Genomic DNA, 230,686 nt, shown 5'->3' on the forward strand with positions numbered 1-230,686 from the left:
TGAACGCTTCAATAAGACGCAGTTGTGGGGCGGCCGCTAGGCCGTGCCATTCCCAACAACCGGCCGCCCCACAACTGCTACCGCATCGCGTTCATCGGCAGCAAGCGTCGTTATACCGACGCGCGCCGGTTGTACTCTCTACGATTGCTGCGAGCCTTGGCTTTGCGCGTCTCCCGCCTCGCGTGAGAGCATCTTGCGATACTTGCGCCTGCGAAGCGGACGCATGACACGGTCCCACACTCTTTGCAGAAATGCGAGAGAGCGCCCCGAGTTGAGCGGCGTCGACCGGTGGCGAGTAGTGCGCACCACCGCCTCGTTCTCGGCATCAGCGCTAATCTGATCGGGGTAGCCGAAGACCGATACGAGATACGAGTTCGTGTACCGGTGCGTGCGGTCCGAGAACGAGATGGCGTACTCGAGAATTGCGAACGGAAGGTCATCCCAGCGGCGATCGCGCTGATCCCACTCCAGGCGAGGCGCTCGGCTGTCCCGCAGCGGCAGCTTTTCTCCTGAACCAATGTGGGGAATGGAAACTTCATGAGCGAACAGATGCGCGGGGGACGACCCCTCGTCCCACATCGCGATGCAGGAGCACTCCACATCGAACGCAGGTGTAGCCCCGATATTCTCAAGCGTAACGGTTAGTCGCTCAGCTTCAGGTGGCTGACGAGAGTCGGTTCCAGCGAGAGGCACTCGTGCGAACGTGGCGGCGACGTCCGGAGCACTCGCTATCCTGGCTTGCTTTCGGTCGCTTCGCCGAATCAGGACTGCCCAAATACCGGCTACCACTGAGAAAGCGAGAGCCGCAGCCCCAATACGGTCGGAGACAGACCAGTTGCTTGGGGCTAAAAGGAGCTGTCGGATTTCATCGCCGAGTGCCGTCAAGATCCGTCGGATGGCTGGGGGCGTCTGTGTTCGGTATAACGTCAGCTTCTGCTGTGAACGCTCAATAAGAAGGGTTTGGCGGGGCGTCCGCAACTTGCCATCCCAATCACGGACGCCCCGCCAAACCCAATCCGCACCGCGTTCATCGGCAGCAAGCGTCGTTATGTTGCGCCCTCGATGCTAGCGATAGCCTAGGCGAGCAGCCCAGTCGACTTCAGTCCGGAAGCCAGCCTCCGCATCCTTCTTGTCGCCGAGCGCGCGACCCCAGAAGATCCGGTCCGAGTGTGGCGGGCGCCGAGAACGTGCACGGAACGCCTCGTTGATGAGCGCCTTGGTGCAGGCGACGAACACGTGGGCGGCGATGAGAACGTGGTGCTGGGCGCCACGGAACACGTAGTCGCGACGCGACAGCGAGTCTCCGTGCACGATGCCGTTGCGCAGCTGATAGAACCGCTCCGCCCACAGACCGAACACGGTGCGGGACTCGCGATGCTTCTGACCCCAAATGCGATACACGTAGGAAATGCGCCTGTCCCCAGCACGCGCGCAGAGCTCCTCTACTCTATTCTTAAACTCCTTCCGTGGCGCCTTCTCCGGTAGGTCAAGAAGAATCTCGAAGGCCGAAGCCTGCAGAAGGATGCGGGCATTCACATCGAGCGCTGGAGAGTTGTGGTAGCTCTCGCAGAACGCACTGGCGGCGCGCATGATACGTCGCAAGAGGCGCGCGTCTCCGCGTCTCAGGCGAGCGAGTGAGTGCAGAAGTGTCTCGTCGTACTCGAACCGCGACGGAGAGGGAACGTACCCGGGTTTCACGAACTTCGTTGAGCCAATCCGATAGCCAATGCTGGTTAGCGTGAGGATGGTTCCAGAGCTCTCAGAGAGCGAGTTCTTACCAACTTGAAAGTTCTGATACACCACGGAGAAGTTCTCCGTCGTGAACAGTGAATGGCCGGCGTTCGGGCCGACATGGTGGACTCCCGAGGATAGGGAACACAAGAAGAGCATTGCTCGAAACTCTTCAACGGCGCGCTGCCCTGGTTCATCCAGTGGAACGAACTGCTGGCCGCCGACGGTCAGGATGCCAATACCGCGCTGCACTCCACCCCACTCAGAAGACGCTGAGCTGCGATACATACGCATCAGCGAACTCAGATGCGATCGCAATGGACGGTCTGTGATGGACTTTCGGAGGGATTCCCAAGGCGACAACCTGATGTCTCCCCAGGTCACGCTGTCGTGAGAGCGCATGCAGGCCCATGGCATGAACACGACCTGTCCGTAATCGGGCTCTGCCACTCAAGACTCTCCAGTTGACTTCGAGCACGCGCGCGTCAACATAACGTTTGCTTCTGCTGCAGACACTCCATAAGATGCGACCGCGTAGCGGTCGCTACAATAGCGTGGCTGACAGCAGCAAGCTTCGTTATGCCGTCCCCTTCCGAGGCGCTATTCACTCGGCATCGGCGTGGCGACCAACATCGAGCTTACGAGTAGAACGAGCAACCCCGCGCCAAGCTCGACGAGCGACGATCGACGCAGAGCGGCGCTGCCTGACGGCGCTCCGAGCGAAGGCAACACGCGCCGCCAGTTGTACAAGCCCGTTCCCGCCACGATCGCCAGCAACGACAGCTTGACGAGCAGCGTACGCCCGTAAGGGCTCTGCCAGAGAGCCGCGACGCCTCCGAGATTGACCCAGGCGGTGGCGAGTCCGGTGACGCCGAGAAAGGCCGCGAACAACAGCGCGGTGGGGCTGAAGGCGCGCAGTAGTGCTGCGACGCGTAAGTCAGGATCGCCTCCTCCGTCGGAACCGATGCGAATGGCGGCCGGAACAGAGACGAAAGTGAGCAGGGCGAGGCTCCCGATCCACCCGCCGGCGCCAATGATGTGAACGAGCTGCGCGGCGATCGCCAGCAACGGCATCGCGGCGGCAGCGGGGTGACCGGACCAAGGTTGAGTGGCGGCGAAGACAAGGACTGCAGCCGAGGCAGCCGCCCAATGACTCGGAGTGGCACTTCGAAGACGTGGTGCCAGCCAAGTGACGGTTGCGGCGCTCGCGATCGCGACCCACCAGCTCCGCCCCCAACCGGCGCGGAAAAGGAGCGTCGAAAGCGACTCCGCGGACGGCTTGACGTCCGCACCGAACACGGCGGCGTGCTGCGCGCCGAGTCGCGCGAATGTGGCGACGACCGCCACGACTCCCAATCCGTCGATCCATCGCGCAAGCTGAACATCCGATGCTGCGCGAAGTACATCGGCATCAGGCCCCGCGTACCGCCGCAGCACGACGAACCGCAATGCGAGCGCCCCGAGCAGCAGAACGCTACAGAGCGAGAGCACCGCGCGAATGCCGACATACGCGAGCGACTCGACGCCGAACTCGGAAGCGACTGGCATCCGACCGCCTTAGCGGCGCTCGGGACGGCTTGCACCAGGAGCCGCCGCAAGCACTTCGAAACTGAACGCTCCGCGCACCGGATGTCCGTCGTCACCCGTGACTTGCCACCGCACGGTGTAGCGACCGGGCGCGAGGGTACCGACGATGGTGGCAGTGACGGACTTGTCGTCGCCGGCGACGAGTCTGAGTGAGTCCAGTCGCACTGCCATCTCGCCGTGATGCAAGGAGACGCGGGTGAGCGCGAGGTCAAGCGCTTCATTAAAGCTCAGCGTCACCTGCTGCGGTGGCGAGTTCGTCCGGCCGTCCGCTGCCGGGGTTGACTTGAGAAGTCGCGGATGTGCGCTGGCAGCGCTGAGCGGCGCGACGAGTACAAGCGCGGCGCCAAGGACCACGAAAGGTGTGCGGAGGTTCATTGCGGGGGCGGGAGAAAGTGAGTCGTTTACGCTGTGTAAAGCATACGAGATCAGGCCCGCGCTGCGCAAGGGCGGGCGTTGTTCCATCCTCCCGGAACTAGCGGCTTGTGCGGCGACCGATCTCGTGAGGACACCCCGTGCCCTCGGCGCTAAGGACCACCCACCCCCTGCAGAACAGATGCGTGAGCGGATTCTCTCCCGGATGGTCGCAGTGCGCCGGGCCGTGTTCGGCGTGCAGGCCGGGATCGCTCAGTGGATGCAGTACCATCACGCCGGAACTCCAGGCGAACAGCAACGCGACTGTCGCCGAGAGCAACGAGCCGGTCGACGTGTGCGAGACGGCTGCGACATCCTCGCCGGCGAGCCGACGGATGCGCCGCGGCAGCAAGTCCGCTCGCTGGAAACCCACGCCCGCTTCGACCGCAGGCGCGCTGCTGCCGAGCTTGAGCACGGCGGAAGCCAATGGGAGCGCCAATCGAGGCGACACCTCATCGTCTGCGGTGATCTCTACTTCGTCTTCCAGGTCCGTCGCCACTCGCCGGAGTACGGGTAGCCAGAACAAGAGCGACGCAAGGGTCCGCAGTGCAAAGAGTCGCAGCGGATCGCGCCGCCGCAGGTGGGCGGCCTCGTGTGCGAGTACGGCGGTGAGTTCGTCAAGCGAAAGGCGTGCGGGCAGATCCGCCGCGATGATGACCTGCGGTGTCACCCACCCACTTGTGAACGCCGGCGTGGGCAAGCCGCGCACCGTTCGCACTTGCTCCGTGTTCAGCCCGGCCGCCATCGCCGCGCGGCCAACAGCGGTGTCCGCCCCGACTCGTGCCTTCGGCAGACGGCGCATGACGCCCCAATGTCTCCACAGCACGCGTCCCCGTTCCAAGAAGGCGAAGCCGACGCCCGCGTAGAGCACCCAGTGCGCGACATCGTGGACCGGTTCGAGCAACTGATGCAAGGCGACGAGGCACAGCATCGCCAAGTGATGCTGCTCGGCGGACAGCCACGGCACGGCACCGAGCACGTGATGCCCGACGACCGGCGTGATGCCGAGCAGCAACAGCCCGGCGATGGCAAGGAGCAGGAGCCGACGCCTTCTCTCTTCGCGGCGGATGACTGGTGGCCGGACACCGACACTGCCCGCCGCCACGTTTTCAGCCACCCTGCTCGCGCAGTCTCCGGCGGATCAGCCGTCCCAACTCCTCGAGTTGTTCGGGGTCACGCTCGGCGAGCACATCCACGATCGAGGCAGTGACAGCCTCCGCGCCGAGCGAGAGAAGGCCTTCGACCGCGCGACGCGAGGCCTGCGTGACGAAGGACGACTCGTCGACACGCGGACTGAAATGCAGCAGCCCGTCCACCCGGGCACGCGAGAGATACCCTTTCGCAACCAGCCGATTGAGCACCGTAGTGCTCGTCAAGGGTGAAACGGGATGCTCGTCGCGCAGACGCTCGTGAATCTCGCGCGCGCTCAGCGGACGCCCCGAGTCCCAGCACAGGCGCATCAACCGAGACTCAAGCTCACCAAGCACGGTTCCCACGCCACTGCCGGAGAACTTCATCGTCTCGGGGAGGCGGGGTGTCTTCGGAGAATGAATACGGCGCTTTCGTGGAGTCATACCTTGAACATACCGGGATTGAGGTGCTCAGGGCAGCGGCCAATGCTCACGGCATCGGTGGATCGCTGGGGCGGCGTGGTCGGCTCGCAGTCTGGGTCAGCCGAACGATCCATCGGGCTCCGCGCCGCTCGAGAACTGCCGTACCGCGGCCTACAACATCTGCCTTGCCGTTCGGCAGGTCCGCAGTCAATGCGTACCGAAACGTCGCCCACGCTAGATCGCCGGACACGCGAGCCTCGATCTCGAATGGCCGGTATCGAAAGTTGCTGAACTCCTTGAGCTCAGGCGCGAGATGATTGTCACGATAGTCGGCCCAGCCACGATTGATGCCGGCCCCTTCGATGACCAGCAGACTGTCGCCGGCGTAGATGGAGTCGAGCGCCGCCAAGTCGCCGCGTTCCGCGGCGGCGAAGAGCGCCCTGATGGTCTGGACAACCGCAGCCTGCGCGTCGGAAGACGGGGCGTGGCCCGCGTGGCCGGAGTGGTCCTGCGCTGCGGCGCGACCGGTCACGGCAAAAGACAATGCGGCGACAATTGCGAGACGACGTAGGGCGAGGGGCATTGGACGCGGGGTTGGGGGCGACGGTGGGAACGAACAGTACCGCAGGGAGTTTACTCTGCGTAATGTGCCAGCGGCAAGTGCCCGTCCCGGCGGATGTCCAGCCCAGGCGGCTTTACTGCTCGTAAAACTGCTGCTACATTAAAGACGGCGGTGTGCCGTCGCTCTGCGAAGGGCCGATGGCTCACCACCCGACCCCACGAGCGATGTTCGATTCCCCGTGACCGTTCCGATGACAGTTTCCCGCCGACACTTTCTCGGTGCCACCACACTGCTGGGCGCCGCCTCTGCGTTGCCCCCGCGGCTGCTCGCAATGGCGCCGGACGCTTCCAATCTCGATGCGGGCCTCGGACCACTTCCGCCATCGCCGAATGGCGTTCGAGAGTACGATCTGACGATCGCGGAGACAACTCTCCGTCTGGACGGTCGTAACGCGCGCGCGACCACGATCAATGGCACCCTGCCCGGCCCCATCCTCCGATTCCGCGAGGGGGAACAAGCCGTCATCCGCGTGCACAACACGCTCTCGGAGGACACGTCCATCCACTGGCACGGCATCATTTTGCCGCCCGAAATGGATGGGGTGCCCGGACTGAGCTTTCCCGGCATTCGACCCGGCGAGACCTTCGAGTACCGCTTCTCGGTGAATCAGGCGGGCACGTATTGGTATCACAGCCACTCCGGCCTGCAAGAGCAGCTCGGGCATTACGGGGCCCTGATCATTGAGCCCGCCGAGCGCTCCGGACCCGCCTGCGACCGCGAGCACGTCCTCGTACTCTCCGACTGGACCTTCGAGAACCCGTATCGCGTGCTCTCTCAGCTCAAGAAGCAGCCCGACGCGTACAACTATCAGCGTCGCACGGTCGCCGACTTTTTCCGCGACGTGGCGCGCGACGGTCTCGGTGCCACCGTCGGTGACCGCTGGATGTGGGCCGGGATGCGAATGAACCCCACGGACATCGCCGACGTCACGGGCGCGACCTACTGCTACTTGCTCAACGGCCAGGTCGCCGAGGCGCCGTGGGTGGCGCAGTTCGCGCCGGGGGAGCGTGTGCTGCTGCGGATCATCAATGCGGCGGCCGGCTCGTACTTCGACGTGCGCGTGCCCGGGTTGCCGATGACCGTCGTGCAGGTCAGCGGCCAGCCAGTGGAGCCGATCGAGACCGACGAGTTTCGCATCGCCATCGCCGAGACCTATGATGTGATCGTGCAGGTTCCCGACGGTCGCGCCTACGCCGTGTACGCTGAGGCGATGGATCGCAGCGGGTTCACCGCCGCGACGCTGGCGCCGCAGCCGGGGATGGTCGCCAACTTGCCGCCACGCCGGAAGCGTCCACTCCTGACGATGGCGGATATGGGGATGGACCACTCCGCGATGGGTGGGGAGGGGATGGATCACTCGTCGATGGGGCACGAGACGCCGCCCAGCGCGCCGTCGGGCCGAGTGCCATCGACCGCCGCGACTGACGAACACGCAGGTCACGACATGGGCGCGATGGATCTCGCGTCGTCGCGTCGTGCGCCGGGTTCGCTGCCGACCGAGACCGCGCACGGTCCGGACACCCACGGCGTGGGGAACGCGATGGTCCCGGTGAGCACGAAGAGTCGACTCGCAGAACCGGGGGTTGGCCTCGGCGAAGACGGACGGCGAGTCCTGCTCTACTCGCAGCTGCGCTCGGTCGCCCCGTACCCCGAGTTTCGTGCACCGACTCGTGAGATCGAGGTTCACCTGACGGGCAATATGGAACGCTTCACGTGGGCGATCGATGGCGTCCCATACGATCGGGCGGCACCGATCGACCTCACGTTCGGCGAGCGCGTTCGCCTCACGATGGTGAACGACACGATGATGAATCACCCGATGCACCTCCACGGGATGTGGATGGAACTCGAGAACGGACAGGGCGATCGCAGTCCACGCATCCACACGATCAACGTGAAGCCCGCGGAGCGCGTGTCGTTGCTGGTCACGGCGGATGCACCAGGCCGTTGGGCGTTCCACTGCCACGTGCTCTACCATATGGAGGTGGGAATGTTTCGCGAGGTACGCGTGAGTGCGCCAACGGGTCACGAGGGGCATCACGATGCCGCGTGAGCGCGGGGTGAAACGTGCCGTCATCGCCCTTCATCTTGCGATCGCGCTCTGTGGCGCGGGACGCGCCGCGTCCGCTCAGGTACGCGACAGCGTGCCGCACGCGGGGACGCACGGAATGGGTTGGGGTCGCGAGACCTTCGTGCTGACGGAAGTGCTCGAGTACGATCCATCGGGTGGCGAGCGTCCGATGCTGTTCGACGTGCTTGCCTGGACCGGCGGCGCGAGCCGTCGCCTGTGGTTCAAGGCGGATGGAAGCGCGGCCACGGTGGAGCGCGCGACGCACGGCGAGTATCAGCTGCTGTACGGCCGGATGTTGAGCCCGTGGTGGGACCTACAGCTCGGCGCGCGCGCGGACCTGCGTACCGCGCCAGGCGCGAACGCGACGCGGGCGGGTGCCGTGGTCGGCCTCCAAGGCCTCGCGCCTGGCTGGTTCGAGCTGGAACCGTCACTCTTCGTGACGTCAGGGGGGAACCTGTCGTTCGACCTGACGGCTTCGTACGATCTGTTCCTCACGCAGCGCGTGGTACTGCAGCCGCGCCTAGAGTCCACCGTGGCGCTGAAGGACGACGAAGCGTTCGGCATCGGACGCGGATTGAGCAGCACGTCATTCGCGTTGCGGACGCGATTCGAGATCCGTCGGGAGTTTGCACCATACGTGGGTGTGGTGTGGGAGCGCGGTTACGGACGCAGTGCGGAATTGGCGCGGCTGGCTGGTGAGTCCGCCGGAAACTCCCTCTTGGTTGCAGGCCTACGGTTGTGGAGGTAGCGCGGGAGGAGTGATGCATCACCCAGATGAGCGGAAACATTCGGCGCACGAACCGCGCCGTCATACAACGATCGCTGCCGGGCGCGCTGAGCGCGCAGCAGGTGTCGCACACGAGTCTGAGGCCCGACACGCCCAGCACTCTCACCACGCCGGCCACGACCGCCACGCCGGCCACAGCCCCGCGATGTTCCGCCAGAAGTTCTGGCTTTCGCTGCTCCTGACGATCCCCGTCGTCGTGTGGGCGGAACACATCCAGTCACTGCTCGGCTACACGGCGCCTTCATTTCCGTGGTCGCACCGACTACCGGCGGTGCTCGGCACCGCCGTCTTCTTCTACGGCGGACTGGTCTTCCTCCGCGGCGCCTGGGGAGAACTGCGCAGCCGGCTACCGGGAATGATGACGCTCATCTCCCTCGCCATCACCGTGGCGTTCGTCTTCTCGGCGGTCGTTGAGCTCGGGTTCATCGAGGCCGAGGCGTTATGGTGGGAGTCGGCAACGCTCATCACGATCATGCTCCTGGGCCACTGGATCGAGATGCGATCGATCTCCGAGGCCAGCGGCGCCCTGCAGGAGCTGGCGAAGCTGATTCCCGATATGGCGCATCGAGTGATCGAGAGCGGCGAGGAGGACGTCGCGGTCGGCGCGCTGCGTTCGGGCGACGTGCTGATCGTCCGGCCGGGCGAGAACATCCCGGCGGACGGAATCGTCCGGAAAGGACGAAGCGACGTCAACGAATCGATGATCACCGGCGAGTCGCGTCCGGTCACCAAGAACGAGGGCGCAGAGGTGATCGCCGGGACGATCAACGGCACGGGGTCGCTGCGCATCGAGGTGACCGGCACCGGCGACACGACCAAGCTCTCGGGCATCATGCGGCTGGTGTCCGATGCGCAGCGATCCAAGTCGCGTGTCCAGCACCTCGCGGACCGGGCCGCGCAGGTCCTGACCGTCGTCGCCATCGTCGCCGGAGCCGCGACCTTCGTGGCGTGGCAGTTGCTTGGCGCGCCGATCGACTTCGCGATGACGCGCCTGGTGACGGTCTTGGTCATCTCCTGCCCGCACGCGCTGGGGCTAGCGGTGCCGCTCGTCGTCGCCATCTCGACGACGCTCGGCGTACACGGCGGCCTTCTCGTGCGTGATCGTCGCGGATTGGAGGAGGCGCGGCTCCTCGATACGGTCATCTTCGACAAGACCGGCACGCTCACGCTCGGAGAGTTCCGCGTCGTGGATCTCGGGGTCCGCGAAGGGACAGCGCCGGATGACGCGCTGGCCATCGCGGCCGCGATCGAGACCGAGTCCGAGCACCCGATCGCCCGCGGCATCGTGAAGACGGCCGTCGAGCGCACGCTGGCGCTGCCGGGCGTCGTAGGCTTTAGGGCCATTCCAGGCCGCGGCGTGGAGGCGACGGTGAACGGAGCGACGTACCGCATCGGCGGCCCCGCCTTGCTGGAGCAGGTGGCTGCCGATGTGACCGAATCGCTCCGCAGCGTCGCGGAACATGCCGCGGCGCGGGGGCAGGCGGCCATCTACCTGTTGCACGAGAGGGCGGCAATCGCCGTGTTCGTCGTGGCCGATGCGATCCGGGAGGAGAGTCGTGCAGCCATCGACGCGCTGCACGCAGCAGGCATCGAGGTCGCGATGCTCACGGGCGACGCGGAACCCGTGGCGAAGGCGGTGGCCGCGGACCTCGGCATCGACACGGTATTCGCCCGAGTGCTCCCGGAGGATAAGGCGTCTCGGGTGCGGGCCCTTCAGGCGCAGGGAAAGAAGGTCGCGATGGTGGGCGACGGCGTCAACGATGCGCCGGCGCTCGCCACCGCCGACATCGGCATCGCGATCGGCGCCGGCACGGACGTGGCGGTCGAGGCGGGCCACATCGTGTTGGTGCGTTCCGATCCGCGGGACATCCCTCGCATCGTGACGCTGTCGCGCGCCACATACCGGAAGATGATCCAGAACCTCTGGTGGGCCGCAGGCTACAACATCGTCGCGATTCCGCTCGCGGCGGGCGTACTGTCGGCGTGGGGCATCCTGCTGACGCCTGCCGTCGGCGCGGTCCTGATGTCGGCGAGCACGGTCGTGGTCGCGATCAATGCGCAGCTGCTACGGCGCGTGAGGTTGTGATATGACGATGCCGACGTCCTTCGACGTGTTGGCGGACCTGCGCTTGGCCGCGCTCGTCGGCGCGAACAGCATCGAAGACCAGCAGCGCGTCCAAAGAATCGCAGCGGAGGCCGCTGCTTCCTTCACCACGATGGCCCAGGTCCGGAACGGCGTCACGATCTTCGGATCGGCTCAGGCGGCGGCGGAAACGCGCTGGGGCGCACTGGCCGAGGAGGTGGCCGCGCAACTGGCTGCCGCCGGCTTCACGGTGATCACTGGCGGTGGTCCAGGGCTGATGGCAGCGGCGAACCGCGGCGCTCGCGGCGCGGGCGCCGCGTCAGTTGGCCTCACCATCGAGTTGCCGCACGACGAGCCGCCCAATGTCCATCTCACGCTCCGAGTGCCGTTCCACTACTTCTTCCTGCGGAAGCTCGCGCTGGTGCGCCACAGTTGCGCGTTCGTGCTCCTGCCGGGGGGATTCGGTACGCTCGACGAGCTGTTCGAGGCGCTGAATCTCCGTCGAACGAACCGACTGGAATCGTTCCCCGTGATCCTCGTCGGCGCGGAGTACTGGCTGGGGCTCGTCGCGTGGTTGCGCGACACGGCGGTTCCCGGCGGCACAATCACGCCAGAGGACGTTGCGGGCCTGACGGTCACGGACGATCCGCTCGAGGTCGTTGCGCGCGTGGCGCACTGTCACGCGACGCTTTGCCAGGCGCTCGGCATCGCCCTCCCGCCAAGCACGGGCGCACAATAGACCACTGACGCAGTGCAATCACGCCGAGCGAATGCATCCAGCTGTGGCGCGATTGCCGCACCGAGTCCGGTGTGACGACGCGGCCACGTTGGCGGGGCCGCTGAGGGTGAAACGTAGTCGTGGGAATTTACCTTACGTAAAATAGGGACATCGGCGACAGCCCGGCCACTGGCATCCGGCGAAGCTTCGTGAACCGTCGTGCCCGTGCCATCGGGGCAGGGCCACCCACCACGAAGGAGAGACACGTGAGCCGAGGGTTCAGACCAGTGCAGCGACGGATGATTGGGAGGCTCATCCAGTTCTCGATTCTGGGAGCGCTGGCGCAGCTGACGCCCCTTGAGGCGGTGCGTGCCCAAGCGAGCGCCGCGGCGGCGCGCGGACCGCAGGCTCCGAGCCTGTCGCTTTCGCAGCTCTACGCGGCGGCAGACAGCGTGAACCCGCGACTTCGAGCAGCGGCAGCTCGCGCGGACGCCGTTGCCGCGCAGGCCGTCACCGCGACGCGGCCGCCCGATCCGCGCGTCCAACTCGGCTTGATGAATCGGGAGTTGCCCGGACTCGCGCAGATGGATCCCCTGGGGATGACGCAACTGCAGGTGATGCAGATGCTGCCCACGGCCGGCAAACTGGGACTGTCGGCCACCGTTGCCCGAACGCGTGCGACGGCCGAGGCCTTCCGTGCGCGCGACCTGCGGTGGGAAGTGCGGGCCGCAGTGGCGGCGGCGTTCTACGAGCTGTATCGCGTCGAGCGGGCCGTCTCGATCGCTCGCGAGACGCGTCTCCTTCTGGAGAACGTCTCGGCCGTCGCCGACGCGATGTATCGCGTCGGCGAGGCTCCACAGGCTGACGTGTTGAAGGCGCGGGTCGAAGTGGCCCGAATGACGGAGGAGATCACGGTGATGGAGGCGATGCGGCGCGTCGCGCTCGCTCGCCTCGGCGGGCTATTGGACCGTTCGCTTGGAGACTCGACGCCGCCGGCGGCGCTGCCGACGTTCCCCACATCCCTGCCAACGCAGCCCGAACTGGAGGACATCGCCCTGCAGGGCCGCCCGATGCTGTTGGCTGGTGACGCGGAGGTCGCGGCGGCGGAGGCCGCACGCAGGCTCGCGTATCGGGAGCTCATTCCTGACGTGGAGCTAGGGCTCCAGTATGGCCAGCGCGCCGGTGCGACTGGCCCTGAGCGAATGGGAAGCCTGATGCTCGGGACTTCCGTCCCCATCTTCGCGCGCCAACGCCAACTGCCGATGCGCGCCGAGGCAGAAGCGATGCGGGCGATGGCAGTGGCCGATCTCACGGCGATGCGCGCCGAGACCCGCGCGCGCATCGGAGCGGCGTATGCCGAGTGGCAGCGTGCGCGAAATCTCCAAACGCTGTATCGGAGCACGGTGCTGCCGCAGGCGCGTGCTGCCGTAGAGGCGGCGCTCGCTTCCTATCGCGTCGGCGGCGTCAACCTGATGACACTGCTCGACAATCAGGTCACGGTGAATCGCTATGAGCAAGAGTTGGCGGCGATTGAGGCAATGGAAGGCGTGGCGCTGGCAGAACTGGAGATGTTGATGGGACGTGAACTCTTTGACGCAGCAGGCGGACGCGAAACGCCGGGGGATCGATGATGAACGAGACAGGCACGCGCATCGGGTGGCGTGGCATCGCGCTGGGCACGCTCGTGCTGGCGGTGGCGGGCGGCGTGGCGTGGTGGGCGACACGCGACTCGAGCGCACCGGAGGCGGCGGCTGGCCACGCGCACGGCGCGTCATCGGCCGGCGGTACGTCAACTCCCGTGATGCTCGACTCCGCGCAGGCCACGCGTATCGGCGTGACGTACGCGCGGGCCGAGCAAGGCGCGCTACAGCTCGCTGTGCGTAGCGTGGGGCAAGTGACCTACGACGAGACACGGGTGCGCACCGTAAGCCTCAAGTTCGATGGGTGGGTGGAGCGGCTCTTCGTGGACTTCACCGGACGCGACGTGCGCGCCGGGGAACCCCTGCTGACCACCTACTCGCCGATGCTGGCGAGCGCAGAGGATGAGTTGGTGCTCGCCGGTCGTCTCGTCCGCGACGTGCAGAATGCGGACAGTTCCACCCGTGCGGGCGCGGAGCGCCTCTTGGTCGGCGCACGGACACGGTTGCGCAATTGGGATTTACCCGGCGAAGAGATCGCGCGCGTCGAGGCCAGCGGCGAGAGCCGCCGGACGCTCGAGATCCGCGCCCCGTACGACGGGGTGGTGGTCGAGAAGCTCGTCTTCGAGGGCCAGCGGGTGATGGCGGGCGATCCGCTCCTGCGCATCGCGGACCTGCGACGCGTCTGGGTGGACGCTGAGATCTTCGAGCGCGACCTCGCACTCGTTCGGCTTGGTCAGCGCGTCACGGTGGAGCTCGACGCGTTCCCGGGGCGCCCGCGCAGCGGGCCCATCGTATTCCTGCAACCCGTCGTGGATCCGCAGACACGGACGTTGCGCGTGCGCGTCGAGCTCGACAACTCGGACCGCCAACTGCGCCCAGGGATGTACGCGACGATCCGGCTGCGGGCAACGGCGTCGGCGGCGGCGGTGCTCGTGCCTCGTTCCGCGGTGTTGTCCACGGGACGACGGAACATCGTGTTTGTCCGGCTGGATGACGGGATGCTCGAGCCGCGTGAAGTCGTGCTCGGGCTCGCGTCGGACGACCGCATCGAGATCCGGTCCGGACTCGCCGTCGGCGAGTGGGTGGTCTCGTCCGCGACTTTCCTGGTGGATGCCGAATCCAACCTGGGGTCAGCGCTCGGCGGAATGGCTGAGATGCCCGGAATGGCGCCGCCGCCGAAGGTAGCACCGCCGCCGACTGCGCCGCCGACCACCCACGACCACTGAGGTCGCCAACGATGCTGAAGCGAATCATCGAGTGGTCGGTCCGCAACATCTTCCTCGTGGCGCTGGCGACGATTGCCGCGGTCGGGGGCGGCATCCTCGCGCTCCAGCGGACGCCGCTGGAGGCGCTGCCGGACCTTAGCGACGTGCAGGTGATCATTCAGACCGAGTACAGCGAGCAGGCGCCGCAGATCGTCGAGGACCAGGTCACGTATCCGATCGCCGCCGAGATGCTCAAGGTCCCGGGCGCTGAGGTGGTCCGCGGCTACTCGTTCTTCGGGGTCTCGTTCGTATACATCATCTTTGACGACGACACGGACCTCTACTGGGCGCGCAGCCGTGTGCTTGAGTATCTGAACGGCCTGAAGGGCCGTCTCCCCGCGTCCGTCTCGCCTGCCCTCGGACCCGACGCGACGGGGCTGGGCTGGGTGTACCAGTACGCCCTTGAGGACACGACCGGTCGCCTCGACCTGGCGGAACTGCGCGCGCTCCAGGACTGGTACCTGCGCTACGAGCTGACGGCGGTTCCCGGTGTGTCGGAGGTTGCGACGGTCGGCGGCTACGAGAAGCAGTATCAGGTGGATCTGGACCCGGCGAAGCTGTTGGCCTACCGCATTCCGGTGACCCGCGTGATGCAGGCCATCCAGGCGTCGAACGCCGATATCGGGGCGATGGTCGTCGAGCTCTCGGAGCGGGAGTATATGGTACGCGGACTCGGTTACCTGAAGTCGCTGCGCGACATCGAAAACGTCGTGGTAGGCGCGACCGATCGCGGCACGCCGATCCGCGTAGCCGAGGTGGGGCGCGTGTCGGTCGGGCCGGCCATTCGGCGCGGCGTGGCAGAGCTCGACGGCCGTGGCGATGCCGTGGGTGCGATCGTCGTGATGCGATTCGGGGAGAATGCCCTGACCACCATCGAGCGCGTGAAGGCGCGCATCGCGCAATTGACGCCGGGTCTTCCGGCGGGCGTGGTCATCCGACCGGTCTACGACCGCAGTGACCTCATCCAGCGCGCCATCAGCAACCTCCGGTTCAAGCTCTTCGAGGAGAGTCTCGTCGTCGCGCTGGTCTGCATCGTGTTCCTGCTGCACGCGCGGTCGGCGCTCGTCGCGATCATCACGCTTCCGGTGGGAATCCTCATGGCATTCATCGCGATGCGATATGTCGGTGTCGGTGCGGACATTATGTCGCTCGGCGGCATCGCCATCGCCATCGGCGCGATGATCGACGCCGCGATCGTGATGATCGAGAACCTGCACAAGCATCTCGAGCGGGCGGTGCTGGCAAAGGAGCCGAATGCTCAGTCGCGCTGGCTGGACACTGGCCGCCTCACGCGTGCCGAGCGATGGCAGGTGGTCATAGACTCGGCGAAGGAGGTCGGGCCCGCGCTGTTCTTCTCGCTGTTGATCATTACCGTGTCGTTCCTGCCCGTGTTCACGCTGGAGGGTCAGGAGGGTCGCTTGTTCCGGCCGCTGGCGTACACGAAGACGTTCGCGATGGCCGCCGCGAGTCTGCTCTCCGTCACGCTGGTTCCGGTGGCCATGGGTCTGTTCGTCCGCGGGCGCATCTACCGTGAGGCCGCGAACCCGGTCAACCGTTGGCTGATGCGGGCCTATCATCCGTTGATCACGTTCGTCCTGCGGCATCGCTGGCCTGTCGTCGTGGCGTCTGCGGCGACCGTGATCCTGACGTGGATCCCCTGGGCACGCATCGGCAGCGAGTTCATGCCGACGCTCGAGGAGGGCACCATCCTGTATATGCCGACGACCTTGCCCGGCGTGAGTGTTGCGAGGGCGCGCGAGCTGCTCCGGCTGCAGGATGGGATTCTCCGTGGCTTCCCCGAGGTCGAGCACGTGTGGGGCAAGGCCGGACGCGCCAACACGGCGACCGACCCTGCGGGCCTGGATATGATCGAGACCACCATCTCTCTGCGGCCTCGCGACCAGTGGCGCGAGGGAATGACCTACGACCGTCTCGTCGCCGAGATGGACTCGGCGGTGCGTTTGCCGGGCGTGACGAACGCGTGGACGATGCCCATCAAGGGGCGCAACGATATGCTCGCGACCGGGATTCGCACGCCGGTCGGCGTCAAGGTGTTCGGGCCTGACTTGAGGGAACTGGAGCGGCTCGGCAAGGAGATCGAGCAAGCCGTACGGATGGTGCCGGGGACGCGCACGGCGTTCGCTGAGCGTGCGGTGAGTGGCTACTACCTCGACATCGAGATCGACCGCGAGGCCGCCGCGCGACACGGACTCAACGTCGGTGACGTGCAGGCGGTGATTGCCACGGCGATCGGCGGGATGACCATTACACAGACCGTCGAGGGACGCCAACGGTTCGGAGTGCGGGTGCGGTACCCGCAAGAACTCCGCGACTCGCCGGAGCGCCTGGCCGCCGTGCTGGTGCCGGTCGCGCACGGGTCGTCCGCCGCCGCGGGCGCAGGGGCGATGCCGGGAATGGGCAGCATTGCTGTCGGCGCTTCCGGCGGTCCAGCGCAAGTACCGCTCGGTCAACTCGCGCGCATCTCGCCGGTCGCGGGGCCGATGGTCGTCCGGACTGAGGGGGCGATGCCCACGGCGTGGGTGTACGTGGACGTCGTGGACCGTGATATCGGGAGCTACGTCGCGGAGGCGCAACGCGCTGTCGCGGCGCAAGTCACCGTACCGACGGGCTACTCGGTGGTGTGGAGCGGACAGTACGAGTATATGGAGCGCGCCAAGGAACGAATGAAGGTCGTGATCCCCGCGACGCTTGCGCTGATCTTCCTGCTCCTCTACCTGAACTTCGGGAACGTCGGCGAGTCGCTGATCGTGATGCTCTCGCTCCCCTTCGCACTGGTCGGCGGCCTCTGGTTCCTCTGGCTCCTCGGCTACAACTGGTCAGTCGCGGTGGCCATCGGATTCATCGCGCTCGCCGGTGTGGCGGCGGAGACTGGCGTGGTGATGCTCATCTACCTCGACCACGCGTGGGCAGCGCGCACGGCAGAGGGTCGACGGGCCACACTCGCCGACCTCTACGACGCGGTGATCGAGGGCGCGGTCGAGCGCGTGCGCCCAAAGCTGATGACCGTGACAGCGATCATGGGCGGCCTCCTGCCGCTGCTGTGGGGTACCGGCGCAGGCGGAACCGTGATGCGTCGCATCGCGGCTCCGATGATCGGGGGGATGGTGTCGAGCACGGTCCTGACGCTGTTGGTGATTCCAGCCGTGTACTCACTCTGGAAGGAGCGCGGCGTAGTTCGAACAATGCACGAGGCGCTCGTGCAGGAGGGAGAATGACCTTGGTGCAGTGCCTCAAGTGACGGACTCGCGGTACACACGTGCAGGTCAACATCTACACACTCGATTCGGAGCGAACAATGCGAGACAATGGGGTTCTTACACTGAGCGCCGCGATCGCGCTCGCGGCCGCGATACCCGCGCTGGTCGGTGCGCAGGCGGTGGACACCGCGCAGGCGCGCTTCCAGCCGCGGAACGTCATCCAGTATCTGCGGCCGCAGGACAAGAGAGGGCTGAACATGTTCGAGACGCCCAAGGTGGCCGGAGCCGCCTACGACGGCTTCGCGCTGCAGTGGGGTGCAGCGTTCACCCAGCAGTTCCAGGCGCTGTCGCACGAGAACTCCGCCGACTCGGTCGCTGTGGCCGCCGTGGCACCGTCGCCCGGCAATGCCGGAAGCGCCGCCATCGCCGATCGCAACCGGCTGATGGAGATCGGCAACGGCTTCAACAATGCGACCGCGAACATGTACCTCCACGCGCAGCTGGCGCCAGGGGTGCGCGTGCAGCTCACCAGTTACCTCTCGGCGCGACGCCATAACGAGACCTGGGTGAAGGACGGATTCCTCCAGATCGACGAGTCGCCGATCGACGTGCCGCTGTTCAACAGCATCATGAAGTACACGACGCTGAAGATCGGGCACTTCGAGATCAACTACGGTGACTTCCACTTCCGACGCACCGACAATGGCCAGGCGCTGTACAACCCGTTCGTCGGCAACCTGATCCTTGATGCCTTCACGACCGAGGTCGGGACGGAGGCCATCGTCCAGAAGGGAGGGCTGTTCGGCGTCGTCGCTCTGACCAACGGTGAGATCCGCGGCAACATCCAACGCCCGGGCAATCGGGAGCCGGCGTTGATGTTCAAGGCTGGCGTGGACCGCCGACTGAATGACGACCTGCGCGTGCGCCTCTCGGGCTCGTACCGCGCGCAGACGGGTGCCATCAACAACACCTTCTACAGTGGGGACCGTGCCGGGTCTCGGTACTACTTCGTGCTCGAGAACTACGTGGCGACGGAGTCAGCCAACGCCTCGTCCGGAATGCTGAACCCCGGATTCAGCGACGCCGTCCGGGCGTACATGATCAACCCCTTCGTGAAGTACCGGGGACTCGAGTTCTTTGGCCTCTACGAGAGCGCGACGGGACGGGGCCAGGAGGCGGCTGGCGTAGCTCCGCCCGAGCGCGACGTCACGCAAGTGATGGGTGAGCTTGTGTACCGTTTCCTTCCGGGTGAGAAGCTGTTCGTGGGAGGACGCTGGAACAGTGTCTCTGGCGACCTCGGTGGCGCGAACACGGACATCACGGTGACTCGCACGAACCTCGGTGGCGGGTGGTGGATCACGCCGAGCCTGCTGTTGAAGGCGGAGTACGTGAACCAGACGTACGACGGGTTCGCAAACACGGACATCCGGAACGGTGGGCGCTTCAAGGGCTTTATGCTCGAGGCGGTCACGGCGTTCTAAGGCGGATAGACAGGGCGGCTGAGTGCGGACACGCTCGCGCTCAGCCGCGTGCTGCGCCAACGAGTGATGTGCGCGCGGCGCAAGCGGCGGCTGCGGGCGGTTTGTGCGTCGATGACGAGGTAGGCCATGCCGAAGCGCGTATAGGCGGGCTCGCGCGTTGGCTACGGTGGTTGGCGCTCGGCAAGGACGCGCCCTCTGGAATATCCGGGGCGCGTCGGATCGGCATAACGTGTGCTTCTGCTGCAGCCGCTTCCATAAAAAGCAGTTGTGGGGCGGCCGCAGGACGTCCCATAGAATAGTGCGGGCGCCCCACAACTGCATCCTTAGCCGCGGCTGTCGGCAGCAAGCGTCGTTATACCGGCCCCGTCGGTGGCGCGAGCCGTTCATGCCAGTAATCGGGTTCGCGATGTCCATGCGCGACAGCGACGATGAATAGCGCCTCATCGATCACGAGGTACGCGACGGCGTATGGAAACGTGCGCGGAAAAAGTCGGCGGACGCCTGGCACGCTGTACGGCGAGCCCATCTGCGGGAAAGCGCGGGCGAGGTCGACCAGCTCGCGCACCTCAAGCGCCATGGCGGTGCCGAGACCGGCACGTTGCGCTTCATACTCTGCAACCGCGGCGCGAAACTCCGCGCGCGCGGCCGGATGAAAGACGACCGAACGCGGCACGGCCGCGACTATCGGTCGAGCACTTCAGCGAAGACTTGCTCGGCGGGGATGCCAGCCACGGTCCCGTTGCGCAGCTCGGCGACGCGCCGGGCGATTTCGGACTCCCACGCGGCCTCAATTTCTGCCGGCGATGCAGCTGCCTCCTCGGCGTGCAGGCTGGCGAGCAACACCTGGGCGAGGCGCGCACGATCGGCCTTCGGCAGGTGGAGGAGCTCGCGTTCGAGAGTGTCGGGGGAGCGCACCATAGGATTCGTCCGGCGTCGAGGTGTCGGAACAAGATAGCCCAATGGCTATCCGGTTGCACGGCTCGGTATAACGTTTGCTTCTGCTGCAGCCGCTCCAATAAGAAGGGTTGGGCGGGGCGTCCGCAACCAGCCTCGGCCATCACGGACGCCCCGCCCAACCCAATCCACAGCTGCGGCTGTCGGCAGCAAGCGTCGTTATCCGGTGCCTATCGGACGCGCGCCAGATGTGGCTTGAGTAGCGCCTCAAACTCCCGAATCACGCTATCAATCCGATCTGAGAACGCATTCCGATTCTCGGAATCGCGTGATGACCAAGTTATCTCAGTGACCTTCTTCCGCTCCTCGCCGCTGCGCGGAGTTGTCGAGCGGCGATCACGAAGTAGGTCCTCAATTGCGAACGACAAGTGTAGAAGAATCTGCTTCAATTCCTCGTCATGGGTCTTGAAGACGGGACCCCACAGTACCTCGGCCTCGAGAAGCTCGGCTTCCATCTCGGTCCGAGCGTCACCAAGCCTGCGCCAGCGACGATTCATGGCCAGCTCGAAGGCGCGATTGTGCTGCTCAGTAGAGAACGCATCGAACTTCTCGCCTGACGCTTCGGCCGCCGCGTGCATCTCGCCCGCACTCATCCAGGGCGAGCGAACGTAGCTCAACTCGTCGCGGAGCTTATAGGTGGCACGAAGCAAGCGACGCGCCATCTCGTACTCTGCTGTACCTCGGAGCTGAGTCTTCCAGGTCCCGAGGCCGATGGCTGCAAGGATGGCAACCACCGCGGCTGAGACGGCTGTGGAGATGTCATTGAACGCGGAGTAGTCAGTCAATCGCGCGCATCCGGATAACGTCAGCTTCTGCTGCGGCCGTTCTAATGAAATGCGGGTGGGCGGCCACGTCCCACTTGATGAAGATGAAGGCGTGGCCGCCCACCCGCTACCGCACCCACGGCCGTCGGCAGCAAGCGTCGTTATGCCGCCCCGGCGGCGGTGAAATCGCGTGGGTCGCGATGTGCCGTGCCCCTCCCGTCAATCCGCGCCCGGATACGGCAACTCGTCGGGCCCTTTCCCGACGTGATCGGGGGGCGGGTCCGTCTCAAACCGGACGGCCACGATCTCGTGTTCGCCGGCCCGCACCGCGCGCGCGACCCGGTGCATCCCATCCATCACGCGTCCGTCCGCAGCCAGGATGATGGGGTACTGGGGATCTGCCTCGTCCATCAGACGGACGTGCGCCAATAGACTTCGCCAGGTCGTGGGTTCGGCGGGTCCGAACAGCGGCTCGTCGAGTTCGCGAATGTCCGCTAGGGCGACGCGATGGCGCGGCAAGCCCCGTGTGAGCGCGATGAGGCGATCCACATCCCATGCGAGGAGGCCTCGCGGCGAGTCCCGGAAGAAGTACTGCTTCCGCATGTCTGTTGGTGAGCGTCAGGTGCTGCCGATCTGCGTGATTGGTGCGTGCCCGACCGGCGTTGGGGGCGAGAGTCGTCGATTCATAGCCTTGCGTACAGTGCATCGGGAACGACCTTCATCAACCACGCGACCAGCCGCCAGCGCCGCGTCACGTACACATGTTGCCTTCGCCTCCGAATCGCTGCGGCGATCTGCTGAGCTGCCGTTTGCGGCGAAGCCATCCAGAAATCGCCGCCCGCCATTCGCGTGTCGACGAAGCCAGGTTGCACGTCCGTGACGACGATTGGCAGTTTCAGCTTCTTAAGGCGGTACCGCACGCCCTGAAGGTAGTTCGATACGAATGCCTTGGAAGCCGCGTACGCTGGCGCCGCCCCAACACCTCTCAACGCAGCAACAGAGGATACTCCGACGAGATGCCCCGATCGCCGCGCCTCCAAGTGCGCCACTGCGACATTGACCATGGCCGCGAATCCAAGAACGTTGACGGCAATCGTCTCGCTCTCCGGCTCCCACCTCAGATCTGCATTATCGCAACCTGCTCCGGCGCTAACGATAAAGAGTTCCACATCGCCAAGTTCATCGATGAGCTCTCGCAAGAGCGGCATGGCTAGCGCCGGCTGGGACACGTCGATCGTCTTGATCATACAGGGTCCGGTGAGCTCCTCCCGAAGCGATGTGAGCAGGTCTGTACGGCGCGCGACGACGCCAACGCGATATCCTGCGAGAGAAAGCGTGGTTGCCAGCGCGCGACCGATGCCCGAGGACGCTCCGATGATGACGGCGCTCTTCATTTGTTGTCGTAATGAGATCCGTCACTGGTCGGCATAACGTGTGCTTCTGCTGTGAACGCTCAATAAGAAGGGTTTGGCGGGGCGTCCGCAACCGCTTCAACCCATCACGGACGCCCCGCCAAACCCAATCCGCACCGCGTTCATCGGCAGCAAGCGTCGTTATGTTGCGTTCGTACGCTCAACAACCCCATTCGCGCGCCAGAATCTCGCGTACAACCTGCTGGCGACGCTGAGTGTCCTTTGCGGATATGTTGGACAACCGACTCAACACGCGGTACTTCTCGAAGCAATCGGTGTCGAGTTCGCGCACCATTTCTCGAACAGCGCGTTCGTAAGTGTTGCGCCCCCAGTTGGCGACCCAGGTGCCGTTGTTCCGCACGTAAGTGCCCGTGTAGTCGTAGATCACCTGTGCCAAGCTGTCGACTGAGGGCCCAGAGCCTGAAGGGAACAACGTCTTCACGTCTTCCGCAATCGAGCGCGCGAAGGTTCGCGAGAGTGGAGACGCAAGGCGCAGGGCAACGGAGTAGGTACTTGCACGGTCACAGTCAGGGTTGCAGATGACCACTCCTGAAAGCACCAACGTGGGATTTTCGGAGAGCGCCACGACCTGTACATCTCCTAGCCTTCGAATCTCGCTCGCAAAAAGGCCCTGAAACTGACGGGTGGTATCCGTCATCGCGACTGCGATGGTTACCACACTCCCTCTTTGCTGGGCGCCGAGGGCCGCGTTTCCGAGCGCAAGCGCCAAGAGGAGAATGGTGAAGCGCATCAGATGCCTCCGAAAGGTGCGAGCAACATAACGTGGATTATACGAAAAACGAACACATCGTCCCCCGTTTATTCCCCCGACAATCCTTGCAGGGAACTCACACTATCCCAAACCTCACTCCACTCTAACTCCCTGCGCAAGCACGATTTGTGCCACACGACTAGGCCATTTCGTACCCGGCTATCTTACCGCGTTATGCTGCAGGCAACTCGCACTAGTACGGACAAGAAAAAAGCGCCCGAAGGCGCCTTTCCCAACCGCAACACTTAAAGAAGTCCCAGAAAATCACCGTCGCACCGGCGGCCCGTGCGAAGCAAACACACTCGTCGCCCCCGCCGCCGTGAACGCAATCACATCATACCGCTCATACCCCGACGGCGGGCCCTGCTCCATCCCAGGACTCCCCACCGGCATCCCCGGCACCGCCAACCCACGCACTCCCGCCGGCCGATCGCGCAGCATTCGCTTCACATCGTCCGCCGGCACGTGACCCTCGACGACATAGCTGCCGACCACCGCAGTGTGACACGACGCCAGCCGCGGCGGCAAACCCATCTCGCGCTTCACGGCGCCGAGGTCGTCGGTGTTCACTTCGCGCACGGTGAAGCCGGCTGCACGCACGTGCTTCACCCACTCCACGCAACACCCGCAGCTGGGACTCTTGTACACGGTCATCGCGGGCAGCCCTTGCTGCCCTTGCTGCGCGAACAACGCGCGCGCGCCGAGCGCGGAGACGGCTACCGCGCCAGCGGTCAGCAAGAAGGTGCGACGGTCCTGGTTCATTCGCTGCTCCTGGTCAACGGGCGACGCCAGCAAGCGCAGTCACGATCAACAGCGCGAACTGGGTACCCTTGTAGCTGTCGGGTGTTTCCTGGTAGAACTCCTCGGTCCCGTGCGCGCCGCCGCCGCGGCCACCGCCATTGATGGTGATGGCGGGAACGCCCATCGAGATGGGGAGGTTGGCGTCGGTGCTGGACGCCTGGGTGCGCGGGGTCCACATCAATCCGTCATCGAGCAGCTTGGCGGCCTCGATGGCGGTGCGCACGATGTACGCATCGTCGCTTTGCCCGCCGGTGGGCCGGATGCCAATGGTGTCGTACTTGACGGTGATGGGCGCGCGGGAGTTGGGCCAGCGCGCGAGCTCTTCCTTGACGGCGGTGTCCACGGCAGCGCGGATGCGACGATCCATCTCGAGCAGGTTCTCGGCGCTCTCGGACCGCATATCCACATCCATCTCGGCGAGCGGCGTGATGGTGTTGACGCTGGTGCCACCACGCACGATGCCGACGTTGAAGGTGGTGCGTGCGCCGCTCGGCACCTGAAGGTCGGCGATGCGCGCGATGGCACGCCCCATCGCGTGCATCGGGTTGGTCATCCCGAAGGCGCCGTAGCTGTGGCCGCCGGGGCCCTCGAACGAAATGGTGTAGCGATGCGAGCCGACGGCGCGCGAGACGATGCCGGCGCCGCCCGCACCATCAACGGAGATGAAGAAGTCGATCTGCCCCTTCAGCTCCTCGGTGAAGAGATGCCGCACACCGCGCAGGTTGCCGGGACCTTCCTCGCCAACATTGCCGACGAGGTACAACGTGCCCTCGGGCACGAGGTTGGACTCCTTGAGGATGCGCGCGACGGTGAGCACGACGGCGAGCCCGCGGCAATCGTCGCCGATGCCAGGCCCGGCAATGCGGTCGCCGCTGCGCGTGGTCTTCACATCGGTGCCTTCGGGAAACACGGTGTCGAGATGCCCGGCGAGCATCACACGCGGCCCGCGCCCACGTCCGACCTGCGCGATGACGTTGCCGAGCGCGTCGATGCGCGCCTCGGGATAGCCAAGCGCGACGAACCGCCGGTGGAACTCGGCGGCCCGTGCCTCCTCCTTGAACGGTGGCGCCGGGATCTCGCAGATGGAGATCTGCTGCTCGAGCGTCCAGGCCTGGAGCTGCTGCGCCGAGGCGAGGGCGCGCTGCACGACGGGGTCGGCGTTGCGGAGCCGGACCGGCTGCGCCGGCAGCGCCGAGGTCAGCAGCAGGAGCGCGGGGATGGCGAGAGCGGATGTGCGGTGCATATTGGGGAATCTACCCCTCCCGCCTATGACTGCCCAACCCTGGCTCAAGCACTACGATCCCGGCGTGCCGCACACAATCGGCAGCTATCCCGCGGGTACGCTGCTGGATGCGCTGGACGAAGCCCTGCGCGAGCGTCCCCACGCCCCCGCCTACCTATATAAAGGAAGGGCGATGAGCTGGCAGGAGTTGGAGGACGCCAGCAACGCCTTCGCGGTAGCGCTGGCGTCGATGGGCGTGATGGCGGGTGACCGCGTGGCCTGCCTGCTGCCGAACTGCCCGCAGTTCTTCATCGGCGAGCTGGCGGCCTGGAAGCTGGGCGCGATCTACGTGCCGCTGAATCCCATCTATACAGAAGACGAGCTCGTGGGTCCGCTGCAGGACACGGGCGCGAAGATCGTGCTGACGCTGAGTGCGTTCTACGATCTAATGAAGCGCGTGCAACGCCGAGTGCCGGGTGTGCAGCGCGTGGTGAGCACGAGCATCAAGGAGTGGTTCCCGCCGCTGCTCAAGCTGATCTTCACGCTGCTGCTGGAACGCAAGCTGGGCCACCGCGCGACGCTGCGCGATGGCGACCAGTCGCTGCCGGCGCTGCTCGAGAAGCATCGCCAGCAGAAGCCGGTGGACCCGCGGCCCGGCCCGGACGACGACGCGCTGCTGCTGATGAGCGGCGGCACGACGGGCACGCCGAAGGCGGTACGCATCCACCACGGCGCGCTGGTGCAGACGGGCACGCAGGTGAACGCGTGGTTGGGGTCCGTGCTGCCAAAATGGGAGGGCGTGTACTGCCTGCCACTGCCGATGTTCCACTCCTACGGCGCCTGCGGCGTGCAGAGCGTCTGCTTCCTCGGCCACAACCCGATCGCGCTGGTGCCGAATCCGCGCGACATCAATGACCTGGTGAAGACGATCGAGACCACGCAGCCGGCGGTGTTCTGCGGCGTGCCCTCGCTCTACAACGCGCTGCTCAATCACAAGCGGGTGCAGGGCGGCAAGGTGAACTTCCGCTCGATGAAAGCCTGCGTGTCGGGCGCGGCACCGATGATGCTGGAGACGATGAAGCGCTTCGAGTCGGTGACCGGCGCGCGCATTCTCGAAGGCTACGCGCTCACGGAGAGCGCACTGGCGGCGACGGTGTCGCCGCTCAAGGGTCCGCAGAAGCCGGGCAGCGTGGGCACGCCGTTGCCGGACGTGGACCTGCGCATCGTGGACGCCGATGACCCGACGAAGCCGATGGCGACGGGGCAGGTGGGCGAGATTCTCATTCGCGGTCCGCAGATTATGCGCGGCTACTGGAACAACGCCGCCGAGTCGAAGGCGATGCTGCGTCGGGGGCCCGACGGACACACCTGGCTCTTCACGGCTGATCTGGGCTACCTCGACGAGGACGGCTACGTCTTCATCGTGGACCGCAAGAAGGACCTGATCAAGATGCGCGGGATGCAGGTGTGGCCGCGCGAGATCGAAGAAGTGATCGCGGCGCATCCGGCAGTGCAGGAAGTCGGTGTGCGCGGATTCCCGGACGCGGGGCAGGGCGAGGTGGCGGTGGCCTTCGTCGTGCGCCGCGCCGGCGCCACGCTCACCGAGAACGAGGTGCGGCAGTGGTGCAAGGAACGGATGGCGCCGTTCAAGGTGCCGGTGCGCGTGGCATTCAAGGACGAACTCCCGAAGAGTATGGTGGGGAAGATCCTCCGTCGGTTCCTGACGGAAGACGTGGCCGCCGCCAAAGCGTGATGCCGCTGCGTCGATGGATCACCGCGCTCGCGCTGCTCAGTGCCGCGGGCCTAGGCGCCTGCCGTCGTGCAGATCACACGGCGCTGCCGCCGGGTGCCGTCGCCAGCACGCTCCCGGCCACGACGCCGCGCGTGGTGATGATCTCTCTTGACGGCTTCCGTTACGACTACATCAACCGCCCGAACGCGCGCCGCCTGCGCGCATTGGCCGCCAGCGGCGTGCGCGCGGAACGGCTGGTGCCGAGTTTTCCGTCCAAGACCTTCCCCAACCACTACACGCTGGTCACCGGGCTCCGGCCGGAGCAACACGGCATCGTCGCGAATCATTTCCGCGACCCGGAGCTGGGATTTTTCACCCTGCGCGACACCATCGCGCAGTCGGATCCGCGCTGGTGGGGCGGCGAGCCGATCTGGGTGGCGGCGGAGCGGCAGGGCCTGCGCGCAGCAATCGTCGGATGGCCGGGGTCCGAAGCGCCGATCGGCGGGCGCCACGCCACCTGGTGGTCGCGCTACGACCACGAGCTGCCGCGCGACGTGAAGGTGCGCCGCATCCTCGATTGGCTCTCGATACCGGCGTCCCGCGCGCCGTCGCTGATCCTCGGCTACTTCCACGAAGTGGACGGAGCGGGCCACAGCTACGGCCCCGACTCGCCGCAGGTGGATGCCGCCATCGCGCAGGTGGACTCGGCGCTCGGAGCGCTGATTGATGGCATCGCGCGCCGCGGAATGGCGGACAAGGTGGTGCTCGTCATCGTGAGCGACCACGGAATGACGGCGACGTCGCCGCAGCGACTCATCCTACTCGACGATTACATCGCGCTCGAGGACGTGGACGTCGTGGACTGGGCGCCGGTCACGCAGATCGAGCCGAAGCCTGGCGCCGAGGAGCGGGTGTACGCGGCGCTGCAGCGCGCGCATCCGGCGCTGGCCGTGTATCGCAAGGGCGAAGTGCCCGTGCGCTACCACTTCAATGCGAACCCGCGGATCACGAAGCTCGTGGCGGTGGCGGAGGACGGGTGGACGATTGCGTCGCGCGCGCAGGCGCAGCGCTGGCGTGAGCAGGGATGGCGCGGCGGCGGGAATCACGGGTACGCACCGGAGGTGCAGGCGATGGGCGCGACGTTCGTGGTCGCGGGGGCGGGGATTCCGCGGGGGAGGGTGATTCCGGCGTTTGGGAATGTGCACGTGGTGGCGGTGCTGGGGCGGTTGCTCGGGGTGAGCTTGGGCGGGAGTGAGGCGAGGGTGGATTCGGTTCGACTGGTTTTTCCCTGAGTGCGAGAAGGGAGAGGGGGAGGGGGGTGATGGCGGGGAGAGGGAGAGATGGGAGATGGTTGGGAGAGGGGAGAACGGTTTCTTGCGGAGAACCAGCTGGGACGCTTTGTGTTCGACGCCTTCCGCACGGCAGACTTCTCGCAGCCGCTGCGGGAATCGCAGGGCTGTGCGCGATTTCAGGCGGGGCAGCAGCGTGCGCCATTCCTCGTCGAGGTGGGCAGCGTGCTGATGTCTTCGGGCGGCTCGCCGCAACTGGACGCACCGACGGCGCCGGCCGCGCACGCGGACACGCTCGGCGTTCCGTCGGGCAACGCCGGGAGCTACTCGATCCTCTCGACGGTCACCATCAGCTGCACGGCGACGCGATGCGTGCGCAGCGCAAGAACGGGACGCGGCCCTTCATCAACCACGTCACGGCGCAGCGCGGCAAGCATCTGAGCATCGCGCAGGCCGACATCCTGCTGCAGATCGCGCGGGCGCTATAGTCCGCCGGCGACCGGAAGGCGTGAAGCGCCGCGAGTCTAGAACTCGCGGCGCTTCATTTCTTTGAACATCTTTTCCCGTTCCTGGTCCTTGTCGTCGGTCACGCGCTGCGGCGCGGTGGCATCATAGGTCTTGGCCTCCACGTTCCGCGGCTTGACCTGCTTCTGCATCTTCTTGACGAGGTTCTGAATCGACTTGTCGTCGAGACCGGACATCCGACCTGCTCCGAAAGGGTTGCCTCAACGATACCGCCCCGGAGCGCCGTTCGCACCCCTGCCCCTGAGGAGGCCCGCCGTGTCTGTCCGCCTTGCCCGCTCTCTCGTCCTGCTGGCGCTCGCCGCGCTTCCCTGTGCCGCCCGCCCGCTGGCCGCGCAGCCCTCGCCGCTGCAGCAGGTCCCGGCCCTGACCTTCGAGGGCGCGCGCCGTGTGGCCGCCGCAGCCGCCGAGGAGGCCCAGCGCAATGGCTGGGGCGTGTCGATCGCCGTCGTGGACACCCACGGCGAGCTGCTGTTCTTCGCCCGGCTCGACGGCTCGCATCAGCAGAGCGTGGACATCGCCCAGGCCAAGGCGCGCACCGCCGCTCGCTGGCGCCGCGAGACGAAGGCGCTGCAGGACGCAGTCGGCGAAGGCCGCACGGTGCTGCTGGCGGTGGAAGGGATGCTGCCGCTCGAGGGCGGCGTGCCGATCATCGTGGACGGCCGCGTAATCGGCGGCGTGGGCGTCAGTGGGGTGACGTCGGCGCAGGATGCGCAGATTGCGAAGGCGGGGATCCGGGCGGTGTTCCCGTAGCCGGCCGCCGCGTCGTCGCGCGCACGATCCACTCCGCCACGAGCAGGTTCGGGACCCAGCAGCTCCACGCGACGACGGCGTACGCCTGCGCGAATCCGCCCAGCGACATCGCCAGGATGGGGAGTTGGATGCGTAACGTGACGGCGGCGAGGATCACGGCGTAACTGCGGATCATCCACGCGCGATGCTCGGCGAAGCGCCCGGCGCGTGCGGCGCGATACGCGAGGGGCGTCGTCACGAGCGTACTCACGGCGAGGCCCAAGAAGCCGAGGCGATTGGAAAGCCCGCCGTAGGCGTGCAGCGCGAGCCATCCGCCCGCCGTGCCGCTGACGAGGCAGGAGAACACATACCACTCGCCGATCTTGCGATGGATGGCAGGGCGGCGGCGGCGCAACGAGTGCCGGAAGTTGAGCGCGCCGGTCACGAGGGCCACGGCGCCGAACATCATATGGAACCAGATGGCCCAGGGGCGCTGATAGAACGAGGCCAGGAGCTCGATGCCGAACGCGTCGATGCCCCGGAACGTGAAGCTCACGGCATACCCGGCGACGCCGATGGCCAGCACGAGCATCAGCCACCAGAACGGCGGCGCGGCGCGTCGTCGCGGTGGGCTCTGAACGGCGGCGGTGGTGGCAGCGGGGGGCAAGCTATCTCCTGGCGGCGAGGGCCGGTCGCAGCGTCTCGACTACCCAACGATGCCCCGGCGCGTGCACCAGCGCCAGTTCCAGCTGTTCCCGCGCCTCGGCGAGCTTGTTCTGTTTCTCCAGCGCGATGGCCAGCCAGATATGCGCGTCGGCGCGACCCCACACGGGCTGCGGACTCACGGCACGATCGTTGGCGAAGAGCGCGACGGCGCGCCGCAGCTCAGTCTCGCCCCGCGCCGCACCACCACCCGCGAACGCCGGCGCGTTCGTGCGCGAGATGCCATTGAGCAAGGCCACGCGCGGATCGTTCGGCGCCGCGGCGACGGCTTCGTCGAGCAAGCGGAACGACGCGCGCCCGTTGCGCATCATCGCGAGCCCACCGGCGGCGCCCGCAAGCTGGCCGGTGACGGCGCCCTCGAGCGCCTGCGCCTGCGCGCCGCCGCCGAGCGCGCGCGACCGCGCCGCCGCCGCGATGGCTTCCTCAAGCATTGCCTTGGCGTCACTGGCACGGCCTTCGATAATCAGTCCACTCGCCCGCCGATGCAGCGCGTAGGCCAAGTCATAGTGCAACCAGGCATCGTTGCGCCCAGATGCCGTCTGCGTCGCCGCACGCAACGCGACCGCCGCGCGATCGATCGCCACCCAGTCAGCTGCGATGACCGCGCGTTCGACTGCACTGCGCAGCGAGTCCTGGCTGACCTGCTGTGCAGACAGCGGACGGAAGACGGACGCCACAAGGAGCAACGCCAAACCGCCTCGCAGCAGCGAGGAGCGCACGCGTAACGAAATCATCTCACACACTGTTCGAGCATCCGTCATCCGTCATCAGTCATCAGTCATCCGTCATCCGTCCAAAGTCACATTCTTGGCGCCCGCCGAAACTCCGCCGTCGCCTCCCAGCTCGGCCAGACTCGCGAGTTCGCCAGCTCCCGTGTCAGTTCCAGCACGATGGTCGTGAGTTGCACCGCGCCGGTGAGATTCCAATCCGGGCGGTACTCGTCGCCCGGCTGGTGATACCGGTTCGTCGTGTAGTCCTCGGCCTGCTGCTTGCCCCACTCGCGCGGACGCCCGACGAAGTCATCACCCTCGCCGATGCTGACGGCGGGCACCCCGGCCTTGGCGAAGGAGAAATGGTCGGAGCGGTAGAAGTAGCCGCGCTCTGGATTCGCGTCGGGCGAGATGGTCATCCCGCGCGGACGGATGAGCGCCGCGATCTGCGGACCCAACGAGCTCTTGGTGTCGCCGAGCACGGTGAGGTCGCGGGTTTCGCCCAGCACGTTGCCGCCATCGATGTTCAGGTTGGCGACGATGCGGTCGTTGGGCACGATGGGATTCTCGGCGAGGTACGCCGAACCCAGCAGCCCACTCTCCTCGGCGGTGACGAAGGCCACGAGCACCGAGCGCTGCATCTTGGGGCCGTGCGCCAGCGCGTGCGAGAGGGCGAGCAGGTTGGCGGTGCCGGAGGCGTTGTCCAGCGCGCCGTTGTAGATGGAGTCGCCGTTCACCGCCGGGCCGATCCCAAGGTGATCCCAGTGCGCGGTGAGCAGGATGTGTTCCTGCGCGGCCTCGGGATCGCTGCCGGGAATGCGGCCCACGACGTTGTGGCTCTCGAGATGCTGCACGGTGTTGGTGAAGCCGAGGTCCAGCGTGATGCCGGTCTCGACGGGGCGGAAGTTCCGCGATTCGGCGTCACGGCGCAGGCGGGCGAGGTCGAGCCCGGCCTGGCGCAGCAGGTCGCCGGCGCGTTCCTCGGTGATCCAACCGCGCACGCCCAGCGGGGCGGGGAGCTGCGGACTGCGCGGGAGCATCCGCTGCTCCTTGGCCCAGCTGCCGACGACCGTCGCCCAGCCATAGCCGGCGCGCTCGGTGTTGTGGATGATGAGCATCCCGGCGGCCCCGCGACGTTCGGCTTCCTCGAACTTGTAGGTCCAGCGGCCATAGTAGGTCATCGCCGCGCCGCCGAAGAGGTCCGGCTCGGCGCGCGGAGCCGGCGGGTCGTTGACGAGCACGAGCAGGATCTTGCCGCGCAGGTCGATGTTCTTGAAGTCGTCCCAGTGGAACTCCGGTGCGCTCACGCCGTAGCCGACGAAGACCACCGGTGCGCGCGCCGCGCTCTGCTCCACCGAGCTGCCCGCCCACATCACGACGTCTTCGGGATAGCGCAGCGTGGCCGTCGCGCGCCCGCTGGCGGTCGCACGGATGCTGCCGCGATCGGCGGCGACGACGTCGATCGGCACGCGCTGCAGGTACGAGCCATTGTTGGCCGGCTCGAGTCCGAGATAGCGCAGGTGCGAGGCGAGATACGACTCCGTCAGCGTGCCGCCACGCGTGGCCGGGGCGCGGCCTTCGAGCAGGTCGCTGGAAAGGAGTTCCAAGTGCGCGCGGATCTCGCGCTCCTTGATCTCCTGCGCGTGGGCCGTGGGCAATGCGAGGGCGAGGCCACCAAGCGCGGCGGCCAGTTGCAACCGGTTCATCGGAAACTCCTTAGCGCGGAGGCCTGTGCTGGTGCTGCGGAGCGTTGGCGGCAGGGGCAGTGGCGGCCGCCGGAGCACCAAGATCCCACACGTACTTGGCGACGTCGCGGAGCTGGGCTTCGGGCAGCGGGAAGGCGGGCATAATCCCGAAACGCTCGATGGCGTGCGCCGGCATCTTGGAGCGCGCCGCATCGGGCTTCAGCACCCACTGCACGATCGCCTCGACGCCCTCTGCCTCGGTCGTGAATGCCTGGCGATAGTGGCGTGCGATGTGCGTCATCGGCGGCGCCTTCTCGTAGGGCGGGTTCAGCGTGTGGCAAGCGGCGCAGACGACGCGGAAGGTGAGCTCACCGGAAACGGCAGGCTCCTGGGCCTGGACGCGGGCGGTCACGAACGCGACGAGCGCGACCGCGAGGATTTGAAAAGTGCTCATACGGGTGGCTGAAGGGGTAGGGAGCAAGGATTACGGGGAATTCTACCCAACCCGCCGCCCGAAAGGCCGTCAGGAGAGCCCTCAGATCGGGGCCGCCCCGTCGCCCCGTGCCCCAAGCGGTTCCCAACCCCCTCGCGTAATTTCCGTCACGATGCTCCGACCCGCCGCCGCGCTGGCGATCCTGCTCCTTGGCACCATCGCCCCGCGCGCCGCGGCCCAGTCTGGCCCCGAGCGCGTGCCGCGCGTGCGCACCACCGCGCAGGATATCCGCCTGGACGGCATCCTCGACGAGCCGGACTACGCGCTGGCCGACTCGATCTGGGAGTTCCGGCAGAAGGAGCCGGTCGAGGGCGCCGCCCCCAGCGAACGCACCGTCGTGCGCCTGCTCGCCACGCCCAAGGGCTTGGTGGTGGGCTGGTGGGTGTACGACCGCAACCCACAGGGCATCGTGCGCACGCAGTTGCGGCGCGACGCGCCCCTGCGCTCGGACGACTACGTGTCGATGGTGATCGACGGACTCTCGGACCGCCGCAGCGGATTCTTCTTCCGCACCAACGCCAACGGCGCGATGTGGGATGGCGAGCACATCTCCTTCGAAGTCGGCAACGAGGAGTGGGACGGCGTCTGGGACGTGCGGACGCAGATCACTGCCGACGGCTGGACGGCGGAGATGCTCATCCCCTGGGCGACGCTGCGTTACCCGAAGGACGTATCGCAGATGGGGATGAATTTCCGGCGCTTCCTGCCGCGCACGAACGAGGAACTGCTCTGGCGTGCCTGGCGCCGTACGGAAGGACTGCGCTTTCTCGAGCGCGAAGGGACAATCGCCGGCTTCGAGAACCTGCCCCGCCGGGCGCGCGCTGAGCTGCGGCCGTACGTGCTGGGGCAGGCCGCACCCGCCGAGCGCAGCTTCGGCGCCGGCGGCGCGACCGGCATCGTGCGCGAGGCGAACGCGTTCGGGCGCGCGGGCCTCGACGTGAAGGTGCCGGTGACGAATACGATCACCGCCGATCTCACGGCGAACCCCGACTTCGCGCAGGCCGACGTCGACCGCCAGATCGTGAACCTCACGCGCTTCCCGCTGTTCTTTCCCGAGCGTCGCTGGTTCTTCACGGAAGGGGCAGGCGTGTTCGCCTTCGGCCGCGAACAGCAGACGCAGATGTTCTACTCGCGGCGCATCGGCCTCGGCGCCGACGGCACGCCGCAGACGATTCCCTTGGGCGCGCGCATCCAAGGCCGGGCTGGTGCCTACCAACTCGGCGTGCTCTACGCCGAGACGCGCAGCCGCGACGACGTGCGCGATGCGGTGCTGCGCCTGCGCCGCGACGTGCTGGGCCGCGGGTACGTCGGCGTGATGGGCAACTACAGCGACCGCGACTCGCGACCGGGCTCGGCCGCCGGCGGCGTGGACTTCGCCCTGCCGTGGATCTTGCGTGGCACGGACAACTTCGTGGTGCTCGGCAATGCCGCGTGGAGCCGCGATTCGATTGGCGGCGCGACCGGCGGGCATTATCGCATTGTTGCGGATTACCCGAACGATCACGCCGACATCGTCGTGCGCTACGATCGCGTGGAGCAGGGCTACGATCCGGCGCTGGGCTTCGTGTTGCAACGCGGCATCCACCGGCTCGGCGGAAGCACCGCCATCACGCCGCGCCCCAAGGACGCGCGCGTGATCCGGCGCTGGGAGTTCAATCTATTGAGCTATGACGTGGTCTGGGCCGACAGCGGCGCGCTGGACAACGCGCGGATGAGCGTGCGCCCACTCGGCGCGCAGTTCCAGAGCGGTGACCGCCTGGAGCTGAACCTGCACCGCGTGTTCGACGCGCCGGCCACAAGCTTCGTCCTGCTGCCGGGGACCAGCGTGCCGGCTGGCGAGTATTGGTGGTCGCGCACGGAGCTGGCGTATCGCGGCGCCAACGTGCGCGCGGTGGTGCCGACCGTGGCGCTCGAGTGGGGGACGTTCTACCGCGGCGAGCGCTTCGATCTGCGCACCAGCCTGCTGGCGCGGGTGCAGCCGCATTACGAGTTCACATTGGAGTTTGAGCTCAATGCGGTGGACCTGCCGACGGACAGCTTCGTGGCGCACACGGGGCGCCTGCGTGCGGACTATGCCATCAATCCGCGGCTGATGCTCACGGGCTTCGCGCAGTTCGACGACCAATCCGACCGCGCCGCACTCAACGCGCGGCTGCGCTGGACGCCGTCGCCAGGCAGCGACCTGTTCATCGTCTGGAACTCGGTGTGGCCCACCGTGCCAGAGGGCGCCTTCGCTGTGCTGCGGCCACAGCGGGGCGCCCTCGTGCTGAAGTACACGCAGTACTTGCGAATCTAAGCTTACTGGTCGTTGTCGTTCATATTCGGGCGCGGCGTCTCGCGCGTGGTCGGATACCGAATGCCGAGCTGCTCGAGGTACGTGCGATAACGGCGCGCGTCGTAGTAATGCTTCTGCAACTCGGGCTTGTAGCGCGCCATAATGTCGGCGTTCATCCAGATGGGCGGCTGGTCGGTCGGCGAGATGAACGGCGTGTACTGGATGTCCTTGGTCTGCACTTCGCGGAAGTACTGCCAGGCATCGGCGACGACCTGCGGGCGCAGCAGGATGTCGAGGAGCGTGAGCGCCTGCACCTTGGCGCCGGCCAGCGCGCCCTTGTGCGCGATCGGCGTGGCCGAGGCGATGGAGCTGGACCAGTTGTGGCCCGGCAGGCCGGGGATGTTGCTCGGGTAGCGCAGCGTCACGGTCGGCAGGTTCCAGCTCACGTCCCCGATGTCGTCGGAGCCGCCGCCCATCCGCTGGCTCTCGGCCACGGGGCCCTGCAGCGTGAACTCCACCGCCGTCGAGAGGCCGCGCGGATTGCCGCCGAGCTCGCGTTGCAGGCCGCGCGCCAGCTCCTGGTCGGCCTCGCTCCACTCCGGCATCCCGACGCGCTTGATGTTCTCGTAGGTGACCTCGGCGATGGTCTTGTTGAAGTGCCCGCTCCAGCCGGAGCCGACGACCATCACCGTGTCGAGCTCGACGTTGGCCATCATCGCCGCGCCGCGGGCGATGCGCTTGCCGGCTTCGAACAGCGCCATCGTGCGCGGGTAGTCGCGTTCGCGGAAGTAAAACCAGATGCTCGCCGTCGGCGGCACGACGTTCGGCTGGTCGCCGCCGTCGAGGATCACGTAGTGCGAGCGCGTGGGCAGCTCATTGTGCTCGCGCTGGTATTCCCAGCCGGTGCCCATCAGCATCGCGGCGTCGAGCGCCGACCGACCGCGCCACGGCGCACCGGCGGCGTGCGCGCTGGTGCCGCGGAAGCGGAAGATCGCCGAGACCAATGCCGACTGTCCGCTCTGCCCCCAGCTGACGCCGAGGCCGTTGCCCACGTGCGTGAACAGCGCAACGTCGGCATCGCGGAAGAGCCCTTCGCGCACGAGGAAGGCCTTGCCGGCCATCTGCTCCTCGGCGATGCCGGGCCAGATCACCAGCGTGCCCGGGATGCGGTCGCGGATCATCAGCTCCTTCACCGAGAGCGCGGCGGCGATGTTCACCGCCTGACCCGTGTTGTGGCCTTCGCCGTGGCCCGGTGCGCCGGCGACGAGCGGATCGAGGAAGGCCACGCCCGGCTTGTTGTTCGATTGCGGAATGCCGTCCACGTCGGATCCGAGCGTGATCACCGGCCGTGCGCCGGCGGGGCTCACCCAGCGGGCCACCCAGGCGCTGGGCATTCCGGCGTAGCCGCGGGTGATCTGGAAGCCGTTCTGCTCGAGCAGGCCGGTGAGGTAGCGCTGCGTCTCGAACTCCTGCATCCCGAGCTCGGAGAACGAGAACAGATGGTCGATGATTTCCTGCACCAGCTTGGCGCGCCCTTCGACGCGGGTGAGGGCCTCGGCCTTGAGACGTTCGAGGCGGGCGGAGTCGGCGGCCGACTGCTGGGCCGCAAGCGTGGCGCTGCCGAGCGCGAGGGCGGCGACGGCCACGAGGGCGCGACGAGCGAAGCGGATCATCAACGGGCTCCTATGGTGGGGTGGGACTCCCCGGGCTACGCACGAGCTGGGCGCGGGGTTGAGCGAGGACGGAAGTTGGGCGAACGTGGAGGGCAACGACTGGCCTCTCCCTCGCGTACTCCGAGAATGCGACTCTCCATATTATCCCGCCGCCTCCATCGTTGGGGGGCGGTCGCGGTCGGACTCCCGTTCCTGCTCGTCCTCGCCTCCGGGCTGCTGCTGCAGGTCAAGAAGCAGGTGCCTTGGGTGCAGCCCGCGGAGCAGCGCACCGCCACGCAGGTGCCGGGGCTCTCGTGGGAGACCATCTTCGCCGCGGCGCAGGCGCACCCGGAGGCGCAGGTTGGTGAGTGGGCGGACATCGACCGCCTCGACGTGCGGCCTTCCAAGGGGATCGTGAAGGTGATCACCAAGTCGCGCTGGGAACTGCAGTTGGCGCTGGACGATGGGCGTGTGCTGCAGACGGCGTACCGACGTTCGGATCTGATCGAGCAGCTGCACGACGGCAGCTTCTTCGGGGACGCGGCCAAGCTGTGGATCTTCCTTCCGGCGGGAGTGATCGTGTTCGGCCTTTGGTTGACAGGTCTCTATCTGTGGCTGCTGCCGATGCGCACGCGGCGCCGGCGTGAGCGTTTGCTGGCGGAGGCCGCGCTGGGCGCGAAGGGCGTCACCGTGCTGGCGCTCGTGTTGGCACTCGGTTCGAGTGTCATCGTGCCGCGTGCCTTGGGCGCACAACGCGCGTCGCAGCGCGCGAGCACGCCGTATGTGCCCGGTGTGACCTGGGAACGCCGCTCTCCTTCCGCGATGGGCGTGGACTCCGCGGCGCTGGCCTCGGCGATTGCGTTTGCGGTCGCGAATGAGGCGCGGGCTCCGCGTGATATGGAGGAGTCGCACTACCGCTCGTTCGGGCGTGAGCCCTTCGGGCAGGGCATCGGCCCCTTCAAGCCGCGCGGCGAACCCAGCGGTGTCATCCTGCGCGGTGGATATGTAATCGCGAGTTGGGGCGAGCCCGACCGCGTGGATATGACGCACAGCGTCACCAAGAGCTTCCTCTCGGCGGTAGTCGGCATCGCCTTCGACCGCGGCCTCGTGTCGTCAGTGGACGAACCGGTGTGGAAGTCGCAGGCGCCGACGTATCGGCTGCGACTGCAGGCGCCGTCGGAGCCGGGCACGCACTATGGCGAGTCGCAGTTCATCGATCCCTGGAGCACGCCGCACAATCGTTCCATCACCTGGGACCACCTGCTGCGGCAGGTGAGCGATTGGGAAGGCACGCTCTGGGGCAAGCCGGAGTGGGCGGATCGCCCGGCGCAGGACGCCAGCACTTGGACCACGCGCGCGCGCGTCGCGCCCGGCAGCGTGTACGAGTACAACGACGTGCGCGTGAACGTGCTGGCGCTCGCGGCGACGAACATCTGGCGCCGTCCGCTGCCGGAAGTGCTCGACGAGCACCTGATGTCGCCGATTGGCGCGTCACGCACCTGGCGCTGGAACGGCTACGACAATGCGTGGATCACGCTCGACGGGCGCCCGGTGCAGGTCGTGAGCGGTGGCGGCCACTGGGGCGGCGGGATGTTCATCAACGCCTGGGATATGGCGCGCTTCGGCCTGCTCACGCAGCGGCGCGGAATGTGGGGCGAGCGCCGCATTCTCTCCGAGGATTGGGTACGCCGCTCGCTCACGCCGACGCCGGCGCAGCCGACATATGGCTATATGAATTGGTTCTTGAACACGGACCGGAAGTGGATGCCGAGTGCGCCGGCGAGTGCGTTTGGGCACGTGGGGAATGGGACGAACCTTGTGTTCGTGGCTCCGGAGCAGGACTTGGTTGTGGTGGTGCGGTGGATCGAGAATCGGCAGGTGGATGAGTTTTTGGGGAAGGTGTTGGGGGCGATCAAGTAAGGACTTGGGACGGAAGACTGAAGACGGAAGGAACTGCAACCGCGACTACAACGGCAAACGAGGGGTTCGGTGATGCGAATAAAGCGTCTGGCGTTGCTCCTTGTCGCTTCCGTCTTGTCTTCTTCTCCACTCAAAACGCAGCCCGCGCCGGAGTGGTCGGTGCTGATTGCGGGTGGCACTGTTGTCGATGGCACGGGTGCTGCGCGATACCGCGCAGACGTCGCGATCAACGGGGACCGCATCGTCCTTGTTTCGCGGACGCCGCTCGACCGCTCACGCGCGGCGCGGGTGATCGATGCCACGGGGCTCATCGTCGCGCCGGGATTCATTGACCTGCACGCGCATCTGGAGCCACTGCTCGAGATGCCGGACGCGCGCAGCCACGTCACGCAGGGCGTGACGCTGGCGCTCGGCGGGCCGGATGGCAGCGGACCATTCCCGCTGGCGGCATACCTCGACTCGGCGCAGCGCGCGGGGCTCGGGATGAACGTCGGGTACCTCGTGGGGCACAACACGGTGCGGCGTTTGGCGATGGGTACGGCCAATCGTGCGCCGACGTCCGCCGAGCTCGCGCGGATGGTGGCGCTCATCCGGCAAGGAATGGGCGAGGGCGCCTTCGGCATCAGCACGGGCCTGCGCTATGTGCCGGGCTACTACTCCACGACGGACGAAGTCGTCGCGCTCAGTCGAGCCGCCGCAGACTCGGGTGGCATCTATACGTCGCATCTGCGCGAGGAAGGGCTCGGCTTGCTCGAGGGCGTGGCGGAGGCGATCACCATCGCGCGCGAGGCCCGCATCCCGGTGGTGCTCACGCATCACAAGGCCGTGGGTCAGCCGATGTGGGGCAAGAGTGTCGTGACGCTGGCGATGGTGGATTCGGCGCGCGCCGCCGGGCTCGACGTGATGATGGATCAGTATCCGTACACGGCGAGCCAGACCGGACTCTCGGTACTGTTGCCGCCGTGGTCCTTGGCTGGCGGGCGCGACTCGCTGCGCGCGCGGCTGGCGGTGTCGGCGCTGCGCGACAGCATCGAGCGTGGCGTGGTGGAGCTGCTGCAGACGGACCGCGGTGGCGGCGACACGCGACGCGTGCAGTTCGGTTCGGTGAGCTGGGATCGCTCGCTCGAAGGCAAGACGCTTTACGACTGGGCCGAGCGCCGCGGGGTGGGGCCGTCTATGGACGCGGCCGCCAAGCTGGTCATCGAAGGCGAGCTCAACGGCGGCGCGAGTATGGTCTACCACATCATCGACGAGGGCGACGTGCGGCGGATTATGCGTCACCCGCAGACGATGGTCGCCAGCGACGGGCGCCTCACGCGCCCCGGCCAGGGCGTGCCGCATCCGCGCGCCTACGGCACCTTCCCGCGCGTGCTCGGCCACTATGTGCGCGACGAAGGCGTCCTCACGCTCGAGCAGGCCGTGCACAAGATGACGGCGATGCCGGCGGCGCGGCTCGGACTCGCTGGGCAGCGCGGCTGCCTCGCCGCAGGCTGCGCAGCGGACGTGACGCTCTTTGACGCGGCGACGGTGGGCAGTCCGGCGACCTTCACCGATCCGCATCGCTACGCGACGGGTATTCCGTACGTGCTGGTGAACGGCGTGCCGGTGGTGGATGGCGGCGAGTTCACGGCAGCGCGTCCGGGCCGCGCGTTGCGCCGACCCTAGGTCACTCGACCCTAGGCCACTGGCTGGCGCCGCGGCTCTGGGAGCCGCAAGTTCGCGGTATGCACACACTCGCCGGAGTCCTCGCCGGCGCTGCGTTCTGCGCCGCGTCGCTGCTCAGCTCACTGCACGCACAAAGCCAGCCTGAGTCGCCGGTCGCTGCGGGTGCGACGGTCCGCGTGACGGCACCGGTGCACTTTCCGTCTCGAGCGCTCGGTGCCTACGCCGGTGTGCGCAACGATTCGTTGTTCGTACGCGAGTCCCGTGAGACGGTGGCCATCCCGCGCGACTTCATCACGCGCATCGAACTCCAAACGCGGAGTGCGCGTGCCGGCGCGATCGGCGGTGCCTGGCGCGGGGCGCTCATCGCCGGCGGCATCGGGCTCGCCTACGCGTCCGATGGTCCACAGAGCGCGCTCGCACTCCTGCCGGTGGGCGCGCTGGTCGGCGCCGGCGTCGGCGCGGTTCGCAAAGGCAAGACCTGGACGCCGGTGGAGCCGGACGCGGTGTTCGGTGCGCGCGTCGTCGCCGCGGCGCCAGTGCCGGCTCCGATCGTCGCGCCGACTATAGAGGCGCCGCTGCCCGATATGTCCCGGCCCGCTGGCGCGCCGCCTCCGCTCCCACCGGGATTCGTTGGCGAGCAGATCGTTGCGGGCGCGCGCGCCGGCGCGGTCGGTGCGGGCATCGGCCTGCTCGGCGGCGCGGCGCTGTACGCCGCAGCGTACCAGCGGCCCGCCGACGGTCTCGGCGCACTGGGCATTCCGGTTGTCGGCGCGCTGCTTGGCTACGTCGTCGCTGCGCCGCTTGGCGTGGCGAAGTACAGTCGGAGCCACGGCATCGACGGTTCGCTTGGCGGATCGTACGGCGGCGCGATGCTTGGCATCGTCGGACTCGCCGGCGGCGGCGTCGGCTTCTTCATCACCGTCCCCTGGGGCGCGGCGCTGGGCTACAACTCCGGACGAAGATAGTCGCCCAAAAGGGAAGCCCCCGACTACAGTGATGCAGTCGAGGGCCTCCAGCTCGCTGGTGAAGTGTGGGGTCCGGTTCGTCGCTGCCGAAGCAGCCGGATCCACCGCTTCTTCCCGTGGTTGGACGGCCCAACCTTGGGTGTTGTCCTGTCGGACGACTACGATCGTCTCCAGCGACCTCACGACCGGTGCCTCGGTTCGAACGGCCTTGGCACGCTCTCCCTGACGGCGTCCCGCGAGGGAAATCCGTTCGCGCTACAACCGTCGCGCGAACGCACCAGCAATACTCACCTCCGCAAGCGTTCGCACAATGGCGAAACCCCCGACCAAGTGGTCGGGGGTTCCGCGTAAGGAGGCGCGACAGCGACGCGACACTCGCTGCCTACATCCGCGGACGCTGCGGTTTCACGTACTGGTCCAGCCAGCCCAGCATCTCGAACAGCGTGTGTCCCACGCTTTCGCGCGCCGCGTAGCCGTGCGACTCCGCCGGCAGTTGGATGTAGCGCGTGGTGCCGCCGTTGCCCTTGAGCGCCGCATACATCCGCTCCGACTGAATCGGATACGTGCCGGTGTTGTTGTCAGCCATCCCGTGAATGAGCAGGATCGGCGTCTTGATCTTGTCGGCGTACGTGAACGGCGACATCCGCTCGTACAGGTCCTGCGCCTGCCAGTAGCTGCGCTGTTCGCCCTGGAAGCCGAAGGGCGTGAGCGTGCGGTTATACGCACCGCTGCGCGCGATGCCGGCGCGGAACAGCGAGGTGTGCGCCAGCAGATTGGCGGTCATAAACGCGCCGTACGAGTGGCCGCCCACGGCGATGCGCGCGCGATCGGCCACGCCCATCCCCACGATGTGGTCCACCGCCGCCTCGGCACTGGCCACGAGCTGCTCCACGTAGGTGTCGTTGGGCTCGCCGCCGTCAATGCCCACGATCGGCATCGTCGGGTCGTCCATCACGCCGTAACCCTGCAGCAGCGCGAAGAGGTGTGACGAGCCGCCGGGCCGCGTGAAGCGGTTGGGCGAGCCAATCACCTGCGAGGCGGCATCGGCCGATCCGAACTCGCGCGGGTACGCCCAAAGCAGGAAGGGCAGCGCGCCATCGCGCGCCCGGTCGTAGCCCGGCGGCAGGTAGACCGTCGCCTGCAGTTGCACGCCGTCCTTGCGCGTGTAGCGCACGACTTCGCGGCGCACGTCGGCGAAGGCCGGCGCGGGGTCGGCGAAGCGCGTCACCTGCCGCGGCGCGATGCGGCGCACGAGGTCGCGCACCCAGTAGTTGGGCGGCTCGGTCTGCGATTCGCGGCGCGTGAGCAAGCGCTCGCCACGGTCGTCGAGCACGTCCACGATGGTCTCGTAGTACGGATCCGCCGAGCGGAAGAGGCGCTGCGTACGCCCGTTGGCGAGCTCGTAGCGGTCGATGAACGGCCGGTCGCCCTCAGGCGAGGCGCCGGTGCCGCTCAGGAACACCGAGCGGCCGTCGGCGGTGAGGCGCAGCACGTTGCGGCCGTATTGGTTGCGCGTGGTGAGGAACTGCCCGGGATCGCCGTAGCGATCCTCGCTCGAGCGCTCCCAGAGCATCCGAGGGGCCGTGCGGCCGCTGGGGTCGAAGACCCACACGCGAGCGACGCGCTGCCGCGAGTTGCCCTCGCGTGCGATGGCCAGATTCGCGCGCGCCCAGGTGATGCCGCGTGCACGCCACTCGGTCTCGATGAGCGTGCGCGGCTCACCGCTGAACGGCGCGTCCAGCGCCAGGATGCGGTCGCGCTTCGCGGCCGTGCGCGTCGGGTCACCGCCGTCGAGCGCTTCGACCCAGGTCAGCGTCGCGGCGACGTCCGCGCGCCACGACGGATTGCGCGGGCCAGTCTGCGCGGCGTCGCCACCCCAGGGCACGCGCTCGATCAACGGCCGTGTTGCCACGCTGCGCGCCACCGCGCCGTCCGGCGTCCACACTTCGATCTTCGTCGGGAAGTAATTCAGCGTCACCGAGTAGCTGAACGGTCGCGCCAGCGTCGTCACGAGGAGCCACTTGCCGTCGGGGCTGGGCGAGGCGCCGCTGATGATGCCGGGGCGCCCGACGTCCGTCAGTTGCCCGTCCAGCGTGATGCGTACCAACTGGCTGGTGGCGTAGTGCTCGAACAACGCCTCGTCGTGCGGATTCTTGAGCAGATCCTGATACGTCGCAACGCGGTCCTCGCGCCCCGAGAGCGCTTCTTGGATGATCGGGCCGCTCGGCACTGTGGGCTCACGCGGCTCCGCGCCGCGGCCGTTCGGCACGGCCGTGCACACGAACTCCGCGTCAGTCATCCAATCGCAGGGTGCGCCCAGCACACCGTTGAGACGCCGCGCGCTCACCTGCCGTGCCGTGCGCGCGGCAGGATCCGCGACCCACAGCGTCAGCGCGTCGTCAGTCGTTACGATGAACGCCATCAGCCGGCCGTTCGGCGACCAGTTGGCATTGGTGATGCCGGCGCCGTCAGGCAGCGCCGCCGCGATGCGCTGCACATCGCCGCCGCTGACCGGCAACACCGAGAGCCCGCGCGCCCCGAACTGCCGCGACGGCCCGTTGGTGCGCGGGTTGAGCCGCAGGCCCGCGAGCCGATACTCCGGCGCCGAGATCTCGGCGATGCTCGGCAGTCCGGGACGCTCGAGCAGGATGAGCAGGCTGCGGTCGGGGCTGGTCAGCACCGTCGGCGTGGCCGGGGCGTCGAGCACCTGGGCGACGGCGGCTGGCGGCTGCTGGTAGCCGGTCTGTGCCGCGAGCGGCGCGACGACAGCGAAGAGGGCGAGAAGCGCGGCCATCGGCCGGCGCAGCGTCAGTGAGGGCACGAACGCGTACTCCGTAGTGAGGGGTCTGCCTCAAGATACGCGCTGACCCTGTCGCCTGTTCGCTCGTATTCGATGTTGCCCCCGATGCTCGGCTTGCCCGCTTCGCTGCGGACTCGTCCAAGCTCCTGCCTAGGGCAGTCGCGCCGGCGACAGGTGGCACGCAGTTGGTCCTCGCCCCAACTTGGGGGCGCCGCAGTCTGACCGATGATCTCCGTCCTAGAGGGCCTGACGAATGAAGCATCTGACCACCGCCGTCCGCCGCAGCCTGCTTCTCTTGCTGCTTGCCGCACCGCTCCCCGCCCAGCAGGCGGCCGCGCCCGCCCTGCCCAGTGGCATCACCCGCGGCGCCAGCGTCGAAGGCATCACCGAGTACGCGCTCGCCAACGGGCTGAAGGTCCTGCTGTTTCCCGACCAGTCCAAGCCGACGGTGACGGTGAACATCACCTACCTCGTGGGCTCGCGGCACGAAGGCTACGGCGAGACCGGGATGGCGCACCTGCTCGAGCACTTGGTGTTCAAGGGCACGCCGAAGCATCCCAACATTCCGCAGGAACTCACCGAGCGCGGCGCGTTCCCGAACGGCACGACGTGGTTCGACCGCACGAACTACTTCGAGACGATGCCCGCCTCGGACGCCAACCTGGAGTGGGCGCTCGATCTCGAGTCCGACCGGATGGTGAACTCGTTCATCGCGCAGAAGGACCTCGAGAGCGAGTTCACGGTCGTGCGCAACGAGTTCGAGTCGGGCGAGAACAGCCCGATCCGCGTGACGCTGCAGCGCACGATGGCGGCCGCCTTCGAGTGGCACAACTACGGCAAGAGCACGATCGGCGCGCGCAGCGACATCGAGAACGTGCCGATCGAGCGCCTGCGCGCGTTCTATCGCCGCTACTACCAGCCGGACAACGCCATCCTCGTCGTCGCCGGCAAGTTCGACGAGGCCGCGGCGCTGCGGCTGATTGCGCAGAAGTTCGGGACGATTCCGCGCCCCGAGCGTTCGCTCGAACGCGGCAACCTCCTGTTCCCGACCTACACGCGCGACCCCGACCAGGACGGCGAGCGCGAGGTCACGGTGCGCCGCGTCGGCGAGGAGCAGGCGCTGATCGCGATGTACAAGGTCCCGGCGGGTACGCATCCGGACTTCGCGGCGATCGATATCCTCGCGCAGGTGCTCACGCGCACGCCGGGCGGACGCCTGCACTCGGCGCTGGTGCAGCCCGGCCTCGTGGCGCAGGCGGCAAGCCAGACCTTCCAGCTGCGTGAGCCCGGTGTCCTCTTCGGGCTCGCCCTGCTGCGCAAGGAACAGTCGCTGGCCGACGCCCGGCGCACGATGCTCGAGACGATCGAAGGCTTCGAAGCGCGTCCGGTGACCGCCGAAGAAGTCACGCAGGCCAAGGCCGCGCGCAGCCGCCAGATCGAACTCTCGATGAACAACTCGCAGAACATCGCGCTCGACCTCTCCGAATGGGCCTCGATGGGGGACTGGCGGATGCTGTTCATCCACCGCGACCGCCTCGAGGCCGTCACGCCGGCCGATGTCCAGCGCGTTGCGACGACGTACTTCCAGCCGGATAACCGCACCGTCGGCAGCTTCGTCCCGACTGACGCAGTGGCTCGCGTGAGCATCCCCGCCGTGAGCGATGCTGCGATCGACTCCGTCGCCCGCGCCTATCGCGGACGCGCCGCCATCGCCGCCGGCGAGGCCTTCGATCCATCCCCGGCAAACATCGACGCCCGCACCATCCGCGGACAGCTCGCCAACGGCTTCAAGCTCGCGATGCTGCCCAAGCAGACGCGCGGCAACCAAGTCTCGGTGCGCATCACCCTGCGTCACGGCAACCTCGAGACGCTGACCGGGCGCAACCACATCGCGGCCCTCGTGCCGCAGATGTTGGACAAGGGCACCCAGACGCGCTCGCGCCAGCAGATCCGCGAGGAGTTCGATCGCCTCCGCGCGCAGGTCGGGTTCGGCGGCGCCGGCAACAACCTCGTCGCCTCGGTCACGACGACGCGCGACAATCTCCTGCCCACCCTGCGCCTCGTCGGCGAAGTCCTCAAGACCCCGACCTTCCCGGCATCAGAGTTCGAGGAACTCAAGCGGCAGCAGCTCGCCAGCATCGAGTCGCAGAAGGCCGAGCCGGTCGCGCTCGCCATTCAGGCTTACCAGCGGCGGATGACGCCGTACCCCGCCGGTCATCCGCTCGCGGTCACGACCCTGGACGAGGACATCGCGAATCTCCAGGCCACGACGGTCGAACAGGTGCGCGCGATCTACACCGAGCTCGTCGGCGCAAGCTACGGCGACCTTGCCATCGTCGGGGACTTCGACCGCGCCGCCGTCGAGGCCTGGGCGAAGGAGACCTTCGAGGGCTGGCGCAGCCCGAAGCCCTTCGCGCGCGCCGAACGCCAGTTCTTCGACGTGCCGCAGTTCACCGAGACCATCGAGACGCCGGATAAGGCCAACGCCTTCTTCATCGCCGGCCAGAACCTCCGCATCCGCGACGACTCGCCGGACTATCCGGCGCTGACCATCGGCAACTTCATCCTCGGCGGCGGCTTCCTGAACTCGCGCCTCGCCACGCGCATTCGCCAGCGCGACGGCATCAGCTACGGCGTCGGCTCGGGCTTCGGGGCACAGGCACTTGATGAGGTCGGGTCGTTCAACGCCAACGCGATCTATGCGCCGGAGAACGTCCTGCGCCTCGAGACCGCCTTTGGTGAGGAGATCGGCCGCATCCTCAGCGAGGGTATCACCGCCGAAGAGCTCGAGGCCGCACGCACCGCTTGGCTGCAGCAGCGCGTGCAGATGCGCGCCAATGATGGTTTCGTCGTCGGGATGTTCGCGGCGCAGTATCTCACTGGCCGCACGATGGCCTTCGAGCAGCAGCTCGACGACAAGGTCAAGGCCCTCACCGTGGCGGACGTGAACGCCGCGATGCGCCGGCACATCAGTCTTGCGCGAATGTCGACCGTCAAGGCTGGCGACTTCGCCAACAAGCCGCCGATGGCACCGCCGACGCGTCCGTAGTCAGCGCGTGCTGCCGGTCGCGGCGGTGCGGGACTCCGCGTCCCGCACCGCCGCGACCATATACGCCTCGAGCATCCGCGTGCGCACGTCGTCCGGCGCGCGGCCCGCTGCGTTGGCCAGTCGCGCGAACGCAGCCTGAGCGCCCGTCAGGTCACCCGTGCGCAGGCGCGCCAACACGGCCGCGTCCAGCAGCAACGGTGCCGGCAGCCACGCCGTCCCGCGGTCGCGCTCGGCGATCTGCCGTGGCAGCTCCGCCGCCGCCGTCAGCCAGTCGTACTGCACCGCCGCCCGCAGGAATCGCCAGGCCGAGAGCGCGCCCGCCGGCGCGCGCTGCGCCACCAGGTAACGATCGACCTCCGCGTACCAGGCCACATCCGCGTAGCCCATCGTGCCCTGGTGCCGGTCGCGCTCCACCTGCAGCAGTTCGCTGAACCACAGATGCCAATCCACGGGCGCGCGTCCGCTGCGCAGTTCGCCCGTGAGGCGTGCGTCACGCAACCGCGCCGCGCGCACGGGCAGCCCCACCTGCAGGCTGCCGTCGAGTGAACTGCCAATGTCCCGCAACGGCTGGCGCATCTGCACCGCCTTGGCCTGCGCGTCGAAGCGCGCGTGCGAGAGCGGTGCCTTCGCCAGCTGCAGCGGCCGCACGCGCCGCTCGGCCATCGCGTCGGGCAGCACGAAGCGGTCGGCCTGCATCGCCGCAAACGCGCTGGCCTCCACACCCAAGAAGCGCGCCCGCTCCGCACGCAGGTCGAGCTGCGGATAGAAGTCCGAGTTGGCCGCCGAGTCGCCGTTGAACATCGGACTGAGCTCGCGGTGCCCCACGAGGTAGGTGGCGGCCAGCGCGGCGGTGGGAATCGGCCTGAAGCGTTCGAGGTCCAGCGCGATGTCCTCGGCGGCGAATACCGACCAGTCCGGCGTCGGCAGCGCGTCGGCGGTGGACGCGACGACGAGCACGTCCACATCGTTGGTGAGGTACAGCGCGTACGACGGGAAGTGCAGCGCTAGCGCGCGCAGGATGCCGAGCACGAGCTCGTCCTCGATCTCGTACAGGTGCAGCCACTGACCGAAGACGCCGCCCGGCGCGAGCTGGCGCGCCACACGCGCGTAGAACTCCTGCGTGAACAGCGCCGAGACGCCGCTCACCCAGGGGTTCGACGGTTCGGAGACAATGAGGTCGAACGTGCGCGCAGTGCCGGCGAAGTACGCCCGCGCATCGTCCGTCACGCGCAGCGCCCGCGGATCCTCGAATGTGCGGTGGTTGGCCGGCATCAGGAGGCGCGACGCATCCACCATCGCCGGTTCGATCTCGATCGTCGTGACTCGCTCCATCTCCGGCGCCGCCACGAGGAAATGCGTCGTCATTCCCGAGCCGTGACCGATGACCGCGGCCTCGCGCGCGCGTGGCGCGTGCGCCAGCGTCACCAGCGCCAGCAAAGCCTGCGTCGCGTTGTCACCGCCGAGCGCGGGCCGCAGCGAGTCGGCGCGCGGCGGCTCGAACCACACCGGGTGCAACGAGGCGTCCGGCTTGCCGTTCGTGGCGATCGTGAAGCCGCTGTCGCTGCCCATCTGCACGCTCACGCTGGCGGTGCGGCCATCCATATAGAAGAGGATGTTGCGCGAGCCGGCCGCCGGAACGTCGCCATAGCGGAACACGCCGCTGGAGAGCACCGAAGGATCGAAGCCCGGCGCCAGCGCCGTGGCGATCAGCACCGCCGCCGCCGCGGCCGTCGCGAGGCGCGCGGTGCGCAGTCCGCCCCGCCGCGCGGGCGAGGCCGTCCACAGCAGCCAGCAGCCGATGGCGAGATCGAGCCCGCCACCGAGCAGCACCGTCCCGCGCACACCGATCGCCGGCAGCAACAGCAAGCCGGCTGCCGCCACGCCGATGATCGAGCCCAGCGTGTTCCACGCGTACACCGCGCCGATGGAACGCTCGCCGCGGCCGACGCCGAGCAACGCGCGCGTGATCAGCGGCAGCGTCATTCCCGCGCAGATGGTGGCCGGCAGCATAATGGCCATCACCAACGCGTAGCGCCCCGCGTGGAAGGCGGTGTAGCCCGCCGCGTTGCGTTGCACTGTCTCCATCAGCGCCGCCATCCAGCCGAAGGCGTCGACGTACAACCCCAGCGTGAGAATGGCCGCGGTGCCCATCGCGACCTGCACGAGGCCGAGTCGCCATAGCGGGTCGCCGTCACGGTCGGCCATCCGCCGCACGGCCAGCGCCCCGATGGCCAAGCCGAGGATGAACGCCGAGAGCATCAGTTCGAAGCTGTGCGTCGCGCTGCCGAGGACCAGCGAGAGCATCCGGATCCACGCGATCTCGTAGCAGAAGCTCGCGACCGCCGTGCCGAAGCTCACCCACAGCAGCAGTTGCCACATCGCTTGTGCGCGCGGCTGCAGGTCCTTGGGGTCTTCCTTGGGCGTCAGCGCGTCGGAGACGGCAATCGCCGGCGCGACCTCCGTGCGTCGCGCCACGTACCAGCTCAGCAGCGCCACGAGCAGGTTGATCGTCGATGCCACGACCAACGTACCGGGCAAGCCGGCCAGCGCGATCAGCCAGAATCCGGCAAGGAGCACGCCTGCCGCGGCACCGAATGAGTTCGCGAAGTACAGCAGTCCGAGCAGGCTGCCCGCGCGCGCCGGGTCGCTGCGCCGCAGCACGCCGGCGGTCATCAGCGGGAAGGTCGTGCCGAGCAAGATGGACTGCGGCAGGACCAGCAGCGCCGCGAGGCTCCACTTGGCGATCGTGACCGGCGCGCCGCCGCCGAGCGCGGGAAACAGCGAATCGTAGGCAAAGGCGCTCGTGGCCACGAACACGTCGTGGAACACCAAGCCGAGCACGCCGACGAGGGCTTCGACGACGGCGTAGCCAATCAGCGGGTCGCGCAGCGATTGGGTGCGTCGCGCGACGAGCGCGGCGCCGAGGGACATCCCGCCGAGGAAGATGACCAGCACCAGCACCTGGGCGTAGGCGCCGTGGCCGACCAGGAGCCCGAGATAACGGCTCCACAGCGATTCATAGATGAGCCCGGCCGCGCCCGAGCAGACGAACAGCAGCGCGAGGACGAGCGTCACGCGCGGATCAGCGCCGCGCCGGCGGACCGCCGTTCTCTTCCACCCAGACCTTGGTCCAGTACATCACCAGCGAGCAGGGCTGCGACATCTGTCGCGGCCAGGCCAGGCGCTTGTACGCCTCGGGCACGCGCTCGTACACGTCGAAGTACTCCACCGCGTAGATCTGCTCGGCGTAGATGATTTCCTCGCGCGCCGTGCGCTCGCGACCGTTGAAGCCTTCGGTGAGGCAGCGCCAGCCGGCGGTCGACGCCACCGTCCAGTCGAGACGGCCGCGCTGGCGGTCCATCCACGGCTCCCGCCGGATGCCTTCCATCCCCTCGAACATATCAGCCCAGTAGTCGGGCTTGATGGCGGCCAGCTCCTCGGGACCGCGGAACTGCCCGATGCCGGCGCGGCGCCGGCACTCGAAGCCCTCGAAGCGATACGGCGCGCAGCCGTCCTGCGAGACGATGCGCAAGGTGTCGATGAGCTGCACCGCGCGCGTCATCGCGAAGATCAGCTCGCGCTGGGCACCGCCATCGTCCACCATCGCGACCTGCTCCTGCGCCTTCCACCCGGGCGAGCGGGCCATCACCACCACCTGGCCCCAGGGCAGGCCGCGGATGATGAAGCGGCCCTGGTTGTCCGTGCGCACCGACTTCTGCTGCAGGATGGCCAGCACCTCGACGCCGGGCATCGCGCGGCCGGAGGAGTCGGTGACGATTCCGCGCACCGTGCCAGCCTGCGCGGCGAGGGCGACCGGCAGGCCCACGAGCAGGGCGCAGGCCAAGAGCAGCCGCCGGAGAAGGGTCGTCGAATCACGCATACGGGGAATTTACGCCGCATCGCCGAAAATGTGCCCTGTGGGAAGGCCTAGCGGGACTCGAATCCCCAAGGGGCCGGCGGGGGCGGCACCGGCTTCGTGAGGTCGAACTCCACGCGGAAGCGGCGCTCGGTGCCCTCGCGGCGCAGTTGGTACACGAACTGCGTCGCCGTCAGCTCGACCGTCCACACGTTCGTGCGCGCCGCCGGGATCAGCGTGGCGGTGAAGCTGTCGGCCGGGAACTCCATCCGCATCGCCGTGCCCGTGGCCCGCGAGTCGCCGCCGTACTGCGTGACGCGATCTTCGCTGCCGTCCTCGTGCCGGTGGTCGTGCTTGAGCCGCACGCCGTCGGCGGTCCGCACCAGCACCCAGGTCCGCGAGCGATCCTCGCCCACGTGGAAGGGCACGCGAACCGTGTCGCCGCAGCCCCGCACGTGCATCACCAGCCGCTGCGACGCGAAGGCGCTGTCCGATGGCTGGGGATTCACGACCCGCCCTTCGTAGGCCTTGCCGCAATGCGCGCGCAGGCCAGCGAGGAAGTCGTCAGGGGCGCTTTGCGCGAGGAGCGCGGCAGGGGCAAGCAGCGCGAGGGCGAGGAGAGCGGCGAGTCGAATGGGCATTACCCAACATAGCACGCGTAATCGACGGATGACGGAGGACGGAGGACGGGGGGAGACCGGACGAATCGCTCCATCCGTCTTCAGTCTTCCGTCATCTCTTCAATCGATCAAAGAACGTTTTCCGCGCCTTGGCCACCTTCGGCGCCACCACCACCGCGCAGTACGGGTTCTGCGGGTTCCGTGCGAGATAGTTGTCGTGGTATGACTCCGCCGGCCAGAAGGTCTCCAACGGCTGCACTTCGGTCACGATGGGATCGTCCCAGTGCGCCTGCGCCGCCGCTAGTTGCTCGCGCGCGATGCGCGCCTGTGCCTCGCCCTCGGTGAAGATCGCCGAGCGGTACTGTGGGCCCACGTCGTTGCCCTGCCGATCCTTGGTCGTGGGATCGTGGATGGTGAAGAACACCTCGAGCAATTCGGCGTACGAGATCACGCTCGGATCGAACGTCACCTGCACGACCTCGGCGTGGCCGCTCTGCTTGCCGCAGACCTGCTCGTAGGTGGGGTTCGGCACGTGGCCGCCGGCGTAGCCGCTCTTCACGCGCTCCACGCCGCGCAGCTCCAGGTACACGGCCTCGAGGCACCAGAAGCATCCGCCGGCCAGCGTCACGACTTCCCTGCTCACGCGTTCTCCTGTGTGATTGCCGGAAACAGCGCCGCGAACTGCCCGTACCCCTCGGCAGTCAGTCGCGCCGCCGGGATGAAGCGCAGCGCCGCCGAATTGATGCAGTAGCGCAGCCCGCTCGGGTCCGGCCCGTCAGGAAACAGGTGCCCGAGGTGCGAATCGCCCTCGGCCGAACGCACCTCCACGCGGCGCATCCCGTAGGAGGCGTCCTCGTGCTCCGTGACCTGTTTCGGGACCAGTGGCTTGGTGAACGACGGCCAGCCCGTGCCCGAGTCGAACTTGTCCGTGGATGCAAAGAGCGGCTCGCCCGAGACGACATCTACGTAGATGCCCGGCTCGTGGTGGTCCCAGAACTCGTTGCGGAACGGCGGCTCCGTGGCGCTGCACTGCGTCACCTGGTACTGCAGCGGTGTGAGTTGGGCGGCCAGCGCGGGATCATCGGGCTTCTTCTTCATCGCGGATGACTAGGAAATGAGGAACGCTTCGCCGCACTAACCCGGTGTGTCGCGTCGGACGTTCCCTCTCCCCCTATCCCTTGCAGTCCGAAGAAAAGCCGAACATACTTGAACTCGGTTGGACGTTTGGGCGTCACGATTCGGTGAAACCCTGACAGGCCATCTTCCGTTTAAAGCAAGCATCCGCTTGCTTACTTGCAAGCGTTCACTTGCACAGAATCTCCCCAAGATGACAGAACCAACCAAGCAGCAACTCATCGAAGCAGCGCTGCGTGTGTACGGCGAAGGTGGTTTCCGCGGCGCAACCACGAAGCGCATCGCCGAAGAAGCGGGCGTCAACGAAGTCACGCTCTTCCGGCTGTTTGGCTCCAAGGCGGCGCTGATTCACGAGGCGCTGCAGACGCGTGCCATCGCGATCGCACGCGAGGCGTTGCCGGCGCATCCCAAGCGGCCCCAGGCCGAGCTCACGCAGTGGGCCGCCGAAGACCACGCGTTCCTGCTCGAGAACGCCGGGATGATTCGCGCCTCGATGGCGGATATGCACGATCACCCGGAGTGCGCCGGCACCGCCGCCCAGCGGCCCGCCGGCTCGCACGCCGAACTCACCTCCTACATCACACGCCTGGCCGAGCACGGGCACATCCCGAGCGCGGCGAACGCCAAAGCCGCTGCAACGATGTTGATGGGAACCCTCTTTGCCGACGCGATGGGTCGCGACCTGATGCCTGAAATGTTTCCGCCGCGCCACGAGGCGCCGGCTGCCTACGTCCGTCTCTTCCTGCGCGCCTTGGGCGCCACGGTCACCGCACTGCTGTTGATGCTGGCTCCGCTGCCGGTGCTGGCGCAGTCATCGGCCGTTTCCTCAGCGCAACCGACCGTGCTCTCGCTCGGCGATGCGCTCCGGATGGCCGAGAGCAAGAGCAGCGCGGTGCGCGCCGCGCAGGCGGGGCTCGACCGCGCCGCCGGCCAGCAGCGCCAGGTCAACAGCCAACTACTGCCGCAGATCAGCGGCAGCGCCGCCTACCAGCGCGCCATCCAACTGCAGTTCCAGGAAATCGCCAAGCAGTTTCCGGACACCGGTTCGGGCGGTGGCAGCGGTGGCTTCGCCGACTCGCCGCTGGCGCAGGTGTTCGCGGCGCCCAACACGTTCATCTTCACGCTGCAGGGCACGCAGAACCTCTGGACCGCCGGTCGCCTCACCGCGCAGCGGGCCGGTGCAGACGCCGCGCGCGATGCGGCCGACGTCTCGCTCTCCTCGGCGCGCGCGCAGGCACTGCTGGACGTAGCGCAGGCCTACTACGACGCCGTCGCCGCGCAGCGCTTCGCCGACATCGCCGACTCCACGCTGGCGCTCACCGACCGCACGCTGGCGCAGGTGCGACTCGGCCGCGAGATCGGCACCGCGTCGGAGTTCGACCTTCTCCGCGCCCAAGTCGCTCGCGACAACCAGCGTCCCGTCGCCATCCAGGCACGCGGCGCGCGGCAGGCCGCGGAGCTGCGGCTCAAGCAACTCCTGCGGCTGCCGCTGCAGCAGCCGCTGCAGCTCACCACGCCCATCCGCGATGACGACGTGGCGATGGCCGGCGCGCTTGCACCGGTCACGCTCGCCGACGCGCGCACGGTCACGCCGGACACCGCAGTGGACGCGCGCGCCACGGTGCGCCAGGCCGCCGCACAACTGCGCGCCTCCGAGCAGGCGCTCACGGCGGCACGCCTCGCGCGCTTCCCGGCGCTGCAGCTCAGCTCCACCTACCAGCGCTTCGCGTATCCGGCCGAGGGCACCTTCCTGCCCAGCGATCTTAACCTGTACTTCCCCAACTGGACGGTCTCGCTCGGCTTGAGCTTCCCCGTCTTCAGCGGCGGACGCATCGGTGGCGAGCGGATGGTGGCGCAGGCTAACGTCGCCGACGCGCAAGCCCGGCTCGAACAGGCCCGCGACGGCGCCGAGGTGGACGCCATCCTCGCCATCACCGCGTACGAGCAGTCGGCGGCGGCCTACACGGCCGCCGTGGGCACGGACGCGCAGGCCGAGCGCGCGTATCGCATCGCCGAAGTCCGCTTCGCCGAAGGGATCTCGACGCCGGTCGAGCTCACCGAGGCGCGCGTCCAGCTTGAGCAGGCGCGCCTCCAGCGCGTCACCACGGCGCGCGACCTCGAGGTCGCGCGCCTGCGCATCGCGCTCCTGAAGGACCTCCCGCTCGTGCTGGGAGGCACCCGCTGATGTCGTTCATCCACTCGCCCAACACACCCGCCCTGCGGGGGAAGGTCTCGATGTCGTCGCGCTCCCTCCTCTTCGTCGCTGCAGTCGCCCTTACCGTCTCGCTGGCCGCCTGCGGCCGCGGGGATGCCGCCGAGGACGTCTCGGCAGAGCCGGTCACCATCGCGGTCGGGCCGGAAGGCATCGCCGTCGCCACGCGGAGCCTGCTCTCCGTCGGGCCGCAGCTCTCGGGCACGCTCGTGGCTGAGCGCACGGCGCAGATCCGCGCCGAGGTACCGGGCGCCGTGCTCAGCGTCAACGTCGATCCCGGCGCGCGCGTGGAGCAGGGAACCTCGCTCGCCAAGATCGACGACCGCGCCATCCAGGACGCCTACCTCGGCGCGCGCAGTGGCTTCACCGCGGCGCAGACGGCGGCCGACCTCACCGCCCGTGAACTCACGCGCGCCGAGCGCCTCAAGGAGGCCGGCGCGATCAGCGAGCGCGACCTCGAGAACGCGCGCCGCGCCGACCTCGCCGCGCGTTCGATGCTCGACGACGCCCGCGCCCGCCTCTCGCAGGCCGAGAAGTCGCGCGACGCCGCCAACGTGCTCGCGCCCTACGCCGGCATCGTCTCCGAGCGCTACGTGAACCCCGGCGACATCGTGAACCCCGGCGCGCCGCTCTTCGCCGTGGTCGATCCGTCCACGATGCGGCTGGAAGCCGCCGTGCCCGCCTCCGACCTCGCGATGCTGCGCGTCGGCGCACCGGTGCGCTTCAGCGTCACCGGCTACCCGGGCCGCACATTCGAAGGACGCATCGCCAGCATCAACCCGCAAGCCGATCCGCAGACGCGGCAAGTGCGCCTCTTCGTGCGCATCCCGAACGCCGGGCAGGCCCTCGTGGCTGGCCTCTTCGCCGAGGGCCGCGTGGCCAGCGAGTCGCGCGAGACGCTCACGGTGCCGGCGCTGGCCGTCGATGAACGCGGGCTCGGTCCGCAAGTGATCCGCCTGCGGAACGGCGTGACGGAGCGCGTGGCCGTCACGCTCGGTGCCCGCGACCGGGCCACCGACCGCGTCGAGATCACCAGCGGTCTCGCCGCCGGCGACACCGTGCTCACCGGTGCCGCCCTCGGCGTCACCGTCGGCTCGCGCGTCCGCGTGAGTTCGCCGTCCGATACGTCGTCCACGCGCTGAGGCATACGCGATGTACATCTCCGATTTTGCGATCAAGCGTCCGCTCATCACCATCGTCTCGATGTTGGCGTTGGTGGTGTTCGGGCTCTTCGCGCTGTGGCGGCTCGAGACCGACGAGTTCCCGGACGTCCAGCAGCCCATCATCAACGTCGCCATCCCGTATCCCGGCGCCTCGCCTGACGTGGTCGAGCGCGAGGTGCTCGACCGCGTCGAGGAGGCCGTCTCCGGCATCTCGGGCGTCGACCGCATTATGGGTTCGGCGCAGGACGGCTTCGCGAACATCACCGTCTTCTTCGTCTTCGAGAAGGACCTGCAGCAGGCCTCGCAGGATATCCGCGACAAGATCAGCGGCATCCGCTCGGACCTGCCGGCCGAGATGAAGGAGCCGGTGCTCACGCGCTTCGACCCGGCGGACCAGCCGATCATCGAGATGTCGCTCAACTCGAGCACGCTCGATGCGGCCTCGCTCACACGCATCGCCGACCCCGAGATCACGCGCGTGCTGCGCGGCATCCCCGGCGTGGCGGAAGCGGTGGTGATCGGCGGCGTGGAGCGGGAGCTCACCGTCGAGATCCGTCCCGACGCGATGGAAGCGGCGGGCATCAGCGTGGCGCAGCTGGTCGGTGCGCTGCAGGCGCAGAACATCGCCGCGCCGGTGGGCCGCATCACCGGCGCGCTCGACGAACGCTCCATCCGGCTTAAGGGCAAGCTCGAGACGCCGGAAGACTTCCTGCGCCTGGTGGTGGCCGAGAAGGGCGGCCGCGCGATTCGCCTCGGCGAAGTCGCGACCGCGCGCGACGGCACGTCCGAACCGCGCACCGCCGCGATGTTCAACGGCCGCGACGCCGTCGGCATCTCGATCAAGAAGTCCAAGGGCTATTCGACCACCACCGTGGCCGAGCGTGTCGTGCAGGCCGTCGACGGTCTGCGCCCTGCGCTGCCGCCCGGCACCACGCTCGACATCGTGCGCAATGCCGGCGACCGCGTGCGTGACTCCGTGGCCAACGTGCAGTCCACGCTCGTGGAAGGCGCGATCCTCACCGTGCTGGTCGTCTTCCTGTTCCTCAACAGTTGGCGCTCCACCGTCATCACCGGCCTCGCGCTGCCGATCTCGGTGCTCGCCAGCTTCATCGCCGTCTGGGCCTTCGGTTTCACGCTCAACACGATGTCACTGCTCGGCCTCTCGCTGGCCATCGGCATCCTGATCGACGACGCCATCGTGGTACGCGAGAACATCGTGCGCCACGTGGAAATGGGGAAGGATCACTTCCGCGCCGCGCACGAAGGCACCGACGAGATCGGCCTCGCCGTCGCCGCGACGACCTTCTCGATCGTCTCGGTGTTCGTGCCGATCGGCTTTATGGCCGGCCTCTCGGGCCAGTGGTTCAAGCCTTTCGCGCTGACCATCGCCTGCGCCGTGCTGGTCTCGCTGTTCGTGTCGTTCTCGCTCGACCCGATGCTCTCAGCCTACTGGCCGGACCCGGAAATCGAGTCGCACGAGCACCGCAACTGGCTTTCGCGGCAGATCGCCAAGTTCAACGACTGGTTCGACAAGCTCGCCGGCACCTACACCAAGGTGATTGGCTGGGCGCTGGACCACCGCCTCGCGATCATCGCGCTGGCTGGTGGTTCGCTGTTCAGCGCGCTGTGGCTGCAGGGCACCTTCGGCGGCTTCGGCTTCGTCCCGGTCAGCGACAACTCCGAGCTCGTCATCCAGGTGGAGACGCCACCGGGTTCGAACCTCGAGTACACGCGCCTCAAGACCGAGGAGGCGGCGCGCCTTGCGCGTGCGCATTCGGAGGTGCGCTACACCTTCGCGACGGTCGGTGCCGGCGGCGGGATGGATCCCTCCGAGGCGCTGGGCGCCGTGGACCTCGGCTCCGTGTACGTGCGGATGACCCCGAAGACCACGCGCGAGCTCTCGCAGGACCAGTTCGGCGCGCGCCTGCGTGAGGAAGTGAAGTCGATCGGCGGCGCCACGGTGGCGGTGTTCACCAGCGGCTTCGGCGGCGCCATCAAGCAGGTGCAGCTCGAGCTGCGCGGCTTCGACGGACGCCAGCTCCAGCAGGTGGCGGACACGGTGCTGCAGGTGGTGCGCAATGTGCCAGGCGCGGTGGACGTGGGCCTCTCGACCAAGGGCCAGAAGCCCGAACTCGAGATCACGCTCGACCGCGCGCTGGCCGGATCGCTCGGCGTGACGGTGGGACAGATCGCGCAGTCGCTGCGTCCCGCCTTCGCCGGCGTGGATGCCGGCGACTGGGTGGACCCGGCGGGTGAGAACCGCAAGGTGCGCGTGCGGCTCGCGCCGGAGTCACGCACCCGCGTGAGCGACATCGAGCGCCTGCCGATTTCGGTCGGTGGGCAGGGTGGCGCGCCGATGCGGATGGTTCCGCTCGGCCAGCTCGCGACCGTGACGCAGGGTGTCGGCCCGGCCAAGATCTCGCACCTCGACCGCGACAACGTCATCGTCGTGCAGGCCAACGTCGCCGGCAGCTCGCTTGGCGAGGTCACCTCGGCCATCAGCCGCGAGCTCGCCAAGATGAACATCCCCGAGGGCGTGCGCTGGTCCTTCGGCGGCGAGGCCAAGGACCAGGAGCAGGTCTTCGGCGACATCCTGGCCGCGCTCGGTATCGCGCTGCTGCTGATGTACCTGATCCTGGTGATGCAGTTCGGCTCGTTCTTGGAGCCGATCGCCATCCTCATCTCGCTGCCGCTGTCGCTGATCGGCGTGGTGCTGGCGCTGCTCATCACCAACGACACGCTGAACATTATGTCGATGATCGGCGTGATCCTGTTGATGGGCATCGTGGCCAAGAACGCCATCCTGCTCATCGACTTCGCCAAGTGGGGGCAGGAGCAGGGAATGGAGCGTCGCGCGGCGATCATCGAGGCCGGACGCGTGCGCTTGCGCCCCATCCTGATGACCACCTTCGCGATCATCGCGGGAATGATTCCGGTGTCGCTGGGGCTCGGTGAGGGCGCGGACTTCCGTGCGCCGCTGGGCCGCGCTGTCATCGGCGGCACCATCACATCCACCATCCTCACGCTGGTCGTGATCCCGACCGTCTACGAGATCCTGGACGAGTGGCGCGAGAAGGTGGCGGGCTGGTTCAAGTTCCCGGTGCGGCCCAAAACGGACGAGTATATGATCCCGAAGCCGCGGGTCTGAGCAAGCGGCTGGTGACGACGAAGGCCCGGAGCGTTCGCGATGAACGCTCCGGGCCTTCGTCGCGCATCGCGGCTACGGGCGCGGGCCGAAGCGCCGAGGCGGGCGGTTGGCCGCGAGCCAGGCGCGCTGAGCGTCGGTGAGCACCGCGCGCAGCGCGGCGTGCAGCGCTTCCACGTCGGGGCGCAGGGCCTGCGCAATCTCGCGACCGCCGGCCAGGATCTGCTGCACCTCCTGGCGCGACGCACCGCTGAGCCGCGCCTGTCGCGCTTCCATAAAGATTAGCCGCAGCGCCGCGAGCTCCTCGCTGTGTGCCTCACGGAATTCGATGCGCAGCGCCAGCATCTCGGCGCGCTGCTCGTCGGTCAGGGCCAGGGAATCGGGGAACGGCGGCCGGATGCTGCGTCCATCGAAGGGACGCCCGCCCGGCTGCTCGCCCATCGTGCCTTCGAGCGCGGAGCCGGGTTCGCCGAACATCACCAGCGCGTAGTCGTCCGCAACGCGGCTCGAGGCGCCAGTGGTGGGTTCGCCGCAGGCCGTCAGCGTGACGGCGACTGCGAGAGTGGGGAGCAATACACGACGCAACATTGGGTGATGCCTCCTGCCGGCTACGGGGGTCAGTTGTCGCGTGGCAGGGTGGGGGCCTGCGCGGGTTTGCCCGTTAGATGCCGACGGCGCCGACAACGTTAACCGCCCTCTCCCGCCTTCCGGAGCAGCGTCCAGGCTTCGTCCAGGTGCTCCTGCGTGGTGCGCAGGTTGCCGATGGCCACCCGCAGCGCATAGCGATTCGCGAGCGAGGTGTGCGAGATGAACACCCGCCCGCTGGCGTTCACCTTCTCGAGGATCTTGGCGTTGTGCCAGCGCAGTGCGTCTTCGCTGAGCTGCGCCGGGCGATGCCGGAAGCACACCACCGACATCTCCACTGGCGCGAGCAGCTCCCACTCGGGCGCCGCGCTGACCCGTGCTGCAAAGCTCTCCGCCAGCGCGCAGTGTTGCCGCAGGCGCGCCTGCAGCCCTTCGAGCCCGAACGCGCGCAGTACGAACCACAATTTGAGCGCGCGGAAGCGCCGGCCCAGTTGGAACGAATAGTCCGAGTACGACAGCGCTACGTCCTGCTCAGGCGTGCGCAGGTACTCCGGCGTGAGCGAGAAAGCGCGGCGCAGCACCTCCGGATGCCGCGTCCACAGCACGCTACAGTCCATCGGCGTGAACAGCCACTTGTGCGGATTCACCACCAGCGAATCGGCGCGCTCGAGGCCGGCGAACATCGTGCGGCGCTCCGGCAGCAACGCAAGCACGCCGCCGTACGCCGCGTCGGCGTGCAGCCAGATGCCGTGGCGTTGGCAGGTTTCCGCGATCTCTGCGATGGGGTCCACCGCCGTGCTTGATGTCGTCCCCAGCGTGGCCACGACGGCCAGCGGTCGCGTCCCTGCGGCCACGTCGGCCGCGATCTGCACCGCCAGAGCGTCAGTGCGCATCCGGAACCGGTCGTCGCTCGGAATCCGCACGCAGTTCTCGTGACCCAGTCCCAGCGTGATGACGGCTTTGTCCACCGAGGAATGCGCCTGGTCGGAGCAATACACGCGCAGCACGGGCAGGTCGTTGCGGCCAGCAAGGCCGCGTGCGCGGATGGCTAACGCCGGGTCGCGTTCGCGCGCTGCGGCAAGGGCCTGCAGCGTGCTCGTGGACGCGGTGTCGGTCAGCATCCCGAACCACTCGCGCGGCAGGCCCATCGCATCACGCAGCCAGCCCGTCGTCGTTTGCTCCAGTTCAGCCAGCGCCGGCGAGGTGCGCCAGAGGATGCCCACCTGGTTCAGCGCCGCCGTGACCAACTCCCCGAGAATGCCGGGCACCGAGGCCGTGTTGGCGAAGTAGGCCAGGAAGCCCGGGTGATTCCAGTGCGTCACGCCCGGCATCACGAGGCGGTCGAGGTCGGCGATGATCTCGTCGAGCGCTTCGGCCCGCACCGGCATCGCGGCGGGAAGCCGGCGCCCTAGGTCTCCCGGTGCAACCTGCGACAGGACGGGATAGCGTTCAGGCGACCCGAGGTACTCCGCGATCCACCGCGCGAGCACGTCGGCCTGCCGCGTGAACTCCTCGAGCGGCAGGTCGCCGTACTCGGGCTTGGAAGGGGACACTGACATTGACACAAATCTACGACGACGACCGGCGGCTCGATGCCGCGGTGTCACTGGGCATCATCTCGGCGGAGCAGGCGGCGGCCATCCGCGGCCTGACGCCGCAGCGCAGCGCGCCCGCGTTGCCGCAGCCGGTGGGCGCGCCGACCATCGGCTACGTGCTGGGCGCCATCACCGTGCTGGTGGCGATGGGCTGGTTCCTTGCCGACCGCTGGGAATGGCTGGGTGCGGGGGGCGTTCTCGCGGTGGTCGTGCTCTACGCGGCCCTGTTCGTCGCCGTCGGCGGGCGCCTGCGCCGTGAAGGCTTCTCGACGGCCTCGGGCTTCGCCGTGCTCCTCGCCGTGGCGATGGTGCCCATCGCCGTCGTGGCCCTCAACGAGCTGCTGCAGTGGTTCCCTGCGACGCCTGCGGCCGGCTGTCGCGTGCAGCCGATGAACGTCACGGCCGACTTCTCCTTCTGGGGCTGCCGCGGGCTCGAAGTCACCATCGAGCTGACGACGCTGCTGGCGGCGCTGGTCGGCCTTCGCGCGACGCGCTTTCCGCTCTTGGCCGCTCCCATCGCCGCACTCCTGCTGCGCGGCGTGTTCCTCGTCGCCGACGGCGTGTTGCGCGGTGAGGTGGGCCGACTCAGCGCCGCGTGGGTCTGGGCCGCCGGGGCCTCGCTGCTCGTGGCCGGCGCGTACGTGCTCGATCGCCGCCAGCCGGAGGACGAAGACTATGCCCTGTGGTTCCACCTCGTGGCGGCCTTCGCGGGGGTAATCGCCACGGCCATTCTGCTCAACAGCTTCGAACAGTTCCGACACCTCCTCGTGCCGGCGGCCTTCGTGGCGTTCACGTTCTCGCTGCGAATGCGGCGCTTCGTCTGGACGCTCGTGGGCCTCGGCTGGTTCGTCACGTACCTGGGCTGGCTGGCCGCCGATGTGTTCAAGGACACGCCGTTCTTTCCCATCGTCCTCGCGGCGCTGGGCCTGGGCGTGATCATCGCGACGGTCTGGGTGCAGCGGAACAGCGCGATGCTGGTGGCCCGCTTCGGCGGGCTGGGTGGGGATGCCCGCCCCGCCTTCCCGGGTGGCGTGGGGTTGCTCCTGCTGCCGGCACTGGTGGCGGCACTGCAACTTCCGGCAGCACGCTTCGCCGACCGGGAGCTGCGGCGCGAATCGGCGGCTAGTATGCGGATGTACGGAGCGATGCGGGCGCGGCGGGACGCCGAGGTGCGCCGGGCGCGGCGGGAGGCGACGGGACAGGCGGTTCCCAGCCGCAGGCCGGAAACCCCACCCCCCCGCCTGCCGTAGCGCAGGAGGTACGCCAAGCCGCCGCAGGGGCGGGGGCGGGAGACTCTGCGGAGGAGCTTGATGCTGGTTGCGGGACTGTTGCTGGCCCTGCAGGTGACCGTGCAGGTGGACGTCGATTCTGGGCGGGCTTCCGCCGGCGTGGGGATGCGTGCTCCGCAGCGCCAACGCATCCCCGTCACCGACGAGCACCGCCGCACCGCCTTCCGCGACGCCGCCGCGCGTGAACTCATCCTCAACGCGCGCGCCGCCCGCCTCAAGCAGGACTCCTCGCTCGTTTCCTACGAGGTCAAGAGCTACCAGCGCATTTCCGCCGGAATGTCGCTGCGCGAGACGGCCCGCGACCGCCTGATCTTCCGCACGGAGAACGCCGCCCTCGTGCGCTGGCAGCGGGGCATCGGCGCTCGGATCGAATTGCTGGGCGCACGCCAAGCCGTGCCCATCGTGCAGGGCATCAGGGAGGCCGAAGACGAGATCCAGCGCGAGATGGAGTCCGAGTTCAGTGATATGCTCGCGGTGCCGTACTACCCGGGGAAGGACGACTTCTGGCTCTTCGAGATGGTCGGGAGCTCCAACGAGAGCGGCAGCCCGATGCTGATCCATCCCATCGCCGAGGGGTCGGAGGCCTACTTCACCTTCGCCAGCGGCGATTCCGTGGACATCGTCCTGCCAGACGGCAAGCGCATCAAGCTGCGCGAGATCCTGGTCACGCCGCGGCAGGCGATCTGGAATCTCGTCGTGGGTTCGTTCTGGTTCGAGACGGAGGCGGCGCATCTCGCGCGCGCGGTGATGCGCTTCTCGGCACCGATGGATATCTGGGAGACGGTCGAGGCCGAGGATCCGGGAGCGCGCGACGAGATGCCGCGCGCGGTGCGCGGGATGCTCTCGCCGATGAAGGCCGAGATCACGGCCGTCACCATCGAGTATGGATTGTTCGAGCAACGCTTCTGGTTGCCACGGACGCAGGGCGCCGAGGGCTATGCGCGCGTGAGCTTTATGCGCCTGCCGTTCCGCATCGAGCAGCGCTACCGGTACGAAAGCGTGAATGCCGCAATCGACCTGCCACCCATCGACTGGCCCGTGTCCCAGCCGCGCAACGCCGCGAGGATGCGTGATAGCCTGCGCGCCGCCGGTCTCGATTCTGTCGCCGCCCGCGATTCCGTGCGTGCGGCGTTCGCGCGCGCGGATTCGCTGCGCCGTGCGCGCCGCGACGAGCGTTGCGCGACCGAGGGGACGTACACCGTCTACCAGCGCCGCGGCAACGGCTCGCTGGAGATGGCGGTGGAGGTGCCTTGCGACGTCTCCGTGCTGGCGACTTCCCCGGAACTTCCGCCTTCCATCTACGATCCCGGCGAGGAGCTCTTCGGTGCGGCCCAGCGCGAGGAGCTGATGCAACTGCTCGATTTCGGCCTGCAGCCGAACTGGGCGCCGCGTCGGCCGACACTGGAATACGGGCTCCAGTACACCCGCTTCAACCGCATCGAGGGGCCGAGCAGCGGCATCCGCGCCTCGTCGCAACTGGGCAAGGGCTACACCGTCGCGCTCGACGCCCGCGCCTCGGCGGCGGACCTGCAGCTCAACGGCGGACTCTCGCTCGCGCGCAGCAACGGACGGCGCCAGATCCGCGGTGAGGTCTACCGCCGTCTCTCCGTGAGCTCCGACTTCGGCGATCCGCTCTCGTTCGGCGCCTCGCTGCCGGCGTTCTTCTACGCTCGCGACGAAGGTTTCTACCACCGTGCCTGGGGCGCCGAGCTCGCCAGTGAGCGCGTGCCGCGCCGCGGTCTGGAGTGGCGCCTCTTCGCCGAAGAGCAGTGGACGGCACGGGTCGAGAACCGCTGGTCGCTCTTCGGCGGGGCCAACGATTCGCGCGTACTCGGCAACGTCGCGGCCGATACCGGCTGGTACTACGGGGCCGGACTGCGCTGGCGCGGCAGTCGGGGTCTGGATCCGCGGGGCTGGCGCCTGACTGGCGACCTGCGGCTCGAAGGCGCCACCGGTGCGAGCGACTACGGGCGCGTGATTGTCGAGACGGTCACGTCCAAGGGAGTCGGCCCCGTGATCGCGTCGGTGACCGCCTCCGGCGGCACCAGCGAGGGCGAGCTCCCGGCTCAGCGGCAGTTCTTCCTTGGCGGCCTGCACAGTGTGCGCGGACTCACGCCCGGCACGATGGTGGGCAACACGTTCTGGATGACGCGCGCCGAGGTGGGTACGAACGACGTCGCGGCGCGTCCCGTGATCTTCGGGGACTTCGGTTGGGCCGGGAGCCGCGAGGCCTGGGGCAAGTTCGGCCGGCCGATGACCGGCGTGGGCGTCGGGATGAGCTTCTTGGATGGCCTCGCCCGCATCGACCTCGCCCGGGGCATCCACCCGCGCTGGGAGACGAGGATGGACCTATACCTCGAGGCCAAGTTCTAGGTCGCCGCGCGGTACCGTGTGATGTGAGCACTTGCGTAAAGAACCGGTACAGCGCCACTTAGAGGCTCCCCCCCCCTCTTTGACTAGGTCGCTCGCTTCTTGACGACGGAAACGCAGGGCCCGATGCCGGCCCCCGAGGATGTGCACGCCGAAGTCCTGCTCTGGCAGGCGCGGTATCGTGTCACCCTCGTGTCCCTACTGGGATTCGCGACGATTACCCTCAAGTGGTTCGGGGTGACGTCCGCCGAATCGGTGTTTGCGTCAGGCGTCTCCGAGCGCAGCCTGCTGATGGCGGTTATCGGGCTGATGCTGGTGTACCTCATCGGCCATCGGATGTTGCGGGCGTACCTGCTGCGGCAGCGGCGCGCGTCGATGCGTCTCGTCATCGGGGCGATTGCCAGCGACGTCGTCCTGCTGTTCGCCGGTGTGCTGCTGATGACGCCGCCCGAGTTCTACGTCCGCGCGCTGGTGGTCGCGATCTTCACCGTTCAGTTCACGCAGCTGTTCTTCGGCTGGGGCGCGACGATCGCGAACCTCGTGCTGATTGCGCTGGGCTACACGACGCTGGTGGCCGTGGCCAGCGATGCCGGCATTCTGCTGCGGCCGCAGGAGGAGCTCTGGACGCTCACCCTCTACGCAATCGGCGTGCTCGTCCTGGTAGCCCTGCAGGCGCAAGTGGCCTCGCGGATGCACCGCCTGATGGAGCTCTTCCACAAGGCGCAGGAGGGGGACTTCTCTCAGCGCTTCGAGGAGCGCGAGGATGAAGTGCCCGATCCGGTGAGCGTCATCGGGCGCGCGTACAACCGGATGCGCGAGCATCTGCAGGCGATCGTGTTCACCGACCCGCTCTCCGGCTGCTACAACCGACGCGGGCTCAACCAGATGGCGGAGCGCGAGGTCTCGCGCGCCATCCGCAACAAGAAGGAGCTGGCGGTGCTGGCGATCGACCTCGACCACTTCAAGCGCGTGAACGACGAGTTCGGGCACCTGACCGGCGACGAGGTCATCCGCGAGGTCGGCCACCTCCTGCGCAACACCGCCCGCGAGGCGGACGTCGTGGCGCGCTTCGGCGGCGAGGAGTTCACCATCCTCGCGCCAGATTCCGGCGAGGAGGGCGCGCTGATTCTCGCCGACCGCGTGATGGAGGCGTTCCGGGCCTACCGCTTCCGTTCGCTGCCGCCGGAGTTCCGGATGACGGCCAGCGTCGGCGTGGCGGCGGACTTCGCGCGCGACGACCAAGTCTCCAAGACGCTGATTGCCCGCGCCGACGAGGCGCTCTATGTGGCCAAGCGCAACGGCCGCGACCGCTCGGTGGTCTGGCACGCGGGGATGCGTGCCTTCGACGGTTCTCCCGCGCGCGGACGCTCGTCCGTCGTCGGGATGCTGCGGATCACCGAGTAGGCAGCCGCAGCGTCCCTTCGCCGATTAGCACCGCGCGGCCGGCCACGCGCACCGTCGTCACCGCGCCCGCCGCCTTGGTCGCGCGCACCTCGAGCAGGCTCGGCCGCCCCATCTCGATGCCCTGGCGCACGGTCCACGCGAACTCGCCGTCGGCCTTGGAGTCCTTCATCGCCAGCCAGCCGCCAAAGGCCGCGATCGCCGACCCGGTGGCGGGATCCTCCGGTACGTTGATGCCGGGCGCGAACATCCGGGCGCGCCAGTGTTGCTCGCCGGACTCGGCGTCGCGCGCCGCGACGAGGATCTCCGGTGCCCAGGCACGCTTGAGCGTCTGCTCCCACAGGTCCACGCGCACGCGGGCGCGCTGCACGGCGTCCACCGTCTTGAGCGGCACGAGCAGGAACGGATAGCCGCAGGAGACGGCCTGTGGCGAGAGCGCGCCGCCCACGAGATCCTTGGCGTCCAGCGACAGGATCTCGGCCATCGTGTTCAGCGTCGGGACGCTCGGGCCGACCTCGGGCATCTTGGCTGCCGACAGCTCCGCCCAGGCCAGCGCCTCGCCCTCGATGCGCACGTCCACGGGCACCGTCCCGATCTTGAGGTCGAGGCGCAGCGTGCCGCGCTGCGCGCCATCGAGTGCACCTTCCACGAGCGCCAGCGCCGCCGCCGTGCCGATCGTCGGATGCCCGGCGAAGGGCATTTCCTTCTCCGGCGTGAAGATCCGCACGCGCCGCGTGTGCTCGGCGTCGGCGGCCGGATACACGAAGGTCACCTCGGAGAAGTTGAACTCCCGCGTGATGGGGAGCAGCAACTCTTCGGGGATGCCGGTCGCGTCCGGAAAGACGGCGAGCTGGTTGCCGCCGAAGGGCGTGGCCGTGAAGACGTCAAGCGTGAGATAACGCATCAGAGACGGGAGACTTGAGACGTGGGATGGACGGATGGGCGTGGGTTTGAGCCGCGGCTACCTCACGTCCCAAGTCCCACGTCTCACGACTGCTTAGCCCATATGTGGGTAGCGATAATCCTTCGGCGGTACGAAGGTCTCCTTCACCGTCCGCGCGCTCACCCAGCGCAGCAGGTTGAGCTTGGAGCCGGCCTTGTCGTTGGTGCCAGAGGCGCGGGCACCGCCGAAGGGCTGCTGACCGACCACCGCCCCGGTGCACTTGTCGTTCACGTAGAAGTTGCCGGCGCTGTGGCGCAGCGCGGCGTGCGCCTGCTTCACCGCCGCACGGTCCTGCGCGAAAACGGCGCCGGTGAGCGCGTAGTCGGAGGTCTCATCCACCAGCTTGAGCGTCTCCTCCCACTTGGCGTCGTCGTACACATAGGCGGTGACGATGGGGCCGAAGATCTCCTCGCACATCAGGCGGTACTTCGGGTCGCTGGTCTCGACCAAGGTCGGCCGCACGAACCAGCCTTCGCTGCCGTCGGCCTTGCCACCGGCGACGATCTTGGCGTTCTGCTTGGCGTCGGCGAGGTAGCCGCTGATGCGGTCGAAGGCGCGGCGGTCGATGACGGCGCCCATAAAGTGCGAGAAGTCGCTGACGTCGCCGACGGTGATCTCGTCGATCATCGCGACGATGCGCGCTTTGACCTCCGGCCAGATGCTCTTGGGCACGTAGATGCGCGAGCAGGCCGAGCACTTCTGCCCCTGGTATTCGAAGGCGCCGCGCACGACGCCGACGGCGAAGGCCTCCACGTCAGCCGAGGGGTGCGCGAGCATAAAGTCCTTGCCGCCCGTCTCGCCGACGATGCGAGGGTAGGAGCGGTACTTGCCCATATTCGCGCCGATGGTGCTCCACATCGAGTTGAACACGCCGGTGGAGCCGGTGAAGTGCACGCCGGCCAAGTCGCGGTGCGTGAGCGCGATGTCGCTGATCATCACCGGGTCGCCGGGCACGAAGTTGATTACGCCCTTCGGCAGACCGGCCTCGTGCAGCAGCTGCAGCGTGTACCAGGCCGAGAGCATCGCGCTGGCGGCGGGCTTCCAGAGCACGGTGTTGCCCATCAGCGCCGGCGCGCCGGCGAGGTTGCCGCCGATGGCCGTGAAGTTGAACGGCGTCACCGCGTAGACGAAGCCCTCGAGCGCGCGGTACTCGCTCTGGTTCCACATCCCGGGCGCGCTCACCGGCTGCTCCGCGTACAGTTCGCGGGCGAACTGGACGTTGAAGCGGAAGAAGTCCGTCATCTCGCAGGCGGCGTCGATCTCCGACTGGTAGACGTTCTTGGACTGGCCGAGCATCGTGGCGGCGTTGATGGTGTCGCGCCACGGGCCGGCGAGGAGGTCGGCCGCCTTGAGGAAGACGGCGGCGCGCTCTTCCCAGGTCCACTCGCTCCATTCCCGCCACGCCTTGCGGCCGCTGTCGATGGCGTCGCGCACGTCCTCGGCGGTGGCGTGATGCCAGGTGGCCGTGGCGTGGTGATGCTTGTGCGGTGAGGTCGCCGTCGAGCTGTCGCCGCGGCGACGTTCCTCGCCGTGCACGACCACCGGAATGTCGGGGCGCTCGGCCTCCATTGCCTTGAGGCGGGCCTGCAGGGCGACGCGCTCCTTGGTGCCGGGAGCGTAGCTGCGAATCGGCTCGTTGACGGTCGGCGGAAGCTGGCGGACGCCGCTGGGCGAGAACGTAGACATAGTCTGGGCCTGAGGGGTGAAGACGTAGAAATCTAACGCCCTGCGCAGCGATACTTCAGGATGCGATTCGCCTCCGTTCCCGCGATCCTGCCCCTCGCCGCGCTGCTCGGCGTGATGGCCTGCCTGCCGCAGCCCGTGGAGTGGGCTGAGCAGACGCTGCGCCGCGACGGTGCGGTGGCGGATACACTGCGGCTCGAGATCGCCGAGGACGCGCCGGACGGCATTGCGTTCGTGCCGATGTGGACGCCACCGACGTGGCCCGAGGAGCCGGGGGCCTGCACCGCGACGCGACGCGCCGACCGCGCGGCGGGCAGTGAGGCCTACGCCAGCTGGTTCAGCGTGCGACCCGACTCCAGCGTGCTGCTGCGCGTGGCCCGCTCGGACGACGGCGGGCGCAGTTGGAACACGCCGGTGACGGCCGACGCGATGGACGTGGGGCGCGCCGGCTGCGCCCGACCGGTTCCGTACATCAGCGCCGACACGCTCAACGGGTACGTGCACCTGGTGTACTACCTCGACGCCAAGGAAGGCGCGGGCCTGTTCTTCACGCACACGATGGAACGCGGGGCGCTCTTCCACGAGCCGGTGCCGATCGTCTACGGCGACCGCCCCGGCGAGGCGGCAGTGGCGTCGCGCGGCGACACCGTCGTCGTCGCGTACGAGGACCCGAACTCCCGCGTGCCGCGGCTCGGACTCGCGCTCTCGCGTGTGCAGGGCCACATTTTCGAGCATCGCATCGCGGCCTCGGACGAGACGGGTGAGGCACGGACTCCGCGCGTGGCGCTGCGCGGCACGCGCCTCGTCCTCGGCTGGACGGCCACGTCGCGAGGCGGCGGCACGCCGCGCACGACCATTCGCACCGGAACCCTCTCGTGGTGAGGCCGCCCCTGCGCATCCTGCTGGCCGACGACGATCTCGCAATGCGCGATCTGCTGAAGACCGTGCTCGAGGCCTACGACCACGAAGTCGTCGTGCACGCCGACGGCGCGGCGGTGTGGGCGGCCTACGAGGCCGAGCCCAGCGCACTGGTGGTGCTCGACTGGGAGATGCCGGGGCTCGACGGCCTCGAGGTCTGTCGGCGGATCCGCCAGCACCCCGCCGGCGAACTCAGCTACGTGCTGCTCATCACGGCCCGCACTAAGTCGGCCGATCTCGAGGACGTGCTCGCCGCTGGCGCCGACGACTACCTGCCGAAGCCGGTGACCGCCGGCGACATCGCCGCGCGCCTGCGCATCGCCGAACGGCGCATCGAGGTCGCGGCCGCGCGGCGCAGCGCCGAGGAGGAACTGCGCAAGGCTCGCTACCTGGCCGGCGTCGGCGAGGTGTCGTTGGCGCTGCAGCACGAGATCAACAACCCACTCGCGGCCCTGCTGACCACGGCGACGATCATCAAGGAAGGGATGGTCGAGCCCTCCGAGATCCCGGCCAGCCTCACCGTGATCGAGGAGCAGGCCAAGCGCATCGTCGAGGTGGTGAAACGCCTGCGCGAAGTGCAGACAGACCAGAGCGTTGAGTACGCGCGTGGTCAGCGGATGGTAGACTTGAGCGGCCGCCACCTCCGGTGAGTGCGACACCGCTGATCGGCGTGCATCCGGCCGACGAGGGCGGGATGCCGATGGCGATTCGCCGCGCCGCGGCCGCGGGTGCGGAGGCGGTGCAGGTGTTCACGGCGCCGCCGACGTACTACAACGAGAAGGTCTCGCTCAAGCCGCCCAAGGTCGCCACGGTGCACGCCGCGCTGGCCGAGGTGGGCCTCGCGCCGCGCGCGATGTTCGTACACGCGGCCTACGTGCTCAACACCGCGTCGGCCGAGGAAGAGAAGGCGCGGCGTGCCGCCAGCGGCCTCGCCAAGGAGTTCGAGCGCACGACGGCGCTCGGGGCCTTCGGCTGCTGCTTTCATCCCGGGTCCGCCGGCGAGCGTGCACCCGAGGACGCCGCCGTGCAGGTCGGGCACGCCATCGTGCAGGCGCTCGAGGCAGTGCCCGAGACTGCATCCGGCACGCGCGTGCTGATCGAGAACACCGCCGGCGTCGGCCGCACCTTGGGCCGCACGCCCGAGGAGATCGCGCTGATGCTGGCGCAGGTGCCCGCCGCCCTGCGTCACCGCACGGGGTACGGGCTCGACACCTGCCACCTGTTCGCGGCCGGCCATCCGATTCACGAGAGCGCCGCGCGGCTCGGCGAGGTGCTCGATACCTTCGAGCGGACCATCGGCGAGCCGCCGGCGTTCTTCCACCTGAACGACAGCCAGCATCCCTTTGGCTCGAACAAGGACCGGCACGCATTGCTCGGCGAGGGACAGCTCGGTGCCGAGCCGTTCCGGTGGTTGCTGGCGGACCCGCGTACGAGGGGGATTCCCTGTATTCTCGAGACGCCGTCAGAGCGGAAAACGGTGGACGACGGTGATGCCAGCGCCGACCCCGCCGACCTGCGGATGATGGCGCTCCTGAGGGGATTTCTCGGCGCCTGAGGCCCTCCCCAGAGGGAGAATCGGCAATTCTCGCTCTTGCGCGGTGCGCGGCGCCCCTTACTTTCGAGTCAGAACGCGCAGCGCTCGACCGGGCGAAGCAGCGCGTTCGATAAACATCCTTTCGAGGAGATGGTCGAATGGCTGCCAAGAAGAAGGCGAAGAAGCCGGCGAAGAAGGCCGCGAAGAAGCCGGCGAAGAAGGCCGCGAAGAAGGCCTCCAAGCCGAAGGTGAAGCGCAAGCCGAATGCGGCGTTTATGAAGCCGGTGACGCCGAACGAGAAGCTCGCCGCCGTCGTCGGCGCGTCGCCGCTGCCGCGCACCGAGCTCACCAAGAAGCTCTGGGTCTACATCAAGAAGAACGGCCTCCAGGACAAGAAGAACCGTCGGATGATCAACGCCGACGACAAGCTCAAGGCCGTCTTCGGTGGCCGCGGGCAGGTCTCGATGTTCGATATGACCAAGCTCGTCTCGAAGAACCTCAAGTAATCCAGTGGTTCGTCGGAGACCGGAGGGGCGCGCCACGAGGCGCGCCCCTCTCGTTTTCGGGCCTCCGAGCGGCGAGATTCCCCCTATGGCACCCAAGAAGCGCCCGTCCAAGGCCGTCCCCAAGAACGTCGTCGCTGCGGTCCGCGCCGGCGATGCGCCTCGCTTCGACGCCCGCAAGTTCTGGGAAGGCTTCAAATCGATCGCGGCGACCGTCGCCATCTTCCTGCTCCTGCGCACCTTCCTCATCGAGGCCTACCGCATCCCGTCCGGCTCGATGATTCCGTCGATGCTGATCGGCGACTGGCTGTTCGTAAACAAGCTTCGCTACGGGCCGCACGTGCCGTTCACCAAGATCAACCTGCCGGGCTACGCCGAGCCGCGGCGCGGCGAGATCGTCGTGTTCATCTCGCCGTACCAGGTGGACCAGCCCGAGGACCCGACGCCGATCCTCGTGAAGCGGCTCATCGGGATGCCGGGGGACACGATTTACTCGCGCGCCGGCGTCGTGCACGTCAACGGCGAGCCGCAGCGCTTGGGCTTCCAGACAGCCGACCGCTCGGGCACGCCGGGCGACGAGTGGCATCCGTTGTTCGAATGGCAACGCCGCATCGCGGTCGACTCCTCGCGCTTCGGTCCGCCGCCCGCCAGGCCCACGCTCGACGACTGGGGCCCGCTGCTCATCCCCGAGGGCTATCTCTGGATGATGGGTGATAACCGCTACCAGTCCAAGGACTCGCGCTTCTGGGGCATCGTGCCGCGTGAGAACGTGCGCGGCCGCCCGCTCTTCGTGTACTACTCCTGGAACGCCGACGACTCCGACCGGCCGCTGCCGTTCTTGACGGACATCCGCTGGTCGCGCATCGGACATATCCTACGATGACCACCCGCGCGTCGCTGCTGCTCTGCCTCACGGTGGGCCTCGCCTTCGGAGCGGGCCTGTACCTCAGCAGTCGGTCCGCGGCACCGTCGGCCGCGGCGGCCGGCGCCGCCGACCTCGCCTACCTCACGCCCTTCGGCACGCCGACGCGCCCCTTTTCGCCTGCCGTGCGCGTCGGCGACGTCATCTTCCTCTCCGGACAGATCGGCACCGACCCCGGCGCCAATGCCAGCGCGGTGGTGCCTGGCGGCATCGAGGCCGAGACGCGGCAGACGATGGACAACATCAAGCGCACGGTCGAGGCCGTCGGCTCCTCGATGGACAAGGTCGTGAAGTGCACGGTGATGATGGCCGATATGGCCGAGTGGGACCGGATGAACGCGGTCTACCGCGAGTACTTCTCACCGGGTCGCCTGCCGGCGCGCTCGGCCTTCGGTACCAGCGGACTCGCGCTCGGCGCACGTGTGGAGATCGAATGCATCGCCGCCCGCTGAGCGCGTAGCCGCCGATGCCGCTGCTGCGCGAGACCGTTGTCCTGACGGCGACCGACGTCGAGTCGCCGGGCTTCTGGCGCAAGGTCGGGCTGTCGCTGCCGCTGATGGCCATCCTCACCGGGGCTGGCCTGCGGGCCTACCGTGCCGTGGTCTACGCCTTCGGCTGGAGCGATTCGTGGCTGTTCATCGCCGGCACGTTCATCGCCGGTGCGATGTTTCTCTTCCTGATGGCCACGCTGCATCTCGGCAACTACCCGGCCCGCGCGTGGTGGTGGCGCGCCCCGCTCTTTGCCTTCATCGAGGCGCTCACGGAGATCCTCGTCTCGCTCGCGCTGACACTGCTCGGCCTGGAGTTGGTGGGCTCGATGCAGGCCACGCTCGAAGACTTGCAGATCACTGCCACGCGCACGCTGTTTATGCGCGTCGTCGGCATCACCGGTTTCGCGTTCGTGCTCGCCATCGTCAGCACCCTCGTGCGCCGAATGCTGCTCAAGGGCCACAAGTTACCGGCTCACTGAGGGCCGACGGCCGGCTCTTCACCACGAGAACACGGAGTCACGGAACAATGCCGAGAGCCCGCAGGATGCTGTTGCTGTTGCAGTTCGCTTCCGTCTTCAGTCTTCCGTCCTCCGTCTCCGCCCAGACCCGCCCCTTCGGCACGCTGCGCGAGCAGGCGGCGACTCGGCAGGCCTGGCTGGAGAAGCGCCTCACCACCGTCCTGCCAGCCGTGATGCGTCGGCACGGCGTGGATGCCTGGGTGATCCCGATGCGCGAGTACAACGAGGACCCGATGTTCTCGTCGCTGGTATCGCCGACGACCTTCGCCGCGCGACGCCGAACGATCTACGTCTTCTTCGACAAGTGCGCCGCCAGCGCTGCCAGCGATCCCGGCGATGGGTCCTGCGTCGAGCGCATCGCCCTCGGCGGCACCTCGCAGGGCGGCCTCTACGAGGCACGCCGCGCGATGGCGGCCGTTGACGCCGGGGCCGAGGCGCGACAGGCCGAGTTGGTGGGCGCCGAGCAGTGGAACGCGCTGCGGAGCGTGCTCGAGGAGCGCGACCCCAAGCGCATCGCCATCAACGTGTCGCGCAACTTCGCCTTCTCCGACGGCCTCACCGCCGGTGAGCGCGACGGGATGAGCGAGGCGCTCGGCGCGCGCTGGACCTCGCGCTTCACCAGCGTGGACGCGCTGGCGCTGGACTTCATCGCCACGCGCCTGCCGGAGGAGGCGGAGTTCTACCGCGAGCTGCAGACGTTGGTCTGGCAACTGACGGAGCGGATGTTCTCGAGCGAGGCCGTGACGCCGGGCGTGACCCGCACCAGCGACCTGGTGTGGTGGTGGCGGCAGCAGGTCAACGACCTCGGGCTCGGCACCTGGTTCCAGCCCAGCGTGAGCGTGCAGCGGCGCGGCGTGAGCGCGGCGCAGCTCGGCGACGATCCCATCATCCAGCGCGGCGATGTGCTGCACTGCGACGTCGGCATCGTGGCCCTCGGCCTCGCCACCGACACGCAGCACAACGGCTACGTGCTGCTGCCGGGCGAGACGGCGCCGCCTCCCGGCTTGGTGCGCGCGTTGCACAACGCCAACCGCCTGCAGGACATTACGATGGAGGAGCTGCGGCCAGGTCGCAGCGGCAACGAGGTGCTGGCCGCGGCCTTGGCGCGGATGCGAAGCGAGGGCCTCAACGGCACACTGTACTCGCACCCCATCGGGACACACGGTCACGGCGCCGGTTCGCTGGTGGGGCGCTGGGACGCGCAGGAGGGCACGGGCGCGCAGGGCGACGCCAAGGTGATCGCCAATATGTGGTACTCGATCGAGCTGCAGGTGACCACGCCGGTGCCCGAGTGGGGCGGCCAGCCGGTGCGGATGGCGCAGGAGGAGGATGCCATCATCGGCCCCGACGGCCGCACACGCTGGGCCCTGCGCCGGCAGTCGAACCTTTTCCTCGTCAAGTGAGTTACTGACTGGTATGCGAAAGGGACGCAAGGAACTGATCGTCGTCGGCGACCGCGTGCTCATCCGCCTCGAGGACGGCGAGGAGCGCAGCAAGGTCGGGCTGTACCTTCCCGCCACGGCGGTGGACAGCCAGGCCGTGCAGGGCGGGCGCATCGTGGCCACCGGCCCGGGTACGCCGCTGCCGGAGGTCACGGACCACCTCGACGAACCCTGGCGCATCACCGGGCAGAAGGAGACGCGGCACATCCCGATGCAGGCGCAGGTCGGCGACTACGCGCTGTTTTTCCGGAAGGCGGCGGTGGAGATCACGTTCGAGAACGAGCGCTACCTCGTGGTGCCGCAGGCGGCGTTGCTCGCCCTGAGCCGCGAGTAAGCATCCGTAACCCCCACACAGCAGGGAGCCCCACACGATGATGTACGATGAACGGATGGTGGCGCCGATGCGCGCCGAGATCACGCAGCACGGGGTCGAGGAGCTCCGTAGCGCCGACGCGGTGGACAAGGCGCTCAAGGAGACCAAGGGCACGCAGTTGGTGATCGTGAACTCGGTCTGCGGCTGCTCGGCGCGCAATATGCGCCCGGCCATCGGAATGGCGTTGCAGCACGGCGCGGCGCCAGACCACAAGTTCACGGTCTTCGCCGGCAATGACGTGGACGCCACGCGGCAGGCCCGCACGTACTTCACCGGCTACGCGCCGAGCTCGCCATCCATCGCGCTGCTCAAGGACGGCAAGCTGGTGCATATGATCGAGCGCTGGCAGATCGAGGGCCGCTCGGCCGAGATGATCGCCGAGGAGCTGAAAGGAGCGTTCGACAAGTACTGTGTTGGGGTGACTGCGTAGGACGGATGACGAATGACGGATGCAACTGAGTCGAGCCTCCGTCATCCGTCATCCGTCCGAGCTCAGCTCTGCCGAATCCAGCGCACCAGTTCCTTGACGCTCGGCCGCTTGCCGTACATCAGCAAGCCGACGCGGTAGATGCGCGCCGACACCCAGATGGCGGCGACGCAGGCCAGCGCGACTGACAGCAGCGACCCGACGATCTCCAGCGGCGGCACCGGCGTGGCCGTCATCCGCATCGGCATAATGATCGGCGCTGAGAAGGGCAGCCAGCTCATCGTCACCGCCAGTTGGCCGGTGGGGTTGGTCATCACCGGCTGCACGAAGAGGATGCTGAAGATGAGCATCATCAGCACCGGCTGGCTGGCCTGCTGCGCTTCCTCCATACTGCCGACCATCGCGCCGACCGCGGCGAAGAGCGAGGCGTAGAAGGTGTAGCCGAGGACGAAGAACAAGAGCAGCGCGACCAGCACCAGCGGGTCGATGCTCGGAAAGACGAGGTTGGGCAGGGCAGGGAGCCCCATCGCTTCGAACAAGCGCGCCCGCTGCGTCCAGAAGGCGATGCCGCTGGCCGTCCAGACGAGCATCTGCGTGAGGCCCACGGCGCCGACGCCAATGACCTTGCCGGCGAGCAGAACGTCTGGGCTCACGCTTGAGACCACCACTTCGGCTACGCGCGTCGTCTTCTCCTCGAGTACGCCGCGCAGCACGTTCTGGCCGTAAAGGATGATGCTGAGATAGAGCAGGAATGCCACGCCGAAGCCGAAGATCGTCGCCGCCAGCGCCGACCCTTCGCGCCCCTTGTCGGTGATCTTCTCGGCGCTGATGCGCACGCGCAGTCGTGCGATCTCGTTCGAGATGTCGGTCGCAAGGCCGGCTTGTTGCAGGCGCGTGGCGATGAGGGCATTGCGGGTGGCGGCTTCGATCGCCTCCACTTGGCCCACCGAGCCCGCATCGCGGCCGAGGTAGCGCGCCCGGCCGGCGTCCAGCGTGGATGGGTCGAGAATGAGCACGCCGTTCATCTCGCGCCGCTGCACGGCGCCGAGCATCGCTTCCTCGACTTCCGCGAGCGCCTCCGGCGCGACCGTGTCCACGCGCGCGAGGCGCTGGGCGTCGCTGCCGCTGTCGAGCCCGGGCAGGGCGAGGCGTTCGGCCACGCGTTGGCCGAGTCCGGCACCGGTGGCATCCACGATGGTGAGGCTGGTGGTGCGCGCCTCGCGCATCCCCTTCATCGAGAGGTAGCCCGGCAGGACCATAATGACGCCGAAGAACAACGGCCCCACCAGCGTCACGATGATGAACCACACCGTGCGGACGCGCTCGAGGTACTCGCGCTTGATGACTGTCCAGAGCTTAGCCATTTCCGCTCATTCCCTCCTCAACGCCGGTGGCGCCGACGCGCTGCAGGAAGATCTGGTGCAACGAGGGCTGCACGCGCTCGAAGCGCTGGATGGCCGCACCGGCCGCCACGAGGCGCTGCAGCAGCAGCTGCGCGTCGCCTGTGGGCGTGAGCTCGACTTCGAAGTAACGCGAGTGGTCGTCCACGCGCTCGACCAGCGCGCGGTCAGCGAGTACCTGCATCACGGCGGGCGTCGCGCCGCCGTCGATTGCCAACGCGACGGTGCGGCCCGCGTTCTCCGCCTTCACCTGCGCCAGGCTGCCATCGAGCACCTTGTCGCCCCGCGCGATGATGCACACCGCGTCGCAGAGACGCTCGGCGTTGTCCATCAGATGGGTCGAGAAGATCACCGTCTTGCCGCGGCGCCGCAGCTCGACCACCGTGTCCTTGAGGGCCTGGGCGTTGATCGGGTCGAGGCCGCTGAACGGCTCGTCGAGGATCACCAGCTCCGGGTCGTGCAGCAGCGTGCCGATGAACTGCACCTTCTGCTGCATCCCGCGCGAAAGCTCTTCGACCTTGCTCTTACCCCAATCCTTCTCGGCTGTGCGCAGCGTGAGGCGCTCGAGCCACTCGTCGATGCGGCGGTCGGCATCCTTGCCGCGCACGCCCTTGAGTTCGGCGAGGAACCGCAGGACGTCGCGCACCGACATCTTCTTGTAGAGGCCGCGCTCCTCGGGGAGGTATCCGAGCCGGTCGAGGACGGCGGGGTCGGTATTGGGGAGTCCGAGCAGCGTGATTTGGCCCGCATCGGGCGCGATCACGTTGAGGATCATCCGGATGGTGGTGGTCTTGCCGGCGCCGTTGGAGCCGAGGAGGCCGTAGACGGTGCCGCGCGGGACGGCGAGGTCGAGCTGGCGGACGGCGACGTGGCCGGCGTAGTGCTTGCGGACGCCGCGGAGCTCGATGGCGAGGTTGGGCATCAGGGTCCGGGGAAGTGAACGGGTTGAAGCTACCGGGTGCACCGCGAACCGCAATCGCGCGGCAGCCACAGGATGGGCATTGCTACCGCCGGTTCCCCTCAGGCCGATAGCTTTGTCGGATGCACCGTGCCCTGCTTGCACTCGTGATCGCGATCTCCGCGTGCCAAGGCGGCGATAGCGCTCAGGAGACGCTGACCGTGTTCAATGCGGGATCTCTGGCGCGTCCGCTCAAAGCGGCGCTCGACACGTTCGCGCGCCGTGAGAACGTCCGAGTGCATCAGGAGAGTGCGGGGTCGCTCGAAAGCGCACGCAAGCTGACCGAGCTCGGCAAGGTGCCCGACCTCATCGCGCTGGCAGACGCGGCGGTGTTTCCCCAGTATCTGGTTCCGCGGTATGTGACCAGCTACACGCTCTTCGCGCGCAACCGAATGGTGGTCGCGTTCACTGATCGCTCGCGTCACGCCCGGGAGATCGGCACGGCCAACTGGCCTGAGATTCTGACGCGCGCGGATGTCGACGTCGGTCGTTCGGATCCCGACCTGGATCCCAACGGATACCGCACGCTGATGGTCTGGCAACTGATTGCGCGCACGCGCGGCGATGATGCCTTGGCGGCACGGCTCGAGGCGCAGGCGGTCCCTCGCAATGTCAGGGCCAAGGAGGCCGACCTCGTCGGGTTGCTCCAGGCGGGCGAACTGGACTACATCTGGTCGTACGAATCGATGGCCAAAGCCACCGGCCTGCGTTGGGTGATGCTTGGCGATTCGGTGGATCTCTCTCAGCCCGCCTTGGCTGATTTCTACGGTCAAGCACGCGTGGCCCTGCGCGGGGCGCGGGAGGGCGAACACGTCGTATTCACCGGTCAACCCATCGTCTACGCGCTGGCGGTGCCTGCTGAGGCGCCCAATCGCGCCCTCGGTGAACGTTTCGAGGCGTTTCTGCTCGGCGCCGAGGGACGCGCAATTCTCCGGCGTGAGGGGCTCGACGTGCTTGAGATGCCGCAAGTCGAACACGGAACGGCGAGTGCCGGCTTGCTGGCCGGGCGCGCCGCGCGCCGATGATGCGGCACCGGGGCGCGCACGCGGTAATGAGCGTCGCGGCGGCGCTGCTCGCATCGCTGCTGCTCCTGTTTCTTGCCGCGCCGATCCTACGGTTAGTGGCCGAGGGTGGAGTCGAAGGCATCTCCCGCCTTGGTAGCGATGCGGAGCTCCGGCAGTCGCTGCTCCTCACGGGCGCTACGGCGACGGCCGCCACATTGCTGGGCGTGCTGGGAGGCACACCCATCGCGTGGCTCCTGGCCCGTCGCGAGTTCCCGGGGCGTGCGGCACTCTCGGCGCTGATTGACTTGCCGCTGGTCATTCCGCATCCGGTGGCCGGCATTGCCTTGCTGCTGTTGCTTGGGCGCGAGAGCGTCGTCGGCGGGGCGGCGCTAGACCTCGGGTTGCGCATCGTAGGCTCCCCGGTTGGCATCGTAGCCGCAATGCTGTTCGTGTCGGCCCCGCTCTTCGTCAGCGGCGCACGCGAGGCGTTCGCAAAAGTCGACGCCCGGTTCGAGGGGGTTGCGCGCACGCTCGGCGATGCCCCGTGGCAGGCGTTTCGGCGCGTGACCTTGCCGTTGGCGTCGCGCGGCCTCTTGGCGAGTGCTGTCGTGATGTGGGCGCGCGCCGTCAGTGAGTTTGGTGCCATCGTCATTCTGACCTACAACCCGAAGGTCGTGAGCGTGCTCAGCTACGATCGCTTTACGAGCTACGGGCTCCGCGAGGCGCTGCCCGTGGCGGCTGCGCTGGCGCTGCTGGCGCTCATTCCGTTGACGTTGCTGCGAGCGCTCCGCGCAGAGGACGGTCGGCGAAAGGGACAGAGATGATCGCGCTCTCGGACATCGCCGCACGGAAGGGGCAGTTTCACCTGTCCGATGTGCGCGTTGCACTCGCGACGGGCGAGTATGGGGTGGTGATTGGACCGGCCGGCTCGGGGAAGACGACCTTGCTCGAGGTCGTCGCGGGGCTTCTCGCTCCGACCCACGGCACGGTGCATATCGACGGCGCGGATGTCGCTGGTGTGCCACCGGAGCGCCGTGCGCTCTCGCTCGTGTACCAACACGCCTATCTCTTTCCGCATCTCTCCGTGCAGGCGAACGTCGCCTATGGCGCGGCCGATGCGGCGACGCTGCAGGAAGTCGAAGATCGGCTCGAGGTGACGTCGCTCTACGGGCGCGACGTGCTCGCCCTCTCGGGCGGCGAACGGCAAGTGGTCGCGCTGGCACGCGCATTGGCACGTCGCCCTCGCCTGCTGCTGCTCGATGAGCCCTTCTCGGCGCTGGATCCGCGCCGCCGAGGGCTGGTGCGCCGCGAGGTGCGTGCATTCCACCGGCGTTGGGGTCTCACGACCCTACAGGTGACGCACGACTTCGCCGAGGCGGGGCTGCTGGGTGACCGAGCGATCCTCCTCGACGGCGGACGGGTCCTGCAGCAGGGGACGCCGGCGGAAGTGTTTCGCCGGCCGGCCTCGCCGTACGTGGCGGAGTTTCTCGGCGCCGAGAACGTCTTCGGCGGCACGGCCCGCGAGTTGGGAGCACTGTCGCCGGACTGGGTGGACGGCGAACCGAGTGCGTACGCCCACGGGCATCGCGCGTTCGCGTTTGAGACGGAGGGGCTGACCTTGTACGCCGTGGGGGACTTCGCCCCGGGCGCGGGCCACGCCGTCATCCGCGCCGAGGAGATTACGCTTTCGCGCGACCAGAGCTTCGACTCGGCGCGAAATCGCTTCGCCGGACGCGTGCTGGAAGTGCAGACGCTGGGGGCGCTCACCCGTGTGACTGTCGAGGTTCAAGGGGTGCCGCTGGTGGCGGCGCTGACGACGCGATCGGCGCTGGAACTACGGCTGGAGCCAGGTCTCGCCGTGATCGCTACGTTCAAGGCTATGGCGGTGCACCTGTGCTGATCTTCGACGGGCTGCGGTTCACCGCGTGGCGTGACGGGCATACGGGATCGCTCGCGATCGTGGCGGAGCACGTTGCGACGACGGTGGCAGCCCTTGCGCTGGTCCTCACGTGGATCGCGGTTGGCCGAGCCGTGCGGGATCGGCTGGAGCGTTCGCGCGGTGAGGGGACGCTGGACCTGAGCGGCGCCGTCATCCTTGACGCGGTGGTTGGGGCAGGCCTCCTCGCACTGGCGCTGCTCGCCGTCGGTGCGATCGGTCTGCTCACCAATGCCGCCGCGCTCGGCGTGGCGGGCGCCGCCTTGGTTGTCGTGCGCCGTGCCGCGTGGCGCAGCGCGGAGGAGATCGGGCGGGCGCTCCTGCGTGCGCCGCGCTGGAGCGTCGCGGCGGGCCTGGCGGTACTCGTCGCGGCGCTGGTCCCGGCACTGACGCCACCCGCGGAGTGGGATTCGCTGGCGTATCATTTGCGGATCCCGTTGGGCATTCTCGAGCGGGGTGACTTCGCGGTGCCATCGGATTCGCGGGGCTATGCCACGCAGATTGGCGTCGCGCACCTCGCCACGTTGCCGCTCCTCGCGGCCGGACTGATGGAAGGTCCGTCCGTCGTGCACGTGCTGCTCCTGCCCGTGCTCATCGCGGGTACTGCGTCGCTCGCGCGTGCCCTCGGTGGGGTAGCCTCACGTTACATTGTCGCGGCCGTGTTGATCGGCTCGCCGGCGCTCGTGTTGGTCGCGTGGACCGCCCGAATTGACCTCTTCCTCGCCGTCGCGGCGCTCGGCGCGCATCGCGCCCTCACGTACGCGCTCGATGGCGCAGACGAAGGGCCAGTGTACCTCGCCGCGCTGGCGATCGGAACGGCCTTCGGCGTGAAGTCGCTCGGAGCTGCGTACATCGTCGCGCTGCTGCCACTGCTGCTGTTGCCGGCGGCGCTACCGTGGCCGCTTCGGGCGCGCGGAGCGATGCTGGCGTTCGTGGCCTGCGTCCCGTGGATGGCAAAGTCGTGGATGATCGCCGGCACGCCGCTGTACCCGCTGTGGTACTGGGGCGCCCTTGAGCCGTGGCTGGAGCAGCTCGCGACCGCTGCAGAACTCACCGGACCCATCGACCGCAGTGCGCTCTCGTCATTGGCGCGCGCGCGTGAACCGTTCGCCCTACTCGCGGCGTTCTTTGCGCCCGAGCGCCTGACGATCGAGGTCGAAGGGGTCTGGTACCGCCTGTCGCCGCTCCTGTTCGCCCTGCCGGTGGCTCTGCTGGTCCCGGGACGGCGTGTACGAGTCGTCGTGCACGCTGCCGTACCCTTGGTGTTCGTCGCACTGGTCGTCTTACCCGCCACCGCCATCAACCTGCGCTACCTGCTGCCGGCGTATCCGGTCTTGGCGGCGCTCACGGCAGTGGGAATCGGCGCGCTTGTGCAGTTCGCCCCGAGGCTGCATCGGGCCATCGTGGCGACCGGGTGCATCGTGGCATTGCTTCCCGCACTGCATATGGTGCAGGCGCGCGGTACGCGCTTCGCGTGGCAAGCGAGGCACGCTGTCGGCGCGGTCGACGCCGAGTTGTTGCTCGCCCGCAACTCGGCATTGCGCTCCCTCGATCGCGTCGGCGACCAGTTGGCTGCGTCCGGGGCATCCGACGGCACGGTGCTGTTGCTCTGGGAGGCGCAAGCCCTAATGCTGCCGCAGCCTGCGATCATCGATGCGTTTCACGCCAACTGGCCGCTGCTTGCCCAGTTGGCTGCGGTCGAACACTGCCTGACGGGGTCTGGCATCCGGTGGGTCGTTGTGGGATGGAGCAGCCTGACCTTCTTTCAGTCGAAGGGCATCTCCGACGAGACGCTGCGACTCGCCGAGTTTGAACGCTTTCGTGCGCGCTGCCTCGGGGATCCTGTGTACGCGCGTGACGGCTACCTCGCCTTCGCGCTCCGCGCGGCGGCGGCGCCGTGAGCGGAACGCCTTCGCGACTCCTCATCACGACGTCCACCTTCCCAATGGCAAGGGACGACGCCACAAGTGCGCGATTCGTCCTGGATCTCGCCCAGCACCTGACGGCTCACGCGAAGGTCTATGTGTTCGCTCCCGCGGGGCCCGCCACGGCGCCGCGGGAGCAGTGGGGGGACGTGGTCGTGCACCGCTTCCGCTACTGGCTTCCCGCACGGGCGCAGCGACTGGCTGCGGGCGAGGGAATGGTGGCGACGATGCGTGCGAGCTGGCTGGCACGCCTTCAGGCCCTGCCCTTCGTCACCTCCCAGTGGGCGCAACTGGGCCGCCTCGTACGGGACGAGCGCATCGAGCTGCTCAATCCGCACTGGATCGTGCCGCAGGGCCTGGTTGCAGCCCAGTGGAGCCGACGCCTGGGGCTCCCGGTCGTCGTCACGGCGCACGGCGCCGATGTCGCGTGGCTCGACCGGACGCGCGGGGGAGCTTTGCTTGCCCGGTATGTCTTCGGGCGCTCGCAGGGCCTGATTGCGGATTCGCAGGAGCTGGCATCGCGCACAGAGGTCATCGCCGGACGATCGATTCCGCACGCAGCCATCCCGATGGGAGTGACGACGAGCGTATTTCGCCCGCTCGCGCCGCCGACGTCGGCGGAAGATGCTCGGCGCGTGCGGACCGTCGTCTTTGTGGGGAAGTTCGTCCCGAAGAAGGGCATCGATGTGTTGATTGACGCCTTCGCTGCGCTGCGCGCTCGGGGCGTGGTGGCACAGCTTGCGCTTATCGGCGGCGGGCCGCTTGAGTCCGCGCTCCGCGCCCAGGTGTCGCGCCTGGACCTCGACGCGTCGGTGGATTTCCGCGGCTGGGTGGCCAACCACGAGCTGCCGACTCAATACGCCCAGTCTGACGTCGTCTGCGTGCCCTCCGTCCAGGATGCGCACGGCGAAACGGAGGGGACGCCTGTCGTGCTGCAGGAGGCGATGGCCTGCGGTGCCGTGGTCGTGGCGTCACGCAGCAGCGGCATCAGCGACGTCGTGCAGGACGGCATCAACGGGTGGAGCGTACCGCCGAGCGACCCGCAGGCGCTTGCGGAGGCCATCGGGCGCGCCCTCGCAATGCCGCCGCTGGCCCGCGAGGCGATGCGCGTCGCCGCTCGCGACTCGGCCACGCGACACTCGTGGCCGCGTGTGGCCGAACGCTACTTCGAATTCTTTCGCGAGGCCGTTCAGCGCACCCGATAGATTGCGAGGCCCGGCAACACGGCCATCGGGTCGAGGCAGCGCTCGGCGAATGCGGGAAAGCGGTCCCAGCCCAGCGAGGCCAGGTCGAGTCCGCGCCGTTCGTAGTACCGCGGTGCCTCGAGGTTGACGTACACGTGCGTGATGCCAGTGCCGGCGAGACAACGCGCCGTCGCCCCGATACCTTCGAGCATCGGCCAGTTGGTCAGCAGATTGTCCTGGAGGGCGTTGCGCGTGAAGTGGTAGCCGCGCGCGTCCCAGAGCATCAGGACCGTCGCGTCTGGCGCTACCTGCTCGTCGAAGTAGCGCGCCACGACGTACGGTACCTCGCGGTTGAGCGCGACCTGGGCCGGCAGCAGGCCCAGGGCGATCTGCACCCGCTCCATCGAGAGCAGGCGTTCGCCTCCCCGTCGGAGCCCCAACAGCGCCGCGCCGCCCGCGAGCGCGATCAGTAGTGTCGTCACGTACCGCATGCGCGGCACGCGCGACAGCGTCTCGCCGGCCCGCCGCCAGAGTTCCGCCGATGCGATCGCCAGCATCGGGAGCGCCGGCAGCAGGTACCGAAGGTTCGTCACGCTGAAGTACCCGAGCGTGAATGTGAGATAGGCGAGTCCTGGAACGGCGATGCCGAGCAACCGTCGGTCACGCAGGAAGAACGGGAGGAGCAACAGTGCAGCGTAGAGCGGATTCCTCGAGTAGGAGGCGCCCTCGACTTCGACGGTCAGGCGCTCTGGCCGCAGCACGAGCGCCGCGAGGGAGACGCGCTCCCGCGATCGTCCCACGCCGCGTAGTGACTCAGGATCGATGGTAGTCGGTACGCTATAGCTTCCCGTCAACTCGGCCACGAAGGGCTGCACGCGCGGCGCGCTGAAAAACGGATAGAACGGCGCGTCGAAATACGCGACGTTCTTCAGCAACCAGGGTGCCGAAGCCAACACGCCCAACGCCATCGCCAGGCCGACGGCACGCGCGTGGTGGCCGAGATTGCCCCCTGGGCGCCCCCTGAGTCCCCACAGCGCGAGCGGCACGAGCGCCGCCAGGTAGGGCAAGGCGTGATACTTCATCCCAAGCGCGATGCCGCCAAGGAGGCCCGCTACCGGGATCGCCCAGGCGCTCCGTTCGTCACCGGTGCGCAGTACGGCGCAATGCGTCATCAGGAGCACGAAGGCCAGCGCGACGTCCACCCGAGGCGTGGCGCCGACAAAGAGCCACGCTGAACTGCCCCAGAGTGCCGTGGCCGCGAGCACGCCCGTGCGGCGAGACAGCAGGCGGGTTCCCGCGACGAACACCCCGGCCCAGAGGGCCATCGCCATCGCTGCGTTCAAGAGGGCCGGGCCAGCTTCGGCACCAATCGCCATCAACGGCAAGTACAGGAACTGGAACAGGCCCAGGAACGCCAGGTGGTTGCCGTCCGGGGGCAGGTACAGGCGCCCGGCGTCGAGAAACTGTCGGGGCAGCCTGAGATGGTACATCAGGGAATCCCAGTCCGAGACCGGGGTCAGCGCCGCAACGACGAGTATGAACAGTGCCGCCGTGGCGACGCCTAGCGTGACCGTCCGCTCAAGTGGTCCGAGCGCGCGCAAAAGTGACTCTAGGCTCCGCACCGCGGCGAGAACCTGTCGCCAGTCTCGCAGGCCGGGCAGGGCGGGCGCGATCACCGCCACCCAGAGCACCGCCGGATGCATCCATCCCAGCGCCGCGCACGCGAGCAGCAGCGCCGCCTGGATACCGATGCCGATGGCGAGCGCGTAGAGCAGGGATTCTCCTGGCCCCGACGCTGTGCGCAGCCTGCGTAGCACGGGGCCACCGGCGAGGGCGGCCGCGAGGAGGAGGACAGCGGTGGGTCCGAGCGCCCACGCGGGCCCGGTCACGGGGTCGTGTGGCGCGATGCGGTTGACTGGCGTGCCACCTGGTCCTGCAGTACGCGAAGCTGCCAATCGACGCGCTCGAGCAGCGAGCGGTTCACGGCGATGAGGTCGGCTACGAGGCCAACGACGACGAGGAAGAACCCGGTGCCGAGCAAGAGCGTGCCAAGGAGCAGCGATTGCAGGTGGCCGCTCCCGCTCCCGGCGAAGTAGTACAGTAGGAAACGCACCCCGATCGCGAAGCCGACTCCGAAGATGGCTGCGCCCGGCACCGCGAAGAAGGCAAAGGGGCGGTACGTCATAAAGATCCGGATGATTGTCAGCGTCTGGCGCCCCACGTACTGGGCTACACTGGAGGCCAAGCGCGACGGACGCGCTGCGGGGTTGACCTCGATTGGTATGGTCTCGATGGCCAAGCCCTTCTGTCCAGCCTGGATGATCGTCTCGACGGTGTACGTGTAGCGGTTGAAGACGTGCAGCCGCATCGCGGCCGTACGGGACATTGCCCGAAATCCCGACGGCGCATCCTCCACCTGCGTTCCGCTCGCGAGGCGCGTGACCCAGCTCCCGAGGCGCTGCAACAGCTTCTTGAGCGGGGAGAACTCGCGTACCTCGCTGATCGGTCGGACTCCGACCACCAGTTCCGCGCGTCCGGCAACGACCGGGGCGACGAGTCGCTCGATGTCCGCACCGCGATACTGCCCGTCGCCGTCGGTGTTGACAATGATGTCGGCGCCGAGCGCCACGGCGCGGTCGAGTCCGGCGAGGAAGGCGCGCGCCAGTCCGCCCTTCACCGGACGCCGCAGCACCGTGGCGCCCAGTCGTTCCGCTACGGCAGCGGTGCCGTCAGTGCTCCCGTCATCCACCACCAGTGGGATGATGCGCGAAATCCCCGGCAACGTCCGTGGGAGGTCCGCCAAGACCCGGGGGAGTGTCTGTTCTTCATTGTGGCAAGGAATCTGGATGACGAGCGTGGCCATGACCGGAAATGTACATTCCACTCCGGTTATGGCTATCGTCCTGCACGTTGTGTCGTACTATCCCCCCGATCGCATCGGCGGGGTGGGGGAGGTCGTCGCCAACGTCCATCGCGGATTGCTGGCACGCGGTCATCGCTCGTGCGTGCTCACGTCGGGGACGAGCACCGACGATGCCAACGTCCTGCGCGTGGCCGCTACGCCGCTACGCTTCGCTCTTGCCGTTGCGCGCCTGGCGACTCTCGCCCGCGAAGCGGACGTGGTGCACCTCCATCACGGAGAGGGCATTGGCTTACTTATCGCGATGCGCCTGCTTCGCATCAAGACGCCGGTGTTGTTGACGTTGCACGTGAACGTCGCGGCGATGATGCCGTCGATGCGCCCGTATCGTGCCGCTGGCCGCACGTTCGGCGACTGGACGATGGCAGAGCGGTTCTATGCGACGGTGGTGATGCCAGCGCGTGCACTGATGGACCGTGTCGCGCTGGCGCTGGCAGATTCCGTGAGCTTCATCTCCCGTAGTGCGGCGCAGGATACGCTGGGTGCGGATGCCGCAGAGGGCGCCGTAATCATCTACAACGGCCTCGCCGCTGCTGCGACGCCACGCGCTGAGGCAATCGATTCGTCGACGCTGCTCTTCGTCGGCAGCGGCTCGGTGCGCAAGCGCGTAGAGTCTCTGCCCTTGGTCTTGGCTGCCGTCCGTCGCCGACTTCCGTCCGCAACGCTGCGCATCATTGGGTTGGCCGCCGGCGACAACCAAGAACTGCTCACTGTTGCCGACGCGCTTGGTGTTCGTGATGCCCTGATCTTCGAAGGGAGGAGACGCTCAGAAGAACTTCCCGCGTACTATCGAGCGTCTCAGGTGCTGCTCGTCCCGTCTGCCTACGAGGGACTGCCGATGGTCATCCTCGAAGCACAGCAGCAGGGCCTGCCCTGCGTGGCAACTCGAGTAAGCGGACACCCCGAAGTCATTACCGATGGCGTGAACGGATACCTCGTGCCGCTCGACGACCCCGAGCAAATGGCCGCTGCCGCCCTTCGCGTTCTCGAAAACCCGGAGATTCGCGCACGAATGGCAATCAACGGCCAGCGTGAGATTGCATCGCGCTTCAGCGTGGCGCGTCAAGTCGAGGAATACCTCGCGCTCTACGCCACGCTCTGGAACGTCACGTGAACGTACGCACCGCACGCATTCTGCGCGGGAGCATCGCAGTGGTCGCGATGGCGATGCTCGTCTGGTATGTCGGGCCGGCGGCACTACTGCAGACGCTCGCGCGCACGCACGCAGGATACGTGATCGGATACTTCGCGGCATTTCTGGCCGTACCCTACATTTACGGAATGCAGTTGCACGGTGCGCTGCGCCTGGCAGGGCACGGAATCCCCGTTCAGGACACCGTTCGCGCGGCCGCGCAGTCGTGGAGCGTAGGTTCGCTGACGCCGGCGCGGGCTGGCGACCTGAGCTTCGCTTACTTTCTCCGCGGTGCGGTGCCTGAACGCGATGCACTGGCCGTCGTGTTTGCCGATAAGTTGTTGAGCCTGCTGGTGCTTGTCCTGCTCGCCATCGGCTCGGCATTTGTGGTCGAGGTACCCTATCGCGAAGCACTGATTATGGCTGCGTCGCTGGCCTCCGGCGGCGTCCTTGGCGTCCTGCTGCTCACGCGGATACCGCGACTCGAGCCACTGCGCGTCCTGCTTGCCAAGTCACGCGTGGTGCCGTGGACTCTCGTGATGGCGATGCTTCGATGGGCGTACATCTGCGCCATCAACCTGCTCATATTTCGGGCCGTCGGTTATTCGCCGGGACTCGCGACGGTGACGGCCGCGACCGCGGTGGGGCGGCTCATCGCCACCGTACCCGTGTCGATCGGTGGCGTCGGCATCAAGGAACCCGCACAGATCCTCATCTACGCGGGTGCTGCCGTACCGGCCGAAGCAGTGGTGGCGGTGTCCGTGCTCGGGATGGCCTGTGGCTTCGCCGTCGCTGCCGTGGTGCCGCTGCTGGTTAGGGGAGTGGCGCGATGACTGCGCTCCCCGTCTTGGCGTGGCGCTACTGGCGCGCGAACCAGCGGCTCGGCCATCCGCTGCAGGTCGGCTTCGCCGTGAACAACACCTGCAACACGTTCTGCGAGATGTGCAATGTCTGGCAGATGAAGCCGAAGTCGCAGCTCGGACTCGAGGAGATTCGTCGCATCTTCTCTTCCGGACTCTTCAAGCACTGCGCCACCATCAGTATGACAGGTGGCGAGCCGAGCATGCGCCGAGACTTCCGGGAATTGCCGGAACTGTTTGCCGACGTAATGCCGGCGCTCCGCCAGGTGAATCTGACCTCGAACGGGTTTGCGACCGAGGCAATCGTGGATGGCGTCGAGCACTTCGTGCCGCGGCTCCGCGCACGGGGCATCGCGTTCGGTGTAAACCTCTCGATTGATGGCATCGGGAAGACGCACGACAAGGTGCGCAACAACCCCAAGGCCTGGGCGAACCTTGACGCCAGCGTGCAGGCGCTCGTCGCGCTGCGCCGCCGCATCCCGTTCAACCTCGTCTTGGCCTGCACGTTTACGCACAGCAATGTGGATGACGCCGAAGCAGTGCTCGAGTATGCCAAGGCACACGATGTCTATGTGGTGTTTCGACGCGCCGCGCAAATCAACCGCATCGAGAACCAGGACCTGTACGCCGAGGTGCAGCCCACGGCGGCGCAGGACACCGCGCTCAAGGCATTCTTCGAGCACGTGCGGACGAACTACGATCGTTCGCACGCGCGCAGGATCTACTATGGAATGTTGCTGGAGATGCTGAATGGTGCAGAGCGGTCGGTGCCTTGTCTCTATCGGAAAGCGGGGCTCTTTGTCGATCATCACGGGGATCTCTACGTCTGCACGGTCGCCAGCAAGAACCTCGGTTCGGCGCTTGAGCGTGATGCCGAGGAACTCTACTTCGGATCGCTAGCCTACCGCGACGAGATGGCCTGTGGGCCCTGTCGCGGTTGCTCGCACGACGTGACGCTCTACACGCCGCTGCTGGATCAGGTGGCGGATCGCCTGCGCGCGGCCGTTACGAAGGTGAAGCGGTGAAGGCGTTCGCCTATCTGGCCGAGCTTGCACTCGCGCTCCTGTTCCTGCCGGCCGTCCGCGCATTGCGCCTGCTCGGCTGGCGACCGGCACGAGCGAGCATCGTGGGCTGGTGGGGATCGGAGACCATCGGTGACATCGCCATCCTTGGTCAGCTGCTCACCGAGTGTCGTGCAATCGCCGCGACAGCTCCGTTGGACGTCGTTAGCTTCGATGCGCGCGTCACCCGAGCGACGCTGCGAATGCTCGGCTACCGCGACGTCCGCTGCCTTCCGCTCGGCGTCCTGTCTGCCTGGGCTCTCGTCGCGTCTCGCTGCATCATTGTCGGCGGTGGCCCGTTGATGGAGAGTCCGAGTATGAGATTCTGGGCTTGGCGGCATCGCCTCGTGCGCGCGGCTGGTGGTCGCGTGCTCCTATATGCTAACGGCATCGGCCCGGTACGGAGTGCGGGCGGCGCGGAGACAATTGTCTCGATCCTGCACAACGCGAGCCACGTGGTGCTCCGCGATAGTACCTCTGTCGCTTGGAGCGCCGTGCACGCCAAGCGTACCGACGCGGTGCTGAGTTTCGATCCGGCATTCGATTTCGTGCGTACCCTGCACACGCCGGGCCTCACGCGCCGCCGGCAGCTAGCGCTCGCCTTGCGAAGCCCGTCGGTCCCGTACCTCGATGGAGTCGAGGAGGGGCTGGCGACCGAGCAGTTCCTTGAGGTGCTTGCCGCAGCGCTCAACCACATCAGCGCAACGACGGACCTGCGGTTCGTCGGTCTCGTGATGCACGACGGCAGTGATGACGCGGCGATGTATGCGCGTTTGCGCCGGAAGCTCAGCGATCCCGCGCGCCTGCACGTCCCGGAAAACCAAGATGTGACGGCCATCGTTCGCTTGCTCGAGTCGTCGCAGGCCGCGCTCACGGTGCGATTCCACGCCATGATCTTCGCGCTAGCCACGGACACACCCTTCGTCGCCATCGACTACGCCCGCCCGCAGGGCAAGGTCACCGCCGCAGCGATAGACGTTCGGTGTGGGGATGCCGTACTCGCCTGGGACACTGTGACGGAATCTGCGCTCCGTATGGGCTTGCAGCGGGCGCTTGATGCGGGAGGTGCCTCCTCCCGAGACGTGAGCGCGGCATCGTCCGCGCGACGTGCCGTCCTAGGTGCCGCGCTCGCCTGACTTCCGTGCCACCGCGACATAGCCGGCTGCAAACAGGCCGCGGCGATCCAGCAGTCGATCCAGCCACAGGGCCGGCCAAACCAGCAAAGCTTGGTTGACTCCGTACACGAGCTGCCGCAACAGGGGCACCGGCCACGCAAGGCCGAGCAGGACCGTGGACAGTTGGTGACCGAGAAAACTCAACACGCCTGCGATCGGTTCAACACGCACTGCCGTCAGCCCTGCGTCGTGCAGCATCGTGCGCAATCCGTGAACCGTGTACCGGAAGTAGTCGTGCGGCTCCTCGTGCAACCGGGACAGATGCGGCACGGTGAGCAAGAGTACGCCACCGGGCTTCAGCACGCGGGCCATCTCGCCCACGGCGCGCTGCGGGTGCGGCAGGTGTTCGAGCACCTCGAACGAGAACACAGAGTCGTATGTATCGGACGCGAGACCCGTCATCGCCTCCGCGTCACCGATGTGCGTGACCCCGTCAGTGCGGCGCTCAACGTCGAAGCCTTCGTATGCCGTGACGTGGCGCAGCGCGAAGTGACGAAACGGCATATGCCCGCAGCCGACGTCCAGCACGCGACCCGTGGCGTACTCTGTGATCGCCGCGCGAGTGGCCGCAAATCGCCCCGCATTGAGTGCGGAGAAGTTCGCGTAGCGGCCCTCGCCGATCGCATCCGAGAGCTCGGCGCGATTACGGCGGAGGAAGTCGAGGAATCCCACGATCAGTTCCGGGTCGTTCTTACCACGCGATCCCGTAGTCCTCACCGAAGTTGCTCGCCGCACCCCAGAGCGTCCCCGTCCGCCGGTCCCGCATAATCGCCGTGATCGGCCCCGAGGTGTGGCTGGCGAACTCCAGCGAGTACCCCTTCGCGCGCAGCTCGTCGCGCACCCAGCCTGGCACGCGCTCGTTCAACTGCATCCGCCCCGGCCGCGCCTCGTGCTGGCCGAAGCTCGTGCGCATCTGGTAGGAGTGGAAACCGGGATGCTCCGCCGCCTGCTGCGGCGTCTGCCCGAACTCCACCATCGCGAGGAAGAACTGCAAGAGGTCCTGGTCCTGCGTGTCGCCGCCCTGCACCGAGAACGCCATCCAGGGCTCGCCGTCGCGGAAGGCCAGCGTGGGCGTCAGCGTCACGCGCGGCTGCTTGCCCGGCTCGACGACGTTGAACGGTCCGTCCTCGGGATCGGTGACGAAGCTCTGCATCCGCTGCGAAAGGCCGATGCCCGTGCGGCCGGCGATGTACGCCGGCACCCACCCGCCTGACGGCGTGATGCTCACCATCCAGCCGTTCTTGTCGGCGGCCTGGATGCTGGTCGTGCCGCGCGTGAAGGCTTCGTCAAACTCCTCGTCGCTGCTCCGATTGGCCTCGCCGCCCGCCGCGTTCGGGCGCGGCATCGGCCGCGGACCCTCGGTGCTCCAGCGCTCGAGGAGAGCGGTGTAGGGGTTGGTGCCGCCCTGGAAGGGATACGGATCGCCGGGCTTCACCCGCGGGTCGTTGCGCGTGTGGTCCATCTGCGCCCAGCGGCTCCGCGCGTACTCCTTGCTGAGCAGACCCTGGATCGGTTCTTCGGGCGGGAACGCCGGATCGCCGTAGTAGAAGTCGCGGTCGGCGAAGGCGAGGTTCATCGCCTGATACACGGTGTGAATGTACTGCGCCGAGTTGTAGCCCATCGCCTTGAGGTCGGCGTTCTCGAGGATGTTCAGCGCCTGCAGCATCGCCGGGCCCTGCTGCCACTGCTGCAGCTTGTAGACCGTGACGCCGCGGTAGGTCGTCGAGAGCGGTTCCTCGATCTTCACGCGCCAGTTGGCGAGGTCCTCGCGTGTGAACAGGCCGCCCTCCTCCTGCACCGCGCGCACGATCTCCTCGGCGATGTCGCCGCGGTAAAAGCGATCATAGGCGGCCATAATGGCTTCCTTGCGCGGACGCCGGCGCCTGAGGGCCTGCGCCTCGGCCTCGATGAGCTTGCGGAACGTCGCGGCCAGGTCCCCCTGCCGGAAGATCTCGCCCGCTATCGGCGCCTCGCGCTCCCGGTCCGTGTGCGGGAGGAACACCGGGCGCGAGTACTTCCATTCGCGCAAGCGCCGCGCCTGCGCGTTGATCGAGTTCGCCAGCTGCGCTTCGATCGGGTAGCCCTGCTCGGCCATCTGCAGCGCCGGCGCCAGCACCTGGGCCAGCGACATCGTGCCGTATTCGGCGAGCATCACCATCAGCGCGCCGGGCGTGCCGGGCGTGACCGCAGCCAGGGGACCGTACTCCGGCGGGAACTGCATCCCGCGGTTGCGGAAGTACTCGGCGGTCGCGCCGGTGGGGGCGACGCCGAGCCCGTTGATGCCGATGACCTTCTTGAGGCCCGGATGGTAGATGAGGGCCTGGGTCTCGCCGCCGCAGCCGAGCGTGTCCCACATCGTGCAGGTGGCCGCGAGCATCGCGACGGCGGCGTCGACGGCATTGCCGCCCTGCTGGAAGATCATCGCGCCCGCCGTCGCGGCTAGCGGCTTCCCGGTGACGGCCACCCAGTGCTGGCCGTGGAGCGGAGGCCGCTCGGTGCGCTGGGCGTCGGAGGTGGCCGGGAGGGCGGAGAGTGCCACCAGGCTGCAGAGGGCGGAGAGCTGGATGCGCATTGGAGAGGTTTGAAGGAGTCGCTGCCCAAGACTAACGGGCATCGTATGCAGGGCCTACGGCGGTCCCCGTCGACGATAGGACTTCGTCTATATATAGGTAGTAGTTGACTGTATATATAGAAGTATTACTATTATCACCTTGGGCGCCTTGCCCCAACCCAACCACTCCAGTCCCTCGATCTATGCGTACGCTCACGAAGGAAGCCCGCGACGCCCTGTCGCCCACCGAGGTCATCGACGTCCTCCGCAAGGGGAACGAGCGCTTTCAGGGCAACCTGAAGGCCAACCGGAACCTGCTGCAGCAGGTGAACGAGACCAGCGATGGGCAGCATCCGATGGCCATCGTGCTCAGCTGCATCGATTCGCGCACAGGTGCGGAGCTGATCTTTGACCAAGGGCTGGGCGATATCTTCAGCGCCCGCATCGCGGGCAACGTGCTGAATGCGGACATCCTCGGCTCGATGGAATTCGCCTGCAAGGTTGCCGGCGCCAAGGCCATCGTCGTGCTCGGCCACACCAAGTGTGGCGCGGTGAAGGGGGCCTGCGATGGCGTGGAGCTCGGCAACCTCAGCCACCTGCTGCACAAGATCCAGGACGCGGTGAAGCTCGAGACCACGGTGACGGGTGAACGCAGCTCCAAGAACTCGGAGTTCGTGGAGAAGGTGGCGTCGATCAACGTGATGCTGGTGAAGCAGCAGATCATCGAGCGCAGCCCGGTGCTTGCCCAGATGATCGATGCGGGCGAACTTGCGTTGGTGGGCGCGATGTACGACGTCGACAGCGGCGCCGTGAACTTCTACGACAACCAGATGCTGCTCGGGAATCTTGACATCGCCGATCCGGCCTCCGCAGCAGCGGCAGCGGCGGCGTGAGCACGGCCCAACGTCCGGCGGCGTCCCCCGCGCCGCCGGCACCGCGCATCAAGCTCGAGGTCGACGCGCGGCTGTACCTCAAGGACCCGACCAGCTCCGACCTGGGCGAGCGCATCGTCGAGCACGGGATCCTGATGCTCGACGAGATCGGCATCGAGGAGTTCACGTTCCGCAAGCTGGCGCTGCGCGTCGGCACCACCGAGGCGTCGGTATACCGGTACTTCGGGAGCAAGCACCGCTTCCTGCTGTACCTGACGGCCTGGTACTGGAACTGGGTCGTGTACCGGCTCCGGCTCGCCACCGAGAACATCGCCTCGCCGGAAGAGCGCCTGCGCCTCGCGCTGCGTGAGCTCACGCGGCCGATCGTCAAGGACGAGTCCACGCCGCGCATCGACGAAGCGGCGCTGTACCGCGTGGTGGTGGCGGAGTCGGCCAAGGCTTATATGCACGCCGAGGCCAAGGACGAGGGGCGCGAAGGCTTCTATCGCGCCTACCAACGCTTTGTGAGCACGGTGGCGGAGATGATCCGCGACATCAATCCGGACTATCCGCATCCGATGGCCCTGGTGTCGACGGTGCTGGAGAGCGGCCATATGCAGAAGTACTTCGCCGAGCACCTGCCCTTCCTGACCGACCTGACGCCGGATGAGTCGCATCGGCAGACGACGAAGTTCCTGACCGACCTCGTGTTCAGGGCCATCGCGCGCTAGGCGCGGACACCACACCGCAGGGCCCCTCGTATATTCGGGGGTATGCACCCCCCGGCCTCCCCCTCCGAGCGCGGTGAGGTCACCCGTCTCCTCACCGCGCTCCGCCACGCCTCCGGCGACCGCGCCCTCGTGTTCGACCAGCTCTTCCAGTTGGTCTACGGCGAGCTGCGGCGCGTCGCCGAACAGCTGCTCCAGCGGGAGCAGGTCGGGCACACGCTGCAGGCGACGGCGCTGGTGCACGAGGCGTACTTCAAGCTGGCGGGCGAACGCGCGCCCGACGCACAGGACCGCGCGCACTTCATCGGCGTCGCCGCGAGAGCGATGCGGCAGGTGCTGGTGGACCAGGCGCGTCGCCGCCAGGCGGCCAAGCGCGGGCACGGCGAGGTTTTCGTCACGCTCGGCGACATCCACGCCGAGGCGGAGCGGGGCAGTGACGCCGAGACGCTGCTGGCGCTCGACGATGCGTTGCAGCGGCTGGCGGCGCTGGAGCCACGCCTCGCGAAGGTGGTGGAGCTTCGGTTCTTCGGCGGGTTGGCGGAGCGCGACATCGCCGCGTTGCTCGACGTGACGCCGCGCACGGTGCAGCGGGATTGGGCCAAGGCCCGCGTGCGGAGCGCGAGGCCTGGGTGGCGGCGCAGTGCCCGGACGACACGGGGATGCGCGAAGAGCTACTGCGGATGTTCGAGGCCGGGGACGTCACCGGCCCGCTGGACGCGCCGCCGCATCCGCTGCCGGCGGCGCACGCGCCGATCACGGAGCGCCTCGGCGCCGCCCTTGCCGGGCGGTATCGGCTGATCGACGAGATCGCGCAGGGCGGGATGGGCGCGGTGTACCGCGCCCACGAGCTCAAGCACGGGCGTGATGTGATCCTCAAGGTGCTGCGACCCGACATCGGCATCAGCGGCGGGCAGGCGCGCTTCGAGAGCGAGGTGCGCATCGCGGCGCGACTCGCACATCCGCACATCGTGCCGCTGCTCGATTCCGGCGACGCCGGCGGCCTGCTGTACTTCGTGATGCCGCACCTGCCGGGCGAGACGCTGCGCGAGCGCATCGACCGGCTCGGGGCGCTCCCGGTGCCGGACGCCATCAAGTTGATGCGCGACATTGCCGATGCGTTGCTCCACGCGCACGAACACGGCGTCGTGCACCGTGACCTGAAGCCCGAGAACATCCTCTGCAGCGGCGAGCACGCCTTCCTGCTGGACTTCGGCATTGCGCAGTACACGCGCGACGAAGACGACGCCGGACGCCTGACGCTCGAGGGCAACGCCGTCGGCACGCCGCGCTATATGGCACCCGAGCAGGCCGCCGGACGCGCCGTAGACCACCGCGCCGACCTCTTCGCCTTCGGCATCGTCGCCAACGAGATGCTCTTCGGCTCGCGCCGCGGCGACCTCGCGGCGGCGACGCGCAGCGACGTGCCCGAGGCGCTGAGTGCGCTGATCTTCCGTTGCCTAAGCCCCGATCCGGCGCGGCGTCCGCGCAGCGCCGGTACGCTGGTCGCCGCCCTCGATGCGCTGGCGAGCCAAGGCGCGGTGGCATCGGTCGCCGCCGAACGCCCGATCGTCATCAAGCGCCGTCGTTGGCCCTTTCTGCTCTACGGTGCGGCCGCCGCCGCGGTCATCGCGATCGCGTGGCGCGCGGTCATCACCCGTGATGCGGTGCCGGCCGACACGCTGCAAACGCCGATCGCGGTGCTGCCGTTCCGCGAAGACGGCGATGCCGCGGCCGACGGCGTGCGCGGCCGCCTCGCTGGCGCCTGGATTACCCAAGGCCTGCACGAAACGGGCGTGGTGCAGGTCGTGCCGTGGACGGAGGTGTTGCAGGCGGTGGCCGGCAGCACCGAGCCCGAGGTCGCGCTGCTGCGGCGCAGCGTGGTCGGAACTATCGTCACCGGGACCTTCTACACGACGCCCGACGGCACGACGCTGCACGCCGAGATCCGCGCGGTGCGCAGCGGACGCCTGCTCGCCAGTCTCGAGCCCGTACGCGTTCCGCACGACTCAGCGGCGCAGGCAATCCGCATCGTGCGCGACCGCGTGATGGGTGCGCTGGCCATCACCCGCGACGCGCGCTTCGCGGCGACGGCCGCGCGACACGAGCGCCCGCCGACCTTCGAGTCGTACCGCGCCTTCGACCGCGCGATGACGCAGTTCCTCGCCCAACAGTACCGTCCGGCGCTCGCTGGTTTCCGCGAGGCCTTCGCGCTCGACGACGGATTCATCGCGCCGCTGCTCTACGCCTCCCAGGCGGCGTGGAACACGTCGCAGTACGCCGTGCTCGACACGTTGCTCGGCGTGCTCGATGCGCGCCGGTCCGAGCTCACGGATTATCACGAACACCTGCGGCAGCAGCTCCGGGCGATGCTCGAGGGCGACGGGCGCGCCGCCTATGCCTCCGCCGCGCGCGCCGCCGCCCTCGCTCCGGATTCACGCGCGGCCTACGACGCAGCCGTCATCGCCCTCTGGCTTGGCTGGAACGACTCCGCCCTCGTGCGCCTCGAGGCGATGAGCCCGGACCGCGGGGCGATGATCGGCTGGCCCTCGTACTGGACCAACCTCGCGCACGCGCGCCATCTCACTCGCAACCACGCTGCCGAACGCCGCGCCGCCCGCGAAATGCGTGCACGGCACCCGACCCTGCGCGTGGCCTGGGTGCTCGAGGCACGCGCACTCGCCGCACTGCGCGACTTCGGGGCGCTGGACGCGCTGTTGGCCGAGGCCGAGGCGCTGGAGCCCGACGTGTACTGGTCGTACGGCGGAATGCTGGTGGTGGCTGGCGAGGAGCTGGCCGCACACGGTGATTCGCTGCACGCCGCGCCATACGCCACGCGCGCGCGTGAGTGGCTGGAGGGCCGCCTCCGGCTGCGGCCTACGCAACCGGACCACCTTTTCTGGCTCGCGAGTGCCGCACACGTCCTCGGCGACTTCGCCGCTGAGCGTCGCGCGTACGGGCGGCTCGTGCAGGTCGATGCACGGCTGCGGAACCGCGAAGCGCTGGCGCTGGCGGCGGAGCGCAGCGGCAGCGTGGGAGCCCTGGCGCACGTTCCGCAACCCGAGCCGAACGACATCGGCAGCCGTTACGTGGCGGAGGCGCGACTGGCCGCCCTACGCGGCGATGCGCAGCGCCGCGACGACTGGCTCCGCGAGGCCGATCGTGTCGGGGTCCGTGGACGCCCGTGGCTGCACGGGGCCGCGTGGCGCGACCTAGGGACCTTGCCGCCGTAGCCCTGTCGCATTCGGCCGGTGCCTCGCGCATTCCCGGGTGGACCCTGCTCCGGAGTGCCCGATGCGCCGATACCGCAGTTCCCTGCCGCAGCTCACGCCACAGCCGTTCCTCACCGACGGCGGCATCGAGACGACCCTCATCTATCACGAGGGGCTCGAGTTGCCAGAGTTCGCCGCCTTCACGCTGCTCGAGACCGGCGAAGGCCGTGAGGCCCTACGCCGCTACTTCCTGCGCTACGTGGAGATCGCAAGGCGCCACAAGGTGGGCATCGTGCTGGAGAGCGCCACGTGGCGCGCCAGCATCGAGTGGGGACGCAAGCTCGGGTACGGTGCCGCGCGGCTCGTGGAAGCCAATCGCGCCGCCATCGCCCTGCTGGAGGAGATCCGTGCGGAGTGGGCTACGCCCGAGACGCCGATCATCATCAGCGGCAACGTCGGACCGCGCGGCGACGGCTATGTGCCGAGCGCCGTGATGACCGCCGAGGCGGCCGAGCGCTATCATCGCCCGCAGATCGCCACCTTCGCGAGCACCGTCGCCGACCTCGTCAGTGCGGTGACGCTCAACTACACCGCCGAGGCGATCGGCATCGTGCGCGCGGCTCGTGCGGTGGGAATGCCGGTGGCCATCGCGTTCACCGTCGAGACCGACGGACGCCTGCCCACCGGTCAGTCACTGTCGGAGGCAATCGAAGAGACCGACGCCGCGACCGAGCGCTACGCCCGGTACTATATGGTGAACTGCGCGCACCCGACGCACTTCGCCCACGTGCTCTGCGATGGCAATCCGGTGTGGCAGCGCGTGCGCGGGCTGCGCGCGAACGCCTCGCGCCTCAGCCACGCGGAGCTGAATGCGGCGACGGCCCTCGACGCCGGCGATCCGGCCGAGTTCGGCGACGCCTATGCGGCCCTGCGCGGCGAGCTCCCGTGGCTGACGATCCTCGGGGGCTGTTGCGGGACGGACCACCGGCACATCGAGTCGGTGGCGGAGCGTTTGCACGCGCTGCGCTGAGCGGTTCGCAACGCGCGCCCGATGACCGCGGCGCTACTGTGGGCTAAGGCGCCGCAAACCGCGTCTGCGCCTGTCGGACGGCGCGTACCAGCGCGTCGACGTCCTCGAGCGTGTTGTACACCCAGAAGCTCGCCCGCGTCGTCGCCGCCGCGCCCAGCGCGCGCATCAGCGGCTGGGCGCAGTGATGCCCCCCCCGCACGCAGACACCCGCCGCATCGAGCATCGTCGCCACGTCGTGCGGATGCACGTCCGCCAGCGCGAAGCTCACCACGCCGGAGCGCCCGTCGGCCGTCGGCGTGCCGAACAGCGTCAGGCCGTCGATCTCCGACAGCGCCCGCATCGCGGCCGTCGTGAGCAGCAGCTCGTGCTCGCGCACGGCGTCCATCCCGAGTCCGTCGAGGTAGTCGCAGGCGGCCGCGAGCCCGACGGCCGCTTCGACATTCGGCGTGCCGGCCTCAAAGCGATGAGGCAGCACGTTCCAGGTCGAGTCGCGGTCATTGACCCACTCGATCATATCGCCGCCGAAGTGGTACGGCGGCATCCGCTCGAGGATCGTGCGGCGCACGACCACCGCGCCGGAACCCATCGGGCCGCCAATCTTGTGTCCGCTGAAGGCGTAGGCGTCCACGCCCAGCGCATCCACGTCCACGCGCAGGTGCGGGACACCTTGCGCCCCGTCGCAGACGATGAGCGCCTGCGGCGCCTGCGCGCGGGCGATCCTCACGAACGCATCCACGGGATTGATCGTCCCGAGCGCATTGGACACCTGCCCGAAGGCCACGACCTTGGTCTTGGCATCGACGAGGCGCGCCATCATCGCGAGGTCCACGCCGCCCGCGGCGTCGAGCTCGACGATCCGGAACTCCGCGCCGGTGGCCAGGCAGAGCTGCTGCCAGGGCACGAAGTTGGCGTGGTGCTCCATCCGCGTGACGACGACGTTGTCGCCGGTCGTCACGTTGGCACGGCCCCAGGAGGACGCGACGAGGTTGAGCCCCTCGGTCGTCCCGCGCACGAAGATCAGGGTATCGGCGTCGGCGACGCCGATGAAGCGCGCCACGCGCGCACGCGCTTGGTGGTAAGCCTCGGTGGCCGCCGCGCTCAGCGCATACGCGCCGCGGTGCGGGTTGGCGTTCTCGGTCTCGTAGTAGCGACGAATGGCATCGAGCACGACGGCCGGCTTCTGCGACGTCGCGGCGGAGTCGAGGTACACCAGCGCCGGCTGGGCCGCCAGCAGCGGGAAGTCCGCCCGCTTGGCCAAGCTCACGGGAGTCGAAGCCCTCATCGTCCACCTCCGGATCGCGGCGCCACGGCACGCCGCACATAGAGAGCGCCATTCACGGCGTACACATCGAAGGGCACGAGATCGTCCTCTGCCGGACCGCGCAGCACCTTCCCGCTCGTACAGGCAAAGCGCGCGCCGTGCCAGCAGCATTCGAGCTGGCCGTCGGCATACAGCGTACCCTCGCTGAGCGGGAACTCAGCGTGCGTGCAGTGATCCTTCACCGCGAAGAACCGCCCCTCGTGCACGCCGACGCAGAGCGCCGTGCCGTTGGGCATCGTCGCGCGATACAACTGCAGGGGCTGGACGTCGTCGGCGCGGATGCCGCCGAGCAAAACGGCGCCCTCAGGCGCCGCCGCGTCGTCGTGCCCCACGTCGGCCCGCGCCGCGTCGCTCACGAGGCGCTCCGCGCGTCTTCCGGCCCCTCGGTGCTCACCACCGCGGTGCCGTCGAGGGCCGCCTTCATCGCGTGCCAGCTCAGCGATGCGCACTTCACGCGCATCGGGAACTTGCTGACGCCGCCAAGCGCACGCAGCGACCCGAGCTCCTTGTCCTTGGCCGCAGCAGGATCTTCGCCGGTGAGCAGCTTGTGCACCTTCTCGTAGATGCGCACGGCATCGGCCCGCGTCTTGCCCTTCACGGCCTCGGTCATCATCGACGCCGAGGCCTTGGAGATGGCGCAGCCCTGGCCTTGGAACGAGACGTCGGTGACCGTCTCATCTTCGACCTTCAGCCAGATCGTGAGCTGGTCGCCGCAATTGGGGTTCTTGCCGTCCGCGGAGCACGAGGCCTGCGCCATCGGATGGAAATTCCGCGGGCGGCGGTTGTGGTCCAGGATCACTTCCTGGTACAGGGCGTCGAGCGTGGCGTCCGCCATTGCCGTGGCCCTTACACCAGCTGCGTGTGCGTGAAGCGCTCGAAGACCCGGCGCTCCAACGAGAGCCGCAGGGCGTCGATCTCGATGGTCTCCAGCGCCTCGGCGGCGAAGGCGTAGGTGAGCAGTGCGCGCGCCGACTCCCCGCCGATGCCGCGGCTCTTGAGGTAGAACAGCGCCATCTCGTCGATGCGGCCGACCGTCGCGCCGTGGGTGCACTTCACGTCGTCGGCGAAGATCTCCAGCTGCGGCTTGGTGTCCACCCGCGCCTGTGGCGAGAGCAGCAGCGCCTTGTTCGTCTGCTTGCCGTCCGTCTTCTGCGCCTGCGGATCGACGAAGACCTTGCCGTTGAACACGCCGTGGCTCTGGCCGTCGAGCACGCCGCAGTACAGCTCGCGGCTGGCGCAGGACTCGGCGATATGCTCGACGAAGGTCTGGTGGTCGCCGTGCTGCGCGCCGTCCAGCAGGTAGAGCCCGTTGAGCCGGGCCTCGCTGTTGGTGTCCAGCAGCTTGGTGTAGATGTTGGTGCGCGAGAGCGCGGCGCCGACGGCGAACGAGAAGCTGTGGTAGATGCTGTCGCGGCCCTGCGTGACCTGCGCGGTGCCGACGTGGAAGGCCTCGCCGCTCTCACGCTGGACCTTGTAGTGGTCCACGCGGGCGCCGTTGCCGACGACGATCTCGGCCACCGCGTTGACGAGGTAGCTCACGTTGCCGAGCCCGACGTACTGCTCGACGAGCATCACGTTGGCCAGCGGCTCGGCGACGACGAGCAGGCGCGGATGGATGGCGGCGCCGGCGGCGTTGCCGTCGGTGACGTGCAGGACGTGGATCGGTACGTCGACCACTTCGCCCTTCGGCACGCGCAGCACGACGCCGTCCTGCATAAACGCCGTGTTCATCGCGGTGAAGGCGGCTTTGTCGAAGGCCGCCAGCGAGCCCAGGTACTTCTCGGCCCACTCCGGCTCCTCCTTGAGGACTTCGGAGAGCGGCGCGAGCTGCACGTCGGCCGGCAGGCCGGCGAACTGCGAGAGGGCGGGCTCCAACCGGCCGTTCACGAAGACCAGGCGGTGCCACTCAGCGTCCACGAGATAGGGCTCGAGGTCGGAGAGCGTCAGCGCGGTCGGCGCCGGCTTGATGGCCTTGAAGGTCTTCTCGGCGATCGGCGTGACGGACGTGAAGTGCCAGTCTTCGTCGCGCGTGGTCGGGAAGCCAAGGGCAGTGAAGCGCTCGAAGGCCTTCTTGCGCAGGGCGGGCAGCCAGGAGGGACCCTCGCTGCCGCCGTTGGCGCTGAAGGACTCGAACTGCTCGACGTACGGGGTGGTCACGCTCAGACTCCCGCCGGCTCGAGCAGCCAATCGTAGCCCTTGGCCTCCAGCTCCAGCGCGAGTTCCTTGCCGCCCGACTTCACGATGCGCCCCGCCGCGAGCACGTGCACGTGATCGGGGACGATGTAGTTGAGCAGGCGCTGGTAGTGCGTCACCACGACGGTGGCGTTGGTCGGCTTCTTGAGCTTGTTGACGCCCTCGGCCACGATGCGCAGGGCGTCGATGTCGAGGCCGGAGTCGGTCTCGTCGAGCACCGCGAGCGTGGGCTCGAGCACCGCCATCTGGAGGATCTCGTTGCGCTTCTTCTCGCCGCCGGAGAAGCCGGCGTTGACGGAGCGCTGCATCATCGCGCCATCCATCTCCACGACCTTGAGCTTCTCCTCCATAATGTCGAGGAACTCGATCGGATCGACCTCGTCCTCGCCGCGCGCCTTGCGCAGCTCGTTATAGGCGGCGCGGAGGAAATAGGCGTTGGTCACGCCCGGAATCTCGACCGGATACTGGAAGGCGAGGAAGACGCCCTTCTGTGCGCGCTCCTCGGCTTCGAGCTCGAGCAGGTCCTCGCCGAGGTACTCGATGCTGCCGCTGGTGACTTCGTAGCCGGGGTGCCCGGCGATCACCTGCGCGAGCGTGGACTTGCCGGAGCCGTTGGGGCCCATAATGGCGTGGACTTCGCCGGGCTTGATTCCGAGGGAGATGCCCTTGAGGATCTCTTTGTCGCCGGCGCTTGCGTGGAGATTCGTGATCTTAAGCATTGCTGTATTGACGGATGACGGATGAGTTGTGGACGGATGACGGATGACGGATGACGGACCACGGTGCTGTTCGCATCCGTCATCCGTCATCCGTCCGGCTACATCACCCAACCGACCCTTCGAGCGAGATTCCAAGCAGCTGCTGCGCCTCGAGCGCGAACTCCATCGGCAGCTCCTTGAAGACTTCCTTGCAGAAGCCGGCGACGATGAGCGAGATGGCGTGCTCGGCGTTGAGGCCGCGCGCCTTGCAGTAGAAGATCTGGTCCTCGCCGATCTTGCTGGTGCTGGCCTCGTGCTCGAGCGTCGCGGTGTTGTTGGCGATCTCGATGTACGGGAAGGTGTGCGCGCCGCACTTGTTGCCGATGAGCATCGAGTCGCACTGCGTGTAGTTGCGCGCGCCCTCGGCCTTCGGCAGCACCTTCACCTGGCCGCGGTAGGAGTTCTGCCCGCGGCCGGCGCTGATGCCCTTCGAGATGATCGTCGACTTCGTGTTCTTGCCGATGTGGATCATCTTCGTCCCGGTGTCGGCCTGCTGTGCGCCGTTCACCACGGCCACGGAGTAGAACTCGCCCACCGAGTTGTCGCCCTGCAGGATGACGCTGGGATACTTCCAGGTGATCGCCGACCCGGTCTCGACCTGCGTCCACGAGATCTTGGCGTCGGTGAACGCCTTGCCGCGCTTGGTGACGAAGTTGTAGATGCCGCCCTTGCCGTCGGCGTCGCCGGCATACCAGTTCTGCACGGTGGAGTACTTCACCGACGCACGGTCGAGGGCGACGATCTCGACGACCGCCGCGTGCAGCTGGTGCTCGTCGCGCTTCGGCGCCGTGCAGCCCTCGAGGTAGCTCACGCTCGCGCCTTCGTCGGCGACGATCAGCGTGCGCTCGAACTGGCCGGTGTTGGCGGCGTTGATGCGGAAGTACGTCGAGAGCTCCAGCGGGCACTTCACGCCCTTGGGCACGTACACGAAGCTGCCGTCGGAGAACACCGCCGAGTTGAGTGCGGCGAAGAAGTTGTCCGAGTAGGGCACCACCGAGCCGAGGTACTTCTGCACCAGGTCGGGATGGTTGTGCACCGCCTCGCCGAAGCTGCAGAAGATCACGCCGACCTTCTCAAGCTCGGTCTTCATCGTCGTGCCGACGGAGACGGAATCGAAGATCGCGTCCACGGCGATGCCCTGGAGGCGCTTCTGCTCAGTGAGCGAGATGCCGAGCTTCTCGTAGGTCTTCAGCAGTTCGGGGTCGACTTCGTCGAGCGACTGCTTGGGCTTCACCGACTTGGGCGCGGAGTAGTACGTGTGGGCCTGGTAGTCGATGCGGTCGTACTTCACGTTGGGCCAGCGCGGCTCGGTCATTGCCTGCCAGCGGCGGAAGGCCTTCAGGCGCCACTCGAGCAGCCACTCCGGCTCGTCCTTCTTGGCCGAGATGGCGCGGATGGTGTCTTCGGTCAGGCCCGGCGGAATCGAATCCGACTCGACGTCGGTGACGAAGCCGTAGGCGTACTCTTTGTTGACCAGAGCCTCGATGGAGGAGCTCATTCGCTATGCGTGCAAAGGTGGGACTGAATAGCCAATAAAGTTAGTCGGTTTTGCTTAGGGACGGAAGACGGATGACGGAAGCGACAACGCATCTCGCGGCACCGAGCAAGACGCCCTAACCCGTTGGCTTACAAAGCGTTGACGGGCGACCAAAGTTCCCAAGGAACCCAGTCGCCCGTCGCCGCTACCTTCCGCAAACGCCGCTTCCGTCCTCCGTCTTCCGTCCCTCTACCCAGCATACACCTCGACACGATCCCGCCCGAGGTTCTTCGCCCGGTACATCGCCTTGTCGGCGCGGTCGATGGCCACGGGAATCGGCATTCCTTCGTCGAGCGAGGCGATGCCGGCGCTGAGCGTGAGCTGCACGATGGGCCCGCCGTCCGGCACGACGATCGGATCCTGACTGACGGCCTTCCGGATGCGCTCGAGGGCCACCAAGGCCTGGGCGGGCGTGGTGAAGGGAAGGAGCATCACGAACTCTTCGCCGCCGTAGCGTCCCACGAGCACCTCCTCGCGGACGCTGTCGGCGATGCGCTGGGCCGCCTCGCGCAGCACGACGTCGCCAGCGGCGTGGCCGTGCGTGTCGTTGACGGCCTTGAAGTGGTCCAGGTCAAGGACGGCAACGGACACGGGCTGGTCGCGACGACGGCTTGCGGCAATCGCCGTTTCGGCGTCGTCGAAGAAGGCCCGTCGATTCTTGAGTCCGGTCAGCTGGTCCACCATCGCGAGGTCCTGCATCTGGGCCAGCGTGGCCTCGAGCTGGCCGCGGTTGGTGCTGGCGGCACTGAGCGCCTCGTCGCGCTCGACGAGTACCTGCACGTTCTCGACGAACTGATGCCAGCTGGTACGCGTGAACAGCAGCGCGCAGAGGATGAACACGCCCACGGCCGACGGGAGGATGGGCTGGGCGCCACTGTCGTAGCGCACGACCTGCACCATCAGCGAGCTCATAAACGGAGTGAAGAATGCGATGCTGGCGGCCGGCGACGACGAGAAGAACGCCACCGAGCCGGCGCAGAGTCCCGACATCATCATCACGAGCATCGCCTTCTCCTCCGCGCCCCCCACGGGATACAGCACCCAGGCCGCCACGGCCCAGAGCACCCCGGTAACGGTCGAGAAGACGAGCGCGCGCATCTCGTTCTGCGGCGAGACGTCCGTCGGGCGTGGCCGCTTGCGCAATCGTCGCCAGCTCAGCGCAGCGGGCGTCCAGAGAACGGTCATCACGGCGGTGAACACGATGAGCGACGTGTGGTCAGCGACGTCCCAGTACGCGATGGCCAGGAAGGCCGCCAGCAGCGGACTCGCGATGAACACGGTCGGCAGCTGCCGCACCCGATTGACGGCCTGCGAGACACGAATGGCTCGGCTGAGGGCATCATTCGGCACGGTTCGAGGGGGCAGCATCGCCACAGGATATTGCGCGGCAGGCCGAAGAGCCAGACTATAACTGGACAGCGCCCTGTCCAGGACGCCACCACACCTTCCCCCCGGAGGTTTCGTGCAGTTCCTCGCTGACCTGTGGCTCCCGATCCTGCTGTCCGCGACCGCTGTGTTCATCCTCTCGGCGATCTTCCACACCGTCGTGCCGTTTCACACCCGCGAATGGGCAGGTTTGAGCAACGAAGACGCGGTCGCCGATGCGTTGCGCGGCGGCGCACCGGCTCCCGGTCTCTATACCATTCCCTACTGCCCGCCGGGCCAGATGAACAACCCCGACTGGCAGGCGAAGCTGGCGCGCGGCCCGGTCGCCTTCCTCACGGTGATGCCCAACGGGATGCGCGGGATGGGCCCGATGCTCGTGCAGAGCTTCGTGTACAACGTGGTGGTCGCGATCTTCGTCGCGTACGTCGCCGCGCACACCATCGCCGCGGGCGCCGAGTACCTGAGCGTGTTCCGCGTGACGGGTACGGTGACGTTTATGGCCTACGCGCTCGGCCAGCTCCCCGACTCGGTGTGGTTCGGCCGGCCGTGGAAGAGCTATGGCTTGATCGTCGGTGACGCGATCGTGTACGCGCTGGTGACGGCTGGGATCTTTGGCTGGCGGTGGAGCTGAGGAGTGGGAGAAGGGAGGAGGTAGGTGGGTGACGGCAGGGAGATGGAAGAGGGGAGACGGCTGAGAGACGCGAGATGAATGGCAGTGCCCGTTTCGCTTCTCCCAGCCCTCTCCCGTCTCTCACCTCCCCGCCTTCACCCTGCTCCCATCTCCCCTCTCTCCGTTCTCACATTGCCGTCTGCGCGCGGCTCACTTCCGCCCGCCCGATGTTGCCCTGATCGGTGCCGAACCACAGCAGGCCGGTGCGCGGGTCGAACATCATATGCCGGATGGTGTTGTTGTCCTCTCGGCCGATCAGCGTGCGGCCGAAGAAGCGGCCTGAGGCCGGATCGTAGCCCTGCAGGATGGCGCCCTTGGTGCCGGACTCGGTCACCCACACGCGGCCCTTGTCATCGCGGGCCATCCCGTATGGCAGCGAGCCAGGGCCACCCGGCAACGGAATCTCGGTGACGCGGCCGTTGGTCGGATCCACGCGGCCGAGCATCCCGCGCGTGTAGTCCGTGTACCAGACCACGTCGTCCGGCGTGATGGCGATGCGACGGCCGCGGGCGCGCTCGTGCGGCAGGTCATACGAGGTGAGCGCGTAGGTCGTGGGGTTGATGCGGGCGATCTTGTTCGTGCCGAAGAGGTTGACCCACACCTCGCCGCGCGAGTTGAGCTCGATGCCGTACGGCCGCGTGCGCTCGCCCGTCTTCACGTAGCGGATGGCGCCGCTCTGCACGTTGAGGTGCCCGACGGCATCGGAGTTCTGCGCCGTGAACCAGAGATTGCCGTTGCGATCGAAGACCATCGTGTGCGGGTCGCGCACGGTGGAGTCGGTCATCGGATACCAGCGGATGTCACCGGTGGCGGGGTTGAGCCGCCCGATCGTGGCGTTGCGGTTGCCCGCGATCCAGACCATCTGATCCGGCCCGACGACGACGGTGTGCGGGTTGGTCCGCTCCGGCAGGTCGTAGCGCCGCTGGGCGCCGGTACGCGGATCGAGGCGGCCGACGTAGTTCCCGGCCTGTCCGGCGAAGTACACCATCCCGTCCGGGGCCACGAAGGGGTCACGGGGGCGACCGCCGTACTCGATGGGCCACTCCTGCGCCGGGACGACCTGGGCGGCCACGTCGGGCGCGACGAGGGCGCCCAGCAGGGCGAGCGAAAACAGGGAACGCATAGGGAGCTCCTTGGAGAAAGACAGGCTATTCAAGGCTACGCCCGAGCTCCCGGTTCCGTTGGTCTCCGGCCGTCACTCCCGCCCGACGTTCACCACGGGGAGCACTTTCCACGGCCAGGGCCGATCGGCCACGATGTTGATGGCTCCCACCTGCACGCCGCGCAGACGCTCGGTGTAGTTCACGAGGCCGATCGTGAGGCCCTGCTGCATTCCGCGCACGGCGTTCACGGTGGAGATGCTGGCGCCGGTCATCTGGCCGCCGCGCTCGGTGCGGAAGAGCGCGGGTGCGACCACCATACCGTGTGTCCGCTCGGCGCCCACCAGTAGCGCGCTCGCTACGCCCTCGATCCGCGGCGCACCGACTCCAAGGCCGCCCAGCGTGACCCAGCGCAACGTGCCGCCCGAGCCAACGCCGAGTCCGCCGACGGTCACGCCCGTAACGTCATCACCGGCGCCGACGCCCAAGCCACCGACGCTGATGCCGCGGATGCTCCCGCCGGCTCCGACGCCAAGCCCCGCCACGGAAATGCCGCGCAGACGCCCACCGGCTCCAACGCCGAGTCCGCCGACGGTGATGCCCCGGATCTCGCCGCCCGCGCCGGCGCCGAGTCCCGCGACGGTCATACCGCGAATGTCACCCCCGGCGCCGGCGCCGAGCCCGGCGGCGGTGAGGCCGCGGACGGAGCCGCCCGCACCCGCGCCAAGTCCGGCCACCGCAATGCCGCGGATGGAACCTCCCGCTGCCGCGCCGAGGCCGCCGACCATCAAGCCGCGGGCATCTCCGCCCGCGCCGACGCCGAGGCCGCCGACCGCCGCGCCGCGCACGCTGCCCCCGGCGCCCACCCCGACGCCTCCGAGCATCAGGCCGCGGAGGCTGCCGCCAGCGCCCAACCCGATGCCACCGAGACCGATGCCACGGAAGTCGTCCTCGGCGCCAACGCCGAACACACCCACCCCAACGCCGTGGATATCGCCGGCCATCGTGATCGGAAGGCCGATGGCGGCTCCCACCACGCGGCCGCTGAGGTAGCCATCGTAGGGACTCCACACAGTGATGTTGGCGCCGCGGACGAGCTCGAGCTCCTTGTCGCGGTAGTTGATCCGGATGCCATCCACGCGCGGGTGGTGGCCGATGGAGATCGGACGCCTTACCGGCGCGCCGCGCTGGGCGAGAAGCTCGGGGGCGAGGCTGGCCACGGCGAGCGTGGCGAGGGCGAGACGGCGAAGGAGTCGGGACATCGGGACGGTCCGGTGCGGGTTGGCTTCCTCTACGAGCTCACGGGGGCTCGGTTTCGGCGATTTCCCTCTGCGAATCGCTGAGTCCCGATGGCTCCCCGATAGGACAGCGCCACCCCGGCGAAGGGTTTGAGCCTAGCCGAGCGACTGGATGGCACGCTTCAGCACACCCTGCGCCATCTCCCGCTTATACCCGTTGTGGGCGAGTGGTTGCGCGTCGTAGAACGCGCGCTCGACCAGCGCATCGATGGAATCTTCGTCGAGGCCGCCCGAGGCCACGTCCTCCTCGACGCTGAGCGGCACGCGCCACGGACCCAGCGCTAGGCCACCCATCGCCATCCGCACAGTGCCGTCGGCGCGCCGCGCGGCCGCGCAGGACACGAGCGCGAAATCCCAGGCAGCGCGTTGCATCACCTTCTCCCAGTGCTGGGCGCCTCCCCCGGCCTCCGCGGGGATGAGCACCGCGACGACGAGCTCGCCGGTAGCGAGTTGTGCTTCCTTCGCGGGATCGTTGGCCGCAGACTCGAAGAGCGTGTCGATGCCCGACTCGCGCGAGGCGCTGCCGTAGCTCGCGATCTCCACCGTGGCGCCGAGGGCCAGCAATGCCACGGCCGGATCCGACGGATGTACGGCGCGGCAAGTGCCGTCGGCGATGATGCCGTGATACTGGTGCTCGCCGTCCACCGCGGCGCACTGCGAGCCGCCGCGCTTGAAGCAGCCGACGCCCCGGCGGAAGTACCAGCAGTGGTGGCGCTGGGCGAGATTGCCGCCGAGGCTTCCCGCGTTGCGCAGCGCCGGTGTGCCGGCACTGGCGCAGGCTTCGGCGAGCATCGGAATCTGGGCACGGATCTCAGGATGCGTGGCCAGCTCAGCAATCGTGACGGCGGCGCCGATGCTGATGCAGCCGTCGGGCTGCCGCGTGATGTCACGCATCCCTGGGATGCGGCGGATGTCGACCACCGCGCTCGGCGCGATGATCCCGTCCTCATAGCAGGGGACCAGGTCGGTGCCGCCCGCGACCGGTACCACGCCCGGCGCGGCGAGCCGCGCGAGCGCATCCTCGCGCGATGTGGCGTGTTCGTAGGAGAAACTCACGCGTGGGAAGCTACGCTCTCGGCCGCGCTACGGGGTGGCGGGAGCGGCCGGCGCGGGCGCGAGGGTGAAGACGATGTAGTCGGCCCGTTTGCGGTGCGCGCGGCCGTTGGCGGCGTCGAGGTCCTGCACGGGGACGAAGCTCACGACCAGTTGGCGAACGCGGCGGTCGCGGCGCTTGACTCGCGCGGCCGTGCCCAACCCAAAGTCCGAGTGAAACGCGCCGTTCGCGTGGATGACCAAGGTGTTGTGCGCCGCGCGCGCAGCGACGATGGACTCCGCCATCGCCTCGTCCTTCACGCACTGGGCTTGGTAGGTCCGCCAGACCATCGCCTCGACCTGGTCGGGGGTGAGCTGCATTCCGTGGCCCGACATATCGCCCATCGTCTCGCGGAAGCGCTCCCAGTACTCGTCGCGCGGGCAGATGTGCTCGGTGGCGAAGTAGGGACGGTCGCTTTCAGGGACACTATCAAGCGCGGCGAGGCCTCGGCGTGAGACGACCTGCGCGAGGCGGCGCGGAATGTTGCCCCCCACGACCGGCCAGCCGTTGGCCTTGGCCTGCTCGACCATCGGGCGGTAATCGTTGAGGTAGTTGCCCCAGGGGCGGCTGGCACCGAGGAACTCGTCCTCGCTGATGCGGCCGGCCAGGTAGGAGTCGAGCTGCGGCTGCACATCGCGCTCGAACATCTCGAGCGAGAGGACGATGGCATCGCTGCGGCGCCGGCGGACGCCCTCGAGGATTGCGGCCTGCAGCACGTGCGTGCCCGGGTCGTTATGGAACTCGCCGAGGTACACGACGTCCGCCTCGCTGGCGATGCGCTTGATGAGCGTCTCGAGATCCCCGAAGCGCCGAGTCTTGGTGTTGTAGAGGCGATGCGGCTCGTACTGGCGCGGCGGCTGCGGCTGGGCCTGTGGGGGCTGCGGAGCCGGTGCGGGCAGCGGAGCCTGCGCGGCAGCAGGGGCGCCCGCTGCGGAGAGCGCGAGCAGCAGTGCGGCAGCAGGCGCACGCAAGGTAAAGCAAAAATAACTACGCATAATTATTTTACGGCTGGAGAAGGTATCAAGCTGAGTCCGTGCATGCGGGCCCATCAGCAACTAGCAGTACTAGTAAAGAAATGTTAACTATTTAAAATGACTTTAGTTGAGTTTCTCCGCTTATCGGACGCACGGCTGGTGGAAGAGGCGTCGGAGGAGCTCGCGCGCGCTGAGGCCCTCATAGGCCTGACCCCCGGCGCGCTTCCGATGCTGCTCCAGGCGGGAGCGGTCGCGGCACTGACGACATCCCTGCCGGAAGCTATGCGCTCGGCGCGCGCTGCGCTGGTCGCGGCCTGGGTGGATCCGACGCACGCGGGTATCGTGGACCCAGCGATGGAGCAGTGGCAGCGCCGGCTCGAGGACGAGGAGCGGCGAGTGCGAGGGGGATTGCCGCTGACGGTCTCGCGCTTCGCCGACCTTCTGGGAGCGGATGCCGACCGCGAGCTGCTTGAGGACGCGCTGCGACCTGGCGGACAGACTCGGCCGCAGCTGCTGCGCGCCGTGCAAGCGGCGGCGGCCTGCGGCGACGAGGAGCCGAACGTCGCCGCGGCCGTGTTGCCGGCATTGCTTCTCTGCGCAACGGGGATGACGGACCGTGTGCGCATCCTCCCGTTCATCGGATTCACGGGCGACGCGAGGCGCGAGGCGATCGCCGAGTGGCGCCGGGGGGAGCCGGGGCCCTTCCTGCGCGGCGCGCTCGGTGCGCTGAGTGCGGAGGCGCGGCATCTACGGGTGTCGCTGCGGCTGCTGCTCGAAGCGCTCAAGGAAGAGGAGGCCACCCTTGAGCCCCTCGGACGTGCCGCCATCGGCGCGCGGCGCGCGCTCGAGGTGCTGCGCGCGTCGCTCGCGACGACCGTCCCGGATCTGAGTGTGCGGCTCGATTGCTCCCGGCCCGCCGCCGGGGCGGCGCTCGAACGACTCGTGCAAACCGGATTGGCCCTGGAGATCACCGGCCGTGCGCGAGACCGCGTGTTCGTGCACGCGGGGGTGTGGGAGATCGGCTGAGCGCCGTCGCGGAGTGACTTGGACTCGGTGTGGCTCGTTTGCACACTGAATGATTCGCCGACACTTCCTGGTATTCTTGGCGCTCCTGTTGGCAGCCTGCGGAGGACGTGCGGCGCCGACGACGGCACCGCGGCTATCCGCGGACGTGGCGTACCTGCGCAGCAAGCAGTTGATGGTGCCGGTGCACGGGGTGGCGCCCAACCAACTGCGGGACACCTACAACGCGATGCGCAGCGGCGGCCGGCGTCACCACGCGCTCGACATAATGGCGCGGCGGGGCACGCCAGTGCTCTCGGCGGACGACGGCGTGGTGCGCCGCATCTCGACCAATGCACTCGGCGGACGCACTGTGTATGTCGTGGATCACGACCAGCGCTTCGTACATTACTATGCGCATCTGGACCGTTACGCCCGTGGACTGCGCGAGGGCCAGCGGGTGCGGAAGGGCCAGGAGCTCGGCACGGTCGGGAGCACTGGCAACGCCGACCGCAACGCGCCGCACCTGCACTACCAACTGCTGCGCTACGCGAACGCCCGGATGTGGTGGGCCGGCGATCCGATCAACCCCGTACCGTTCCTGGTGCGACGAGGCAACAAGCGATGACGATGACGACGAAGGAGCGCGCCACGCTGCGCTCGGAGTGCAACCGACTGAAGCCGACGCTGCACGTCGGCGCCGAGGGAATCACCGGGCCGGTGCTGGCGGCGCTGGACGACCTGCTGCGCACGCGCGAGCTGGTGAAGGTGCAGCTCAACAAGAGTGTCGAAGTGTCGGCGAAGTCTGCCGCCAACGATCTCGCCAAGCGCCTGAAGGCTGAGGTGATCCAGGTGATCGGGCGAACGACGACGCTGTATCGGCACAATCCCGAGCTGAAGCGAAAGGCCGGCGCGTTGCCGCCGTGGCGCAACTAACCGGAGTTCGCCGCGCGGCTACGCGCCGCGGAGCGCTGCGAGCACGCGCCACGGCGTGATCGGTAGCTCGTTGACCTCTACACCCAGCGCATCGGCGACCGCACCGGCAATCGCCGGCGCCGTCGGCACGATGGCCGGCTCGGCGATGCCGCGGACGCCGACGTGATTGGCCTTGGTGTCCGCGCCGTCGAGGAACACGCCATCAATGGCGGGGATGTCGGCCAGCGTCGGGATCTTGTAGTCGTGGAGCCCGGCGTTTAGCGGCAGGCCCATCCGTGCATCGAGCACGCGCTCCTCGAAGAGCGCGAAGCCGAGTCCCTGGATGATGCCGCCTTCCAACTGCGACTCAGCGAGCGTGGGGTTCACGATGCGCCCGGCGTCGTGCACCGCGACGACACGCAGCACGCGCACCACACCGGTGACGGTGTCGACCTCGACCTCGGCGAACTGCACGCCGGTGGTGACGATGCCCGCGTCCTGCGGATTCGGACCGCGTGAGCCGTGGCCCTGAATCATCACGTTGCCGAGCTTGGCGGTGATGGCACCGAAGTCCATCGCGCGGTCGCTGCCGCGCACGATGACGCGGCCATCACGGGTCTCGAGTGCGGACTTGGGTGCGTCGAGCAGGCCGGCGGCGGCATCGAGGAGGGCGCTGCGCGCGTCCTCGGCAGCCATCCGCACGGCCGGCGCCAATGACGCGACGGTCATCGAGCCCCAACTGTTGCCGGCATAAGGCGTGGCGCCGGTGTCGCCGATGACGGCGCGCACCTGCTCCAGCTTGTGGCCCAACGCATCGGCCGCGACCTGCGCGAGGATGGTGCGCGTGCCGGTGCCGAGATCCTGCGAGCCCGCGAGCACATCGGCCGAGCCGTCGGAGTTGAGGCGTACGGTGGCGTAGCTCGGGGGGCCACCGCCGGTGGACCAGATTTGCGCGCTGACGCCGACGCCGCGGCGCAGATGCGGCTTGCCATTCACGCGACGCGCGTCGTTCCCGCGCTCGAGGCCGCGCTCGCGCAGTAGCGCGCTCCACCCGAAACGGCGATCGCTTTCATCGTAGCACTCGGCCAGCCGGTTGCCGGTGTATGGGCGGTCCTTCTTCTGGTCGTGCGTGGCGAGATTGCGGCGTCGGAGCTCGAGGGGATCCATCGTCAGTGATTCGGCCAGCGCGTTCATCCCGACTTCGAGTCCGACGGCGCCCTCGGCGTGGCCCGGCGCGCGGAAGGCCGCCATCGCGGCGGTGTTCACGAAGGCGAAGGTCTCGTGCGTGCGGACGTTGGGGCAGGCGTAGAGTTCGTGGTAGATCTCGCCGGGCCCGCCTTCCCAACCGCCGATGCCAAGCGGCACCTCGGCGACCATCTCGATGGCCGTGAGGTGGCCGTCGCGGGTGGCGCCCATCTTGATGCGCTGCACGCTGGACGGGCGGTTGCCCGTGTCCACCTGTTCGCCGGCGCGGTCGAAGGCGCACATCACGGGGCGGCCGAGCCGCTTGGCGAAGAGCGCGGCGATGTAGGTGTGGGCACCAGCGTAGTTCTTGGCACCAAAGCCGCCGCCCATCGCCTCGCAGATGACGCGCACGTTGGTGTGCGGGATGCCGAGCGCCTTGGCGACGTTGTCGCGCACGCGGAAGATGCCCTGCGTGCTCTCCCACACCGTGAGCCGGTCGCCATCCCACTCGCAGACGGCGCTGTGGGGTTCGAGCGCAGTGTGCAGCGCGCAGGGCGTACGGACCTCGCGTTCGACGATGACGTCGGCGGCGGCGAATCCCGCAGCGACGTCACCGCGGCTGTGCTCGCGCGGTTCCTTGAAGAGCAGGTTGTTGGGCAGGCCTGGCCGCACCGGCGCGGCGCCGGCGGCGGTGGCCTGCGCGACGGTGACGGCGTGCGGAGCGCGTTCGATGTCCACAGTGACCAGCGCGGCGGCACGATCGGCGATTGCCTGCGTCTCCGCGCAGACGGCGGCCAGCGGCTGGCCGTGGTAGGTGATTTCGGGGTTGAATAGTCGCGTGCGCGCCGGGGCGTCGGCGTGCAGGAGGACATCGAGCACGCCCGGCAGGGCGCGGGCCGCGTCAGCATCGATATGCCGCACGCGGCCGCGGGCCACGTCGCTGCGAACGATGGCGACGTAGGCTTGTTGCGGGCGCCGCAGGTCGGTGGTGTAGCCGGGGCGTCCGGTGGCCTTGAGCGCCGCATCCACCCGCAGCGCTCGCGCGCCGACGTGGGTCAGCGTGGCGTCTTCGCCCCAGGGTTCGAGGTCGAAGGCCGGTAGCTCGACGACGCGCTGCTCGGTGCGGCCCTCGACCTCAACGGTGGTCGTGACGAAGCGGGACTTGGGTTCAGCCATCGGCGGCCTCGCGCAACATCGCCGCCGCGCGGCGCACGGCGCGGACGATCTTCGGGTACGTGCCGCAGCGGCAGAGGTTCCCGCTCATCGCGGCGACGATCTGTTCGTCGGAGGGGTCGGGATTGGCGGCCAACAGGGCCGCGGCCGCCATCAGCTGGCCGGGGGTGCAGAAGCCGCACTGCGCGGCGTCTTCCAACACGAAGGCCTGTTGCAGCGGGTGCGGGGCGCCAGGGCCGCCGAGTCCCTCGATCGTACGGACGTCGCGCCCGTCGCAGCCCTGAGCGAGGGTGATGCAGGCGTAGACCGGGACGCCGTCCACGAGCACGGTGCAGGCACCGCAGGCCCCGGCCTCGCAGACCCGCTTCGTGCCGGTCAGGGCCAGGTCGTCCCGCAGCAGGTCGAGCAGGGTGGCGTCGCCGGCGGGATTGGACTCCGTCCGCCTACCGTTCAGGGAGATATGCACAAGGGAAGGATACTGTTATCTTCCCCCGGTTCGCACCAGACGTACACCCACCGAGGAAGCACGCGATGCCGTATGTGATCACCGAAGCCTGCATCAACACCAAGGACAAGTCCTGTGTGGACGTATGCCCGGTGGATTGCATCTATGAGGGTCCGGATATGCTGTACATCCATCCGGACGAGTGCATCGACTGCGGCGCCTGCGAGCCGGAGTGCCCGGTGACGGCGATCTTCCCGGAGGAGGACGTGCCGGCGAACCTCAAGCAGTATATCCAGATCAACAAGGAAGTGTTCGAGAAGGAGCCGAAGCCGGGGCGGCCGACGCGGTAAGGACGTATGACGGAGGACGGATGCGACAAGGGTGCGCTGAGCTGAGCTCGGCGCACCCTTCAAGCATTCGTCCTCCGTCCTCCGTCAACGACTTACATCCACCTGTCCTTCGCCCAGAACACGACGATGATCGCCGCGAACTGCAGGAAGGTGCTGATCTCGCTCTTCCACGCCTCGGCCCAGAAGAACTCGCCCTCGGCGTCTTCCTTGCGCGGCGGGCGCGGGAACCAGCGCGGCGTCTTCGCCTTGTAGTCGAGGTACACCTGGCCGAAGATGCTCTCGAGTACTCCCTCCTCGTAGCGCACGATGTAGTAGTACTCGATGGCGAAGATTACGGCCGCGACGGGCAGGAACCAGTGCACGCCGCTGATGGTGATGATGCCCATCCAGAGCAGGAAGTTGCCGTTGTAGAGCGGGTTGCGGCTCCACGCAAAGGGGCCGTGCGAGACGAGTTTCTGCACGTTGCGTGAGCGGCGACGCGTCACGGTGCCGGCGGTGGCCACGCCCCACATCCGCCACCACTCGCCAATGACCATCACGACCACGCCGACGATGAGGTTGCGCGTGGTGAGCGCCTGCATCGCGAGGACGGGGACGAGCAGGAAGGGCACCGGCAGCCAGCCGCGGTTCTTGAAGAGCACGGCACCGATCTTGGCGGCCTGCGTCTGCTCGGCGGCGCTGACGTTTTGGTGATTGGGCTGGGCGGTAGTCAGGGCAGTGTCCGGTGGGGGAAGTCAGGCGAGCCGCGACTGCAGGAAGGACGCAAGCAGCGCGTTGAAAGCGGCCGGATGTTCGACGCAGCTGGCGTGGCCGGCTCCGGGAATTATCGCCAATTGGGAGCCGGAAATGGCGGCGTGCATCGCCTCGGATTCCTTCACCGGCGTCAGGGCGTCCTCGTCGCCGCAGAGCACGAGCGTCGGGACGGTGATGGTGGCGAGCGTGGGCGTGGAGTCCGCGCGCGTGCGCATCGCCTCGAGGGCGTCGTGGATGGCGCCGACCTCGGCGCGGCGCATCATCGCGTCGAGGTGCTCGATGGCCCGCGGCCGTGAGGCGCGCGTGGTCTTGCCGACCATCCCGGGCATCATCGCTTCGGCGATGGCACCGGCCCCATCGCGCAGGGCCTGCAACTGCATCGCGACGCGCTTCTCCTGACCCTCGAGCGTATCGGCGCCGGCACGGGTGTCGGCGAGCACGAGGCCGGCGATGCGCGCCGAATGCCGGCGCCAGAGCGCGAAGGCGAGGTACCCGCCCATCGAGAGGCCGCCGACGACCGCCGTGCGAATCTCGAGCGCATCGAGGGCCGCAACGGTCCAGTCGGCCCAGGCATCGAAGGACGGCGCCACGCCGCTCTCGCTCTCGCCGAAGCCGGGGAGGTCGAGCGCGATGAGCCGCGCACCGGACGGCGGCGCGGCAAGCTGGGCCTCCCAGAGGGTACGGTCGTGCGGAAAGCCGTGCAGGAGCACGACGGGGCGTCCCGTGCCTGCTTCGTCGTAGCCGACGGCGCCGCGGTCGGTGGCAAGGATCACGCGGGATCTCCTCCGCCCGACTTCGGGGTGATGGACGGCAATGCCATCTCGACGGTCGGCAGCGGCGGGAGCTCGTCCTCCACCCAGAACGTCCGGACGGCGACGACGATCGTGGCCAAGAGCGGAATGGCGACGAAGAGTCCGAGGAAGCCGAACACGTAGGCCATCACGACCTGCGCGACGAGCGTGAGCGCGGGTGGCAGGTCGAGTTGCTCCTTCATCAGGTACGGGATGAGCAGGTTGTTCTCGAGGAACTGGATGGCCCAGTACGCGCCGATGACGATGGCGGCCTTCTGCGGCGAATCCACGAAGCCCATCAGCACGGCGGGAATCGCGGCGAGCATCGGGCCGATGTTCGGCACGAACTCGAAGATGCCGGCGATGACGCCGAGCGGGAACGCGGCGCGCACGCCGAGGATGGCGAGCACGATGGTCGTGACGACGCCGATCACGAGCATCGCGATGAGCTGCGTGGCGAACCAGGTGCGCAGCGTGGTGCCGACGGCCGTGAGCAGCTGGCCGAATCGATCGCGGCGAGCGATGGGCACGAGCAGCATCAACCCGCGGCGGTAGACATCGGGATCGGCGGCGATGTAGAGCGCGAGGAACACGACCATCACGACGCCCGCGGCGACGACCAGCGTGGACTGGAGGATGCCGAAGGCGAAATCGGTGACCGCCGGTGCGTGCTTCGCGACGGCGCTGCCGACGCGGCTGGACCCATCGTCGGTGGCGGGGGCGATCAGATCGAGCAGGGCAGGCTGCTTGGACGCCAGCCAGGTCTCAAGGTTGGTGATGGCTTCGGGGAGCTTGGTGCGCAGATCCTGTGACTGCTCCACCAGCGTCGGGCCCGTCCAGGCGACCACGCCGGCGAGCAGCAACACCGTACCGAGCACGACCGCGGCGGCCGCGATGTTGCGATTGATGCGCACCCGCGCCACGACCCAGTCGGTGGCGCGCGCCGCCGAGAGCCCGAAGAGGATGCCGAGGAAGGCCGTAAGGACCAGGATGCGGGCCGACCACAGCAGTTGGAAGAGGATGAGCGTGGCGATGACCGCCAGCGCCGCCCGGTAGATGTCGCCGGGGCGCAGCGGGTGGTCGGTCTTCTTGCCGGGGAGGGTGGTCAGCAGGGACATATCGGCTGGTGACGGATGAGGGGAACTGAACCCCTCGCGCCCCATTGAGGCAAGGGCGGCCGCTGCTTGGTGCGGGGGCTAGATTGCAGGCACCTGAACCCCTGAGCGCCGTGTCCCGTTCCGCGAAATCGCTGTCCGCCGAGTATCTCGATACCGATGCCGCCGTGTCCGCCTGGCTCGCGAAGGCCAAAGGCGCGCGCCGCCTCGCGTTGGATACCGAAGGGGCGAGCTTCCATCGCTACGTGGACCGCATCTACCTGCTGCAGCTCTCGACGGACAGCGCGCACGCGATCATCGACCCGCTGGCGGTCGCGTCGCCGGCCCAGCTCGGGGCGCTGATCGAGGATCCGAAGGTCGAGATCGTCTTTCACGACGCGGACTACGACCTGCGCCTGCTGCACCAGGACTACGGCTGGAACGTGCGCAACGTCTTCGACACGCGCGTGGCATCGCAACTGCTCGGCATCAAGGCCTTTGGGCTGGCCTCGCTGCTCGAGGCGTACTTTGGCGTGAAGCTCGACAAGAAGCACCAGCGCGCCGACTGGTCGATGCGCCCGCTGACCGCCGATATGCTGGACTACGCGGCGCAGGACACGATTCACCTACTGGGCCTGCGCGACGAGCTGCACGGGCAGCTGGTGAAGAAGGGCCGCTTGGCGTGGGCGCAGGAGGAGTTTGAACGACTGGCGCTGGTGCGATGGTCGGCCGATGACTCCGCAGACGCCTTCTTGCGCGTGAAGGGTGCCCGCGATCTTACGCGCCGCGAGCTGGCCGTGTTCCGCGAGCTGGTGCAGTGGCGCGACGCGACGGCGCTGAAGCTGGATCGCGCGACGTTCCGCGTGGTGAGCAACGAGGTGCTGCTGGAGGCGGCGAAGGCGCACCCGGCGAGCAAGGAATCGCTGGGGAACATCAAGGGGATGCCGCGCGGCATCCTCGAGCGCACGCACGCCGAGATCCTTGCGGCGATCGACCGCGGGCTGGCGGTGCCGGAGGCGGAGCTGCCGAGGTTTCCGAAGGCGGCGCGCTGGGACCGCGACCCGGAGTTCGATCACAAGGTCGGCGCGGTGAAGGCGGTGCGCGACGCGGCGGCGGCGCGGCTCGAACTGGATCCCGGGGTGCTTTGCTCGCGCGAGCGGATGGAGGCGGTGGCGCGGATGCTCCCGGGCGAGCCGGGGGAGATCCTGCAGATCCCGGATTTCCGGCGCTGGCAGGTCGAGGAGTTGGGGGCGGAGTTCGTGCGGGTGCTGGCGCCCTGGAGGAAGAACGATTCGCCGTACCGGGAGTGAACGGCGGTTCACCACAGAGGACACAGAGGACACAGAGGGCACAGAGAACTGCAACTGCTTTTGAACGCAGAGACGCAGAGGGCGCGGAGAACTGCAAGGACGAGAGGAACTGCAAGACAAGAACTACAAAATTCAAGAACTACAAAGTTCAAGAACTACAAGGACAAGAATTGCAGGGACAACTGCCAGTGCAAAGCTCTAGGGGTCCACGCCGATAAATCGGTGCGGACCCCCTCGCACTTGCAGTTCTCTGCGCCCTCTGCGCCTCTGCGTTGAACGCAGTTCGCAGTTTGTAGTTCTCTGTGTCCTCTGTGCCCTCTGTGGTGAATACGCCGTTCAGAACCCGAGATACGCCCGCACTCTCGGCTCGATCCGATCAGGCGTCCACGGCGGCGACCAGACGAGGTTCATCGACACGCTCCCGACGCCCTCGAGCGCCTTCAGCTGGTTCTCGGCGTCGGTCATTATCTCCGGGCCGGAGGGGCACCCGGGCGAGGTGAGCGACATATCGACCTTCACGTCGTTGCCCTCGACGGCGATGCCGTAGATGAGGCCGAGATCGAGGATGTTGAGGTTAAGCTCGGGGTCCTTCACGCGCCGCAGCGCGAGCTTCACCTGGTCTTCGGTGATGCCGGCGGGCGCGGGCGCGGGCGATGGCGTAGCGGTATCGGTCACGGCGTGTCCGTCTCGGGGCTCGAGGCCGCGCTGGCGCGCGGAAGGGTCGTCGGACGACGAATCAGCGTCCGTGCCGGCGGGTTCCAGTCGGGCCGCTGGTCCACGCGGAAGTCGCGCGGCCAGCTCACGGCGGCGAGCTGGCGGTCGTCGGTGATGGCGAGCGCCGCCGCGTCGGCGACGTCGTGCCGCACGTCGGCGATGATGATGCCGGCCCGCTGGGCGCGTGGGTCGTGCACGCGGTTGGTCAGGATGATGACGAAGAGCTCGCGCTCGGGGTCGATCCACAGTGACGTCCCGGTGTATCCGGCGTGGCCGTAGGTGCGCTCACTCAAGAACTCGCCGGAGCCCTGCTCGCCCGACGCGATCATCCAGCCGTAGGTGCGGTTGCCGGCCTGCAGCGTGGTGAAGCGCCGTACGGTGGAGTCGGCGATGAGCCGCAGGTCGCCGTAGCGACCGCGGTTGAGCATCATCTGCGCGAAGATGGCGAGATCCTGCGCCGTACCGAAGAGCCCGGCGTGGCCGCTGACGCCGCCGAGCCGCCAGGCCGATTCGTCGTGCACCTCGCCGCGCAGCGGATAGCCGCGGGGCGGATACATCTCCGTCGGCGCGATGCGTGCGCGCAACACGGGGTCCGGGCGATAGCCGGTGTCGTGCATCCCGAGCGGCTCGAAGATGCGCGTGCGGCAGAACTGGTCGAGCGGCATCCCGCTCACGCGCTCGATGGTGAAGCCGAGTACCATCGCGCCGAGGTCGGAATAATCGGTGACGCCGCCGGGAATCGAGTTGAGCCGGGTCGTCAGCACCTGCTCGCGGCCCTCGGCGGGACTGTTGGCCGTCTGCCAGATGCGCCGGCCCGGCGGCAGGCCCGAGCGATGCGTGAGCAGCTGCGCGACCGTGACGCGCTCCTTCCAGCGCCCGGTGAACTCCGGTAGCACGGTCTGCACGCGCAGGTCGAGCGGAAGCTTGCCTTCGTCGTAGAGGATCATCGCGGCCGTCGAGAGGCAGACGGCCTTCGTCAGCGATGCGAGATCGTAGATGCTGCTGACCGGATTCACCTCGCCGGTCTGGTGCCAGGCGAGGCGCCCGTAGCCCTTCTGGTGCACGACGCCTCCGCGTCGGCCGATGACGACTGCCGCGCCCGGATATGCGCCCGCCGTGATACCACGCTGGACGATGCGGTCGACTTCAGCGAGGCGCGCAGCGGACATCCCGACGGCGCGAGGGGGCTGGAGCGGGACCGGATCCGGCGGGAGGGTGAGGAGGGTGGCGAGGGCGAGGAGGAGCATTGGGGGTGGAGAGGGGGCTGCTGTTCTGAAGGTAAGCGAAGCGGGAGACGGGAGGGGGGAGGGGGGTGACGGCGGGGAGAGGGGAGATGGGAGATGGCTGAGAGACGGGGCACGAAGTCCTTAGCTAAGTCGCGTTCTTACAATGGATTGCGCTGAGTCCAAGCCGGTTCTCAACCTTCCGTCTTCAGTCTTCCGTCCGCCGTCTAGTACAGACACGGCATACAGCGTTCCCGTCACCAACCGGTGCCACGCTCCCGTATGGCCCGAAGGCAACCCTGCCGTCCCTTTCCGTGACAGATTGAGCGTACGCAATGGCTACAGACCCCCTCACCATCCGACGCGCCATCAACGGTGACGAGTCGGCGCTGCGCGCCCTGTGGGTGGCGCACGCGCCGCGCATCGATGCCGTCGTGCGCCGGTTGGTCGGTGATCCCGACCAGGCGGCGGACATCGCGCAGGAAGTCTGGATCCAGATCTTCCGGGCTCTGCCGTCGTGGCGCGGGGATTCGCAGTTCTCGACCTGGGCGCACCGCATCGCGGTGAACCGCACGCTCAATGCGCTGCGCTCGGTGCGCCGGATCGCGAAGCTCGAGACGGTGATGGAAGAAGACACGGTGTCGGTGGAGGCGGACACGGATCGTTCGTTCCTCGCGCAATCCATCGACGAAGCGGTACAGCAACTCTCGCCGGGCGCACGTGCGGTGTTCGTGCTGCACGACGTGGAAGGCTACACGCACGAGGAGATCGCCCAGGAACTCGGCATCACCTCGGGTGGCTCGAAGTCCCAACTGTTCAAGGCGCGCGCGAAGCTTCGCCGGCTGCTCGCGCACCTCGTGGATGCAACCTCGCCGGCGCAGGATCCAGGATATGTCACACCTCTCGACTGACCGACTCGCCGCGATTGCGGACGACACGCCGACTCCGGACGAAGCGACGCACCTCGCCGGTTGCTGGGATTGCCGCGCGGAAGTGGCTGCGTACCGCCGACTGGCGCGGATGGCGGCAATGGCGCCGATTCCCAGCGAGCCGCTGACCGCGTGGTCGCAGTTGGCACCGCAGCTTCGCGCCGATGGCCTCATCGTAGACGCGTCGCGTGTGGCATCCGGCGGCAGCGGTGCTTCCGTGCAACCGCTGATGCGCAACGGACGCAAGCCGACGTTGCAGTTGTGGACGATGCGTCTGGCGGCTGGCCTCGCGCTGCTCGTGGGCGGCGGTCTGGTCGGACGCGTGACCGCTGATGGCCCAGAGGCGCTGCCGTTCGAGGCCTCGTTGGTGGCGTCTCAGGCGCAGCCGGTGGCGCAGTTCCGCTCGCCGGATGAAGCCATTCGCGCGCTCACGGTGGCGCAGCAGCAGTATCAGGTCGCGGCGGCATTCCTCGCGTCGCAGGACACGCTCTCGCGCTTCGTGGGAATGAACCAAGATTCGTATGAGGCGCGGCTTGCGGCGCTTGACGAGATCGCCGCGACGACGCGTGCCGCGCTCTACCGTGCGCCGCAGGATCCGCTGCTCAACCAGTACTACCTGACCACGCTCGGCGCCCGCGAGGCGACGCTGCGCGAGATCGGGGCCTCGCTGCCGGGCACGCGGCGGCTGGAGCGGTACTGAGATGCCGATGCGAGTGATGGTCCTCGGCGCGGCGGTCGTGCTGGCGGCGGAGTTGCCGGCGCAGTTGCCGGCGCAGCAGGCGGGCCAGCAGCCGGCGAGGGCGCCGATGGTGGAGACAGTCCGGACGCGCCTGACGCAGGAGAACGAGGCGGAGATCATCCGCGTGGTGAACGAGCTGCGGGCGCGCGAGGCGCGGATTCTCCGCGAGCTGGCGGGCACGCGGCTGGACGACCTCACGGCGCGCCGCGCGCTGGAGCAGCAGTTGGCGTCGACGTCGCGCGAGGCGTTCACGCTGATGAGCATCATTGAGTCGCGCTGCCTCGAGCAGCGTACGGCGGCGCCGGCGGGCTATCTCGGGCTCAACATCACCACGGAAATCGAACTGCGCGACAGTACGCGGCGCGTGCGGTACTCGACGGTCGCGAGCGTGGAGCCCGGGTCGCCGGCGGAGGCAGCGGGCATCGCAGCGGGAGATCGCCTGATGTCCGTCGGCGGACGCGATACGCAGCGGGCGGAGCCCGAGCTGGCCGACCTGCTGTCGCCGGGCCGGCGCCTGCCGGTGGTGGTGGATCGCAAGGGCGCGACGCAGGAGTTCACGGTGACGGTGGCGCCGCGTCCGCAGCGGCTGAGCGCGGCTTGCCCGGAGTACGAGCGCGCGATGCAGCCGCTGCGGATGGGCACCGTGGCGCGCGTGTGGGTGCGCGACTCGGTGGATGCGCGGGGCAATCGCATCGTGACGGTGTTGCCGACGCCGAGCGTCGCGGCCCCGCCGGTGCCGGGGATCACGATCGCACCGGTGCGCACGCCGCCATCGCCCCCGTCTCCCCCGTCGACCACGACGCCACGCCCCTCAGTCGTGTCAGTGCCCTCGACGCCGACGCCGCCGGCCGCCCCGGCCGCGCCGATGGTCTTTATGTACGGCGTCACCAACGGCGCGACGAGCGAGATCGCCTACTTCAGCGGCGCGCAGTTCCGCGCGCTCGATGACGATTGGCGTGGCGTCCTCGGCGTGCGGCCGGGCACCGACGGCGTGCTGGTGAACGAGGTCGCGCCGGGCTCGGCGGCGGCCAGCGCCGGGCTCAAGGCGGGTGACGTCATCCTCAGCGTGGACGGCACGACGGCAACGTCGCCGATCGTGGTCGCGCGGCTGCTCTCGCTCACCGAGGCGCCACAGTCCACGCTGCGCGTGCTGCGGGCGCGCGAGACGCGGACGGTGCAGTTCCCGCGCGTATCCGCACGGACGCCGTACCTGCGCCCGTAGCGCGGCGCGCGCTCAGGGGCGGATGCGTCCCGGCGGCAGGTCGTAGACGAGGCGGGCCGTGCGACGGTCCGCCTCGCTCATTTGCGTGACGAACACCTGCGCTGACATCACGCTGGCCGTATCTGCCGGATGATCGAGCCCGAGCAGGTGGCCGACCTCGTGCAGCGCCACGGCGCGTACGCCCTCGAGCGTGACCGGGCGACCGTCGGGCAGGTGCAGTGCCATCTCGATCGAGCCGCCGAGGATCCAGCCGTGCTGGTCGTGCCGCCAGTTGGTACGGCCGGTCATTCGCCCGTCGAAGCGATCCACCCAGGTGACGTGCACCTCGGCGCGCGCCGAGTCGCGGACGACGGTGAAGATGAACGGCAGGCCGATCTCCGCCCAGGCGTGAAAGGCCTGCTCCACGGCGCGGGCGTAGGGTTCGCGATAGCCGGCCAGCGGTGACGGCTCGATCCATACGCGCATCGCCTCGAGACGGCGGTCGGGCCAACGGAAGTTCCAGCCGTCGCGCGCGTCGAGCAGCTCGTGCAGGTAGGTGCCGTCGGCGCGGAGCTCGAGCGCGCTGAGGATGGCGAGGGGATCGCGATCCGGGGCGCTGAGGTCCGAGCGCGTGAGCGATCCGCCGTCAGACGGCTCGTCGGCGACGCCGTCCTCGGGTTCCGCCACGACGACGTGCACGGTGTTCGGGTCGTCGCGATCCGGCGCGCCGCAGGCGAACAGCGTGAGCGCGAACCCAAGCGCGGTGCCCGCGGCGGAGCGCCGCAGCGACGCAGCGAGCCGTCGCGTCACGCGATGAGAAACCGCAGCGCGGCCTCGAATACCAGCGCCGGCCACTCGAAGAAGGGCATATGCCCGCACTGCGGCACGCGCAGCAGGTGGGCGCGCGGCAGGACGTTCGTCATCGCCTCGGACTCGCTGACGGGTACCACGTCCTGCTCGCCGTGGATGAAAAGCGCCGGCGCCTTGACGGCGGCGAGCGCGTCGCGCCAATCGTAGCCTTCGCGTCGCAGGCGCGCGGCCACGGCAGCGCCGGTGGCGCTGATGGAGAGCGGGGGCGGGCCGAGTACGGCGCTGTCGTCGTAGAAGTAGGCCGGGTACAGCGCGCGGCTGTAGTGCGCGTGGGCCTCGGCGTCTTCGCGATGCAGCATCTGTGGGTCGAGCACCGCCAGCGTTTCGTACTCACGCCTCCGCTCGCGTGACAGCAGGAAGGCCAGCGCACGCGCGTGCAGGGTGTCGAGCCATCGTGAGCTGGGCCCGACGCTGCCGAAGGCGAGGATGCGGCGCACGCCGTCGGGATCCTGCGCAGCGCCGAGCAGTGCGATGCCGCTGCCCCAGGAATGCGCCGCGATGTCCCACTGCGGGATCTCCAACGTCTCGCGCAGCGCCTTGAGGTCGAGTGCGTCGTGCTCGATGCGGGCGGCGCGTGTCCCGGGCGGCGCGGTGGTGCCGCCACGGCCGCGCTGGTCGTAGAGGATCACCTGCCGGTATTCCGCCAGCGGCGCGAAGGTGGGCCAGAGCAGGTCGTGGCCGTAGAGCAGCCCCCCGTTGACGGCGACGATCGGGACGCTGTCGGGCACGGCGGGCGAGGCCCGGACAGCGAAGTCGAGTCCGCGGGCGCGTACGATGCGCCGTTCGAGCGGCGGCGTCCGTGGGCGGGAGCGGCGCCAGTGCGCGAGGCGGTCCTTGGCGGTGGGATCGTGCACGGGGGAAAGGTAGCGCGCGCGCCCTCCTTGACATAGGGGTGGGGGGTATCTAGCATTATACCCACAGAGGGTTTCCTGAATCACTGAGAGGCACAGATGACGACCGCGACGCTGACCATCACCGGAATGAGCTGCTCGAGCTGCCTTCGGCACGTGCAGCAGGCGCTCAACGCCGTCGACGGTGCGCGGCTCGATGAGCTGCGCATCGGCCGCGCGACGGTGACCTACGACGAGACGCAGGTCTCGGCGGAAGCCATCGCCGAGGCGGTGCGCGGCGCGGGGTACGGCGTCGACGCGGTGATGTAGGGAGCGAGGATGACAACGAACGTGGTGGCCCGCATCCCCGTGACCGGGATGACCTGCGCCGCCTGCCAGGCGCGGGTGCAGAAGACGCTGGCCAAGCAGCCAGGTGTGACCGACGCGTCGGTCAACCTGATGATGGCCACCGCGACGGTGACCTACGATCCGGCGGCGGTGCAGCCGGAGGCGTTGGTCGCGGCGATCGAGGCGAGCGGCTACGGCGCCGAGCTGCCGCGCGACGACCGCAGTGCCTTCGAGGAGCAGGAGGCGCGCGACCGGGAGACGGCGGAGGAATTCGAGGCGCTCAAGCGCAAGGCGATCGCGAGCGGCGTCATCGGCGCGCTGGCGATGGCCGTGATGCCCTGGATGCACCAGATGATGTGGATCACCTGGGTGCTGCTGGTGGTGACCGGCGCGATTATGGCGACGGCCGGTCGGCACTTCTACGTGCGCGCCTGGCAGGCACTGCGACACGGCGGTGCGGATATGAACACGTTGGTCGCGCTCGGCACGGGCGCAGCGTTCCTGTATTCGGTGATCGCGACGGTGACGCCGGGCTTCTTCACCTCGCGAGGCGTGGGCGCCGACGTGTACTACGAGGCGGTGCTGCTGATCATCGCGTTCATCCTCACGGGGAACGCGTTCGAGGCCCGAGCCAAGCGCAACACCGCCGCCGCGCTGCGTGCATTGGTGCAGCTGCAGCCGCGCACCGCGCGCGTGCTGCGGAGCTTGGTCGAGCAGGACATCCCGATCGCGGACGTGGAGCCCGGGGACTTCGTGGTGGTGCGTCCGGGTGAGCGCATCCCGGTGGACGGCGTGGTGCACAAGGGTGAGAGCGCCGTGGACGAGTCGATGCTCACCGGGGAGTCGTTGCCGGTGGCGAAGAAGCCGGGGGACGCCGTCTTCGGCGGTACGATCAACCGCACCGGGGCGTTCCGGCTCAAGGCCACGACGCTCGGCGAGGACTCGATGCTCGCGCGCATCGTGAAGCTGATGCGTGACGCGCAGGGTTCGCGGGCACCGATCCAGGCGTTGGCCGACCGCATCTCGGCGGTGTTCGTGCCGGTGGTGGTGGTGATCGCGCTGCTGACCTTCGGCGCGTGGATGCTGCTGGCAGGCGAGGGCGCATTGGTGCGGGGCTTCGCGGCCGCCGTGACGGTGCTGATTATCGCCTGCCCCTGCGCGATGGGGCTGGCCGTTCCGACGGCGGTGATGGTCGCCACGGGCAAGGGGGCCGAACTCGGCGTGCTGATCAAAGGCGGCGAAGCGCTGCAGCGTGCTGGCGACGTGGAGACGATTGTGCTCGACAAGACGGGCACGGTCACGGAAGGCAAGCCAATGGTGACGGACCTGGTGGTGATCGTTGCCGGCAGCGAGCAGGAACTGCTTGGGCAGGTCGCATCGCTTGAGCGGCTTTCGGAGCATCCGTTGGCGGACGCGATCGTACAGGCGGCGATGGCTCGGGGTGCGTCGGCTGGCAGCGCCGAAGGTTTCGCGTCGGTGACGGGCAAGGGTGTGACGGGTGTCGTGGACGGCGCAGCGTTGGCCGTGGGCAATGGCGCGCTGATGGCCGACTATGCAATCGATGTGGCGCCACTCGCGGTCGAGGCTGTGCGGCTCTCGGACGCGGGCCGCACGCCGATGTTCATCGCGCGCGATGGTGCGTTGGCGGGACTGCTGGCCGTGGCCGATCCCATCAAGGAAAGCTCGCGTGCAGCGATCCAGCGGATGCACGCCCTGGGCCTCGAGGTGGTGATGCTCACCGGCGACACCGAGCGCACGGCGCAGGCGATCGCGCGCGAGGCGGGAATCGAACGCGTCGTGGCCGGCGTGCTGCCGGAAGGGAAGGTCAGCGAAGTGAAGCGCCTGCAGGCCGAGGGCAAGGTGGTGGCGATGGTCGGGGACGGCATCAACGACGCGCCGGCGCTGGCGCAAGCGGACATCGGGATGGCGGTCGGCACTGGCACCGACATCGCGGCCGAAGCGGCCGACGTGGTCCTGCTGCGCGGCGACCTGCGCGCGGCGGTGCAAGCTGTGCACCTGTCGCGCCGTACGATGGCGACAATGAAGCAGAACCTGTTCTGGGCGTTCATCTACAACGTGATCGGTATCCCGGTCGCGGCGGGCGCGCTGTACCCGGCGTTCGGCATTCTCCTCACGCCAGTGCTGGCGAGCGCGGCGATGGCGTTCAGCTCGGTCAGCGTGGTCACCAACTCGCTCCGCCTGCGGCGGGTGCGCATCGCCTAGGAGCAAGAGATGACAACACACGTGAAGAAGGCACTTTCCGTGGCGTCGGCGGGTTGTTCCTGCGCCGCCCACGCGGACGGCGGCCGCAAGGCCGTGGCCGTGGACCCGGGCATCAAGGCCAGCAACACCAAGCGACTGCGTCGCGTGGAGGGTCAGGTGCGCGGCCTGCAGAAGATGATCGAGGAGGACCGCTACTGCGCCGACATCCTGACGCAGATCTCCTCGGTGCAGGAGGCGCTACGGGCGGTCGGACGGGAACTGATGCGCAACCATCTCAAGCATTGCGCGGCGCACGCCATCAAGCAGGGCGAACCAGAGGCCGAGGCGATGTACGACGAACTCGTGGATATGATCTACAAGAGCAGCAGGTAATGGCGATGGAACTCGGACTCTATACCTTCGTCGAGCACACGCCCGACCGGCACGGCACGCTGATCCCGCGCGAAGAGCGGATCGCCAACCTGCTGGAGGAGGCGGTGCTGGCCGACCAAGTGGGCCTCGACACCTTCGGCGTCGGTGAGCATCACCGTGCGGACTATCTCGCCAGCGCGCCGACGATGCTGCTGGCGGCAATCGCCGCGCGCACCTCGCGCATCAAGCTCTCGACGGCGGTGACCGTATTGAGCTCCGAGGACCCGGTGCGCGTGTTCCAGCAGTTCGCGACGCTGGACCTGATCTCGCAGGGGCGGGCCGAGGTGATGGCGGGGCGGGGCAGCTTCATCGAGAGCTTCCCGCTGTTCGGCTACGACCTTAACGATTACGACACGCTGTTCACCGAGAAGCTCGACCTCCTGCTCGAGCTGGTGCGCAATGAGCGCGTGACCTGGAAGGGGCGCCATCGCGCGCCGTTGGCCGACCAAGTCGTGTATCCGCGTCCGCTGCAGGAGCAGTTGCCGGTGTGGATCGCGGTGGGTGGGACGCCGCAGTCGGTGGTCCGAGCGGCGATGCACGGCGTGCCGATGGCGCTCGCGATCATCGGCGGATCGCCCGAGCGCTTCGTGCCGTACGCGGAGCTGTACCGCGACACCTGGCAGAAGGCGGGGCACGATCCGGCCAAGCTGCAGTTGAGCATCAACTCGCACGGCTTCATCGCCGACACCACGGCGCAGGCCGCCGAAACCGCTTGGCATCCGTATGCGCTGCAGATGGGCAAGATCGGGCGCGAGCGCGGATGGCCGCCACCGACGAAGCATCAGTTCGACGCCGAGCGTTCGCCCAAGGGCGCGGTGCTCATCGGCGATCCGCAGGCGGTGATCGACAAGATCCTCTGGGAGCACGAGCTCTTTGGGATGACACGCTTCACGCTGCAGATGAGCGTGGGCTCGTTGCCGCACCGCGAGTTGATGCACGCGATCGAGCTGTACGGGACCGTGGTGGCGCCGGCGGTGCGGAAGGCGCTCGGCAGCGCGGTGCCGGCGGCGGCGCGATAGTTTGTTTGCGATGCGTGCACCATCGATTGGCCGGTTGCTTCCCTTCCTCGTGCTGATGGCCGCGACGCCGGCGCGCGCACAGGAGGTCGAGCGTCTCTCGGTCACGGCGGCCGCGGAGAGCTCGCCGGCGACGAAGGCGCTGCTGACCGCCGTCCTGATTGCTGCAGGCGCCAGCGGCGCGCAGACAATTAAGTCGCCTGAGGCCTGGCCGCGCACTTGGGGCGGCTATGGCCAGCGCGTCGCGGACCAGACCGGGTTCTACATCGTGCAGACGACGACCTTTCGGACACTCGCGTCGGGTCTCGACTATCGGCCGGACGCCGTGCTCTGTCCGAAGGACGCCTTGGTTCGTTGCTCGTTGACCGCGACGTTCACCGCCTTCGACCGGCGCGGGGTGCGTCGTGCGAACGTGCCGCTCATCACGAGCATCCTCGCCGGCACCGGGGCATCGGTGGCGTGGCGGCCGGAGCGGAAGGACAACGCCAAGACCTGGGCCTTCGTCGGGACGCGATTAGGCATCGTTTTCGGCAGCTACGTGGCCGAACGGTTGGTGCTGGATTGGTGGGCGCAGCGTGACGACTGAACGGCGGGACGCACGGATGCGGCTGGCGGGCCGCACAGCCGTAGTGACTGGTGCAGGCAGCGGAATCGGGCGCGCGACGGCGCTGGCCTTGGCCGACCGCGGCTGCCATCTCGCGCTGGCAGACGTTGACGCCGTACGGCTCGCGGAGACGGCGCGGAGTGCGGCGCGCGACGGAGTGCGTGTGAGCGAGCACTCCATCGACCTCTCCGATCGCCGTCAGGTCGAGGCGCTGCCGGCGGCGGTGTTCGCAGCGCATCCCGGCGTGGACCTGCTCTTCAACATCGCGGGCGTCGGACTTGCCGGCACGCACGACCAGGTCACGGACGATGACCTTGCCTGGGTGATGGGCGTGAACTTCTGGGGCGTGGCGTGGATGACGCGGGCGTTCCTGCCGCTGCTGCGGCGCAGCGACGACGCGCGCCTGGTCAACGTGTCCAGTGTGTTCGGGTTGGCGGCGCCAGCCGGCAACGTGGCCTACGCAGCGAGCAAGTTTGCGGTGCGCGGATTCAGCGAGGCGTTGCGCTGGGAACTCGAGGACAGCGGCATCGGCGTGACGGTGGTGCATCCGGGCGGCGTCGCGACGAACATCGCCAACGACGCGCGCGTGCCGGCGGGCGTGGACGAGGCGGAAATGGAGCGGAAGCGCCGGTTCTCGAACGCGCGGCTGCGGATGCCGCCGTCGCGGGCGGGTGAGATCATCGTGCGTGGCGTGGAGCGGCGGAAGCCGCGCATCCTCGTCGGCTGGGATGCGGTAGCGATCTCCATCCTGACGCGGCTGATGCCGGTGCGGTACTGGAGCGTCTTGCGGCGCTGGGTGCGCGAAGAGCCGCGCTAGGCGTCGCGCCGCGGCGCGAGGTTCGCACGCACGAGGGCGGCATTGCGCTGGAGGCCGCTGAGCTTGGCGCGTTTCATCGCCGAGCCGCGGAAGGCCTCGCGGTAGCCGACGTCGTCCAGGGCGAGCAGCCAGTCCGCGAGCTCAGCGGCATTGCGGCCTTCAATCGGCGCGCGCGGCGCCAACGCCGCATCCCCCTGCTCCCGCGCGAACTTCACGTTCCACGGGCACACGTCCTGGCAGACGTCACAGCCATAGAGATGCTCGCCGACGGCGGCGTGGAACTCCGCAGGAATTGCCTCGCGCGACTCGATGGTGAGATACGAGATGCAACGCCGCGCATCCATCACCTGCGGCGCGACGAAGGCTTGCGTCGGGCACGCGTCGAGACAGCGGGTGCAACTGCCGCAGTGGTCTTCCTCGAATGGCAAGTCCGGCTCGAGCGCCACGTCAAGGAACAGCGCGCCGAGAAAAAAGAACGATCCAACTTTCGGATTGATGAGCATCGTGTTCTTGCCGGTCCAGCCGAGGCCGGCGCGCTGGGCAAGGTCCCGTTCCAGGATCGGTCCGGTGTCCACGTAGGCGCGGCCCCCGATGTTGCTGCCGCAACCCGCGCGCACCCAGGCGAGCAGCTCGTCGAGGCGGTCCCACATCACGCGATGGTAGTCGGCGCCGCGCGCGTACCGCGCGACGGGGCCATCGGGCTGCTTGCCGCCGTAGTCGAGCGCGACGACGACGGCGGAGCGCATCCCCGGTGCGGGACGTGTGGTATCGTTGCGGAGCTCGGCGCCGCGCGCGAGGTAGTCCATCTCACCGTGGAAGCCGGCGTCGAGCCAGTTGCGGAACTGGGGGGCGGTGGCGACAGGGCCGAGCGCGGCGATGCCGACGAGATCGAAGCCGAGCCCGAGGGCCTGGGCCTTCAGTCGCGGCTCGAGCGCAGTCATCGCGGTTGTCGCGGCGCGATTGGCGCGCTCAGGGAAAGCGCGCCGCCCAGCGCGCGTAGCGGATCACGTCCTCCACCGGCGGCACGGCATCGTGGTCGCCGTAGGCGGTGTACATCCGCCAGCGCACATAGTCCCGCGCCGGCAGCGGTAGAAACGGGAAGCGCAGGTACCAGCGGTCGCGCCGGAAGCGCCAGGCCACGACGAGCAGGGCCCACGCTGTCGTGGGGCTGACGAGCGCTCGGGGGACGAGGGTGAGGAAGAGCCGGAACACGCCTTCAATATAGATGCGCCCGCGCCACGCGGTCCCTCGGGGCGGCCGGTCAGCCGTGGTTAGACGCCCTGCACCCGTGTTGCCGCTGCGTCGACGGGCGTATCTTCCCGCGCAATGTGGCTCTACCGGGCGATGCCCCTGATCTCCGAGCTGGCGGTGCGCGCGTACTACCGCGTGACGGTGGCCGGCGCGCGCCTGCCGGCCGACGGGCCGGTGCTGATCGTCGCCAACCACAACAACTCGTTGGTGGACCCGGCGCTCGTCGCCGCGATGGCGGGCCGCAAGGTGCGCTTTATGGCCAAGGCGCCGCTGTTCACGCATCCGCTCATCGGCTGGCTCATCAAGGGCGTGGGTTCGGTGCCGGTGTACCGGCAGCAGGACGACCCGACGAAGCTTTCGCAGAACCTCGATAGCTTCCGCGACGTGCACCGCGTGCTCGCGCAGGGCGACGTGGTGGGCATCTTCCCGGAAGGCATCTCGCACTCGATGTCTCGCCTCGCCCCGCTGAAGACCGGCGCGGCGCGCATCGCCCTCGGTGCGGCGGCACAGCGCGGCACGGACTTCCCGATCATCGCGATGGGGCTCGTGTTCCGCGACCGAGACAGGTTCCGCTCGGAGGCACACGTCATCATCGGCGAGGCCTTCTCCTGGCAGGACCTGCTCGGCGATGCCAACGCGCGCGCCGCGGTGCGCACGCTCACGGAGCGCATCGAGCAGTCAATGCGCGCAGTGTCGCTGAACCTGGAGCGGTGGGAAGACGAACCGCTGGTGCGGACGGCGGAAGCGGTGTGGCGCACCGAGTTCGGCGCCGAGCCCACGCCGGCGGCGGAAGTGGAACGCCTGCGCGTGACGACGGAGGCGTTGCAGGCGCTGCGCGAGGGCGGCGCGACCACTTGGCGCGAGACGGCGGTGGAGCTGCGCGCCCACGGGCGCGCGCTGGCCAAGCTGGGCCTGACGCCAGAGACGCTGATCACCGACGTGAGCGCCGGCGCGGCGCTGCGCTGGACGCTCGCGCGGCTGCCGTTGCTTCCGCTGCTTCCTATCTCGCTGCTCGGCGGGATCTATTTCTGGATCCCGAAGCGCATCACCGTTGCGGCGGCGGCGCACACGGCGCGGATGGAAGGAGACGACACGATCGTCACTCACCGCGTCTTGGTCGGCGGGATCGCGTTCCCACTGTGGTTCCTCACGGGAGCGGCAGTGGCGTGCTGGTGCTGGGGATGGATGGCGGGCGCGCTCGCGCTCTTGCTGCAGCCGGTGTGGGCCTTTGCCGCGCTCGCGGTGGGCGAACGCCGGCGGGCGATGTGGACAGCGGTGCGGCGCTACCTGATGCGCCGCGGCAATGCGCGGCGGTTGGCGCCGCTGCGCGAGCGGCAGCGCGCGCTGGCTGAGCGGCTGCGGCAGCTTCTGGCGCGCACCGTGGTCGTGCCGTCGTAGCGGGTCGCCGCAGGAGTGCCAGCGACATAAACTTCACGGGGTATGCCACCCAAAAAGTCCCCCAAGACCAAGGCCAGCAAGCCGGCGCTGACGGCGTCTGGCAAGCGCGCCGACGCCGCGCGGATGCAGACCGCGGCCCGCGAAGCGGTGGAAGGCCTCAAGGAACGCATCGACGAAGGCTTCCGCGCCAGCGGCCAGTTTCCGGTCGTGAAGGACGAAGTCCTCCCGCGCTCGGCCACCGACGATTCAATCGGCGACTTCTCGTGGGCGCTGACCGAGGACGCCAAGCTGCTGCAGTATGGCGGCCCGAAGAGCGACTTCCGCACGACGGATCCGTGGCGCGTGATGCGCATTACCTCCGAATTCGTCGAGGGCTTCGACAAGCTCGCGGGCATCGAGAAGGGCGTGAGCATCTTCGGCTCGGCTCGCACGCATCCCGACGACCCGCAGTATCTCGCGGCGGTCGAGACGGCGCGCCTGCTCGGCAAGACGGGCTTCAGCATCATCACCGGTGCAGGCCCCGGCATTATGGAGGCCGCCAACAAGGGTGCACGGCTGGCCGGCGCACCGAGCTACGGCTGCAACATCGAGCTGCCGTTTGAGCAAGGCGCGAATCCGTACGTGGACACGCTGGTGAGCTTTCGCTACTTCGCGGTGCGCAAGACGATGTTCATCAAGTACTCGAGTGCGTTCATCATCTTCCCGGGCGGCTTCGGGACCTTCGATGAACTGTTCGAAGCGCTGACGCTGATCCAGACGGGCAAGATCTCGCAGTTCCCGGTGGTGCTGTTCGGCACGCACTACTGGGCGGGCCTGGTGCGATGGATCCAGTCGCGGGTGCTGGCGGAGCGGAAGATCTCGCCCGGGGATATGGACCTGATGGTGGTGACGGACGATCCGGCCGAGGCTGCCCGCGTGGTGGAAGAAGCTTATCAACTGCAGCTCAAGTCGGCCCGTCGTCGGGCCAAGGAAGCCAATGGCGAAGGGTAAGGATCGCTCGCGCGGCGGGTTCAAGGCCTCGCGGCACGGCGACGGCAAGCTGGAGCGCGCCAGCGCGGCCGGCGACAAGTCATCGCAGAAGAAGGCCGCCGAGCAACGTGAGGCGAAGGGCGCCAAGAAGGTCATCACCAAGGCGACGAGCCCGTTCCTGCGTGGTCGGAAGATCGATCCGCGCAAGATCGACGGGACCGAGACCGTGGTGCAGCTCGTGGAGCAGTGCTTCCAGAGCTACAACTCGGGCCGGTTGCGCGAAGCCTGCCAGCTCTTCACCGACAAGATGCTGACGCCCACGTGCACGGTGGGCCTGACGCTGACCGGTGCGCTGACGCCGGCGGGGCTGGGGATGAGTTCGATCATCCCGCTGATTGAGGCCGGCTTCGTGGACTGGATCATCTCCACCGGGGCGAACCTCTACCACGACACGCACTTCGGGCTTGGCCTCTCGATGCACCGCGGCGATCCGCAGACCTCGGACACCGTGCTGCGCGAGGAAGGCGTGGTGCGCATCTACGACGTGTTCTTCGACTACGATGTGCTGCTCTCCACCGACGCATTCTTCCGCAAGGTGATCCGCGCGCCGGAGTTCCAGCGCACGATGTCGAGCGCCGAGTTCCATCATCTGTGCGGCAAGTACCTCGTGGAGCGTGAGAAGGCGCTGGGCATCCCGCAAAAGTCGCTGCTGGCGGCGGCGTATCGCTGCGGCGTGCCGATCTACACCTCCAGCCCCGGCGACTCGAGCATCGGGATGAACGTCGCGGCGTTGGCGCTGGAAGGCGGCAGCTGCGTGATCGACCCCAACCAGGACGTAAACGAGACCGCGAGCATCGTGCTCAACGCCAAGCGCAACGGTGAGAGCGCCATCTGCATTATGGGCGGCGGCTCACCCAAGAACTTCGCGTTGCAGACCGAGCCGCAAATCCAGGAAGTGTTGGGCATCGACGAGCGTGGGCACGATTACTTCTTGCAGGTCACCGACGCGCGGCCCGATACGGGCGGCCTCTCCGGCGCGACGCCGGCGGAAGCGGTGAGCTGGGGGAAGATCGATCCCGACAAGCTGCCCGATGCCGTCGTGTGCTATCTGGATAGCACAATCGCGCTGCCGTTGCTGACGAGCTATGCGTTGGGGAAGAAGAAGAAGCGGAAGCTCAAGCGACTGTACGACAAGCGCGGGGCGTTGATGGATCGCCTGCGGGCGGAGTTCGAGGCGGCGAACTCGTAGCGCGGCGGGAGGCGAACGCAGGACAGACGCGGCGATGAGCGAGGCTCATCGCCGCGCTCTCGTTTCTGTCATCGAGCGATGACTAAATCCCTATTGACTTACTCGGAATTGATTACGTAAACTTCGAGCCGCACACCATAAATGAGAATCATTCTCATCTTCAACGTAACCCGAGTGCTACCAACGTGAAGCGTATCCTGCCCATCGCCCTCAGTCTTGCCCTTGCCGCCTGCGCTACCGACGGCGTCGTCTCTCCCGTGGACCTTCGCGACGAAGGTTCGATGACCGTAATCGCGACCTCCAACTGGCAGTTCGTGAGCCTGGGCGACTCGGCGTTGGTGTCGCCATCGCCAAGCGCGAATGCGAGTGCCGCCTGGGACATCGCATTTCTCGGCACGAACGTGACGCTGAACGGCGGCGACGCCGGCCCGGGTGGCGTGACGGCCGCGTGCCTTTGCCAGAACAGCGCCGCGACCGACGAACAGGTGCTGGCGATGACGCCGGCGAGTCAGTTCACGGCCTTTGACACCGTGACCTCGGTGCCGCTGGGCCTCGCGTTCACCAGCGACGCGCTGACGCCGGCGATTGTCGGGTGGTTCAGCGGCAGCGGCGCCGCCGCGGCGGCGGATACCACCAAGACCTGGCTCGTGCGCCTCAGCGACTCCGCGTCGTTCGCGGCCGTGCGGGTGAAGGCGATCGCCGCGCCGACGGCGACGCACGCGGGTGCGGTCACGCTCGAGTACCGCCTGCAAGCCAGCGAAGGCGCCGCGCTGGGCGCGGCGCAGGAGATCACCGTGGATGCCGGCGCAGCCGGCGGCACGCGCGTGGATCTCAACCTCGGCGCGACCACCACCGACGCCGCGGCCTGGGATCTGCACGTGCAGGGCTTCACGGTCCGCGTCAACGGCGGCATCAGCGGCAGCGGCAAGGCGGGTGCGGCGACGACGGCCACGGCCTTCGCCGACCTCACGACCGCGGTGACGAACGCGAGCGCGTACCGCATCGACACCTACGCCGGTGTGTTCGGGACGCAGCGCTACTACCGCTACAACATCCTCGGCGACCACCGCATCTCGCCGACCTTCGACGTGTACTTCGTCCGTCGCGGCAGCACGACCTACAAGCTGCAGATTACGGGCTACTACAGCACGACCGGCACGGCGCGCCACATCACCTTCCGTTGGGCGAAGCTCGACTGATGCGGGCGTTGATTCAGGCGTCGGTGCGGACGCTGGTCCTAGCGCTGACATTTGCGCCGCTGCTCTCGGCACAGGAGAGCCCGTCCGGCCGCGTGACCTCGCAGGCTGACGGGCGCGCCATCGCCGGCGCCGAAGTGCTGCTCATCGGGGACGACACGGTGCGCGCGCGCACCGATGGCGACGGGTGGTGGCGCGCGCCGAGCCTGCCGGTGAACGGTCGCACGCTGCGGGTGCGGGCGATGGGCTTCGTGGCGCGCAGCGTGCCGCTGGGTGCCGGCACGGTGGAGACGCTGACCTTGGTGCCGGCGGCGATCGCGATGGACCAGGTGGTGGTGAGTGCGGCGCGGCGCGAGCAGAAGCTCGCCGACGCCGTGGCGACCGTCGAGGTCGTGAGCCGACGCGACCTCGAGCGCAGCGGTGCCTCCGACCTCGCGAGTGTGCTCACCGAGCAACTCGGCATCGAGCTGCAGGGTGGGCATCCGGCCGGCAGCGGTGCGATGCTGCAGGGCATCGGCAGCGAACGCGTGCTGATCCTGCTCGACGGGCAACCGTTGGCGGGGCGGCTTTCCGGCAACTTCGATCTCGCCCGCATCCCGGTCGGGATGGTGGATCGCGTGGAGGTGGTGAAGGGCGCGCAGAGCACGCTCTACGGCAGCGAGGCGATGGGCGGCGTGATCAACATCATCACGCGCCGTCCGGGCGAGGACGGGCAGCGCCTCGGCGGTAGCCTGAGCGGGACGATAGGCGCGCAGGGCCGGATGGACGGTGCGGGCCGAGTGCAACTCGCGCTCGGGAACGTCGCGACGTCGGTGGACGTGGCGCGCCGTTCGCAGGAGACGGCCCCGGGCATCGCGCAGGACGATGGCGCGATGGCCGAACGTTTCGACGTCGCCGCCACGATGCGCTGGCGCCCCGACAGCCTGCGGCAGGCCGAAGTTGCGCTGCTCGCGCTGGACGAGCGCCAGCGCTGGCGCACCGGGACGTTCTACGGCATTAGCGACAACGTGCAGCTCAATGCGCGGGTCGGCGGGAGCTGGGCGCGTGGCGTGCACCGCCTCAGTCCCAAGCTCGCCGTCTCCGACTGGGATCACCGGGCGTACACCAGCGCGTTCACCGCGCCGGTGGCCGGTGATCCGGGTGCGCGGCAGCGCCAGCAGATCGTCCTCGGCGAGCTGCTCTACAACGGCACGTTCTCGCGCGGTGTGGCGCTCGATGCCGGCGTGCAGCTGCGGACCGATGCGATCGAGACTGAGCGCGTGCCTGGTGGACGTCGCACGCACACCTCGCTGGAGCCCTTCGCGCAGGTGGAACTCTCGCCGCTGCGCGGGTTGGCGCTGCTGCCCGGCGTGCGCGTGACGCACAGCGACGTGTGGGGCACGCACCTCACGCCGCGCGTGGCGGCGCGAGCGCAACTGGCTCCGCGGCTGATGCTGCGTGCGTCGTACGGCGACGGCTTCCGCGCGCCGGACTTCAAGGAGCTGTTCTTGTTCTTCCAGAACACCAGCGCCGGCTACGCGGTGCAGGGCAATCCGGCGCTGCAGCCGGAGCATTCGCGCAACGCGATGCTCGGGCTCGAGTGGGCCACGCCGGGTGGCTACGTGCGCGGCCAGCTGTTCCAGAACGACTTCACCGACTTCATCGAGACGCAGGTCATCTCCGCGCCCAACGAGGCGCCGGTCTACGAGTACCAGAACCGTGACCGGGGCTGGACGCGTGGCGTGGAACTCGAGACGGCCGCCAACCTCGTGGCCAGCGGTCGGCTGCGCGGCGAGCTCGGCCTCTCGTTGCTCGAGACGCGCGACGTGCGCAGTGGCCTCGCGTTGCTCGGCCGCCCCGAGCGCTCGGGCCGCGTTGGCGTGCAGGCGGTGCTGCCCCTGGCAGTGCGCAGCAGCGTCACGCTGGTCCACACCGGTCGCACGGCGATGCAACGCGACTCGGCCGGTGCCGTCAGCAGCCATCGCGATGCGTTCACGCGTTTCGACCTGCGCGTTGCGCGCACGCTGCTGAGCGGCCTCGAGTTCTCCTTTGGCGCCGACAACCTGTTCGACCGTCGCCCTCGCGAATGGGCCGGCTTCACTGGCCGTCACGTCTATACCTCCTTCACGTACACCCTTCCCGGACTCCGCTGATGCTGCGCTCCTTCTTCCTCCTCGCCGTCACCGCGCTGACCGTCTCGGCGCAGTCGCCCGCCGCCACGGGCACGATCATCATCGCCCACGGCGGCGACTCGACCTGGAACGCCGGCGTGCGCGAGATCGCGGCGCAGGTGCGCACCGGTGGTCCGGTGGAAGTGAGCTTCCTGATGGGACCGGGTGCCGCCACCGCACGCTTCCAGGACGCCGTCGCCAAGCTCGACGCGCGGGGCGTCTCGCGCATCGTCATCGTGCCTTTGCTAGTGTCCAGCCACAGCGGCCACTACGAGCAGATCCGCTACCTCGCCGGGCAGGACGTGCAGTTGGGCGCGACGATGGAGCATCACCTGCATATGGCCGGCATCGAGCGCTCGACGTCGCGGACGCCGCTGGTGCTCACGCCGGCGCTGGACGATGCGCACGAGATGGCGCGCGTGCTGGCCGACCGTGCGTTGGCGCTGGTGCGTGCGCAGGGCGACGAGCCGTCGCGCCGCGGCCTGACGATCGTCGGGCACGGTCCCAACTCGGCTGAGGACTACGCGCAGTGGATGGCCAACCTGCGTCCCGTCGCCGACAGCGTCCGCGCCTGGACCGGATTCCGCGATGTGCGGCTCGAGCTCGTGCGCGATGACGCGCCCGCGCCGGTGCGCGCCGAGGCGGTGCTGCGCACGCGCGAGCTGATCGAGATGCAGCGCCTCATCACCGGCCGCGACGCCATCGTCGTGCCGGTGCTGGTGTCCAAGGGCTTGGTCAGCCGCGACAAACTGCCGCGCGACATCGACGGCACGCCGTCAGTGTACGTGGGCGAGCCGCTGCTGCCGCACGCGGCGATGGCGTCGTGGGTCGAACGCCGCGTGCGGGAGAGCGCGGTCAGCGCTGCAGCTCAAAGCCGAACGGAATCTCCACGACCTGCCGCACACGCGCACGGCCAACACGCGCCGGAGTAAAGCGCAGGCGCGGCAGGATCGCGCGCACGCTCTCGCTGAACGCGGGGTGCGTGCTCTCGAGGATTACGAGCGAGGCAAGGTTGGCGCGGCCGTCGGCGTTCACGACGAAGCGCACGCGCACGCCGCCCTCGACGCGCGACTGCCGCAGGAACTCCGGATAGCGCGGCAGCGGCGAGCTCTGGAGCAGGCGTGCCGGTACGTCCACCGACTCCGCGCCGGGAACGCCGTCGCCGCTTCCGACCGACTCACCCGCACCGAGGTCTGGCGCGCCGAGCCCGCCGTCTCCGGCGGGGAGGTCGACGGCAGGCGCGACGTCCACCGCGATGCCGGTCGGGATCTCGGTCGGTGCGGTCACCGGCGGCACATCCACGGCCGGGACGGCGGGTGCGGTCGCCGGTGACGTGTTCGCGCGCGGCGGCGCGGTCCGTTGCGGCTGCGGCGCCGCCGGCCGCGGCGTGACGGGTGCGGTGAGCGGCACGATGCGCGAGTTGCCATCCGCCGGGGCGAAGACTTCGGACGGCGCCGAGGCCACGACCATCGCCGCGATCACGCCGACGTGGAGCGCAAAGCTCAGGGCCGTACTGTTGGCGTTGTGGTGCCGAGCCGGACGTGAGGCGATCAGGTTCGTCAGCATCGTACCCTCCCGTGAAGGTCCTGGGAGATGGTACGCCTGGCGGATTACGGCGGTACCACCAGTTCCATTACGGGAGGGTTACGACTGGATGAACCTCTCGTGCACTCGGATCACCCCGCACGGAACTTCTCGCGCCAGGCCAAGAACTCGCTTGCCCGGAGCCCTTCGCGCGTTGCGGAGGCGTCATTCAGCGCGAGCAGCAACTCGAGCAACAGCTCCGCGAAGGCGCTGCGGTCGGGCTCCGGAATGTCGTGCTGCGTCGCCCACGCCTGTCCCCAGCCTCTGGACGGCGCGATGCCGCCGCGCACGGCGTCAGTGATGGCCTTGCGGAGCGTATCACGGTATCGAAGACGAATTGGATCGGGCTGCGTGACCGCTTGTTGAGCGACCAAGTACAGGTCGCAGGACTGTCGATACGCGTGCGTGAACACCTCGCGCAGCAGGTCGACACGCTTGAACTCGTAGACCGCAAGGATCGCCTCGAGGTACTCGCGCTCCGACACTTCCACGAACGTGAGCGGGCAGAGGTTCGCGGCAACCAGCGGAATGTTGGCCGCGAGCCGGGATGTCCGCTTGTTGACGTCGTTAAAAGGCTGCAGGTACGGCAGGTGCACCATCAGGAAGAATGCCTGCTCAAAGGGATCTGCAATCGCGGCCGCCGTGCTCGCGATGCGCGCGAAGCATTCGGCGATGAGTTGCGGGACTGCGGTCGGATAGTACTTGGAGTTGCCGATCCGCACCTCGCCCCGCCGCAGTTGCCCTTCGTGCGCCCGGTTTCGCATCAGGTTGTCGGCGAGTGCCGCGTGGAGCCCGCGCAGCAGTCGCTCGCTGACGCGCAGCTCCGGTCCCTCGGCGACCAAGAGTTCTATCGCCGCTTTGTGATTCAGGATCATCTGCGCCTCAGCCGCATCCTTGCCCTCCGCCCGTTGTCCGAACTCCAGGAGGATCTCGGTGTCGAGCCTGGAATAGGTGTTGCCTTCCAGTCTGCTGGATGCCCAGGAGAGGTCGATGAGCAGCCGCTCGTAGATGTCGCGGGCGAACGTTCCCGCCGGCCTCCCGGCGACGGGACTGCGGCCGATGCGCGCGAGATGCCGGCGGAGCTCCTCGGACAGGTAGTACGTCTCACCCGGCACATACGCGTACAGCCAGTCGTGGTCGTATCCGACCCAGTCGCGTTGCTCGATTGGTCGCGCAAGCATCGCGCGGACGGCCTCGGCATCAGGCTCGGCGAAGAATTCTGTAGAAGGCCTCTCGGCGTCGGGGCTCGTTGAGGACGCGATGGACGCGAGCCGGTAGCGGCGCCCCTTTCCATCACCCGTCGCCGCGACGGATCCTGCGGGCAGTTGACGGATCCGGTATGAAACCGCGCGGGGCTCAAGGGTGAGCGCGAACTCGCGCCGCAAGATGTCCGCAATCTCGCCGACGGAGAGCCCGTCCGGATATCGGCTGAGCACCTCAAGGATCTTCTGGGCTTCACGTCGGACGTTCGAGCTCGGTCCCATCATCTCGGCCTCAAATTGTCGATAAGTACATTGAATATCGACAATTTATCGATAAAATCAAGAATTATCGACAATGTATCGATAAATTCTTGCATATCGACAAACAGATGCTGACGTGATCCGAGGATTGGATACGGCCGTCTGGCAGCCTCTTACACCAACATCCCCGCCAGACACGCCGACGTGAACGCCGCCAGGTTCCCGCCGATCATCGCCTTCAGCCCGAGCTGCGCAATCTCGCTGCGCCGCTCCGGTGCCAAGCCACCGATGCCGCCGATCTGGATTGCGATCGAGCTGAAGTTCGCGAAGCCGAGCAGCGCATACGTGAGGATGATCGCCGAGCGAGGCTGCAGGACCTGGCCGGCACCGAGGTCGGACCCGAACTGCGCATAGGCGACGAACTCGTTAAGCGTGGCCTTGAGGCCAATCAGCGAGCCGACGTACGGCGTGTCCTGCCACGGCACGCCCATCACCCAGGCCAGCGGGCGCAGCAGCGTACCGAGAATGCGCTGCAGCGAGAGGCCTTCGACGCCAATCACGCCGCCGCCCCAGCCGAGCATCGCGTTCAGCAGTGCGACCAGCGCGACGAAGGCCATCAGCATCGCGGCCACGTTGATGGCGAGCTGCACACCCTGCGCCGCGCCGTTGGCGGCGGCTTCGATCATTCCGCTCTCGCCGCTGTGGCCGCCGATCTGGAAGATGCGCTTGCGGGCGGGAATCGGCTCGGCCGCGCGCATCGCCGCCTCGGCTTCGCGCAGGTCGGTGGCCTTGGCGCGGGCTTCGGGGGTCTCGGGCAGGAGGATCTTGGAGATGGCGAGGCCGGCCGGCGCGTTCATCACGCTGGCGGCGAGCAAGTGTGCGGCGATGCCGGGGAACCAGCCGGAGAGCATTCCCACGTAGGCGGCGAGCACGCCACCGGCGACGGTGGCGAAGCCGCCGACCATCACGGTGTTGAGTTCGGAGCGCGACATCGATCCCACGAAAGGCTTGATGAGCAACGGCGCCTCGGTCTGCCCGAGAAAGATGTTGCCTGACGCGCTGAGGGTCTCGGGGCCGGAGGTCTTGAGCGTCTTCTGCATCACCCAGGCGAGGCCCTTCACCACCATCTGCATCACGCCGAGGTAGTAGAGCACCGACATCAGCGCCGAGAAGAAGATGATCGTCGGCAGCACGTTGAAGGCGAAGTAGGCGCCGGTCTGGGCGACCATCGCCGTGCCTTCGATGGCCGAGCCGTCCGCGGCGGCGACGGGCACGCTGGGCTGGACGAGATTCCCGAACACGAAGCGTGCGCCCTGCTCCTGGAAGCCCAGCAGGGAAGTGATGATGCCGCCTACCTTCTGGAACACCGCGCGGCCGATCTCGGTCTTGAGCACCAGCACGCCGAAGACGGCCTGCAGGCCAAGGCCGGAGAGGACGAGCCGCCAGTCAATGCGCTTGCGGTCGGCGCTCATCAGCACGGCGATGCCGACCATCGTGGCGATGCCGAGCACGCCGATGAGGCGTTCGGTGACGGGGAGGTCGATGCCTTCGCGGGCGCTGGCGAGCCGCTCGGCGGCCGATTGGGCGAGCAGGATGAGCGACGGGGGGACGGCGGCCATCAGGTCTCCGGAGTACGGGGTGCGCCCAGCGTGCGGTTGACGCCGACCATCAGGGCGGACAGCGCCACAAAAGCTAGCCCGAGAAGGGCGGCATTGCGAAGCGCGGTGGGGTAGCCGAGCACGGTGACATCAATGAAGGGATACGGATACTCGCCGATCGCTGCGCCGCGCACGAGGATGTACGCGGCGTAGCCGAGGATATACAGCGCCCACCACGGCGCATCGCGCAGCGCGACGGCACCGCGCGGCACGAGGCGCGTCCACGCGAGCACGAAGAGCAACGGGTTCACCGTGTGCAGCAGCGTGTCGACCACGAGGTCGATGCCCTGCGGATTCCAGGTGGCTGCGAGCAGCAGATGGTAGACGACGCCCACGACGATGATGGAGGTCGCGGCGGCGGTGACGACGCCCGGGCGACGCAGGAAGCGGCGCAGCGGTGCATCGCGGCCGCGCAGGAACGCCGTGAGGATCGCGGCGCAGAGGATGTTGGTGAGCAGCGTGAAGTAGCCGAAGTACATCACGATGCCGTGCCAGACGGAGTTGCCGCCGGCGAGGCTGCTGCGGATGGAGAGGACGAACTGCGTGAGCACGGCGGTCCAGCCGAGCAGGGCAGCGAGGACGAGGAGGGTGCGTGGCATAGCGGAGGGCGGAGGCGGCAAGGTGAGGCTCGTCGGCCCCGTCAGGTCCGGCACGTCAGCGCGCGAGGAAGAGCAGCGTGAGTGCGACGGCCGCCGGTAGCGCCTGGACGATCAGGATGCGCCGGTTGGCCGTCGCCGCGCCGTAGACGCCCGCGATGATGACACAGGCGAGAAAGAACCCGACGATGTGTCGGCCAGCAGGGCCGAGCGACAGTCCCCACAGCAGCCCGGCGGCGAGGAAGCCGTTGTAGAGGCCTTGGTTGGCGGCGAGCACGCGCGAGGCGGCGGCTTGTTCCTTGGTCTGCCGGAAGATGCGCAGGCCGGTGGGCGACTCCCACAGGAACATCTCGAGGACGAGGAAGCCAACGTGCAGGAGCGCGACGAGGGCGACGGCGAGCTGGGCGGCGATGAGCATCGGGGGCGGGGCGGGGGGAGCGGGCGGAAGATGCGCAAAGGTACTGCCGCCGGCGGTGGTCGGGGTGCGACGGGACTGTGACCTAGCGCATTTGTGCAGTGCCGCCCCGGACGCGAGATTTCTGCCCGGTTCGTGGTTCCGTGTGACCCTTGTCGGTGAGACTTCGATGCGTTCTCTGATGATGCGAGTTGCCGGCCCGCTTGCGGCGGCCGTGGCCTTCTTGTCCTGCGCCGAGCCGCCGACGGCGCCTGAAGCGGCCCGCGTACTGTCGCTACCGTTGATGGTGGCCTCGACCGCCACACCACCGGTAGTCATCAGCCAGCTCTACGGTGCCGGCGGGAACTCGGGCGCGGTCCTCACGCACGACTACGTGGAGCTGTTCAATCCGGGCAGCGAGCCGGTGCAGATGACGAACTGGTCGCTGCAGTACGGCTCGTCCAGCGGAACCACCTGGAACAATCGCGTCAACTTCTCCGGCACGATCGCAGCCGGCGGCTACTTCCTCGTGCAGCTCGCCTCGGGCGGATCGAATGGCGTGCCGCTGCCGACTGCCGATGCGTCCGGCACGACGATCAATATGGCCGCGGGTGCCGGCAAGATCGTGCTGGTCTCCAACCAGACGCAGCTCCCTGGCGTCGCCTGCCCGACCGAGAACGGCATCGTGGACCAGGTGTCGTTCGGGTCCACCAACTGCAACGCCGCTTGGGGTTCTTCGCCGGCCGCGAGCACCACGAACGCCGTCTTCCGCGCCGACAACGGCTGTCGCTACACGCCGCCGCCTGCACCGTCCAGCGATTTCACGGTCGGGCCACCGGCACCGCGCAACTCGTCCAGCCCGACGACCTCGTGCACCACGCCGGCCGTTGTCACGACTGTGGAGATCAGCGACGCGGACACCAGTCTGCTGGTGGGTGAGACGCTCGCTCTCACCGCCATCGCGCGGGATGCTGACGGCGAGCCCGTCGGCGCAACGCTGACGTGGAGCAGCTCGGCCAGCAGCGTGGCAAGCGTGAGCAGCACGGGCGTGGTGACGGCGCTGGCCGCCGGCACGGCAGAGATCATCGTGAACGCGGGCGAGGACATCACGGACACTGTCACCATCACGGTGACGGTTCCGCCGCCGCCGCCCGAGAACATCGACGTTGTCATCAGTCAGGTGTATGGTGGTGGCGGCAATGCCGGCTCGACGTGGCGCAACGACTTCATCGAGCTATACAACAGAGGCAGCGAGGCCGTGAGCCTAGTCGGCTGGAGCGTGCAGTATGCATCGGCCGCGGGAACGAGCTGGCAGGTGACACCGCTCAGCGGGACGATCGAGCCGGGCAAGTACTATCTCGTGCAGCAGGCCGCCGGCACTGGCGGCACCGCCGACCTCCCGACGCCAGACGCCGTCGGCACGATCGCGATGGCCGCCGGCTCGGCCAAGGTGCTGCTCAGCTCGGCGGTGGCCGCGCAGGCCGGCGCCTGTCCCGTCGGCGCGAGCATCGTCGACCGCCTGACCTACGGCAACAGCAACTGCGCCGCGACGTGGGGCGACGGCGCGCCGACGATCAGCGCGACGCTGGCGGCGCTGCGGCAGAACGACGGTTGCGTCAACACCGGAATCGCCGCAGACGATTTCGTCGCACTCGCACCGAACCCCCGCAACTCCGCATCCCCGCAACGCGATTGCACCGAACCGCCGCGCGAGCAGTCCGACGCGACCATCCTCATCAACGAGTTGATGGGCGACCCGGCCGCCGCCGAGAATGCCAGCTGGGGCGAGTGGTTCGAAGTGCGCAACTTTGGCACGTCGCCGGTTGACCTGCAGGGCTGGCGCATCATCTCCGGCGGCACGAGCCAGCCGGCGCACACCATCACTCAGAGCGTAGTGGTGCCGGCCGGTGGCTACGCGGTGCTCGGGCGTGGCTTTGACCCGGCGCGCAACGGCGGCGTGACGCTGGACTACAACTACTTCGTGGGTAGCGCGACGACGATCTGGCTCGACAACGCCGACTACCTGATGCTCGTCGACACCGAAGGCCTGCGCGTGGACTCGGTGGCCTGGACGTCACTGCCGCGTGGCGTGACGAAGGGGCTGCGACCCGGGCTCGGCCGCTCGCCGAACGTGGACGGCGCGGACTGGGCCTACGCGTCGACGACGTTTGGCGAAGGCGACTATGGTACACCGGGCGCGGAGAACGCGGCGCTGGTGGAGGTGCCGCCGTTCGTTTCGCCGAACCGCATCACCTTCTCTGGCCGCGTGGCCGCCGATGCCCCGCTGCCGGTGGGGTTCGAGGCCCAGCTGTTTGCGACCTTGCTTGACGCGAGCAACACGTCCATCCCGACGGTGTTCACCTGGGAGTCGCTGACCCCGGCCATCGCATCGGTAGACGAGCGCGGCGTGATTCGCGCATTGGCGCCGGGTGAGGCCGCATTCCGCGCCACGGCGACCGACGGCACCGCCCGCATCCATCGCCTGATGATGGAGACGCCGACGCTCGGCAATACGAGCTACGCCGACCCGGCGGAGTTCGGGCTTCCGGTGGATGACGACCCAAGCGACGACGTGCTCATCACGCGCCGCGAGTTCACTGGCTCGTGGAACGGGCTGCGCGCGATTCCCAACTGGACGGCCTACGGTTTGGTCGGCGAGCAGGTGGGCGCCGGCGCCGACCGCTGCAATTGCTTCACCTTCGATTCGCAGCTGGAAGCACAGGGCTTCCCGCGTTACAACACCGCGGACTACACGGGCGCCGGTGCGTTCGCCGGATACGGCATCGACCGCGGTCACCTCGTGCGCTCGTTCGACCGCACGGCGGGTTCGGCGGACAACGCCGCGACGTACCTGTTCTCGAACATCATCCCGCAGGCCGCGGACAACAACCAAGGGCCCTGGGCGCAGCACGAGATCTACCTGGGTGACCTTGCCCGCGTGGACGGCAAGGAGCTGTTCATCTTCGCCGGCGCGTCAGGCAGCCTCGGGACCGTGAAGGGCGAAGGCCGCATCACCATTCCTGAATACACCTGGAAGGTCAGCGTCGTCGCGCCGCGCGGCACGCGCCTCGCCGACGTCGCGGACTATCGCGACCTGCAGGTCATCGCGGTCGTGATGCCGAATGTACCGGGCATCCGCAACGTCCCGTGGCAGAGCTACGTGGTCACTGCGGACTCGGTCGAACGCCTCAGCGGCTATCGCTTCCTGACGGCGCTGCCGGAGAAGACGCGCCGGGCGTTGGTGACGGGTACGCAGCCGCCGCTCGGGAACATCGTGGCGCCGACGGGCACGGAGGGGCAGTCGCTCACGTTCAGCTCGGCTGGTTCGCTGGACCCGAATGGCACCATCGTCGGCTATCAGTGGGATTTCGGCGACGGCAACACCGCCTCGGGAGCGACGGCGACGCACACCTATACGTTCGCCGGCAGCTATACGGCGCAGTTGATCGTGACCGACAACGATGGACTGGCGGACACGGTGACGGCGGCGGTAGCAGTGGCGCCGGTGACGGTGGCTGAGGGTATGACCCAGCTGCGCACGGCGCTGGACGAACTCGTCGCTGCTGCGGGACTCAACCGCGGGCAGGCGCAGTCGCTGTTGGCGAAGTGGAATGCGCTGGACGCGAGCCTCAAGCGCGGCAACGCGCAGGCGGCACGCGGGCAGCTCACCGCGCTACGCAATGAGTTGCGTGCGCTGGTGAACAGCGGGCGTGCCACGGCCGCGCAGGTTGCGGCAGCGGTACTCGCGATCGAGCGCCTCGAGCGCGCGATCCCGTAGGGACTTGCGATTTGCACGAAGGGCCCTGGTGCGGACGACGCACCAGGGCCCTTCACATCGTCGTCGCTCCGACTAGGCCTCCGACTGCTGGCGTCGCCGGTAGGCGAGCCCACCCAGCACGCCAAGGCCGGCAGCGAGCGCAAAGCAGCCCCAAAAGGCGATGAGCCGACGGTCGCGATCCCACTCGGCGGCAACCTGGAGCGCGGCGAAGACGCCGAGCAAGCCGACCGCGATATCCAGCGCGCGGTTGCTCCAACTCTCCCGCACGCCGAGCGCATACTCGCCGACCTCCCAGAGCAGCATCACGATGGCGGCGACCGCAATCACGCCGAGTGTGGTAAGCCGGAAGAACACGCTCGAGAACCCACCCGCTACGCCGGAGATCAGGTGCACCAGCATCCAGAGGTCGAAGTAGCGTCCCTCGCCCCAGTCGGGGCTGAGCGCGGGGATCGGACCATTGTCAGGCATCTCGGAAACTCGTGTCCGGCGCCCCCGCGCCGATGGACCAAGCGCAGCGCGCGGCAATCATCGCGACAGGCGCCGAGTGGCTTGTATCGCCTCAGGACTCGCTAATCCTGATTCCAGCGCGGCGCTGACGTCCTCTTCGCTGGCGAAGACGCGCCCGCGACCGGCGCGCTTGGCGGCAAAGAGGCGGCGGTCGGCCACGTCCACGAGCACCTTGGGGTCGGTGATTTCCGGGTCGGCGATCGTGCCCGCGACCCCGGCGCTGAAGTTGATGCGCAGCACCTCGTGCGCGCCGACCTGTAGCGGGAAGTCGCTGATTTCGCGGCGTAGCGCCTCGATGCGGTGGTACGCGGCATCGCGCGTGGTGTTGGGCAGGATGATGACGAACTCCTCGCCGCCGTAGCGCGCGACGACGTCGGTCTTGCGCATCGAGCGCGCCATCAGGTCGGCGACTTGCTCGAGCACGCGGTCGCCGATGACGTGACCGTGCTGGTCGTTGATCTGCTTGAAGTGGTCGACGTCCAGCAGCGCCAGCGTGAGCGGCGTCTTGTCGCGGGTGGCCTGGTCCATCGCCGAGACCAGCGCGCGGTCGAAGTGGCCGCGGTTGTAGAGACCGGTGAGCCGGTCGCGCGACGCGAGATAGAGCAGGCGCTGGGCCCGACGCACGATGCTCACCGAGAGCAGCGTGGCGATGCCGAGCAGGATTAGCCGAGTGAAGAGATCCACCGGAATGTACGGCCCGGCACGCATCACGTACTCGACCGCGGTGAGATCGTGGTTGAGCGCCGCCACTGCCCACAGGGACCCGTACTGCAGCACGGCCAGCACGCCGACGACGATGCAGATGCGGGCGTCGTAGCGCAGCGACGTCGCCACCAGCGCCAAGAAGTACATCTCGAACGTGACCGTCGAGTTGATGGCGCTCAGCGGCGTGGCGACGACGTAGAAGCTCGCGAGGGCGAGGGTGACCATCGAAATGTCGAAGGTGCTCGACGCGAAGCCGATCCACGGATGCCAGTCGCCGTTGCGCAGCCGCCACCAGATGGCCACAGAGGCAAGGGCAGCCAAGGTCGTGATGGTGAATCCGGCGATGTGCATCGGGTCCTGCCCGCGAGTGGCGACGATGCTGATGGTCGGTGAGATCATCAGCAGCGCCATTGCGACGAGGCGCACCGTGGCGACGACGTGTTCGCCCTCGATACCGGCTGCGGCCAGTGCCGGGTCCGGCGCCGACCAGACGGGCGTGCGCGGTGCCGCCCGGGTGAAGCCGGCGGACCAGCGCCGAGGCGCACGCGTCGCCGGCGCGGTCACGCGAACCTCACGTGCCGGCGCATCGGCAGTTCGCGGATGCGTTGGCCAGTGGCCGCAAAGATGGCGTTGGCCAAGGCCGGCGCGGCCGGGGGCACCGGCGGCTCGCCGATGCCGCGTACCGCACCGGTTTCCAAGGCTTGCACGACGATCTGGGGCGCCTGCGTGAACCGCATCGATTGGTAGAGATGGAAGTTGGTCTGCTCCGGCACGCCGTCCACGTAGGTCAGCTCGGAAAACATTGCGTGACCGAGGCCCCAGAGCACGCCGCCCTGCACTTGATTCTCGAAGTTGACGGGGTCGAGCACCTTGCCCACCTCGACGACGACGAACACGCGGTCCACGCAGATGCCGGCTGAAGTTTGGCTCACCTCGACCACTTCCGCGACTGGGACGCCGAAGGAGAGGGTGAACGCCACGCCGCGCCCGCGCCCCTCGCCGAGCGGCGTGCCCCAGCCGGACATCTCACCCGCGGTCTCGAGTACGCGCCTAGACGCCTCATCCGAGCACAGGCGGATGCGCTCGGCCAGGGGATCCGCGCCTGCGGCGTGGATGAGTTCGTCCAGCAACGATTCGTGGAAGAACGCGTTGATGCCCGCGCCCACGGAACGCCACGATGACACGGGGACCATTTCCGCGGCGCGGTATCCGGTGATGCGGCGATGTGGCAGGGCGTAGGGTTGGTCCCAGGCGCCGGCGACGAGCGTGACATCGGGGCCGGCGAAGGGGAACTCGATGCGCGCGGCCTGCGAGGCGGCGACGGAGCTCGACGCGACCGAGAGGTCGAGGGCCTCGACGCGCCCATCGCGTGCCAGCCCGCGCCCGCGCGCCACGGCCAACGGGCGCGGGAAGTCGTGCGTGAAGTCCTCTTCACGCGTCCAGGTCATCTTCACCGGCACGCCGGGATGTGCTGCAGCGACCTGCGCCGCCTGCCGCGCATAGTCGTCTTCGAGGCGACGCCCGAAGCTGCCCCCGGCCAGCGGGACGTGCAGGGTGACGTCGTCCCGGCTGATGCCGATGGCCTTGCCGACGAGTCGCTGTGTGTGTCGAGGGGTCTGGGTTGCGGCCCAGAGCTCCAGCTTGCCGTCGGCGAAGCGCGCGACGGCACTCATCGGTTCGAGCGGGGCGTGCGCGAGATACGCTACCCGGTACTCAGCCTCCACGGTCGCGCCCGCAGCGAGCGCGGCGTCGACGTTTCCGGTGTCGGCGAGCCTGGAATCTCTTCGCCCCTCGAGCGCCCGCGCGACGGCCGTCGCGAGCGCCTCGGTCGTGGCAGGGTACGGCGCCGCGCCCCACTGGATATTCAGCAGCGCCGCCGCCCGGAACGCACGCCAAGTGTTGTCGGCAATCACGCCCACGCCACCATCGATCGGCACGACCTTGAGGACACCGCGCGCCGCCTTAGCCTCGGCGTCATCCACGGACGTGACGCCACCCCCGATACGCGGGTTGCTGCGGACCGTCGCGTACACCATTCCGGGCATCCGCAGGTCGATGCCGTACGTCGCCGTGCCGGTGGACTTGGCGACGACGTCGGCGCGGCGCATCGGCTTGCCGAGCAAGCGCCACGCGGACGGATCCTTCAGCGCGACGTCGCGGGGTGGCCTGAGCTCGGCCGCCGCCCCGGCAAGCGCGGTGTACGGGATACGCTCGCCCTGCGGCGTGACCACGGCCCCGGACTCCGCGCGCAACTCGGCGCGCGGGATGCCGCGCTGGCGCGCCGCGGCCTCGAGCAGCATCTCGCGCGCCGCTGCGCCCGCCATCCGCATCTTGCCGTAGCCATCGGGCACGGTCGTCGATCCTCCGGTGCCTTGGACGCCGGTGACCTTGGAGTACGCGCCGAGCAGCGCGCGCCCCTGCCGCGCCAGCATCCCGTCGTCAGTGGCCGTGAACGGGAGCAGTTCCGAGAGCACGATGCTGTTGAAGTACGCTGGACTTGGCGGACCGTGGTCGATGGCGAAGCTTCCCCAGTCGAGTTCCAGCTCCTCAGCCACCAGCGCCGCCAGCACCGACTGCGAGCCCTGGCCCACCTCGGTGCGTGGCGTGATGATGGTGATGCCGTTCGGGTCGATGCGCACGTAGGGATTGAGCGTGGCGTCGTCATCGTCGAGCAGGCCGAGCAGGGGATTCTTGAGCGGCCACTTCACGGCCACCCAGCCGACAACGAGTCCGCCGGCCACGGCCGCGGAGCCGAGCAGGAACGTGCGCCTGGCGATGGTCTTGGCACGGCCCATCGTCAGCGCGCTCCGCGCTGGAGTTCGGCGGCGCGACGCACAGCGGCCCGAATGCGAGGATAGGTCCCGCAGCGGCAGAGATGCGCGTCCATCGCGGCGTCGATCTGCGCGTCGGTTGGTTCGCGGTGCTGCGCAATAAGCGCGGCGGCCGCCATCATCTGCCCGGATTGGCAGTATCCGCACTGCGCCACCTGCAGCTCGATCCACGCCTGCTGCACCACGTGCAGGTTGTCTGGCGTGCCGAGGCCTTCGATGGTGGTGACGGGCTTGGTGACGCTGCCGACCGGGGTCGAGCAACTGCGCACCGGCTTGCCATCCACGTGCACGGTGCAGGCGCCGCACACCCCGATGCCGCATCCGTACTTGGGGCCGGTGACGCCCAGCTCGTCGCGCAGAGCCCAGAGCAGGGGCATCGTCGGCTCGACGTCCAGCTCGCGGGGCGTTCCGTTGACGGTCAGGCGCATTCTATTAGAAGGACTGGGGTCCCCTGAAGCTCGGCGAGCCCCTGCGCAGGGGCAACCCCACCCCTCGCTTTGCAGGGAATCCCGCATATTTCGCCGATGCCCGTGCGACGTCATTCCCTGCGCCTGCGGACCAGCGCCGCGATCGAGTTCGTGGATCTCACGGCGGAGGTCCGTGCCTGGGCCGAGTCGCAGGGCCTGCGGGACGGCCTGCTGACGGTGAGCTCGCCACACACGACGGCGCGCATCGTCATCAACGAGCGGGATCCCGCCTTGCAGCGCGATATGCTGCGACACCTGCAGCAGTTCGCCCCCGCCGATGCGGCGTACGAGCACAACCAGCATACGGTGGACGGACGCAACAACGCGCACGCGCACCTGGCCGCGCTGTACCTGCCGACGAGCGAGCACCTCGTGCTGAGCGATGGACAAGTGCAGCTCGGCGACTGGCAAGCGCTGTTCTTCGTCGAACTCGACGGGCCGCGAGAGCTGCGCGAGGTGCATCTGCAGTTGCTCGGCGAATGAACCGCGCCGACATCGAGGCGTTCTTTGCCGACCGGCGCTCGCTGGACGCCGAGGCCTGCATCGAGCTGGACTACCGCTTCGAGTGCGCCGGCGATCCGCGGGCGGCCGCGGCGCACCTGTGCAGCGAGCAGTCCACTGCGCAGTGGGCGCGTGCCGGCGTGGTCGAGGACTTCCGGCCGCAGTTCGGCGCCAAGGTGATCGCGTTCGAGGTGACGAAGCGCGCCGGCGGATTCAGCCTGCCGGTGCCCGGTGCATCCGGCGGCGAGGCGCACGAGTGCCGCGTCACCGTTGCGCATCCCGTTGCGAATTTCGGTCCGCGGCTGCCGAACCTCATCTCGGCGGTGATGGGCGAGGGCGTGTTCTTCGTCCCGGACGTGCCCATCATCCGGCTGGAAGACATTCGCTTCCCGGCGTCGTTCCTCGCGGCCTTCGCCGGGCCACAGTTCGGCGTTGCAGGATTGCGCGAGCTGCTCGATGCCCACGGTCGTCCGATCTTCTTCGGGGTCGTGAAGCCGAACATCGGGCTCGCGCCCGCGGACTTCGCCGCGCTGGCCGAAGAGGCGCTGCGAGGCGGGCTCGACGTGGTGAAGGATGACGAGATGCTGACCGACACCACGTGGTCGCCGCTGGCGGAGCGTGCGCGACTCGTGGGTGCCGCACGTCGGCGCGTCGAGCGCGACACGGCGACGCCCAAGATGTACCTCGCCAACATCACGGACGAAGTCGACCGCCTCTGCGCACAGCACGACGTCGCCGTGGCGCAGGGCGCCAATGCGGTGCTGGTGAACGCGCTGCCGTTGGGCCTCAGCGCCATCCGGATGCTGCGCGCGCACGCGCAGGTGCCGATCGTCGGGCACTTCCCGTTCATCGCAGCATTCAGTCGCGTGCCGGGCTACGGCGTGCATTCGCGCGTCTTCACGCGGCTGCAGCGCCTCGCCGGCTGCGACGTAGTGATTATGCCCGGACTCGGCGCGCGGATGATGACGTCCGAGCAGGAGGTCCTGGAGAACGTCCGTGCTTGCCTGGAACCGATGGGCGCAATCCGTCCGGCGCTGCCGGTACCGGGCGGCAGCGACTCGGCGGCGACCCTGCTGCCGCTGTATGAGAAACTCGGCACGGTGGATTTTGGGTTCGTGCCCGGGCGTGGGGTGTTCGCGCATCCGGATGGGCCGCGGGCCGGGGCGGCGGCCATCCGGGCGACGTGGGCTGCGCGACGGGCTAAGGCGGGGCGCGTGTAAGGCAATTGCCCGACACCGCCCGACCCGGAGTATGCAATATTCAAAGAATGCCCTTTCGCGCTCGCCACCTCGCCCTCGCTCTCGCCGCTCTCACTGTGGCGAGCGCCTGTGCTGCGCCGGTGACGAGCTCGCCCGCGCCGACCGCCGTCGACACACTGTACTACATCTCGGCGCGCGATCGCGCCGCCGAGGACGGACTGCCGAAGGTCGCGGCGACGCTGGAGTACGGGCTGGTGCTGACGCGTCGGCCGCGGATGGACGATCCCACGAGCGACGGCGCGCGCATCGCGATCCTCGACTCCGTGTTGCTCACGCGCGAGTCCTTCATCGCCGCGCTGCAGGCCCGCGTGCCCCACGACGCGCCGCCGCAGGAGTTCGCCGTGCTCTACACGCACGGCTACGGCACGTCCCTGCACAACCTGTGGGAGCATAGCGCGCTGGCGCGCCTGCGCTCGCGCGGGGAGCAGCCGTGGATCGTCTTCGCCTGGCCATCCATCGGCTCGGGGGTGGCGTGGCCGCGGGACGGCGAGATCTTCACCGCGGCTTACCGCCTTGACTCGGCGGCTGCGGTGGCGAGCCGTGGGATGTACACCGCGGCGCTGACCACTGTGCACGAGGCCATCGGCGGTGCGCGGCTGTTGCCGGTGGCGCACTCGCTAGGCGGGCAGCTGGTTGGCGAAACCCTGCGTGAGGATGCTGGGCTGCGGTTGCGTCTCGTCGCTGACCCGTTGCGCGCGCTGGCGTTTGTCTCACCGGACGTCGAGGTGCGCCGCTTCGGGGATACCATTGTACCGGCCGCGCGCCCGCTGACGCAGCGGCTGCTGCTCTACGCGTCAGCAGACGACCGGGTGCTGTTCTTCTCGGAGCGGATCAATGCGTCGATGCGGGCGGGCCGGGTGCGCGAGGTCGCGGATGGACCGGTGGTGTTCAATGGGCTGGAATCGGTGGACATCACCGAGGGCCAGTACGCGAACTCGTGGATCGTGAACGCCTTTGGGACGCGGCACGCGCTGCGTCGGAAGAGCGCCGCGTTGTTCGACCTTGTGCATTTGGTGGGCGCGCAGCGTGATGCGTCCTGCCGCGAGGCGCTCGGCACCGCCGAGCGCCTCGCCAGCGGAGCCTGGCGCCTGACTTCGGCCGATGTGCCTGCGCCCCAGCGGGCAGCGGCCTGCGCCGGGTTCATCGCGACGAACTGACCTGGCGCGACGCGCCTTCGTGGCGCTTATGGCCCGTTGGGGGCGCTTGGCGGTCTGACGGGGACCTGCGCCTGCACCGCCGTCGGCGCCGCGGTGGCCATCCACTGCGCCACGATGGGCAGACCGAGTGCCAGCACCACGCTGACGGCGAGGCCCGCCATCACCTTCGCGCCGTCGCGCCGCACGACGGCGAGCGTCTCGCCCATCGGCCGCGCCTGCAGCTGGATGCTCATCGCGATCTCCCGACCGGCCAGCAACCCGAGGAACACCCAGGTCGTGCTCATCGGGATCTTGCTCCACTCCTTGAACACCAACAGCACGAGCCCAAAGCAGAAGTCGATGATGGTGGCCGAGCGGATGTCGGTGGTGTTGGTCTTGCTGGTGACGACCTTCTGGATCTCGCCGCCGCGCGCCCAGAATGTGTAGGCGTGCAGCGCGGCCATCACCACCAGCGCAAAGACTAGCCAGCTGACGTCGAGCCGGCGGGGGACGTAGACGAAGATGTTGGCGAGGTCCTGGACCAGCCATTGCGTCCACAGGAAGCCGGTCGAGATCCACTGCAGCGCCACCCAGTGCCGGGGCGGCACCTCGTGCACGGTGTCCATAAAGCGCTGCTCGACGGTCCGGGCCACGACGAGATACAGCAGAATCGCGAACACGAACGCCACGAGGTATCCGGCGAACGACTTCACGAGCATACTGCCGAGGTTCTCAGGCGCGAAGATCGTGAGAATCAGGAAGGTCGTACTCACCGGGATGCCGCGGCGGGTCAGTGCGAGCAGCACGAGCGGCGGCACCACGTAGACCCAGCTGAAGGGCTGCGGTAGCGGAATGCGCGCAAGACGGCCGTATGAGGCATCGCCGCCGGTGGTCACCCAGCCGTAGAGCAGCACCGCGTAGAGAATCCCGACGGCATACAGCCACAACAGCCACCACGGACGCCTCGCGTTCGACGAGAGGAAGGTGCCGAGAGTCTGGATAGCATCGTTGGCGACGATCGAGTACGCCGCGATCGAGAAGCCAAGGAGCATCAGGAGATGGTCGAGCGACACGCGACGGCCGGCCGGTTTCCAGTGGGAGAATCGTTCCCACAGAAGCTCGCACCGCTCGGCGCGGCTGCGGCGTGATCGCGTGTATCAGTTCTGTGACGGTCGTCAGGTGTTCCCCTGCGCGGGACCGTAGATGCCGGAATTCCTTCGGGTGGGGCATATTCCTCCGATGCACGCGCGCCCCGGTACCCGTTTGTTCTTGGCAACACTCCTGCTGCTCGTGGCCGCGGACGCGGCGGCGCAGCCCGCAGCCGCTGCGACGACACGCGACCGCGAGCTTCTCGCCGAGACCAACGCGGCCCGCACCGATCCGGCAGGTTACGCGCGCCATCTTGAGGAGATGCTGCCCTTGTTTGATGGCAACGTGCTCCGCCGTCCCGGGTCGTCGGTCGGCCTGCGCACGAACGAAGGGCCGGCCGCCGTGCGCGAGGCGATTCGCTTCCTGCGCGCGCAGGCGCCGCTCGCGCCGCTGGAGTGGTCGGACGGACTCTGGGCCGCGGCGCGCGACCACGTCCGGGACCAAGGGCCCTCAGGCTCCACTGGTCACACTGGCCAAGACGGCTCCTCGATGAGCCAGCGCATCGGCCGCTACGGGCGCTGGCAGGTGACCGCCGCGGAGAACATCGACTACGGCTCGACGTCGGCGCGCGAGTCGGTGATCTCGCTGATCGTCGACGATGGCGTTCCCAACCGCGGGCACCGGACGAACGTCTTCGAGCCGCGGCTGCGCGTGATGGGCGCCACCTGCGGCCCGCACGCGCGCTACCGCACGATGTGCGTCTTCAATTACGCGGGTGGCTTCACCGCCTCAGATGCCGCCCCGGCGTCACCTCCCTCGAAGCGCTGACTGACGAGCACGAACGGTAGGCTCCAGCGCCGCCAGTCTGCGCGACGCTCCGCTCGCTTCGCCCACTCCTCGGCCAAGGCCACACGCAGCGCCTCGGCCTGCACGGCGTCAAGACGCTCGGCCCCGCGCTGCAACGCCGGCACAGCGTCCGCCGAGAGCGTCGCGTGGTAGGCCACGTCAAACGGAAGTCCGCGCTCCGCGCGCGCCAGGTTGGTCTGCACCACCACACGCTCAGGGTTGGCCAGGTTGAGGCCGCCCAGCCACGCCGCCGAGAGCACGAGCACGCCAGGGGCGAAGCGCGCACGGGCTCCGCGCAGTACCGTCAGCGCGAACCATCCGAGCACCAGCGCCACCCAGACGAGCACGGCCAGCGCCAGCACGCGGTCGTCGGTGAGGCCGAAGTGCTTGAGGTACAGCCCGAGCCGCAGCACCGCCGACGTGAGCACTGCGGCGACGAGCAGCACCAGCAGCGTGCCCAGTGCGCGGAACTTCGCGCGCTCCCCTTCGTGCTCGCGGTCGAGCACGTCGTCCGTGACGAGCAGCGCCGCGAGCACGATGCCGGCGATGACAATCAGTTCAAAGAAGCCTTGCCGTGCGTACTCGGCCACCGTCACGCCGGCGGTGACCGCGACGTACTCAGCGCCGCCAAAGAGCGTGCGCACCTGCAAGCCGATCCAGATGCTCAGCAGCAGCGCGAGTCCACCGAGCAACGGTGCCACGATGCCGAACGATAGCTGCGGCGCGGCGCGGAACGCATCGCCGCGAATGCCGACGCGCACGAGAGATCCGCGAAGCGCACCGGCGGTGGCCCAGGAAGCGACGGCCACGAATCCGAGGTGTTCGGCGAGTTTCGTATCGAGCAGATTGCCGGCCTCCTCGAGGAATCCGGCGAAGAGCGGATCGGCGGTGCCGAGCAGCAGGGCGACGACGAGCAGCACCGGCGCCGCGGCGAGGGCGCCGATGGCGAAGTTGCGGTACTTACGGCGTACGTCGTCGGTGATGGCGGCCGGCTCGGCGTCGTGCAGCGCGAGCGTCGGTGCGCCGGCAATGCTTGCCGCGGCGGCGCTGGCGGCACCGATGAGCGCGTCGCGCGGCTCCAGTTGCGTGAGGGCTCGGCCACCGGCGCGCCAGGCGATGAGGAAGCACACCACGATGAAGGCGAAGAAGTCCAGCGCGTACAGCGTGGAGGCATCGCGGAGCACGAGTAGCAGCACGAGTGCCGCCGCCGCGCCGAAGAGCAGGCGGCGGTCACGCGCGCCACCGGCGGCGTCGCCCGTGCTGCGCTCGGAAGCGACGAATGCGACACCAAGTACGAGCAGGGCCCAGGCGACGAAGCCGGCGCGCCAGGAGTCGGCACGCAGCAACCAGTCGGCGAGCGCACCGAGTGCGAGGGCGGCAAGGAGCAGCGGGCGGGCGAGACGGGGGGTCATACTGTTTCCGGGGCAGGGACGTCGCCAAAGCGCCGTTCGCGGGATGCGAAATCGGCAAAGGCGTCGTCGAGGTGTTGGGCGGTGAAGTCAGGGAACAGGTCGTCGACGAACCGCAGCTCGGCGTACGCGCACTCCCAGAGGAGGAAGTCCGAGAGGCGACGTTCGCCGCCGGTGCGGATGAGCAGGTCAACGGGAGGGAGGATCGTCGCCGCCTCAGGCGCGCCACGTTCGGTGCCGAGGGCGAGTGCACCCATCATCGCGATGCGGCTGGAGTAGTCGACGGCGACGCGCAGGTGCATCCGGCGTCCGGACGCGGTGCGGCGTTCGGCATCGGCGATGGCCTCGCGCAACGCACGCGGCAGGCGGTCGCGTCGGCCGATGATCGAGAGCTTGATACCGTGCTCGACCAGCGAGGCCAACTGGCGGTCGATGTGCGAGGCGAAGAGGTCGAAGAGGAAGCCGACTTCCTCGCGCGGCCGCTTGAAGTTGTCGCTGGAAAAGGCGTAGAGCGTGAGTTGGGCGACGCCGAGGCGTGCGCAGTGCGCGACGACCTCGCGCACCGTGTGGGCGCCGCGTACGTGCCCCATCCAGCGCGGGCGTCCGCGCCGCGCGGCCCAGCGACCGTTGCCGTCCATAATGATGGCGACGTGGCCGGGCACGCCCCCGCGCGGCGGGGGCGCCCACTGCGAGTCGAGCAGGTTCACTCGCCCCCCACGCGCCGGATCAGCGCTTCCATATGACCGAGGTAGCGTTCGAGCGCACGCCGGCCGGCGGCCGTCAGGCGGTACTCCGTGCGCGGGATGCGGCCGTCGAAGCCCTTCTTGCAGGCGATGTAGCCCGCGTCCTCGAGCTTGCGCGCGTGCACGGAGACGTTGCCGTCGGTGGTCTCGAGCAAGGCTTTGAGCTCGCTGAAGGTCAGCGAGTCGTGCACGGCCAGCGCACTCACCAACGCCAGGCGCACGCGCTCGTGGATGAGCTTGTCCAGCGCCATCGGGGTGGTCGGGTCTCCATCAACGGACGTCAACGTCGTCTTCTCCTCGCGCGCGGGGGTGGTGCGGCGCGCGCGTGCCGCGGAACCATCGCGCTTAGCCACCGTGCCTCCGCGCGATCGTAAAGCCGAATGCCATCTGCAGGACTCCGAAACCGAGCGCCATCGCGAGATCTCCGTCGAGTGCGGGAACGAACAAGGCGAGCACGCCCAGGGTGATGAAACCGATGCCCATCAGCGGCACGGCGCGGACCGAGAAGGCGCCGGCGGTGGTGACGCCGACGCCGTAGAGCAGCAACCACAGGCCGGGCAGCAACCGCGCCGTGACGTGGGGCTCGATGCTCGTGGTGAACGGATCGACCAGGGCCAGCGTGAGCACCGCACCGGCGAACACCGCGGGCCAGAAGCTGAGCAAGAACTTCCGCGCCGGCGTGCTGAGCACCTGTGCCGAGCTGCCCTGCACGCGCCGACGCATCTTCTGCAGCATCGCGAGGCTCCCGAGTGACGCCGCGACGATGGCGGCACTCAGCCAGACGAGGAGCCAGCGCTCAGGCGTGGGCTGGCGGTCGGCGATGAAGGCTGCGCCGAGGGCGACGAGGCCGGCGACCACGAGGCCCCAGCCCGGCACGTCGGTGAAGGACGCGGCGCCCTCCATCGTGCGGCGGATGAAGGACAGGTCCTGGAGGGCGCGGTCGTGCAGCGGGGTGGCGGGCGGACGGTCTGGCGACGGTTGCGGCATTGGTTGGCGACTGGATCCAAGAGGGCAGGGCGTACGGCCAAGCACTTTGTATCATAAAGTACTGGGGCGGCGCGCGGCCTGCAAGGGGCGCCTGCCGGTCGTGCGAAGGGGCGACCCGTGCGTGTCGCGCAGGTCGCCCCGAATGCCTCCCGGCAGTGCCGGCCGCTAGCGCCCGCCGCCCAGCTCGCCCAGCATCCGACGGTAGTACGCCTCCTGCTCCCGCTGGATGGCGGTGAGCGGCCCTACCTCGCGGCCCGCGTCTCCGTACAGACGCTGGACTCGCGACGCCAACTCGGTGCTCTCACGCACCAGTTCCTCGGCTGCCGCACGGCGAGCCCGTGGCGCATTGGCCGGCAGCGCCTGCAACTCACGCTGCGCCCGCTGGTTGAGCGCCCGCGCCTGGTCACGCAACGTCGCCAGCGAACGCAAGCTCTCGGTCCACGCACGCCGCACGTCCGCGGCCACGGTGATGCGCGGATCCTCGCGGACCTCGAGGCGCCCGGTTGCCGTCGCACCACCCGCAGCGACGCGCACTTCATACGTGCCGAGGTGCACCAGCGGCCCGCCGCCTGCGTAGCGCAGGTCCCAGACCACGCGATTGACGCCCGCGACGCCGGCACGTCGCTGCCGCGCGACTTCGGCTCCGCTGGCATCGTGGAAGCTGACAGTCATTGAATCAGCCGCGCGCAGCCAAATGTCGATGATGCCGCCTGCCGGCGGATTGTCGCCGGTATAGAACACGTCACCCACGTGCCCGAGCGCCCCGCGATAGCGGATCTGCTCGGCCGGCCGCGTGCTGAACACGTGCAGCGGACGCTGCGCCACCGCCGGCGTCAGCTCACGCAGCGCCGAGACGTGGTCGAGGATCCAGATGCCACGCGAATGCGTGCCGAGTACGAGGTCGTGCTCCCGCGGATGGATGAACAGGTCATTGTGCGCCATCAGCGGCATCCCGCCGCGCAGCTCGGCCCAGGTAGCGCCGCGGTCGTTGCTCCAGAACAACCCAAGCTCGGTACCGAGGAAGAGGACATCGGGGTTCACGAGATCTTCACGCAGCGTGCGCACCACTCGGGCGGCGGGCAGGCCGCCGTCGATGCGCGTCCAGGTGCCGCCGTCATCATCGCTGCGGTACACATAGTTGCCGAAGTCGCCATTGCGATAGTCGTTGGCGACCACGTACACGCGCGCATCAACGTGTCGCGAGACCTCGATGCCGTTGATGACCGAGCCGCGCGGCAGTCCGGGCATCCGGCCGGCCATCTCGGTCCAGCTGCGGCCGTCGTCGCCGCTGCGCTGCACGTTGCCGTCGTCAGTGCCGACCCACAGCACGCCGCGCCTCCGCGGCGACTCGGCGATGGCGCTCACCGACGGCCAGTACGGCACGCCGTCGTCGAGCGAGCGCGTCTCGGCGGTGGGCATCCGGCCCATAATCGGCAGCGTGCGGCGGTCGATGCCCTTGGTGCGGTCGCCGAGCGCGATCCAGGTGTCGCCGCGATCGCTGCTCTTCCAGAGGATGTTGGTGCCTGCGTACAGCGTGCGCGTGTCGTGCGAGGAGAGCAGGATCGGCGCATCCCAGTTGGCCGGCGCCATCGCGTTGCCAAGGCGCTGCGGTCGCGCGTTGCGGTCTCCCCAGGTGGTCCAGTTGCGGCGCGCCGAGATGGCGCCGGTGGGATCGCCCGGACGCAGGCCGCGCTCCTCGCCGGTGGCGAGGTTCACGCGCGAGAGTCCGAGGAACTGCGAAGCCGTGTACAGCGTGCGATTGTCGCTCGTGTCCACGACGTTGAAGAATCCGTCGCCGCCGCCCCACTTGATCCAGTCGGCGTTGGTGATGCCTTCGCTGCGGTAAGTGGCCGATGGGCCGGCCCACGAGCCGTTGTCCTGCAAGCCGCCGTACACGTTGTACGGTTTCTGCATATCAAAGCTCACGCGGTAGAACTGGCTCACCGGCAGGTCGGCGATGAACAGCCAGGACTCGGCGCGGTCGTAGCTGATGCCGATGCCGCCGTCGTCGGCCTTGATGAGGTGCATCGGGTTGGCCGGATTGATCCACATCGCACGGTCGTCGCCGTGCAGCGACTGCCGGAGCGAGCGCGAGGTTTTCCCGCAGTCCGTGGATGTGGAGAAGAAGTTCATCATATAGATGCGGCAGGGGTCGACCGGATCGACGATGACCTGGCTCGCATACATCGGCCGCGGGTTCCAGGTGCTCTGGTGGGTCCAGGTCTCGCCGCGGTCGTCGGAGCGGTAGAGTCCGGCCTGCGGCTCCTCGTAGGCCGTGGACGCCGTGTAGCGCAGGCCCTGCTCGATGCTCACGTAGACGATGCGCGGGTCGCCGCGGAAGATGGCGATGCCGATGCGGCCGTAGTCGCCGCTCGGCAGGCCGTTGCTGAGCTTGCGCCAGGTCTCGCCGCCGTCGGTGGACTTCCAGAGCGCGCTGCCGGGGCCGCCGCCGTCAAAGCCGAAGGACGTGCGGCGCCGCTGGTAGGAGGCCGCGTACAGGATGTTGGGATCGCTGGGGTCCATTGCCACGTCCACGACGCCCGTGTGCTGGTCTACGTGCAGGATGCGCTGCCACGTGGCACCGCCGTCACGCGTGCGGTAGAGCCCACGCTCCTCGTTCGGGCCCCAGAGCTGCCCCATCGCCGCGACGTAGGCGACGTCCGTACGCTGCGGGTGCAGGACGATGCGGCCGATGTGCGCCGAGTTGCGGAGGCCGACGTTGCGCCAGTTGCGTCCGCCGTCGCGCGAGAGGTAGACGCCATCGCCCCAAGACGAACTCTGGCGATTGGCCCGCTCGCCGGTGCCGAGCCAGACGATTGCGGTGTCGCGCTGATGCACGGCGACCGCGCCGAGGGAGTGCGTGCCCTCGTTGTTGAAGAGCGCCGTGAAGGTCGTGCCGTTGTTGGTGGTCTTCCACAGGCCGCCCGTGGAACTGGCCGCGTAGAAGACGTGCGGCGTGGCCTCGACGACGGCCAGGTCCACGAAGCGTCCGGACATCGCGGCGGGGCCGATCGTGCGGAAGGGCAGGCCGTTGGTGAGCGATGTCGCTGGGGTCTGGGCTGTGGCGGCGAGCGAGAATGAGGCGAGGGCAAGCAGGCTGGCAACGATGGCGCGCGAGGCGCGGCGGCGGCGTGTAGGCATCCTGCCAAGCTACGCCCCCTGACGCGGAGTGACAACGCGAGGGCATTATTGTCCGGTACGTCCTGAGACTTTGGCCCTGAGCCGACGAGGCAGATCGTGATGACGTCAGCGTTCCGCGTAGGACTTGCCGTGCTTGTCGGGCTGCTGGGCGCACCGGTTGCAGCGGTCGCTCAACAGTCGCGTTTTGACGTCACCGAGGCAACGATCGCCGGCGTACACACCGAGCTCGCGGCGGGGCGGCTCAGCTGCCGAGCGCTCGTGCAAGCGTACCTCGACCGCATCGCTGCGTACGACAAGCGCGGCCCGGCGCTCAACGCCATCCAGACGCTGCATCCGCGGGCGCTGGCGATCGCAGACTCGCTTGATGCAGTCGCAGGCAGCGGTGCCACCCGCGGTCCGCTGCACTGCGTGCCGGTGCTGGTGAAGGACCAGGTCGAGACCAAGTCGATGCGCACCACCTACGGCTCGGCGTTGTTCAAGGACTTCGTGCCGCAACGTGATGCGACGATCGTCACTCGTTTGCAGGACGCCGGCGCGATCATCCTCGCCAAGACCACGATGGGCGAGTTCGCGCAGCGCTACGTGGGCTCGGGCTCTGGCATCATCCGCAACGCTTACGATCCCCGTCGCAACCCGAGCGGTTCCTCAGGCGGTTCGGCGACGGGCGTCGCCGCCAACTTCGGTCTCGTCGGCATCGGCGAGGACACCGGTGGCTCAATTCGTGGCCCCGCGGCTGTCAGCTCACTCGTCGGCCTGCGCCCCACGCTGCAGCTCGTCAGCCGCCACGGGATGATGCCAGCCTCGCCGACGCAGGACACGATGGGCCCGATGACGCGCACGGTGGCCGATGCCGCTGCAGTGCTGGACGTCATCGCCGGCTACGACCCGAAGGATCCGATCACGGCCTATACCGTCGGACAGGTACCGTCATCCTACGCGCACGCGCTGTCCACGGACGCCCTACGCGGCGCGCGCATCGGGGTGCTGCGCATCCCGCGCGACACCGCGCTCACCCGCACGCCGGCGCGCGACTCGCTGCTGCGCGCCGACACGGCCCTCGCCCGTCGCGACAGCGTCACGCGCGAGAACGCCGCCGAGTTCGCGAAGGTGCGTCCGCTCTTCGAGGCATCCATCGCGCAGTTGCGCGCGCTCGGCGCTGACATCGTGGACTCGCTCAGCGTGCCGCGCGTACAAGGTGCCGGCGGCAACGACTATGAGACCGAGGCCGCGACGGACGCGTACCTCGCGCAGCACCCGAACGCGCCGTACAAGACGTTGCGCGAGATCATCCTCGCAGGCGAGGTGAACCCCTGGCGCGCACGCTCGCTGATCGGGTCCATCGGGCGCTCGGTGGACGAGCCCGGCTTCGGCACGATGCTGCGCCGCCGCGAGGAGTTCCGCGTGGCGATGCTACAGCTGATGGCCGAGCACCGGCTTGATGCCCTGATCTACGCGACCTACGACGCCGCGCCGATGCTCATCGCGAACGATGTGCTGACCAACCCGCGGCCGAACGACCGCTACAGCTTGGGCGACAACCGTGGCTTGAGCCCGACGCTCGGCTGGCCCGCGCTGACGGTGCCGATGGGCTTCACGGTGGACGGACTGCCGGCGGGGCTCGAGTTCCTCGGGCGGCCGTTCACGGAGGCGCAGCTGCTGGGCTTCGGGTACGCGTACGAGCAGGCGACGAAGCACCGGCGGCCGAGTCCGGTGGTGCCGCCGTTGCCGGGACGCTCGACGCGGGACTGAACGCTTCCCGCGTCAGCAGCGCTCGATGTCGAACGCGAAGCGCCGCACCATCGGCTGCGCCTCGCCTCGGTGCTCGTCCACGTCGTGCGAGAACACGAGCAGGGTGTCCCCGCGGAACTCGACCCAAGGCTGCGGATCGGTGTCTACCGGCACCGTCACCTCCCCGCAGCTGACGCCGATGCCGAGTTTGACCACGGCGACCTGCAGGCTACCCGACATCCGGTCGCCGAGAAACTCCTGGTCGAGGGTGACGATCGCGATCCGGCCGTCGGAGAGCGCGCGCAGCCGGAAGGGGAATGACGCTTTGTAGGCCGCGCGCATCCCCGATTCGGGGTCGTCGTCGCGCACCGCGTCGAGCAGGTCACGCATCGCGCCGCGCCGCGCGATGGCTGGGACGTGCACGCTGTCGTACGGCCCGCCAAACGGCCCGACGAAGAGGTAGTCCGAGCCTTGGATGAAGACCGCAATCCGGTCGTCGCCGACGGGCGCCGCAGCGACGAATGTGAGCATCATATCCACGATGCGGCTGCGACCGAGTTGGCTGGGAAAGGGGCCGCCGTACTCGAGCGAGTCCGACGCGTTGCGGTATCGCGCGATGGAACTGCGGCGATCACGGTCAACGTTCCTGGCATAGATGACGCCGTCATACGCAGCGAATGCGGCCGTCATCGGACCCTGTGTTCGGATCCACGCCTCGCGCGGCCGCGCGAGCTCGAGCACCTTGAGCCGCGTGCCGTCGCTGACGGCCCAGTGCCGTTCGTCGTAGCGCATCACGCCGTACGGGCCCGCGCTCCACTCTCCCGGGCCTTCGCCGCGCCGTCCGATCTCGCGAAGCCGGCGGCCGTCCGCATCGAAGACCACCAGACTCCCGCGCTGGCGATCGGCGACGAGGTACTCGCCGGCATCCGTCACGTTGAAGCCGCCGATCGCGCCTAAGGCGGTGCGCCCGGAGTCTTCGAGCGCCGTCTCACTGACGAGGCGCAGGCTCAGCGACGGCTCGCGCACCGCGCCGGTAACCAGCTGCACGTACGACGACATCACGCGCGCCCAAGCTGCGCTGAACCCCACCGGCACCATCAACGCGTGCACCAGCACGAAGAACCCCAGCGACATCGGATACGCGAGGCGTCGCTCGCCGGCGCGTCGGTCCGCGATGATCAACGCAACGAGGATGACCTCGGCGGTCACGAAGCTGCCGTGCAGCGCCACCATAAAGTCGGCGCCGAGCGACGCGTAGAGCCGTGTGAGCGCGGGGGGGAATCCCAGCAGGACCGTCGCCGCCATCAGGCGCTTGTGTGCGGCGGGGCGCCGGATGTTGCGCAGGGCCAGCACCACCAACAGCACGAGGAAGGCGAGCATCGGGAGGTCGATGAAGGCCAGCAGCGGCGGCAGGAACGGCGGAATATTCGGATTGGCGAACATCATCGCCACCATCTGCAGCGCAGAGACCACCATCACCGGCAGCAGGACCAGTGCCCCGTACGCCACGCGCCGGTGCCAGCGCACCAAGCCGCGCGACATCAGCCACGACTGCAGCGCCAGCGCCACGACCCACAGCGTCGCCGTGATGCCGTGCATCGTGTGCGCAGCACTCCCGCCGCCCATCGGGCGGACGAACGACTGCCAGAATCCCGCGGCGACGACTGCCAGCGCCGCGAGGAAGTACCAGTGCGCGTGGCGGTAGCTGGCAGGGGGCGGTGTGGTCACGCGCTGGGGTTCATCGACGATGCCTATCGTGGTTGCTCCGCTGTCTGATACATCGAGAGCACGTATCCATCGGGATCTGCGAACTCGGCCGACCATCCGCCGGGGGCGTGGCTCACGGGCGTGATGATCTTGGTCCCCGCCGAGGCCAGGCGCTGCACCGCGCCGTCGATACCGCCTTCGCGGAGGTCGAAGACGACAATCGGTGAGTTGCCCGGCCGCACTTCGCCGAAGAAGAAGATCAAATCCACGTTGCCAGGGATGGGCGCGTTCAGCCACGGCCGGCCTTCGCCGTCGTCCGGCATCCGCTCGATGTTCAGGCCGATGACATCGCGATAGAATCGCTCGGTGCGGTCGATGTCCGAGACATAGAAGAACAGGTTGCCGATGCGAGGTGACGGAATCACGGGCGAGCTCCAAGCGAAGGGTGATGGGCCGATGTGCCCATCTCTCTGTTGCCGCCGACCGGCAGAACGTGAGCATCGGCTGACCCGAGCGCAATCAGGTGGCCATCGGGATCGACGGTGCCGACGCCCCTACGGTGGCGCACGATGGGAAGCAGGGCTCGGCGGATCAAGCTGACGGGGAGTGAGCCTGATTCATCCTGCGTGACATCCAAGCCCTTGTGCAGCAATCGCTTGCGGAGTGCTCGAATACGCTGCCGCAGCGTTGCCGGATCGGCCAGGCGATCTCGTCGCGATCGTGTCCCGCGAGTGCAAGCTGGGCGACGGCGCGGAGGGCCGGAGGCAGCGTCGCGATGGCAGGGTGAGCGCACCACGCGGCTGGGGTCCGGCGCTCGGCGCGGGCGAGTGCTTCCACCACGTCGCGCTCGGCATCACTGTCGCGTTGCGCACTCCACGCGTCCTCACGCACGCGTCGGCGGTGGGCGCTGCGTGCGTGCATCGCCCCAAGGTGCCGAATCGTGCCGACGAGCCAACGTTGGTTCGCTTCGCTCGTCAGGTCTGCGCGATCTGCCCGGACGGCGGCAAGCAGCGCATCGTGGAGCAAGTCCTCTGCGTCCGCGGGGTATCGCGATGCGAGAGCGGCCGTTCGTCGCAATGTTCGCCACGGGTCCTGATCCTCGTGGCCTGCGCTGCCCACACTGCGGGAACCGCTACGGCTCATCGCCGCTCGGCCCGTAGATCTGCGGCACGGTAGATCCCATCGGCCTTAGATACGTGGTGATTTGTCCGCGATGATGCACGAGGTCGAACAGGAAGCTCCAGGCCATCGGCGCCGCCGGCCGCTGGTTCCCGAAGAACTCGAGCGTGCCGTTCCAGCGCTCCGGCGGCAGATCGCGCCAGCGCTGGGGCATTCCGGCGCTCTGGTGTTCGTAGGCAGCGATGATCTCACGCATCGTCGCGGGCATCGGCGGCGGCGCCCAGTCCGCCTTCCCCGTCTCCAGCGCTTCGATGATCATCTTCTCCTCGCAGAAGATCTGCCACGCGATCTGCTGCGCGGTGCGCGACTTCGGGTCGGGCCGATAGTCGGACCTTTCCGGAATGCGCGCGATCACCTTACCGGTCGTCGCCGTCTCGTGCGTCCAGAACTTGGTAAACAGTGCCTGCTCGTCCACGTCCACACTCCTCGGGCGAATGCGCTGCGCCGTCGTCGGCGCGCCGCAATCTTGTCCCTCTCCGCTGTGCTCTGCAAGTTGGGGATGAACGGTTGATCCCACTGCGACCTCACGTCGCTCACGCGGTATCTTCTCCCGCACCCCAACCCGAGCCCCCCGGATGACCGCACCCACGCAGGCGACGCCCCCTCGCGGCTGGCTGAACCGCGCCCTCGATGCCGTCGAGCGCGTGGGCAACAAGCTGCCGGATCCCGCGATGCTCTTCCTGCTCGCGATGCTGATCACTTGGGTGGCCTCGTGGCTGCTCTCGGGGGTCGCGTTCACGGACGTCGACCCGCGCAGCAACGCGCCGATCGAGATCCGCAATATGCTGGAGGGCCGGTCGCTCACGACGTTTATGGCGGAGATGGTCCGCACCTTCGTGAACTTCCCGCCACTGGGCGTCGTGCTCGTCGCGATGCTGGGCCTCGGCGTCGCGGAGCATACGGGGTTCATCAAGGCATCACTGCGGGCCGCGCTGTCCATCACGCCGCGGGCGCTGCTCACCCCGTCGGTAATCTCGGTGGGCGTGCTCAGCCACGTCGCGGTGGATGCGGGCTACGTGCTCGTCATCCCGCTGGGCGGCATCATCTTCTACGCGGCAGGCCGTCACCCGCTCGCCGGCATCGCCGCCGCCTTCGCCGGCGTCTCCGGCGGGTTCTCGGCGACCTACTTCGTGCCCTCCAGCCTCGACCCGCTGCTGGCCGGCCTCACGCAGACGGCCGCCCAACTGCGCGACCCAAGCGTCGTCATCAATCCGCTCAACAACTACTACTTCACGACGGCCTCGACGTTTCTCATCGTGGCCGTCGGCTGGATCCTCACGGACTTGGTGATCGAGCCGCGACTGCGGCGCACGGAGGTGGATGGCGACGCGTCGGAGATCTCGACCTTCGAGGATCTCACCAGTGAGGAGAAGCGCGGCCTCGGCTTCTCCGCATTGGCGATGCTGGTCGCGCTGGGGCTATTCATTTGGTCGCTGCTGCCCGAGACCTCGCCGTGGCGCTTCGCCGACACCGGCGAGTTGACGCACTCCCGTGCGCCGCTGATGCAGAGTATCGTCGGGCTGATCTTTGTGTTCTTCCTCATCCCCGGCGTCGTGTTCGGATACGCCGCCGGCACCGTGAAGACGCACCGTGACGTGATCGCAGCGATGGCCAAGGCGATGAGCGGGATGGGCTACTACGTGGTGATGGCGTTCTTCTGCGCGCAGTTCATCTATGCCTTCGGCCAGAGCAACATCGGGGCCCTGCTCGCCGTCAAGGGCGCGCAAGCCCTCCGGGATTTCGGCCTGCCGATGGCCGCGACGCTCGTGGGCATCGTGTTCCTCTCCGGCTTCGTGAACCTGCTCGTGGGCTCGGCGTCTGCGAAGTGGGCGCTGATCGGCGCCGTGATGGTGCCGATGTTGATGGAGCTGGGCGTCTCGCCCGACCTTACGCAGGCGGCGTACCGCGTCGGCGACTCGTCCACCAACATCATCACGCCGCTGCTGCCGTACTTCCCGCTCATCGTCGTGTTCTGCCGCCGCTACGTGAAGTCCAGCGGCATCGGCACCTTGGTCGCGATGATGCTGCCGTACTCCGTCACGCTGCTGGTGGTGTGGACGGCGTTCCTGATCGGGTTCTGGCTCTCGGGCTATCCGCTGGGGCTCGGCGCGAGCTATACCTACCCCTAGGCCTTGTGCGCCATTCCACCGCAGCGGATGGGTGAATTGCCGGACACCCCGGGCGAAGGCTGGGGTACACATTGGCAGAAGGACCGTCGCCGCTCGCGGCGGTCCTTCTGACCGATGCGGTCCTAGGAGGCGCCTATGTATTCCGACATTCTCGTTCCGCTTGACGGCTCCCCGCTCAGCGCACGTGCGCTGGCCTACGCCATTCCCGTGGCAGAACAGCACAACGCACGATTGCACCTGCTGCACGTCGCGGCACCGAGCACGCAGCCGTTCGTGCACATCGCGCGTCCGACGCGCGACCCGTCCGTGGACGAGGCCTGGCTTGCCGAGGATCGCAAGGCGGTGGAGCGCATCGCCAAGCGCGCGCGCAAACAGACGGCGGTGTCCATTGAGTTGGAGTTCCGCAGCGGACGCGCCGCGGCGGAGATTGCGGCATACGCGCGGGAGAACCGTATCGGGCTGATTGTGATGTGCACGCACGGCAAGGGTGGCTTCGAACGCCTCTGGCTCGGCAGCGTGACCGACGCCGTGCTGCGCGACCTGCCCGCGCCGCTGCTGCTGGTGCGGGGCGCCCGCGGCGTGAGTGCGCCGGAGCCAGGCGCAGCGCTGTTCCCTCGGGTGCTCGTGGCGCTCGACGGCTCGCCGAATGCCGAGCGTGCGCTCGACGCGGTGGCGGCGCTTGTGGGACAGACTCCCGTGTCACTAACCTTGCTGAGCGTCCTGAACCCAGTGATGGCGATGGGTGCCAAGAGCTTCCCTTCGCCCGCCGAACGGGACCTCTGCGCCGAGTACCTCGAGCCGCTGGCGCAGCGGCACCGGACGCCGGCGCGTTCCGTGGAGGTTGAGACGGCGGTGACGGCGAACGTGGGGCGGGGAATCGTGGCGCACGCTGCCAAGCACGACGCGTCCCTGATCGCGTTGGCGACGCAGGGGCTGAGCGGCGTGCAGCGCGCCGTGGTCGGGAGCGTGGCAGACAAGCTGATTCGCACTGCGCCGATGCCGGTGCTTGTCGTGCCGAGTGGAGCCGCGAGCAACTAACGTCGTTGGATGCGGTACTGCGCGCTGAGCTCTACGCCCGCAGGATCTTCTCCATCGGCCGTCCCTTGGCCAACTCGTCAACGAGCTTGTCCAACTGCCGGATCTTCTTCATCAGCGGATCCTCGACCTCCTCCACCCGGACGCCGCAGACTACGCCGGTGATCAACTTGCGCTTGGGATGCATCCGCGGCGCGCCGGCGAAGAACTCCTTGACGCTGGCGCCGGCGGCGAGCGCGCGGTCGAGGCCGGTCTGGTCGTAGCCGGTGAGCCAGCGGATGACCTCGTCGACTTCGTCCTTGCTGCGTCCCTTGCGCTCGGCCTTGTGCACGAGGTGCGGGTAGACGCCGGAGAACTTCATCGCGTAGATGCGGTGCGGGGGCATTGCGTCTCCTCGCCGGCGTGGCGGCTAGTGCCCGCCTTGGAACGTGTGCACCAGTCGGAACGCCGCGAACGACTGCTGCGTCCCCGCGCTGGCCGCGATGCCGATGCCGCCCTGCGCGGCCCAAGCGCCACGATGCCAATGCAGTTGCGGAATCAATCTAATGGTCGGGTTGTCGGTGCGCGGACTCTCCACGTTCACCTCCAGCCCGAGCGTGACCTTCGGCAACTCGGCGAAGAGCGTCGCGTTGCCAAGCCAGGCCCAGTACTCCTCACTGCGGTCGAGCAGGCCGGCGCCGTACTTGGCGCCCTGCAGGAACGACAGGCTCCACGTCGGCGTGAAGCGCAGCGCGCCCACGTATAGCAGGGAGATGTCGTAGCCGTCGTCGATGCCGGAACGCTCGCCGATGACCTGCGTGCCGTGGATGTAGCGGCCGGGCAGGGGCGTACCAAAGGTCAGCTGCGTCATCAGCTTCACCGCCTCCACGTGACCGCGGTCCATCGCGAGTTCGATCTCGAGACCGACGCCGTCAGCAACGATCCACTCCACTTCGGGATTCCAATAGAACTTGTCGCGACCGGACTTGAAGTCGTGCCTGACGAGGGCGTTGACCTCGACCTCGCCCTTGCGGGCGCCGAGCCCCCGGACGAGATCGAAGAGCAGGGGTTCGGGGACGTCTGGGTTGCGGTCGGTGGCCCGCTGGGCGGCGGCCGGAGCGGACAGCAGGGCGAGCGCGAACAACGTCGCGGTAGCGGCGAAAACGGGATGCACGATGTGGGGCGGTGGGGGCGCGGGAGCGAGATCTCGCGAACGCGAGAGAGATGATCTCCAATACCCCGAGTGTCGGCGCGGGGTTCGCGCCTGCCGCCAGGACACCCCCCACGGTGGACCGGAGAATCCCCTCCTTGCCGACCGCCCCCAGAGAGGCGAACCTTGCTAGACCTCCTCCCGAAGGAATGGCGCCGAATGGCTGCAACGGACGTCTCGGATCCGCGCTACTACCATAAGGTCGTGGACTGCCAGTGGGCCTGTCCGGCCCACACCAACGTCCCCGGCTATCTGCGTTTGATTGCGCAGGGCCGTTACGACGACTCGTACCTGCTGAACCGCGAGTCCAACGTTTTCCCCGGCATCCTCGGCCGCACCTGCGACCGCCCCTGCGAGCCGGCCTGCCGCCGCGGTCGCGTGGAGGAGAAGCCGGTCGCCATCTGCCGCCTGAAGCGCGTCGCGGCCGATCTCCGCGGCGACATCACCGACCGGCTTCCGAAAGCGCCAGCGAAGAAGAACGGCAAGCGCATCGCGATGGTCGGCGCGGGCCCGGCCTCGCTCACGGTCGCCAACGACCTGCTGCCGCTCGGCTACGACGTGACGATCTTCGAGAAGAACGCCCAGCCGGGCGGCCTGATGCGCATCAACATCCCGGCCTTCCGCCTGCCGGCGCAGGTGCTCGACGAAGAATGCGACTACGTGATCCGGATGGGCGCGACGATGCGCTACGACACGCCCATCGACAGCCTCAAGGAGCTCTTGGCGCAGGGCTATGACGCCGTCTTCGTCGGCAGCGGCGCGCCCAAGGGCAAGGAGCTCGACATCCCCGGACGCTGGGATGCGCCCGAGCAGATCCACATCGGCATCGAGTGGCTGGCCAACATCCACTTCGGGCACCTCAAGAGAATCGAGCCGCGGGTGCTCATCATCGGCGTCGGCAACACGGCGATGGACTGCTGCCGCACGGCCAAGCGCGTCGGTGCGACGGACGTGAAGGTCATCGCGCGGCGCGGACGCAAGCACTTCAAGGCCTCGCCTTGGGAACTCGAGGACGCCGAAGAGGAGCTGGTCGAGATCATCGAGAACCACGCGCCCAAGCGCTTTGTGTACGAGAGTGGCAAGCTCGTGGGGATGGAGTTCGAGCAGCTGGAGTGGAGCGTCGATTCCAACGGCCGCCAGGTGAGCACGGTGACGGGCACGGCGATCATTCCCTGCGACGCGGTGATCCTCGCGATCGGACAGGACAATGCGTTCCCGTGGATCGAGCGCGACATCGGCATCGAGTTCGACCCCAAGTGGGATATGCCGGTCGTGGACAAGGTCACGCACCAGAGCACGCGCTCCGGCGTCTTCTTCGGCGGCGATGCGGCCTGGGGCCCCGAGAACATCATCTGGGCCGTGGCGCACGGTCACGCCGCCGCCATCTCCATCCACAACCGCTGCCAGGGCATCCCCGTCACCGAGCGCCCGCCGGTGGGAATGACGCTGGTCTCGTCGAAGGTCGGGATGCATTCCTGGGCCTACGACAACGACTACGAAACGGCCAAGCGCGCCAAGATGACGCACGAGGACCTCACCAAACGCTTTGCCGATATCACGGTCGAGGTCGAACTCGGCTTCACGCCGGAGCAGACCGCAGCCGAAGTAGGCCGTTGCCTCAACTGCGACGTGCAGACGCACTTCACTGCGCCGCTGTGCATCGAGTGCGATGCCTGCGTGGACGTCTGCCCCACGAGCTGCCTCACCATCACGACGAACGGCAGCTCGGAAGCCGAGTTGCGCACGCGGCTCTCGGCGCCCGCCCTGAACACCACGCAGGACATCTACGTCTCCGATGCACTGCCGCAGACGAAGCGCGTGATGGTCAAGGACGAGGATGTCTGCCTGCATTGCGGGCTCTGCGCGGAGCGCTGCCCCACCGCGGCCTGGGATATGCGTACCTTCGACCTCAAGCTGGCCTACGCCGGGATGGTGGCCCGATGAGCGGCGTCAACGACTTCGCGTTCAAGATGGGTACGGTCAACGGCACCGGCTCGGCCAGCGCCAACGGCCTGCTGATGCAGGCCATCTTCCGGATGGGCATCCCGGTCACGGGCAAGAACCTGTTCCCGTCCAACATCCAGGGCCTGCCCACCTGGTACGAGATCCGTGTGAGCAAGGACGGCTATCGCGCCCGTCCGTCGGCACTGGATCTTGTGGTCGCGCTCAATCCCGCAACCTACGCCAAGGACGTCGCGAGCGTGCGTCCCGGCGGCTATCTCCTGTACGACTCGTCCTGGCCGCTCGACCCCGACCTCGTCCGCGAAGGCATCACGATCTTGGGCGTGCCCTTCGGACGGATGTGCGTGGAGAGCTTCGACGGCGACCGCGACCGCACGCTGCTGCGCAACATCGCCTACGCCGGCGCGCTCGCGGCGCTGCTCAAGATCGACACGGCGATCGTCGAGACGATGCTCAGCGAGAAGTTCGGCAAGAAGCCCAAGCTGCTCGATGCCAATCACAAGGCTTTCGCGCTGGGCTTCGACTATGCCGCCGCGCACTACGACTGCCCGCTGCCGTTCCACCTGGAGCCGATGGACAAGACCGGTGACTGCATCCTGATCGACGGCAATGCCGCTGCCGCGCTGGGAGCGGTCTACGCCGGTGCCACCGTCGGCGCCTGGTATCCGATCACGCCGGCGACGGCATTGATGGAGCAGTTCTCGGCGTTCTGCGCGAAGTATCGCGTGGACAAAGCCACCGGGCTGCACAAGTACGCCATCCTGCAGGCGGAGGATGAACTCGCCGCGGCAGGCATCGTCATCGGCGCGGGCTGGGCGGGTGCGCGCGCCTTCACCAACACCTCCGGCCCCGGCATCTCGCTGATGCAGGAGTTCATCGGGCTGGCGTACTACACGGACATTCCGGCGGTGTTCATCGACGTGCAGCGCTGCGGGCCGGCGACGGGGATGCCGACGCGCACGCAGCAGGCCGACCTGCTCTCGCTGGCCTACGCCTCGCACGGCGACACCAAGCATCTGATCCTCTTCCCCGCCGACCCGCGCGAGTGCTTCGAGATGACGGTGCAGGCCTTTGACCTCGCCGAGCGCTTCCAGACGCCGGTGTTCGTGGCCAGCGACCTCGACATCGGGATGAACGACTGGATGGTGAAGCGCTTCGACTGGGACGACAGCTACCGGCCGGACCGCGGCAAGGTGCTCGACGCCGACGCGCTGAAGAAGATCGAACGTTTCTCGCGCTACCTCGACGTGGACGGCGACGGCATCGCCGCGCGCACGCTGCCGGGCGTGGGTGGCAAGGGCGCGTACTTTGTGCGCGGCTCGGGGCACGACAAGCACGGGCTCTACACCGAGGACGCCGAGGCCTACCAAGAGCTCGTGGACCGGCTCCGGCGCAAGTTCGAGGGCGCGGCAGACCACGTGCCCAAGCCGCTGATCTCGCACCAGGCCGGCGCTGAGGTCGCGCTGGTCACGATAGGTGGCTGCGAGGCGGCGGTGCTCGAGGCGGCTGACCTCCTGCGCGCCGAAGGCATCCACACCGACTATATGCGCATCCGCGGCTTCCCGTTCAACGCCGACGTGCGCACGTTCCTCGGCCGCCACGAGCACACGTTCGTCATCGAACAGAACCGCGACGCGCAGTTGCGCAGCCTGCTGCAGATCGAACTCGGCGTCACGCGCGACACGATGATCCCCATCCTCGACTACGCCGGATTGCCGCTTACCGCCGGCAAGGTCGTCAGCGCCGTGAAGGCCCACCTCGCGGAGGTGCCCGCGTGACGTCCATCGCCAAGCCACCGGTCAAGCATCCTACTGCGCGCACCAACGGCCTCGGGCTCACCCTGCGCGACTACGAGGGCGCGATGAGCACCCTCTGCGCCGGCTGCGGCCACGACTCCGTGACCGCCGCGCTGGTGCAGGCCGCCTGGGAGCTGGAGCTCGAGCCGCACCGCGCGGCCAAGATGAGCGGCATCGGATGCTCGTCCAAGACCACGGCCTACTTTATGAAGCAGTCGCACGGCTTCAACTCCGTGCACGGGCGGATGCCCTCGGTGACGACGGGCGCGGCCGCGGCGAACAAGGGGCTCACCTACATCGGCATCTCCGGCGACGGCGACTCGCTCTCGATCGGACTCGGCCAGCTCTCGCACGCCATCCGCCGCAACGTGAATATGCTGTACGTGATCGAGAACAACGGCGTGTACGGGCTCACCAAGGGCCAGTTCTCCGCTTCCGCCGATGTGGGCAGCACCAGCAAGAAAGGCGAGGCCAACGAACAGGCGCCGATCGACCCGGTGCTGCTCGCGCTCACGCTCGGCGGTACCTTCGTCGCGCGTTCGTTCTCCGGCGACAAGCGGCAGCTCGTGCCCATCCTCAAGGCGGCCATCGCGCACAAGGGCTTGGCGCTGGTGGACGTGATCTCGCCCTGCGTGAGCTTCAACGACCACGACGGCTCGACCAAGAGCTACGCCTACACGCGCGAGCACGAGATCGAGGCGGTGCAGGCGGACTTCATCCCGCTCAAGCGCGAGATCACCTTGCCCGAGACGGGCGAGGAGGTGCGCACGGTGGAACTGCACGACGGTGGCCGCGTGCGGCTGCGTTCGACTGCGGCCGACTACGATCCCACCAACCGGGAGTCGGCCTACGCGCACGTGCGGGCCTGCCAGGCGCGGAACGAGATCGCCACCGGACTGTTGTTCGTAGACGAAAACGGGCGGGATATGCACGATCACTTGAAGACCGTGCCTACCCCGCTCGTTGACATTCCCTTCGAACAGTTGTGTCCGGGCAAGGCGGCGTTGGATGCCCTGATGCCGCGCTACCGCTAGATGTCCTTGACCGCCATCTCCTTCTTGCCCGAGAAGTAGTCGATCGTCAGCTTGGCGACAGTGCCGGAAAGGAAGGCGAGGCCGATGAGGTTCGGCAGCGCCATAAAGCCGTTGAGCAGCGTGCCCAGCGCCCACACCAGCGGCACCGAGATCACCGCGCCCACCATGATCAGCGCCACGAAAATCGCGCGGTAGGCCTTCACCATCGACGAGCCGAACATAAACTCGAAGCACTTCTCGCCGTAGTAGCACCAGCCGATCAGCGTCGAGAAGGCGAAGAGGAAGGAGCACAGCGCCACGATGCCCGAGGCGAAGGGCACCTGCGTGCTCAGTGCCGCCGCCGTGAGGTCACCGCTGGCGCCCTGGAAGGCGACGTCCGTCCACAGCCCGGACTCGAGGATGACGAAGGCCGTGGCCGTGCAGACGACGATGGTGTCGATCCACACTTCGAACACGCCCACCGTGCCCTGTTCGACCGGGTGCTTCACGTCGGCGATGCCGTGCGCGATCGGCGAGGAGCCGAGGCCGGCTTCGTTGGAGAGCACGCCGCGGCTGACGCCGATCTGGATTGCCTTGGCCACCGACGCGCCGGCGAAGCCGCCCACCGCCGATGTCGGCGTGAACGCTTCCTGGACGATCATCAACAGCACGCCAGGCAGCTTGGTCACGTTCATCAGGATGAACGCGATGGTCACGAGCAGGTAGAGCACGATCATCGCCGGCACCAGCTTCTCGGCCGTCGCCGCGATGCGCTTGATGCCGCCCAGCAGCACCAGGCCGACCATCACCGTGATGAGCAGGCCCGGCACCCAGGTGCCCACCGACACGTTGAAGATCGAATCCATCGCGCTGACGAAGGTGCGCGCCACGGTGTTGGACTGCGCCATATTGCCGGTGCCGAACAGCGCCGCGCACATCCCGAAGAACGCGAAGGCCAGCGCCAGCCAGCGACCCAGCGTCTTGTTGGGGATGCCTTCCTGGATGTAGTACATCGGGCCGGAGGCGAGCTCGCCCGCCGCCGTGCGCACGCGGAAGTGCACGCCGAGCACGGCTTCGGAATACTTGGTCGCCATCCCGACCGTCGCCACCATCCACATCCAGAAGATCGCGCCGGGGCCGCCGATGAGGATGGCGGTGGCGACGCCGCCGATGTTGCCGTTGCCGACGGTAGCGGCCAGCGCGGTGGAGAGCGCCTGGAAGGACGAGATCGTCCCTTCCTTGCCGCCCTTCGAGAACATCCCGCCCAGCGACATCTTCACCGAGGTGCCAAAGCGCCGCACCTGCACGAAACCCGTGCGGTAGCTGAGCCAGCCACCGACGATGAGCAGCACCAGCGGCATCACGAAGGGCTGCCACACCCACGCGTCGATCGCTTCGATCCTGCCAGTCAACTCGTTCATTGAGGGTCTCGGGGGGAGAAAGGGTCAGCCGGCAAAGAAGCCGCGCGCCGTCATCACGATCACGTACAGAATCGCCACCGGGCACACCCAGCGGATGAGCACCGCCCAGAGCTTCGCGGCGGGGAAGTGCTGCCCTTCGGCCGAGAGCTCGAGAATCGCCTTGTCGGCGCCCCAGACCCAGCCGACGAAGATGGCGATGAAGAATCCGCCGATGGGTAACGCCCAGTTGTTCCAGACCGTTGCCATCAGGGTGAGGAAGTCCATCCCCACGCCCGGCACGCTGGAGAGCCAGCTCACGGCGCCCTGCGAGAGCACCGAGGGCACGGCCAGCGCCATAATCACCGCCGTCAGCACCAGCACTGCCTTCTTGCGGGGCCAGCCGCGGTCCACCAGCGCCGCCGTCGGTACCTCGAGCAGCGAGATGGTGCTCGTCAACGCGGCCAGGCCGAGCAGCACGAAGAACGCCGTGCCGAAGAGCTGGCCGCCCGGCATCGTCGAGAACAGCTGCGGCAGCACCGCGAAGATCAGGCCCGGGCCGCTGGACGACGGATCGAAGCCGATGATCGAGAAGCCGGCGGGGAAGATGATGAAGCCGGCGAGCAGCGCCACCGAGGTGTCGAGCACGGCCACCCACGCCGCCGACGTCGCCGCATTGGTGGACTTGGAGAGATAGCTGCCGTAGGTGATCATCGCGCCCATACCCAGCGACAGCGAGAAGAACGCCTGCCCGAGCGCGGCGTTCAGGACCATCGGGTTGCTGATCTCCTTGAAGTCGGGCTTGAGGTAGTACGCCAATCCCTCGGCGGCGCCCGGAAGCGTCAGGGCGCGGAGTGCCAGCAGCGCCAGCAAGCCGAGCAGCGCCGGCATCATCAGCTTGGCCGCGCGCTCGATGCCCTTCTGCACGCCGCCGAGGATGATGGCGGCGGTGATCGCGAGCACGGCCAGCGACATCACCACGTTCTTGTTGCCGTCGGCGACGAAGGCACCGAAGAAGGCGCCGATCTGTTCCTGCGAGCCGACCACCGCGCCGGTCGCCGTGTACCACACATATGAGAGCGTCCAGCCTGCGATGACGGCGTAGAAGCTGAGGATGCCGACGCCGGCCATCACGCCGATGGCGCCGACGATCCACCAGGGCGAGTTCGGCTTCGTGGATGCGAAGGCCTCCACCGGCGACTTGCCCGAGGCGCGGCCCAGCGCCAGCTCGGCGATGAGGATCGGGAAGCAGACCAGGAAGACGCAGATGAGGTACAGCAGCACGAACATCGCGCCGCCGCCCCGTCCCACCTGCATCGGGAAGCCCCAGATGTTGCCGAGGCCAACCGCCGATCCGGCGGCGGCGAGGATGAACCCGAGCCTGGAACCCCAGGCGCCACGACTGTCGGACGCGATCATACGCTCTCTGCGCTCCCACGGGGAGCGGGGTCGGGGGGACACCCGGTGGGAGCGGGCGGTCGGCGCGCCGACCCGGCACGCGCACGCGACCCGCTTATCCTAGAGCTTCGCGGCGCGATGTCAAGGAAATAGGATGTGGGCGGGCCCCAAGAATGCTCGTCTCCGCGTAGCATTCAGGATGTCCATCGCCCGCTTCCGTACGCGCTGCAGTGCACTCCTCGCGGTCGCCGCCCTCGCGCTCTCCAGCTGCCGCGCGCCACTCGGCGCGCCGCCGGAGCCCCCGCGCCGCGCGGTGATCATCCTGCTCGACGGCATTCCCGCCGACGTGATCGAGCGCGTGCACACACCCGCACTCGATGCCATCGCCGCGCAGGGCGGCTACACGCGCGCCTACGTCGGCGGCGAACTCGGTGGCGCCACCGAGACGCCCACCGTCTCGGCGCCCGGCTATATGGGCCTGCTCACCGGCACCTGGGCCAACAAGCACAACGTGCGCGGCAACAGCAACCTGTCGCCCAACTACGAGTACTGGAATCTCTTCCGCATCGTCGAGACCGTCGCGCCCACGCGCCGCACGGCGCTGTTCTCGACCTGGACAGACAATCGGACCGTGCTCATCGGCCTCGGGCGGCCCGAGGCCGGCGCGTTCGACATCGACCACGTCGTGGACGGATTCGAGCTCGACACCATCGCGTATCCGCACGACCGCGAGTCACGGTACATCTTCGCGATCGACGAGCGTTTGAGCAGCGACGCGGCGGCGCACATCGCGGAAGTCGGACCGGACTTCACGTGGGTGTACCTCCAGCACACCGATGACGTGGGCCACGCGGCCGGCGACAGCGAACGCTTCGCCGAGGCTGTGCAGCAGGGCGACGTCCAGGTGGCGCGCATCTGGGCGGCGATCCAGCGCCGGCAGGCACTCGGCGAGGACTGGATGATCATCGTGACCACCGATCACGGGCGTGATGCGGCCACGGGGCGGGGACACGGCCGGCAGAGCGAGCGCGAGCGGACGACGTGGATCGTGACCAATCATCCGAAGCTCGGCGCGCGGTTCACCGAGGGGACGCCGGCGATCGTGGACATCGCGCCGTCGGTGCTGCAGCACCTGCGCATTGTGCCGCCCGAGCGCGTGGTGCGGCAGATGGATGGGGTGTCGTTCCTCGCGCCGCGCTGATTTGCGCTAGCGCTCGCGCGTCCAGACGACGACGTAGGCCACCTTCTGATATGGTGACGCGCGGCGCCTGAAACTGCCCGGCGCGCCGCATTCGGCCCCCCGCGGCCAACGGGCGCGCAACACACCCGAGTGTTCGCCAACGGCAGGGTACACCTCGATGAACTCGATCGTCTCCGGGTCCACCGAGTCCAATGGAAAGCCGGGGCGGGGCAGTCCGTTCACGAACAAACAGGCATTCCGGTCGATGACCAGTCCCTTGCGCGTGAAGCTCGGTGTACCCTCGAGCGCGCGCATCGCATCGTTGGTCCCCGCACTGAGCAGCTCCTCGCGCGTCACGAAGGCTGCGTTCGTGCCGGCCCAACTGATGCGCCGTTGCAGTTCGTCGGCCATCAGGGCGTAGGCGCCCACCCCCCGGCCACTATCGAGCTGCACTACGACTTCGACGGCTCCGTCGGGCGGCACGCGCGCGGCGACGAGGCGGTCGCGGTAGCCGGGCGACGTCACGCGCAGCACGACGTTCTGATCTCCAGGCCACGGAATCGCAAAGCCGCCGCCGTCATTCACCGTCTCGACGGTTCGCTTGCCGACGACGCGCACGCTCGCATTGGCGAGCGGCCGGTGCTGCGCGCTCCCGACGACGCCGATCATGCCGGTCCACTGCGCGGCAATGACGCGCTCCCCCAGTACCGCCACGCGCTGCAGGCGCACGTCGTGCCGAGTGACGCCGCTACCGACGAGCACCTCGGCGGAGTCCGGCGCGAAGCCCAGGATACGCGCCGTGACGCCCCAGCTGCCTTGGCGCAGGCCCGGCAACGCGTATACGCCTGCCGTATCGCTGCGTGTCTGTTGCGTGACGCCGTCGGCCTGCGCGATGACGATCGCGCCCTGCACCGGCTTGGCGTCGGCGTCGGTGACGCGCCCGCTCAAGGTGCCGACGCCACCTTGGGCCAGCAGCACGGCGGCGAGGAGGGAGCCGGATAGCGTCACGCGCTATCCTATCCCTCCGCGCGGATTCTGGCCACTCGGATCCTGTTCCGGCGCCGCCGGCCCGATGCCGTCCGGGTCGAAGTGCTTGCGGTCCCGGAGCAATGTGGCGAACGCCCATCCCGTCAACGACAGCACGGCTGTCCAACTGACGAGCATAAAGATCAACGCGCCGGTGCTCACGGGGCCTCCGGAGTCAGGTCGCGCTCGGGCAGTCCCTTGCGGTCGTCATAGCGGTTGCGCCGCCAGGCGATGCGGATCATCACCAGGAACCCGATGAGGAAGAAGACGATCACCGCGCGCGACGCCGTGATGTAGGGGACGTGCTCCGCCAGCACCGCGCCGCCGCCGGCCGTCTTCTGGTTGAGCAGGATCGGGAGCGCGTCCGTCCAGCCCCACCAGCCGAGCAGGACCAGCAGGAACAGCGGCGTGATGTAGGTCATCACGAACTTGAAGATCCGCGGGATGCGGATATCCGCCCCCTGATGGATGCTCGCCCAGGCCTTCTCCGGCTTGAAGATCCAGACGAACACGATCACCTCCAACAGTGCGACGATCACGAGGCCGAAGGTGCCGGCCCAGTAGTCCCACTCGTCGAGGAAGCCGTACTGCAGCCAGGCGACGTGCATCAACCCGAACACGAGGGCGATAGCGCCGAAGGCCCAGGCCACCGGTTCCCGTCGCCACCCGAACTCCTCGCGGAAGAACGCGACGATGGGGGTGAGCATCGCCACCGACGAGGTGATGCCGGCGAAGAAGAGGAGACCGAACCAGGCGACGCCGAGCAGGTTGCCGGCCGGCAGTTGCTGGAACACCACGGGCATCGTCGCGAAGCCGAGGTCGAACGACCCACCCTGCGCGATGGCCATCGCGCCGGAGACGCCGAAGAAGGTCACGGCCGCGGGGATCGCGATCGTGCCGCCCAGCACCACTTCGACGGACTCGTTGGTGGCCGCCGTGGCGATGCCGTTCAGCGCGATGTCGTCGCGCTTGGAGAGGTAGCTGGCGTAGGCCGCCAGCGAGCCCATTCCCACCGACAGGGTGAAGAAGATCTGCCCCGCCGCCGAGAGCCACACGCCGGGCTCATCCAGCCGCGAGAAGTCCGGGTTGTAGATGAACTCCAGCCCTTGCCACGGCGTCGTGCCGACGCCCGGTTGGGCCGGCAGCGTGAGCACGACGATCGCCAGGATGATCGCGAGGCCGAAGAGGATCGGCATCCCGATCTTCGCCAGCTTCTCGATGCCCCCCGAGATGCCCTTGGACAGGATATAGATGTTGACACCGAGTGTGCCAAGGAAGAACGCATACGGCGTCCACGGTGCGTGATAGACCGGCGCGCCGGCGGCGGGGTTCGCCTGGAAGGAGCGCAGGTAGTCGAGCATCCCCTGCTGCGTCTCGATGCCCCAGTAGTCCTTGGTGAGCGAGAACCACGCAAAGGCGGCCGTCCAGCTCTCGATGTACGTGTAGTAGATCATCACGCAGAGCGGGACGATCATCCCGACGACGCCGAGGTACTTGGCGGCGGGGTGCCGCCAGATGGCGGCGAACATCCCCGGAAGATGTCCCTTCCGGTAGCGGCCGCCGTGGCGGCCAATCCCCCACTCGATCCACATCAGGGGGATGCCCAGGAGCAGCAGGGCGATGAAGTAGCTGATCATGAAACTGCCACCGCCGTTGGCGGCGGCCTGCCTCGGGAAGCGCAGGAAGTTGCCGAGGCCAACTGCATTCCCCGCCATTGCGAGAATCAAGCCGATCCGGCTGCCCCACGCCTCGTTGGGGGAACCGGTACTGCTGGAAGACACGGGGTCTCCGGGTTGAGGGTTGTGCTCCTACGGACGCAGGGCGGGGAGCGTTGGCAACCGCAAGACCGCGCCCCTCTCCCGTGCCCTCCCCCCGGAAGGGGTACCCCCTACCGCGTCAGCCACCCCCGCGTACGCGCCGTGGCGATCGCGAACGGCGTGATCCAGAACAGCGTGAACGCGTAGAAGATGTTGTACGAGAAGATCCACAGCGACCGACGCCAGCACTGCGTGGCGGCGTAGTATGTCGCGGGGATCAACGACAACAGCGCGACGCTGACAACCATCGAGCTGAGGAACAGCCGCGGGTAGGCGGCGAGCAGCAGGACCGCCGTGAGCAGCGCTGGCACGGCCCAGAGCACCGCAATCCACTGATTCAGCAGCAGGAGACGCGGGCGCAGGCACTCGGCCTCGCGGAACTTCGTGAAGGCGAAGGTGGACATCACGATGTTCTCGCGCACGTTGCTGCGCTCCCAGCGCGTGTACATCTTGCGCAGCGTCCGGTAGTTCTCCGGCGTGTTGGTGTACACGACGGCGTTGCGCTGGAACAGGACGTGCCGCCCCTGCTTGAGGATGAGGTTCGTCATCGCGCGATCCTCGCCGATGTCGCTGGGCACCCCCAGGAAGGTCTGGTTCACCCAACGATCCAGGCAGGCGAGCACGGCGTCGCGCCGATACGCCGCGAGCGCGCCCGGCGTGCACAGCACCGACCCCATCGTGCTCTGCGCCGCGCGCACGACACCGAAACTGTAGGCGAAGCTGACGCTCAGCATCTTCGGGATGATCGCCGACTCGGCGTTGAGCACCTTCACGTTGCCGGCCACGGCGCCGCAGCGCGGGTCCGTGACGAAGGGCGAGACGAGGTTGCGCAGCGTATCCGGGTCCACTACCGAATCGCTGTCGATCGTGACGAAGACCTCACCGCGGCCCTGCGTGAAGCCCCAATGCAGCGCGTGCCGCTTGCCCATATTGCGCGGCTGCTGGTGGACCGTCACCAAGTCGCCGAGTCGCTGCGCCGCGCGCTGGATCCACGCCCAGGTGTCGTCGGTGCTGCCGTCGTCGATGGCGAGGACCTGCAGCTTGTGCCGCGGATACGAGCTCCGCGCGACGCTCACCAACGTGTCGTAGACGAGGCGCCCTTCGTTGTACGCCGGCACGATGACCGTGCAGGTCGGCAGCTCGTCGTCCACCGATGGCGTCTCCCGATAGCGCAGGAAGTGTACGAGCAGGAACACTAGGAAGCCGACCTTGAAGGCCAGCACCGACAGCGAGAGGACCAGTAGCGTCGTGCCCCAGGTCGTGCTGAGCAAGGCCGCACGGATCTCGTCGAACTGATGTTGGAACTGCAGGAACACGATCACGGCACCGACGACCAACAGGGCCGTGTAGACGTGGACGAACGCGTCGGGGATTCCGCCCCGCTGCGCGTCGATGTGCGTGGAGTCCGCCTCCGCGAGCGGCCGGGTTGCGATGAGCGTATTCGACACGTCGGCACCTGTCTTGAGACGAGAGGGCTTCGGCGGACCCGAGCGTGATTCTCGCGGGCGCGCCAGATCGTCTCATTGAAGTGGCAACACTCGTGCCGCACGTCGTATCGAGCCTATCTCATTGCGCAGCAATCGCTTGCAGGATTCCAGACGACCCGAAACCGGTAAGAAGAACAGGGATTCAGGGAAAATGTCCCGGGGTCCGAATAGCCTCACGTCGATCCGTTGCGGCTACGATGAGTTCCGCGATGCACCGGCAGTCGATGGCAACCGCCGCGGGCGGACGCTAACGTCCCCCTGCGCGCCCCATCCGGAGTCCCAATGAGCATCGACATCGCCGCCCTGCGTCCCAGACTCGAGTTGGCGCTGGGCGACCGGTTCCAACTCGGCGAGCTGCTCGGCCAGGGCGGCTTCGGCGCGGTCTTCCGCGCGCGCGAGGTGTACCTCGAGCGCGACGTCGCGATCAAGGTGCTCGACTCCGCCCTCGCGCTCGATGCGGCCCACGAGGAGCAGTTCCTCCACGAGGCGCGGACGATTGCGGCCGCTGAGCATCCGCACATCGTGCCGCTGTACTCCGCCGAGTCGCGCGACGGCCTGCTGTATCTCGTGATGCGCTTGCTGCCCGGTCGATCGCTCGAGGACCGGGTCGCCGAGGGGAAGCTGCCGGTCGCCGATGCCGTGCGGATTGCGCGGGAGTGCGCCAGCGCGCTGGCGGCGGCCCACGCTGTCGCGGTCGTGCACCGTGACATCAAGCCCGCGAACATCCTCCTCGACGCCAACGGCAACGCGACCATCACCGACTTCGGCGTGGCGCTCGTCACGTCGCGTCCGGCGCGCGAGTCTCAAGGCCCGAGTTCAGGCACGCCGCTGTATATGAGCCCCGAGCAGGCACTCGGTGAGCAGGTGGACGGACGAGCTGACGTCTACGCGCTGGGCGTCGTGCTCTATGAGATGCTCACCGGGACGCGTCCGTTCTCGGGGCGCAACGCGACGGAGTTGCTTGCCCAGCATATCTCGGCACCCATTCCCAACGTGTCGGAACGCGAGCCGCAGACCCCAGAGGCGCTCGCGCGATTGGTGGGCCGAATGCTGGCGAAGGATCCGGACGGGCGCCCGACTGCAGGCGAACTCGTGGTCGAGCTGACGGCGCTCAACTCCGCCGATGCATTGCTGTCACCCGCACAGCTGCGGCGGCGTCGCTGGAAGCGCCGGGCGGTGTATCTCACGATTGCGGGGGTGAGCGCCGCTGCCGTGGCGGTCGTCGGTGTGCGACTCGCGTTGCGGTTGATCGCCTTCGTCGCCAGCGGCGGTGAGGGAGACGATCCCGCGCTGCTCGCGTCGGGAGCCGCGGTGCCCGACTCGATCGTGCGGCAGGCGCTTGACGCTGGGCTCGTGCGTGAAGGCGAGCGCATCCAGATGGTCTTCGTCAAGGCCGGTCGCCGCTTCCCCGACGCCTTCCTGATGACCGATTCCGCGCTCATCCGCCACGCGTCGTCAGGCACCATCAGGCGTTCGCGTCAGTCGAGCGACATCAACCTGCAGCCGTTGCCGCGCGCGGGTTCACCCGGCGGCCTGCTGATCGTGCAGCAGCGCGGCGAGGCGCCGGACACATTCTACCTCGACCTGACTTCCCGCGAGGGATTTCGCCTGGCGACGGAATTCGGGGAGTTGCGGCGCTCGCGGTTCTAACAGAGCGCGCGTCGCCACGGACGCCAGCCTGGCACGGGGAGGCGCGCCGCGAGATCCGCGAGCACGATGCCGTCGTGACGCATCGCGACAATGCGGCTCTGGGCGCACCGGGCCGCGAAGGCCGACATCTGCTTCTTGTCGGACGAGAGCTGGTAGTGCGTGTAGCTCGAGTCCGACGCGCGGATCTCGATGAGTCCCGCGGCGGAGGAGCTGATGAACCCGACGCGTGACGATTGAATGCCAGCTCACTGTCGAGCGCGAGCAGCGTCGCCGTCGCGCGGTCGAGGTCGAGCGCCGCGACGAAGCCGTAGGTGCCGACGACCAGTACGGAGCCGGTCCAGTGGCAGGATTGCACGAGTGGCTGGAGCACCGTGGGCAGCGTCGTGCGCGGAGACGACGGCTGCAGGCCGGGCCAGGAATCGACGACTCGGAATTCCCTGATGACGCTGAGGCCGCCGTCCGAGAGTACGGCGACCCCGAGCGGCGTCGGGCACACGCGGCACTGAAGTGGTTCGCCTTGGGCGGAAAGCCGTCGCGCCGCACCACAGAGGTGACGCGCAGATCCCGCGTCACCGTCCAGACGTTGCCGTCCGCGATGAATGCGGCGAATCGAGCGCCAGAGGGAGCAGCAGCGCGAGTAGGGCGGGGACTTTGGACATTACGGGCGCCTCAGTGGCAGCTCACGCGAGCCCGAGAGTGAACGGGAAAATAGAACGAAGGCGCAGTCCGGCCGCTAGGTCGATGCAGGCCCCACGACTCTATCGGCCGTACGCCCTCGACGGCGCGCGTCGGTGCCGTGGTAGGCCCTAACTCCCGTCCCGCAGCGCCTCCGCCGGATCCACCCGCGCCGCGCGCTGCGCCGGCACCCAACTCGCGAGCACCACCACCGCAAGCACGAGCAAAGTCCCAATCGCCAGCACCACCGGATCGGCCGGCTGTACCTCGTAGAGCAGGGACGCCAACACACGCGACCCGCCCAGTGCCGCGGCCAGCCCGAGCCCCACACCGAGCACGGCGATGGTCGCCGACTGCCGTACGACCAGCCACACGACCTCGGCGACGGTCGCACCGAGCGCGAGGCGAATCCCGATCTCCGTGCGCCGCTGCGTCACGAGATACGCAATCACGCCGTAGATGCCCACCGCGCTCAGCAGCAGCGCGACGCCGGCCGCCACGCCGAGCATCGTCAGGACGAAGCTGGTGCGCGCCATCGAACCGGCCACCACTGCGCCCATCGGCCGCGGGCTGACGATCGGGACCTGCGGATCGAGCGTGCGCAGCTCCTCGCGGATGGCGGGTAGCAGCGCATAGGGATCATCGCCGTCGCTGCGCACGAAGATCGTGAGATCGTTGAGCATCCCGCTGCGCACATTGGCCTGGAGGCCCGTCGCCGCATAGAAGACCGCTTCTGTCGGCGCCAGGTCCAGCGCCTCCGCGCGCAGCGAGGGAATCACCCCGACGATGCGATACCACTCGCTGGAGTTCTGTCCGTTGCTCGCGATGCCCTTGCCGATCGCGTCCTCGCCTGGCCAGAGGCGGTCGGCAAGCGCGCGCGTGACGACCACCGCCTGCGAGCGCGCGGCGACATCGTTCCAGTTGGGCCTGCGCCCCTCCACTGGAATGCCGAGCGCCTCGAAGTAGCCCGGGATTGCCGTGGGTGTCGGCACGCAGGGCGTCTGCTCGTCGGGGCCGAACGGTCGCGCTTCGCGGAACACCACGCTGCAGCCCGTGCCAAACTCCTCGAGCGGCACGGGCCCGGCGCCGACGGCCCGCACGCCCGGCAGCGCGCCGACGCGCCGCTGGAGCTCTTGGTGGAAGACCGCGGCCTTCTCCCGAGTGTCATAGCGCAGGAAGGGCAGTGAGATCTCGAAGGCCAGTACGCCCTGGGCATCGAAGCCCGGTTCCACGCGTCGCAACTGCTCGAAGCTGCGCAGCATCAGCCCGGCCGCCGCGAGCAGCACGAGCGTCAGGGCCAACTGCCCGACCACCAACGCGTGTCGCACGCGACGCAGCCGCGGTGACGGCGACAGTCCGCGTCCGCCGTCGCGGAGCGTGTTCACATCGAGTCCGCGTCGGATGAGCGGCACCACGCCGAGGATGAGCCCGAGCAGCAGCGCGGCAAGCACGGCGACGCCGATCGACCGCGCGCCCAGCGTCACTTCGCTCAAACGCGGAATGTTGGTCGGCGCAATCGCCAAGAGTGCGCGCAGTCCGCCAATGGCAATGACCACGCCCGCCGCGGCCGCCGCGAGACAGAGCAGCAAGGTCTCCGCGAGATAGTGCACCGCCATCTGGCCGCGGGCTGCGCCCAACGCCGTGCGGATCGCCGATTCGCGACGCCGCGCCTCGAAGCGCAGGAGGAACAGATTCCCCACGTTCGCCGCCGCGATGCACAGCACGAGCAGTACCGCCCCGAACAGCAGCCAGAGCGCCCGAGGTACGGTGGGGCCAAGCACGGAGTCACGCAGCGACGCCACCTGCACGCCAAAGGCATACTGCTTCAGGAAGCCCGGCGAATACACCCGCGGCAGATCCTCGGCGATGCGGCCGAACAGTCCGACGAACTCGCGCTGCGCGTCCTCCACGCTGACGCCTGGGCGGAGGCGGCCGACTCCGACATACGGATGATTGTTGAAGAACGGCCCCGCGGGATCGAGTTGCAGCGGCGTCCATACCTCCACGCTGAAGCCACTCAGATTCGCCGATGACGAGAACGGGCCCGGCATCGGCAGCGCCAACCCCGGCTCGGCCACGCCCACGATCTCATAGCTGCCGACGCTCGTCTCGAGCATCCGCCCGATCATCGTCACGTCGCCACCGAAGCGGCGCGTGAAGAACTCGTGGCTGAGCACCGCTACCTGCGGGCCGCCGGGCACATCGTCATCCGCCAGGAGGAGGCGGCCCGCCGCGGGCTGCGCGCCCAGCGTACTGAACAGCGACGCCGTCACGCGCGCGACCTGCACCAACTCCGCGTCGCCGCCATTCGTGACGGTGAAGCTTGAGCTCGCGTACATCCCGAGATCGCTGAGCGTGTTGGTGCCGTTGCGGAAGCCGAAGTAGCTCCCCGGCGAGAGCCCCCAGTTGCGCTGTCCGCTGCCGGGAACGGTGGCCGGATGCATCACCGAGACCAGCTGCTGCGCGTCGCGATACGGCAGTGCGCGCAACACGACGGCGTCGAGTACCGTCGCGATGGCGGTCGTCGCGCCGAGGCCTACGGCGAGCGTGAGGAACGCCACGATGCTGAACGCCCGGTCGCGCAACAGCACGCGGGCTGCCCGCTGCAACTCGCGACGGACCGTGTGTCCCCATTCCGCCCGCCGTTCACGGCTGAGCGTCACCGAGTCGATGTCCTTCGTCCGGTGCAGGTACGCCTCGCGGTCACCGAACCGCCGCTGCGCCTCGCGCTCGGCTTCCTCGCGCGAGAGTCCCGCCGCCACGAACTCCTCGATCCGCTCTTCCATATGGAAGCGGAACTCATCCTCGAGCTCGCCTTCGAGGCGATCCTCGGCGCGCGGCATCGCGAAGTCGCGCTTGGGCCGCTCCGGCCCGGGGCCACGGCTGCTCATCGTGCACCCTCCGCCGAGAGGATCATCGCCACGGCTTCGGTATAGCGCGTCCAGCGCGAGACCTCGACCCCGAGTTGCCGTCGTCCGGCGGGCGTCAGGGTGTAGTACTTGGCCCGTCGATTGTTCTCGGTGCGCCCCCACGCGGCGCTCAGCCAGCCGCGTTGTTCCAAGCGGTGGAGCGCGGGATACAGCGCGCCTTCCTCGACCTGCAGTTGGCCGTTGGTGTGATGCTCGATCCACCGAAACACTCCGAGGCCGTGCATCGGGCCCCACGAGAGCGTCTTGAGGATGATGAGGTCGAAGGTGCCGCGGACGAGCTCGAGGTCGGTGCCGGTCATAGAGTCCCCTAAGGTTTCTAGGTGAGACTACGGGACCGGGCGAAAGGTTTGTTTCGGGGACTCGGGCCCCGGCGTGACAGCCCCGCGCCCCCGAGGGTATTCTGGGCGCCTGCTGTGCAAGGCATTCTTGGACTCCCCGCGATGAAGTACATCCCGCCAAGCTGGCGCTACCTCAAGTTGCTCCTCGGCGTCGTCGCCCTCGCCTGCGCCGACGGGCCCACCCAGTTGCAGGAGACCACGCCCGTCGCCGAGCTGCGCGAGCGCTGGGAAGCGAGCGGTATCCGGTCGTATCAGTACGATCTGACCGTAGTTGCTTCTGCGTGCTTCCGTACAGCCGTCGCGTGACGGTGCGCGACGGCGTGGCGGTGGAAGTGCGGGACGGCTACACACTCCAGTTGCTGCCGGCGAGCGACCATCTCGGGCGGCTGACAATCGACTCGATGTACGCCAGGGCGGTGGAGCAGTGCGACGCGCATCAGGAACTCGGCGATCCCGCTCGGCCGTGCTTGCCGATGCGACGAGTCGCAGCGAATGGAGTGCCTCAGGTGTTTCTGTGGGATCCGTATCCGACGTTCGTCGACGACGAGATGGCGTTCCGCATCACGCGATTCCTCCGGCAGTAGGGCGGTGGGAGCAGTCTCGGCTGGGCGTGGCTGCAGATGTACTCGCCGACCCGACGTCAGCGAATCGCCACCTGACCGTCCCGTCGCGAATCTGATCCGGCCACATATCCCCGGCGCCCACGCTGTATGGCTTGACCGCCGCCGAAGACGAGCCCGCCGTTCGAGCCGAGAAAGATCGTCTGCGCCGTCGCCACCAACGGATTGTGCGGTGCGTGCCCGAGTGACCGCAGTTCGTCCACGATCGCCTTGGGGACACCGCTCTCGAAGCTCACCTGGTTGCCTTCCCAGTGACGGAAGCGCGGGGCGTCCAGCGCCTGCTGTGGATCCATTCCGAACAGCAGCATATTGAGCAGGAACTGGACGTGCGCCTGCGGTTGCTGCGGGCCGCCAACGATGCCGAACGCGAGCCACGGCACGTCCTTCCCGTCCTCGGCGAGGCGAGTCACGAACCCGGGAATGATGGTGTGAAAGGGCCGTCGCCGTGCGCCGACGGTGTTCACTCGACCGGTGTCGTACGTGAATCCGACGCCGCGATTGTGCAGCGCGAAGCCCGTACCCGGTACGACGACGCCAGAGCCGAATCCTCCACCCAGGCTCGCGATGAGCGACACCATATTGCCCGCACTGTCGGCGACGGTGAGAAAGGTCGTCTCGCTGGTGGACAGCGAAGGGTCGGGCGTGGCGCGCAGCAACGCGCGATTGCGATCGATCAACGCCCGGCGCCTGGCGATGAACTCCTCTTCCAGCAGCTGGTCCGGCGTCCGCGTCATAAACTCCGGATCCCCGACGGCCTGGTCGAGGTCGGCGTAGGCCAGCTTCTTCGCTTCGATGAGATGATGCAGGTACGGGGCGGAGTTATGTCCCATCGCCGCGAGATCGAACGGTTCCAGGATGCGGAGCATCTCGAGCGCCGCGATGCCCTGGCCGTTTGGCGGCAGCTCCCACACGCGATACCCTTTGTACGCGACGGACAACGGCTCCACCCATTCTGCCTTGTGGCTGGCGAAGTCGTCGGGTGTGAGGAAGCCACCGAGTTGCGTGACGTGAGTCGCGATGCGGCGGCCCAGCGTGCCGCCGTAGAGCGCGGCGGGGCCCTGCGCGCTGATGCTGCGCAGGGTACGCGCAAAGTCGGGGTTCGTGAACCAGTCTCCCGTGGCCGGCGAGCGCTCGCGGTCAAAGAGGAAGGTCGCGCTGGCGCCCGAATCGGCCTTGGCCAATCGCGCGAACACCGCCCATTCCGCCGCCCCGCGCTCCGATACCGGGAACCCCTGTTCGGCCAGCGCGATGGCCGGAGCGATCGCCTCGGCGAGCGAGATCGTACCGTAGCGCTCGAGCAGTGCGGCCCAGCCTGAGACTGCGCCGGGAATCGTGACGGTCTTGGGGCCATCGCCGGGGATGCGGCCCGAACTTCGGAGCGCCTCGCGTGTCATCAGGGAGCCAGAGCGCCCACTCGCGTTGAGTCCCACAAGCCGTGCTTCATCGGCCGACCAGAGGAGCGCGAACAGGTCGCCTCCCGGCCCTGACATATACGGCTCGACGACACTGAGCACCGCCGCCGCCGTGACGGCCGCATCGATGGCGTTGCCGCCGCGATGCAGCACCGCGAGTCCGGCCTGGCTCGCCAGCGGATGACTCGTGGCTACGGCTCCGCGCGGTGCATACACCGCCCGAGCGTGGTTCGCCTCAATCGCAGGGCCGAGGGCGGCACGGAAACTCACTGCCGCAGCAATCGCGGATGCCGAGGCGACGGCCACAGCCGCCAAGAGCCAAACGAGGAGTCGCTTCATCGGGAGTCAGTGGTTTCGTGTGAACGGTCGTGCACTGCCGCTAATCCTATGGCCTACGCGAGTGCGGCGTCAGCTGTTCCGGTGCGCGCCCGCGGGAGCATCGCCCTCACTGCTGCCGCAACGCCTCCGTCGGCTGCACGGCAAGTGCACGCAGCGTCGGGACGATGCACGCCAGAAGGTACACCGCCGTCGCCGCCAGCGCATAGCCAACGAGGAACCGCACCTGGCCTGCGGACGGCCCACCGTCCTCCAGCATCCCGGTCAGCATCGCCGTGAGCACTGTGCCGGCGAGCAGGCCTAAGCCGAGTTGCCACAGCGGCTGCGCGAGCACCGCGCGGACAATGCCAATCGGACGCCCGCCGAGCGCGACGCGAATGCCGATCTCGCGCGTACGGCGCGCCACGGCAAACGACATCACCGCATAGATCGCGACGAGGGAGAGCAGCAGCACCAGCACGCTCACGATGGTCGTCATCCGCACCCAGAACTCGAGGAACGCCACCGCGCCATTCACCACGTCCCGCAGGGGCATCAGCTCCGCGAGGTGCAGCGTCTCGTCCACTCCGGTCGCGATGGAGCGCAGGCGCGGTGCGAATGCGATCGGGTCGCCACGCAGATGGATTGCAACGTTCAGCGGGTAGACCTGACCGGTGCCGACGCTCGTGCCACTGGTTGCTTGGCCCGCCTCGCGCACAAGCGGGAGATAGATCCCCGCGGGGCCCCAGCCGGAGTTGGTGCCCATATCCGGCGCGACACCGATGATCTCGTACCACACCGGCGTCTCGCTCTTGACGCCGCCCGGCGCATACTGGATGCGTCGCCCGATCGGGTTCGCCCCGCCCATAATCCGCTCGACGAAGGCCTTGTTCACCACCGCGACGCGCGCGCCCGGCTGCGTGTCACCGCTGTTGAACCAGCGCCCTGAGAGCATCGAGACGCCAAACACGTCGAGGAAGGACGGGTCGACCCTCGTGGACGCCAGGCGATGTCCGCGCTCGTCCTTGGCTGCGACCGCGCCTTCGTCCACCTCAACCTGATGGTTGGGATGATACTGTCGCGGCAACTGTTGCCCGAATGTCACGGCAACCACGTTCGGCTCCGCCACAAGCCGCTGCTCGAGCATTCGTAACGCTTCCATATATCGCGCCTGAAATGCCGCCGCACTGGTGTCGATGCCCGGCTGCGACGGATAGCGCTCCATCTCGACGCGAACGGAGAGGTACTGTTCGACGGGGAAGGGAAGCGGCTGCGTCTCGGTGTCGACGGCATTCTGCCGCACGGTGTACGCGACGACCGGGAACGCCATCGTCACGGCGAGTTGCAGGACGATGACCACGGTCCACAGCCCGCCGAATGTCGCTACGCCACCGCCGGCGGTCACGCTCTTGAGTCGGTCCCCGAAGTTGCGTGTGATCTTGAGCCCCGGGAGTACGCCGGCGATCGCCGCCGCCACGAGGGTCAGCACGGCCGTGTACACGAACGTCAGCGGCGACAGACGGCCGTCGACCCAGAACGCGAAGTTGCCACTGCCGTCGGTGAGCTCACTGCGCAGGAGATCCAGCGCCCAGCGCAGGCCCCAGCCGGCCGCCGTCAACCCGACCGCCGCCGCCGCGATCCCGAGCACCAGCGCTTCCGCGAACATCTGCGTGACGATGCGCCGTCTGCTCGCGCCCAACGCCGAGCGTACGACGATCTCGGTCTCGCGCGTGGCCGCGCGTGCATACATCAAGAGTCCGACATTCGCGCAGACCAGCACCAGCAGCAACAGCACGAACAGATTGCCGGTCAGCATCACCGTCCCGCCGCCGCCTTCCCCCAGCGCGCGCACCGACGCCGCGAAGGTCATCGCCTGCGGTCGCAACTGCGCGTGCGTGCCGGGAAAGTCACTGGCCGCGATCTGTCCCAGCGTCGCGAGCTCGGCTTGCAGTTGCGCAAGCGAGGCGTCCGATGCCAGCCGCCCGATGATCTGTATGGTCGCGCCCTGCCGCGGCGCGGCGACGGCCTCATCGACCTGGAGCGGTGCCCACAGCTCCTGGTTCCGCGGGAACGCGAATCCGTCCGGCATCACGCCGACGATCGTCGCCAGCGCGCCGGTCACGCGAACCGCCCTGCCGATGATGCCCGAATCCCCTTGAAAGCGGCTTTGCCACAGGTCGTATCCGATGACCGCGGCCAGCGGTGCGCCAGGCTGCTCGTCTGCATCGACAAGCGTGCGCCCGAGCAGCGGCGCGACCCGCAGCGCGCGGAAGCCCGACGCCGTCATCTCGGCGGCGAGCACGGGCTCGGCAATGCCCTCCGTCACGACCAAGTTGCGCGTGACCGTGCGGTAGGCCGCGAGGTTGTCCACCGAACGCAGCGCGTCACGCCAGCGCACGAAGTCGTGCATCGCGCGATGCTCCGGCCGGTTCGCCTCGGCGTCCCAGTTCTGTAGGACGACGAGCCGATCGCTCGCGGGCAGTGGAATGACGGGGGCCACGAGCTGCCGCAGCGCTTCGAAAGTGCCGGCGCCTACCCAGATCGCGAACGCCATCGACACGCCGCCGACCACCGTGAGCACCGGGTACTTCACCAGCATCCGGCCGCCGAGTTTGACGTCGAGCCAGGAGAAGCGCAGCGCGTCGAACCAGCGCAGGCCGCGCGCGTGCCGCGCCTGCTCAAAATGGTCCGCGGTGCTCCCAAACTCCGCGCGCGCTACGCGCATCGCCTCGGTGGGCGACATCCCCGCCTTCACGAGGTCCTCGGCGCGCAGCTCGATATGGAGCCGGAACTCCTCGCGGAGATCCTCGTCCATCTGCTGCGTGCCGACGATGCCTCGCCAGAGCGAGCGCAGCCGGGCGAGAAACTCAGCGAACATCGCTCAGGCCTCTCGCGGCTTGGCCGAGAGCGCGAGCGCGATCGCGTCCGAGAAGCGCTTCCAGCTCGCCGCCTCGTTCTCGAGCGCGCGCCGCCCCGCGGCGGTCAGGCGGTAGAACTTCGCGCGGCGGTTGTTCTCCGAGGTGCCCCATTCGGCGTCGATGAGGCCCCGGTGTTCGAGCCGCGCCAGCGCCTGGTAGAGCGCGCCTTGCTGGATGAGGAGTGCGCCGCCGGAGATCTGCTCGATGCGCAGCAGGACGCCGTAGCCGTGGAGGCGGCCGAGCGAGACCGCCTTGAGGATGAGGACGTCGAGGGTTCCGGGGAGTAGATCGGCGGGGGCCAACTGGCTCTCCTTAGTGACTAAGGAGAACAACGGGGGCGGGATTGGGCGGGTTTCAGGGGGTATGCGTCGCGCATGTCGCAGTGCACGCACTCTCGCCTGAGGAACGCTGAGTGCCCCGACTCCCGAGTCTTGGCAGGTCGAGTTCGGCCGTGGCTTGGTCGGCGATCAATCGCGTCCCGCGCGCCGCCCGGCTTGGCGCGTGCCTGCGCAACCTCGCACGCGGTGACAGCCGTCTGGCCTTGCCCTTGCGAGCCCGAGCCCAATGGCACATTCTCGGGCGGCTAGTCTGAACCCAGCCCTCCCCCGCCGAGGATACGCCCGTGCCACGTCACTGCGTCGCAGGATCCTTCTGGTACTACGCGCTCGTGCTTGCAGCGGTGGTGGCGGGGTGTATCGATACTCCCTTCGTGCCGCCTGCGGCGTCCACTCGAGCCATCACCGCCGCGAGCGTGGGTCTGGAGGCGATTCACGGCGAGAGTTTTCTGCGGACAACTGGCGCTCCAAATGAGTACCGGCGAATCATCCCCACGGCCGGTTTTACGGCGCCCTTCGAGCTGCACATTCGCAACGGAACGGCAAACGGTGCCCATCGCGCCACAAGCGCCAGCGTGCGCCTGGACGGCGAGACGTTGCTCGGCCCGTCGGCATTCAATCCGAATGCGGTCGAATGGACGATTCCCGTGACGGTCGGTGCCACTGCTGAGTTCGTCGTCACAATTGCGGGAAAGCCGGGCAGTTTCGTCGAGGTTACGCTGCGCGGGACGCCGATCGGGGATTCCGCGATACTCTTTTGTCCCGACGGGAGGCCGGGCAGCTTCGCGGTTCTCGCGGACGCCGTGGCGGCAGCGCCGGAGGACGGCACCGTGCTGGTCTGTGATGGGGAATGGGCGTTGGACGAGGAACTGATCGACAAGCCGATCACGCTGCGTCCGCAGAGTCCCGGTGGTGCGACGATCCTGGACTCCGATCCGGCGCCCATCGGCAACACCGGGCGCCCGGCGATCTGGATCACCGGGTATTCATCCGGAACGGTGCGCATCGTGGATCTCACCTTCCGCGTCCGCGGCCGTGCGCTCGTTCCGACGGACCTCTTCGCTCGCGTGGAGATTGACAGTTCCCGGTTCGTCGGACTTAGCCAGATAACCGCGTTCATCGTGATGGCTCGCGTCCCCACGCTGCCGAACGCGTTCATTGAAGTGCGCAACAGTGAGTTCGACAGCGGTCAGGTCGGCATCTTCGTGCTCAATGGTGTCGAAGGCTTCGTGCACCACAACACGTTCCGCAACTACAACTCATCCGGAGTGATTCACTCGGGCGGCAATACCGCGGTCCACGGCTTCGGGCGCGTGGAGGACAACCTGTTCACCGATTGCGTGACGGACTGCATCCGTTCGTTCGCGAGCAATGTGGTGATTGCCCGGAACCGCGTCGAGGTCCCGATTGGCCCGGCGCGGCTTTCCGGCATCTTCGTCAGTCGTACGTCTCCGGCCGCGTCGCCGGCTCCAGATCCGATCGTCGTGGAGGATAACGTAATCGTCGCGGTGCAGTTGGCAGGGACGCCGACAGATCCGCTCTCGTGGTCACTGCAGCGCGGCATTCAGGTGTCGGATCTCGCCCCGAGCGCATCACCGAACGTCATTCGTCGAAACCACATAGAGAACGCTTGGGTCGGAATCGGCGGAACGATGAGCAACAGCGGGCCCGGCTTCATCGCGCACGACAACGTCGTCGTCGGGGGAGTGCATCCAGTTGCCTTCTCACCCGGCGTCGCCAGTTCTGTCAGCCGCAACGATTTCATCGGTGCAATCAACTCGCTGTCGCAGAGCGTGAATGCGTCGTCGAACTTCCAGTGCAACTGGTGGGGTTCCGCTGCTGGGCCGACGGCGCCGTTTCACGCTAGCGTCACGCCGATGCAGTACACACCCTGGGCCACCGTGCCGATCGCAGGCAATGCCGGGGTGTCCTGCCCCTAGTCTCCGCGGATCGCTCCACGACGCCGGTTACCCGGGGACGCGCATCAGCAGTTGGCGCAACTCCCTCCGAAAGCGGGCGAGGTGACCTGGCTGCGTCCGTGCGGATCCTGCCCCGCACGCGCCGCGTTGACCAACTCCAACGCGGTCTGCGTCAGCGGCGGCAACTCCATCGCGCTCTCCCCCAGCGGCGTCACGCGGCCTTCGTTCAGCGATAGTTGTGCCCCTTCACGGACTGCTCGCCGACGCCGGCGTGCAGCGCCACGAACTCCTTGGCCCGGATGTTGTACACCCCGCTCTCCACCTGCAGCACGCCGCGTACGAGCAGCAACGGCGTGCGCGAGATCAGCATCGCCTGTGCCTCGAAGCGCTGCGGCGTGACGATGACGTTGATGGTGCCGGTCTCGTCCTCGAGGGTGAGGAAGACGAAGCCCTTGGCCGTGCCGGGGCGCTGGCGGCAGATGACGAGGCCCGCGTGGGCCACCGCCTCGCCGTCGCGCATTGCGTGGATCTCGCGCGCGGTCCTCACGCCGTTGGGCGCGACCAGCGGCCGCACGTGGCGCATCGGGTGGCCGTTGAGCGAGAGGCCGGTGAGACGGTAGTCGGCCTCGGTGAGTTGCGGTGCCGAGAACCCGGGCAGCACCGCCGGCACGGTGGACTCGGGGAACAGCGCCAGCGGCCCGGCCGGCTCGCGCTGCGCCTCGAGCACGCGCCACAGCGCCACGCGCCGCCGCCGCGCCGGAGGCTCGTCCTGCACGAAGGCGTCGAGCGCACCGGACTCGGCGAGGGCGCGCAGGGAGCGCTTGTCTAGCTGGGTGCGCGTGACGAAGTCGGTGATGGAGGTGAAGGCAACGGCGTTCAACGCAGAGGCGCAGAGGGCGCAGAGAACTGCAGAGGCTACTGCCTTGGGGGTCTGCGCAGATTGTTCGGTCCGGCCCCCCCCACAACTGCAGTTGCCGTGCTCTGCGTACTCTGCGCCTCTGCGTTGACTGCTGTTGCCGTTCTCTGTGTGCTCTGTGCCCTCTGTGGTGAACCGCCGTTCGAAAGCCCGCTCAATCTTCTGCCGCGCCACGGAGCCAAGCCCCAGCACCGAGCGAATCCCCAGCCGTACCACCGGCGCCGCATTGCGTCCGTTGCCGGGTTCCAGCGTGTGATCCCACTGCGAGCACGTGATGTCCACCGGCCGGACCTGCACGCCGTGGCGCTTGGCGTCCTCGATGAGCGTGCCGGGCGCGTAGAAGCCCATCGGCTGCGCGTTGAGCATCGCGCAGAGGAACTCGGGGGCGTAATAGTGCCGCAGGTACGCGCTGGCGTACACGATGAGCGCGAAGCTCGCGGCGTGGCTCTCGGGGAAGCCGTAGTCGGCGAAGGCGTTGATCTGGTTGTAGATCCGCAGCGCGACGTCCTCGGGGATGTCGTTGGCGCGCATCCCGTCGATCATCCGCTGGCAGATGCCGGCCATCCGCTCGCGGCTGCGCTTGTGGCCCATCGCCTTGCGCAGCAGGTCGGCCTCGCCGGCGGTGAAGCCCGCGGCGGTGATCGCGACCTGCATCCCTTGCTCCTGGAAGAGCGGAACGCCGAGCGTGCGCTTGAGGATGGGCTCCAGCGACGGATGCGGATAGGTGACCTCCTCGATCCCCGCCTTGCGCCGCAGGTACGGATGCACCATCGCGCCCTGGATGGGCCCTGGGCGAATCAACGCGACTTCGACGACGAGATCGTAGAAGCAGCGCGGCTTGAGGCGCGGCAGCGTGTTCATCTGCGCGCGGCTCTCGACCTGGAACACGCCGACTGTATCGGCCCTGCAGAGGTCGTCGTACACGGCCTGGTCAGTGCAGTCGAGCTGGCCGAGGTCGATGTTCACGCCACGCGTGCGCCGGATGTAGGCGAGGCAATCTTGTACGACCGTCAACATACCGAGCCCCAGCAGGTCAATCTTCACGAGGCCGACGGGGTCGAGGTCGTCCTTCTCCCACTGGATGACGGTGCGGTCCTCCATACTGGCGGGCTCGATCGGCACCACGGTGCGCAAGGGCTCCTCGGTGAGGACGAAGCCGCCGACGTGGATGCCGCGGTGGCGTGGCGCGGCGTCGAGCTGCTCGACGATGTCGGCGAGCTTCTGCACCCGTGGATCGTTTGGGTCGAGATTCGCTCTGTGTAGCAACGACATCTCTTGGTCGGGTCGGCCGCGAGGTCCGTCCTCGCGAGGCTCTCGGACCGCTGCGCGGTCCTGCGGCCGCCTCGCTGTGGCGGACCTCGCGACCTCCCCTCCCGTGCGCAGCTTGCGGTGCTCCTCGCGCGACGCCTTGATCAGGTTGCTCGCGTGCGTGCCGACGACGAGGTCGCTGGAGACGGCGTCCACGAGCGTCGCAGGGCGAGTCGTCAGCGCGCGCTTGTTGTAGTTCGCGGGGCCCAGTGCGTCCGCCCGTTCGGGTGCGAAGGGGTCGGCGACGTTCGCGTATCCCACACGCAGCGCCGCCGCCGTGTTCTTGGCGCTGAAGCGGTCGCTGAAGCTGGCGAGCACGCCTGCCTGCTCCGGCGAGAACCCCAGTACGCGCGCCGCGTCGCGCACGGCGCTGCGCCCGCGCCAGGTGATGTGCTCGCAGACCATCGCCGCGTGCTCGCGGCCGTAGCGCTGGTACACGTACTGCAGCACGCGCTCGCGTTCGCGGTGCGCGAAGTCGATGTCGATGTCCGGCGCCTCGGCGCGTTCCTCGCTCAAGAAGCGTTCGAACAATAACTCCAGCTTGACCGGATCCACGGCGGTGATGCCGAGGCAGTAGCACACCGCGCTGTTCGCCGCCGAGCCGCGGCCTTGGCAGAGGATGCCTTCGCGCCGCGCGAAGCGCACGATGTCCCAGACGATGAGGAAGTAACCGCTCAAGCCGAGCTTGGCGATGAGCGCGAGCTCGTGCGCGAGCTGCTTGTCGTGCCGCGCCGTGCGCCGCCAGCCCCAGCGCTCCTGCGCGCCGTCCTCCACAAGACGGGCGAGGTATTCGTCCTCGCTCACGCCCGGCGGCAACGGAAAGCGCGGCAGCCGCGGCTTGAGCGCGTCCAGCCGGAACGCACAGCGCTCGGCCACCGCCAACGTCTGCGCGAGGCCATCCTCGCGGCCGCGCCAGCGCCGCGCGAGCGCGGCGTAGCCCTTGAGATGCCACTCGCCGTTGGGCCGCAGGCGCGTCCCCATCTGGTCGAGCGTCGCGCCGTGACGCAGTGCGCTCAGCACGTCGTGGCCGAGCCGGCCCTGCGGCAGCGCGTAGTGCACGTCGTTGGTGACGAGCCAGGGCAGGCCCAGCGACTGCGCGAGCGGGATGAGCTGCGCGACGAGTGCGCGCTCCTCCGGCAGCGCGTGGTCCCAGCACTCGATGGCGAAGCGCCCCGGGAACAGCTCGGCGAGTTGGCCGGCGGCCTGCGCGGCGCTTCGTGCGACGGCATCGCCGCGTGTGGCGTTGCCAGCGCCACGCGACTGCGCTCCAGCACCGCGCTCCAACGCCAGCAGCTGCGGTACCCAACCGCGTACGCAACCGCTCAGCGCGTACAGCCCGCTCGTGTGCGCCGTGAGCTGATCGAGCGTCACGCGCGGCTCGCCACGCGGATGATCGAGCCGCGCTCGCGTGATCAGCGTGCAGAGGTTGCCCCAGCCTTCGCGCGACTCGCAAAGCAGCACGAGATGCGTGCGCAGGCGCGGCACGCCGTCCTCACCGACGACGCGGCCCGGGACGGCGGCCTCGCCGCGCTCGAGGGCCGGCGGCAGCGGTACGTCCACCGTGAGCTCGGCGCCGTGCAGCCCGGGGAGCTGCGCCTCCTTGGCCGCCGTCGCGAAGCGCACCGCACCACCGACGTCATCGTGATCCGTGAGCGCGAGGGCCGTGAGCCCGAGCGCCAGCGCCCGCTCCACGAGACGCTCGGGATCCGAGGCGCCGTCGAGCAGCGAGAACGTGGAGTGGCAGTGCAGCTCGGCGTAGCCGCTCAATCGTACCAGCCTTGCAGGCGCCAGCCGCCGGCATCGCGGTAGAGCAGCAGGTCCTGGCCGAGTTCGTCGCACTCGCAGCGCCAGTAGTCGCGCGCGAAAGGCTGGGCCTGCCACCACTCGCCGCTGAGCCGCTCGGGGCCGTCGGCGCGCGTGAGCGCGAGGCGGCGCCCCTTCCAGAAGAGCCGCAGCGGCAGGCCGCTCTTGTCGGTGGTGACGGCGACGTGCTCGGGGGCTTCGAGCAACCGGGCGGCGGGCGCGGGCCGCACGGCTGGTGCCCGCAGCGCGTCGAGCGGCACGGCGCGCGCCGCCTGCTCCACATCCACCCAGCCACCGGCGCGTTCCGGCGCGTGCGAGTCGCGGGCGATGGGCCGCACGACCGTGCCGGCCCCCAGCGTCGCGCGGAGCCGGGCGAGCGCAGCCTCCGCCGCCGACGGATCGCGCCACGCCGCCGCCAGCAGGTCGCCCTGCTCGGCGCTCGACGCAGCCGTCTCGCACACGCGCAGTTCCAGTGCGGCGATGGGTGCCTCGAGCGTCCAGGTGTCGAGCGCGGCGCGGCAACGCTCGAAGAGCGGCAGGACGCGCGCGATCGGCCGCGCGGGGCGCACCTCGCGCGTGACGCGGCGGCCGTCGTCGAGCGTGAGCGTGATGCTGAGCGCGGCGGCGGCCAAGCCATCGGCGGCGAGCGTGCGCACGAGGTGGTCCAGCGCGGCGCGCACGAGAAAGAGCACCGGCTCCACCGTCGGGGCGCTGGTGGCGAGTTCGTGCACGATCACCCGCGGGTCGTCCGTGCGCGCGAGCGTGGCCCGCCGCGGATCGTCGCCGCAGGCGAGGCGCCAGGCCGCGAGGCCGTCGCTGCCCCAGCGGCGTTCGACTTCCAATGGATCGAGGGCCGCGAACGCTCCGGCCGTGCGCAAGCCGAGTGCGCCGAGTGCCTCGCGCAACTCGGCGTCCATCGGGATGAGCGCGATCGGCACGCGCGCGAGGTAGTCGCGGTCGCCGCCGGGAGCGACGTGCAGCGGCTCGCTGGCGGCGCGCGTGCTCCACGTCGCCGCGTACGCGGTGACGCAGCGGTCGGCGATGGCCACGCGCGCCCGCGGATGCCACACGCGCGCGAGGGCGAGCAGCTGCGTGGCCAGCACACGTTCGCCGCCGATGGCCTCGAAGCCCTCGGCGCCGATCCACCAGGTACCGGGCTCGTCGCGCAGCGGACTCACCTGCGGCGACGCAGCGAGGAAGGCGGCGCTGGCGCGCGCGACTTCGCGGGCGATGGCGCCGTGGTCCCAGGGCAGCACGTCGAGCGCAGCGCACTTGGACTTGCCTTGGACGACGGTCATTCCCGTGCGCACGCCGCTGCGCGCAGCCGCGGCGGTCACGGCGCGCAGGCGCGCGTGCTCGGCGAGGGCGATGGGCAGGGCGTCCCAGTGCGCGAGGATGCAATCCCGACCTGAGAGAGCGACGGCACCAACTGCAAACCGAGGAATCCTGAGGCAGGCGATTCGTACCATATACCGAATAAAAACCGAATATTATGTGCAGAGAAAACGCCCTTCTCCAGGGCTAGCTACTCCGGGTCACCGTTCTGGCTATGCGATATCGAACCTTGCTGAGCGCGGATGGGGAGCTGATCTACTTGTCGTTCCGCTGTGTGCGCTATGTGTTGTGTGGCGAAAAGTGAGCACTTAGTTACCGAATAAAAACCGAAGTTGCAAGTGAATCCAGCATTCTGAATGCTGGGTGAGAAGACGTGGATCTGGCCATCAACGGCGACGATGACACGAATAATAATGAAACAAAAACGAAATTTGGCGCAATTTTCGCTTTATTGCGTATTGCAGTCTGTTTTACGTGTCGTACTATCACGGCCAGTCCAGTTCCGTGAACAGGTTGCCGACTACCACCAGCGAGACGATGCCGAAGCCCACGCTAGTTCTTTCTGTTCTGCTGCTGGCAACCGTTCTAGGCTGGTCTAGGGCCGTACGGGCGATCGAGGACTATGCGATTCTGCGTGACGACGTGGAGCGGCAGGCGGTTGCGAGAGCGCAGGCGTTACGAGCTGGTGAGTCGCTGCCCGAATTGCTGGTGGTGGACCACCGGGGGCAGCGACTAAGCCTAGGTGACCTGCATCGCTCGGGCGTGCGTCATTTCTATTTCTTTCGCGGCGATTGTGCGGCGTGCACGGCCCTGGAGCCGTACCTCTTAGAGTCCCCAGTCGCGGCAGGCCAGGCATTCGCGCGCATCGCATACTCGCGACGGGCGGGGCTCCCGCAGCCGACGGCTCCTGGAACGTATGCGGTGATTGCGGATGCGTTGCCAGAGCGCAGGCATATCGCGTCTGTACCGGCGTTCTTCACCGCAACGGAGGATGGGCGCGTGGCGGCTGCGGCGGACTTCGAGTTCCGTGCCGTTGTCGGGTTGCTGGATCTGGCCCGCGTCGTGGATGGACCCGCGCTGTTGAGCGCACTTGCTACGCAAGCGCCGGTATCCTCTGCCGAATCCGAGCCAGCTTCTGACCGTCTGACCGCACCTGCTTCAGCAGTGCGGCTTCCGTAGTACCTTCACTCAAGGAGGGCCCGTGTCTGTTCGCACTCGACGTACGTTGCTGTCGCTGTTGATGTGGCCGGCGCTCGCGTTTGCAGCGGTGTTGCTGGTGTCAACACCGAAGGCTGCGGTGGCTTCTGGGGAGCACTACAGCTGCGCGTGCAGCTATCTCGACTGCACGTATCACTATCAGCGTTTGTGCTGTCAGTGGCCGTCCGGGGGAGGTTCGCCCAGTTGCTACTGTACCTTCTGGGTGGTCAACTGCGTTGAACCCGACTAAGTGCAGTGCTGTTCGGGCAGGGCAGCCACGCATCTGTGTGGCTGCCCTGCTCGCGTTGCTGGCTGGTGCGTGCGTCTCTCACTCGGATGCCACAATTCATTTTGAGGTCGCTGCGCGGCACACGGTTTCTGAGCGGGAGTATCTCGCGGCGCCGCGACTCGAGCTCGTCAGGGGCGCTGTGGTCTGCGGAGGCGAACGCCCGGCTTGCTCCGGTCGCGGGACTGTAGCGGCAGCGGCAGACGATTTCGGGCGAACGCTCATCTTGGCCGACGACGGAGCCGTGTTCCTGGTGCACGATGCAGCCGTGCGGCAGGTCGGGTTTGAGGTGAATCGACAGGGAGGAGTGCGGCGTGGCAGTGCAGGCCTGCGCTCCGAGGGTGGCTGGGCTGTCTACAAGTGGGGCGCTTCCGCGCTGCAACTGCTCGCTCCCGACGGGACTCCGCAGGGCTGGACCGCAGCGTGGCCACACCGCTACTTCGCAGGAGCTGACCTGCGAGGTGAGACCTTCGCTCATTTGATTCGCCCCCTCGCGAAGCGAGCAGGTCAGGACTCCGTGGTGGCGGAGATACGGGTCGTTGAACCGCGCGCGAGGCGCGGTGAGGTCCTCGCACGCCTGCCCGTGGTTGCGCTCGGCCACGAGAAGGAGGGCGGTGCGCCGCTCAGGCCGTTCTTCGAACCTGAGCTTCGATGGGGACTTGCGGACGACTCTTCCGTTTGGGCGGTCACTGATGAGCGGTATCGGATCATCTGGATCTCAGGCTTAGCTGCGACTCGTGTGCTTGAAGTCGCCGCACCTGTCGAGCCGGTCACGGAGGACGATCTTGATCTGGCCGGACGCGCCTTCATGGCACAGATGCCGCGGAACGCGATGTTTCGACGCGCGGTGGAGCTCGACATCCGCCGGCGTCAACGTGCCGCCCCCAAGTTCTTTCCCGCAATCGCCGATCTCGTGGTGGCAGACAGCGGCTGGATTCTGGTCAAGGTCAGCGAATCGCTTTCCAACTCCTCGCGCTGGGACGTCTTCGATGCCGACGGTACGATGCGCGGCTACATCGAAGAGTCCATCCTGCAATTGCTCGTGGTCGCGGGCGATAGCCTTCTCGTCGAGCAACGGGCGAGCAACGGTGCGCGCGAGGTTCGCTGGCTGCGCGGTTGGCGCGGAGCACTCTAGTCAGTGGATGAAGTCGGATGAGCGGCGTCGCCTTGTGCGGGGCGCTGGACACCTCGCCCTTTCCGATGGCCGTGCTGCGCGCGAACGGTGCTGCGGGTTGCTTGGCCTTCGGCACGCTCCGGCAGGCGATCACGCGGGCAACTGGCGGGATTCCGTTCCCGCTATTCGTCGTGTCCGCTAGCGAGCTTGAGGATGTCCCTCGCGCCGTTGCGGACTTACTCCTTCCTGAACTCGCCGATCGATCACTTGCGTTGGCCGCCCTGTGACTTCTGCCCAATGGATGGCGGTGGCACTGGCGAGCCGGGTGCGCCCACTCGATGTACTCGGTCCTGCGCCGTCGCTCGGTGAGTGGCGCGCCGTGTTTGCCTCCGCGCGCCACGGGCACCCGACGCTCGCCAGCCAGTGTGCGAACGATCTCGTGCAGACAGTCGCGGTCAACGACGTGCCACAGGCTGTTGCGTTGCTGATGGGCTGGTGGGGAAGGAGTCCGCGCCGCGAGCGACGAGGAACCTTCTCCCATTACTGGCTGCGGCGGCCGACCCGGCTGCAAGTGCTTGGTCAAATCGCCCGCACACTTGATGCATTCGCTGCCGGTTTGCCGCGGACCGATGACACCGTTACGCAACTTGGCTGGCGTAGTCTGCGGCAATCCAACGAGTGGTTGCGCCGTACGCTCGGCACGTCAGACGCTCGGGCACTCGGACGTCGTGCGGATTGTCTCGAGGCGCTTCGTAGTGCGCTTCTCGGCGGGGGGGGGGACCTCGAGTGTTCAGCGGCAGGCTAGCTTGCCGCGCTCGATGTCGCCTTAGCTCGGCCCACACTTCGCTGATTACGGATCGGTGTGCGCGTGTGTCGTTTCGCGCGGATACTGCGGCTGCGCCGCCCGCCGCCCGCGGACGCTGCCGATGCGCGTGGCGCCGTGTCGCGTGCGAGCCACGCCGCGCCGATCGGGAACCTCGGGATGCGTACACAGGCGACGCGCGATGTCACGGGCGAGAGCGCGGGCATTGCCCACCTCCAGGTGCAAAGGGATGTGTTGCTGCGGGCCGCCCTTCTCGATCCACGCGGCCACCTGCGGTCCGCCGCGCGTGTCGCGCGCCGGCCGACGCGTGAGCACGAGGCGCAGCGCCCCGCCGATCTCCGAGGCCTTGTTGCCTTCGCCGAGCAGGAGCAGCGCGGCGTCGGAATCGCGGGCGAGTTGCGAGAGGCGTACGGCGATGGTGCGGGCGAGCACCGGCGCGCCGTCGAGCACGACCAAGGCGAAGGCGCCGGTGCGCAGCAGGAGGTCGGCGCACCAGGCGGCGCGCGCGGGATCGCCGGGCCGCACGATCCACAGCGCATCGCGGCCGGCGGCGTCCACATCTATGAAGTCGCGCGGGTCCAGCGTGCGAGTGGCATCCACCCAGGCGACGGCGTGCCCACCGAGCAGGGTGGTCGCAGCGATGCTGCGGGCGAGCGTGGTCTTGCCGAGTCCGGCGGGCGCGAGGAGTTCGGTGATGCGTCCGCGGGGGAGGCCGCCGCCGGGGAGCGCGAGGTCCAATCCCCTCACTCCCGTGGGGAGCCCGGGTGTGCTGCTGGGCGTGCCCGCTACGACGGCAGCGAGCTGTTCGCGCAGGGTTTGGAGGGGGAGTGGCATACCGAATAGATACCGAAGATTGTAGGTGAGTAATTACCGAATAGAACCAGAATAAGGCAAGGGATATGGGAGAGGGGGAGGGGGGTGACGGCGGGGAGATGGGAGAGGGGAGACGGTCGGGAGATGGGAGACGGTCGGGAGAGGGGAGATGGTCGGGAGCGGGGAGATGGGAGACGAAAAGGGGCGACCCGATCTGCTCGAGTCGCCCCTTCCGTCTTCAGTCTTCCGTCATCTACGCACCTATCAGTCTTCCGTCATTTACGCACCTACCAGTCTTCGCTCTAGGCGCTCCCGCACCGCCGGCCACTCGGCGGCCAGAATACTATAAAACACGCTGTCCCTAGCCGATCCGTCGCGGCGGGCTTGGTGATGCCGCAGCACGCCGTCGCGCTTGGCGCCGAGTCGCTCGATGGCGGCCTGCGAGCGTGTGTTGGCGAGGTCGGTGCGCAGGCCCACCACGCCGCAGCCCAGCGTGTCGAAGGCGTGGGTGAGCAAGAGCAGCTTGCAGGTCGTGTTCACGTGCGTACGCTGGAAGCGCGCGGCGTACCAGGTGTAGCCGATCTCCACGCGGTCAATCTGCGCGACCACATCGTGGTAGCGTGTGCTCCCGATGATGGTGTCGCTCACGAGATCGCGCACGGCCCAGCAGAGCATCGTACCATCGGCTTGGCCGTTGTGCGCCTTGGCGATGTAGTTGTCCATATCGGACGGTTCGGGCACGACCGTGAACCAGAGATTCCAGAGCTCGCCGTCGCGCACGGCGTCGCGGAGTGCGTCCGCGTGCGAGGCGAGGAGCGGCTCGAGCCGGACGCCGCCCCCTTCCAAGACGATGGGACGGAGTTCGATCACGCTGTCGCCGTCGTCGTCGCCGCCGCGGCAAACACCGGCGCCATCAACCCCGCCTTGCTGCGCCCGTGCGGATCCTGCCCCGCGCGCACCGCGTTGACCAACTCCAACGCGGTCTGCGTCAGCGGCGGCAACTCCATCGCGCTCTCCCCCAGCGGCGTCACGCGCTTGCCCCACTTCACCAGCAGCGCGCAATAGGTGAGCCCGCCGCCGAACGCCGGCATCAGCAGCCACGAGCCCGGCGTCACGCGACCTTCCTCCAGCGCCTCCACCAAGGCCACCGGCACGGTCGCCGCACTCATATTCCCGTACTTCTGCACGGTGAGCATCACCTTGTCCATCGGCACGCCGGCGTACTTGGCCACGGACTCGATGATGCGCAGGTTGGCCTGGTGCGGCACGACGAGGCCGATGTCGTCAGCGTCGAGCGTGCGCGCCTCCATCACGCGCTTGGCCGCGTCGCTCATCCCGTGCACGGCGCGCTTGAAGATCACCTGGCCGTCGAAGTCCCAGAGCGTGTCGCCGAAGGTGATGCCGAGTCCGGAGTAGCCGCAGCCGAAGCCGCGCACGCGCAGCGAGTCGCGCGCCTCAGCGTCGCAGCCGAGCACGGCTTCGAGCATCCCGGTCTCCTCGTCGCTGGACTGCAGCACGACGGCCGCCGCACCGTCACCGAAGAGCACGGCCACGTTGCGGTTGCTCCAGTCCATATACCGCGAGATCAGCTCCACGCCGATGACGACGGCGTTCTTCACGACGCCGGTGCGGATCATCGCCGTAGCGGTGGCGAGGCCGTAACAGAAGCTGGTGCAGGCGGTGTTGAGGTCGATGCTCGCGGCCTTGGTGGCGCCGAGTGACAGCTGCACGCCGGAGGCGGAATTGGGGCAGAGCTCCTCGTTGCTGACGCCGCCGTAGATGATGAGGTCCACGTCCTTGGCCTCGAGGCCGGCGCAGGCCAGCGCGCGCGACGCGGCGATGGTGCTCATCTCCACCGCCGACACGTGCGAGATGCGGCGCTCCTTCATCCCCGTGCGCGACGTGATCCACTCGTCGTTGGTGTCGAGGAAGGTGGAGAGGTCGGCGTTGGTGAGCGTGGCAGGTGGCATACACTTGCCCCAGCCCGTGATTTCTGCGAATGGCATCGGTCGCTCGGTGGGAGAGGACTACGCGGGGACGACGGCGGTGGCCTCGATCTCCACCACGGCGTCGGCTTCCATCAACGACGAGACTTCCACCGCGGTCATCGCGGGGAAGTGCCGGCCCATCACCTCGCGGTACGCGACGCCGAGTGCGGCGCTCGCGGCGAGATAGGCCGCACGGTCGGTCACGTACCAGGTCAGGCGCACGATGTGCTCGGGCTTGGCGCCGTCTTCGGCGAGGATGGCGACGATGTTGCGCAGTGCCTGCGTCGCCTGTGTGACGAGGTCGCTGCCGACGAGGCGTTGTTCGGCGTTCCAGCCGATCTGGCCGGCGAGGAAGATCGTGCGGCCGCTGGCGACGACGCCGTTGGCATAGCCCTTGGGGCGCGCCCAGCCGACGGGCTGGAGGGTGCGATGCGTCACGGGCGCTCCGGGGATGAAGGACGAGGGCTCACGTCGGCTCCTTGAGGCGGAAGCGTTGCAGCTTCCCGGTGTCGGTCTTGGGCAACGCGGCGACGAACTCCACGAGCCGCGGATACTTGTACGGCGCGATCGTCGCCTTCACGAAATCCTGGATCTGCTTGGCGAGCGCGCTGGACGCCTCGTGCTCAGGCTTCAGCACCACGAAGGCCTTCACCGCCTGCCCGCGCTCCTCATCCGGCACGCCCACCACCGCGCACTCGGCCACGGCCTCGTGCTGCAGCACCGCGGCCTCGACCTCCGGTGCGCCGATGTTGTAACCCGCCGAGAGGATGAGGTCGTCGGTGCGTGCCTTGAAGAACACGTAGCCGTCCGCGTCCATCATCGCGGCGTCGCCGGTGAGATTCCAACCGCGCTGCACGTAGTCGCGCTGGCGCGGGTCGTTGAGGTAGCGGCAACCGGTGGGGCCGCGCACGGCAAGGCGGCCGACCTCACCGGCGGGTAGCGGCTCAAGTGCGTCGTCGAGGATCGCCACCTCGTAGCCCGGCACCGCCTTGCCGATGGCGCCCGGCCGCACGTCCTTGCCCGCGGCGGCGATGAAGATGTGGATCATCTCCGTGGCGCCGATGCCGTCGAGCATCTCGATGCCGGTGGCGTCGCGCCAGAGCCTGCGCGTCGCGTCGGGAAGCGCCTCGCCAGCGGAAACCGATGCACGCAGCGAGCCAGTGCGCCATCGCTGCGGCTCCTTCTTGAGGGCCAGCGACATCGCGCGGTAGAACGTCGGCGCCGTGAAGCTCACCGTGGCCTGCGTCTGTTCGATGGCGTCGAGCAGCGACTCCGGCGTGGCCTTCTCCACGAGCACCGCCGCGCCGCGCGCGGCGAGCGGGAAGCAGAGCAGGCCGCCGAGCCCGAACGTGAACGCCAGCGGTGGCGTGCCGATGCAGCGATCCGTGTGCGTGGCCTTCAGCACCTGCTTGGAGAATCCGTCGCACATCGCCATCACATCGCGATGGAAGTGCATACAGCCCTTCGGTACGCCGGTGGTGCCCGAGGTGAAGGCGATCAGGCACACGTCATCGCGACTGGTGTCCACGGCGGTGAACACGCCGCGCGGAGCGGCCATCAGCGCCTCCAGGCCTTCCGCGTCCTGCGTGCCCCACACCCGGATGTCGCGCAGCGTCGTCGGCGACTCCGCCGCCAGGCGCAGCTCGTCGGCCAACCGCACGTCGCAGAGCGCGGCTTGGCACTTGGCACGCTCGGCGATCACGCGCAGCTCCTTGGTGCGCAGCAGGGGCATTGTCGTCACGGCCACGAGGCCGGCCTTCACCGTCGCCAACCACGCGACGGCCATCCAGCGGCCGTTGAAGCCGCGCAGCAGCACGCGGTTGCCGGGCTCGAGTCCCATATCGCTCACCAGCACGTGCGCGAGCGCATCCACCTGTGCCGCAAGCTCGGCGTAGGTGGTGTGTGCCCAGCCGCCGTTGCCGTCCGGCATAATCAGTGCGCTGCGGTTGCCGTGGCCCTCGCGCAGGGCCTTGTCCACGAGCTCGACGGCCGCGTTCAGCCGCTCGGGATACGCATAGACGCCGTCCAGCGTCAGCGTCGGCCACTCCTCGGCCGGCGGGAGTTGCTGGCGTGGCCAGTGGTCCACGTGCGCGCTCGGCGCGAGGTCCTTCGGCGCGGCAGTTGGCATCGCTGGGCCCTCAGGTGGTGGAAGAACCGGAACGCGCGCTCAGCGTCTCGCGGCCGATGATGAGCCGCTGCACCTCAGTCGCCCCTTCATAGATGCGCAGCGCCCGGATGTCGCGGTACAGCCGCTCGACGATGTGACCGGTCTTCACGCCGAGCCCGCCGTGCAACTGCACGGCGCGATCGATGATCGTCTGGGCGTGCTCAGTGGCGCTGAGCTTGGCCATCGCGGCGACGGCGGTAGTGCGGGCATCGCTGCGGTCGCGCTGCCAGGCGGCGCGGTAGGTCAGCAGCGCGGCGGCGTCGAGGTCCGTGGCCATATCGCCGACGATGGCCTGCGCCAGCGGCTGCGCGGCCAGCGTGCTGCCGAACATCGCGCGGTCGTTGGCGCGGGCGACGGTCTCTTGCAACGCACGGCGAGCGAAGCCCACGGCCGCCGCCGCCACCGACACGCGGAAAATGTCCAGCGTGCGCATTGCGAGCTTGAACCCGTCCCCCTCGGCGCCGATGCGGTTGGCATCGGACACCTCGCAACCGTCGAAGGCCAGCGTCGCCAACGGATGCGGTGAGACGGTCTCGATGCGCTCTGCGATGCGCAGGCCCTTGGCGTCGGCGGGGACGAGGAAGGCCGTGATGCCCTTGGCACCGCTGCTTTCCGGCTTGCTGCGCGCGAACACGCAGTAGAAGTCAGCGATGCCGCCGTTGGAGATCCAGGTCTTGCGGCCGTCGAGACGCCAGCCGCCCTTCGTGGGCGTGGCGGTGGTGCTGATGGCCGCGACGTCGGAGCCGGCATCGGGCTCGCTGAGCGCGAAAGCCGCGATCGCCTGGCCGCGCGCCACGCGAGGCAGCCACGTCGCCTTCATCGCTTCCGACCCGGCCAGCGAGATGGCTCCGGACCCCAGGCCCTGCATCGCGAAGGCGAAGTCGGCGAGCGCGTCGTGCGCCGCGAGATGCTCGCGCAGCAGGCAGAGCGCGCGCGAATCAATAGCCGGTAGCGCGCCACCGTGCGCGGCCGGCACGCAGTAGCGCAGGAAGCCCTGCGCACCGAGCAGCTTCACCCAGCTCCGGCAGGCCGCATCGGCATCGCGGTGATCCACCTGCTGCTGCGCCACCCAGTGCGCGACGTCGCGCGCGAGCGTGCGATGCGCCTCGTCGAAGAACGGCCAGTCGAGGTGCGAGGTCGAGGCGCTCACGTCAGTTGCCCTCGAACACGGGCGTCTGCTTGGCGGCGAAGGCCTCGAAGGCGCGGCGAAAGTCCTGCGTGCCCATACAGATCGCCTGTGCCTGCGCCTCCATCTCCAGCGCCTGCTCCAGCGGGACGCTCCACTCCTGCAGCAGCATCTTCTTGGTCATCGCGTGGGCAAAGCTCGGACCGTTGGCCAGCGCCGCGGCCCGCGCCTGCGCGTCGGCGAGCAGGGCATCGGGTTCCACCACTGCGTTGTAGAAGCCCCAGCGCTCGGCTTCGGCGGCGTCCATCGAGCGGCCGGTGAAGAGCAGCTCGGCGGCGCGCCCCTGTCCGATGATGCGCGGCAGCATCGCGCAGGCGCCCATATCGCAGCCCGCGAGCCCAACCCGCGTAAACAAGAACGCCGTCTTCGCGCGCAGCGTGGCGAGGCGCAGGTCGCTGGCCATCGCGAGGATCGCGCCCGCACCGGCGGCCACGCCATCGACCGCGGCAATGATGGGCTGCGGTGCGCGCAACATCGCCAGCACGAGGTCGCCGGTCATCCGCGTGAAGGCCAGGAGCTCCGGCTCCTGCATCCGCGTGAGCGGCTCGATGATCTCGAACACGTCGCCGCCGGAGCAGAAGTTGCCACCGGCGCCGGTAAGCACCACCGCGCGCACGTCGCTGGCGTAGGGCAGCTCGCGGAAGAGGTCGCGCAGCTCGGCGTAGGAATCGAAGGTCAGCGGATTCTTCCGCTCCGGCCGGTTGAGCGTGATGGTCGCCACGCGGCCGTCGGCGCTGGTAGACCAGCCGAAGTGCGTGAACCTGCGCGAGGCGAAGGGGCGGCGCATCGCCGTGATTGGGTCGGGAGCGGTCATCGGGCGTCCTGGCTGGGGCGAAAGCGAGCTTTCAACGTGCCGAGCGCGGCGTGCAGCGCGCGACGTTCTGTGGCGGAGAGGTCGGCGAACAGGCTGACGATGAGGGCTTCGTGACGGCGCGCCATCGTCTCGAAGTGCCGCTTGCCGGCAGCGGTGAGGCGGACGACCGTCGCGCGGCGGTCGGCGACGTCGGGGCGGCGCTTGACGAAGCCTTCGCGCTCCAGCGCTGCCACCAACCAAGTGACGTTGCCGTTGGTGACGAGGATGCGCTCGGAGAGTGCGCCCATCCGCAGGCCGTCCGGTGTGCGGTGCAGTTGCGAGAGTAAATCGAAGCGCGGCAGCGACGAGCCGAACTCGCGCTTGAGCGTGCTGTCCACCACCCGTTCGACCATCGTCGTGGTGGTGAAGAGCCGCAACCAGAGCCGAAGCGCCTCGTGGTCTTCTTGCACGAGGTGTGCCTCGGGGTCTGCGCTGCGCAGCGCCGTGCTGGTCACGTGTCGAGCCCCATCAAGACGAACGTCTCACCGCTCGCCGCCGCGCCGCCGCCGGCCACGAAGTGCAACACGGCGTCCGCTACTTCCTGCGCTTCGACGATGCGCGGCTGGCCGGCGTCCTTGAGGATCGCCGCCAGCGCTTCGGCTTCGCTGAGTCCCGTTTTGGCCGAGATCTTGCTCAAGGAGCCGCTCACCAAGTCCGTGGCCACGTAGCCCGGGCACACGGCGTTCACCGTCACGCCCTTGCCGCGATACTCGGCGGCAAGCGCGCGCGTGAGGCCCACCAGCGCGTGCTTGGCGGCCACGTAGTGCGCCACGTACGGCGCGCCGTGCAGTCCGGCGATGCTCGCGACGTTGACGATTGTCCCGGCGCCGCGCTCAAGCATCGCGGGCAGCAGGGCCTGCGACGTGTGCACCGCGCCAAGCACGTGCACGGCGAACATCTGCGTGAAGACCTCTGGCGCCGCCTTGAGGAAAGGAATCGTCTCCACGGTGCCGGCGTTGTTCACGAGGATATCCACCGGCCCGAGCGCGGCCGCCGCAGACTCGCAACCAACGCGCACGGCAGCGCGGTCGCTCACGTCGGCAGTGACGATGTGCGTGCGCGTGCGCAGCTCGGCGGCGACGCGCTCGGCGGCAGCGCGGTCGCGTACCATCAGCGTGATGTCAGCCCCTTCGGCGGCGAGGCTGCGGACGATCGCCGCCCCGATGCCGCGGTTGGCACCGGTGACCAGCGCGTGCTTGCCGGTGAGCCTGCTCACGTGAGTTCTCCCTTCGGTGGTCCTGCAGCGGCGGCGGCCAGCGTGGCGCGCTCGCGTTCCATCAGGCGGTCCAGTTGCTGCTTGGCGGCACGGTACTGCGGAGGCCAGAGCGGCCCCGTGCCAGTGTAGCCGAACTTCGCGCTCTCCGTCAGCGTCCAGCCCGGATTCACCAGATGCGGACGCCCCACCGCGACCAAGTCGGCGCGACCCGAGGCGATGATGCCGTTGGCTTGATCGGCGTCGGTGATGGCGCCCACCGCAATTGTCGCGATTCCCGCCTCCTGCCGCACCCGGTCGGCGAACGGCGTCTGCCACATCCGCCCGAACACCGGTTGCTCTTCCTTCACGACTTGGCCGGCGCTCACGTCGATGACATCCGCGCCGGCGGCCTTGAACAACGTGGCGATCGCGATGGCGTCGTCAGCCGTGTTGCCGCCAGGCACCCAGTCGTGCGCCGAGATACGCACCGACATTGGCCGGCCCGCCGGCCACGCCGCGCGCATCGCGGTGAACACCTCGAGCGGATACCGTGCGCGGCCTTCGAGCGAGCCGCCGTACTCGTCGTGACGATGGTTGGTGAGCGGCGAAAGGAACGCCGAGAGCAAGTAGCCGTGCGCGCAGTGCAGTTCGAGCCAATCGAAGCCGGCCTCGGCGGCGCGCCGCGTCGCCGCTACGAACTCGCCTCGCACGCGGTCCATATCCGCCCGCGTCATCTCGCGCGCCAACTGCGAGACGCCCTTCAGGTATTGCGTCTCGCTCGGCGCGATTAGCGGCCAGTTGCCATCGGGCAGGGGCTGGTCGATGCCCTCCCACATTTTCTTGGTGGAGCCCTTGGCGCCGGCGTGCCCGAGCTGCATCCCGATCTTTGCGCCGCTGTGTTCGTGCACGAATCGCACGATGCGCGTCCAGCCGTCGCGCTGCGCGTCGGTCCAGAGGCCCGGGCACCAGGGTGTGATGCGCGCGTCCGGCGCGACGCAGGTCATCTCCGCCATCACGAGGCCAGCACCACCGTTGGCGCGGGCGCCGAGGTGGACGAGATGCCAGTCGCCGATCGTGCCGTCGGTGTTGGCACTGTACTGCGCCATCGGCGAGACGACGACCCGGTTGCGCAGGGTGACGCCGCGCACCGTGTATGGCGTGAGCAATGGCGGCGGCGCCGGTTTGTCGGGAGCGAGCGACAGGCCCACGCGCTCGGCGAACCAGCGCTCGAAGGCGGCCACGTAGTCCGCGTCGCGCAGGCGCAGGTTCTCGTGCGAGATGCGCTGCGAACGCGTGAGCAGCGAGTACGCGAACTGCTCTGGTGCCAGCGAGGCGTAGCGCGCCACCGACTCGAACCACTCCGTCGAGTTGCGGGCGGCGTTCTGCAGCTTGAGCACCTCGACCGCGCGTTCCTCCTGATACCGCGCAAACGCGCGGTCGAGGTCGGGCTCGGTAGCGAGGATGGTATCAAGCGCGATGGCGTCCTCCAGCGCGAGCTTGCTGCCCGAGCCGATGGAGAAGTGTGCCGTGTGCGCGGCGTCGCCGAGCAGGACCACCGGTACGCGGCGCCTGCCATCGGCTAGCCATTGCACCCACGAGCCGCAGGTGATGCGCGGAAAGCGGATCCACTGGGCCGAGCCGCGCAGGTGGCGCGCGTTGCTCAGGAGCTTGGCGCCCTGGAGCTGGTCGGCGAAGAGCCGCTCGCAGAACGCGATGGCGGCGTCGGTGTCCATCGCGTCCAAGCCGGCACGTTCCCAGTTCTCTTGTGGTGTCTCGACGATGAACGTGCTCATCGACTCGTCAAACTGGTACGCGTGCGCCTGGAACCAGCCGTGTGGCGTCTCGGCGAAGGCGAAGGTGAAGGCGTCGAAGCTGCGCTTGGTGCCCAGCCACACGTAGCGGCAGCGTCGCGTGTCCGTGTCCGGCTTGAACGTGGACGCGTAGCGCTCGCGGATCCGGCTGTTGATGCCGTCGGCGGCGATGATCAAGTCCGGATGCTCGGCCGCGACCAGCGCGTCGAGGTCGTCCGGCAGTTCGTGTTCGAATCGGAGCGTCACGCCGAGCGCGCGGCAGCGCTCGTGGAGCAGGGCGAGCAGGCGTTTGCGGCCGATGCCGGCGAAGCCGTGTCCGCCCGAGCGGATCGTCTGGCCGGCGAAGTGCACCGCGATGTCGTCCCAGCGGTGCAGGGCGGCGGCGATCTCACGGCCGCTCTCCGGGTCGGCGGCGCGGAGGTTGTCGACCGTCTGGTCCGACAGCACCACGCCCCAACCGAAGGTGTCGTCCGGGCGGTTACGCTCGTGCACCGTAATGACGGCGTCCGGGTGCCGCCGCTTGAGCAACAGCGCCGCATAGAGTCCACCGGGACCGCCACCGACCACGACGACGCGCACTGCGGGAGCTCCTGAGGGAGGGGGCGGAGGAGAGAGTGCCGCCAAATCCTTCAAATGTCAAGTAATCTGCCCGTACGGCGTGCCGGGGCGGGCCGGGGGCGGGGCCGTTATCTTCCGGCGATGCGGCACTCTATAGAAGCGATCGTCGGCGGGGCCCCGTGAGCGGGCCGGCCAAGAAGAAGTCAGCGGCGCCCAAGCGGCGCCGGCGAGGGCGGGGCGGCGGAGGCGGAGGCGGCAAGGCCGCGAGCCGCCAACCGACGTTGACGTCGGTGCCCACCGGGCGCGCCGCCTACACCGAGACACGCCGCTGGCTGCTCGAACGCCACGGACCGGTCTGCGCCTACTGCGAGCGCATCGTCCCCGAGCGCACGATTACGCTGGACCACGTCACGCCGCGGCGCGGCCTCACCGCCTACGACCGCCGCGACAACCTGGTGCTGAGCTGCAAGACCTGCAACTCCGCCAAGGCCGACAAGCCAATCCTCTCCTTCCTGCTCGGCAACCGCGCGCGCGTCGTCGCGATGTACAGGTACGGCCAGCACCTCAGCCACCAGTTGGTGGAGATGGTGAAGGACCTGCTGCCCGAGGATGAGCGTCCGCCGCTGCCCACCGGGCCGGCGCGCGCCAAGCCAGCCAAGCCCAAGGGCCGCCGTCGTTCGTGGAAGGAGCTGCACCCGCACGACCGCGACGACGCCGACCCCTACCTCGACTGACGCGATGCCGATCACGCGCATCGCGACGCCGCAGGCCCCGACGCCGGCCGGCCACTACGCGCAGGCCACCGTGCGCGACGGCACCGTGTACGTCGCCGGCCAGCTCAGCATCGATCCCGCCACGGGCGAGAAGCTGCACGGCAGCATCGAGGAGCAGACCGAGCGTACGCTGCGCAACCTCGAGGCCATCCTGCACGCGGCCGGCAGCGACTTCGCGCATCTGCTCAAGGTGAATGTGTACGTCACCGACATCGCCTTCTGGCCGCGCGTGAATGCCGTGTATGCGCGCGTCGTCGGCGCGGAGGTGCCGGCCCGCGCCGTGGTGCCGGTGCCGGCGCTCAATCACGGGCTACTGATCGAGATTGACGCCATCGCGGCCGTGAAGCGCTAAGGCCGCTCCGTGCTGGTGTTCGCGGCCCCGAGCAATGCGGCCGGCGTGTACCCGCGCCCCCGCCGGAACACCATCTCCACACGCCGCAGGTCGGCAATCCGCTCCGTCGGCTTGCCGTCGATGATCACCAAGTCCGCGACCTTGCCGGCCGCGATGCTGCCGGACTCGGCGTCGAGTCCCATCACGCGCGCCGACACGATGGTCGCCAGCTGCAGCACCTGCGCTGCGGGGATGCCCGCCATCTCGTAGTGCTCGAGCTCGCGGTTGTAGCTCGAGCCGTCCGTTCCCGGCACCAGCGTGATGCCCGCTTCGTGCAGGCGGCGGATCAGCGTCAGGTACGCGCGGTTGCCTGCCTTCGCGCTCACCGAGTCCGCCCCGGTGCTGTCGCGCAGCCACAGGTTGAACGTGCCGTCGATTACCGTGCCGTGCGCCTTGAGATCGGCGATGAGCGCGCGCATCGCCGGGCCGTCCACATCGGTGTTAGGCGCGACGACCGTCGCCACCGCCGAGTACGCGCGCATCACGGGCCAGTACAGCGAGTCCTGGTGGAAGGTCGAGAAGAGGAACGCCGCGTGGTTGATCTCGTCGTAGCCGAGCCGGATGGCGGCCGGCACGGTGAGCCCGCGCGCGACGTGTCCGGAGAGCCGCATCCCGCGCCGCTTCGCTTCCTCGGCGATGGTCGGCACCAAGTCAGGATGCACGAGGTTGTAGAGCTTGAGCTGGCGGTAGCCGAGCGAGTCGTACATCGCGACCGTGGCACGGGCTTCATCCTCGGTGCTCACGATCACGTCCGTCGGGCCGGCCCAGAGCTGCGGCCCTTCGATGATGCCGGCCAGCACCACCTGCGGCGAGACGATCGCGCCGGAGTTGGCGCGGTCGCGCAGCGAGGTCGCGATGTCGGTGTCGGCCGCCATATCGCGGATGGTCGTCACGCCGATGGCCAGGTTCCGGAATGCGCCGTCGGTCTGCGTGGCCGAGAAGACGTGTGAGTGCATATCCCACATCCCGGGGATGACGGTCTTGCCGCTGGCGTCCACGCGCTGCGCGCCGCGCGGCGCACGGAACCCGGCCGTCGGCCCCACCTGCGTGATGCGTCCGTCGGCGATGGCGATGCTGTGGTTGGGAAGGATCACGCCGCGCTCGGCGTCAAACACATCAGCGTTATGGATGACCACCGTCCCCTGGGCACTCGGCTGCAGCCGCGCCGCCATCCCCGCCGCGAGACGCTCGCGGTAGGCCAGCTCGATCGTGCGCAGCGTCGGCAGCGCCTCCACGAAATCCGGATGCACGGTGATGAACCACTCGGCGAGGCTGGCCACCAGCCTGCCGTCGCCGTCCACCCACACGCCCCGCGGCGTAGCGCCCTGGCCGTGCAGCATCGCAAGCCGGACGCGGGCAGGGCCGTGCGGCGTGCGCAGGGTCGTGTCGGCGGCAATCACGAGGCGCACCGCGGAACTCTGCGGCAGCGCCGGCGCTTCCATCCCCGGCGCGGCGAGCAGGTGCCGCACCGTCGCCGCGAGGTCCCAGGCCGTGGCGCTGTTGAGCGCGACGAAGCCCGTCCCTCGCGGCATCCCGCGCGTGATCGTCCCGCGCGTGATCGTCACCGAGTCGCCGTGCACGCGATAGCGGTCGGTGGCGGCGCTGACTTCGCCGTCCCGCGTCATCGGACGCGCCTCGGCGGCCACGATCCGGCCGTTGGCGTCCACTGTGTACCGATTCTGCACCCAGCGCCCGCGGTTGCGGTCGATGTGTCCGTAGGTGACGACGACGGAGTCCGCATCGGTCACCACGCGCATCTCACCACGTGGCTTGCCGTGGTTGAGCACAGGGTACACCAGCGTGTCGGCGGCGAGGGCGACGGAGATGGTGAGCGCGAGAAGCATTGGAGGCTGCGTCGGAGTGAGAGAGGCGGATCGCCAGCGTGCGCGGCTGGCGCTGAGACGGTACGGGGCGTAGGGTAGAAGTATGCGCCCGTTCGCCTTCCTCCGTACGCTCGGCCTGTTCGCGGTGCTGAGCCTCGCCGCCTGCTCGCGCCCGCTCACCTCGGATGCGCGCGCCATCCAGTCGCCGACGCCGGGATACACCACTGGCGTCGTCACCACCGAGACCGTCGCCGAGGGACTCGAGTATCCCTGGGGAATGGCCTTCCTGCCGGACGGGCGTATCCTCGTGACCGAGCGGCCGGGCCGGCTGCGCCTCGTCGGTACCGATGGGTCGCTCTCGGCTCCGCTGGACGGAGTGCCTCAAGTGGCGGCGCGAGGGCAGGGCGGGTTGCTGGGCATAGCGCTCGATCCGAACTTCGCGACGACGCCGTGGGTGTATCTCAGCTACGCCGAGCCGGGCGAGGACGGGTCGGGCACCAGCGTCGCGCGCGGACGGCTCGTCGGGAACGCGCTGACGGACGTGCAGGTGATCTATCGCCAGCGACCGAAGCTCAGCGGCAATGGGCACTTCGGGTCGCGCCTCGTCTTCGCGCGCGACGGCCTGCTGTTCGTCACGCAGGGTGACCGCCAGCAGTATCGTGACCGCGCGCAGGATCTCACCCAGGGGATGGGCAAAGTCGTGCGCATCCATCCCGACGGCCAGGTGCCGAGCGACAATCCGTTCGTCGCGCATTCCGGCGCGCAGCCCGAGATCTGGTCGTACGGGCATCGCAACGTCCAGGGTGCGGCACTGCATCCGCAGACCGGCCGTCTATGGACCGTCGAGCACGGCGCACGCGGCGGTGACGAGCTCAACCATCCGGAGGCCGGCAAGAACTACGGCTGGCCCGTGATCACCTACGGCCGCGACTATAGCGGCCTGCCGATCGGCGAGGGCACCGCGCGCGAGGGAATGGAGCAGCCGGTGTACTTCTGGGATCCGGTCATCGCGCCCAGCGGAATGACCTTCTACACCGGCTCGCGCTACACGGGATGGAACGGCAGCGTGCTGATCGGGTCGTTGACGCCCGGTGGCTTGGTGCGCCTCACGCTTACAGGCGACCGCGTGACTGGCGAGGAGCGCCACCTCGGCGAGTTGCGCGAGCGCATCCGCGACGTGGTGCAGGGACCGGACGGCTACCTGTACCTGCTCACCGACAACTCGCGCGGGCGCGTGCTGCGGGTGGTGCCGGTGGCCGGAGCGGGAGCGCCGTGATGCGGTTCCTCCTCGCGATGGGCTTCCTCGGTTGTGCGACGCTCGCGTCGGCGCAGGCCACGCGCCCGATGTTCAACGTGCAAGGCGACGCCAAGGATTGGGAGGCCTGGTTCGACCACGGCGCGCGCGTGATGCGGGAGGCCCCGCGCGAGGCGGCCGCGGCCTTCGCCTGGGCCGCCGAGCTCGAGCCTAGCCGCGCCGAGCCGCTGTTTGCCTGGTATGCCGCGACGATGGTGCGCCTGCCGCGCGAGCGCACGGTGCAATACTTCCTGAACGATCCGGAGGCGATGCGCGATCCGATGGTGCGCGCGGCTGACACGGCGCGCACGCGGGCCTTGATGCGCAATCCATTCGTGCATCGCGGACTCGAGGCAGTGATGTTCGATATCCTGCCGGGCCGGTTCCGCGAAGACCGTGACACGCGTGCCTGGGTGGCGTACAGCAACGGCGAACTGCAACAGGCGGTCACGCTGCACACGCGCACCATCGACCGCTTGGGTACGCGCGCTCGGTGGCAACTCTTTGACCGCGCCCTGGCCTACGTGGCGGCGGGCAACCGACGCGCCGCACTGCAGGACCTGCAGCGGCTCCTCGACGCCGTGCGGGCCGACGAGGAGAAGGGGCCGGTGACGTTCTATCGCTCGAAGCACTTCCTGCTGCAGATGATCGCCACCCTGCAAGTCGCGGGAGGTGACCTCGAGGGCGCGAAGACGACGTTCGGCGAAGCGCTGGTCGAGGACGCCGGGTTCGCCTATGCGCACGCGGGGCTGGCACAGGTGGCGCGCGCCCAGCAGCGCTTCGGCGACGCCGTGGATGCACTCACGATGGCCATCGAGCTCGCGCCCGACGACGCCGTGCTGTACCAGGCGCGGGGCGCGTCGCTGATGTCGCAGGCCAAGCTCGACGAGGCGCTTACCGACTTCCGTAAGGCGCAGCAGATGAAGCCGCAGTGGCCGGCCCCAGTGCTCGCGGAGGCGCAGGTGCTGGAGCGGCAGCGGAAGACCGACGAGTCCCGCGCGCGCTACCGGCGCTACGTCGAGATGGCGCCCGCCAACGACGCGCAGGCGCGGGCGATCCGCCAGCGACTCGGTGCCGGCGGTCCCTGAGCGCTACATCAGGAACATCGTCGCCAGCCCAAGCAGCATTCCCATCGAGGCCACGTCCGTCGCCGTGGTGAGGAAGATGCTCGAGGCCGTCGCCGGGTCGGCGCCCACGCGCTGCAGCGTCAGTGGGATGAGCGCGCCGCTGATTCCGCTGATCACGCAGGAGCCCACCATCGCCAGCACGACGATGCCCGCAAGGCCGAGGGCGTGCGGATTGCCCTGGGCCCGCGCTACGAAGAACATCCCGGCGGCGGCGACCAGGCCGACCAAGAAGCCGTTCAGCACGCCGAGCAGGGCTTCCTTGGACACGAGCTTCTTGCCCGCACCCTTGTCGAGCTCGCCCAGCGTCATCCCGCGCAGCGTGACCGCCAGCGCCTGACAGCCGGTGTTGCCGCTCTGTCCCGCGAGCACGGGCAGAAACAGCGCGAGGATGACCATCTGGTCGAGCGTGTCCTGGAAGAACCCGACGACCGCCGCCGCGAGGAACGCGGTGAGCAGGTTCAGTTGCAGCCACGGATGCCGGAACTTGAGCGATCGCGGCCACGGCGTGAGCAGACGTTCCTCTTCATTGACACCGACCATCTGGCCGGGCTGTGCGGAGATCTCGATCGCCTGCTCCTGGAACATCGCGCTGCCGCGCACCTGACCGAGGAAGCGGCCGACGTCGTCGGTGACGGGGTAGACCGGATAGTGGCGATGGACGACCGACTTCATCGCGTCGCCGAGTTCGGTGCCCGGCTGCAGCGCGAACACGTCGCGCAGCATAATGTCGCCCAGCGTCGCGTGGTCGTCGGCGGCCAGCAGGTCGCGCATCGTGCACACGCCGACGAGCCGGCGTTCGGCGTCGAGCACGAAGGCGTAGGTGAAGAACACCGTCCGCGGCACGCTGCGCACGCGGTCCGAGGCCGCCCCGACGGTCTCTTCGGGGCGGAACGTCAGCGGCGGCATCTCCATCAGGCGGCCGACGCTGCCCTCCGGGAACGAGAGGTTGAGCGACCACTGCGCGGTGACGCCTTCCGGCGCGGCCGCGAACATCGACTCGCGCTTCGCGTCCTCCATTTCGGGGAGGATGTCGCCGACCAGCGAGGGGTTGATCGCCTGAAGCACCTCGGCGGCCTGTTGTGGGTCGAGGGCCTCGAGTGCATCGGCGGCCTCGGCGGGTCCAAGGTTGCCGATGGAACGCTTGAGCTGTTCGGAGCTCAGCGAGGGCGTGGGGCGCTTCGAGCGGGCGTCGGACACGACGGGACTCCTCTGGGGCGGGCGGCGGGAGGCGAACGCGAGGAAGATGCGTATCCCGACGCGCTCCCACCAGTCACCGACGCTGGACGCGCCCCCGCGCGAGGCCCAAGTTCAGTCGGATGCCCGTCGCGAACGCTCGGGCGCCGATGCGCGTAGCCTGTGCGTCCCGTTCACTCCTTCCAGGTCTGCCGATGCGAGCTTCCTTCCTCGCCTTGCTGCTCTCCGCCGCGCCCCTCGCCGCCCAGATGGGCGGTGGAATGGGCGGTGGCCAAGGTGCCAACCAGCCGCGCGACACCGTGCGCCGCGTCCTCACCATCCCCGGCCTGCGTGACGGTCCGTCGACTTTCCCGCTCACGAACTATCCGGAGATGCAGCCCAAGCAGTGGGGCGTGATGGACTTCCAGCACTATCACACCACCGCCGAGCTCAATTATTGGATGGAGCGCTGGGCCACCGAGCGTCCCGACATCGTCGAGCGCGTACAGGTCGGCACCTCCTTCGGCGGGCAGCCCATCTGGCAGCTCACCATCACCAACAAGGCCACCGGCAAGCACACCGACAAGCCGGCGGCGTTCTTCGAGGGCGGGCGCCACTCGGGCGAGATCACGTCCAGCGAGAGCGTGCTCTGGCTCGCCTGGCACGTCATCGAGAACTACGGCAAGGATCCCGCGATCACGCGGCTGGTGGACGAGAAGGTCCTGTACCTGCGGCCGAACAACAATCCGGACGGCGCGGATATGTACAAGCTCACCGCGCAGGCCAACCGCAGCTCGGTGCGCCCGGTGGACAACGACGGCGACGGCCTGCTCGACGAGGATCCGGGCGAGGATCTCGACGGCGACGGCTTCATCCGCCAGATGCGCAAGTTCGTCGGCGCCGGCAACGGCACGCACGTGGTGGATTCGCTCGACCCCAAGGGCCGCCTGATGCGCCCCGTGGGGATGGGTCGCGGCGATTATCTCCTCTGGCCCGAGGGCATCGACAACGACAAGGACGGCCGTTACAACGAGGACGGCGTCGGCGGGCTCGACCTGCACCGCAACTATCCGTACAACTGGCGTCCCGAGCGCGAGAACACCGGTCGCGGCCAGACGCAGTTCGGTGCCGGCGAGTATCCGCTCTCGGAGCCCGAGACCCGCGCCGTCTTCCTCTGGCAGCTGACGCATCCGAACATCAGCGTCACCAACTCGATGGACACCCAGGTGCCGATGCACCTGCGCGGCCCCAGCACCTGCGAAGAGAAGGATTGCGTCTTCCCGAGCGACCTGCGCCTGATGCAGTACTTCGACTCGGTCGGCCTGTCGTTCACGAACTATCCCTGGGCCGGCGACGTCTACCGCACCTACGCCACGCGCTTCAACCCGAACGGCAACCCGCAGCCGCTCTTCGGCCACGGGCCGGACTTCGGATACTTCCAGATGGGCCAGATCTGGTACGGCGACGAACTCTGGAACGGCGGTCGCGAGCGGGACTACAACGGTGACGGGCGCGTGGACCAATACGAAGTGCTGCGCTACAACGACGAGCACTTCGGCGGCCGCGGCTACCAGATGTGGACCAAGGTGATGCACCCCGACCTCGGTGAGGTCGAGGTCGGCGGGATCAATCCGAAGTTCTGGGCCCAGAACGGTCCGCCCGAGGTGCTCGAGCAGTGGGCCGCCAACCAGGCGCGCTTCAACCTCGCGATGGCGATGGAGCTGCCGAAGGTCGAGATCACGAACACGCAGGTGACGCGGCTGCGCGGGACCCAGCGCGACTCGGCCACGCACGAGGTCCGCGTGACGGTGCGCAACACCGGGCGCATCCCGACGGCACTGGAGCAGGCCAAGCGCGTGCACATCGTGCGGCCCGATGCGCTGAGCGTCGAGGCACCGGGCCTGCGCACCATCGGGCCGCGGCTGCAGGAGTTCTGGCTCGCCGGGCGCGAGACCAAGACCGTCACCGTGCGCGTGCGTGCGCCGGAAGGTCGGGCGGTGGAGGCCAACGCGCGGGTGACGAGCACGCGCGGCGGCATCGCCGACGCGAAGGTGACGATCCCGCAGTAAGCGTCAGCGCGGGACGCGCGCGTCGAGCCAACGCTCGAGGCGCGCGAAGACCGGGGCGGCCAGCGTCCCCTCGTTGAGGATCTCGTGGTAGAGCGCGTCGAAGCGCTCGGACTCCACGACCTCAGTCGGGGCGCTGGCCGCAAACGCATCGCTGCCGGCCGGGTCCACCAATCGGTCGCTGCCGCCGTAGAGCAGCAGCGTGGGCACGGTCCAGCGAGCGGCCGCTCCGAGCGCCGTGGCGCCGGCGTCCAATGTCGCTTTCGCCAATCGCGCGCTGATGCGGTCGTGCACCAGCGGGTCGTCGAGGTATGCGCGCACCGTCGCCGGATCGTGCGCGATGCCGGTCGGGTCCAGTCCATTGGGCTGCGCCAGCCAAGGCAGCAACGCGAGGCCGACGGCGAGCTGGATGCGTTGGACGAAGCTCATCCGGGCGCGCAGCGCCGGACTCGTGAGGATCGCGAAGTCCACCGGCCGACGCCGCGCGGCGAGGAATCCCGCCACGACCGCGCCACCCATCGAGTGCCCCAGCAGGAGCAGCGGGCCGTTCGGCGCGCGCACGGCATCTACCACCGTCG

General features: G+C 68.2%; 195 protein-coding genes and 1 pseudogene (1 of these 196 cut by a window edge). 91 read left to right on the forward strand and 105 right to left on the reverse strand.

Annotated elements, in window-relative coordinates; genetic code table 11:
- Window positions 1-1,065 precede the first annotated feature (1,065 nt).
- From KF689_00005 to KF689_00030, 6 genes are all read right to left on the reverse strand, one after another.
- Complete coding sequence (locus tag KF689_00005) at window positions 1,066-1,983, reverse strand: hypothetical protein (protein ID MBX3131749.1); 918 nt, start codon at window positions 1,981-1,983, stop codon at window positions 1,066-1,068.
- Between the two features lie 348 nt (window positions 1,984-2,331).
- A complete protein-coding gene (locus KF689_00010; protein ID MBX3131750.1) occupies window positions 2,332-3,180 on the reverse strand; it encodes a CopD family protein in 849 nt (282 codons plus the stop codon).
- Between the two features lie 108 nt (window positions 3,181-3,288).
- Window positions 3,289-3,780, reverse strand: a complete 492-nt coding sequence (locus tag KF689_00015; protein MBX3131751.1) for a copper resistance protein CopC — start codon at window positions 3,778-3,780, stop codon at window positions 3,289-3,291.
- Window positions 3,781-3,790: 10 nt separating this feature from the next.
- Entirely contained in the window at window positions 3,791-4,846 is a 1,056-nt protein-coding gene (locus KF689_00020; protein ID MBX3131752.1) for a M56 family metallopeptidase, read from the reverse strand.
- Complete coding sequence (locus KF689_00025) at window positions 4,839-5,246, reverse strand: BlaI/MecI/CopY family transcriptional regulator (GenBank protein ID MBX3131753.1); 408 nt, start codon at window positions 5,244-5,246, stop codon at window positions 4,839-4,841. The genes KF689_00020 and KF689_00025 overlap by 8 nt, the downstream gene beginning before the upstream one ends.
- A gap of 103 nt (window positions 5,247-5,349) precedes the next feature.
- Window positions 5,350-5,865 (reverse strand): nuclear transport factor 2 family protein, encoded by a 516-nt coding sequence (locus KF689_00030; GenBank protein MBX3131754.1) that lies wholly within the window; start codon window positions 5,863-5,865, stop codon window positions 5,350-5,352.
- 229 nt (window positions 5,866-6,094) lie between these two features.
- On the opposite strand from KF689_00030, the gene KF689_00035 reads away from it, so the two are divergent.
- The 8 genes from KF689_00035 to KF689_00070 all read left to right on the forward strand — a co-directional run bounded on the left by KF689_00035 (window position 6,095) and on the right by KF689_00070 (window position 19,167).
- Window positions 6,095-7,957 (forward strand): copper resistance system multicopper oxidase, encoded by a 1,863-nt coding sequence (locus tag KF689_00035; GenBank protein ID MBX3131755.1) that lies wholly within the window; start codon window positions 6,095-6,097, stop codon window positions 7,955-7,957.
- 7 nt (window positions 7,958-7,964) lie between these two features.
- Window positions 7,965-8,723 (forward strand): copper resistance protein B, encoded by a 759-nt coding sequence (locus tag KF689_00040; protein MBX3131756.1) that lies wholly within the window; start codon window positions 7,965-7,967, stop codon window positions 8,721-8,723.
- A 13-nt stretch (window positions 8,724-8,736) separates the two neighbouring features.
- Window positions 8,737-10,848: a copper-translocating P-type ATPase gene (locus tag KF689_00045; protein ID MBX3131757.1), complete on the forward strand. Its 2,112-nt coding sequence runs from the start codon at window positions 8,737-8,739 to the stop codon at window positions 10,846-10,848.
- Window position 10,849: 1 nt separating this feature from the next.
- Window positions 10,850-11,584 (forward strand): TIGR00730 family Rossman fold protein, encoded by a 735-nt coding sequence (locus tag KF689_00050; protein ID MBX3131758.1) that lies wholly within the window; start codon window positions 10,850-10,852, stop codon window positions 11,582-11,584.
- Window positions 11,585-11,862: 278 nt separating this feature from the next.
- Complete coding sequence (locus KF689_00055) at window positions 11,863-13,194, forward strand: TolC family protein (protein ID MBX3131759.1); 1,332 nt, start codon at window positions 11,863-11,865, stop codon at window positions 13,192-13,194.
- Window positions 13,191-14,429 carry an efflux RND transporter periplasmic adaptor subunit gene (locus KF689_00060; GenBank protein ID MBX3131760.1) on the forward strand — a complete coding sequence of 413 codons (1,239 nt, stop codon included), beginning with the start codon at window positions 13,191-13,193 and terminating at the stop codon, window positions 14,427-14,429. The genes KF689_00055 and KF689_00060 overlap by 4 nt, the downstream gene beginning before the upstream one ends.
- Window positions 14,430-14,440: 11 nt before the next feature.
- The gene (locus tag KF689_00065; GenBank protein MBX3131761.1) at window positions 14,441-17,704 is read left to right on the forward strand and encodes an efflux RND transporter permease subunit; all 3,264 of its coding nucleotides are present in this window, start codon (window positions 14,441-14,443) and stop codon (window positions 17,702-17,704) included.
- 80 nt (window positions 17,705-17,784) lie between these two features.
- Entirely contained in the window at window positions 17,785-19,167 is a 1,383-nt protein-coding gene (locus tag KF689_00070) for a hypothetical protein (GenBank protein ID MBX3131762.1), read from the forward strand.
- Window positions 19,168-19,519: 352 nt separating this feature from the next.
- Here KF689_00070 and KF689_00075 read toward each other — a convergent pair whose 3' ends face one another.
- The 8 genes from KF689_00075 to KF689_00110 all read right to left on the reverse strand — a co-directional run bounded on the left by KF689_00075 (window position 19,520) and on the right by KF689_00110 (window position 25,113).
- Window positions 19,520-19,840: a type II toxin-antitoxin system RelE/ParE family toxin gene (locus KF689_00075; protein MBX3131763.1), complete on the reverse strand. Its 321-nt coding sequence runs from the start codon at window positions 19,838-19,840 to the stop codon at window positions 19,520-19,522.
- A gap of 8 nt (window positions 19,841-19,848) precedes the next feature.
- Window positions 19,849-20,085, reverse strand: a complete 237-nt coding sequence (locus KF689_00080) for an addiction module protein (GenBank protein ID MBX3131764.1) — start codon at window positions 20,083-20,085, stop codon at window positions 19,849-19,851.
- 206 nt (window positions 20,086-20,291) lie between these two features.
- A complete protein-coding gene (locus tag KF689_00085) occupies window positions 20,292-20,906 on the reverse strand; it encodes a hypothetical protein (protein ID MBX3131765.1) in 615 nt (204 codons plus the stop codon).
- A gap of 198 nt (window positions 20,907-21,104) precedes the next feature.
- A complete protein-coding gene (locus KF689_00090) occupies window positions 21,105-21,434 on the reverse strand; it encodes a hypothetical protein (GenBank protein ID MBX3131766.1) in 330 nt (109 codons plus the stop codon).
- 134 nt (window positions 21,435-21,568) lie between these two features.
- Window positions 21,569-22,279, reverse strand: coding sequence for an SDR family NAD(P)-dependent oxidoreductase (locus tag KF689_00095; GenBank protein ID MBX3131767.1), 711 nt, complete (start codon window positions 22,277-22,279; stop codon window positions 21,569-21,571).
- Between the two features lie 178 nt (window positions 22,280-22,457).
- Window positions 22,458-23,048: a hypothetical protein gene (locus KF689_00100; GenBank protein ID MBX3131768.1), complete on the reverse strand. Its 591-nt coding sequence runs from the start codon at window positions 23,046-23,048 to the stop codon at window positions 22,458-22,460.
- A 285-nt stretch (window positions 23,049-23,333) separates the two neighbouring features.
- The gene (locus KF689_00105) at window positions 23,334-23,831 is read right to left on the reverse strand and encodes a DUF411 domain-containing protein (protein ID MBX3131769.1); all 498 of its coding nucleotides are present in this window, start codon (window positions 23,829-23,831) and stop codon (window positions 23,334-23,336) included.
- Between the two features lie 13 nt (window positions 23,832-23,844).
- Window positions 23,845-25,113: a M20/M25/M40 family metallo-hydrolase gene (locus KF689_00110; GenBank protein MBX3131770.1), complete on the reverse strand. Its 1,269-nt coding sequence runs from the start codon at window positions 25,111-25,113 to the stop codon at window positions 23,845-23,847.
- A gap of 25 nt (window positions 25,114-25,138) precedes the next feature.
- Here KF689_00110 and KF689_00115 point away from each other — a divergent pair, with 25 nt between their 5' ends.
- Together KF689_00115 and KF689_00120 are read left to right on the forward strand one after the other, a co-directional pair.
- On the forward strand, window positions 25,139-26,845 hold the full coding sequence (locus tag KF689_00115) for an AMP-binding protein (protein MBX3131771.1): 1,707 nt from the start codon (window positions 25,139-25,141) through the stop codon (window positions 26,843-26,845).
- Complete coding sequence (locus KF689_00120) at window positions 26,845-28,116, forward strand: alkaline phosphatase family protein (protein MBX3131772.1); 1,272 nt, start codon at window positions 26,845-26,847, stop codon at window positions 28,114-28,116. The genes KF689_00115 and KF689_00120 overlap by 1 nt, the downstream gene beginning before the upstream one ends.
- A 521-nt stretch (window positions 28,117-28,637) precedes the next feature.
- Here the strand turns inward: KF689_00120 and KF689_00125 are convergent.
- Window positions 28,638-28,814, reverse strand: coding sequence for a hypothetical protein (locus KF689_00125; protein MBX3131773.1), 177 nt, complete (start codon window positions 28,812-28,814; stop codon window positions 28,638-28,640).
- Window positions 28,815-28,893: 79 nt separating this feature from the next.
- Between KF689_00125 and KF689_00130 the strand changes: the two genes are divergently transcribed.
- Entirely contained in the window at window positions 28,894-29,388 is a 495-nt protein-coding gene (locus KF689_00130) for a heme-binding protein (protein MBX3131774.1), read from the forward strand.
- On the opposite strand, the gene KF689_00135 is transcribed toward KF689_00130, so the two are convergent.
- The 4 genes from KF689_00135 to KF689_00150 all read right to left on the reverse strand — a co-directional run bounded on the left by KF689_00135 (window position 29,321) and on the right by KF689_00150 (window position 32,939).
- Window positions 29,321-30,034: a DUF2306 domain-containing protein gene (locus tag KF689_00135; GenBank protein ID MBX3131775.1), complete on the reverse strand. Its 714-nt coding sequence runs from the start codon at window positions 30,032-30,034 to the stop codon at window positions 29,321-29,323. The two genes, KF689_00130 and KF689_00135, sit on opposite strands and share 68 nt — an antisense overlap.
- Before the next feature lies 1 nt (window position 30,035).
- Complete coding sequence (locus tag KF689_00140) at window positions 30,036-30,824, reverse strand: tetratricopeptide repeat protein (GenBank protein MBX3131776.1); 789 nt, start codon at window positions 30,822-30,824, stop codon at window positions 30,036-30,038.
- Window positions 30,825-30,889: 65 nt separating this feature from the next.
- Window positions 30,890-32,506 (reverse strand): M28 family peptidase, encoded by a 1,617-nt coding sequence (locus KF689_00145; GenBank protein ID MBX3131777.1) that lies wholly within the window; start codon window positions 32,504-32,506, stop codon window positions 30,890-30,892.
- Between the two features lie 10 nt (window positions 32,507-32,516).
- On the reverse strand, window positions 32,517-32,939 hold the full coding sequence (locus tag KF689_00150) for a c-type cytochrome (protein ID MBX3131778.1): 423 nt from the start codon (window positions 32,937-32,939) through the stop codon (window positions 32,517-32,519).
- 151 nt (window positions 32,940-33,090) lie between these two features.
- Between KF689_00150 and KF689_00155 the strand changes: the two genes are divergently transcribed.
- Window positions 33,091-35,274, forward strand: coding sequence for a carbohydrate binding family 9 domain-containing protein (locus KF689_00155; GenBank protein ID MBX3131779.1), 2,184 nt, complete (start codon window positions 33,091-33,093; stop codon window positions 35,272-35,274).
- A gap of 2 nt (window positions 35,275-35,276) precedes the next feature.
- On the opposite strand, the gene KF689_00160 is transcribed toward KF689_00155, so the two are convergent.
- Window positions 35,277-36,926 carry a peptidase dimerization domain-containing protein gene (locus KF689_00160; protein MBX3131780.1) on the reverse strand — a complete coding sequence of 550 codons (1,650 nt, stop codon included), beginning with the start codon at window positions 36,924-36,926 and terminating at the stop codon, window positions 35,277-35,279.
- A 126-nt stretch (window positions 36,927-37,052) separates the two neighbouring features.
- Between KF689_00160 and KF689_00165 the strand changes: the two are divergent.
- The 4 genes and pseudogenes from KF689_00165 (at window position 37,053) to KF689_00180 (ending at window position 41,455) form a co-directional block, all read left to right on the forward strand.
- Window positions 37,053-37,529: pseudogene (locus tag KF689_00165) on the forward strand (PepSY domain-containing protein).
- On the forward strand, window positions 37,530-38,825 hold the full coding sequence (locus KF689_00170; GenBank protein ID MBX3131781.1) for a serine hydrolase: 1,296 nt from the start codon (window positions 37,530-37,532) through the stop codon (window positions 38,823-38,825). It begins immediately after the preceding pseudogene.
- Between the two features lie 72 nt (window positions 38,826-38,897).
- Window positions 38,898-40,490: a D-aminoacylase gene (locus KF689_00175; GenBank protein MBX3131782.1), complete on the forward strand. Its 1,593-nt coding sequence runs from the start codon at window positions 38,898-38,900 to the stop codon at window positions 40,488-40,490.
- A gap of 59 nt (window positions 40,491-40,549) precedes the next feature.
- Entirely contained in the window at window positions 40,550-41,455 is a 906-nt protein-coding gene (locus KF689_00180) for a hypothetical protein (protein ID MBX3131783.1), read from the forward strand.
- Window positions 41,456-41,837: 382 nt separating this feature from the next.
- Here KF689_00180 and KF689_00185 read toward each other — a convergent pair whose 3' ends face one another.
- Window positions 41,838-44,276 carry a S9 family peptidase gene (locus tag KF689_00185; protein MBX3131784.1) on the reverse strand — a complete coding sequence of 813 codons (2,439 nt, stop codon included), beginning with the start codon at window positions 44,274-44,276 and terminating at the stop codon, window positions 41,838-41,840.
- 232 nt (window positions 44,277-44,508) lie between these two features.
- Between KF689_00185 and KF689_00190 the strand changes: the two genes are divergently transcribed.
- Window positions 44,509-47,304: an insulinase family protein gene (locus tag KF689_00190; protein MBX3131785.1), complete on the forward strand. Its 2,796-nt coding sequence runs from the start codon at window positions 44,509-44,511 to the stop codon at window positions 47,302-47,304.
- Here the strand turns inward: KF689_00190 and KF689_00195 are convergent, their stop codons facing one another.
- The 5 genes from KF689_00195 to msrB form a co-directional block, all read right to left on the reverse strand.
- A complete protein-coding gene (locus KF689_00195) occupies window positions 47,305-50,379 on the reverse strand; it encodes a hypothetical protein (protein ID MBX3131786.1) in 3,075 nt (1,024 codons plus the stop codon).
- A gap of 7 nt (window positions 50,380-50,386) precedes the next feature.
- Window positions 50,387-51,184: a carboxypeptidase regulatory-like domain-containing protein gene (locus KF689_00200; protein ID MBX3131787.1), complete on the reverse strand. Its 798-nt coding sequence runs from the start codon at window positions 51,182-51,184 to the stop codon at window positions 50,387-50,389.
- A gap of 47 nt (window positions 51,185-51,231) precedes the next feature.
- Window positions 51,232-51,708 carry a hypothetical protein gene (locus KF689_00205; protein MBX3131788.1) on the reverse strand — a complete coding sequence of 159 codons (477 nt, stop codon included), beginning with the start codon at window positions 51,706-51,708 and terminating at the stop codon, window positions 51,232-51,234.
- 184 nt (window positions 51,709-51,892) lie between these two features.
- Window positions 51,893-52,423 (reverse strand): peptide-methionine (S)-S-oxide reductase MsrA, encoded by a 531-nt coding sequence (msrA, locus tag KF689_00210; GenBank protein ID MBX3131789.1) that lies wholly within the window; start codon window positions 52,421-52,423, stop codon window positions 51,893-51,895.
- A complete protein-coding gene (msrB, locus tag KF689_00215; protein MBX3131790.1) occupies window positions 52,420-52,878 on the reverse strand; it encodes a peptide-methionine (R)-S-oxide reductase MsrB in 459 nt (152 codons plus the stop codon). The genes msrA and msrB overlap by 4 nt, the downstream gene beginning before the upstream one ends.
- Before the next feature lie 229 nt (window positions 52,879-53,107).
- Between msrB and KF689_00220 the strand changes: the two genes are divergently transcribed.
- From KF689_00220 to KF689_00230, 3 genes are read left to right on the forward strand one after another with little or no spacing between them, the layout of a single operon-like run.
- Window positions 53,108-55,099 carry a TolC family protein gene (locus KF689_00220; GenBank protein MBX3131791.1) on the forward strand — a complete coding sequence of 664 codons (1,992 nt, stop codon included), beginning with the start codon at window positions 53,108-53,110 and terminating at the stop codon, window positions 55,097-55,099.
- Window positions 55,099-56,268: an efflux RND transporter periplasmic adaptor subunit gene (locus tag KF689_00225; protein MBX3131792.1), complete on the forward strand. Its 1,170-nt coding sequence runs from the start codon at window positions 55,099-55,101 to the stop codon at window positions 56,266-56,268. Before KF689_00220 ends, KF689_00225 begins: the two co-directional genes overlap by 1 nt.
- A gap of 10 nt (window positions 56,269-56,278) precedes the next feature.
- Entirely contained in the window at window positions 56,279-59,437 is a 3,159-nt protein-coding gene (locus KF689_00230; GenBank protein MBX3131793.1) for an efflux RND transporter permease subunit, read from the forward strand.
- A gap of 72 nt (window positions 59,438-59,509) precedes the next feature.
- Here the strand turns inward: KF689_00230 and KF689_00235 are convergent, their stop codons facing one another.
- Together KF689_00235 and KF689_00240 are read right to left on the reverse strand one after the other, a co-directional pair.
- Window positions 59,510-60,007, reverse strand: a complete 498-nt coding sequence (locus KF689_00235) for a hypothetical protein (protein MBX3131794.1) — start codon at window positions 60,005-60,007, stop codon at window positions 59,510-59,512.
- Window positions 60,008-60,120: 113 nt separating this feature from the next.
- Complete coding sequence (locus KF689_00240; GenBank protein MBX3131795.1) at window positions 60,121-61,578, reverse strand: amino acid decarboxylase; 1,458 nt, start codon at window positions 61,576-61,578, stop codon at window positions 60,121-60,123.
- Between KF689_00240 and KF689_00245 the strand changes: the two genes are divergently transcribed.
- The 3 genes from KF689_00245 to KF689_00255 all read left to right on the forward strand — a co-directional run bounded on the left by KF689_00245 (window position 61,578) and on the right by KF689_00255 (window position 66,677).
- Window positions 61,578-62,864 (forward strand): hypothetical protein, encoded by a 1,287-nt coding sequence (locus tag KF689_00245; protein ID MBX3131796.1) that lies wholly within the window; start codon window positions 61,578-61,580, stop codon window positions 62,862-62,864. The two genes, KF689_00240 and KF689_00245, sit on opposite strands and share 1 nt — an antisense overlap.
- Window positions 62,865-62,924: 60 nt before the next feature.
- The gene (locus tag KF689_00250) at window positions 62,925-65,276 is read left to right on the forward strand and encodes a hypothetical protein (GenBank protein ID MBX3131797.1); all 2,352 of its coding nucleotides are present in this window, start codon (window positions 62,925-62,927) and stop codon (window positions 65,274-65,276) included.
- A gap of 123 nt (window positions 65,277-65,399) precedes the next feature.
- A complete protein-coding gene (locus KF689_00255; protein ID MBX3131798.1) occupies window positions 65,400-66,677 on the forward strand; it encodes a GGDEF domain-containing protein in 1,278 nt (425 codons plus the stop codon).
- Here the strand turns inward: KF689_00255 and KF689_00260 are convergent.
- Both KF689_00260 and pruA read right to left on the reverse strand, forming a co-directional pair.
- Window positions 66,667-67,578 (reverse strand): PhzF family phenazine biosynthesis protein, encoded by a 912-nt coding sequence (locus KF689_00260; GenBank protein ID MBX3131799.1) that lies wholly within the window; start codon window positions 67,576-67,578, stop codon window positions 66,667-66,669. The two genes, KF689_00255 and KF689_00260, sit on opposite strands and share 11 nt — an antisense overlap.
- 93 nt (window positions 67,579-67,671) lie before the next feature.
- Complete coding sequence (gene pruA, locus KF689_00265) at window positions 67,672-69,303, reverse strand: L-glutamate gamma-semialdehyde dehydrogenase (GenBank protein ID MBX3131800.1); 1,632 nt, start codon at window positions 69,301-69,303, stop codon at window positions 67,672-67,674.
- A 60-nt stretch (window positions 69,304-69,363) separates the two neighbouring features.
- Here pruA and KF689_00270 point away from each other — a divergent pair, with 60 nt between their 5' ends.
- The 10 genes from KF689_00270 to KF689_00315 all read left to right on the forward strand — a co-directional run bounded on the left by KF689_00270 (window position 69,364) and on the right by KF689_00315 (window position 76,431).
- On the forward strand, window positions 69,364-70,182 hold the full coding sequence (locus tag KF689_00270) for a hypothetical protein (protein MBX3131801.1): 819 nt from the start codon (window positions 69,364-69,366) through the stop codon (window positions 70,180-70,182).
- Window positions 70,179-70,868, forward strand: coding sequence for a response regulator (locus tag KF689_00275; protein MBX3131802.1), 690 nt, complete (start codon window positions 70,179-70,181; stop codon window positions 70,866-70,868). Before KF689_00270 ends, KF689_00275 begins: the two co-directional genes overlap by 4 nt.
- Window positions 70,865-71,773 carry a deoxyribonuclease IV gene (locus tag KF689_00280; GenBank protein ID MBX3131803.1) on the forward strand — a complete coding sequence of 303 codons (909 nt, stop codon included), beginning with the start codon at window positions 70,865-70,867 and terminating at the stop codon, window positions 71,771-71,773. Before KF689_00275 ends, KF689_00280 begins: the two co-directional genes overlap by 4 nt.
- A 137-nt stretch (window positions 71,774-71,910) precedes the next feature.
- The gene (locus KF689_00285) at window positions 71,911-72,258 is read left to right on the forward strand and encodes a hypothetical protein (GenBank protein MBX3131804.1); all 348 of its coding nucleotides are present in this window, start codon (window positions 71,911-71,913) and stop codon (window positions 72,256-72,258) included.
- An 85-nt stretch (window positions 72,259-72,343) separates the two neighbouring features.
- Window positions 72,344-73,138, forward strand: a complete 795-nt coding sequence (gene lepB, locus KF689_00290) for a signal peptidase I (GenBank protein ID MBX3131805.1) — start codon at window positions 72,344-72,346, stop codon at window positions 73,136-73,138.
- Window positions 73,135-73,629, forward strand: coding sequence for a RidA family protein (locus KF689_00295; protein ID MBX3131806.1), 495 nt, complete (start codon window positions 73,135-73,137; stop codon window positions 73,627-73,629). The genes lepB and KF689_00295 overlap by 4 nt, the downstream gene beginning before the upstream one ends.
- A gap of 14 nt (window positions 73,630-73,643) precedes the next feature.
- Entirely contained in the window at window positions 73,644-74,147 is a 504-nt protein-coding gene (locus KF689_00300; protein ID MBX3131807.1) for a hypothetical protein, read from the forward strand.
- A gap of 47 nt (window positions 74,148-74,194) precedes the next feature.
- Window positions 74,195-75,589 carry an aminopeptidase P family protein gene (locus KF689_00305; protein ID MBX3131808.1) on the forward strand — a complete coding sequence of 465 codons (1,395 nt, stop codon included), beginning with the start codon at window positions 74,195-74,197 and terminating at the stop codon, window positions 75,587-75,589.
- 13 nt (window positions 75,590-75,602) lie between these two features.
- Window positions 75,603-75,962 (forward strand): co-chaperone GroES, encoded by a 360-nt coding sequence (locus KF689_00310; protein MBX3131809.1) that lies wholly within the window; start codon window positions 75,603-75,605, stop codon window positions 75,960-75,962.
- Window positions 75,963-76,002: 40 nt separating this feature from the next.
- The gene (locus tag KF689_00315) at window positions 76,003-76,431 is read left to right on the forward strand and encodes a BrxA/BrxB family bacilliredoxin (protein MBX3131810.1); all 429 of its coding nucleotides are present in this window, start codon (window positions 76,003-76,005) and stop codon (window positions 76,429-76,431) included.
- Between the two features lie 62 nt (window positions 76,432-76,493).
- Here the strand turns inward: KF689_00315 and KF689_00320 are convergent, their stop codons facing one another.
- Both KF689_00320 and KF689_00325 read right to left on the reverse strand, forming a co-directional pair.
- A complete protein-coding gene (locus KF689_00320) occupies window positions 76,494-77,792 on the reverse strand; it encodes an ABC transporter permease (GenBank protein MBX3131811.1) in 1,299 nt (432 codons plus the stop codon).
- Window positions 77,785-78,750: an ATP-binding cassette domain-containing protein gene (locus KF689_00325; GenBank protein ID MBX3131812.1), complete on the reverse strand. Its 966-nt coding sequence runs from the start codon at window positions 78,748-78,750 to the stop codon at window positions 77,785-77,787. The genes KF689_00320 and KF689_00325 overlap by 8 nt, the downstream gene beginning before the upstream one ends.
- Window positions 78,751-78,893: 143 nt before the next feature.
- Between KF689_00325 and KF689_00330 the strand changes: the two genes are divergently transcribed.
- Genes KF689_00330 through KF689_00350 form a run of 5 tightly spaced genes read left to right on the forward strand, consistent with a single transcriptional unit; the run spans window position 78,894 to window position 84,856 of the window.
- Complete coding sequence (locus KF689_00330; GenBank protein MBX3131813.1) at window positions 78,894-79,811, forward strand: substrate-binding domain-containing protein; 918 nt, start codon at window positions 78,894-78,896, stop codon at window positions 79,809-79,811.
- Between the two features lie 26 nt (window positions 79,812-79,837).
- Complete coding sequence (locus tag KF689_00335; GenBank protein ID MBX3131814.1) at window positions 79,838-80,614, forward strand: ABC transporter permease; 777 nt, start codon at window positions 79,838-79,840, stop codon at window positions 80,612-80,614.
- Complete coding sequence (locus KF689_00340; GenBank protein ID MBX3131815.1) at window positions 80,611-81,690, forward strand: ABC transporter ATP-binding protein; 1,080 nt, start codon at window positions 80,611-80,613, stop codon at window positions 81,688-81,690. Before KF689_00335 ends, KF689_00340 begins: the two co-directional genes overlap by 4 nt.
- Window positions 81,684-83,627: a hypothetical protein gene (locus tag KF689_00345; protein MBX3131816.1), complete on the forward strand. Its 1,944-nt coding sequence runs from the start codon at window positions 81,684-81,686 to the stop codon at window positions 83,625-83,627. Before KF689_00340 ends, KF689_00345 begins: the two co-directional genes overlap by 7 nt.
- 44 nt (window positions 83,628-83,671) lie before the next feature.
- Window positions 83,672-84,856 carry a glycosyltransferase gene (locus KF689_00350; GenBank protein ID MBX3131817.1) on the forward strand — a complete coding sequence of 395 codons (1,185 nt, stop codon included), beginning with the start codon at window positions 83,672-83,674 and terminating at the stop codon, window positions 84,854-84,856.
- On the opposite strand, the gene KF689_00355 is transcribed toward KF689_00350, so the two are convergent.
- Both KF689_00355 and KF689_00360 read right to left on the reverse strand, forming a co-directional pair.
- A complete protein-coding gene (locus KF689_00355; GenBank protein ID MBX3131818.1) occupies window positions 84,841-86,724 on the reverse strand; it encodes a hypothetical protein in 1,884 nt (627 codons plus the stop codon). The genes KF689_00350 and KF689_00355 overlap by 16 nt on opposite strands.
- Window positions 86,721-87,698, reverse strand: coding sequence for a glycosyltransferase family 2 protein (locus tag KF689_00360; protein ID MBX3131819.1), 978 nt, complete (start codon window positions 87,696-87,698; stop codon window positions 86,721-86,723). The genes KF689_00355 and KF689_00360 overlap by 4 nt, the downstream gene beginning before the upstream one ends.
- Before the next feature lie 28 nt (window positions 87,699-87,726).
- Here KF689_00360 and KF689_00365 point away from each other — a divergent pair, with 28 nt between their 5' ends.
- From KF689_00365 to KF689_00380, 4 genes are read left to right on the forward strand one after another with little or no spacing between them, the layout of a single operon-like run.
- The gene (locus KF689_00365) at window positions 87,727-88,869 is read left to right on the forward strand and encodes a glycosyltransferase family 4 protein (protein ID MBX3131820.1); all 1,143 of its coding nucleotides are present in this window, start codon (window positions 87,727-87,729) and stop codon (window positions 88,867-88,869) included.
- Window positions 88,866-89,720, forward strand: a complete 855-nt coding sequence (locus KF689_00370) for a flippase-like domain-containing protein (GenBank protein MBX3131821.1) — start codon at window positions 88,866-88,868, stop codon at window positions 89,718-89,720. The genes KF689_00365 and KF689_00370 overlap by 4 nt, the downstream gene beginning before the upstream one ends.
- Complete coding sequence (locus KF689_00375; protein ID MBX3131822.1) at window positions 89,717-90,772, forward strand: radical SAM protein; 1,056 nt, start codon at window positions 89,717-89,719, stop codon at window positions 90,770-90,772. Before KF689_00370 ends, KF689_00375 begins: the two co-directional genes overlap by 4 nt.
- Window positions 90,769-91,944, forward strand: coding sequence for a polysaccharide pyruvyl transferase family protein (locus KF689_00380; GenBank protein ID MBX3131823.1), 1,176 nt, complete (start codon window positions 90,769-90,771; stop codon window positions 91,942-91,944). Before KF689_00375 ends, KF689_00380 begins: the two co-directional genes overlap by 4 nt.
- On the opposite strand, the gene KF689_00385 is transcribed toward KF689_00380, so the two are convergent.
- Together KF689_00385 and KF689_00390 are read right to left on the reverse strand one after the other, a co-directional pair.
- Window positions 91,924-92,655, reverse strand: coding sequence for a methyltransferase domain-containing protein (locus KF689_00385; GenBank protein MBX3131824.1), 732 nt, complete (start codon window positions 92,653-92,655; stop codon window positions 91,924-91,926). The genes KF689_00380 and KF689_00385 overlap by 21 nt on opposite strands.
- 19 nt (window positions 92,656-92,674) lie before the next feature.
- Window positions 92,675-94,555: a gamma-glutamyltransferase gene (locus KF689_00390; GenBank protein ID MBX3131825.1), complete on the reverse strand. Its 1,881-nt coding sequence runs from the start codon at window positions 94,553-94,555 to the stop codon at window positions 92,675-92,677.
- A 182-nt stretch (window positions 94,556-94,737) separates the two neighbouring features.
- Here KF689_00390 and KF689_00395 point away from each other — a divergent pair, with 182 nt between their 5' ends.
- The 4 genes from KF689_00395 to KF689_00410 all read left to right on the forward strand — a co-directional run bounded on the left by KF689_00395 (window position 94,738) and on the right by KF689_00410 (window position 100,373).
- Window positions 94,738-95,427: a hypothetical protein gene (locus KF689_00395; protein MBX3131826.1), complete on the forward strand. Its 690-nt coding sequence runs from the start codon at window positions 94,738-94,740 to the stop codon at window positions 95,425-95,427.
- Complete coding sequence (locus KF689_00400) at window positions 95,424-96,137, forward strand: TetR/AcrR family transcriptional regulator (GenBank protein MBX3131827.1); 714 nt, start codon at window positions 95,424-95,426, stop codon at window positions 96,135-96,137. Before KF689_00395 ends, KF689_00400 begins: the two co-directional genes overlap by 4 nt.
- A 42-nt stretch (window positions 96,138-96,179) precedes the next feature.
- Window positions 96,180-96,932 carry a sigma-70 family RNA polymerase sigma factor gene (locus KF689_00405; protein MBX3131828.1) on the forward strand — a complete coding sequence of 251 codons (753 nt, stop codon included), beginning with the start codon at window positions 96,180-96,182 and terminating at the stop codon, window positions 96,930-96,932.
- 2,493 nt (window positions 96,933-99,425) lie between these two features.
- Window positions 99,426-100,373, forward strand: a complete 948-nt coding sequence (locus KF689_00410) for a homocysteine S-methyltransferase family protein (GenBank protein MBX3131829.1) — start codon at window positions 99,426-99,428, stop codon at window positions 100,371-100,373.
- Between the two features lie 43 nt (window positions 100,374-100,416).
- Here the strand turns inward: KF689_00410 and KF689_00415 are convergent, their stop codons facing one another.
- From KF689_00415 to KF689_00445, 7 genes are all read right to left on the reverse strand, one after another.
- Window positions 100,417-101,655, reverse strand: a complete 1,239-nt coding sequence (locus tag KF689_00415; GenBank protein ID MBX3131830.1) for a cysteine desulfurase — start codon at window positions 101,653-101,655, stop codon at window positions 100,417-100,419.
- A complete protein-coding gene (locus tag KF689_00420; protein ID MBX3131831.1) occupies window positions 101,652-102,050 on the reverse strand; it encodes a Rieske 2Fe-2S domain-containing protein in 399 nt (132 codons plus the stop codon). Before KF689_00420 ends, KF689_00415 begins: the two co-directional genes overlap by 4 nt.
- Window positions 102,047-102,529 carry an SUF system NifU family Fe-S cluster assembly protein gene (locus tag KF689_00425; GenBank protein ID MBX3131832.1) on the reverse strand — a complete coding sequence of 161 codons (483 nt, stop codon included), beginning with the start codon at window positions 102,527-102,529 and terminating at the stop codon, window positions 102,047-102,049. Before KF689_00425 ends, KF689_00420 begins: the two co-directional genes overlap by 4 nt.
- Before the next feature lie 11 nt (window positions 102,530-102,540).
- Window positions 102,541-103,851 carry a Fe-S cluster assembly protein SufD gene (gene sufD, locus KF689_00430; GenBank protein MBX3131833.1) on the reverse strand — a complete coding sequence of 437 codons (1,311 nt, stop codon included), beginning with the start codon at window positions 103,849-103,851 and terminating at the stop codon, window positions 102,541-102,543.
- A gap of 2 nt (window positions 103,852-103,853) precedes the next feature.
- Complete coding sequence (gene sufC / locus KF689_00435) at window positions 103,854-104,606, reverse strand: Fe-S cluster assembly ATPase SufC (GenBank protein MBX3131834.1); 753 nt, start codon at window positions 104,604-104,606, stop codon at window positions 103,854-103,856.
- A gap of 103 nt (window positions 104,607-104,709) precedes the next feature.
- Window positions 104,710-106,143: a Fe-S cluster assembly protein SufB gene (sufB, locus tag KF689_00440; GenBank protein MBX3131835.1), complete on the reverse strand. Its 1,434-nt coding sequence runs from the start codon at window positions 106,141-106,143 to the stop codon at window positions 104,710-104,712.
- Window positions 106,144-106,371: 228 nt separating this feature from the next.
- A complete protein-coding gene (locus KF689_00445) occupies window positions 106,372-107,550 on the reverse strand; it encodes a diguanylate cyclase (protein MBX3131836.1) in 1,179 nt (392 codons plus the stop codon).
- A gap of 94 nt (window positions 107,551-107,644) precedes the next feature.
- Between KF689_00445 and KF689_00450 the strand changes: the two genes are divergently transcribed.
- Window positions 107,645-108,199 (forward strand): hypothetical protein, encoded by a 555-nt coding sequence (locus KF689_00450; protein ID MBX3131837.1) that lies wholly within the window; start codon window positions 107,645-107,647, stop codon window positions 108,197-108,199.
- 166 nt (window positions 108,200-108,365) lie between these two features.
- Here the strand turns inward: KF689_00450 and KF689_00455 are convergent, their stop codons facing one another.
- The 4 genes from KF689_00455 to KF689_00470 form a co-directional block, all read right to left on the reverse strand.
- A complete protein-coding gene (locus tag KF689_00455) occupies window positions 108,366-109,361 on the reverse strand; it encodes a hypothetical protein (GenBank protein MBX3131838.1) in 996 nt (331 codons plus the stop codon).
- Window positions 109,362-109,433: 72 nt separating this feature from the next.
- Window positions 109,434-110,600 carry a hypothetical protein gene (locus KF689_00460; protein ID MBX3131839.1) on the reverse strand — a complete coding sequence of 389 codons (1,167 nt, stop codon included), beginning with the start codon at window positions 110,598-110,600 and terminating at the stop codon, window positions 109,434-109,436.
- Window positions 110,601-110,732: 132 nt separating this feature from the next.
- Window positions 110,733-111,692, reverse strand: coding sequence for an FAD binding domain-containing protein (locus tag KF689_00465; protein ID MBX3131840.1), 960 nt, complete (start codon window positions 111,690-111,692; stop codon window positions 110,733-110,735).
- A 27-nt stretch (window positions 111,693-111,719) separates the two neighbouring features.
- Window positions 111,720-112,700 (reverse strand): ChaN family lipoprotein, encoded by a 981-nt coding sequence (locus KF689_00470; GenBank protein ID MBX3131841.1) that lies wholly within the window; start codon window positions 112,698-112,700, stop codon window positions 111,720-111,722.
- A gap of 162 nt (window positions 112,701-112,862) precedes the next feature.
- Between KF689_00470 and KF689_00475 the strand changes: the two genes are divergently transcribed.
- The 3 genes from KF689_00475 to KF689_00485 are packed head-to-tail and all read left to right on the forward strand — an operon-like array spanning window position 112,863 to window position 114,641.
- Window positions 112,863-113,729, forward strand: a complete 867-nt coding sequence (locus KF689_00475; protein MBX3131842.1) for a hypothetical protein — start codon at window positions 112,863-112,865, stop codon at window positions 113,727-113,729.
- Between the two features lie 49 nt (window positions 113,730-113,778).
- A complete protein-coding gene (locus KF689_00480) occupies window positions 113,779-114,333 on the forward strand; it encodes a M23 family metallopeptidase (protein ID MBX3131843.1) in 555 nt (184 codons plus the stop codon).
- Window positions 114,330-114,641 (forward strand): YhbY family RNA-binding protein, encoded by a 312-nt coding sequence (locus KF689_00485; protein MBX3131844.1) that lies wholly within the window; start codon window positions 114,330-114,332, stop codon window positions 114,639-114,641. The genes KF689_00480 and KF689_00485 overlap by 4 nt, the downstream gene beginning before the upstream one ends.
- A gap of 18 nt (window positions 114,642-114,659) precedes the next feature.
- Here the strand turns inward: KF689_00485 and KF689_00490 are convergent, their stop codons facing one another.
- Window positions 114,660-116,981 carry a xanthine dehydrogenase family protein molybdopterin-binding subunit gene (locus KF689_00490; GenBank protein ID MBX3131845.1) on the reverse strand — a complete coding sequence of 774 codons (2,322 nt, stop codon included), beginning with the start codon at window positions 116,979-116,981 and terminating at the stop codon, window positions 114,660-114,662.
- Window positions 116,974-117,444, reverse strand: a complete 471-nt coding sequence (locus tag KF689_00495; GenBank protein MBX3131846.1) for a (2Fe-2S)-binding protein — start codon at window positions 117,442-117,444, stop codon at window positions 116,974-116,976. The genes KF689_00490 and KF689_00495 overlap by 8 nt, the downstream gene beginning before the upstream one ends.
- 65 nt (window positions 117,445-117,509) lie before the next feature.
- Between KF689_00495 and KF689_00500 the strand changes: the two genes are divergently transcribed.
- On the forward strand, window positions 117,510-117,773 hold the full coding sequence (locus KF689_00500) for a ferredoxin family protein (GenBank protein ID MBX3131847.1): 264 nt from the start codon (window positions 117,510-117,512) through the stop codon (window positions 117,771-117,773).
- 92 nt (window positions 117,774-117,865) lie between these two features.
- On the opposite strand, the gene KF689_00505 is transcribed toward KF689_00500, so the two are convergent.
- From KF689_00505 to KF689_00515, 3 genes are all read right to left on the reverse strand, one after another.
- Window positions 117,866-118,414, reverse strand: a complete 549-nt coding sequence (locus tag KF689_00505) for an isoprenylcysteine carboxylmethyltransferase family protein (protein ID MBX3131848.1) — start codon at window positions 118,412-118,414, stop codon at window positions 117,866-117,868.
- 93 nt (window positions 118,415-118,507) lie between these two features.
- Window positions 118,508-119,299 (reverse strand): alpha/beta fold hydrolase, encoded by a 792-nt coding sequence (locus KF689_00510; GenBank protein ID MBX3131849.1) that lies wholly within the window; start codon window positions 119,297-119,299, stop codon window positions 118,508-118,510.
- Complete coding sequence (locus tag KF689_00515; GenBank protein ID MBX3131850.1) at window positions 119,296-120,435, reverse strand: AI-2E family transporter; 1,140 nt, start codon at window positions 120,433-120,435, stop codon at window positions 119,296-119,298. Before KF689_00515 ends, KF689_00510 begins: the two co-directional genes overlap by 4 nt.
- A 110-nt stretch (window positions 120,436-120,545) precedes the next feature.
- On the opposite strand from KF689_00515, the gene KF689_00520 reads away from it, so the two are divergent.
- A complete protein-coding gene (locus KF689_00520) occupies window positions 120,546-121,721 on the forward strand; it encodes a ribonuclease D (GenBank protein ID MBX3131851.1) in 1,176 nt (391 codons plus the stop codon).
- A 336-nt stretch (window positions 121,722-122,057) separates the two neighbouring features.
- On the opposite strand, the gene KF689_00525 is transcribed toward KF689_00520, so the two are convergent.
- Both KF689_00525 and KF689_00530 read right to left on the reverse strand, forming a co-directional pair.
- Window positions 122,058-122,351, reverse strand: a complete 294-nt coding sequence (locus KF689_00525; GenBank protein ID MBX3131852.1) for a DUF59 domain-containing protein — start codon at window positions 122,349-122,351, stop codon at window positions 122,058-122,060.
- A 41-nt stretch (window positions 122,352-122,392) separates the two neighbouring features.
- Window positions 122,393-123,682 carry a serine hydrolase gene (locus tag KF689_00530; GenBank protein MBX3131853.1) on the reverse strand — a complete coding sequence of 430 codons (1,290 nt, stop codon included), beginning with the start codon at window positions 123,680-123,682 and terminating at the stop codon, window positions 122,393-122,395.
- 311 nt (window positions 123,683-123,993) lie between these two features.
- Here KF689_00530 and KF689_00535 point away from each other — a divergent pair, with 311 nt between their 5' ends.
- Genes KF689_00535 through KF689_00545 form a run of 3 tightly spaced genes read left to right on the forward strand, consistent with a single transcriptional unit; the run spans window position 123,994 to window position 126,548 of the window.
- Complete coding sequence (locus tag KF689_00535) at window positions 123,994-124,569, forward strand: sigma-70 family RNA polymerase sigma factor (protein MBX3131854.1); 576 nt, start codon at window positions 123,994-123,996, stop codon at window positions 124,567-124,569.
- Entirely contained in the window at window positions 124,550-125,287 is a 738-nt protein-coding gene (locus KF689_00540) for a hypothetical protein (GenBank protein ID MBX3131855.1), read from the forward strand. Before KF689_00535 ends, KF689_00540 begins: the two co-directional genes overlap by 20 nt.
- 1 nt (window position 125,288) lies before the next feature.
- Complete coding sequence (locus KF689_00545; GenBank protein MBX3131856.1) at window positions 125,289-126,548, forward strand: PDZ domain-containing protein; 1,260 nt, start codon at window positions 125,289-125,291, stop codon at window positions 126,546-126,548.
- Window positions 126,549-126,560: 12 nt separating this feature from the next.
- Here KF689_00545 and KF689_00550 read toward each other — a convergent pair whose 3' ends face one another.
- Both KF689_00550 and KF689_00555 read right to left on the reverse strand, forming a co-directional pair.
- On the reverse strand, window positions 126,561-127,337 hold the full coding sequence (locus tag KF689_00550; GenBank protein ID MBX3131857.1) for a matrixin family metalloprotease: 777 nt from the start codon (window positions 127,335-127,337) through the stop codon (window positions 126,561-126,563).
- Window positions 127,334-128,251: an alpha/beta hydrolase gene (locus KF689_00555; protein MBX3131858.1), complete on the reverse strand. Its 918-nt coding sequence runs from the start codon at window positions 128,249-128,251 to the stop codon at window positions 127,334-127,336. The genes KF689_00550 and KF689_00555 overlap by 4 nt, the downstream gene beginning before the upstream one ends.
- A 96-nt stretch (window positions 128,252-128,347) precedes the next feature.
- On the opposite strand from KF689_00555, the gene KF689_00560 reads away from it, so the two are divergent.
- Genes KF689_00560 through KF689_00585 form a run of 6 tightly spaced genes read left to right on the forward strand, consistent with a single transcriptional unit; the run spans window position 128,348 to window position 133,646 of the window.
- Complete coding sequence (locus KF689_00560) at window positions 128,348-128,557, forward strand: heavy-metal-associated domain-containing protein (protein ID MBX3131859.1); 210 nt, start codon at window positions 128,348-128,350, stop codon at window positions 128,555-128,557.
- 9 nt (window positions 128,558-128,566) lie between these two features.
- Entirely contained in the window at window positions 128,567-130,798 is a 2,232-nt protein-coding gene (locus KF689_00565) for a copper-translocating P-type ATPase (GenBank protein ID MBX3131860.1), read from the forward strand.
- Between the two features lie 9 nt (window positions 130,799-130,807).
- Window positions 130,808-131,170 carry a metal-sensitive transcriptional regulator gene (locus KF689_00570; GenBank protein MBX3131861.1) on the forward strand — a complete coding sequence of 121 codons (363 nt, stop codon included), beginning with the start codon at window positions 130,808-130,810 and terminating at the stop codon, window positions 131,168-131,170.
- Window positions 131,171-131,175: 5 nt separating this feature from the next.
- On the forward strand, window positions 131,176-132,228 hold the full coding sequence (locus KF689_00575; protein MBX3131862.1) for an LLM class flavin-dependent oxidoreductase: 1,053 nt from the start codon (window positions 131,176-131,178) through the stop codon (window positions 132,226-132,228).
- A 10-nt stretch (window positions 132,229-132,238) separates the two neighbouring features.
- Window positions 132,239-132,811, forward strand: a complete 573-nt coding sequence (locus KF689_00580; protein ID MBX3131863.1) for a hypothetical protein — start codon at window positions 132,239-132,241, stop codon at window positions 132,809-132,811.
- Window positions 132,801-133,646: an SDR family NAD(P)-dependent oxidoreductase gene (locus tag KF689_00585; GenBank protein ID MBX3131864.1), complete on the forward strand. Its 846-nt coding sequence runs from the start codon at window positions 132,801-132,803 to the stop codon at window positions 133,644-133,646. The genes KF689_00580 and KF689_00585 overlap by 11 nt, the downstream gene beginning before the upstream one ends.
- Here KF689_00585 and queG read toward each other — a convergent pair.
- Both queG and KF689_00595 read right to left on the reverse strand, forming a co-directional pair.
- The gene (gene queG, locus KF689_00590; GenBank protein ID MBX3131865.1) at window positions 133,643-134,587 is read right to left on the reverse strand and encodes a tRNA epoxyqueuosine(34) reductase QueG; all 945 of its coding nucleotides are present in this window, start codon (window positions 134,585-134,587) and stop codon (window positions 133,643-133,645) included. The genes KF689_00585 and queG overlap by 4 nt on opposite strands.
- 28 nt (window positions 134,588-134,615) lie before the next feature.
- On the reverse strand, window positions 134,616-134,858 hold the full coding sequence (locus KF689_00595; GenBank protein ID MBX3131866.1) for a hypothetical protein: 243 nt from the start codon (window positions 134,856-134,858) through the stop codon (window positions 134,616-134,618).
- A 114-nt stretch (window positions 134,859-134,972) separates the two neighbouring features.
- On the opposite strand from KF689_00595, the gene KF689_00600 reads away from it, so the two are divergent.
- The 6 genes from KF689_00600 to KF689_00625 all read left to right on the forward strand — a co-directional run bounded on the left by KF689_00600 (window position 134,973) and on the right by KF689_00625 (window position 142,791).
- Window positions 134,973-136,295 carry a 1-acyl-sn-glycerol-3-phosphate acyltransferase gene (locus KF689_00600; GenBank protein MBX3131867.1) on the forward strand — a complete coding sequence of 441 codons (1,323 nt, stop codon included), beginning with the start codon at window positions 134,973-134,975 and terminating at the stop codon, window positions 136,293-136,295.
- A 123-nt stretch (window positions 136,296-136,418) separates the two neighbouring features.
- Complete coding sequence (locus KF689_00605; protein ID MBX3131868.1) at window positions 136,419-137,285, forward strand: TIGR00730 family Rossman fold protein; 867 nt, start codon at window positions 136,419-136,421, stop codon at window positions 137,283-137,285.
- On the forward strand, window positions 137,272-138,513 hold the full coding sequence (locus tag KF689_00610; protein MBX3131869.1) for a deoxyhypusine synthase: 1,242 nt from the start codon (window positions 137,272-137,274) through the stop codon (window positions 138,511-138,513). The genes KF689_00605 and KF689_00610 overlap by 14 nt, the downstream gene beginning before the upstream one ends.
- Window positions 138,514-138,698: 185 nt before the next feature.
- Window positions 138,699-139,712 (forward strand): HmuY family protein, encoded by a 1,014-nt coding sequence (locus tag KF689_00615; protein ID MBX3131870.1) that lies wholly within the window; start codon window positions 138,699-138,701, stop codon window positions 139,710-139,712.
- Entirely contained in the window at window positions 139,712-141,841 is a 2,130-nt protein-coding gene (locus KF689_00620) for a TonB-dependent receptor (protein ID MBX3131871.1), read from the forward strand. Before KF689_00615 ends, KF689_00620 begins: the two co-directional genes overlap by 1 nt.
- Complete coding sequence (locus KF689_00625) at window positions 141,841-142,791, forward strand: hypothetical protein (GenBank protein MBX3131872.1); 951 nt, start codon at window positions 141,841-141,843, stop codon at window positions 142,789-142,791. The genes KF689_00620 and KF689_00625 overlap by 1 nt, the downstream gene beginning before the upstream one ends.
- Here the strand turns inward: KF689_00625 and KF689_00630 are convergent.
- The 5 genes from KF689_00630 to KF689_00650 form a co-directional block, all read right to left on the reverse strand.
- Entirely contained in the window at window positions 142,715-143,425 is a 711-nt protein-coding gene (locus tag KF689_00630) for an energy transducer TonB (GenBank protein ID MBX3131873.1), read from the reverse strand. The two genes, KF689_00625 and KF689_00630, sit on opposite strands and share 77 nt — an antisense overlap.
- A 110-nt stretch (window positions 143,426-143,535) precedes the next feature.
- The gene (locus tag KF689_00635) at window positions 143,536-144,930 is read right to left on the reverse strand and encodes a Fic family protein (protein ID MBX3131874.1); all 1,395 of its coding nucleotides are present in this window, start codon (window positions 144,928-144,930) and stop codon (window positions 143,536-143,538) included.
- A 149-nt stretch (window positions 144,931-145,079) separates the two neighbouring features.
- On the reverse strand, window positions 145,080-146,525 hold the full coding sequence (locus KF689_00640; GenBank protein ID MBX3131875.1) for a hypothetical protein: 1,446 nt from the start codon (window positions 146,523-146,525) through the stop codon (window positions 145,080-145,082).
- A complete protein-coding gene (locus KF689_00645) occupies window positions 146,525-147,163 on the reverse strand; it encodes a Pr6Pr family membrane protein (GenBank protein MBX3131876.1) in 639 nt (212 codons plus the stop codon). Before KF689_00645 ends, KF689_00640 begins: the two co-directional genes overlap by 1 nt.
- Before the next feature lie 55 nt (window positions 147,164-147,218).
- Window positions 147,219-147,578 carry a DUF1304 domain-containing protein gene (locus KF689_00650; protein ID MBX3131877.1) on the reverse strand — a complete coding sequence of 120 codons (360 nt, stop codon included), beginning with the start codon at window positions 147,576-147,578 and terminating at the stop codon, window positions 147,219-147,221.
- A 178-nt stretch (window positions 147,579-147,756) separates the two neighbouring features.
- On the opposite strand from KF689_00650, the gene KF689_00655 reads away from it, so the two are divergent.
- Complete coding sequence (locus tag KF689_00655; GenBank protein MBX3131878.1) at window positions 147,757-151,332, forward strand: lamin tail domain-containing protein; 3,576 nt, start codon at window positions 147,757-147,759, stop codon at window positions 151,330-151,332.
- A gap of 72 nt (window positions 151,333-151,404) precedes the next feature.
- Here the strand turns inward: KF689_00655 and KF689_00660 are convergent, their stop codons facing one another.
- The 4 genes from KF689_00660 to KF689_00675 are packed head-to-tail and all read right to left on the reverse strand — an operon-like array spanning window position 151,405 to window position 155,803.
- On the reverse strand, window positions 151,405-151,800 hold the full coding sequence (locus tag KF689_00660; GenBank protein ID MBX3131879.1) for a hypothetical protein: 396 nt from the start codon (window positions 151,798-151,800) through the stop codon (window positions 151,405-151,407).
- 57 nt (window positions 151,801-151,857) lie between these two features.
- Window positions 151,858-153,108, reverse strand: a complete 1,251-nt coding sequence (locus KF689_00665; GenBank protein MBX3131880.1) for a GGDEF domain-containing protein — start codon at window positions 153,106-153,108, stop codon at window positions 151,858-151,860.
- On the reverse strand, window positions 153,105-155,339 hold the full coding sequence (locus KF689_00670) for a xanthine dehydrogenase family protein molybdopterin-binding subunit (GenBank protein ID MBX3131881.1): 2,235 nt from the start codon (window positions 155,337-155,339) through the stop codon (window positions 153,105-153,107). Before KF689_00670 ends, KF689_00665 begins: the two co-directional genes overlap by 4 nt.
- A gap of 2 nt (window positions 155,340-155,341) precedes the next feature.
- Window positions 155,342-155,803: a (2Fe-2S)-binding protein gene (locus tag KF689_00675; protein ID MBX3131882.1), complete on the reverse strand. Its 462-nt coding sequence runs from the start codon at window positions 155,801-155,803 to the stop codon at window positions 155,342-155,344.
- A 96-nt stretch (window positions 155,804-155,899) separates the two neighbouring features.
- On the opposite strand from KF689_00675, the gene KF689_00680 reads away from it, so the two are divergent.
- The 3 genes from KF689_00680 to KF689_00690 are packed head-to-tail and all read left to right on the forward strand — an operon-like array spanning window position 155,900 to window position 158,759.
- Window positions 155,900-156,325, forward strand: coding sequence for a secondary thiamine-phosphate synthase enzyme YjbQ (locus KF689_00680; GenBank protein ID MBX3131883.1), 426 nt, complete (start codon window positions 155,900-155,902; stop codon window positions 156,323-156,325).
- Window positions 156,322-157,563 (forward strand): hypothetical protein, encoded by a 1,242-nt coding sequence (locus KF689_00685; protein ID MBX3131884.1) that lies wholly within the window; start codon window positions 156,322-156,324, stop codon window positions 157,561-157,563. The genes KF689_00680 and KF689_00685 overlap by 4 nt, the downstream gene beginning before the upstream one ends.
- Window positions 157,564-157,610: 47 nt before the next feature.
- On the forward strand, window positions 157,611-158,759 hold the full coding sequence (locus tag KF689_00690) for an alpha/beta hydrolase (protein ID MBX3131885.1): 1,149 nt from the start codon (window positions 157,611-157,613) through the stop codon (window positions 158,757-158,759).
- A 26-nt stretch (window positions 158,760-158,785) separates the two neighbouring features.
- Here the strand turns inward: KF689_00690 and KF689_00695 are convergent, their stop codons facing one another.
- Entirely contained in the window at window positions 158,786-159,811 is a 1,026-nt protein-coding gene (locus KF689_00695; protein ID MBX3131886.1) for a hypothetical protein, read from the reverse strand.
- Window positions 159,812-159,977: 166 nt separating this feature from the next.
- Here KF689_00695 and KF689_00700 point away from each other — a divergent pair, with 166 nt between their 5' ends.
- Entirely contained in the window at window positions 159,978-160,655 is a 678-nt protein-coding gene (locus tag KF689_00700) for a hypothetical protein (GenBank protein MBX3131887.1), read from the forward strand.
- On the opposite strand, the gene KF689_00705 is transcribed toward KF689_00700, so the two are convergent.
- From KF689_00705 to KF689_00725, 5 genes are all read right to left on the reverse strand, one after another.
- A complete protein-coding gene (locus tag KF689_00705) occupies window positions 160,595-162,085 on the reverse strand; it encodes a DUF4173 domain-containing protein (protein ID MBX3131888.1) in 1,491 nt (496 codons plus the stop codon). The genes KF689_00700 and KF689_00705 overlap by 61 nt on opposite strands.
- Window positions 162,082-162,720 carry a di-trans,poly-cis-decaprenylcistransferase gene (uppS, locus tag KF689_00710; GenBank protein ID MBX3131889.1) on the reverse strand — a complete coding sequence of 213 codons (639 nt, stop codon included), beginning with the start codon at window positions 162,718-162,720 and terminating at the stop codon, window positions 162,082-162,084. Before uppS ends, KF689_00705 begins: the two co-directional genes overlap by 4 nt.
- A 65-nt stretch (window positions 162,721-162,785) precedes the next feature.
- On the reverse strand, window positions 162,786-163,076 hold the full coding sequence (locus tag KF689_00715) for a transcriptional regulator (GenBank protein ID MBX3131890.1): 291 nt from the start codon (window positions 163,074-163,076) through the stop codon (window positions 162,786-162,788).
- A 94-nt stretch (window positions 163,077-163,170) separates the two neighbouring features.
- Complete coding sequence (locus tag KF689_00720; GenBank protein MBX3131891.1) at window positions 163,171-163,812, reverse strand: hypothetical protein; 642 nt, start codon at window positions 163,810-163,812, stop codon at window positions 163,171-163,173.
- A 165-nt stretch (window positions 163,813-163,977) separates the two neighbouring features.
- A complete protein-coding gene (locus KF689_00725) occupies window positions 163,978-166,953 on the reverse strand; it encodes a hypothetical protein (protein ID MBX3131892.1) in 2,976 nt (991 codons plus the stop codon).
- Between the two features lie 99 nt (window positions 166,954-167,052).
- Between KF689_00725 and KF689_00730 the strand changes: the two genes are divergently transcribed.
- Window positions 167,053-168,702 carry an amidase gene (locus KF689_00730; protein MBX3131893.1) on the forward strand — a complete coding sequence of 550 codons (1,650 nt, stop codon included), beginning with the start codon at window positions 167,053-167,055 and terminating at the stop codon, window positions 168,700-168,702.
- A gap of 12 nt (window positions 168,703-168,714) precedes the next feature.
- Here the strand turns inward: KF689_00730 and KF689_00735 are convergent, their stop codons facing one another.
- From KF689_00735 to KF689_00745, 3 genes are all read right to left on the reverse strand, one after another.
- Window positions 168,715-170,409, reverse strand: a complete 1,695-nt coding sequence (locus tag KF689_00735; GenBank protein ID MBX3131894.1) for a hypothetical protein — start codon at window positions 170,407-170,409, stop codon at window positions 168,715-168,717.
- Window positions 170,410-170,432: 23 nt separating this feature from the next.
- Window positions 170,433-170,813, reverse strand: a complete 381-nt coding sequence (locus KF689_00740; GenBank protein ID MBX3131895.1) for a VOC family protein — start codon at window positions 170,811-170,813, stop codon at window positions 170,433-170,435.
- Window positions 170,814-171,520: 707 nt separating this feature from the next.
- Window positions 171,521-171,982 (reverse strand): hypothetical protein, encoded by a 462-nt coding sequence (locus KF689_00745; GenBank protein ID MBX3131896.1) that lies wholly within the window; start codon window positions 171,980-171,982, stop codon window positions 171,521-171,523.
- Window positions 171,983-172,142: 160 nt separating this feature from the next.
- Here KF689_00745 and KF689_00750 point away from each other — a divergent pair, with 160 nt between their 5' ends.
- Both KF689_00750 and KF689_00755 read left to right on the forward strand, forming a co-directional pair.
- Complete coding sequence (locus KF689_00750; GenBank protein ID MBX3131897.1) at window positions 172,143-173,696, forward strand: AbgT family transporter; 1,554 nt, start codon at window positions 172,143-172,145, stop codon at window positions 173,694-173,696.
- 135 nt (window positions 173,697-173,831) lie between these two features.
- Complete coding sequence (locus KF689_00755; GenBank protein MBX3131898.1) at window positions 173,832-174,734, forward strand: universal stress protein; 903 nt, start codon at window positions 173,832-173,834, stop codon at window positions 174,732-174,734.
- Window positions 174,735-174,765: 31 nt separating this feature from the next.
- On the opposite strand, the gene KF689_00760 is transcribed toward KF689_00755, so the two are convergent.
- Window positions 174,766-175,116, reverse strand: coding sequence for a DUF2200 domain-containing protein (locus KF689_00760; GenBank protein MBX3131899.1), 351 nt, complete (start codon window positions 175,114-175,116; stop codon window positions 174,766-174,768).
- A gap of 24 nt (window positions 175,117-175,140) precedes the next feature.
- Window positions 175,141-175,884 (reverse strand): hypothetical protein, encoded by a 744-nt coding sequence (locus KF689_00765; protein MBX3131900.1) that lies wholly within the window; start codon window positions 175,882-175,884, stop codon window positions 175,141-175,143.
- Window positions 175,885-176,079: 195 nt separating this feature from the next.
- Between KF689_00765 and KF689_00770 the strand changes: the two genes are divergently transcribed.
- The 3 genes from KF689_00770 to KF689_00780 are packed head-to-tail and all read left to right on the forward strand — an operon-like array spanning window position 176,080 to window position 180,712.
- Window positions 176,080-177,864, forward strand: a complete 1,785-nt coding sequence (locus tag KF689_00770; GenBank protein ID MBX3131901.1) for an FAD-dependent oxidoreductase — start codon at window positions 176,080-176,082, stop codon at window positions 177,862-177,864.
- Window positions 177,861-179,660 carry a 2-oxoacid:acceptor oxidoreductase subunit alpha gene (locus KF689_00775; protein MBX3131902.1) on the forward strand — a complete coding sequence of 600 codons (1,800 nt, stop codon included), beginning with the start codon at window positions 177,861-177,863 and terminating at the stop codon, window positions 179,658-179,660. The genes KF689_00770 and KF689_00775 overlap by 4 nt, the downstream gene beginning before the upstream one ends.
- Complete coding sequence (locus KF689_00780) at window positions 179,657-180,712, forward strand: 2-oxoacid:ferredoxin oxidoreductase subunit beta (GenBank protein ID MBX3131903.1); 1,056 nt, start codon at window positions 179,657-179,659, stop codon at window positions 180,710-180,712. The genes KF689_00775 and KF689_00780 overlap by 4 nt, the downstream gene beginning before the upstream one ends.
- Here the strand turns inward: KF689_00780 and KF689_00785 are convergent.
- Together KF689_00785 and KF689_00790 are read right to left on the reverse strand one after the other, a co-directional pair.
- Window positions 180,709-182,112 (reverse strand): sodium:alanine symporter family protein, encoded by a 1,404-nt coding sequence (locus tag KF689_00785; protein ID MBX3131904.1) that lies wholly within the window; start codon window positions 182,110-182,112, stop codon window positions 180,709-180,711. The two genes, KF689_00780 and KF689_00785, sit on opposite strands and share 4 nt — an antisense overlap.
- 24 nt (window positions 182,113-182,136) lie before the next feature.
- Window positions 182,137-183,507, reverse strand: coding sequence for a sodium-dependent transporter (locus KF689_00790; protein ID MBX3131905.1), 1,371 nt, complete (start codon window positions 183,505-183,507; stop codon window positions 182,137-182,139).
- A 178-nt stretch (window positions 183,508-183,685) separates the two neighbouring features.
- On the opposite strand from KF689_00790, the gene KF689_00795 reads away from it, so the two are divergent.
- Entirely contained in the window at window positions 183,686-184,687 is a 1,002-nt protein-coding gene (locus KF689_00795; GenBank protein ID MBX3131906.1) for an alkaline phosphatase family protein, read from the forward strand.
- A 6-nt stretch (window positions 184,688-184,693) separates the two neighbouring features.
- On the opposite strand, the gene KF689_00800 is transcribed toward KF689_00795, so the two are convergent.
- From KF689_00800 to KF689_00815, 4 genes are all read right to left on the reverse strand, one after another.
- On the reverse strand, window positions 184,694-185,674 hold the full coding sequence (locus KF689_00800) for a carboxypeptidase regulatory-like domain-containing protein (protein ID MBX3131907.1): 981 nt from the start codon (window positions 185,672-185,674) through the stop codon (window positions 184,694-184,696).
- Window positions 185,675-185,677: 3 nt separating this feature from the next.
- Window positions 185,678-185,854, reverse strand: a complete 177-nt coding sequence (locus KF689_00805; GenBank protein MBX3131908.1) for a hypothetical protein — start codon at window positions 185,852-185,854, stop codon at window positions 185,678-185,680.
- Window positions 185,851-187,407: a sodium-dependent transporter gene (locus tag KF689_00810; GenBank protein MBX3131909.1), complete on the reverse strand. Its 1,557-nt coding sequence runs from the start codon at window positions 187,405-187,407 to the stop codon at window positions 185,851-185,853. The genes KF689_00805 and KF689_00810 overlap by 4 nt, the downstream gene beginning before the upstream one ends.
- A 173-nt stretch (window positions 187,408-187,580) precedes the next feature.
- Complete coding sequence (locus tag KF689_00815) at window positions 187,581-188,957, reverse strand: glycosyltransferase family 2 protein (protein ID MBX3131910.1); 1,377 nt, start codon at window positions 188,955-188,957, stop codon at window positions 187,581-187,583.
- 321 nt (window positions 188,958-189,278) lie between these two features.
- Here KF689_00815 and KF689_00820 point away from each other — a divergent pair, with 321 nt between their 5' ends.
- Entirely contained in the window at window positions 189,279-190,646 is a 1,368-nt protein-coding gene (locus KF689_00820) for a serine/threonine protein kinase (GenBank protein ID MBX3131911.1), read from the forward strand.
- An 806-nt stretch (window positions 190,647-191,452) separates the two neighbouring features.
- Here the strand turns inward: KF689_00820 and KF689_00825 are convergent.
- Together KF689_00825 and KF689_00830 are read right to left on the reverse strand one after the other, a co-directional pair.
- A complete protein-coding gene (locus KF689_00825) occupies window positions 191,453-194,212 on the reverse strand; it encodes an ABC transporter permease (protein ID MBX3131912.1) in 2,760 nt (919 codons plus the stop codon).
- Window positions 194,209-194,550 (reverse strand): PadR family transcriptional regulator, encoded by a 342-nt coding sequence (locus KF689_00830; GenBank protein MBX3131913.1) that lies wholly within the window; start codon window positions 194,548-194,550, stop codon window positions 194,209-194,211. Before KF689_00830 ends, KF689_00825 begins: the two co-directional genes overlap by 4 nt.
- Window positions 194,551-194,664: 114 nt before the next feature.
- Between KF689_00830 and KF689_00835 the strand changes: the two genes are divergently transcribed.
- Both KF689_00835 and KF689_00840 read left to right on the forward strand, forming a co-directional pair.
- Entirely contained in the window at window positions 194,665-194,895 is a 231-nt protein-coding gene (locus tag KF689_00835; GenBank protein ID MBX3131914.1) for a hypothetical protein, read from the forward strand.
- Window positions 194,871-195,173, forward strand: coding sequence for a hypothetical protein (locus tag KF689_00840; GenBank protein MBX3131915.1), 303 nt, complete (start codon window positions 194,871-194,873; stop codon window positions 195,171-195,173). Before KF689_00835 ends, KF689_00840 begins: the two co-directional genes overlap by 25 nt.
- A 56-nt stretch (window positions 195,174-195,229) precedes the next feature.
- On the opposite strand, the gene ggt is transcribed toward KF689_00840, so the two are convergent.
- From ggt to KF689_00855, 3 genes are all read right to left on the reverse strand, one after another.
- A complete protein-coding gene (ggt, locus tag KF689_00845; GenBank protein ID MBX3131916.1) occupies window positions 195,230-196,960 on the reverse strand; it encodes a gamma-glutamyltransferase in 1,731 nt (576 codons plus the stop codon).
- A 106-nt stretch (window positions 196,961-197,066) separates the two neighbouring features.
- Window positions 197,067-199,814 (reverse strand): ABC transporter permease, encoded by a 2,748-nt coding sequence (locus tag KF689_00850; GenBank protein MBX3131917.1) that lies wholly within the window; start codon window positions 199,812-199,814, stop codon window positions 197,067-197,069.
- 3 nt (window positions 199,815-199,817) lie between these two features.
- Window positions 199,818-200,156, reverse strand: coding sequence for a PadR family transcriptional regulator (locus KF689_00855; protein MBX3131918.1), 339 nt, complete (start codon window positions 200,154-200,156; stop codon window positions 199,818-199,820).
- A gap of 320 nt (window positions 200,157-200,476) precedes the next feature.
- On the opposite strand from KF689_00855, the gene KF689_00860 reads away from it, so the two are divergent.
- The gene (locus KF689_00860) at window positions 200,477-202,129 is read left to right on the forward strand and encodes a right-handed parallel beta-helix repeat-containing protein (protein MBX3131919.1); all 1,653 of its coding nucleotides are present in this window, start codon (window positions 200,477-200,479) and stop codon (window positions 202,127-202,129) included.
- 44 nt (window positions 202,130-202,173) lie between these two features.
- Here the strand turns inward: KF689_00860 and KF689_00865 are convergent, their stop codons facing one another.
- Genes KF689_00865 through KF689_00875 form a run of 3 tightly spaced genes read right to left on the reverse strand, consistent with a single transcriptional unit; the run spans window position 202,174 to window position 207,604 of the window.
- Entirely contained in the window at window positions 202,174-202,323 is a 150-nt protein-coding gene (locus KF689_00865) for a hypothetical protein (protein MBX3131920.1), read from the reverse strand.
- An 11-nt stretch (window positions 202,324-202,334) separates the two neighbouring features.
- Window positions 202,335-206,099, reverse strand: coding sequence for a PHP domain-containing protein (locus tag KF689_00870; protein ID MBX3131921.1), 3,765 nt, complete (start codon window positions 206,097-206,099; stop codon window positions 202,335-202,337).
- Complete coding sequence (locus KF689_00875) at window positions 206,096-207,604, reverse strand: hypothetical protein (protein MBX3131922.1); 1,509 nt, start codon at window positions 207,602-207,604, stop codon at window positions 206,096-206,098. Before KF689_00875 ends, KF689_00870 begins: the two co-directional genes overlap by 4 nt.
- Before the next feature lie 403 nt (window positions 207,605-208,007).
- Between KF689_00875 and KF689_00880 the strand changes: the two genes are divergently transcribed.
- The 3 genes from KF689_00880 to KF689_00890 all read left to right on the forward strand — a co-directional run bounded on the left by KF689_00880 (window position 208,008) and on the right by KF689_00890 (window position 210,354).
- A complete protein-coding gene (locus tag KF689_00880; GenBank protein ID MBX3131923.1) occupies window positions 208,008-208,649 on the forward strand; it encodes a hypothetical protein in 642 nt (213 codons plus the stop codon).
- Window positions 208,650-209,179: 530 nt separating this feature from the next.
- Window positions 209,180-210,088 (forward strand): hypothetical protein, encoded by a 909-nt coding sequence (locus KF689_00885; protein MBX3131924.1) that lies wholly within the window; start codon window positions 209,180-209,182, stop codon window positions 210,086-210,088.
- 17 nt (window positions 210,089-210,105) lie between these two features.
- On the forward strand, window positions 210,106-210,354 hold the full coding sequence (locus tag KF689_00890; protein ID MBX3131925.1) for a hypothetical protein: 249 nt from the start codon (window positions 210,106-210,108) through the stop codon (window positions 210,352-210,354).
- A gap of 563 nt (window positions 210,355-210,917) precedes the next feature.
- Here the strand turns inward: KF689_00890 and KF689_00895 are convergent.
- The 10 genes from KF689_00895 to KF689_00940 form a co-directional block, all read right to left on the reverse strand.
- Window positions 210,918-211,724 (reverse strand): hypothetical protein, encoded by an 807-nt coding sequence (locus KF689_00895; protein MBX3131926.1) that lies wholly within the window; start codon window positions 211,722-211,724, stop codon window positions 210,918-210,920.
- A 258-nt stretch (window positions 211,725-211,982) separates the two neighbouring features.
- Window positions 211,983-212,573 (reverse strand): GNAT family N-acetyltransferase, encoded by a 591-nt coding sequence (locus KF689_00900; protein MBX3131927.1) that lies wholly within the window; start codon window positions 212,571-212,573, stop codon window positions 211,983-211,985.
- Window positions 212,570-213,709: a ketoacyl-ACP synthase III gene (locus KF689_00905; protein MBX3131928.1), complete on the reverse strand. Its 1,140-nt coding sequence runs from the start codon at window positions 213,707-213,709 to the stop codon at window positions 212,570-212,572. The genes KF689_00900 and KF689_00905 overlap by 4 nt, the downstream gene beginning before the upstream one ends.
- Window positions 213,710-213,730: 21 nt before the next feature.
- Window positions 213,731-214,129 (reverse strand): RidA family protein, encoded by a 399-nt coding sequence (locus tag KF689_00910; GenBank protein ID MBX3131929.1) that lies wholly within the window; start codon window positions 214,127-214,129, stop codon window positions 213,731-213,733.
- A gap of 28 nt (window positions 214,130-214,157) precedes the next feature.
- Window positions 214,158-215,819 carry an AMP-binding protein gene (locus KF689_00915; protein ID MBX3131930.1) on the reverse strand — a complete coding sequence of 554 codons (1,662 nt, stop codon included), beginning with the start codon at window positions 215,817-215,819 and terminating at the stop codon, window positions 214,158-214,160.
- Window positions 215,820-215,829: 10 nt separating this feature from the next.
- Window positions 215,830-217,008, reverse strand: coding sequence for an acyl-CoA dehydrogenase (locus tag KF689_00920; GenBank protein ID MBX3131931.1), 1,179 nt, complete (start codon window positions 217,006-217,008; stop codon window positions 215,830-215,832).
- A gap of 1 nt (window position 217,009) precedes the next feature.
- Window positions 217,010-217,858, reverse strand: coding sequence for an enoyl-CoA hydratase family protein (locus KF689_00925; GenBank protein ID MBX3131932.1), 849 nt, complete (start codon window positions 217,856-217,858; stop codon window positions 217,010-217,012).
- Window positions 217,855-218,352, reverse strand: a complete 498-nt coding sequence (locus KF689_00930; protein ID MBX3131933.1) for a MarR family transcriptional regulator — start codon at window positions 218,350-218,352, stop codon at window positions 217,855-217,857. The genes KF689_00925 and KF689_00930 overlap by 4 nt, the downstream gene beginning before the upstream one ends.
- A complete protein-coding gene (locus KF689_00935) occupies window positions 218,349-219,113 on the reverse strand; it encodes an SDR family oxidoreductase (protein MBX3131934.1) in 765 nt (254 codons plus the stop codon). Before KF689_00935 ends, KF689_00930 begins: the two co-directional genes overlap by 4 nt.
- Window positions 219,110-221,482, reverse strand: a complete 2,373-nt coding sequence (locus KF689_00940; protein ID MBX3131935.1) for a bifunctional salicylyl-CoA 5-hydroxylase/oxidoreductase — start codon at window positions 221,480-221,482, stop codon at window positions 219,110-219,112. The genes KF689_00935 and KF689_00940 overlap by 4 nt, the downstream gene beginning before the upstream one ends.
- Window positions 221,483-221,640: 158 nt before the next feature.
- Here KF689_00940 and KF689_00945 point away from each other — a divergent pair, with 158 nt between their 5' ends.
- Window positions 221,641-222,195 carry an HNH endonuclease gene (locus KF689_00945; GenBank protein ID MBX3131936.1) on the forward strand — a complete coding sequence of 185 codons (555 nt, stop codon included), beginning with the start codon at window positions 221,641-221,643 and terminating at the stop codon, window positions 222,193-222,195.
- Window positions 222,196-222,199: 4 nt separating this feature from the next.
- Window positions 222,200-222,586 (forward strand): Rid family detoxifying hydrolase, encoded by a 387-nt coding sequence (locus tag KF689_00950; GenBank protein ID MBX3131937.1) that lies wholly within the window; start codon window positions 222,200-222,202, stop codon window positions 222,584-222,586.
- Here KF689_00950 and KF689_00955 read toward each other — a convergent pair.
- Window positions 222,583-224,469 (reverse strand): amidohydrolase family protein, encoded by a 1,887-nt coding sequence (locus KF689_00955; GenBank protein ID MBX3131938.1) that lies wholly within the window; start codon window positions 224,467-224,469, stop codon window positions 222,583-222,585. The genes KF689_00950 and KF689_00955 overlap by 4 nt on opposite strands.
- Before the next feature lie 82 nt (window positions 224,470-224,551).
- Between KF689_00955 and KF689_00960 the strand changes: the two genes are divergently transcribed.
- Together KF689_00960 and KF689_00965 are read left to right on the forward strand one after the other, a co-directional pair.
- Entirely contained in the window at window positions 224,552-225,724 is a 1,173-nt protein-coding gene (locus tag KF689_00960) for a PQQ-dependent sugar dehydrogenase (GenBank protein ID MBX3131939.1), read from the forward strand.
- Window positions 225,724-226,830: a hypothetical protein gene (locus KF689_00965; GenBank protein ID MBX3131940.1), complete on the forward strand. Its 1,107-nt coding sequence runs from the start codon at window positions 225,724-225,726 to the stop codon at window positions 226,828-226,830. Before KF689_00960 ends, KF689_00965 begins: the two co-directional genes overlap by 1 nt.
- A gap of 3 nt (window positions 226,831-226,833) precedes the next feature.
- Here KF689_00965 and KF689_00970 read toward each other — a convergent pair whose 3' ends face one another.
- Window positions 226,834-228,066, reverse strand: a complete 1,233-nt coding sequence (locus tag KF689_00970) for a magnesium transporter (protein MBX3131941.1) — start codon at window positions 228,064-228,066, stop codon at window positions 226,834-226,836.
- Window positions 228,067-228,212: 146 nt separating this feature from the next.
- Here KF689_00970 and KF689_00975 point away from each other — a divergent pair, with 146 nt between their 5' ends.
- Entirely contained in the window at window positions 228,213-230,111 is a 1,899-nt protein-coding gene (locus KF689_00975; protein ID MBX3131942.1) for a peptidase, read from the forward strand.
- Between the two features lie 3 nt (window positions 230,112-230,114).
- Here the strand turns inward: KF689_00975 and KF689_00980 are convergent, their stop codons facing one another.
- On the reverse strand, window positions 230,115-230,686 hold the 3' portion of the coding sequence (locus KF689_00980; protein ID MBX3131943.1) for a lysophospholipase. Its footprint extends 256 nt past the window's final position; the window shows 572 of its 828 coding nt (coding positions 257-828); its start codon lies beyond the right edge, outside the window — the gene reads right to left on this strand; it ends in the stop codon at window positions 230,115-230,117.

The organism is Gemmatimonadaceae bacterium (assembly GCA_019637355.1).
Lineage (GTDB): Bacteria > Gemmatimonadota > Gemmatimonadetes > Gemmatimonadales > Gemmatimonadaceae > Pseudogemmatithrix.

Bases quoted from the DNA above. Each gene is read 5' to 3' on its own strand.
- KF689_00150 (MBX3131778.1), bottom strand. From the start codon at position 32,939: ATGAGCACTTTTCAAATCCTCGCGGTCGCGCTCGTCGCGTTCGTGACC.
- KF689_00035 (MBX3131755.1), top strand. From the start codon at position 6,095: ATGACAGTTTCCCGCCGACACTTTCTCGGTGCCACCACACTGCTGGGC.
- KF689_00545 (MBX3131856.1), top strand. From the start codon at position 125,289: ATGCCGATGCGAGTGATGGTCCTCGGCGCGGCGGTCGTGCTGGCGGCG.
- KF689_00810 (MBX3131909.1), bottom strand. From the start codon at position 187,407: ATGGCGGGGAATGCAGTTGGCCTCGGCAACTTCCTGCGCTTCCCGAGG.
- KF689_00170 (MBX3131781.1), top strand. From the start codon at position 37,530: ATGCGCACGCGGCGCCGGCGTGAGCGTTTGCTGGCGGAGGCCGCGCTG.
- KF689_00540 (MBX3131855.1), top strand. From the start codon at position 124,550: ATGTCACACCTCTCGACTGACCGACTCGCCGCGATTGCGGACGACACG.
- KF689_00105 (MBX3131769.1), bottom strand. From the start codon at position 23,831: ATGAACCAGGACCGTCGCACCTTCTTGCTGACCGCTGGCGCGGTAGCC.
- KF689_00030 (MBX3131754.1), bottom strand. From the start codon at position 5,865: ATGCCCCTCGCCCTACGTCGTCTCGCAATTGTCGCCGCATTGTCTTTT.
- KF689_00625 (MBX3131872.1), top strand. From the start codon at position 141,841: ATGCTGCGCTCCTTCTTCCTCCTCGCCGTCACCGCGCTGACCGTCTCG.
- KF689_00455 (MBX3131838.1), bottom strand. From the start codon at position 109,361: ATGCGTTCCCTGTTTTCGCTCGCCCTGCTGGGCGCCCTCGTCGCGCCC.
- KF689_00220 (MBX3131791.1), top strand. From the start codon at position 53,108: ATGACAGAACCAACCAAGCAGCAACTCATCGAAGCAGCGCTGCGTGTG.
- KF689_00095 (MBX3131767.1), bottom strand. From the start codon at position 22,279: ATGAAGAGCGCCGTCATCATCGGAGCGTCCTCGGGCATCGGTCGCGCG.
- KF689_00050 (MBX3131758.1), top strand. From the start codon at position 10,850: ATGACGATGCCGACGTCCTTCGACGTGTTGGCGGACCTGCGCTTGGCC.
- KF689_00500 (MBX3131847.1), top strand. From the start codon at position 117,510: ATGCCGTATGTGATCACCGAAGCCTGCATCAACACCAAGGACAAGTCC.
- KF689_00115 (MBX3131771.1), top strand. From the start codon at position 25,139: ATGACTGCCCAACCCTGGCTCAAGCACTACGATCCCGGCGTGCCGCAC.
- KF689_00225 (MBX3131792.1), top strand. From the start codon at position 55,099: ATGTCGTTCATCCACTCGCCCAACACACCCGCCCTGCGGGGGAAGGTC.
- KF689_00255 (MBX3131798.1), top strand. From the start codon at position 65,400: ATGCCGGCCCCCGAGGATGTGCACGCCGAAGTCCTGCTCTGGCAGGCG.
- KF689_00025 (MBX3131753.1), bottom strand. From the start codon at position 5,246: ATGAAGTTCTCCGGCAGTGGCGTGGGAACCGTGCTTGGTGAGCTTGAG.
- KF689_00560 (MBX3131859.1), top strand. From the start codon at position 128,348: ATGACGACCGCGACGCTGACCATCACCGGAATGAGCTGCTCGAGCTGC.
- KF689_00180 (MBX3131783.1), top strand. From the start codon at position 40,550: ATGCACACACTCGCCGGAGTCCTCGCCGGCGCTGCGTTCTGCGCCGCG.
- uppS (MBX3131889.1), bottom strand. From the start codon at position 162,720: ATGGACGGCAACGGTCGCTGGGCCGCGCGGCGCGGACGCCCGCGCTGG.
- KF689_00080 (MBX3131764.1), bottom strand. From the start codon at position 20,085: ATGGTGCGCTCCCCCGACACTCTCGAACGCGAGCTCCTCCACCTGCCG.
- KF689_00715 (MBX3131890.1), bottom strand. From the start codon at position 163,076: ATGGCGCTGGACAAGCTCATCCACGAGCGCGTGCGCCTGGCGTTGGTG.
- KF689_00750 (MBX3131897.1), top strand. From the start codon at position 172,143: ATGACCGCACCCACGCAGGCGACGCCCCCTCGCGGCTGGCTGAACCGC.
- KF689_00310 (MBX3131809.1), top strand. From the start codon at position 75,603: ATGCGAAAGGGACGCAAGGAACTGATCGTCGTCGGCGACCGCGTGCTC.
- KF689_00425 (MBX3131832.1), bottom strand. From the start codon at position 102,529: ATGGCGGACGCCACGCTCGACGCCCTGTACCAGGAAGTGATCCTGGAC.
- KF689_00705 (MBX3131888.1), bottom strand. From the start codon at position 162,085: ATGACCCCCCGTCTCGCCCGCCCGCTGCTCCTTGCCGCCCTCGCACTC.
- KF689_00325 (MBX3131812.1), bottom strand. From the start codon at position 78,750: ATGCCCAACCTCGCCATCGAGCTCCGCGGCGTCCGCAAGCACTACGCC.
- KF689_00120 (MBX3131772.1), top strand. From the start codon at position 26,845: ATGCCGCTGCGTCGATGGATCACCGCGCTCGCGCTGCTCAGTGCCGCG.
- KF689_00950 (MBX3131937.1), top strand. From the start codon at position 222,200: ATGCCGATCACGCGCATCGCGACGCCGCAGGCCCCGACGCCGGCCGGC.
- KF689_00660 (MBX3131879.1), bottom strand. From the start codon at position 151,800: ATGCCTGACAATGGTCCGATCCCCGCGCTCAGCCCCGACTGGGGCGAG.
- KF689_00415 (MBX3131830.1), bottom strand. From the start codon at position 101,655: ATGAGGGCTTCGACTCCCGTGAGCTTGGCCAAGCGGGCGGACTTCCCG.
- KF689_00360 (MBX3131819.1), bottom strand. From the start codon at position 87,698: ATGGCCACGCTCGTCATCCAGATTCCTTGCCACAATGAAGAACAGACA.
- KF689_00175 (MBX3131782.1), top strand. From the start codon at position 38,898: ATGCGAATAAAGCGTCTGGCGTTGCTCCTTGTCGCTTCCGTCTTGTCT.
- KF689_00065 (MBX3131761.1), top strand. From the start codon at position 14,441: ATGCTGAAGCGAATCATCGAGTGGTCGGTCCGCAACATCTTCCTCGTG.
- KF689_00405 (MBX3131828.1), top strand. From the start codon at position 96,180: ATGCACCCCCCGGCCTCCCCCTCCGAGCGCGGTGAGGTCACCCGTCTC.
- KF689_00790 (MBX3131905.1), bottom strand. From the start codon at position 183,507: ATGATCGCGTCCGACAGTCGTGGCGCCTGGGGTTCCAGGCTCGGGTTC.
- KF689_00270 (MBX3131801.1), top strand. From the start codon at position 69,364: ATGCGATTCGCCTCCGTTCCCGCGATCCTGCCCCTCGCCGCGCTGCTC.
- KF689_00630 (MBX3131873.1), bottom strand. From the start codon at position 143,425: ATGCTGACGAACCTGATCGCCTCACGTCCGGCTCGGCACCACAACGCC.
- KF689_00610 (MBX3131869.1), top strand. From the start codon at position 137,272: ATGGCGAAGGGTAAGGATCGCTCGCGCGGCGGGTTCAAGGCCTCGCGG.
- KF689_00880 (MBX3131923.1), top strand. From the start codon at position 208,008: ATGCCGAAGCCCACGCTAGTTCTTTCTGTTCTGCTGCTGGCAACCGTT.
- KF689_00390 (MBX3131825.1), bottom strand. From the start codon at position 94,555: ATGCGCATCCAGCTCTCCGCCCTCTGCAGCCTGGTGGCACTCTCCGCC.
- KF689_00320 (MBX3131811.1), bottom strand. From the start codon at position 77,792: ATGGCTAAGCTCTGGACAGTCATCAAGCGCGAGTACCTCGAGCGCGTC.
- KF689_00490 (MBX3131845.1), bottom strand. From the start codon at position 116,981: ATGGCTGAACCCAAGTCCCGCTTCGTCACGACCACCGTTGAGGTCGAG.
- KF689_00965 (MBX3131940.1), top strand. From the start codon at position 225,724: ATGCGGTTCCTCCTCGCGATGGGCTTCCTCGGTTGTGCGACGCTCGCG.
- KF689_00890 (MBX3131925.1), top strand. From the start codon at position 210,106: ATGAGCGGCGTCGCCTTGTGCGGGGCGCTGGACACCTCGCCCTTTCCG.
- KF689_00305 (MBX3131808.1), top strand. From the start codon at position 74,195: ATGCCGAGAGCCCGCAGGATGCTGTTGCTGTTGCAGTTCGCTTCCGTC.
- KF689_00675 (MBX3131882.1), bottom strand. From the start codon at position 155,803: ATGCGCCTGACCGTCAACGGAACGCCCCGCGAGCTGGACGTCGAGCCG.
- KF689_00060 (MBX3131760.1), top strand. From the start codon at position 13,191: ATGATGAACGAGACAGGCACGCGCATCGGGTGGCGTGGCATCGCGCTG.
- KF689_00410 (MBX3131829.1), top strand. From the start codon at position 99,426: ATGCGCCGATACCGCAGTTCCCTGCCGCAGCTCACGCCACAGCCGTTC.
- KF689_00670 (MBX3131881.1), bottom strand. From the start codon at position 155,339: ATGGGCCGTGCCAAGACCATCGCCAGGCGCACGTTCCTGCTCGGCTCC.
- KF689_00620 (MBX3131871.1), top strand. From the start codon at position 139,712: ATGCGGGCGTTGATTCAGGCGTCGGTGCGGACGCTGGTCCTAGCGCTG.
- KF689_00730 (MBX3131893.1), top strand. From the start codon at position 167,053: ATGACGTCAGCGTTCCGCGTAGGACTTGCCGTGCTTGTCGGGCTGCTG.
- KF689_00650 (MBX3131877.1), bottom strand. From the start codon at position 147,578: ATGCTCATCGCCGCCCAGCTCGCCGTCGCCCTCGTCGCGCTCCTGCAC.
- KF689_00295 (MBX3131806.1), top strand. From the start codon at position 73,135: ATGACCACCCGCGCGTCGCTGCTGCTCTGCCTCACGGTGGGCCTCGCC.
- KF689_00605 (MBX3131868.1), top strand. From the start codon at position 136,419: ATGCAGACCGCGGCCCGCGAAGCGGTGGAAGGCCTCAAGGAACGCATC.
- KF689_00240 (MBX3131795.1), bottom strand. From the start codon at position 61,578: ATGTCAGTGTCCCCTTCCAAGCCCGAGTACGGCGACCTGCCGCTCGAG.
- KF689_00760 (MBX3131899.1), bottom strand. From the start codon at position 175,116: ATGCCCCCGCACCGCATCTACGCGATGAAGTTCTCCGGCGTCTACCCG.
- KF689_00960 (MBX3131939.1), top strand. From the start codon at position 224,552: ATGCGCCCGTTCGCCTTCCTCCGTACGCTCGGCCTGTTCGCGGTGCTG.
- KF689_00155 (MBX3131779.1), top strand. From the start codon at position 33,091: ATGCTCCGACCCGCCGCCGCGCTGGCGATCCTGCTCCTTGGCACCATC.
- KF689_00850 (MBX3131917.1), bottom strand. From the start codon at position 199,814: ATGTTCGCTGAGTTTCTCGCCCGGCTGCGCTCGCTCTGGCGAGGCATC.
- KF689_00480 (MBX3131843.1), top strand. From the start codon at position 113,779: ATGATTCGCCGACACTTCCTGGTATTCTTGGCGCTCCTGTTGGCAGCC.
- KF689_00905 (MBX3131928.1), bottom strand. From the start codon at position 213,709: ATGCCATTCGCAGAAATCACGGGCTGGGGCAAGTGTATGCCACCTGCC.
- KF689_00515 (MBX3131850.1), bottom strand. From the start codon at position 120,435: ATGTCCCTGCTGACCACCCTCCCCGGCAAGAAGACCGACCACCCGCTG.
- KF689_00375 (MBX3131822.1), top strand. From the start codon at position 89,717: ATGACTGCGCTCCCCGTCTTGGCGTGGCGCTACTGGCGCGCGAACCAG.
- KF689_00915 (MBX3131930.1), bottom strand. From the start codon at position 215,819: ATGCCAACTGCCGCGCCGAAGGACCTCGCGCCGAGCGCGCACGTGGAC.
- KF689_00250 (MBX3131797.1), top strand. From the start codon at position 62,925: ATGCTGGTTGCGGGACTGTTGCTGGCCCTGCAGGTGACCGTGCAGGTG.
- KF689_00580 (MBX3131863.1), top strand. From the start codon at position 132,239: ATGCGTGCACCATCGATTGGCCGGTTGCTTCCCTTCCTCGTGCTGATG.
- KF689_00350 (MBX3131817.1), top strand. From the start codon at position 83,672: ATGGCAAGGGACGACGCCACAAGTGCGCGATTCGTCCTGGATCTCGCC.
- KF689_00690 (MBX3131885.1), top strand. From the start codon at position 157,611: ATGCCCTTTCGCGCTCGCCACCTCGCCCTCGCTCTCGCCGCTCTCACT.
- KF689_00315 (MBX3131810.1), top strand. From the start codon at position 76,003: ATGTACGATGAACGGATGGTGGCGCCGATGCGCGCCGAGATCACGCAG.
- KF689_00125 (MBX3131773.1), bottom strand. From the start codon at position 28,814: ATGTCCGGTCTCGACGACAAGTCGATTCAGAACCTCGTCAAGAAGATG.
- KF689_00570 (MBX3131861.1), top strand. From the start codon at position 130,808: ATGACAACACACGTGAAGAAGGCACTTTCCGTGGCGTCGGCGGGTTGT.
- KF689_00140 (MBX3131776.1), bottom strand. From the start codon at position 30,824: ATGATTTCGTTACGCGTGCGCTCCTCGCTGCTGCGAGGCGGTTTGGCG.
- KF689_00070 (MBX3131762.1), top strand. From the start codon at position 17,785: ATGCGAGACAATGGGGTTCTTACACTGAGCGCCGCGATCGCGCTCGCG.
- KF689_00645 (MBX3131876.1), bottom strand. From the start codon at position 147,163: ATGCCACGCACCCTCCTCGTCCTCGCTGCCCTGCTCGGCTGGACCGCC.
- KF689_00145 (MBX3131777.1), bottom strand. From the start codon at position 32,506: ATGAACCGGTTGCAACTGGCCGCCGCGCTTGGTGGCCTCGCCCTCGCA.
- KF689_00830 (MBX3131913.1), bottom strand. From the start codon at position 194,550: ATGACCGGCACCGACCTCGAGCTCGTCCGCGGCACCTTCGACCTCATC.
- KF689_00655 (MBX3131878.1), top strand. From the start codon at position 147,757: ATGATGCGAGTTGCCGGCCCGCTTGCGGCGGCCGTGGCCTTCTTGTCC.
- KF689_00260 (MBX3131799.1), bottom strand. From the start codon at position 67,578: ATGCGTTATCTCACGCTTGACGTCTTCACGGCCACGCCCTTCGGCGGC.
- KF689_00795 (MBX3131906.1), top strand. From the start codon at position 183,686: ATGTCCATCGCCCGCTTCCGTACGCGCTGCAGTGCACTCCTCGCGGTC.
- sufC (MBX3131834.1), bottom strand. From the start codon at position 104,606: ATGCTTAAGATCACGAATCTCCACGCAAGCGCCGGCGACAAAGAGATC.
- KF689_00895 (MBX3131926.1), bottom strand. From the start codon at position 211,724: ATGCCACTCCCCCTCCAAACCCTGCGCGAACAGCTCGCTGCCGTCGTA.
- KF689_00600 (MBX3131867.1), top strand. From the start codon at position 134,973: ATGTGGCTCTACCGGGCGATGCCCCTGATCTCCGAGCTGGCGGTGCGC.
- KF689_00530 (MBX3131853.1), bottom strand. From the start codon at position 123,682: ATGCTCCTCCTCGCCCTCGCCACCCTCCTCACCCTCCCGCCGGATCCG.
- KF689_00640 (MBX3131875.1), bottom strand. From the start codon at position 146,525: ATGGCCGCCGTCCCCCCGTCGCTCATCCTGCTCGCCCAATCGGCCGCC.
- sufB (MBX3131835.1), bottom strand. From the start codon at position 106,143: ATGAGCTCCTCCATCGAGGCTCTGGTCAACAAAGAGTACGCCTACGGC.
- KF689_00955 (MBX3131938.1), bottom strand. From the start codon at position 224,469: ATGCTTCTCGCGCTCACCATCTCCGTCGCCCTCGCCGCCGACACGCTG.
- KF689_00925 (MBX3131932.1), bottom strand. From the start codon at position 217,858: ATGACCGCTCCCGACCCAATCACGGCGATGCGCCGCCCCTTCGCCTCG.
- KF689_00700 (MBX3131887.1), top strand. From the start codon at position 159,978: ATGCACGCGCGCCCCGGTACCCGTTTGTTCTTGGCAACACTCCTGCTG.
- KF689_00045 (MBX3131757.1), top strand. From the start codon at position 8,737: ATGCATCACCCAGATGAGCGGAAACATTCGGCGCACGAACCGCGCCGT.
- KF689_00015 (MBX3131751.1), bottom strand. From the start codon at position 3,780: ATGGAACAACGCCCGCCCTTGCGCAGCGCGGGCCTGATCTCGTATGCT.
- queG (MBX3131865.1), bottom strand. From the start codon at position 134,587: ATGACTGCGCTCGAGCCGCGACTGAAGGCCCAGGCCCTCGGGCTCGGC.
- KF689_00460 (MBX3131839.1), bottom strand. From the start codon at position 110,600: ATGTCCCGACTCCTTCGCCGTCTCGCCCTCGCCACGCTCGCCGTGGCC.
- KF689_00680 (MBX3131883.1), top strand. From the start codon at position 155,900: ATGCCCGTGCGACGTCATTCCCTGCGCCTGCGGACCAGCGCCGCGATC.
- KF689_00565 (MBX3131860.1), top strand. From the start codon at position 128,567: ATGACAACGAACGTGGTGGCCCGCATCCCCGTGACCGGGATGACCTGC.
- KF689_00825 (MBX3131912.1), bottom strand. From the start codon at position 194,212: ATGAGCAGCCGTGGCCCCGGGCCGGAGCGGCCCAAGCGCGACTTCGCG.
- KF689_00485 (MBX3131844.1), top strand. From the start codon at position 114,330: ATGACGATGACGACGAAGGAGCGCGCCACGCTGCGCTCGGAGTGCAAC.
- pruA (MBX3131800.1), bottom strand. From the start codon at position 69,303: ATGTCTACGTTCTCGCCCAGCGGCGTCCGCCAGCTTCCGCCGACCGTC.
- KF689_00770 (MBX3131901.1), top strand. From the start codon at position 176,080: ATGGCTGCAACGGACGTCTCGGATCCGCGCTACTACCATAAGGTCGTG.
- KF689_00445 (MBX3131836.1), bottom strand. From the start codon at position 107,550: ATGCTGCCCCCTCGAACCGTGCCGAATGATGCCCTCAGCCGAGCCATT.
- KF689_00775 (MBX3131902.1), top strand. From the start codon at position 177,861: ATGAGCGGCGTCAACGACTTCGCGTTCAAGATGGGTACGGTCAACGGC.
- KF689_00335 (MBX3131814.1), top strand. From the start codon at position 79,838: ATGAGCGTCGCGGCGGCGCTGCTCGCATCGCTGCTGCTCCTGTTTCTT.
- KF689_00110 (MBX3131770.1), bottom strand. From the start codon at position 25,113: ATGCACCGCACATCCGCTCTCGCCATCCCCGCGCTCCTGCTGCTGACC.
- KF689_00535 (MBX3131854.1), top strand. From the start codon at position 123,994: ATGGCTACAGACCCCCTCACCATCCGACGCGCCATCAACGGTGACGAG.
- msrB (MBX3131790.1), bottom strand. From the start codon at position 52,878: ATGAAGAAGAAGCCCGATGATCCCGCGCTGGCCGCCCAACTCACACCG.
- KF689_00230 (MBX3131793.1), top strand. From the start codon at position 56,279: ATGTACATCTCCGATTTTGCGATCAAGCGTCCGCTCATCACCATCGTC.
- KF689_00300 (MBX3131807.1), top strand. From the start codon at position 73,644: ATGCCGCTGCTGCGCGAGACCGTTGTCCTGACGGCGACCGACGTCGAG.
- KF689_00785 (MBX3131904.1), bottom strand. From the start codon at position 182,112: ATGAACGAGTTGACTGGCAGGATCGAAGCGATCGACGCGTGGGTGTGG.
- lepB (MBX3131805.1), top strand. From the start codon at position 72,344: ATGGCACCCAAGAAGCGCCCGTCCAAGGCCGTCCCCAAGAACGTCGTC.
- KF689_00725 (MBX3131892.1), bottom strand. From the start codon at position 166,953: ATGCCTACACGCCGCCGCCGCGCCTCGCGCGCCATCGTTGCCAGCCTG.
- KF689_00635 (MBX3131874.1), bottom strand. From the start codon at position 144,930: ATGATGGGACCGAGCTCGAACGTCCGACGTGAAGCCCAGAAGATCCTT.
- KF689_00160 (MBX3131780.1), bottom strand. From the start codon at position 36,926: ATGATCCGCTTCGCTCGTCGCGCCCTCGTGGCCGTCGCCGCCCTCGCG.
- KF689_00720 (MBX3131891.1), bottom strand. From the start codon at position 163,812: ATGCCGCAACCGTCGCCAGACCGTCCGCCCGCCACCCCGCTGCACGAC.
- KF689_00200 (MBX3131787.1), bottom strand. From the start codon at position 51,184: ATGCGTGATTCGACGACCCTTCTCCGGCGGCTGCTCTTGGCCTGCGCC.
- KF689_00190 (MBX3131785.1), top strand. From the start codon at position 44,509: ATGAAGCATCTGACCACCGCCGTCCGCCGCAGCCTGCTTCTCTTGCTG.
- ggt (MBX3131916.1), bottom strand. From the start codon at position 196,960: ATGAAGCGACTCCTCGTTTGGCTCTTGGCGGCTGTGGCCGTCGCCTCG.
- KF689_00575 (MBX3131862.1), top strand. From the start codon at position 131,176: ATGGAACTCGGACTCTATACCTTCGTCGAGCACACGCCCGACCGGCAC.
- KF689_00975 (MBX3131942.1), top strand. From the start codon at position 228,213: ATGCGCGTAGCCTGTGCGTCCCGTTCACTCCTTCCAGGTCTGCCGATG.
- KF689_00340 (MBX3131815.1), top strand. From the start codon at position 80,611: ATGATCGCGCTCTCGGACATCGCCGCACGGAAGGGGCAGTTTCACCTG.
- KF689_00820 (MBX3131911.1), top strand. From the start codon at position 189,279: ATGAGCATCGACATCGCCGCCCTGCGTCCCAGACTCGAGTTGGCGCTG.
- KF689_00365 (MBX3131820.1), top strand. From the start codon at position 87,727: ATGGCTATCGTCCTGCACGTTGTGTCGTACTATCCCCCCGATCGCATC.
- KF689_00875 (MBX3131922.1), bottom strand. From the start codon at position 207,604: ATGGTACGAATCGCCTGCCTCAGGATTCCTCGGTTTGCAGTTGGTGCC.
- KF689_00395 (MBX3131826.1), top strand. From the start codon at position 94,738: ATGCGTACGCTCACGAAGGAAGCCCGCGACGCCCTGTCGCCCACCGAG.
- KF689_00755 (MBX3131898.1), top strand. From the start codon at position 173,832: ATGTATTCCGACATTCTCGTTCCGCTTGACGGCTCCCCGCTCAGCGCA.
- KF689_00055 (MBX3131759.1), top strand. From the start codon at position 11,863: ATGATTGGGAGGCTCATCCAGTTCTCGATTCTGGGAGCGCTGGCGCAG.
- KF689_00100 (MBX3131768.1), bottom strand. From the start codon at position 23,048: ATGCGCTTCACCATTCTCCTCTTGGCGCTTGCGCTCGGAAACGCGGCC.
- KF689_00685 (MBX3131884.1), top strand. From the start codon at position 156,322: ATGAACCGCGCCGACATCGAGGCGTTCTTTGCCGACCGGCGCTCGCTG.
- KF689_00285 (MBX3131804.1), top strand. From the start codon at position 71,911: ATGGCTGCCAAGAAGAAGGCGAAGAAGCCGGCGAAGAAGGCCGCGAAG.